Genomic DNA, 230686 nt, shown 5'->3' with positions numbered 1-230686 from the left:
CGTCCGGGTAGCGCACGGCCAGCGGCAGGGTCCGGACGGCGGCCCTGAAGATGGCATCGGCAGCGCGCCCCGCGATGCGGGCCAACAGGGATGACGGCACGGCCGCGATGCTGGGCCAGATGGCCGGGTCGATGGTCACGGGCGGCCGCGGGACTGTGTAGGGAACTGCTTTCGGAACGGCGTTGACGCCGGGTTCGGCATTAGTGCTGACATCGGTGGCGCCCCGCGCCCATCCTGCACCGGATCCGGTCGCTTCGGTCATTGTCACTGAACTGCCTCCTGTGAAGGGTGGTGTGGTCTCTTGATGACGGGCAGGCGGCGCGCCCATAACCTGATGCCCTGCCAGCGGATCTGCGCCGCGACGCGCAGCGGCGCAAGTGGTACGGCGAGCGCCGCGGACAGGATGTTCCGCGCGGTCGCGTCCCGGCGGACGCCGTCCAGGGTGGCGATGAAGGGCTGGTGTCCCTCCCGTTCCAGGACGATCGCTACGGCAAGGCGGTCGCCGGGTTCGGGGAGTTTCATGCGATACTGGCCGTCGACGTCGTTGAACGGCGAGACGTAAAACTCCTTCGGCACGCTCGCCCGGCCTGCACTGTCCGTTTCGAGGAGGTAGCAGTGCCGCTGCCCGTAGGTGTTGTGGACCTCGGCGATGACGCAGCGCAGGTCCCCTGCGGCGTCGTGGCACCAGAAGACGCTCAGCGGGTTGAAGACATGCCCGAACACCCGGGCACTGGCAAGCATCGTGATGCGTCCGCCGTCGAGCCCGATCCCCTGGATGTCAAGGTAGCGTTCCACGTTGCCGCGCAGGGTGCCGTCCGGGTCGCCGAGGTGGTCCTCCACCCGGAAGCCGGCCAGCGGCCGGAGCAGGCGCGGCAGCTGCGGGAGGCGGTCGACGTCGACATACCAGCTGTAGCTGCGGTAGGTGAAGGCGTTGCGCAGCGGGGTGCGCCGCACATGGGAGATCGACGTGCGGTAGATGGCCGCGGGGACAAGGGCTGGGGCGCTCATGGAGCCTCCACTGCGGCGGACTGGAGATTCTGGGCGCCGGAAATGGACGCAGGGCCGCCGGTGGCGGTGAGCCGGTCCCAGTCGCGGCCCAGCCGGGCGGCGGCTTTGAGACCGGACAGGGCGCCGTCCTCGTGGAATCCCCAGCCGTGGTAGGCGCCGGCGAAGGCCAGCCGCCCGTCGCCGAGCCCGAGGATCCGTTCCTGCGCCTCCAGCGACTCCGGCGTGTACTGGGGATGTTCGTAGACCATCCGGTCCAGGACCGTGGCGTCGTCGATCAGGTCGGATTCGCCGAGGCTGACGATGTACCGGCCGCCGTCCACGGGCGCCAGCCGCTGCAGCCGGGTCATGTCGTAGCTGACCAGCACCTTGTCCGGGCGCGCATCGCAGGAGGGCAGCCGGTAGTTCCAGGAGGCCTGGGCGTTGGGGCTGGCCGGCAGCACGGCGGGGTCGCGGTGGAAGAGCGTGCGGTTGACCGAGTACGGCATGCCGCCCAGGGCGTCCTTTTCGGCGGGCGAGGCATCGGCCAGCAGGCGCAAGGCCTGCTCCGGATGGGTGGCGATCACGACGGCGTCGAAGGTCTCCGTGCGCGTCCCGGCGCCCTGTGCGGATGCGGCCTGCGCGGAAGTGCCCTGGGCGGACGTGCCCTGGGCGGACGTGACATCGACGCCGTCGGCGTGCCGGTGCACCGCGGTGACGGGGCTGGCGAGCCGGATGTCCGGCAGGGTCCCGGCGACCTTGTCGACGTAGGTGCGTGAGCCGCCGGTGACCGTGCGCCATTGCGGCGAGCCTTTGACTCCGAGCAGCCCGTGGTGGCCCAGGAACGTGAACAGGTAGCGGGCGGGATAGGCCAGCGCGGTGGTGGGGTCGCAGGACCAAACGGCACTGACCACGGGCGTCATGAAGTGCGAGATAAAGTAAGTGCTGAACCTTTCCCGGGCCAGGAACTCCCCCAGGGTGAGTTCCTGGCCCGCGCCTGCCGCAGCCGTATCCGGCGCCGGTTTTGCTCCCGGTTCCGCCAGCAGGGCGCGGGCCCGGCGGTGGAACCGGGTGACTTCCAGCAGCATCCTCAGGTAGCGGCCGCGCAGCAAGGTGGAGGGCCGGGGAATGATGCCGCTCGCGTGGGGCCGGGCGCCGGCGTATTCCAGGCCGCAGCCGTCGCAGCGGACGGACATGCTCATTTCCGAGTCCTGGGTTTCAACACCCAGTTGCGCGAACAGGCGCAGCAACGTGGGGTAGGTCCGTTCGTTGTGGACGATGAAGCCGGTGTCCACGCCCAGAGTCGGGCCGCCGTCCTGTGGAACGTCGTGGGTATGGGCGTGGCCGCCGAGCCGGGAGTCCGCCTCGAAGAGGGTCACCCGGTCCTGCCGGTTCAGCACATATGCGGCGGTCAAACCCGCCACGCCGCTGCCGATGACGGCCACCCGGCGGCCCGCCGGAATCCTTGCTGCTTGCGACACTTATCTGCTCCTGTTATCTCGCCCAAAACTTGCCTCGCCCAAAATGTCTTATGGGCGATTCGAAGCCGCCGGGCCGCCGGATGAGTAAGACTTCGGCGTGTTTCAGATCGGCTGCTTGGGCAGCCGCTTGGGCACCCCTGGGGATCCGTGAGGGATCTGCGCCGGCGGGTATGCCAGAATGAAGCGGGATTTCCGGTCCTGCCTCCAGGGACCAGCTACCAGGCGAAGGGCAGCCCTTGATCAACCCCGTTCATCTGCGGACCCTCGTGGAAGTCATCCGGCTCGGATCGTTTGCCGCCGCCGCGGCGCGTCTGGGCTACACGGCCTCGGCCGTCTCCCAGCAAATGTCGGCGCTGGAACGGGACACCGGCGTCACCCTGTTCCAGCGGTCGGCCCGCAGCATCCAGCCGACGGAAGCCGCCGTCGTCATGACGCGGCACGCGGCCAAGGTGCTCACGGACATTGAGGCGCTCATGGCGGCCGCTTCACGGGCGGAGGACAGCACCAGCCAGGAGCTGCGGCTGGGCATTTTCCCGAGCCTGGCCACCTATGTGCTGCCGCCGATCCTGCAGAACCCGGCGTGGAAGAAGCTCGGAATTGACCTTCGGGTGTCCGTCGCGGAGCCGGCCCAGACCATCATGGGCCTGCGGACCGGCGGCGAACTCGATGTTGCGCTGGTGTATCAGGTGGGGCAGTCCGGCCTCGCCTGGCCGCACACCGTGGACCGGCAGTGGATCGGTGACGACAACTTCCGGGTGGTGCTGCCGGCGGCTTGGGGTATCCGTACGGATTCCAGGATCGCCGCGACGCATCTGTCCGACATGCCCTGGATCATGCACCACCCCGGCACGTCCGACGCCACGGTGATCGAACGGCTCTTTGCCAGCTGCAACTTGCACCCGCGCGTGGTGGCCTACAGCGACGATTTCCACGCCAGCCTGGAGATGGCGGCCGCCGGGCTCGGCGCCGCCCTGGTCCCCGAGCTCGCGCTGCTGCACCGGCCGGCCGGCGTGGTGGTACTCGATGTCCCGGAGATCCGGCTGGCCCGGAATGTCTTTGCCCTGCTGATCAACGAGAAGCAGACGGCCCAGGTCCAGCTCTTCGTGGAGCTGTTGGCCGAGACGATGCACCGGCTTGGAACCGTGCCGAAGGACTGAGCCGGAAAGGCCGGGGCACAGGTACGGCGGCGGGGTTCCCATGCGGAGTCCGATCGATAAGGATGGTTCCCATGAGCACACCAACGTATTCGGCTTCCCGTCCCGTCGCCTCTGACAGCAGGGAGGTCATCGACGCCGCCGTCCGCGCGGCCACTGAGGAACTCCGCGAAACGCTCCACAGGCACGGGATCGACGTCAGTTTTGACGAAATCGCCCAGCTGGGCCACACGGAATCCTGGGACGATGAAGGACAACGGTGGGTCAACGTCGACTGGGAGGGCGCGGAGGCAGGCTAGCGCCCAAACCGCGGACGCCGGCATATCCGGCGGCCCCGCGCCGGGGCGGCGAAGTCGGAGAAAACCTTGTCAACGCTGGAATGGTCCGGTTATCAGGACTATGTTGAAGATATGAACAAGGTAGCGAGCAAGCACTTCGGGGAAGTCGAGCTCAACCACGGAAGAGACCACAATCTCACCGCCACGCATCAACTGGGGGGCCAGACCGTGGAGCTTGACCTCAATGTCAACGCGCATGACCATTTCGACGAAGCGGCCATGCACAAGGTTGACTACCGGTTGCGCTTCCTGCCTGAACTCGTGGACCAGGTCCGCGAAATGATCGCCGAGGAACTGGAGCAGGAAGGCACCAGCCCGCAGGAATACCGGCACTTCCACTGCAATGCGATCAAGAACGAACACCTCAAGAACGTCTTCGGCGTCGAGGACAAGAGCCAGCTCACCGACGAGGTCTTCCTCAAGGCCCTCAAGCTGGGCCACGTGGGCATTTACCCCGGCCAGCCCGAACGCTACTTTGTCCTGGACTTCACGCTGGGCCAGCACTTCACCGACGAGGTCCTGGTCGCCTGCGCGGATGAGGACGGCGTCGTCGACGACGAAATCCTCTGGGAGTCCTAACACCCCATCGGCTGCAATCGGTGAGTAAGAACGTGCGACGGCGGCCGGTCACCTGAGGTGACCAGCCGCCGTCGTTCGCTTGAGCCCTGCGGGCTCACTCATTCACGCAGGGGTTACTTGGCTTCCTGCAGCAGCCCGGCGCGGACCGTCTTGGTGGCCGCGACCAGGTTGCGCAGGGACTCTTCGGTCTCGGCATAGCCTCGGGTCTTCAGGCCGCAGTCCGGGTTGACCCAGAGCTGGCGGGACGGGACGTGCTTGACCGCGGTGCTGAGCAGCTCGGTAACTTCCTGCTCACCCGGGACGCGCGGCGAGTGGATGTCGTACACGCCCGGGCCGACGCCGCGGCCGAAGCCGTGGGACTCGAGGTCGTGCACAACCTCCATGCGGGAGCGGGCGGCCTCAATCGAGGTCACGTCGGCGTCCAGGCCGTCGATCGCGTCGATGATCACGCCGAACTCGGAGTAGCACAGGTGGGTGTGGATCTGCGTGGCGTCGGCCGCACCGGCGGTGGCCAGGCGGAAGGAGTTGACGGACCAGTCCAGGTACGCGGGCTGGTCGGCCTTGCGCAGCGGAAGGAGCTCGCGCAGGGCGGGCTCGTCAACCTGGATGATCTTGATGCCGGCAGCTTCAAGGTCGGCGATCTCGTCGCGCAGCGCCAGGCCCACCTGGTTGGCCGTCTCGCCGAGCGGCTGGTCATCGCGGACGAAGGACCAGGCCAGGATGGTGACCGGACCGGTGAGCATTCCCTTCATGGGCTTGTTGGTCAGGGACTGGGCGTACTTGGCCCATTCCACCGTGATGGGCGCGCTGCGGGTGACGTCGCCCCAGAGGATCGACGGGCGGGTGCAGCGGGAGCCGTAGGACTGGACCCAGCCGTGGACCGTGACGTCGAAGCCTTCCAAGTTCTCTGCGAAATACTGGACCATGTCGTTGCGCTCGGGCTCGCCGTGCACCAGGACGTCGTAGCCGAGCTCTTCCTGGAGCTCCACAACGCGCTTGATCTCGTCCTTCATGAGCTGCGCGTACTGCTCGTTGGTCAGGTCGCCCTTGTTGTTGCGGGCGCGGGCCGAACGGATTTCGGCGGTCTGCGGGAAGGAGCCGATGGTGGTGGTGGGCAGCGGCGGCAGGTGCAGCGCTGCTTCCTGGGCGGCTTCACGGACCCGGTACTCGGAGCGGTTGAAGTCTGCCGGGGTCAGGGCCTCGGTGCGGGCGCGGACCTCGGCGCGGCGGACACCCTCGGCTTCAGCGCGGGAAGCGATGACGCGGGTGGCCTCGTCGATGGCCGGCTGAACTGCCGCGGCGTCGGTCAGCAGCCCGGCGAGGGTGACAACCTCGACGGCCTTCTGGTCGGCGAAAGCCAGCCAGCTGCGCAGCTGCTCGGACAGCTGGACTTCCTCGTCGACGTCGTGCGGGACGTGCTGGGTGGAGGTGGAGGTGCTGATGGCGAGCGTCGCGACGGACTTCTGCAGTTCGGCGATCTTCCTCGCGGAGTCCGCGAGGTCGTTGCGCCAGATGTTGTGGCCGTCCACGACGCCGGCGACGAGGGTCTTGTTGCCCAGCGCGGCCAGGGCCGCGGCGGAGGGAACCGCGCCCTTGAAGACGTCCAGGTGCAGGGCCTCGACGCCGGTGGCGGCCAGGGTGCCGAGCAGTCCATCGAGCGCACCGTACGGGGTGGAGACAAACAGCTGCGGGCGTCGGGCAGCACCGGAGAGGACTTCGTAGGAGCGGGCGACGGCGGCCTGGATCTCCTGCACGGAGGTTTCCTGGTCCACGACGAGGGCGGGCTCGTCGAGCTGGACCCAGCCGGCACCGGCGGCGGCCAGCTTCTCCAGCAGTGCGGTGTAGACGGGGAGAAGGTCCTCGAGGCGGGACAGCGGGCTGAAGCCGGCCGGGGCGTCGTCGGAGGCCTTGCTCAGCAGGAGGAACGTGACCGGACCGACGATGTACGGGCGGGTCTGCACACCGTTGGCCAGGGCGTACTCGAATTCCTCAACGATGCGGTTGGAGGTCAGCGCGAAATTGGTCTCCGGGCCGATTTCCGGCACGAGGTAGTGGTAGTTGGTGTCAAACCACTTGGTCATTTCCAGCGGCTGCTGGTCCTTGTTGCCGCGGGCGAGGGTGAAGTAGCCATCGATGTCCAGCCGGCCCTCGGCGTTCAGGAGGTTGCCGAAGCGGGCGGGCACGGCGCCGACGTGGGCTGCGGCGTCGAGCACCTGATCGTAGTAGGAGAAGGTGCCGGGCACGGCGGCGGCCTCGGTCAGGCCCAGGCCCTGGAGGCGCTTGGCGGTGCCGAGCTGGATCTCCTTGGCGGCAGCGTCCAGGGCGGCGGCGTCGATCTTGCCCGCCCAGTAGGCCTCGACGGCCTTCTTGAGTTCACGGCGGCGGCCGATGCGCGGGTAGCCCAGGATCGAGGCGGACGGGAAGGCGCTGCTGCTGGAGGAAGTGAGCTGTTCAGTCATGGGAAGTCCTTGAAGTTGTCGTTGACAGAAGACGAAGTGAGGTGGTGGTCAGCTGGCGAGCTGGCCGGCGGCGGCGTGCCGAGGGGCTTCGCTGCGCGCGCCGCTGTTCCGGTTGCCGCTGTGTTGGTTGCCGCTGTGTCTATTGCCGTTTCGCGGGCGGGGCAGGGCGAGTTTGTCCAGCACGTCCAGGGCAGCGGCGTGCTCGTTGAAGGTGTAGAGGTGGAGGCCGGGGGCGCCGGCGTCCAGGGCGGCGTTGGCCAGGTCGACGGTGGCGCTGACGCCGATCCGGGTGCGTTCGGCGTCGGTGTCGGCGGCCGCGAGGCGTTCGATGAGTTCCGGCTGCGGTTCCACCCCGGTCAGTTCGCCGAGGCGGGCCAGCCGGCGGAGGCTGGTCAGGGGCATGACGCCGGGAATGATCGGGATGGTCACCCCTGCCCGGCGTGCCCGGGCCAGGAGGTCGGCGTACTGTTCGGTGTGGAAGAAGACCTGGGTGATGGCGAAGTCGGCGCCCGATCGCTGCTTGGCCAGCAGGACCTCGACGTCGTGCGCCTCACTCGGCGATTCCGGGTGCCGGGTCGGGTAGGCGGCGACGCCCACCGCGACCTTTCCGGCACACAACAGGGCCGACCGGCGCTGCTCCACGCGGCGGATAAGTTCGATCAGGTCCTGTGCATACCGCAGCGAGCCTTCCGGCGGCGCGCTGCCGTCTTTGGGCTGGTCGCCGCGCAGGGCCAGGATGCCGCGCACCCCGACGTCGAGCAGCTCGCCGATGATCTCCGCCAGTTCCTGCGGTGAGTTCCCGACGCAGGTCAGGTGGGCCAGGGGCCGGAGCGTGGTTTCCTGCACGAGCCGGTTGATGAGCTCGATGGCGGTGCCGTGGTTGGATCCGCTGGAGCCGTAGGTCACGGAGACGTAGTCGGGGTCCGTGGCTTCAAGTTCCCCGATGGTGGTCCAGAGTGATTCGGCGGCCGCTGGCGACCGCGGCGGGAACAGCTCGTAGGACAGCGCAACGGGAGCCGCGCCGGCAAGGTTGGGATGGGTGTCGATAAGGCTTGGTGGTGACATTTGCGTCCTTGGCTGTGAACACACTGACGTCAATAAACCGGAAATCCGAACGAGGCGTCAATGAATTGAGTTTGGGGAACACGGAGGGAACTTCATCAGGGCGCAGCCGCGACTGTTACGCCTGATCCGAAGTTGTCCGTGAGCAAATGTCAGGCCCACATGGGGGCACCCACACCCTCCTAGACCGCCCTGGGGACGGCCTTCAGCGGAGGATCGCTGACACGTTACTGAGGTAACTTGTCTAAGACTCTAAGGCTCTTCCTCCGGGCCCTTCAAGTCTGCCTCCAAATTAAGACGCATCTTTACGGCTTTTTTCGGGGGTGGGCAGAATTATGTTCGCCGAAGGCGCCATTTTCGTTGGGAGGGGCCGTTTTCGTGCAGGGATCCGGGGCGGACTGCCGCGGGCCCTCCCCCTTACGTCTGCTCAGGACTATTCTGTTGCCATGATTCAGCTTCCAACCAGTTACCAGGAGTACCTCGCCGGCAAGAGCGAAAGTTTCATCAACGCCATCCGGCCGGTCCTCATGCAGTCTGCTGCCGACCAGGTGCACGGGGTCCGGGTGGTCTTCCATCCGCACGACCACCAGGCCCACCTGGACGACAGCATTCCTTATGGGACTGTGGTGGAGGATATCGACTAACGGCGCGCCACCCGTTTTGGGGGCTAGCCCGCCATCGGGCTAGCCGTCCAGCAAAAGCCGCTGGGAGCGCGGAGCCAGGGTGTGCTCCAGCACCAGGCTCGCCGCCCCGATAGCACCGACGTCCTCACCGACGCCGGTGCCGACGACGTCGATCGGATGGATCTGCCGGGTGGCGCTGTTCTCGCGGACAATGCCGGGAACAAGTTCCAGGTACCGTCCCGACAGGCCGCTCCAGAACGGGCCGCCGAAGACGACGCGGTCCACGTCGAGGGCGTTCAGTATGACCGAAACGGCGCGGGCCACCAGCACGGCCGAGCGGTCGAGGATCCCGGTGGCGCGGTCGTCGCCGTCGTAGGCGAGGGCGCAGAGTTTGTTGAAGCTGTCCTGGACCGCGGGGCCGTTGGTGTCCTGGTGCGAACCGTCGAGCACTCCCGCTTCCACGGCCTGCGCGACGAGGACCTGGGGGATGCAAGTGGACTTCACGCAGCCATTAAGGCCACAGTCGCACGGTGCGCCGTCCGGGTCCACCACGATATGCCCAATTTCTCCGGCGTTTCCGGACGTGCCGCGCACCACCTCGTCATTGAGCACGATGCCGCAGCCGATGCCGGTGCCCATGTACATGAAGATGAAACTGCCGGCGCCGCTCGGGCCGCCTGCCCAGGTTTCAGCCACGGCTGCGCTGGTGACGTCCTTGTCCACCAGGACGGAGAGGCCGGTGGCGCGGGCCAGGGCGTCGCGCAGCGGGACGCGGTCCCAGCCGGGCAGCAGTGGCGGGTCCACCACGGTGCCTGCCTCGAGGTCGATGGGGCCCGGCGACGCGACGCCAATCCCGGCGATCCGGGCCGGGTCTACCCCTGAGTCGGCGATCAGCCGCTTGATTTCCGCGGCGATGGTGTCGATGACAGCGCCGGGGTCCGCACCGGAGGGCGTCATGGTGCTCGTGTGCTTGACCACCGCGCCCACGAGGTCCAGGACGACGAAGGTGGTCACGGCGGGGTCCAGGTGGACGCCGACGGCATACATGCCGGAGGCATTGAGGCGCAGCATGGTCCGCGGCTTGCCCGGACCGGTGCCTTCCTTGCCCGCCTCAACAATCAGGTTCTGGTCCAGCAGGCGGCGCGAAATGTTGGAAATCGTCTGCGGGGATAGCCCGACGATCTGGGCCAGTTCCACCCGGCTGAGGCCGCCCGGTGCCCGCCTGATGGCATCAAGAATGACGGTGAGGTTGAAGTCGCCCATCCTGGGCAGGTTGGTCCCTCGCTTTGGCGAGGGTTGCCGGATCTCGGTCACTGCTACCTCTAAACGTCTTCGGCCACGCACAGCTGATCTCAGAATGTTACGTTACGCGCAAGCTGGTTCACACACACCCAGCTTCACGCCGGGCCGGAACCGGTCCGCAGGTGCCGGGTGCTGGCGGTCACCGTGAATTTCGGGTTCCTGCCGACTTCGCGGGTGGGTCCGATCAGTCGCTCCAGTGCGGGCCGGTAGTGCAGGTGGCTGTTGAAAACCGTCCAGAGCTCCCCGCCGGGGGCCAGGACCCGGCCGGCTGCTTCGAACAACTTGATTCCCGCCCCGGCATGGACGGCGGCCTCCAGGTGGAAGGGCGGGTTGAGCAGGATCAGGTCCGCACTCCCCTCGGGAAGCGTGCTCATGGCGTCGTCCTGCAGGACGGTGATCTGCCCGGTGAGCCCGTTGGCCTGTGCCGTGGCGAGGGCGGAGTCGACGGCGGACGCCGACCGGTCCGTGGCGGTGACCCGGGCGCCAGGGTTGTTGCGCGCGTACATGGCGGCCAGGATTCCGGTGCCGCAGCCCAAGTCGACGGCGCGGGCGGCGTGGGGCATGTGCGGCAGGAACTCCAGCAGGAACCGGGTCCCGATGTCCAGCCCGGTGCCGGCGAAAACGGCGCCCCGGGCGCAGACCGCCAGGCCGAGGTCCTCGTTGAACTCCGTGACAGGGAACGGTGGCGTCGAGGCGACCGGATTCGGGTACCGGGCCAGCAGGAGCCGTGACTTCTGCCGGGCGAGCTGGGGCTGGACGTCGTTGAAATATCGCGCCAGGACGGCGTTCATGCCAAGGCTCATATGTTTGATCCGTCCGCCGGCCAGCAGCACGACGTCGGGCGCCGCGTACCGGGCCACGGCGTCGGCGATTTCCTCCAGCTCGGCGAGGGACCGGGGCAACTGCAGCAGTACCAGGCGTGCGCCCTTCAGGAGGGCGGCGCCCAAGGGGAGCTGTTCAAAGCCGGCATCGATGGCCAGGGCTTCGGCGTTGAGACGCAGCGCCCGCTCCCCCGTCACCAGGTCCTGGTGGACCCGGACGGCGGACGCCCCACGTGTCAGGGCACCCAGCGTCAGCGCCCCGTACCGGTCCCCCACTACCGCGAGCCCTCCGGGCTGGAGCAAGCCGGCCGAGTGCGCCTCAAGCGCGGTGTCCAGCAGGAGTTTGTCGGTGGCGTCCCAGGCCTGGAGGTTGGCGGCCTCAACGTCCGGGAACCGTCTCAGCCGGGCAAAGAGTGATTCGAAGTTGGTGTCCGCCACGCGCGTTGTGCCGCCGTTTCTTCTCAGGCTTCGGTAATGAGCAGGGCGTGCAGGCCTGTGAGGCGGGTTTGTCCGTCCCCGGGTGCTGCACGCAACGCTTTACGTTATCCCGAACCGGCCAACTGTGTGGCGATTCCCGCAAGTGACGATTTCCCGCGGCGGCGTTGAATCACGTGACTTTAGTGCCGGCCACCGCGGACCAGGTGATCCGTCCTCCCTGATAGTTCTGAGCGACGCTGCCGCCGCCGATGGGGAACTCGTTGCTGGTGGGGTAACCGAGCCGTCCCTTTTCATAGCCCTGAGCTGCCCACGCGGTCCGTATGGCTCCCCAGGTAGCGAACGCTCCTACTCCCGGGGCGTAGTGGATAGTGCCGCCCTGGAATTTCTGGTAGCAGCCGCCGTTGCGCAGCCCGCAGTTTTCCTTGCCGACCGGGTAGCCGAGTTTGCCGTGTTCGTAGCCCACCGTGCCCCACGCGGTCCGTATGCCTCCCCAAGTGGCAAACGCCCCGACGCCCGGGGCGTAGTGGATGGTGCCGCCCTGGAATCCCTGGTAGCAGCCGCCGTCGCGCAAGCCGCAGATTTCCTTGCTGACCGGGTACCCCAGTTTGCCACGTTCGTAGCCCACGGCTTTCCACGCGGTCCGGATGCCTCCCCAGGTGGCGAAGGCCCCGACGCCCGGGGCGTAGTGAATAGTGCCGCCCTGGAATCTCTGATAGCAGCCACCGTTGACCAGCCCGCAGTTCTCCTTGCCGGTGGGATAGCCGAGTTTGCCGTTCTCGGTGCCCACCGCACGCCACGCGGTCCGGATGCCTCCCCAGGTGGCGAACGCCCCGACACCCGGGGCGTAGTGAATAGCGCCGGCCTGGAATCTCTGATAGCAGCCATTTTTTACCAGGCCGCAAATGATTGCTGATGTCGACGCTCCGAGAGCAGGTTTCGCGGCCGCCGCTGCCTTGATCTCGGTGGTGGCCGCCGGCGGGACGGTCCCGCCTCCGCCGCCCCCACCAGCGCCCGGGAGCTTCCCCGGTACCGGTCCGGGAGTTCCGGAGTTGCTGTTGACGATCACATCGTCGACGTAGATGTCGCCCATCTGCTGGTCGTGTTCAGCCCCGAGCTGTACTTTGTCGAACCGGGTCGCACTGATGTTAACCGTTTGGGCAAACACGGACTTGTTGTCCCACCAGATCTGCACGCCGGTGGCCGCGCCTTTGGGGACGACGTGCATCACCAGATGATGCCAGGTGCCCAATGCAACAGTTGGCACCAAGCTGGTGTAGACGAACCCCTGCGGGCCCGTCGTCCGGAGCATCAGTGCATGGGTGCCGTTGTCCCGGAAGACGTCGGCATACCTGATGCCGTTGGAGAAGAACCGGAAGTACGGAACGTTGTTCCCCGCCACACCCTCCTTGGTGATATCGAACCAGCCGTCCGCGTAGGCCTCCTTCATTCCCGATGCCAGCCCGACGGACATGTTGGCGATTGAGCCATTGTCCTGGGTTGCATGCAGGTGTGCCGCGCAGCCCGGAGAGTGAACAAAGTCCGAGGAGACCGACACGGTCCCGTTGACCGCGGTGAACGGGACGAACGGCGACAGGGCGCCCGATTCGAAATTCGTGGCAGCCGCCGTCGTCCCGGGATAGGGATCGGCGGGTGCGGGGGTGCCCGCTGAGCAGGCCGCGGGGGCTGCTACGGCCGGCCCGCCGGCGAAAGCGATGGAACCCGCCAGCGGTATGCCGAGCGCAATTGCCAGAAACAGTCGAAAAAGTCTTCTCATTGATCTGCCCTCCCGTGTCCTGATCTGTTGTTCAACTCCCGGGATGCAGGCGGCGCAGTCCCCAACGCTGAAAGGGGTGGGCTACGCTGCTCCCGACCGCAACCCCGGGCCCGCACCACGGGAGGGCGTGCCCACCGATGTCCTCACACCACATCATCGGTCGGGTGCGCCGCCACGAGGGTGCGGCTGTAATCAAGGGATGGTCTGTTGGCACATTTGAGAGACCCGCTTCCGACAGCCAAGCTGCACAAGGCAACTGATAATGACCCCGACCCTAAAGGCACGGACTCCACGGCGCACGAGTAGCCAATACTCGTTTTCTGGCATCAGCCACGTGGATGGCACTTGCGACCGCAGAATGACTAGGTGATTCGCATCGACAAGGTGCCACGTTTAAGCACCACGCAGGCGTCGAAAGCATTCACCTCGTACAGCAGGTAGCTCAACTCGATACGGGAGGCTCCAGATGCAAGGGTGGCCGGCAGGAAATGCGAGGCGTTGACGATGTACGGCGACGCCGACCAATTGAGGACGCCAAGCTCCACGGCGAAAACGCCGATGGTCCCGTCGGCGATCTGAAGTGATTCGCCGACGCTCCCGGTGCCGGTACCCACACCCCAGTAGACGCAAAGGCCAAGATTAGCCTCGGAGTAGGGCCATGGATCGGGGTTCATGATCCCAAAATCCAGGTGAAAGGTCGATCCCCGGACGGCAGGGCCCCAGCCGATCTGCGTCAGAAAAGGCGAATGTTCGCCGGCGCGTGTCAGTTCGCGAATCAAATCGTCGCGGCTGATCGTGACAGACCGGAACCCCCCACTTTCGTAGCCACGCTCTCTGGCTCTTGCCTCTTCGAGTATGCGGTCGGCCTGACGGCTGATGGTTCGAGTGGATCGCGCAAGGGGGCGACGTTTGCGCAGGCGCATCACACACCTACCCCACGACGCCATTGTCGGCTGGCGTCCCAAGTCATGGAGGAGTCCGAATCTTGGCCCGTACCGTCGCCACTCGGCAAACCAATCACCGCCCCATCCCGGCGGGGACTAACGCGCCCCCTGTTGAAGTGGATCCTCCACAGAAAGCGTTACTGGAGCGTTATTTGCGTCCTGCAGCCCGTGACCAGAAGCAGCCGTAGCCCGGTCTCGCGTTTTGTCCCGGTCCGAAATCATGCACAATACAGCCGGCGGCACTCATCCTTCAGACGTGAGCGGCGAGCCGCCCTTAGCATGCGCGCCGTCGAACCGGCGCGGCTCACGCGTCGGTCACGTACGAACCGGCCAGCAGGGTGACGACTCCCGCGACGGCGGAGCGGCCGGCGCGGTTGGCGCCGATGGTGGACGACGACGGCCCGTAGCCCACCAGGTGCACCCGTGGTTCCGCAGCGACCCGCGTACCGTCCATCGCGATGCCGCCGCCCGGTCCGCGCAAGTGCAGCGGGGCGAGGTGCTCGAGCTCGGCCCGGAACCCTGTCGCCCAGAGGATCACCCCCGCGGCCAGGAAGCTGCCGTCGGCCATCCGGACGCCGTCGGGCTCGATCGCAGTGAACATGGGGTGCCGGTCAAGGACGCCGCGCGCTGCCGCGGCACGGAGGGCCGGCGTCCAGATCAGTCCCGTGGCAGACACGACACTTTGCGGCGGGAGGCCCTGGCGCACGCGCTGCTCCACGAGGGCAACGGCGTCGTGGCCGGCCTGCCGATCGAAGGGGGCGTCGCGCCAGACCGGTTCCCTGCGGGTGAACCACGTGGTGCTTGTGACCAAGGAGATCTCATCCAGGAGCCCAACGGCCGAGATCCCGCCGCCGACCACAATCACATGCCGGCCGCGAAATTCCTCGGCGGATGCGTAGTCGGCCACGTGCAGCTGCCGGCCCCGGAAGCTCGCTTGACCCGGATAAATGGGCCAGAACGGCCGGGTCCACGTGCCGGTGGCATTGATGACGGCGCGGGCGGACCACTGCCCGCGGGAGGTTCTGATGTTCAGCCGCCCGTCGGGGTGGCCGTCCTCGCGGCGCACCGACTGCACTTTCACAGGCCTCTCGATCGCGAGCCCGAGGTCGTGTTCATACCCGCCGAAATAGCGGGTGAGGAAACTGGAGCTGGCCTCGGCAGGATCCACGGCGGGCTGCGGGCGGCCGGGAAGGTCGCTGATGCCGTTCACGGTGGCCATGAGAAGGCTCTTCCAGCGGTGCCGCCAGGCCCCGCCGGGCCCGGCCTCGGCGTCGAGCACGATGTAGGTCCCGGCGGCCGGCCCATCCGGACCGGACCGCCGGCGCGGGCCGGTGGCCGCTGGAACGAACCCGCGGCGCTGAAGGTGGTAGGCCGCCGACAGTCCGGCCTGGCCCGCGCCGATCACGACGACGTCGGCCGTGCGCACCGCCTCTTGGGAAATGGTCCGGCCTCCGCTCAGAACGGGTTCAACAGCCGGTCCACGAACTGCCGGGTGCGTTCCTCCCGCGGGTCGCGCAGGACGATATCCGGGTGGCCGCGTTCGACCACCACGCCGCCGTCCATGAAGATGACTTCGTCAGCCACCTGGCGGGCGAACGCGAGCTCGTGGGTGACCACCACCATGGTCCAGCCCTCGTCCGCCAGCTCCTTGATGACGGTCAGGACCTCGCCCACCAGCTCCGGGTCCAGCGCCGAGGTGGGCTCGTCAAAGAGCAACAACTGCGGGCGCAGGGCGAGGGCGCGGACAATGCCCACACGCTGCTGCTGCCCGCCGGAGAGCTCGAAGGGGTAGCTGTTCTCCTTGCCGGCCAGCCCAACGCGCCCCAGCAGATCCCGGGCTTCCTGGACCGCCTCGGCCTTGGCCCGCTTCTGCACCTGGACCGGGCCTTCGATCACGTTCTCCAGAACGGTCTTGTGCGGGAAGAGATTGTAGTGCTGGAACACCATGGCGCTGCGGTCCCGCAGACCGTTCACCTGCTTCTTCGCCAGCGGCGTGGAAAAATCAACGGTCAGTTGCCCCGCGAATTCCGCGACGCCGGCGTCGGGCACTTCAAGTCCGTTGAGGCACCGCAGGACAGTCGTCTTGCCTGATCCGGAGGGCCCGATCAGCGTCACGACCTCTCCGCGGCGGACGTCCAGATCAATGGATTTCAGCACTTCATGCTGGCCGAACGCCTTGCGGAGCCCCCGGACCGTCAGGAGGGCGGCCTCCGGGAGAGCAGTGTCCGGCACCGGGGAATCAGTGGGCGACATAGCGGTCCAATCTCTTCTCCAGGGCGGACTGGCCGCCGGCGAGGATGAGGCAGATGACCCAGTAGATAACTGCCGCCTCCAGATACAGCAGCATGAACTCCTGGCTGAATGCCGCGATCTGCTGGGCCTGGCGGAACAGTTCGGTGACCAGGATCAGGGACGCCAGCGAGGTGTCCTTGACCAGGCTGATGAACGTGTTGGACAGCGGCGGGACTGAGACCCGGGCGGCCTGGGGCAGGATGATCCGCACCAGAGTCTGCCGCCGCGACATCCCGATGGTGTGGCCGGCCTCCCACTGCCCCTTGGGGACGGACAAGATGGCGGCGCGGATGACCTCGGCGGCGTAGCCTCCCACGTTCAGGGAGAAGGCAATGATGGCGCTGGGCCAAGGGCTGATGGTGATTCCGACGGACGGAAGCCCGTAGAAGATGACGAACAACTGCACCAGGAGCGGGGTGCCTCGGATGATCGAGATATACGTCCGCGCGACGGCGGAGATCACACGACTGCGGCTCAGCCGCATGAGGGCCACCAACAGGGCCAGGATGAGGCCCAGGCCGAAGGATGCCAGCGCCAAGGGAATAGTGCCGAAGATCGCCCCCGACAAGAGCGGGCCCAGCGAGCTCCACACGAGTTCCCAGTTGATAGTCATCCCCGGACGCAGCGTTCCCCAGCGGCTCCCACCGTGCTACTTCGAGACGTCGGCGTCAAAGTACTTCTTCGAAATCTTGGTCAGCGTGCCATCCGCGGCCAGGTCGGCGAGGGCCTTATCGATTGCGTCGGTCAGGCTGGTGGATCCCTTGCGCAGGGCGACGGCGCTGAGCGACTTGTCGGTGGTCTCGGCGGCGACCTTGATGCTGCTGTCGTGGTTAGTCTTCTGGGAGTCGAGGTAGGTCAGCTTGTCGTTGATGGTGGCGTCGACGCGGCCCTGCTTCAGCAGTGTGATTGCCTGCGCCCACCCCTCCACGTTCTCAATGTTGGCGCCGCTCTGCTGCGCCACCTTGTACCAGTTGCTCGTCAGCGACTGCGCCGCGGTCTTGCCCTTCAGGTCATCGAAGGATTTGATGCTGTTGTCGTCCGCCTTGGTGACGATCACGCCCGTGCTCACGGTGTACGGCGTGGAGAAGTCGTACTTTGCCTTGCGTTCATCCGTGATGGATATCTGGTTCGCGACGACGTCGAACCGCTTAGCGTCCAGGCCGGCGAAGATGGCGTCGAACTGGGTTTCCTGGAAGGCGGGCTTCACCCCCAGCTTGTCGGCGACGGCGGTGATGATCTCCACGTCATAGCCGGTGAGTTCACCGCTGCCGTTCGCATGGAAGCTGAACGGCTTGTAGGTGCCTTCCGTGCCGACCTTGAGCACACCGGCGCTCTTAACGTCACTCAGGGAGGTGTCCGCACCGGCCGCCGGAGCCGAGCTGGACGGACCGGTGGACGCCGAGCCGCAACCCGTCAGGGCGAGTCCTGCCGCCGCAATAAGTCCAATAACTGAAAGTCCGGTGCGCTTCATGATGGCCCTTCGTCGTGGGGCCGCGACGGCCCCTCAGCTCAGCCGCAGAGCGGCCCTCTCCTAGCGACGATAGCAAGTTCCGGGCCATGGGTACTAAACCACAGGCACAAATGAGCGGGTACAAAAAAGGGAACCACCGTCTCCGGTGGTTCCCTCCTGTTGGTGGAGCTGAGGGGACTCGAACCCCTGACCCCCTGCATGCCATGCAGGTGCGCTACCAGCTGCGCCACAGCCCCATCATTTGCTTGGGAGTTAGGTCCTCCGTGAAGCAACCTGAATAGCCTAAACCACAATCGCCGGTTCCGCCAATCGGCGCGCCGGCGCGGGCATCGCAAGGGTTCCCTCCCAGCGGGGGCGCAATGGCGGGTACGGGACGAAGAATCCCGGGGATAAAAAAATCCGCCGGAATCTTGCGATTCCGGCGGATTGTCGGTGGAGCTGAGGGGACTCGAACCCCTGACCCCCTGCATGCCATGCAGGTGCGCTACCAGCTGCGCCACAGCCCCGAATTTTCGCTGCTCCGGCCACGCCTGAGGCGTTAGGCAATCCAGGATTTTCATCCGGATTTCTCCGAAGCAACTCAAATATCTTAGACCAGCCTTTCGGAAAATTCCAAATCGGGCATATTCGCCCGGCTGGCCGCTCCGGTCCGCCGGGTTGCTACTCCGTCTCGGTGTTGGCGGCGGCCTTGGCGGAGGCGTCATCGCCGAGCTGGAGATCGACGACGGGGCAGTCCTTCCAGAGGCGCTCAAGGGCGTAGAAAACGCGGTCTTCCTCGTGCTGGACGTGGATCACGACGTCGGAGTAGTCCAGCAGCACCCACCGTCCGCCGGAGCGGCCTTCACGCCGGACCGGCTTCTGGTCAAACTTCGCGAGCTCGTCCTCGATGCCGTCTACGATCGCGTTGACCTGGCGTTCGCTCGGGGCTGAGGCGATCAGGAACACGTCCGCCAGGGCCAGCCGTTCGCTGACGTCCAGGGCCACGATGTCCTCGGCAAGCTTCTCCGAGGCAGCGCGGGCTGCGTGGCGGGCGGTAGTGATGGATGAATCGGTTGCAGTCACGGGACTCCTTGTGGTGATAAAGCTCTGAAGTGATGGAAATTCTGTAGTGGTGGAAACCTCCAGCGATGAGAAATCCGCGGTTGGAAGATTCCGTACCGGAAGCGGCTCTTGCCTGGAAGCCTCTCCGTTCCTGGCAACAAACGGGAACGACCGCGGGCTAGCGGGCCAGCCCGGTAACGATCAGTGTGATGCCGGCGAAGAGGGCAACGACCCCCAGGACCAGGACGCCCAGCTGGAGCATGCGCAGGCGCCGCGCCCTGCCCAAGCCGGCAGTGGCGGCGTCCAGGGGATCCAGGCCGTAGGCTGCATTCGCGGCGACGGGTGCCGCGGCCGCGAACTGCTCCTCCCCCTCCCCCGCGGTGAGCGGCACTGAGCCCGCCCGCCGCGCCTTTCCGGCCTTGGCAACTGCTTCCGCGCGGGCCAGGACACCGGCCCGGCCGGCCTCCGGACCTGCGGCCGTTTGCCGGGACAGACCAGGGCGCCGGAGGCCGGGTTTGCGGGGTGACTCGACCCGGGGACCCGGGTTGGTGGCAACCGGAACATGCAACGTGGCAGGGCGCTTCATGACGGGCCGCTCCACGCCGGGAACCTTCTCAAATTCCAAGGGTGTAACCATGGCCAGGTTGTCGGCCGTGGCGGGGTCGTTGCGCGGGGCCGCGGGCTGGTTCGTTTGTTCCGCCAGTTTCTGCTTGGCGGCGGCACGGCGGTTCAGTACCGCGGCGCGCTCGGCGAAAGCGATCTGCTCGGCGAGGACGGCCGGATCAACGGCGTCGGGATCCGTGGCCGCGATGTGCTCCATCTTGGCCATCTGGTTCCGGGCCTGCTCCGCGAGGAGCTCCCGCGCGGCCAGCGCCTGCTCGACCGTCATGCCTTCGGGCGTCTTCCCGCCGGATCCGACGCCGTCCTTCTGCGGGGCATCCTTCGGCGCCGCGGCACCGGAACCGCTGCGGGGCGCGTCCTTCTGCGCGGCGTCCTTCCCGGCCGGTGAAACCACGGGCGTGGCCCGGGTCCGCGGGTTGGCCGGGACAATGGTGTTTGCCTGGGTGGCGGGCGCGGTTTCGGTTGCCAGTTGCAAAAGCCGCAGCTGGCGCCGCGTGGGCGGGCCTCCCTGCGCCAGGTGGCCTTCCTTCTCGGCCAGTTCCTTGATGGTCCGCAGGGCGGCACGGTCCCGGGCACGCACCTGCGAGGACCGCTCCGCACCACGCACAGAGTCCACGGGAGCGTCCGCTACCCGACGGCGACCGGTGATTTCGGCCTCGGTCGGCTCTTCCGGTCGCCCAGTGTCCAGGCGTTCATCTCTGGCCTGCCGTAACTCGCGGCGGCTGCGGATGGGAGGCTGTTCCTGACTCATGGCAAACTCATTCAGTGCTGGCTGGTTGGGTTATCTCGAATGCTGGACCGTGCTGTGCCGGCTCTGCCGCGCCGCTTCCGGTGCCGTTAGCCCCGGCCTCTGTGCCCGCACCCCCGGCGCCGCCGACGTCGGGATGCGTGTGGTAGAGGCCGTACTTCGCGATGTACTGGACCACCCCGTCCGGAACGAGGTACCAGACAGGGTTGCCGTCCGCCACCCTCGTGCGGCAGTCGGTCGAGGAAATGGCCATGGCGGGAACCTCGAGCAGGCTGACGTCCTTGCGGCCCATGCCGTCCAGGACGTGACCGGGCCGGGTTACGCCCACAAAGTGCGCCAGGGACCAGAGCTCGTCGATGTCTTTCCAGGACAGGATCTGGGCCAGGGCGTCCGCGCCGGTGATGAAGAAGAGATCGGCGTCGGGGCGCAGGGTCCGGAGGTCGCGCAGGGTGTCGATGGTGTAGGTCGGGCCCGGCCGGTCCACGTCCACCCGGCTCACGGTGAAGCGCGGATTCGAGGCCGTCGCGATAACCGTCATCAGGTAACGGTGCTCAGCCTCGCTGACCATTTTATGGGTCTTCTGCCAAGGCTGGCCGGTGGGAACAAACACGACTTCGTCGAGCTCGAACTTCGCCGCGACCTCGCTGGCCGCAACAAGGTGTCCGTGATGGATCGGGTCAAACGTGCCGCCCATCACACCGAGTCGCAGGCGGCGTTTGGCGCCGTGCTGCGTCATGGTGGCGGAAATATTAGTGTCCCGGGCCCGGGTGCTTGGCCGGGTGCTGACGGTGCGGATCAGCGTGTTCGTCGACTACGGCGTGGCGCCGGCCCAGGTTGGAGTAGGACAGCGTGATCAACAGCAGGACAACGAGGACCAGGAACATGGCACCACCGATGACAAACGGCGGTGCGATGAGCGGCGCGAGTTCCTCGTTGCCTGCTTCGCCAGCGGCGGCGACGAAAGTGGCGATCTGCTGCGAAAGCATGTTCTCCCCTAGTAAGTTCTAAAATTGACGACGGCGGAGGTGTCCGCCGTTCCGGTCTTCCGTTCCATGTTACAGCGTTGCTAGGCCCGGATCTGGCCCTCGCCCTGCACGATCCACTTCGTGGTGGTCAGCTCAGTCAGTCCCATGGGGCCGCGGGCATGGAGTTTCTGCGTGGAAATCCCCACTTCCGCCCCGAGGCCCAGCTCCCCGCCGTCGGTGAATCGCGTGGAGGCGTTCACAATCACGGCCGCCGAATCAATTTCGGCAATGAAGCGTTCGGCGTTGGCGAGGTCGTTGGTGAGGATGGCCTCGGTGTGGCCAGTTGACCACTTGCGGATGTGCTTGACGGCCTCGTCCAGGCTGTCCACCATGGCCACAGCCAAGTCCAGGTCCATGTATTCGGTGGCCCAGTCCTCGTCCGTGGCGGGCACTGACTCGATCGACGCGGGCAGCGCGGCCCGGATGCGGCCGTCCGCGTGCAAGGTGACCCCTGCGGCTCGCAGGGCGGCGGCGACAGCGGGCAGGACGGTGGACCCGGAATGCACCAGGAGCGTTTCCACCGTGTTGCAGACGCTGGGCCGCTGGGTCTTGGCGTTGAGGAGGATGTCCACGGCCATTGCTTCGCTGGCGGAAGCGTCCAAAAAGATGTGAACGTTGCCCTCACCGGTCTCGATGACGGGAACGGAGGAATTCGTCACCACGGCCTGGATGAGCTCGCGGCCGCCGCGGGGAATGAGGACGTCCACGCGGCCGCGCGCCCGCATGAGCGCGTTGGCGCCCTCGCGGCCGTACTGGTCCACGGTCTGGACCGCGTCTGCGGGAAGGCCCACCGATTCCAGCGCATCCCGGAGGATCGTGACGAGTGCGGCGTTGGTGGCGGCCGCGGCGGACCCCCCGCGCAGGATCACGGCGTTGCCGCTCTTGAGTGCCAGGCCGGCGATATCCACCGTGACATTGGGGCGGGCCTCATAGATCGCGGCCACCACACCCATGGGCACGTTGACCTGCCGCAGGCGCAGCCCGTTGGGGAGGGTCTGGCCGCGGACCACGTTTCCGACGGGATCGGGCAGGGTGGCGAGGTTTTCCAGGGCAGCGGCGAGGGCAGCGATGCGCGCATCGCTCAGGGTCAGGCGGTCCAGCAGCGCGGCGCCGGTGCCGTTGGCCCGTCCGGCCGCGACATCCTTGGCGTTGGCGGCCAGGATGTGGCCCTTGTGTTCGAGCAGCGCCGTGCCGATGGCGCGCAGGCCGCGGTCCTTCCAGGCCCGGTTCGCGTGGGCCATCTTGCGGGCAGCCTTCCGTGAGCGGTCAGCGATGGCGTATACGGCGGCCTCGACGTCCGCTTCCGCCGGCACCCCTGCAGCCGCCGGGTCCTGCGGCGCAGGCGCGGCGTTTTCGGCAGGCGCCGCGTTTTCGGAGGGCATGGCGGGAGAAGTCAGGGCCTCAGTCATGCTTCCAGTTTAGGCGAGCAAAAGACCTAGACCAGCACCAGATCATCAACATGAATAACTTCGCGGTCATACCCGCGGCCCAGCTCCTTGCCCAGCTCATGCGTTGAGCGGCCCAGCATTTGGGGAAGTTCCGCGGCCGAATAGTTCACCAGCCCGCGCGCAATCACCGTGCCATCGAGGGAGACCATCTCCACGGCGTCGCCCGCCTCGAAGTGGCCCTTCACGGCGGCGATCCCGGCCGGCAGCAGGGAGGTGCGGCGGTCGCGGACCGCCCGCACCGCGCCGTCGTCGAGCACCAGGGTGCCGTGCACCGACGCCAGGTGGGCGAGCCACAGGAGGCGGATCGGTTTGCGTGCGCCGTTGACGGAGAACCATGTGCCCACGTCCTCCCCCGCCAGCGCGGCGGCCGCATTGGGCGTCGAGGTCACGAGGGCGTGGATGCCCGAACCCGCGGCCATGCTGGCGGCTTCGACCTTGGTGACCATGCCGCCGGTGCCCACACCGGCCTTCCCGGTGCTCCCGATCGAGACGCCGTCAAGGTCGTGGGGGCCGGAAACGTGCGGGATGCGCCGGGCACCATGCGACGGCGGGCCGTCGTAGAGGGAGTCGACGTCGGAGAGGAGCACGAGCGCGTCGGCGCGGACCAGGTGCGCCACGAGGGCGGCGAGCCGGTCGTTGTCGCCAAAGCGGATCTCGTGCGTGGCCACGGTGTCGTTTTCGTTGACCACCGGGACGACGCCGAGGTTCAGCAGGCGGTCCAAGGCGCGGAACGCGTTCGTGTGCTGGCTGCGCCGCATGAGGTCATCCGCGGTCAGGAGCACCTGGCTGACGGTGACGCCATGCGCCCCGAACGCGTGCGTGTAGCGTGCCATCAGCAGGCCCTGGCCTACGCTGGCGGCCGCCTGCTGGGTGGCGAGGTCGCGGGGACGCTTCTCCAGTCCCAGCGGGGCGAGCCCGGCCGCGATGGCGCCCGAGGACACCAGGATGATTTCCGTGCCCGCGTTCCGTTTGTGCGCCAGGGCGTCGGCGAGGTCGGTGAGGGCTTCTTCCGAGATCCCGCCCCTGATGGACGTTAGCGAGGACGAGCCCACCTTCACGACGATCCGGCGGGCTCCCGAGAGCGCCGTGCGGTCCGGCGCAGTCCTGGCCCGTGCCGCGGTACTACTCGTCATCGGCTGCGCCCAGCCCACTCTCCTTGAGCGGCTGCGGGGCGCGCCGCCGGCTGACAGACTCGGTCCAGATGCCGGCCTTGCGCTCGGCCTCCAGTTCGGCGCGGGCGGCGGCCTTGGCGTCGCGGCGTTCCTGCTGTTCTTCGCGCTTCTGTCCGCGGGTGGGGCGGTCGCCGATGTCGGCGAAGCGCACATCGGTGCCGCGCGGCGAGGCCAGCAGCTCGGCGCCGGCCATCATGGTCGGCTCCCAGTCGAAGACGACGCCGTCGTCCTCGCCGATGACCACGGTGTCGCCCGGCTTGGCGCCCTGCTTGAAGAGTTCGGCTTCGACGCCGAGTTTGGCCAGGCGGTCCGCCAGGTAGCCGATCGCTTCCTCGTTGGTGAAGTCGGTCTGCTTGACCCAGCGCACCGGCTTCTCGCCAAGGACGCGGAACAGCGGCTCGAGGTTCTTTTCCTCCCGGCGGATGCTGAAGCCGGTTTCGTTGACCGCACGGGGACGCAGCACGGGCGCCTGCACCTTCGGCGGGGTCGCGGCGACGGCGTTGCGGGCCGCTTTGACGATTTCGGCCATGGCGAAGCCCAGCTGGCGGAGGCCTTCGTGGCTCGTCGCGGAAATTTCGAAGACCTTGTAGCCGCGGGATTCCAGCTCGGGGCGGACGAACTCGGCCATGTCCTTGCCGTCGGGCAGGTCGACCTTGTTCAGGGCCACCAGCCGGGGCCGGTGGTTCAGCGGCACCACTTCGCCGTCCGTGCCGGCGTAGCTCATGTCGACGGCGTACTTCTCCAGCTCTGCCTCGATGATGGAGAGGTCGGAGAGCGGGTCGCGGTCCGATTCCAGGGTTCCGCAGTCCAGCACGTGCACCAGGGCGGCGCAGCGCTCCACGTGGCGCAGGAAGTTGTGGCCCAGGCCCTTGCCTTCGCTGGCGCCCTCGATCAGCCCGGGGACGTCGGCGATCGTGAAACGCACATCGCCAGCCTGGACGACGCCCAGGTTGGGGATGAGGGTGGTGAAGGGGTAGTCGGCGATCTTGGGGCGGGCGGCCGACATCGCCGCGATGAGGCTGGACTTGCCGGCGGAGGGGAAGCCGACCAGGGCGATGTCCGCGATGGACTTCAGTTCCAGGACGATGTCACTGGATTCGCCCTCGATGCCGAGCAGCGCGAAGCCGGGGGCCCGGCGCTTCTGTGACGACAGCGCCGCGTTGCCGAGGCCGCCGATGCCGCCGGCGGCGGCAATGTACTCGGCGCCAACGCCTACGAGGTCGGCGAGGACTCCGCCGGACTTGGACTTGACGACGGTTCCCTCGGGAACCGGAAGAATGAGGGTCTCGCCGTTCTTGCCGCCGCGCCAGTCGCCCATGCCGGGGCCGCCGTTGGTGGCGTGCCGGTGCGGGGCGTGGTGGTAGTCCAGGAGCGTGGTGGTCTGCGGGTCGACGCGCAGGATGACGTCGCCGCCGTTGCCGCCGTTGCCGCCGTCGGGACCGCCGAGGGGCTTGAACTTTTCGCGGTGCACGGAGACACAGCCATGGCCGCCGGTACCGCCGGATACGTGCAGTACTACCCGGTCTACAAAGCTGGCCACGTGGATCTCCTCAGTGCTGTTCACCGGACCCCGGAAGGGCCCAAGTTGATTGTAATGCGGTTAAAACACCGGTGGAGCGGACCTATAGGCCCGCTCCACCGTTTGAAAACTTGTTGTTACTCTGCAGCTGCAGCAGCCACGATGTTCACAACGCGACGGCCACGGCGCGTGCCGAACTCGACGGCGCCGGGGGTCAGAGCGAACAGGGTGTCGTCGCCGCCGCGGCCTACGCCTGCACCCGGGTGGAAGTGGGTGCCGCGCTGGCGGACGATGATCTCGCCTGCGGAAACTACCTGGCCGCCGAAACGCTTGACGCCGAGGTACTGAGCGTTGGAGTCACGACCGTTGCGAGTGGAACTCGCGCCTTTTTTATGTGCCATTTGAAATGCCTGCCTTTAAATTCTGGGGAATCTGTTGAAAACCTGAACAGTAACGCGAGGTTACTTGATACCGGTGATCTTGACCTTGGTCAGTTCCTGACGGTGACCCTGGCGCTTCTTGTAGCCGGTCTTGTTCTTGAACTTCTGGATGACGATCTTCGGACCACGGAGGTCTTCGAGGATCTCAGCCGTAACCGTTACCTTAGCCAGGTCAGCGGCAGCGGACGTGACCTTTTCGCCGTCAACCAGGAGCAGTGCGGGCAGCTCAATGGTGCTGCCGGCTCCACCGGCGACGCGGTTCAGGGTAACGAAGTCTCCAACGGAAACCTTCTCTTGGCGGCCGCCTGCGCGGACAATCGCGTACACCACTTGGGGGACTCACTTCTCTCGACGTTTATTACTAGATTTGCGTGCGGAACCTGGGGCCAAAGTGTTTGGACCGGCTCACGCTGTGCCTCAACGCCGGTGGGCTCCCCGGGGGAACCCATGAGCTATCCCCGGAACATATCCAGTTGGAATTCCAAGCGGACAGCTCTCGGGGTCATAACCCAAGTGTTGGCGTAAGCACCGAAGATCTAGAATACGCTAATTTCGCCTTCGGCCGCAAATGAGGCTGGTTCCGGCGGGTAGTCCGTGATAGGCGCCACAACGTGTTCGATGTTGTCTTGGTGTTGTGGCGCTGCAACGACTTCCGGAACCGTGCCCCACCATCCTACCGGCTGCGGCGGCCACCGGGGTCAGGCGTACAGCCTCGGCGCGTCGAAGAAGTCCACTTCGTAGCGCGAGGACTGCCGGAAGGCCAGGGCCATGGCCTTCCGTTCCCCGGCGGAGGCCTGCCGGGCCGCCGCGTCCGTGTACGCGATGGCCTGCCGGGTGGCGGCGGCGAACTCCTCGTCGGCGTACGTCCGCAGCCACCCGGCGTAGGGGTGGGTCCCGGGGGCGCCGTTGGCCAGGAACTCCCGGTGCAGGGTGGAGCCGACTTCGGCGTAGAGCCAGAAGCACGGGAGGACCGCCGCCACGAGCGTCGCGTAGCTCCCCGATACCGAGGCGGCCAGCAGGTGATCCACGTACGATTTCGTGACCGGGCCCAGGGCGGCCGCTGCCGGGCGGGTGCTGAGCCAGGAACGGTGGAGCTCGGACTCAACCTCGAGGCACGTCTGTGCCGAGCGGGCCCAGAACAGCTGCTCCGCCTCGGTGGGGGCGATGGCGGCGGCACGGGCCAGGACCCGGGAGTAGCCGTTGAGGTAGATGGCGTCCTGGGCGAGGTAGTAGGCGAACTCATGTTCGGCCAGCGTGCCGTCGGCGAGTCGGCGGATAAAGTCCAGGGCATAGATGGCGTCGAGGTCTTCCGTGGCGCCCGCACGCAGGGCCGCGGCGAACTCGCCCTCCGCCGGGGCCTGGCCGGCCAGGGGGCCGCGCGCGCGGCCCTGCAGGTGGTGGAAATGATGGACCGGGCCGTTGCCGGTGCCGACGTCCAGGACCGAGGCTTCGCGCAGCGCGCCCAGCAACCACGGCTTGACCTCCCGCAGCGCCGCTTCCCAGTTCCCGACCCGGGCCTGCACCGTGGCCATGGCCGAGGACAACGAGCAGCCGGTGCCGTGGCTGTTGCGCGTGTCGATCCGCTCCCCCGGCACCACCACCGTCTCCTGGCCCAGCAGGCCCCCGGTATTGACCAGCGCGTCCGGGCAACCGGCCGCGGCGGCGCTCCCGGCGGCGCTCCCGGTGTCCGCCCCGCCGTCGTCCTGCAGCGGACCGCCGGGCTGGCCGCCCTCCAGGTGCCCGCCCTTTACCAGGACGGTGGTGCCGGCCTGGGCGGCCAGCCGCTTGCCCTGCGCCAGGGCTTCCGCCCAGTCCGCCGCGACCGGCTCCCGGAGCAGGATGGCCAGTTCAGACAGATTCGGCGTGATGAGATCCGCGAGCGGCAGCAGGGACGCCATGGCGGCCTCGGCCGATTCCTGCAGGAGCCGGTCGCCGCTGGTGGCGACCATCACCGGGTCCAGGACCACGACGGCGGGACGCACCTTGTCCAGCCAGGTGCGGACGGCGTCGATAACTGCCGCGTCGCCGAGCATGCCGATCTTGACGGCGTCGATGCCGATGTCGTCGCTGATGGCGTCCAGCTGCGCGGTGAGGAACGCTGCCGGCGGTACGTGCACGGCGCTCACGCCCTTGGTGTTCTGCGCGGTCAGGGCGGTGATGGCGGCCATGCCGTAACCGCCGTTCGCCGCGATGCTCTTCAGGTCGGCCTGGATCCCGGCCCCGCCGGACGGGTCGGAACCGGCGATGGCCAGCACCCGGGGAATACGGGTCGCCGCGGCCGGGGCCGGCTCCGGCGGCAGATCACTGGGCAAAAAATTACTCGGCAAGAACTCGGACGGATTCAACGCGGACAAGTCAGACATCCCTTCGCCGGTGCTAGCCGGACAGGTTCAACGGGTCTGGTCTCAGCCGGCCCGATGGTCGGCACCCCGTGTCAGTGCTCCAGCCTAGCCGCTGCGCCCGCACGCCCCTTTAACGGCGGAACGGGTCGGGGCCGGAGGGGCGTAGTGTTACGCCCCTCGGCCCCGACCCGCTACCCCACCAGTGGCGGAGGGGAACAGTCAGCCGGGATTCAGCCGAGGACTAGAGCTCCGACGCCGGCACGCCGACGCCGAGGATGATCGGGGCGTTGCCGGTCGGAACCGCGGCAGGCGCGGCCGGGGCCTTGGCCTCGTGAACCGAACCGGCCGCCGCCGGCGCGGCTGCCTCGCGATGCTCCACGGACGTCTCGTTGGCTGCCCCCTGGGCACGGCTGGCGCTCCGGTTGCGGCGCCCGCGGCGGCCACGGGACGTCGCGTCGGCCGCCCGGGGCTCAGGCGCCTCAGTACGGACCGCTGCGGCTGATCCGGCAGAACCGGGTGCCTCGGCCTGCGGCGCGGCGGCGGCCTGTCCCTGCTCCTGTCCCTGCTCCTGCTTTTGGGCCTCGCCCTCGCCCTCGCCGAGGTTGGCGAAGGCTTCGGCCAGCAGGTCCAGGGTCAGTGCCGGGGCCGGCGCGTCCTCGGCGTGCTCGACGTACGGAAGGGCCACCTGCTCGCCGCCAAAGGTCAGGACGGCCGCGGGACGGCCGGCTGCTTCCTCGGTGGCCGCGAGCTGGGCGACAGCTTCGACGGCCTCGGCCGCGGCCTGGCGCACCCCGGCGTCGCTGGCAGTGGCTGCCTCGCCGTCGTGCAGGTGGGCGGCGTGCGCCGCGGCGGCGATGTTCGCCAGGGCGGTGCGGGTCGCCTCAGCCTTGGCGTGGCGCTCGGCCTCGGTCGGCTCCGGATGGACGGCTGCCGGTGCCGAAGTCGCGGACTCCGTGCCCTGGCCTCCCCTGCCGCGGCGGCGGCTCTTGCGTTCGGTCCGGGCGGCCGGCTGGGCCTCGGTGCGCGGCACGTAGTGCTCGGCCGCAACGGTGTTGGCGCGGCGGTGCTCCACGGGTTCGTCGTGGGTGACGATTCCGCGGCCCGCGCAGGCCTCACACTGCTCGCCGAAGACTTCCAGCAGCCCGGTGCCCATCCGCTTGCGGGTCATCTGGACCAGGCCCAGCGAGGTCACTTCAGCCACCTGGTGCTTGGTGCGGTCCCGGCCCAGGCACTCCACCATGCGGCGCAGCACGAGGTCGCGGTTGGATTCGAGCACCATGTCGATGAAGTCGATGACGATGATGCCGCCGATATCGCGCAGCCTCAGCTGCCGGACGACTTCCTCGGCCGCCTCGAGGTTGTTCTTGGTGACGGTTTCCTCGAGGTTGCCGCCGGAACCGGTGAACTTGCCGGTATTGACGTCCACCACTGTCATGGCTTCGGTGCGGTCGATCACGAGGGAACCGCCCGAGGGCAGGAAAACCTTCCGGTCCAGGGCTTTGTGGATCTGCTCATCGATGCGCCAGGCAGCGAAGATGTCCGTGTCCTTGGTCCACTTCTCGAGCCGGCCCACCAGGTCCGGTGCGACGTACGTAACGTAGGCCTCGATGGTGTCCCAGGCTTCCTCGCCGGAAACGATCAGCTTGGAGAAGTCCTCATTGAAGACGTCGCGGACCACCTTGATGGTCAGGTCCGGTTCGCCGTAGAGCAGCTCCGGGGCAAGGATCTTCGTGGACGTCGACTGGCTCTCGATGCCTTCCCACTGCGCGCGCAGGCGGTTGATGTCGTGGGTCAGCTCCTCCTCGGACGCTCCTTCGGCCGCGGTGCGGACAATGACGCCCGCGTCTTCGGGCAGGCGGTCCTTGAGGATCCGCTTAAGGCGGTTGCGTTCGACGTCGGGCAGCTTGCGTGAGATGCCGGTCATGGAACCGCCGGGCACGTACACGAGGTAGCGTCCGGGCAGCGAGATCTGGCTGGTGAGGCGGGCGCCCTTGTGGCCAACCGGGTCCTTCGTGACCTGGACCAGCACGGAGTCGCCGGACTTGAGCGCGTTTTCGATCCGGCGCTGCTTGCCTTCGAGGTTGACGGCGTCCCAGTTCACTTCGCCGGCGTAGAGGACGGCATTGCGGCCGCGTCCGATGTCAACGAAGGCGGCTTCCATGGAGGGCAGCACGTTTTGGACCTTGCCCAGGTAGACGTTGCCGATCAGTGAATCCTGCTGGGTCTTTGAGACGAAGTGCTCCGCCAGGACGCCGTCTTCAAGGACGCCGATCTGGATTCTGTCGTCGCGCTGGCGGACGATCATCTGCCGGTCGACGGATTCGCGGCGGGCCAGGAACTCCGCCTCGGTGATGACGGTGCGGCGGCGGCCGGTGTCGCGGGACTCGCGGCGGCGCTGCTTCTTGGCTTCCAGGCGCGTGGAACCCTTGACGGAGGCGACGCGGTTGTTGACCGGGGCTTCGCTGGCCGCCCGGGGCGCGCGTACGCGGGTGACCGTGTTGGGCGGGTCGTCGTCTCCCCCGCCTGTCAGTTCCATGTCCTGGTCGCCGCGGCGGCGGCGGCGACGGCGGCGCGAGGTCACGCCGTCTTCGAGCACGCCTTCGTGGTCTTCGTCGCCCTCTTCGTCGGGGCCTTCCACGTCCGTGTCCGACTCGGCAGCGGTGCGGGTGCGCCCGCGCCGGCCGCGGCTGCGGCGGCGGCGGCGGCTGCCGGCGTCCTCGTCTTCCTCGCCCTCTTCGACGTCGGGTTCCGCCGGTGCTGCGGCGGGTACCGAACGCACCACCGTGCTGAGGTCGGGGGCCTGGAAGATGACGGAGGTGAGGGCACCGGGTTCCAGGAAAAGCGACGCGGCCCGGTTGTCCGGCTTGCTTTCCGGTTCCTCGGTTTGCGCCTGTGCGGGCTGGGCCTCCGGCGTTGCGGTCGGCGCAGCAACTGGCATTTCTCCGGCGGCCGCGGTTACCTCAGCGGCTGCCGTTTCGGCGGGCGCCTCTTCGGCTGCTGCGACTTCGGCGGGAGTTTCGTCGGCTGTTGCCACTTCGGCGGGGACTGCCGCCGCTGCGGGGACGTCGTCGACCTTCGGGGCTGCCTTGGCCCGGCTGGCGCGGCGCCGTACCGGCTTCTCGGCGGCCGGCTCGGGAGCCGCTGCCGGAGCTTCAGCAGCATCGGCAGCCGCTGCCGGAGCTTCAGCAGCATCGGCGGCCGCTGCCGGAGCTTCAGCAGCATCGGCAGCCGCTACCCCTTCTGCGGCCGCAGCGGCTATTTCGTCGTCGGCGAAGGCAGGGAGGGGCTCCGGTGCTGCAACAGACTTGCGGGCACGGGTGCGGCGCGCGGGTGCCTTGGCCTTGGCTTCGGGGACAGCAGCGTCTCCGGCTGCTTTGTTCTCGGCGACGGGCTCATCGGAGCCGTCCGCTTCGGCGAGGGCGGCGGCTTCAGCCACTGCCTCTGCTGCCGCGGCGGCGGACACCTTTGGAACGGGCGCCTTGCGGCGGGTCCGGACGGCCCTCTTCGGCGCGACCGGGGCCTCCGCTTCTGCTGCGTCTTCGGTAACAACTAGCTCTTCGTTGCCGGCTACAACCTGATCATTATCCATATGTGGCGACACTCCTGCCCCCGATTCGCCGCCACATCCGGCGCCCGTTGGGGCAAATATGCGTCAACACCCGCAGGCATTGACAGAAGTCAATTGGGTACCCTCAGGTTCGCACCGGCATTGGGGTGCGGCAGCCCTGGAGGGCCGGCGAGATTGTTTTGAACCCGTTGACCTCTACGCCACAGCCAGGTGCCGTCCAATGGCGGCGGGACAGCTGGAATCGGAGATTCCGCAGCTCCCTGCTCATCACTGGCGGTCTTGAAACAAAATCGCCGGACCGGAATCCGGATGTGGATCGGGTTCCAGCCACGATCATTGTCTCACAGGACCCGTCAAAGCTGGCGTAGGCAAGGCCGGAGATGCCACGGCGGGCGCGGGGCTGGGGCCCGGGGACGTTCATCGGCGCCGTTCAGCCCGCGGCGTTACAATCGGGCCAGAAGCACACGACCCAAAAAGGACTGATATTCCATGCCCAGCATCTCCAGCACTGCCGGCGACGCGACCGTGCACCGGCCGGGCTCCGGCGCGGCTCCCGCGGACCGGACGCTTCCCCCGATGACCCGCGACCGCCCGTTCGCCTGGCTCCTGCTGATCACCGGCGTCATCGGCTGGCTGGCCTCCGGTGCCCTGGTCCTGGAGAAGCTGGAGGTCCTAAAGGACCCCAACCACGTCACTGTCTGTGACGTGAACCCGTGGATCTCCTGCGGGCAGGTCATGCAGACCTGGCAGAGTTCCGTGTTCGGTTTCCCGAACATGTTCATCGGAATCGTCGCCTTCGCGGTGATCATCACAGCGGCCATGGGCATCCTCGCCGGCGCCAGGTTCGCCCGGTGGTACTGGCTGGGGCTTCAAACGGGTGTGACGCTGGGCTTCGCGTTCGTCGTCTGGCTGTGGTCCCAGGCGCTCTACGCCATCCACATCCTGTGCCCGTTCTGCATGATCGTCTGGGCCGTCATGATCCCGCTGTTCGTCTGGGTGACCGTCCGCAACATCTCGTCCGGCGTGATCCCGCTTCCCGCCGGACCCACCAAGGTCATCGGCGACGCCGGCTGGATCATCACGGCCCTGCTGTACGTGGCCGTCATCGCCACGATCTTCTTCGCCTTCATCCAGGTCTTCGTCGGGACCTCCGGCTACTAAACACCGCGACAGAACAGATAAGGCCAATGTTCGACTAGAACATTGGCCTTATCTGTCACCTCGGTGAGGCGTGCGGAATCTAGAACCAGATCTTGATCTCGCGCTTGGCGGACTCCACCGAATCCGAGCCGTGGACCAGGTTCTGCTGCACGGCCAGGCCCCAGTCGCGGCCGAAGTCGCCGCGGATGGTGCCGGGGGCCGCCGTCGTCGGGTCCGTGGTGCCGGCGAGGCTGCGGAAGCCCTCAATCACGCGGTGTCCCTCGAAGATCGCGGCGACAACCGGGCCGCTGAGCATGAACTCAACCAGCGGCTCGTAAAACGGCTTGCCGACGTGCTCCTCGTAGTGCTGCTCCAGCAGCTCGCGGCTGGCGTCGACTTTCTTGAGCTCGGCCAGGGTGTAGCCCTTGGCTTCGATCCGGCTGAGGATGGCGCCGGACAGGTTGCGGGCGACGCCGTCGGGCTTGATCAGGACGAGGGTGCGCTCAATGCTCACAGCTGCTCCAATGTGTTGGGGTGGGGTTCGGGTCAATTCTACGGGTTTGGGGCTACGCGTTCCGGGCGCCGGTGCCGGGCGTCTGGTCCGGCCCGCCGCCCGTGGGGTGGGCTGCTTCCCATTCAGCCTGCTCGCGCTCCCGCTGGGCCGCTTCGCGGTCCAGCCGGATACCGGTGCGGATGCCGTACCACCAGGCCACGGCGAAGAGGCCGCCGACGACGAACATTGCCGGTTCCAGGATGCCGCCCAGGATCAGGACCAGCTGCAGGATCCAGCCCAAGGCCACGCCCCACGGTTTGGAGAGGACCGCGCAGGTGAATACGAACACGAGGCAGAGCCCGATCCCCACCGAGAAGATGAGGGCCGCAGGATACTCGTTCCGGTGGAGCCCGAAGACGGCCAGTGTGCCGAAGAGCACCACGAACGCTTCCAGCAACAGTACGGTCGAGGCGAACATGACCTTGGTGGAACGCCGCTTTTTGGGCATGCCCGGCCGCCATTCGCGCTGGGCTTTGGTGAGTTTGGCCATCGCTTACGCGTCCGCCTTTCCGAGGAGGATCCGGGCATCGGCGACGAGCGTGATGGAACCGGTCACCAGGACTCCGCCGGCGGCCTCGTCGTCGGCTTCTGCGCGTTCGACGGCCCATTCGATGGCGTCATCGAGCTTCTCGGTGACATGGATGTTGTCCTCGCCGAACCCCAGATCCACCGCGATCTCGGCAAGGTCGTCCGCGGGTACGGCCCGGGGGGAGTTGGACTGCGTGAAGCAGTATTCGGTGGCGAGGCCGCCCAGGGATTCCTGGAGCTGGCGGAGGATCTCCTCGGCGTCCTTTTCCCGCAGCACGCCGACCACCACCACGAGCTTGGTGAAGTTGAAGGCCTCGTGGATGGCCTCGGCGGAGACCCGGATGCCTGCCGGGTTGTGCGCGGCGTCCACGAGGATCGTGGGTGAGGTGCGGACCACCTCGAGCCGGCCGGGGGACGTGACGGAGGCGAAGGCCTCCTGCAGGATCTCCGCGTCGATCGCCTTTTCCCCGCCGAAGAACGCCTCCAGTGCGGCAATCGCGACGGCGGCGTTCTCGGCCTGGTGCGCGCCGTGCAGCGGCACCAGCAGATCCTCGTAGCGGCCGGCGATGCCCTGGATGGTGACCATCTGGCCGCCCACCGCGACGGTGCGGGACTCCACGCCGAACTCCACTCCCTCGAAGCGGAACGGCACGTTGACTTCGTTGGCCTTCTCCAGGAGCACCTGGGCCGCGTCGACCGGCTGCGCGGCACTGACGAGGAAACCGCCGGGCTTGATGATGCCGGCCTTCTCGTAGGCAATGTCCCCGGTGGTGTCGCCCAGCAGTTCCGTATGGTCCAGGGAGATCGGGGTGACCACTGACACCTGCCCGTCGCCGACGTTCGTGGCGTCGGTGATGCCGCCGAGGCCCACTTCGATGACGGCGACGTTGACGGGCTGGTCCGCGAAGACCGCGAAGCCCAGGATGGTCAGGCACTCAAAGTAGGTCAGCCGGGGCTGGCCCTCGGCTTCGAGTTCGCCGTCCACAATCTGCAGGTACGGCCGAATCTCGTCCCAGATCCGGACGAATGTCTCGTCCGGCACCGGGGCGCCGTCGATGCTGATCCGTTCGGTGACCTTGGACAGGTGCGGGCTGGTGTAGCGGCCGGTGCTCAGGCCGTGGGCCCGCAGCCCGGCCTCGATCATCCGGGCCGTGGACGTCTTGCCGTTGGTGCCCGTGACGTGGATGATCGGGAACGCCTTGTTCGGCTCCCCCAGGATTTCCATCGCACGGTGCAGCGGGGCGAGCCGGGGCTCCATCTTGTTTTCCGGCGCCCGGCCCAAGAGCTCGGCGTAGACGCTTTCTACGGAGAATTCGTCGGTCATGGCTTAGTTGGCCTTTACTTTTTCGACGGTGATCTGCAGCTCGGTGTCAGGGCCTGAGGAACCGAGATCGAGTTCAACGGTCAGCGTTTCGGTGGTCACGAGCTGTTCGTTTGCCCGCACGGCGTCAAAGACATCCTTCGGAGCCTGGATGATGGTGCGGATCCTGTCGCTGACATTGAGTCCGGCGTCCTTGCGGGCCTGCTGGATTGCGCGGACCATGTCGCGCGCCAGACCCTCGGCCTCCAGCTCCGGAGTGACTTCGGTGTTGAGCACCACGAAGCCGCCGCCGGGCAGGACGGCCGCTGCGCGCGACCCTGCGCCCTCGGCGCTCTCGGCCGCAACGGTTTCCAGGGTGTACTCCTGCGGTTCGAGCTCGAGGCCGCCGGCGGTGACCACCCCGTCTTCGCTGACCGACCAGTCGCCGGACTTGGAGCCCTTGATGGCCTGCTGGACGTTCTTGCCCAGGCGCGGGCCCGCCGCCCGGGCGTTCACCACGAGCTTCTGCTCGATGCCGAACTCCTCCGGGGAGGCGCTCTCGGCGTCGAGCAGGCGGACCGAGCGCAGGTTCAGTTCATCGGCGACGACGGCGGCAAAGCCGTCCAGCGCACCCGCGCCCGGTGCCACAACGGTGAGCTCCTGCAGCGGCAGGCGCACCCGGAGGTTCGCGGCCTTGCGCAGCGAGGATCCGGTGGAGCAGATCTGCTGGACCCGGTCCATCGCGTCGACCAGGTCCGGGTTGGCCGGGAACAGCCCGGCCTCGGGCCAGTCGGCCAGGTGCACGGAGCGTCCGCCGGTGAGGCCGCGCCAGATCTCCTCGGAAATCAGTGGCAGCAGCGGGGCCGACACCCGGCAGACGGTTTCCAGTGCCGTGTAGAGGGCGTCGAAGGCGTCGACGTTCTCGTCGAAAAAGCGCTGGCGGCTGCGCCGGACGTACCAGTTGGTGAGCATGTCCAGGTAGCTGCGCAGTTCGTCGCACGCGCCGGAGATGTCGTAGCTGTCCAGCTGCGCGGTCATGTTGCGGACGAGGTCCCCGGTGTTGGCCATCAGGTACTGGTCCAGCGTGTCGGCGTAGCCGTCGTAGCGGAGCTTCGCGTCGTAGCCCTTCGCGGTTCCATCCACTGCGTTCGATGCGTTCGTGTACAGGGTGAAGAAGCTGTACACGTTCCACAGCGGCAGGATGACCTGGCGGACGCCGTCGCGGATGCCCTGCTCAGTGACGACGAGGTTGCCGCCGCGCAGGATCGGGCTGGACATCAGGAACCAGCGCATGGCGTCGGAGCCGTCGCGGTCCAGGACCTCGGAGACGTCCGGGTAGTTGCGCAGGCTCTTGGACATCTTCTGCCCGTCGGAGCCCAAAACGATGCCGTGGCTGATGACGTTACGGAAGGCCGGGCGATCGAATAGCGCCGTGGAGAGGATGTGCAGCATGTAGAACCAGCCGCGGGTCTGGCCGATGTACTCGACGATGAAGTCCGCCGGGTTGTGGGTGTCGAACCATTCCTCGTTCTGGAACGGGTAGTGGACCTGGCCGTAAGGCATGGAGCCGGAGTCGAACCAGACGTCCAGGACGTCCTCGACGCGGCGCATGACGGACTGGCCCTCTTCGGGGGTGCGGGGGTCGTCCGGGTTCGGGCGGGTGAGCTCGTCGATGAACGGCCGGTGCAGGTCCACCTGGCCGTCGTTGTTCAGCGGCAGGCGGCCGAAGTCAGCCTCGATCTCGGCGAGGGAGCCGTAGACGTCGGTGCGTGGGTAGTCCGGGTCCGTGGACTGCCAGACCGGGATGGGGCTGCCCCAGTAGCGGTTGCGGCTGATGGACCAGTCGCGGGCGTTGGCCAGCCACTTGCCGAACTGGCCGTCCTTGACGTTGCCGGGGATCCAGTTGATCTCCTGGTTGAGCTCGGACATGCGGTCCTTGAACTTGGTGACCTCGACGTACCAGGAGGACACGGCCCGGTAGATCAGCGGGTTGCGGCAGCGCCAGCAGTGCGGGTAGCTGTGCTCGTAGCTGGCCTGGCGGACCAGGCGGCCCTGGGCGCGGAGCACCTGGGTGATGGGCTTGTTGGCCTCGAAGACCTGCAGGCCGGCGATCCCGGCGAGCGGGCCGTGGCTGAACAGCGGCAGGAACTTTGCCCCCTCGTCGACCGAAAGGACTACGGGGATGCCGGCCTCTTCACAGACCTTCTGGTCGTCCTCACCGTAGGCGGGCGACTGGTGGACGAGGCCGGTGCCGTCGGTGGTGGTGACGTAGTCGGCCACGAGGAAGCGCCAGGCGTTCTGGTTGCCGTACTTCTCGTCGTCGGCGAAGTAGTCCCAGAGTGGCTCGTACGCGAGGCCCTCGAGCTCGGCGCCGGTGTGGGTGGAGGTGACCGCGGCTTCGGCCGCCGCGACGCCGTCGGCGCCGTCGCCGTAGCCAAGGTCCTTGGCGTAGGTCCCCAGGAGGTCGGCGGCGAGCAGGAAGCTGCCCGTGACCGGCGCCTCGGCGGAGGCCGCCTTGACGCCGTTGGGTCCGGCCGGGAGAACCACGTAGTTGATGGAGGGCCCGACGGCGAGCGCCGCGTTGGTGGGCAGCGTCCACGGCGTGGTGGTCCAGGCTAGTGCCTGCACGCCGGCGAGCTGCTGAGACAGCTCCGACTCCCCCGCCGTGATGGGGAAGGTGACCGTGACGGTCTGGTCCTGGCGGTTCTTGTAGACGTCGTCGTCCATGCGCAGCTCATGGTTGGACAGCGGCGTCTCGTCCTTCCAGCAGTACGGCAGCACGCGGTAGCCGTTGTAGGTCAGGCCCTTTTCGTGCAGCTGCTTGAAGGCCCAGAGCACGGACTCCATGTACTCGACGTTGAGCGTCTTGTAGTCGTTGTCGAAGTCCACCCAGCGCGCCTGGCGGGTGACGTAGCTCTGCCACTCGTCGGCGTACTTCATGACGGAGGACCGGCAGGCGTCGTTGAACTTATCGATGCCCATCGCCTCGATCTGGGTCTTGTCCGTCATGCCCAGCTGCTTCATGGCTTCCAGCTCGGCGGGCAGCCCGTGGGTGTCCCAGCCGAAGCGGCGCTCCACCCGGCGGCCGCGCTGGGTCTGGTAGCGGCCCACGAGGTCCTTGGCGTAGCCGGTCAGCAGGTGTCCGTAGTGCGGCAGGCCGTTGGCGAAGGGCGGACCGTCGTAGAAGACGAATTCGTTGGAACCGCGCTGTCCCCCGGGAAGATCAGAGTCCCGCTGGTCGATGCTGGCCTGGAAGGTGCCGTCCTGGTCCCAGTACTTGAGGATGCGCTCTTCGATCTCCGGGAACTTCACGGAGGCAGATACGCCTGTGGCGTTGGAAGCTGCGTTGGAAGCAGAGGTGGTGGAGCCGGTACCTTCGGGTGCGGCTGAGGCCTTGGGATAGTGGGTCATCTCTTCATCCTGGGTTGAGCGGTGAACACGTGTATTCATTCAGGATGCGAGGACGGCTCCTGCATCGCCTTTCGACAACGCCAGCACCGCGGTACCACCTCACTTACCGCCGTCGGCACGCACCTTTGACAAAGGGCTGCGCCGGCGTCGGCCGCTCATTACTGCTGTGACGGGCTTACCCGTCCGGTTCTACTGGTCCTGACACGCGCTGCGACTGCGCGGCACCGCACGCCGGGACGTTCTTCCGGAAGCTCACCGGTGATGGCCGGGTCAAAGCTGCTACCACGATGTTACCGGACTTTACGGATGGGGATTCGTAAAGTCCGGTAACCTGCGGGACCCCGGCCCGTTCTGCCGGAGGTCAGCGTCCGGCTGCCAGCATCCGGGGTCAGTGTCCGGGCTGCAGCTGGAAGCTCTGCGGCAGCTTCATGCCGGACTCGGCCATGACTTCGCGCAGCTCGTTCGGGTAGTCGGTGATCAGGCCGTCAACGCCCATGCCGATGAGCGTGCGCATGGTGGGCTTGTCGTCGACGGTCCACGGGATGACCTGCATTCGGGCCGCGTGTGCCCGGCGCACCATGTCCGCCGTGACGTACGGGACGTAGTTTGCGTCCGTCACGGTACCGTTCTGCGGCGTGCCGTGGACCGGGGAGATGGCTGTGAAGCCGAGGGAGGCCGCGGCCGCGACCAGGTCGCCGCCGAAGTCGTCGGCGTCGATTCCGCCGAGCCAGGGCGACTTCCCGGGTTGGCCGGCCTGCAGGAAGTCCTTGTTGGTCAGGGCCACGGTGGGGATCTGCGGCTGGCGCGCCTGGACCAGGCGCAGCGAGCCCCAGTCGAAGCTCTCGATCGAGACGCGGCTCTGCATGTGCGCCGCGTTGATCTCGCGCAGCGCGACATCCACGAACTGCTCGCGCGGGGCGGTTTCCTGCGGGGCGCCGGCCTCCACCTTGGTTTCGATATTGAACTTCACCTGGCTGGCGCGGTAGGAGTCCGCGAGCGCGAAGACCTCGGCCAGCGTGGGCATCTTGGCGCCCGGGGAAGCCTGCTGGCCGGGGAACTGCGGCTGGGTGAGCGAACCGCAGTCCAGGCTGCGGACCTGGGCGAACGTCAGGTCCTTGATGTATTTGCCGACGTAGGGGAACTGGGAATCGTTGGGAGTGACAGGAGCGGTGTCGCGGCACTTCGTATCGCTGATCTTGCGGTCATGGGTGATGACTTCCCGGCCGTCCTTGGTGATCTGGAGGTCAAGCTCGAGTGTGGATACGCCGGTCTCAATCCCCTTGGCAAAGGACGCCAGTGTGGACTCGACGGTGAGGCCGATGCCTCCGCGGTGCGCCTGGAGGTCGAAATGATTGCGGCTGCCTCCGCCATTGGCGCTGGCCGTGGCGTTGGTGTCCGCCGCCTGGGCCTGGGCAGAGGTGGTGAGCAGCAGGGCTGCGCTGAGTACGGCAGCGCCGAGCTTCATCGGGGTTCGCATGGGGAAGGGTCTCCACTCTGGTGGTGTGCAGTTGCACCAGCCACCGTGCCCCCTCACGGCCAATACCGGGCTACCGCAGCCTGACCGGCGGGCCACGCAGAGGTGAACGTCAGACGGCGACAACAGAGCCCTCCGCCGCCAAAAACTCCGCCGCCGGCGGCGGTCACTTCAAGGGCTTCCCGGCTTAGACTCTGGAGCATGGCAGGACCAACCATCGGCCGCAGTGCGCGGTCGCCGCGGCCTCGGCGCCGTTCCCGGGTGTGGCTCGTCGCGACAGTGCTGGCCGCGGCACCGGTGGCCACTGTGACGGTCTTCCGGGCCGTTCAGGTCGCGTGGCCACGGCCCGTGGTCCAACTGCTGTCCTTCACCCCTTGGCTGGTGATACCCGCCGCCGTCGGGGTGGCGTGCGCGGCATTGAGCCGCCGCGCCTGGCTGCTCGCCACGACGGCCTCGCTGCTCGCCGTGCAGCTGTTCTGGCTCTTCCCGTTAGGCCACGGCCGCCCGGCGCAGGCGGCGGACGTCCGGCGCGTTGAGCTGAAGGTGATGAACATCAACGCCCAGCTTGGCCAGGCGGACGCGGCCGAAATCGTCCGGCTGGTGCGGGACAACGGCATCGGGCTCCTTGCCGTCGAGGAATACACTCCCGGCCTGGAGGACCGGCTGGCGGCCGAGGGGATCGCCAGCCTGCTGCCGTACCGGATCAGCCGCCCGGACGGCCGCGCCTCCGGCGCCGCGGTCTACTCCCTGCACCCCGTCAAGCTCACCGGCGCCGTGCCGGATTCGCAGTTCCTGATGCCCATGGTCCGGCTGGACCTGGACTCCGCCGGCGATTCCGCGGGAGATTCCGCGGGCCACGCCTCCGTCGAGGTGACAATCGTGCATGCGAAACCGCCGGTGGACGCCGGAGTTGCGCGGTGGCGTCAGGATCTCGCAGCGCTCGGCACGGTGGCGGCACGCCCCGGGAACGTGGTCCTGATCGGTGACTTCAACGCCACCTACGATCACGCGGAGTTCCGCCGGCTCCTGTCCGGAGCCGGCGGAAGGCCGACGGTTGACGTCGGTGTTGCCACCGGATCACGCCTCATCCCCACCTGGCCGATGGACGGGCTGCCCCTGCCCGGAATCGCGATCGACCACATCCTCACCAACCCGGAGATCAGTGGCGCCGCCTACTCCGTCCACCCGGTGCCAGGAACCGACCACGCCGCCATTCTGGCGACCCTCAGCATTCCGGTGGAGCGTTAGGGCAGGGTCCGGCTAGCCTTCGCGGATCACCTTGAAGTTGGAGGCCTGGGCCACCGGGCGGATCACGATCTCGTCCAGGTTGACGTGGTGCGGGGCGGCGACGGCGTAGCGGACCACGTCTGCGACGTCCTCGGCGGTGAGCGGCTTCGCGACCCCGGCATAGACCTTGGCGGCCGCGTCCTGGTCACCGAGGCGGTTCAGCGCGAATTCCTCGGTGTAGACCATGCCGGGAGCAACCTCGATCACCCGCACGTTGTGCTCGGCCTCTTCGAGCCTCAGCGCGCCGGTCAGGGCGTGCTGGGCGAACTTGGCGGCGTTGTACCCGCCGCCGCCTTCATAGGCCGCGAGCCCCGCCGTCGAGGTCAGGTTCAGCACCGTGCCCTCGCCGCAGGCGCGCAGCATGGGCAGGAACGCGCGGATCAGCTTCATGCTGCCCAGCACGTTGACCTGGTACATCCACTCCCAGTCCTCGGTCTTGGCTTCGGCGACCTTGTCGGCACCGCGGGCCCCGCCCGCGATGTTGATCAGTGTGTCGATGCCGCCGGCCCGGGTCACCTCGTCCAGCAGCCGTGCCACGTCGGCGTCGTCGGACACATCGGCCGGAAGGGCAACGGCGCCGGTTTCGGCGGCCAGCACCTCGAGACGCTCGGCCCGGCGGGCGACGGCGAACACCGTCCAGCCTTCCTTCCGGAGCGCCCGCACAGTGGCTTCGCCGATACCGGTGCTGGCGCCGGTGACTACCGCAGCCTTGGCTGCTGTTGCATTGGTCTGGATTTCCTCAGTCATGGCACCACCCTAGTAGATGGGAACAGGGCCACAGCGGACCCTCCCGCAGATCCGGCGCGACCACCACAGACCCTCCCGCAGATCCGGCGCGACCACCACAGACCCTCCGGCGGATCTGGTAGGAATCTCAAGCACGGCCTATCTGGACGCCGTCACAACTGCGGGAGCGCCAGAGCCGTACCCACCACAACTGCGGGAGCGCCAGAGCCGACCCCGCCGGGGGGCTCGCTTGTGCGACGGGCACTGCCTGCCGTGGAAGAATTGACCCATGGCTGAAGACAAACAGGGTACAGACACGCCCACCACCGCCCCCATCAACGTTCCGGACAAGCCCGCCCTGGAGGGGCTGGAGGCCGCGCTCACGCAGCGCTGGCTTGACGAAGGGACCTACAGGTTCAACCCGGACACCACCCGGGAGCAGGTCTACTCGATCGACACGCCCCCGCCCACCGCGTCGGGATCCCTGCACGTCGGACACATGTTCTCCTACACGCAGACCGACGTCTTGGCCCGCTACCAGCGCATGACCGGCAAGAACGTCTTCTACCCCATGGGCTGGGACGACAACGGCCTGCCCACCGAACGCCGCGTCCAGAACTACTACGGCGTGCGCTGCGATCCGTCGATCGCCTACGACGCCGGCTACCGTCCCCCGGCCGAGCCCGCCAAGAACCAGCGCGACTTCGACGTCATCTCGCGCCGGAATTTCATCGAGCTGTGCGAAGAGCTCGCGGTCGAGGACGAGAAGGTCTTCGAGCACCTGTTCCAGACCTTGGGCCTGTCGGTGGACTGGAACCTGACCTACCGGACCATCGATGACAAGTCCCGTGCCATCTCCCAGCGCGCCTTCCTGGCCAACCTGGGCGCCGGGGATGCGTACATGGCCGAGGCTCCCACCCTGTGGGACGTCACCTTCCGCACCGCGGTGGCCCAGGCCGAGCTGGAGGACCGCGAAGTCGCCGGCGCGTACTACCGCTACCCGTTCTTCACCGCCGAGGGCGAGAAGATCTTCATCGAGACCACCCGGCCCGAACTGCTGGCCGCCTGCGCCGCGCTGGTGGCAAACCCCGACGACGCGCGTTACCAGCCGCTGTTCGGCAAGAAGGTCACTTCCCCCTTGTTCGGCGTCGAGGTTGAGGTCAAGGCCCATCCGCTGGCGAAGGCGGACAAGGGTTCGGGCATCGCCATGGTCTGCACCTTCGGTGACCTCACCGACGTCACCTGGTGGCGCGAACTGCAGCTGCCGACGCGCGCCATCGTGGGCCGCGACGGCCGCATCGCCGGTGAGACCCCGGAATGGATCACCACGGATGAGGGCCGCGCCAGCTTCGCCGCTATCGCCGGCAAGACCGTCTTCAGCGCCAAGGAAGCCGTGGTGGAGCTCCTGGCCGCCACGGATCTGCTCGACGGCGAGCCCAAGAAGATCATGCACCCGGTGAACTTCTTCGAGAAGGGCGACAAGCCCCTCGAGGTCGTCACCTCGCGCCAGTGGTACATCCGCAACGGCGGCCGGGACGAAGACCGCCGCGAACGGCTGATCGGCCGCGGCAACGACATCGAGTTCCACCCGTCCTTCATGCGCTCCCGCTACGAGAACTGGATCTCCGGACTGAACGGCGACTGGCTGGTGTCCCGCCAGCGCTTCTTCGGCGTGCCCGTGCCGGTCTGGTACCCGCTGGACGGCGACGGGAACCCCGACTACGACGCCCCGATCCTGCCCACGGACGCCCAGCTCCCCGTGGACCCGGCCGCCGACGCCGCGCCCGGATACGAGGAAGCCCAGCGCGACGTGCCGGGCGGCTTCACGGGCGACGCGGACGTCCTGGACACCTGGGCCACGTCCTCCCTGACCCCGCAGATCGTCGGCGGCTGGAGCACCGATGAGGCGCTCTTCGCCAAGGTCTACCCCTTCGACGTGCGCCCGCAGGGACACGACATCATCCGGACCTGGCTGTTCTCCTCCGCCGTCCGCGCCGACGCGCTCCAAAATACCGCACCATGGAAGCACGCCGCCATTTCCGGCTGGATCCTGGACCCGGACCGGAAGAAGATGTCCAAGTCCAAGGGCAACGTGATTGTCCCCACGGACGTGCTGGAAGAGTACGGCTCCGACGCCGTGCGCTACTGGGCGGCCTCGGCCCGGCTCGGTGCGGACACCGCCTACGAGATCGCGCAGATGAAGATCGGCCGCCGCCTGGCCATCAAGCTGCTCAACGCCTCCAAGTTCGTCCTGAACCTGGGCGCCACCGAGAATTCGGTCGTTTCCGGCGACCTGTCCGTGCTGACCAACCCTCTGGACAAGGCCGTGCTGGCCCAGCTCGCGGAGGTTGTCCAGCAGGCCACCAAGGCGTTCGAGAATTACGACTACGCCCGGGCCCTGCAGATCACGGAGAGCTTCTTCTGGAACTTCACCGATGACTACGTCGAGCTGATCAAGGACCGTGCCTACGGGGCTGCCGGCGAGGACCAGCAGGCTTCCGTGCTCGCCGCCCTGGCAACGAGCCTGGACACCCTGCTGCGGCTCTTCGCCCCGTTCCTGCCCTTCGCCACGGAGGAAGTCTGGGGCTGGTGGCGCACCGGTTCGGTGCACCGTGCGCCGTGGCCCTCCGCTGTGGAGGTCGACGGCGACACCACCCTGCTGGCGACCGTGGGGACCGCGCTGAGCGGCATCCGCAAAGCCAAGTCCGAGGCCAAGGTCAAGCAGCGCACCGAGGTGCTGTCCGCTGCCATCGCGGCCCCGGAAGCGATCATCACGCAGCTGAAGGCCGGGCTGGCCGACCTCAAGGCGGCGTCCAACGCGCGCGAACTCTCGCTGGTGGCCGGCGACGGCGAACTAAGCGTGAGCGACGTCGTCCTGGCCCCCGCCGAAGCTTAGCTGCCGAAGGCTTAGCCTATTGCCCGCTCGGGCCCCGTCCGGTCCAATCCGGACGGGGCCCGAGCTGTCCCTGCCCTCCGGGGCTGTTTTCTTCCGCGGTATTGATGGCCCACGCCGCGTTGACCAGCCCGATGTGGCTGAAGGCCTGAGGGAAGTTCCCCAGCAGCTCACCGGAGTCCGGTGCCACTTCCTCCGCCAGAAGGCCGAGGTCGTTGGCGAAGGCCGCCGCCCGTTCGAAGACTTCCCGTGCCCGCGACGTGAGGCCGGCCAAGGCCAGCGCGTGGGCGAGCCAAAAGGTGCACAGCAGGAAGGACCCTTCCTCACCGGTGAAACCGTCGGCGTTCCGGTAGCGGTGGACCAGGCCCCGCTCGTCGGTGAGGCGTGCCTCGATCGCCTCGATCGTGGCGAGCATCCCGGGGTCGTTGGCCGGCAGGAAGCCCACGATGGCCAGCAGCAGAGCGGAGGCGTCGAGGTCCTCGGATCCGTACGCCTGCGTGTACGCCCCGGCCGCCGTGTTCCAGCCGTGCTCCCGGATGGAGCCCGCCACCCGTTCGCGCTCGGCCTTCCACTGCGGCACCTTCTCCTCGGCCTGCAGCAGGGCTGCGAGAGCTACGGCGCGGTCCAGGGCCACCCAGCACATCAGTTTTGAATGCAGGTAGTGGCGTGGGGCGCCGCGGCTCTCCCAGATGCCCTGGTCCGGGGCCTGCCATTGCGCGGCGGCGATGTCCGCGGCCCGAACAAGAAACTGCCTGGTTCCCGGTCCTGCGTCCACGAGGAATTCCGGCAGCGTCGCGGCGGCGTCGAGCAGTTCGCCGTAAACATCCAGCTGGCGCTGGTTCCAGGCCCCGTTCCCGACCCGGACCGGCGCACTCCCCCGCCAGCCCGGCAGGTGGGGCAGCACGCGCTCGGTCAGGTCGCGTTCGCCGCCGACGCCGAACATGATCTGCAGCTCTGGCCCGTTGCCGGGCCGGCTGGCCGCCGCCGTGGCGGCTGCGGCCAGGAATCCGAAGAACCGGCCGGCCTCGTCCGGGCAGGCAGCCACCCAGAGAGCCTGCAGGGTCATGCTCGCGTCCCGCACCCAGGTGTACCGATAGTCCCAGTTCCGCGCCCCACCGGCAACTTCAGGCAACGACGTGGTGGCAGCAGCCACGATTGCACCGGTCGGGTAGAACGTCAGGGCCTGCAGAACGCGTCCGCTCACGCCGACCAGATCCTGCCACGGCCCCTGGTAACTCTGGTGCAGCGCGGACCAGCTGGTCCAGCCGTGCCGGGTATCGTCAAGACGGCGGCGGATTTCATCCTGGGTCCAGGGCGCCGGCGCGTCGCGGGTCGGGTCCAGGTGCTGCAGGGCGAAGCAGATCCGGTCCCCCGCCTGAAGCCGGAAGCGGCCCCGCCCGACATGCCCCTCGACCTCCAGCGGCCCGGGCGCCGAGAGGACCAGCACCTCGCTGGCGTCCTGGGGCGTGCCGCCCCGGGACGGGCCGTCGCCGCCCTGCACGACCAGAAGCCGGTGCCCGTCGGCAACGAGACGCGGCGGGTCCGCGGCATATCCAGGCCGGGGCGCGAAGACGACCTCAATCTCCACCTCGCCCGAACTGCAGTGCACCTGGCGCACAAGGGTGCCGGGCACGTCCGCGCCGAGGTCATGGCCGCGCCTGCCGTCGCCAAGGACCAACGCGTCCGTTACGACGGCAACGCCCTGGACCTGCGTGTGCACCGTTTCGAGCACCATGGTTGAGTCGACGTAGCGGCGGGTGACGGAGGACTCCCCCAGCGGCCTGACGGCCCAGTGTCCGGCCTCCGCACCCAGGAGACGGGCGAACGCGGAGGGACTGTCGAAGCGCGGGAAGCATAGCCAGTCCACCGAGCCGGAGACACTCACGAGGGCGGCGGAGCGGCAGTCCGAGAGAAGCGCGTAGTTCGCGATGGGCTCGCTCGTCATCAGACCACCCGCCTTTGGCATCCCGCACTTTGGGCAAATTCCTGGGCCGCATTTTTGGACCATTTTATTGGGCCGGATTTTGGGCAAAGGGGAAGCCCCATCAGCGTTAGCCGTTGGTGGGGCTTCGACTTTTTTCGATTATCACGTGACGTCTTAGATAATCTGGCGGGATCCTCGGACTTTCAGGTCTTCCTACCTCGTCACCGGTAGCCATCATCCGGCTTTGCCGAAGGCTGCGTCGGATGAGTGTCACTGAATCTTTGGTTCCTGCGTCCCGCTTCTTTCGAGGTGGGTAAGAACTATTGTTCTCCGCGGCCAAGGCACATACAAGGGGCCGGGAAGAACTACATACCAGTAATTCTTCCCGGCCCCCGGAGAGCGCTGGCAGCGGCTCAACCCACGACGGGGATCAGTCGAAGACGGGGCTTTCGGTCCGGCTGCGCTTGATTTCAAAGAAGTACGGGAAGGATGCCAGCGTGACGGCGGCGTCCCAGATGCGTCCGGCCTCCTCGCCGCGCGGGATGCGGGTCAGGACCGGGCCGAAGAAGGCGGTGCCGTTGAAGGCGACCACCGGGGTGCCGACGTCCTGGCCCACCAGGGAGATCCCGGCGTCGTGGCTGGCCCGCAGCTGGGCATCGAATTCGTCCGACTTGCCTGCCGCGGCGAGCCCTGCAGGCAGCCCGGCCTCGGCCAGGGACTTGGTGATGACCTCGTCGAAGTCCTTGATGCCCTCGTTGTGGATCTTGGTGCCCATGGAGTCGTAGAGCGGCTTGATGTACTCGGCGCCATGCTGTTCGGCGGCGGCAATGATGACGCGGACCGGGCCCCACGCCTTCTTCATAAGCTCTCTGTAGTTCTCGGGCAGCTCCTCGCGGCCCTCGTTCAGCACGGCCAGGCTCATCACGTGCCAGTCGGTCTTGATGTCGCGGACTTCTTCCACTTCGCCGATCCAGCGGGAGGTTACCCAGGCGAAGGGGCACAGCGGGTCGAACCAGAAATCGGCCTTGTTGGAAGCAGCTTCAGGCACAGGAGTCTCCTTAAGGAAGTCGTCAGGACGGTGCGTCCGGGCACAGGCAACCCGTTAGGGCATGGCACGCCTCAGGCGCGCTGTTAATACTCAGCGGAAAACTAAGCTGATTTATTCCGGCGCTTGGCGACGACGTCGTGGGCGATCATCGTGGGCGCCGACTTCTTGGCCACCACATCGGCAGTGATCACAACGCTGGCGATGTCCTCGCGGCTGGGGAGGTCGAACATGACAGGAAGCAGCACTTCCTCCATGATGGCCCGGAGCCCGCGGGCACCCGTGCCCCGTTCCAGCGCCTGGTCGGCGATCATGTTCAACGCGTCGTCGTCGAAGACCAGTTCGACGCCGTCGAGCTGGAACATCTTCTGGTACTGCTTGACGAGGGCATTCTTCGGGGTGGACAGGATCTGGATCAGCGCCGCACGGTCCAGGTTGGACACGGTGGTGATGACGGGAAGCCGGCCGATGAATTCGGGGATCAGGCCGAACTTGAGCAGGTCCTCGGGCATGACTTCGCCGTACGAATCCGTGGTGTTCTTGACCTCGTTGAGCGGGGCGCCAAAGCCGATGCCCTTGCGTCCGGAGCGCGAGCCGATGATGTCCTCGAGTCCCGCGAAGGCGCCGGCCACGATGAACAGCACGTTGGTGGTGTCAATCTGGATGAATTCCTGGTGCGGATGCTTGCGTCCACCCTGCGGCGGCACGGACGCGACGGTCCCCTCGAGAATCTTCAGGAGCGCCTGCTGCACACCCTCGCCCGAGACGTCCCGGGTGATGGACGGGTTCTCGCTCTTGCGTGAGATCTTGTCGATTTCATCGATGTAGATGATCCCCTGCTCGGCCTTCTTGACGTCATAGTCGGCGGCCTGGATGAGTTTGAGGAGAATGTTCTCCACGTCCTCGCCGACATAGCCGGCCTCGGTCAGGGCCGTGGCGTCGGCCACCGCGAACGGGACGTTGAGCCGGCGCGCCAGGGTTTGGGCCAGGTACGTCTTGCCGCAGCCGGTGGGGCCGATCAGGAGGATGTTGGACTTGGCGATCTCGACGTCGTCGTGGTGGCCGCCGTCGGCAAGGCTTCCGCTCTTCGGCGCGTGGCCGGCCTGGATCCGCTTGTAGTGGTTGTACACCGCCACGGCGAGCGAACGCTTGGCGGGTTCCTGCCCGATCACGTACTCCTGCAGGAAATCAAAGATCTCGCGGGGCTTGGGCAGTTCGAAACTGCCCAGGTCGGCTACTTCGGCGAGCTCTTCTTCGATGATCTCGTTGCAGAGTTCGATGCACTCGTCGCAGATGTAGACGCCGGGCCCGGCAATGAGCTTGCGAACCTGCTTCTGGCTCTTTCCGCAGAAAGAACACTTCAGCAGATCAGTGCTCTCGCCAATCCGAGCCATGTGTGAACCCCTTTAGTAGCTTGCTGCTGGCTGTGACATGTTCCACTCTAGGTCACTTTGGGCCCGTTAGGTGGAATGCGAACGCCGGTGCGGCCAATTGACGGTGCCGCACCGGCGTCGCGGTTTATTGATTAGCGGGCGATTGCCTGGGGCTTGATCTTGCGTGAATCCAGGACCTGGTCGATGAGGCCGTAGTTCATGGCCTCGGCGGCGGTGAGGATCTTGTCCCGCTCGATGTCATTGTTGACCTGCTCCGGCGTGCGGCCGGAGTGCTTGGCCAGCGTGTCCTCGAGCCAGGAGCGCATGCGCATCACTTCTGCGGCCTGGATCTCCAGGTCGGACGCCTGGCCGCCCTGGCCGCCGGAGAGCGACGGCTGGTGGATCAGGACCCGGGCGTTGGGCAGGGCCAGGCGCTTGCCCGGCGTGCCGGCGGCGAGCAGCACCGCGGCTGCGCTGGCCGCCTGGCCGAGGCAGACGGTCTGGATCTCGGGCCGGATGTACGTCATGGTGTCGTAGATCGCGGTCATGGCGGTGAAGGAGCCGCCCGGCGAGTTGATGTACAGCGTGATGTCGCGGTCCGGGTCGGTGGATTCGAGCACCAGCAGCTGTGCCATGATGTCATCGGCCGAGGCGTCGTCAACCTGGACGCCCAGGAAGATGATGCGGTCCTCGAACAGTTTGGTGTACGGGTCCTGGCGCTTGAAGCCGTAGGGCGTGCGCTCTTCGAACTGCGGCAGGACGTAGCGGCTGCTCGGCAGGTTTCCGGCAGTCGATCCGAAGTTGTAGTTCATGTTCATTGCTCCTGAAGTCATTTCTTGCTACCTGCCGGTCAGTTCTCGGAAGGGGAGCCGTTGCCGTTGGCGTTCGTGCCGCCGCCACCGGCCACAGATCCCGCGTGCGCGGCGATCTTGTCGAAGAAGCCGTATTCGAGGGCTTCCGTGGCCGTGAACCATTTGTCACGGTCGTTGTCCTTGAGGATGGTCTCCACGGTCTGCCCGGTCTGGTCGGCAGTAAGGTCGGCCATGACCTTCTTCATGTGCAGGATCAGCTCGGCCTGGATCTTGATGTCCGACGCCGTGCCGCCGATGCCGCCGGAGGGCTGGTGCATGAGGATGCGGGCGTTGGGGGTCGCGTAGCGCTTGCCCTTGGTGCCGGAGGAGAGCAGGAACTGGCCCATGGAGGCGGCCAGGCCGGTTGCCACGGTGACAACATCGTTCGGGATGAACTGCATGGTGTCATAGATGGCCATGCCGGCGGTCACGGAGCCGCCAGGTGAGTTGATGTAGAGGTAGATGTCCTTTTCAGGGTTCTCCGCCGAAAGCAGCAGCAGCTGCGAGCAGATCGCGTTGGCGTTCTCGTCACGGACCTCGGAGCCGAGCCAGATGATGCGCTCTTTCAGCAGGCGGTTGTAAATGTAGTTATCCTGGGCTGCCGGATCGACCGTGGCCATCCGGGGTTCCCCTGCGTGCTGTGACATATATACTTACCTCTCGCTGGCGACGGTGACGTTACTGTTCAACATCACTGAACTTTCCTACATGGACACTAACCGTTTTCAGTACCCGTTTGTTCGCTGGCGCGGGGCTGTTCGCTGACGGCGCACGATTGCCCGGGTCCGTGCGCCGGGTCGGTCAGGGCGTTAAAACAGACGGCCCCCGGATCGGTGATCCGGGGGCCGTCTGCGGTACTGCCAGACCTCGGCGGTAAGGCTAGAACTTCACAGCTGCGGGGTCATCGCTCGGCACGGTCTCGGCGGCTCCAGCTTCCTCGGAAGCGTCTTCCTCAACGGACTCAGCGGCGGCCGGGGCCTCGTCGCCGGGGCGGACGAAGTCGCTCAGGTCAACCTTGTTGCCCTCGGAGTCGGTGACCTCGGCCTGGCCGAGGACGACGGCCAGGGCCTTGCGGCGGCGGACCTCGGAAACCATCATGGGCACCTGGCCGCTCTGATCAATGATCTGGGCGAACTGGTTCGGGTCCATGCCGTACTGGCTGGCGGTGGTGACGATGTAGTCGATCAGCTCGTTCTGGCTGACGTTGACTTCTTCCTTTTCGGCAATCGCGTCAAGGATGATCTCGTTCTGGAAGGCGCGCTCGGTGTTGGCCTTGACCTCGGCGCGGTGCTCCTCGGTGTCGTGCTCGCCTTCGCCGTGGGCGTTCTCGGCGTTGAAGTGCTGCTCGAGCTGCTCTTCAACGATCGATTCCGGCACGGGGACCGTGACGAGCTCAACGAGCTTGTCCAGGACCTTGTCGCGGGCCTCGACGCCCTGCTCGACAACCTTGGAGTCGGCGGCCTGCTTGGCGAGGTCCTCGCGGAGTTCGGCAAGTGTGTCGAATTCGCTGGCGAGCTGGGCGAAGTCGTCGTCGGCAACCGGAAGCTCGCGCTCCTTGACGGCCTTGACCGTCACCTTGACCTGGGCCGACTCGCCGGCGTGCTCGCCACCCACCAGGGTGGTGTCGAAGATGGCGTCCTCGTCGGCGCTGAGGCCGGTGACGGCCTCGTCGAGGCCTTCGAGCATGGTGCCTGCGCCGACCTGGTAGGACAGGCCGGAGGCGGAGTCCACCTCGGCGCCGTCGATGGTGGCTGCGATGTCGATGGTCAGGAAGTCGCCATCGGCGGCGGGACGGTCAACGCTCTTCAGGGTGCCGAAGCGGCCGCGGAGCTCGTCGAGGGCCTTGTCAACGTCGGCGTCGGAGGACTCGGCTGCTGCAACCTCAACCTTGATGCCGGCGTATTCGGGCAGCTCGATCTCGGGGCGGACGTCAACCTCGGCGTGGAACTTGAGCTCACCCTCGGTGGCGGACGGGTCGGGAACTTCGGTGATCTCGACCTCGGGACGGCTCAGCGGACGGATGCCGGTTTCCTGCACGGCAGCCTGGTACCAGCCGTTGAGGCCTTCGTTGATGGCCGTCTCCAGGACGTAGCCGCGGCCAACGCGCTGGTCGATGAGCTTGGAGGGGACCTTGCCCTTGCGGAACCCGGGGACCTGGATCTGCGAAGCAACAGTCTTGTATGCCTCTGCGATGCTGGGCTTCAGTTCCTCAAAGGGGACCTCAACATTGAGCTTGACCCGCGTGGGGGTGAGGTTCTCGACAGCGCTCTTCACAGTCTAAGTACTCCTGGTGTGGGGGAATGGGGTTCTGCGCTGCCACGTGCTGGCAGTGCTTGCAGAGTCGGGGTGACAGGATTTGAACCTGCGACTTCCTGCTCCCAAAGCAGGCGCTCTAGCCAAGCTGAGCTACACCCCGTAAGTGCACAGAACAGTCTACGGTGATACTGCGACGATTTGCACATTTGACACCGGGGCCCTGCATTAGGTTTAGTTATATCCGGCTTGGACAGCCACCCGGAAGTTTTGCTGGATTTCCAGCATCGCCCCGGGGACGTAGCTTAATGGTAAAGCCTCAGTCTTCCAAACTGATTACGCGGGTTCGATTCCCGTCGTCCCCTCCACGCATTCGCAAGGGCCCCTCCTCGGAGGGGCCTTTTTCGTCACTCCGGATCTGACCCGGGGCGCGGTCCGGGGCTACTTCGACACGGACACGCCGCACATAGCGGACCCAGGGGCCGGAATCGTGCCCAAAGACGCCCCGGACGGACGCTGGCCCACGTCGGGTCCGTTCCCTGGTCTCAGGGCTGCTGGCACTGCGGGCACCAGTACAGCTTCCGGGCGCCCAGTTCCGTGAGTGCCACGGGCGTGCCGCACTTCCGGCAGTCCAGGCCGTGCCGGCGGTAGACGAAGTGGGCCATGTCCGGATCCGGAAGCACAGCAGGATCTGGAAGCCCGGCCCCCGGACCCGCCGGCGTCCCCTGGACCGGCCGGTGCCGCGAAGTCCCGCCCCAATATTGCGGCGGCGTCGTAATAATCCGGCCGTCGCGGACGCCATCGGCCATGAGGGCGGCGGTGTCATCCCAGAGCCGGCCGGCTGCCTCCGGCGACAGGCCGGCTCCGGGCAGCCACGGGTTGAGGCGCCGCCTGAACAGCAGTTCGGCACGGTAGACGTTCCCGACGCCGGCAATCACCTTCTGGTCCATGAGCAGGGACGCCACGGGCGTGCGTTTGGCCGCCAGCGTGGCGGCAAAAGCCTCCCGGTCCCCCGGCAGGTTGCGCAGCGGATCTGGACCAAGGCGGGCCAGGACGGCTGCGGCTTCCGCCCCGGTGATCGCCTCACAGGTGGTGGCGCCGCGCAGGTCCGCCCAGCCATGCCCGCTCACCAGCCGCACCCGGACGGCGCCCACCGGCTCCGGCGGCCCTGCGTAGGCAGACGACGCAGCCGGCACACCGCCGGCGGGACCGGCGTCGTCGTAGACCTCACGCTCCCCCACCTTGCGGGGCGCACCGATGGTGGACGCGCCGCGGAAGGTGGCGTCCCCGCCGAAATCCCAGGCCCCGTAGAGGCCCAGGTGGACGTGCAGGACAAGATCGTGCTCGAAGTCGAGGAAGAGGTGCTTGCCGTGGGCGGTGGCGGCGGTCAGAACGTGGCCGTCCAGCAGGGCGGCACCGTCGGCGAACCGGCCCTGCGGACTGGAGACCGCCAATCCCTCCCCCGCGAAAACGTCACCGAACTGGCGCGCCAGGCGGTGGACGGAGTGCCCTTCCGGCACTACTGGACAACCTCGCCGGTGCGCTCGTAGGTGGCGATCTTACCGATCCGGCGGACATGGCGCTCGTCATGGCTGAACGGCTCCGCCAGGAAGGCCTCGATGATGGTTGTCGCCTCGTCCACGCTGTGCTGGCGGCCGCCGACGGCCACCACGTTGGCGTCATTGTGCTGGCGGGCGAGCTGTGCGGTGGACAGGTTCCACGCCAGTGCGGCGCGGACGCCCTTGACCTTGTTGGCCGCAATCTGCTCGCCGTTGCCGGAGCCGCCGAGGACGATGCCCAGGGCATGGGTGCCGGCTTCCTGGTCCGCTACGACGGCAAGGGCTGCGTTAATGCAGAACGAGGGGTAGTCATCCAGGGCGTCGTAGACCTTGGGTCCGTGGTCCACCACCTCGAAGCCCTTTGCGCTGAGGTGGCTGACAAGGTGGGCGCTGAGCTCCATTCCGGCGTGGTCGGTGGCAATGTGCACGCGGGGGAAGTCAGATGTGGTCACGGCGATTCCGTTCGGTTGCGGCGGCGCGCGGCGGCCGGGGGCGGTTGGGGGCTGGTCCAAGCCTACTAGCCCGAGCCTTACGCAACCGGCGTTCCGCCGTTCCGCCGGGCCCGGTCCGCCACCCGGGAAAGGGTCCGGGCCATGTGGTCCGCCATGGCGGCACTTCCGCTGCTCACCGCCAGCCGGCGGCCGTCGGAGCGGTCCACCACCACGGCAGGGCCGCTGCTGACCAGCATCGCCGTGGTGCTGCCGTGGATCCGGTACCCCCATCCGCCGTAGTCTGCCGCCCGGACCTCCCGGGCCGTGGCGGCGTCGATGGCCGCGGCTGGGACGTTCATGACACGGACGAAGCCCGCCGCATAGACCTGCAGTCCGCCGCGGTCAACCCGGATTCGGGCAAACAGGAATGCCGCGGCCACCAGGGCGCCGGCCACGAGGACCGCGGACAGCCAGGGCACCGCGATGCTGAGGAGGGCGGCGGGCAGCAGTGTGGCGATGCCGAGCATCACGAAGATGGAGCTGCGGGCGTGGACCCAGAGGCTGGCGAGGTCCCTGGCCAGATCGGGGTCACGTTCGCGCTCGACGGCCTGCCGTATGGCGCGATCGTCATCGATTGACCAGCGTTCGTCGGCCTTGAAGACCATGCCCATGACGAAGCCCATGGCGAGGGCCGCGCCGCTTCCCAAGGCCAGGACGGTGGCATCGACATGGGATTCCCGGGCATCGGGCAGTCCCAGCTGGCCCACAAGCACTGCGGCGAGGACGGTGGTCATGAACAGGCTCATGGAGAAGCCAGCCCCCATCATGATGCGGCGCATCATGGCGGGGCGGGACAGCGGCACGGCCTGCAGCAGGACCGCCCAGCCCACCACCACAATCAGCGCGGCGCCTGCACTGGTCACGGCGGCGAAGGGCGCGAAGTCGGCGGCACCGGCGTCGGTCCAGCGCACGGCCAGGGGCTCGGGAAGATCGTGCTTCACCAGAAACGCGCACACCACGAATCCAGCCGCCAGCATCAGGGGAAACCCGATGGCAAAGCGCAGCGCCCTGCCGTCAACTGAGTCCCGAAACTTTCCCATGCTCCAACGCTACCCCGGGCAGGCCTGCCCTGATCAGGGCCGTCCGCACCGGCAGGCGGCTCGGGTGGCAGGCGGCTGGGGCGGCAGGCGGCTCGGGTGGCAGGCGGCTGGGGGCTTCCGGCGGCAGGAGCCGGCCCACCGGGGTTCCGGCGTGGCAGGGTCCGGAAACATTGTGACCGGGACAACTTGCCACGGGCCAATGACGTGAAAGAATAATTTCACAGTATCGCCGGCGGCTGCGGCCGGCCGGCAGTATCCATCTTCTTCTGGAGGCCCCTTTGCCCGGTATGAACCTGACCCGCGCGGAAGCCCGCGAACGCGCCGCCCTGATCGACGTCGAGTCCTATCAGGTCAGCCTGGACCTGACGCGGGGCGAGAAAGTCTTCGGGTCCACCACGGCCGTGAAGTTCACGGCCAAGCCGGGATCTTCGACCTTCATCGACGCCGTGACCCAAACGGTGCACAGCGTGAGCCTTAACGGACGCGAACTCGATCCGGCCGAGGTCTCCGACGGCATCCGCATCCAACTCCCGGACCTGGCGGCCGAGAACCACCTCCTCATCGTCGCCGAGGCGCCCTACATGAACACGGGCGAGGGCCTGCACCGTTTCGTGGATCCGGTGGACAACGAGGTTTACCTCTACACCCAGTTCGAGGTCCCGGATTCACGCCGCATGTTCGCCGTCTTCGAACAGCCCGACCTCAAGGCCAGCTTCACGTTTACGGTCACGGCCCCCTCGCATTGGGACATCGTCTCCAACTCCCCCACTCCGGTACCGGTCGAGACCCTCCCCGGCGAGGACGGGGGCGCCCGCTCCGTCTGGGAGTTCGCGCCCACGCCGCGGATCTCCTCCTATGTCACCGCGCTGATCGCCGGACCGTACCAGTCGGTCCGGAGCGAGGTCGTTTCCGCAGAGGGCCGCGTCACTCCGCTGGGCATCTTCGCCCGCAAGTCGCTCATGCAGTACCTGGACCCGGAGAACATCTTCGAGCTCACCCGGCAGGGGTTTGAGTTCTTCGAGGCCCAGTTCGGCTGCCCGTACCCCTTCGAGAAGTACGACCAGCTCTTCGTGCCCGAGTTCAACGCCGGGGCCATGGAGAACGCCGGCGCCGTCACCATCCTGGAAGGCTACGTCTTCCGCGGCAAGGTCACCGATGCCCAGGTGGAACGGCGCGCCATCACCGTCCTTCACGAGCTGGCGCACATGTGGTTCGGCGACCTCGTGACCATGCGCTGGTGGAACGACCTCTGGCTCAACGAGTCGTTCGCCGAATACATGTCCCACCTGGCCGCCGTGGAGAACACGAAGTTCGACCACGCCTGGACCACGTTCGCCTCCGTCGAGAAGTCGTGGGCATACCGGCAGGACCAGCTGCCCACCACGCACCCGATTTTCGCCGAGATCAACGACCTCCAGGACGTCGAAGTGAACTTCGACGGCATCACCTACGCCAAGGGCGCCTCGGTGCTGCGCCAGCTCGTCGCCTGGGTGGGCCCGGAGGAATTCATGTCCGGCGTGCGCGAGTACTTCAGCAAGCACGCCTGGCAGAACACCGAGCTCAGCGACCTCATGGCCGAACTCGAAAAGGCCAGCGGCCGCGACCTCGACAAGTGGGGCCAGCTCTGGCTCGAGACCGCCGGCGTCAACACCCTGGCCCCGGACATTTCGGTGGCGCAGGACGGCACCATCGGATCCTTCGCCATCGTGCAGTCGGCGGTCGAGAGCGAACCAACGCTCCGGCCGCACCGGCTCGCCGTCGGCTTCTACAACCTCAACGGCGAGGGCAAGCTGGAGCGTGTGCACCGGGAGGAGCTCGACGTCGACGGCGAACGCACCGAGGTTCCGGCCCTGGCGGGCCTGGCCCGGCCTGACCTGGTCCTGCTGAACGACGACGACCTCGCCTATGCCAAGGTCCGGCTGGATCCTCAGTCCCTGGCCACGGCCACGGCCCACCTGAAGGACATCAGCCAAAGCCTCCCCCGGACCCTGGTGTGGGGTTCGGCCTGGGACGCTGCCCGCGACGGCGAATCCCCGGCCCGCGGCTACGTGGACCTGATCCTGGCGAACATCGCGGAGGAGTCCGACTCCTCCGTGATCCTGGTCCAGCTCCGCCAGCTCGCCACCACGCTGACCTTCTACGTTGCCGAGGAGCACAAGGAGGCCACCTCGATCCACGCGGCCGATACGCTCTGGGACCTCGCCTCGGCCGTCGCCCCCGGCTCCGACGCCCAGCTGCAGTTCGTGAAGTCATACGCTTTGCTGGCCCGCAGCGCCGGCCAGCTGGATACGGTGTCCGGTCTGCTGGACGGCTCGCTCACCCTGGACGGGCTCACCGTGGACCAGGACCTGCGCTGGGAGCTGCTGACATCCCTGGTGGCAGGCGGCCGTGCCGGACAGGACCGGATCGACGGGGAGCTTGCGCAGGACAACACCTCCAACGGGCAAAACGCGGCAGCGCTGGCCAAGGCGGCAATTCCCACTCCGGAGGCCAAGGCCGAGGCCTGGGAATCGATCGTGGTCAAGGGCGACCTGTCCAACGCGCTGCAGGGATCCGCGGTGGCCGGCTTTACCCGGGTGCTGGACACGTCCCTGCTGGAGCCGTACGCCGAGAAGTACTTCGAGGCCGTCCCGGGCATCGTGGCCAACCGCACCCACGCCCTGGCGCAGCAGATCGTCGTCGGGCTCTACCCGGACCAGCTGACCACCCAGGCCACGGTGGACCGGACGGATGAGTTCCTGGCCTCGCTGCCGGCGGACAGCGCCGCGCTGCGCCGGATGATGCTGGAAAACCGCGACGGCGTGGTCCGTGCCCTGCGGGCCCGCCAGGCCGACGTCGGCTAGGCCACCCGCGACGCGATCCCCAACTGACCGGCAGCAGGGGCCGTTCCGGCGCCCCGGAACGGCCCCTGCTGCGACCGACCCGGGCCGAAGTGCCTGAACAGGGTGTGTCCTAGGCTGGGGTCATGAGCCTTGACGAACATCACTATGCGCTGACCGTCCGCTGGACGGGCAACCTCGGGGCCGGGACCTCCTCCTACCGCGGGTATTCGCGGGACCACGATGTCGAGATCCCCGGGCTGCCGGTACTTCGCGGTTCGGCCGATCCGGCGTTCCATGGCGACCGCCGGCGTTACAACCCCGAACAGCTGCTCCTGGCCGCTCTCTCGCAATGCCACATGCTGTCCTTCCTGCATGTGGCCGTGAAGCACGGGGTGGTGGTAACCGCGTATGAGGACCGGGCCGAGGGACTGATGCGCACCAACCGGGACGGCAGCGGGCAATTCGAGTCCGTCACGCTGAAGCCCCTGGTGACGGTGGCGGGCCAGGCCGCCCCGCAGCTCCTGGAGGAGCTCCATGCCGAGGCCAACAAGCTCTGTTTCATCGCCCGCAGCGTCAACTTTCCGGTGCTGCACGAGCCCACCGCTGTGGTGGAGCCGGCGTGACCATGGCACGGGGACCCCGCTCACTCAACTAATGTTGAAGGACAGCAAAGTGTCCTTCGCGCGGCCAACGCCCCGGCGGTAGTGAACACCCGCACCCCCAATGAACACCAGCCCCACAGGGCCCACCGCAAGGAGCAAGCCTTACTGATGTACAGCATGACAACCGTCGAGCCCATCACGCCGCAGCAAATTTCGGCGATCAACCTGCCGGGAGTCCTGATCAGCATCGGCGTAGGCGTTGCGGTCTGGCTGGTGGCCTCCTTCATCATCTCTGGGATCACCAAGCGGGTCGCCGAGGGCAGCCGGCTGTTCAAGAAGCCGCACTTCCGCTGGGTGGCTCCCGCCTTCCGGGTGCTGGACCACGAACGACGGGTCCAACGCGCCAACACCATCGGCTCGCTGCTCCGGAGCGTGATCGGCGTCCTGATCGCAGCCCTCACCATCATGTATGTCCTCCAGAACCTGGACGTGAACATCGCCCCGATTCTGACCAGCGTCGGCATCCTCGGTGTGGCCATCGGCTTCGGCGCCCAGCAGCTCATCCGCGACTTCCTGGCCGGCATTTTTATCACCATTGAGGACCAGTACGGCATCGGCGACGTCATCGAAACCTCCGAGGTTGTGGGCACCGTGGAGGCCATGAACCTGCGGTTCACCCGGGTCCTGGCGGACGACGGCACCATTTGGTACCTGCGCAACGGCGAAATCCTGCGGGTGGGCAACCGCTCCCAGGGCACGTACATTGCACCTCGGGAAACATCCGCAGACGAGGCCGCACCCCAGCAGCAGGCCGGAGAGTAAAGCAATGACGATTCCCAGCGCCGGCGAACCCCGGCAGCCCAAGCAGCTGCTGCAGAACGACCCCTTCAGCCAGCCCGGCTACACGGACAATTTCTATGACGCCGTGGGCGGGCACGAGACATTCGTGAAGCTCATCGATGTCTTTTACGACGGCGTCGCGGACGATCCGCTGCTGCGCCCCATGTACCCGGAAGCGGACCTGGACCCGGCGAAACGGCGGTTCCTGATGTTCCTGGAGCAGTATTGGGGCGGCCCCACGACGTACGGCGAGGAGCGCGGGCACCCGCGGCTGCGGATGCGCCACATGCCGTTCCGCGTGACGCCGGAGGCCAAGGACCGCTGGCTGCACCACATGCGCACCGCGGTGGATGCCCTGAAGCTCCCGCCGTTGTATGAGGGGACGCTGTGGGACTACATGGAGCGGGCAGCCCTGTCCATGGTGAACAGCCCGTCGGAGGCCTAAGCCCCTCGGAGTCCTGAGTCAGCCGGAGCCGTGAGTCAGCCGAACACCTGAGTCAGCGACGGCTGCGGCAGCCGTGGCCGGCAGCCGCCACCGGTCCGCCCTAGAGTCCGGAGCCGGTCCGGACCAGCACGTGCCCGCGGGTGCCGCTGAGCCGGAACCAGCGCCCGGCACGGAAGAGCCGCTGCTCGCCGTCGGCCAGGAATCCCAGGGTGAGCGCGGCGAACGCGGCGCCGGCCGGAAGGCCGCCGGCGTCGGGCAGTTCCCGGCCCCAGACCGTCGCCCGGGCGTTGTTGACAATAAGCGCGCCCGGCTTGTCCGGGATGACCGCGGCGATCTCCCTGATGCCGGCTTCGGCTGCGTCCCGCAGGACAGTATCCTGGACGGTGCCGAGCGGCTCCCAGCCGGCCCGCGGCGCGCCGATCCCGGCCCAGGACTCACTGACAGTCATGGGCGGCAGGGGAAGCTCGACGTCGTGCTCCCCCGCCCGCGCCAGACGGTCCAGCACGGCGGACAGCGGCACTGTGACGTCGGTCTCGGCCGGCTGCGCCAGCGCCACGGTCCGCAGGCCGAGGATGGTGGGGGTGGATTCACCAAGGAGCCGTGGCCGCAGGACGCAGACGTAGGCGGCCAGGACCGGGCCCGCGGCCTGGAGCCGGATGGCGCCGTCGTCAATGGATTTGGCTCGCGTGGCGAAGGTGCGCAGATCGGCGAGGTCGCGGGGATCGGTGAACTGCAGGGGCTGGGTTAAGACATCAGACACACTTCGACTCTACCGGCTGCACTCCTTTGGAGCTGTGTCCCCCTTTGGAGCAGTGTGACAGGGCCGTCTAGAGTCAGACCATGACTGAAGCCGAAGCCGGATTCCCGGAGCTCCCGACCCAGGACCCCACCTCCTCGCTCATCGAACTCCTGAACCTCGGCGAACTCGAGGGCGCACGGACGGACGAGGACATCTTCATGGGCCCTTCCCAGCGGCAGCCGCGGCACCGCGTCTTCGGCGGCCAGGTGCTGGCACAGTCCCTCATAGCCGGCAGCCGCACTGTCGATCCGGACCGCAGCGTGCACTCCATGCACGGCTATTTCCTGCGGCCGGGCGATGCCAACAAGCCGATCACCTTCGGCGTGCAGCGCCTGCGCGACGGACGGTCCTTCTCTGCCCGCAGGGTCCACGCCTACCAGGAGGGCGCACCCATTCTGTCGATGATTGCGTCCTTCCAGGCAGGGGACGAGGGCATCGAGCACCAATCCGAGATGCCGGCCGGGATCCCGGACCCCGAGTCGTTGCCCAGCACCGCCGACCTGCTGGGCAAGTTCGACCACCCCGTGGCCCGGCACTGGGCCTACGAACGGCCGTTCGATATCCGCCACGTCGACCCGGCGCTGTACGTCTCGGCGGACGGGCCCAAGGAGGCGCGCAACGCCGTCTGGATGAAGACGTTCGGCCCGATGCCCGACGACGCCGGACTGCACCGGGCCGCCCTGGCCTACGCCAGCGACTACACGCTGCTCGAGTCGATTCTCCGCAAGCACGGGATGAGCTGGATTACGCCCGGGATGTCCGTGGCGAGCCTGGACCATGCCATGTGGTGGCACCGCCCCGTCCGGGTGGACGACTGGCTGCTGTATGTCCAGGAATCGCCCAGCGCCCAGGGCGCGCGGGGCCTCGCGACGGGCAAGATCTTCAGCCGCGACGGCCGGCACGTCGCCACGGTGGCGCAGGAGGGCATGGTCCGGATCCCGACAGACCTGGCGAACACCGACGCCGTGCAGTCCGAGCTCCTGGAGCACCAGCTGCGCGAGGCCGAAACCCGCTGACTCCCGGACGGGCAGGGCCCGCCCCGGAAGCAGGCATAAGACAGAAGGCCGGCTCCCCCAGGGGAACCGGCCTTCTGCTTTGCGGGCTTAGTCGCGGGTGAGGCGGCGGTGCGTCACCCGGTGCGGCTTGGCCGCGTCCGGGCCCAGTCGCTCCACCTTGTTCTCCTCGTAGGACTCGAAGTTGCCCTCGAACCAGTACCACTTGGACGGGTTCTCATCGTCGCCTTCGTAGGCGAGGATGTGGGTGGCCACCCGGTCCAGGAACCAGCGGTCGTGCGAGACGACGACGGCGCAGCCCGGGAATTCGAGCAGGGCGTTTTCGAGGCTGCTCAGAGTCTCGACGTCGAGGTCGTTGGTGGGTTCGTCGAGGAGCAGCAGGTTGCCGCCCTGCTTGAGCGTCAGCGCCAGGTTGAGGCGGTTGCGCTCACCGCCGGAGAGCACTCCGGCCTTCTTCTGCTGGTCCGGGCCCTTGAAACCGAAGGCGGCCACGTAGGCGCGGGACGGCATTTCGACGTGGCCGACCTGGATGTAGTCCAGGCCGTCGGAGACGACCTCCCACAGGGTTTTGTTCGGGTCGATGCCGCCGCGGCTCTGGTCCGCGTAGGAGATCTTGACGGAATCGCCGATCTTCAGGTCGCCGCCGTCCAGGGGCTCGAGGCCCACGATGGTCTTGAACAGCGTGGACTTGCCGACGCCGTTGGGGCCGATGACCCCGACGATGCCGTTGCGGGGCAGGCTGAAGGACAAGCCGTCGATCAGCGTGCGGTCATCGAAGCCCTTCTGGAGGTCCTTGGCCTCAAGCACGAGTCCGCCGAGGCGCGGTCCCGGCGGGATCTGGATCTCTTCGAAGTCGAGCTTGCGGGTGCGGTCCGCCTCGGCAGCCATTTCCTCGTACCGGGCCAGGCGGGCCTTGGACTTGGTCTGGCGTCCCTTGGCGTTGGAGCGGACCCACTCGAGTTCCTCGGTCAGGCGCTTGGCCTGCTTGGCGTCCTTCTTGCCCTGGACTTCCAGGCGGGCGCGCTTCTTCTCCAAGTAGGTGGAGTAGTTGCCCTCGTAGGGGTAGAGGTGGCCGCGGTCCACTTCGGCGATCCACTCGGCGACGTGGTCGAGGAAGTACCGGTCGTGGGTGACGGCGAGGACGGCGCCGGGGTAGCTGGAGAGGTGCTGCTCAAGCCACAACACGCTCTCGGCGTCGAGGTGGTTGGTGGGCTCGTCGAGCAGCAGCAGGTCCGGCTTCTGCAGCAGAAGCTTGCAGAGGGCAACGCGGCGGCGCTCACCACCGGAGAGCAGCGTGACGTCGGCGTCGGCAGGCGGGCAGCGGAGGGCGTCCATGGCCTGTTCCAGCTGGGAATCGATATCCCAGGCGTCGGCCGCGTCGATTGCTTCCTGCAGCTGTCCCATTTCCTCGAGGAGGGCGTCATAGTCAGCATCGGGGCTGGCCATTTCCTCGGAGATCTCGTTGAAGCGCTGGATCTTGCCGTAGATTTCACCGACGCCTTCCTGGACGTTGCCCAAGACGGTCTTGTCTTCGTTCAGCGGCGGCTCCTGGAGCAGGATGCCCACCGTGTAGCCGGGGCTGAGCCGGGCCTCGCCGTTGGAGGGCGTATCCAGCCCTGCCATGATCTTCAGAATGGTGGACTTACCGGCACCATTCGGGCCGACAACGCCAATCTTGGCCCCCGGGAAGAAGGACATGCTCACGTCATCGAGGATGAGTTTTTCGCCGACAGCCTTACGGGCCTTGGTCATTGTGTAGATAAATTCCGCCATGCCTACAAATCTAGTGGTTCAGCCGGGATAACTCACATTCCGGAGGCCTTTCGGCAGGCTCCAGGTAACGGGGCGCCCAAGCCGCCGGCCCGACGAAGCACCTGCCCGCCCGCCGGCCCCGGGCTCAGGCGGCGGTTTCCTTCAGCTCGCCGGTCTCCTCGTCGAACTCCAGGTCCTCCTCACCGGCGTCCCCGTCCCCGCCGGTGTCGACGTCGTGGCCGGCTTCGCCCTGCCCGTCGTGACCGGACTCGCCCGGTGCGTCATTGCCGGCGGCCGCGTCCTGGCCGGCCGCAGGGCCGCCGCCGGCCGTCCGGATGAAGTTCGCGGAACCCCACATGAGGTCGTGGCCGACGGACTCAGCGTCGATATCAACCGCGTGATAGACGCGGCCGTCCTTTTCCCAGCTGCGCAGCTTAAGCCTGCCGACTACGATGACCCGCTGGCCCTTCTTGATGCTGCAGCCGATATTCCCGGCAAGCTGACGGTACCCCTGCACTGTGAACCAGTTGGTGTTTCCGTCCACCCAGGCGTTCGCGGTGCGGTCAAAGTGCCGTTCGGTCGAGCCGAGCCGGAAAGAGGCGGTTCCCACGCCTCCCGGCGTCGTCGAAGTCCTGATCTCCGAGGCGACAAAACCGCGGACCGTGATGTTGTCATTCATGCTCATGTCCTGTCTCGAGTGGTCTTGCCCTGGCGGGCACTCCCAGCTTCCTGCAGCGGACGCGGGCCGGCGAGGCCCGGGCAGCGCTATGTGGACAACTCGGCAACTTCGGGCGGCTCAGGGTGCCGTACCGACGTCCGCGGCCCTCCTCTTGAGGTGGTCCAGCACCGCGGCCAGGGCTGGCCAGGCGCTGTTGCCCTGCCGTGTGCGGGCAAATGCCCGCAGGCGCAGCCCGGGCCGGGCGAGCGGAACCAGCGTCACGCCGTGCCTGGGCCGCCTGTCCGCGGGCAGGAGGCCGATTCCCATCCCGGCGAGGATCAGGTCTTCGACCAGTTCGAGGCTGTCTGCCTGGTGCCTGACCCGGGGCTCGAAATCCGCCATCGACGAAATCAGCCGAAGGACATCCTCATCCGCCCGGTTTCGCGAGTTGCCGATCCAGTCATGGTCGCGGAAGGCCAGGAAGATCTCCGGAGCGCTGCCGGGCAGGCCTTTCGAGTCGCCGGCGGGAACTCCGAGGCTCCACGGGGTGCTCCACAAGGGGATCGAGTCAAAGGCGGCCCCGGTGCCGTCCGGAGCGAGGTTGTAATCATAGGTCAGGGCCAGGTCCACGGTGTCCGAGGCGAGCAGCGTGAGCGCCTCGGCCGGCTCGTGCTCCCGCACCTCGATTTTCACGTCGGGGTGGCTGGAGGCCAGGTCGCCGACGATGGGCATGAGGATTTTTCGGTCAGCCGTGACGAATCCGGCCACGCGGACCGTTCCCACCGGTTCAGCCCCGGCGTCCAGTTCTGCGGTTGCGGCGGCAACTGCGCCGAGGATGGTGACCGCGTGCTCCGCCAGGCGGCGGCCGGCTGGGGTCAGCCGCACGCCGCGGCCTGCAGGTTCCAGCATGGGCGTGCCGGCCTCCCGGGCCAGGGCCGCGAGCTGCTGGGAAACGGTCGACGTCGTCGTTCCCAAAGTGTCGGCGACATGGCGCATGGAGCCTTGGCGGGCAAGTTCAAGAAGGATTTCCAAGCGGCGTGTCTCCACACCCCCATTGTCCACTTTTCATGGACGGTTTGTGAATGATTATCACGTGGACGTACATAGTCGCTGGGGGGTCTACTGGAATTCATGACGACGATTCCCCCGGGCAAGTCCGGCTCTCCACGCACCGGCACGGCGATGGCAGGCGCAGCCATGTGCTGCGTGCAGCTGGGCCTGGCAGCCTCGGTGGGGCTGGCGGCCCGCCTCGGCCCCGACGGCGTCGCCTGGCTGCGTCTGGCATGGGCCGCCCTGATCCTGGTGGCCATGACGCGTCCCTGGCGCGCACGGTTCACCCGGGCGGGCCTGATCGCCTGCGTCTTGCTGGGACTGGTCACGGCCGGGATGACCTTGATGTTCATGGCCGCGGCCGTCCGGATACCGCTGGGCACGGCCAGTGCCCTGGAGTTTCTGGGCCCCCTGTCGGTGGCTGTCATCCGGGGACGTAAGGCCGGACGGTGGTGGGCGTTGGTGGCAGCGGCCGGGGTGGCTGCATTGACCGAGCCATGGCACGGCGGCACCGACCTGGCCGGGGTCCTCCTGGCCGTCGGTGCTGCCGCCTGCTGGGCCGCCTACATTCTTCTGACGCAGCGGGCCGGAAACGAAGTGAGCGGACTGCAGGCGCTGGCGGTGTCCATGCCTGTCGCGGCGGTGGCAACCACCGTCGTCGTGGGACCCTCGGTGTTCGGCCGGCTCGACTGGCAGCTGCTGCTCGTGGGGGCAGGCCTGGCGCTGCTGCTGCCGGTCATTCCCTTCAGCCTGGAGCTGCTTGCCCTGCGGCGCCTCAAGGCCTCGGCTTTCGGGACGCTCATGAGCCTGGAACCGGCCATTGCCGTAGTGATCGGTTTCGCCGTCCTGGGGCAGGCCCCCGGGCTCAGCGCCCTCCTGGGGATAGCGCTGGTGGTGGCGGCAGGCATCGGCGTCACCGTCCAGGCGGACCGTTCCCCGCAGGGGCCAGGGTTGCCGGAAACCACAGGGCCGACCCTGGCGGCGCACCAATGACCGCCGCCGGGCCTCCGGCACTGTAAACTTTTTGAGGCGTCACCCGGCAGCAGCCGGCGGGCGCCAGCGTGCCCCAGTAGCTCAGGGGATAGAGCAGCGGCCTTCTAATCCGCCGGTCGGGGGTTCGATTCCCTCCTGGGGCACAAGAGTGCGGCTCTGGGCTGCGGCCTTTCCGCAGCCCAGGGCCCCAGCAGCACGGTCAGATCCACTTGTTGTGTTTGAACGCCAGGTACAGGATCCCGCCCATGACCACCATCAGCCCGAGGGCCATCGGATAGCCGAAAAACCAGTCGAGTTCAGGCATGGTGCGGAAGTTCATGCCGTAGATCGAGGCGATCAGTGTCGGGGCGAACAAGATAGCCGCCCACGACGAGATCCGTTTGACCTCCTCGTTCTGGGCGAAGCTCGACTCGGTCAAGAGGCGCATTTCGTCGTTTTGCCGCTGGGCCACGAGCGCAGCGTTGACGGCCAACGCATTCTGCAGCAAAGCCCGGAAGGCCGCCACGCGCTCGCCCAGCCTGATGGCGTGGTCCAGGACGTCCCGGAGATGGTCTTGCAGCTCGGGGCCGGGCGCCCCGTCCGGGCCCCCGGCCATCAGCGTCTGCAGGATGCTGACAAGCGGGGCGGTCGCGCGCTGGAACGTGATGACCTGGCGGGACAGTTCATAAATCCTGCGCGACACGCCGGGATCGGCGGCGAAAAGGTCATCTTCGATTTCATCGATGTCGTTTTCCAGTCCGGCGGCGACCGGCTCGTACTCGTCCACCACCTGGTCCACAATCGCGTACAGGACCGCATCCGGGCCGAGCGCCAGGAACTCCGGCTCGGACTCCATCCTCCGGCGCACCCGGGCGAGGTCGGGAGACTCTGCCCGGCGGACAGTGACCACAAAGTCCGCGCCGGCGAACACATGGATCTCGCCGAACTCGACCTTCTCCACTTCGTCGAGGTACCGGGCCGGCCGCAAGACGAGGAACAGCGTGTCGCCGTAGTGTTCCAGTTTCGCGCGCTGGTGGCCGGCGAGCGCGTCCTCCACGGCCAGGTGGTTTAGGTCGAATTCCTCGGCCACCGACCGCAGTTCGACGGCGTCCGGCCGGTACAGCCCGATCCAGGCCATGCCCTGGCGCTGCCGCAGGAGAAAATACGTCTCCTCAAGGTCTTCCGGGTCGGCGGTCCGGTGACCATCCACATAGACGGCATTGTCAATAATCGTCACGGCCGTGCCTCCTCGCAAAGGCCTTTCCTTGGCTGGAACGTTATACCGTGCCCGGTGCCCTGCCAACAGCCCCGCACCAGCGGCCGCGCGCCCGTCGTCGGCCGCACGGGAGCCCCGCCCCGACGCCGATCGCGGCCCTAGGGCAGCGTCAGAACCACAGGGCCGTCCGCTGTGATGGCGACGGTGTGCTCGCTGTGCGCGGCGCGGCGCCCGTTGGCAGTCCGCAGGGTCCACTCGTCGTCGTCGTGGTAGTAGTCGTCCTTGCGGCCGAGAATCAGCATGGGCTCGATGGCGATGACGAGGCCCTCGGTCAGTTTGATGCCGCGGCCCGGCCTGCCGTCGTTGGGCACGTGCGGTTCGGCGTGCATGGTCCGGCCGATGCCGTGGCCGCCGTGGTCGGCAAGGAGCCCGTAGCCTGCCCGGCGCGCTTCCCCGCCGATCGCGTAGGCCAGGTCCCCCATCTTGTTTCCGATCCTGGCCGCCGCGATCCCCCGGGCCAGGGCGGCGTCCGTGGCGTCGATCAGCGCCTGGTCCACCGGGTCCGGCGTGCCCACGATGAAGCTGACGGCCGCATCGCCGCACCAGCCGTCCAGGAACGCGCCGCAGTCCACGCTCAGCAGGTCCCCGTCCTGGAGCCGGTACCCGTTGGGGATGCCGTGGACGACGGCGTCATTGACGGACGTGCAGATCACCCCGGGAAAGGGGACGGACGCCCACCGCGGCCGGTAATTCAGGAACGCGGGCGTGGCGCCGGCACCGGCGATGGACTCCGCGGCGACGTCGTCCAGTTCCCTGAGCGAGACACCGACGGCGGCGGCTTCCCGGACGCGAACCAGCGTGGTGGCGACCACCCTGCCAGCCTCCCGCATGAGGGCGATCTCTTCGGGACTCTTGATCATGGCCATGGGGTTCCTTCCGAAGCCTAAATGATCGGGCGCGTGGTCACCGGCTCGTCCGATTTGCTGAAGAGCATCTTGGTCTTCGGGTCCAGGAAGATCAGGTACAGGGCAAACAGCAGGGCGATGATGGCCGCGGCGTTGCGGGCCAGGGCAAGGGCCAGCCCGAGGTCCGCGGTCTGCAGGTACGGGAAGACGTCCAACTGGTCCGAGATCGCGTACACCATGAAGAAGGACACGATGAAGTACAGCGCTTTGACCTGCCAGTCGTCGCGGATGCCGGTGACGGCGAACAGCGGGATGAGCCAGACGATGTACCAGGACTGGATCATCGGGGACAGGAGCACGACGGCGGCGAACGCCAGGGTGAGCCGGCGCATCAGGCGGTCGTAGTCACCGCGGAAAATCTGCCACGCGACGACCCCGACGGCGAGCAGCTTGCCGGCGTCGAACGCCCATTTGGCCAGGCCCCAGCCGTCGAGCCCCACCGCGTTCGCGAGGGAGGCGACGATCAGTCCCACCAGCCCCACGGGTGCGTACCAGATCCAGATGCTGCCAGGCGCAGACAGCCCGTTGATCCACCCGAAGCCGAAGCCGTTGACCCGGCTCATGAGATACAGCAGGGCCAGGCTGAGGCCGGCGGTGAGGCCCCAGAAGACGAACTTGCGCGGCCAGCTGGCGTTCTTTCCCGCCCAGAGCAGGCCGATGAACGGCAGGAAGACGATGGTGATGGGCTTGACCGCGATGGAGAGCGTGACCAGGACGATCCCGAGGACGACCCGGCGCGTGGCGCAGTAATACAGCCCGGCCAGGGCCAGCCCGATCATGAGGGAGTCGTTGTGGACGCTGGCGATGAAGTTCGTCAGAAACAGCGGATTGGCCGCGGTCAGCCACAGCGCCCGGTGCGGGTTCACCCCGTGCAGTTCGGCCAGTTTCGGCACGTAGATCACGCACAGGACGACGCCGGCCAGGGCAACCAGCCGGAACAGCATGATGCTGCCTTCCGGGTGCACGTTGGTGGCCCAGACTACGAACTGTTCGATCCACAGGAATAACTGGCCGTAGGGAACGGGCGCTTCGGTCCACATCTTGTCGGCGCCGAGCTGGAAGTAGTTGGACAGCGCGGAGATGCCGTTTTCGTAGGGGTTGAACCCCTCCACCATGAGCCGGCCCTGGCCGATGTAGGCATAGACGTCCCGGCTGAACAGCGGCACGGAGAGCATCAGCGGCAGGCCCCAGGCTGCGGTCGCCAGGAGCGTGGCCTTCCGGGCGCCGGGCCCCCAGACGCGGACGCGCTGGCCGAGGCGCAGCCACGCGCGGACCAACAGCATGCCGCCGAATGAGAGCAGGATGATCGACAGGGCCACGCCGACGGCTTCGGTGCGCATCCAGATGAACAGCGGAACGCGGCGGAGACCGGAAACGGGGGCGAGCCAGCCGACGCCGATCGAACCGATCATCATGGCCAGCGACCCCAGGAGCCCGGCAAGGATCGGGGACCGCGGGTTGTCGACGTCGTCCGTCCAGGACTGGCCGGAGGTTGACTGGGCGGACGCCGGGGACGGGGACAGTCGGGAGGGTGCCACGCGCGACGCACCGACTGCCGTTTCCCCCGCCGCAGGCACAGGCGCCGTCATGTCAGGATCGTCCAATCTGTTGTGGGCCACATATCCGCCCACAGCCGGCCGAATGGACCGGCCCGGGGCGCACGGCGATTTCTAAATAAGCTGACGAAATTCTTCGACGGCCGCGTACCCGAATCGTAGCACCGGACGGCTCTGCGGCGTCGGAACGGTAGGCTGTGCGGGTGCCTATAACTAACGAACGCATCGTCTGGATCGACTGTGAAATGACCGGCCTGGACACCAAGAACGACGCCCTCATCGAGGTGGCCGCCCTGGTGACGGATTCCGAGCTCAACATCCTGGGGGACGGCGTCGACGTCGTGATCAAGCCCGACGACGCCGCGCTGGCCCAGATGAACGACTTCGTCCGCGACATGCACACCCGTTCGGGCCTCCTGGCCGAACTTCCGCACGGCAAGAGCATGGCCGAAGCGCAGGCCGCCGTGCTCGACTACATCAAGAAGTGGGTGCCGGACCCCAAGAAAGCCCCGCTCGGCGGCAACTCGGTCGGCACGGACCGCGTGTTCCTCGTCCGGGACATGCCAGAGATTGTCGAGCACCTGCACTACCGGGTCATCGACGTGAGCACCATTAAGGAGCTCTCCCGCCGCTGGTTTGCCCGGGCCTACTTCCAGTCCCCCGCCAAGATGGGCGGACACCGTGCCCTTGGCGACATCAAGGACTCCATCGACGAGCTCCGCTACTACCGCGAGGCCGTGTTCGTTCCCGCGCCGGGCCCGGACAGCTCCACCGCGCAGCAGATCGCCAAGCGCGTCGTGGGCGGCGGCACAGAAGCGTAATCTGCGCCACGTTTTGCGGAAATTTTGGCCAAAACCGCAAAAGTGGCAAAAGCACCCCTCAACAGCAGGTAAGCTATTTGTCGTTGCCTTTCCAGCCCGCCGGTTCGCCGGAGGGCGCGATAAGGCACATGGTGGGCGTAGCTCAGTTGGCAGAGCGCCTGGTTGTGGTCCAGGAGGTCGCGGGTTCAACCCCCGTCGCTCACCCTCATGAAGGACGGCAGTGATTGTCTGACCTTTTCCAAAGGCCGCACCGGATATCCGGTGCGGCCTTTGTTGTCTGTGCAGTACCCATGCCGGTAGACCGTGTCTTTTGGGCGGCCGTGCCTTTTGGTCTGTGTGTGTGCAGGATCTGTCATTGGAAGGAAACGCAGTGAAGCGCAAGCTCTTTGAAGAAGACCACGGGATGTTCCGTGAGATGGCAGCCGAGTTCAACGCACGCTCGGTGGCCCCGCACTACGCACGGTGGGACGAGGACCACATGATGTCCCGCGACCTCTGGACGTCGGCCGGCGAACAGGGCCTGCTGGGCCTGGCCGTGCCCGAGGAGTTTGGCGGCATGGGCATGTCCGACTACCGTTTCCGGGCGGTGCTGGATGAAGAGTTCGCCAAGGGCAACCACCTTGCCGTCGGCCTGGCCTTCCACCTGCACGACGACATGGTCCTCCCCCACCTGCTGGCCTATGGCTCCGAGGACCTCAAGTCCCGCTGGCTGCCGGCCATGGTCACCGGCGAAAAGGTCACCTCGATCGCCTGGACGGAACCCGGCGCGGGCTCGGACCTGCGCGGCATCCGCACGAAGGCCGTACGCGACGGCGACGACTGGCTGATCAGCGGCCAGAAAACGTTCATCGGCAACGGCATCTCCGGAGACGCCTCCCTGGTCCTGGCCCGGACCGACGGCGGCACGGGCCGGGGAAACCACGACTCGTTTTCACTCTTCATGGTGCAGAAGGGCGAGGGCTACAACACCGGCAAGCAGCTGGACAAGATGGGGCTCAAGGCCTCCGACACGGCCGAGCTGTTCTTCGACAACGTCCGCGTCCCGCACGCCGACCTGGTGGGCGAGGAAGGCAAGGGCCTGCAGTACGCGGCCGAGCAGCTCCCACAGGGCCGCCTCGCGATCGCCGTGGCCAGCTCCGCCGTCGTGCGCGCCGTCTATGAGGCGACCGTCCGCTACACGAAGGACCGCAACGCCTTCGGCGAGCGGATCATCGACTTCCAGAACAGCCGCTTCGAACTCGCCGACATCCTCACCGAGGTCGAGGTCACCGAAGCCTACGTGGACCAGGCCATCCTGGCCTTCAACGCCGGCGAGCTCGACGCCGGGGACGCCGCCCGCGCCAAGCTCTGGGCCTCCGAGCGGGCCAAGTCCGTCACGGACCGCTGCCTGCAGCTGCACGGCGGCTACGGCTACATCATGGAATATCCGGTGGCCCAGGCCTACCTCGCCGCCCGGCTGCTGACGATCTTCGGCGGCACCAACGAGATCATGCGCGACGTCGTCGGCCGCACCATCGCCGGCTGACCCGCCACTTCACCAGCACCTGAGGAACTTTACTGACATGACCGTCCTGCCCATCACGATCTGGGGCGAGCCCGTGCTGCACCGCCGGGCCGCGGAAGTCGAAACCTTCGACGACGAGCTCCGCTTCCTGATCGCCGACATGTTCGAGACCAACGACGCCGCCAACGGCGTCGGGCTGGCCGCCCCGCAGGTCGGGGTCGGCAAGCGGCTCTTCGTGTACAAGTACGCCAACGACGACGGCGCCCCGCCGAGCGGCGTCGTCGTCAACCCCGTACTGACCCTCTCCAAGGTCTCCGGGGCACTGCCGGACCCGGACGAGGAAGAGGAAGGCTGCCTGTCCTTCCCCGGCGGACAGTATCCGCTCAAGCGGGCCGACTGGGCCCGGGTCCAGGGTTTCGACGGCGACGGGAACCCGCTGGAATTCGAAGCGACCGGCTGGTTTGCCCGGGTCATCCAGCACGAGTACGACCACCTCGACGGCAAGCTCTACGTGAACCGGCTGATCGACCGCTATTCCCGCAAGGCCCTGAAGCAGGCCAAGCGCAGCGGCTGGGGCGTCCCCGGACTGACCTGGATGCCGGGCGTTGACCCGGACCCGTTCGGCCACTGACGGCGCGTTCGGGTCCGGGCCGGCGCTTGCCTTCGAACCCTACACGCCCGTGACTGCGGCGCGGTTGCCGACCTCGTGCCAGCCTGCACCGCCAGGAAATTCCCACCGGGAGCGGGAAGCACTCAGCATTTCGGCGCCCGTGCCTGGCAGCTGCGGCGCCGCATAGCGGCCGTTGACGATGCGGACCGGCTCGGCGAAGTGCTCGTGGAGGTGGTCCACGTACTCGATCATGCGCCCCTCCTGGCTTCCGCTGACGGCCGCGTAGTCGAAGAAGGAGAAGTGCTGGACAAGTTCGCACAGCCCCACCCCGCCGGCGTGCGGGCAGACCGGCACCCCGAACCGGGCGGCGAGCAGGAGGTTGGCGATGTTTTCGTTGACCCCGCCCACCCGGGTGGAGTCCAGTTGGAGCACATCGATGGCCCCGGCCTGCAGCAACTGCTTGAAAACGATACGGCTGGCGACGGCTTCACCTGTGGCGACGCGCACCGGGGAAACGCCCTTGCGGATCTGGGCGTGGCCCAGGATGTCATCGGTGCTGGTGGGCTCCTCAATCCAGTAGGGGTTGTACTCGGCGAGCTGGTTGACCCACTCGATGGCTTCGGAGACTTCCCAGCGCTGGTTGGCGTCGATGGCGATGGGCAGATCACCGACGGCCTGCCGTGCCAAGGCCAGCCGGCGGCGGTCGTCGTTGATGTCCCCGCCCACCTTGAGCTTGATCATGGAAAATCCGTCGGCGGCCGCTTCTTCACTGAGCCGCACCAGCTTCTCATCGCTGTAGCCGAGCCAGCCGGGCGACGTTGTGTACGCCGGGAAACCATCAGCCTGGAGGGCCGCGATGCGGGCGGCCTTGCCGTCCTCACCGGTGCGAAGGATGTCGAGTGCCTGCTCCGGGCTCAAGGCATCCCTGATGTGGGTGAAGTCGACAACGTCGACAATCTCCTCGGCCGGCATCTCACTGAGCAGGAGCCACAGGGGCTTGTTTTCGCGCCGGGCGCGGATGTCCCAGAGCGCACTGACAAGCGCGCCACAGGCCATCTGCGTCACGCCCTTCTCCGGGCCCAGCCACCGCAGCTGGGAATCATGAACCAGGCGCCTGGAGGCCGCACCGAGGTCATAGATGAGTTCATCGACATCGCGGCCGAGCAACAGCTTGGCGTAGGCCTCGATCGCATGGGTGAGGATCTCGTTGCCCCGGCCGCAGCTGAAGACGAAGCCGTGGCCCTCGTCGCCCGCATCCGTGCGGATGACGACGTAGGCGGCCGAGTAGTCGGGGTCCACGTTGACGGCGTCGGAGCCATCGAGCTCAAGGGACGTGGGAAAGCGGACGTCCTGGGTATGGATGGAAATGATGGATGGCAAGGTTGTCTTCTCTCTGGTCAGTTCAGTTACCGGACGCACTGGGCAGGCAGGTTCCGGTCGGGAAGAAGTTGCGTTTCACGACAGCTGGTTCAACCCCAGCTGCAGCGGCTCGGCCTCGGCGTCCAAGGTGGCGAGGTAGCTGAAGAGGGCCCTGATCCCGAAGGTCCACGGTTCCATCTGCTCCGTGCGGGCCGTCCGGTTGACGAGCGAGCCAAGGCGCGGGTTGCTGATCGTCACGAGGTCGCCGTCCTTGTGCGTGAAGCCCAAGCCTTCGGTATCGCGGTCCTGGGTGGGGGCGAACAGGGTTCCTGTAAACAGGGCGAACCCGTCCGGGTACTGATGGTGGCTGCCGCGTGCGGCACTGACGAGCTCCTCGAATGGACGGCTGATGCGGGCCAGGCTGTTCCGGCCCTCCATCCGGTATCCGTCCTCGCCTTCTACCGTGAGCGCGATTTCTTCCGTGCGGAGGGATTCGAGCGTGAAGTCCTGGTGGAACAGCCGGATCAGCGGGCCAATGGCGCAGGAGGCGTTGTTGTCCTTGGCCATGCCAAGCAGCAGGGCGCTCCGCCCCTCCACGTCGCGGAGATTCACGTCATTCCCTAGGGTGGCGCCCCTGACCTGGCCGGCGGAGTCGAGAATCAGCACCAGTTCGGGTTCGGGATTGTTCCACGAGGAAAAACCGGGAATTCCTATGCAGTTTCCATACCCGACGGAGGAAAGGACGGGCGCCTTGGTGAACACTTCCGGGTCCGGGCCCAGCCCGACTTCCAGATACTGTGACCACATGCCCTGGGCTGTCAGTACTCGCTTGGCCTCCTGTGCCTGCTCGGATCCCGGGCGGATGCCGCTCAAGCTGCCGCCGAGGACTTCGGCGACTGTTTTGCGGACCTCGGCGGCCCGGTTGAAGTCGCCGCCACACCGTTCTTCGATGACCCGCTCAATCATGCTCTCAACGAAAGTCACTCCGCAGGCCTTGACCACCTGAAGATCGATCGGGGCCAGCAGATGGGGACGGCTGCGGTCATGCTGGACGGACGCTTCCACGACTTCGGCGAGGGTCCAGCGCGCAGTTCCCGTTGCGCGGAGCACCGTGTCCGCCGGGTCCTCGTGTTCCATGAGTTCTGCGACCGTACGGACCCCGGGCGTCAGATCGAAAACGTCTTCACCACGGACACAAACCACCCGCGGGCCCTGGGTGGCCGGGTCCCACACCCGGCCGATGAGGATCGCGTCCTCCGCGTCGACGGGAAGGATCTGCTGCGACGTCGTCTGGCTCATTTGCCTGCCTCCCCTGCAGCGGAGGACTCCCAGACACCGTCAACCCGGCGGCGGATGCCCCAAGGATTGTCGTCCCGCAGCGGTTCGGGCAGCTGCGCGGGCGGGAACGAATCGTAGGCGACGGGACGCATGAACCGGCCGATCGCCGCCGTGCCGACCGATGTTGTGGTGGCCGTGGTCGCGGGGTAGGGGCCGCCGTGGTGCTGCGCGTACGACACGGTCACGCCGGTGGGCCAGGCATTCCAGAGCAAGCGCCCGGACCGTTCACGCAGCACAGCGAGCAATTCCCTGACGTCTTCCTCGGGTTCCGCTTGGACGGTGGCCGTCAGCTGCCCGTCCAGCAAGGCCGCAATCCCAGCCAGATCAGTCCCCGGCGCGTAGCGGATGACCAGAGTCGCGGGCCCGAACATCTCCTGCTCCAATATTTCAGGCCGCTGCCGGACTTCCTCCACAGTGGTCACAAGGACGGTGGGACGGGGCGCCTCGGAGTCATCGCCGGCGACCAGAACCTCGACGCCCGGTGCCGAACGCACGGCATTCACCGCCTTGTCGAAACCCTCGCGCAGCTTGGGGCTGAGCAGGGGGCTGGCCTGCTTCGCATCGAGCTCCCGCTGGAGGACCTCCGCGATGTCGTCGGCGTCGTCGATCGGAGCGAACAGCAGGCCGGGCTTGGTGCAGAACTGGCCCATGCCCATCGTGAACGATGCGGCATAGCCCTTGAGGATCTCCTCACGCCGTGCGTTCCACGCCGTCTCGGTGACGAAGACCGGATTAATGCTGCCGAGTTCGCCGTAGAAGGGAATGGGAGCAGGACGCCGTGAGGCACGGTCGAAAAGCGCGCGGCCGCCGGCCGTTGAGCCTGTGAATCCGATGGCCTTCACCTGCGGATGGTCCACCAGCGTCTCCGCCGCCTTGCGGCCGACGACGGTGGAGAAAAGCCCTGCCGGTGCTCCGGCCTTCGCGAGGGCTTCCTCAACGACTGCCCCGGTCCGGAGAGCCAGCTGCAGGTGCCCCTCATGGATCTTGTGCACCACTGCACATCCGGCCGCAAGCGCTGAGGCGCTGTCCCCGCCCATCACACTGAAAGCAAAGGGGAAGTTCGAGGCGCCAAAGACGCCCACCACTCCCAGCGGTACGGAGAAGCGCCGGATGTCCGGTCTCGGGCCCATGCCCCAGGACGGATCTGCGTGGTCGATGGTGGCGTCCAGGTGTTCGCCGTGGATGATTTCCTCCATAAACAACCGAAGCTGGAAAACAGACCGCCGCAACTCGAAACGGAGCCTGCCCTCGTCAAGATGTGTCTCCTGCTGCCCCAGGGCCACCAGCTCATCGGCGTTGGCTTCCAAGGCAGAGGCAATTTCCCCCAACCAGTCCGCGCGCTGCCGCGGGGAGATCTCCTTGGCCTGCTCATAGGCAGTGTGAGCGGCGACGATCTGGTCGTTGGCCTGTTCGAGCGTTGTCATCATGGCTGATTTCCTTCCGGGGCCGGGGCCCCATACCTGGATTGTTTAGGACTGTGTCAGGCGCCTGCGCGCCGCATCGACGCCGGCACCCGATCATCGTGCGAAATTTCGAACCTGCACTGTAAGATTGAGTTCGGCCCAGGAAAATCCGAGGGCCCAGAGAGGGTAATGCTGTGGCACGTCTGACTCCCGCGGTCCTTCGGAGTTTCGATGTTTTGGAACTCTTCCTCGACGCCCGCCACGGACTGACGGCGCCAGAAGTCGTGCAGCGGACCGGGCTTCCCCGGACCACAGTCCACGAACTCCTCACTACGCTGGCCGAGCGCAAGTACCTCCGCCGGGATGACGCCACCGCCACCTACCACTTGGGGCTGAGTGTCTTCCGGCTCGGCAACGCCTTCGCAGAACGCCTGGACCTGCATTCCGTTGGCCTCCGCGTCGCTCAGTCGGTCGCACGGCAGTGCGACGAAACGGTGCACGTCGGGATTCTTGAGGGACCCGACGTCGTCTACGTCTGCAAGGTCGACAGCACGCAGTCCGTGCGGATGGTCTCGCGGATGGGCGGGCGGGTTCCGGCCAGCTGCACCGCCGTGGGCAAAGTGCTTTTGGCGCATCTGCCGGAAGCCGAACGCAGCCGGCTCTTGCGGAAGGGGATGGCCAAGCTCACCGCCCGCAGCATCACGGAGCCGCATGTGCTGGCGAATCAACTCGACGAGATCCGTGCCAGCGGCGTGGCCTTTGAAGCGGGCGAGTCCAACCCGGACGTCTCCTGCGTGGCCGCCCCCATCCGCGACCACACCGGAGCGGTGGTGGCCGCACTGAGCATCTCGGTCCCGGACATGCGCTGGAACCAGCGTTCCCCCGCAGAGTGGGCTGCCTTTGCCTCGGAGGGCGCGGAACAGCTCAGCGCGGAGCTTGGTTTCCTTTGACCTGGACGGCCCGGGGCGGCGACGGTGCGCGGCACCGGGCTTAGTCCACGAAAGAGACATGTTCCCGGGTCACGCCTGCGGTGGACTTAACCCCCAGCAACTGCATGGACCTGACGTACTGGCCGCGGAGGATCTCCAGGGCACGGGACACTCCTCGTTCCCCTCCGGCCATCAGGCCGTACAGGTATGCCCGCCCCACCATTGCCGCGTCGGCGCCGAGCCCGACGGCTGCCAGGATGTCGCTTCCGGACATCACGCCGCTGTCGATCAGCACGACCGGACCGGAGCCGAGGCGCTCGCGGACGACGGGAAGAATCCGCAGCACGGTCGGTGAGCGGTCCAGCTGACGCCCCCCGTGATTGGATAGCACGACGCCATCGCAGCCGAGCTCCACGACGCGCTCCGCGTCGGCCACGCTTTGGATGCCCTTGACCAGGAGTTTGTGGGGCCACACTGTGCGAAGCCAGGCGATATCCTCAAAGGTGAGCCCCGGGTCGAAAATCTGATCCGCAACCTCCGCGGAGTTACCGGAGAATCCGCGGAGCGAGGCAAACTCGATCGGCGGAGTGGTCAGCTTGTCGAACCACCAGCTCGGGTGGGTCGCCATGTCGGCAAAGGTTCCTACGGACAGCGCCGGCGGAATGGTAAGCCCGTCGCGCAGTTCCCGGACCCTTGAGCCTCCGACCTGGGTGTCGACAGTCACCATGAGGGTGGTGTAGCCGCTCGCCAGGACCCGGTCGACAAGCTCGACTGTTTTCGCCCGGTCTTTGGCGACATAGAGCTGGAACCAGTTTTGGCCGTCGGGTGCGGCCCCGGCAAGGTCCTCTACTGTCGTGGTCCCGACGGTAGACAACGTGTACGGGACGTTGAAGCGGGCCGCCACCCTGGCCACGGCCTTTTCGCCGTCGTTGTGCATCATGCGGGTGTAACCCGTCGGTGCAAGTACGAGGGGGAAGGACAACTGCTTGCCGAAGATCTCAGTGGTCGGATCAGGGCTCGAAACGTCGCGAAGAACCGAGGGCACGAACTCGATGTCCCGGAAGGCCTGGCGGCAGCGGGCGATCGTGATCTCCTCTTCGGCCGCACCGTCGGTGTAGTTGAACACCGCTCGCGGCGTGGTTTTTCGGGCCCCGTCGCGAAGATCCGCAATGGTGAAGGCGCGGGCGAGCCTGCGCTCCACCGGGTCCAGCTCAAGCCTGCGGAACTGCAGCAGTTCGCGCAGTTCAGACCATTTGGGTATTTGACGATCGTTCATTGGTGCAACTCCTTCGTTGTTCGAAATTTAGTTTAGCGTCCTAGCGCTGGGACGGCGCAACCATGACGTAGGTCACCTCGTTACGATCAAGCTTCCCCGTCCGGACTGAATTGGTACCCTTCTTGACGCGCTTCGCTGGGCAACTCTAGACTTTCGGGTGATCCCAGTCACCATGACCTGATCGCAGCTTCGCCATAACTTCGATCAACGTTCGAAATTTAGAACACACAGGGTAGTGTGTCCACGAAAGGAATACGTCAATGACAGACGGTCCGGTTTCTCCCGTGCAGGCGGGTAAAAAAGTCATCCTGCGCTCCGCACAAGATGTGACATCACTGATCAACAGCGGTCAGCTGCGCACAGGCAAATCCTTCGCCATCACCCTCATCGCGCTGGGCGGCATCTTCCTGGACGCTTACGACTTCACGTCCCTCGCGTTCGGCATGCCCTACATCGCCAAGGACTTCCACCTGAGCCCCGGCATGCTCGCGGTCGTCTCCGCATCAATCATGGTGGGCGCGCTGCTTGGATCCGTCGTCGGCGGATACTTCGTTGACAAGCTCGGCCGGTTCAAGGTCTTCATGGCCGACATGGTGTTCTTCGTCGTGGCCGCTATCGCTTGTGCCCTGGCCCCGGACGTCTGGACTCTCATCATCGCCCGCTTCATCATGGGCGTGGGCATCGGCGTCGACTTCCCGGTGGCCTTCAGCTTCCTCGCGGAATACGCATCGAACAAGAAGAAGGGCGGCACGGTCTCCCTATGGCAGCCCATGTGGTACGTGGCTGTCGCCTCGACCTTTGCGCTGCTGATCCCCGTGTACTTCCTGTTCCAGTCGATGAACTGGGGCGAAAACCACATGTGGCGGATCGTCGTCGGCTTCGGCGCCGTACCAGCCATCCTGATCATGATTTTCCGCCAGAAGTACATGGCAGAATCGCCCTCCTGGGCGGCACAGAACCTCGGCCTCCAGGAGGCAGCCAAGATCCTCAAGAAAACCTACGGCGTGGACGCCGAAGTGGCTCCGGACGCCGTGGACCCCCGCGCCGAGCGCAATCAGTTCAAAATGACGCTGACCGAGGCATGGGGCAAGCTCGTCAGCAAGAAGTACAGGGCGCGCACGGTCCTGGCCGGGGTCATCAACGCGGGCCAGGCAATGGAGTACTACGCTGTCGGCTTCTTCGTCGGGCAAATCGTGCTCGCCATGCTGCACACCCAGAACGTAATGACGAACATTATTTCGTCGCTCATCCTCAACCTCTGCTTCGGCGTCACCGGTGGCTTCCTGGGAGCGAAGATGTCCGGCAAGATAGGACCCCGCAAGCTGTCGCTGTATGGGTTCTGCGGCACCTTCCTCTGCATGATCATTGCCGGCAACCTCAGCAACGTCGAGGGAATCTGGTCCTGGGTCGGCGCCATCGTTATTGGCCTGCTCATCTTCTGCCACGCCGCCGGCCCCGGCGCCCAAGGCATGACGATGGCCACCATGTCCTACCCGACGTCGTTGCGCGGCGCCGGAACCGGCTTCACGCAAATCGGTATCCGCCTCGGGGCCATCGCTGGACTCGTGTTCTGGCCTCTCGCCACCGCGGCCTGGGGCACGAAGGCGCTGCTCGTCCTCGCCATTGTCCCGGCAATTGCCATCTTGGTCATCCTCGTCAACAAATGGGATCCGCACGGCCGCGATGTTGACGCTGAAGACTATGAGACGGAGCCGGCGCCCGCGCTGGCCCAGTCCTGACATGACACTCAAAAGCAAGGAACACATCACACTATGAGCGTCATCAAGGGCGTAATGCCTGTAGCGCCCACCATCTTCACGGACGACGAGGAACTGGACCTCGAAGGCCAGCGCCGGGTTGTGGACTATCTGGTGGACGGCGGCTCCGATGCTGTCTGCATCCTCGCCAACTACTCCGAACAGTTTTCCCTGACGGATGAAGAACGCGAGCTCGTCGTGGCGGCCACCATGGACCAGGCCGCCGACAGGCTCCCGGTATGCGTCACAACCAGCCACTTCAGTACCCGCATCGCCCATGACCGCAGCCTCCGCGCACAGGAAATGGGCGCCTCCCTCGTCATGCTCATGCCGCCGTTCTTCGGTGCCACCATGAAGGTCGACGACGAGGCTATCCTGGAGTACTTTCGGCGCGTCTCTGATGGCTTGGAAATCGACATCATGATCCAGGACGCCCCGATGAGCCCTACGGCGCTGTCCGTCCCGCTGCTGGCACGCCTGGCCCGCGAGATCCCTCAGCTCAAGTACGCCAAAATAGAAATGCCCCAGGCGGCGGACAAGCTGCGCGCCCTGATATCGGCTGCGGGCGATGACCTGCCCGGGCCGTTCGACGGCGAGGAGGCGATCACCCTCATCCCCGACCTTGAGGCCGGAGCCCAGGGCACGATGAGCAGCTGCATGGTCCCGGACGAGCTGGGCCAGATCGTCAGGGATTTTCACGCCGGCAGGCGGGATGAAGCGGTCCGCCAGTGGGAAGAGTTGCTCCCGTTCATCCACTTCGAAAACCGCCAGTGCGGGCTGCGGGCGACAAAGGTGCTGATGAAGGAGGGCAACATCATCGGCAGCGACAAGACCAGGGCGCCAATCGCGGAACTCCACCCCGACACCCGTTCCCAGCTCGTCGAACTGGCCAAACGGCATGACCCGCTCGTGCTTCGCTGGGCCTGACACCGCCCAACACCACAGCGTCCACCGCAACCGGACCGGCACAGGGGCCGGGATCAGCGTACTGTCCTGCTGATCCCGGCCCCCACTGTCAGTCCTAGGTGCGGTCGACGGCGGCGAGGATGGCAGCGCCGAGCTCGGCGGGCTTGGTGAACTGCGGCCAGTGCCCGGTGGGCAGGTCGACGTACTCGACGTCGCGGATCCGTCCCAGCTCCGCCACGTACGGGTGGCCCTCGGCGATCATCCCGGTCAGCATCGAGGACGGAAACTCGCAGGCAATGACGGTGGCCGGGACCTCGAAGCGGCGTTCATCCCGGAGCTGCTGCCGGTCCTGGGCCACGCCGCGGGGCTGCGGGATGGCACGGCCCCGGAACATGGCGCGCAGGCCCTCAGTCAGGTCGGTAAGGTCCTCGTCCTCGAAAAGTTCCCACGGCGGCAGCGGCACTTCGTCGCCGTCGGCCGGGAGTTCGTCGTTGATGACACCGCCCTCGCCGAGCGGGCCGCTGTCCACATAGATTGCCCGGGACACCCGCTCCGGCCGGGCATCGACCGCGCCGTGGATGATGGCTCCGCCGCCGGAGTGGCCCACAAGGACCACGGGCGCATCGAAGGAGTCGATCTTCGCTACGACGGCGTCAATGTGGGTGCGCAGGCCGATGCCGGCACGCGGCGCCTGGGCCGACTCAAGGCCCGGCAACGTCAGCGGGTGCACCTTGTGGCCGGCGGCAGTGAGCGGCGGGGTGACCTGGTCCCACGACGAGGCGTCCAACCAGAATCCGGGTACGAGGATGATGTCCATGCCGGTACCCTACCGTTCGAGTGCCAGCTCGACCACCTGATAGGGGTCCTCACCTGGGACGACATTGTGCATGGTCAGGCGCCCGCCCCGGCCCTCCCCCGGGTGAATGTGGATCTCCCAGCCCCAGTCCGGGCCGGTCGGCGCCGCGTAGGAGCCATGGAGGCGCAGCACGCCGTCCCCGCCCACGGTCCCGGCGAACTGCATCAGTGCCCTGCCGGTATGCCAGGAGTCCGCCCACACAGCGGTGGCCGGGTCCGCCTGGGACATCCCGCCGGCCAGGAGCAGGAGGCCTTCCTGCGGGCTCTCCCCGTCCGACCATGTGTAGGCGACCGTCGCGAAGTGTGCCGCGGTGACCGTGACGGTGCTGGTGGCCGCCGAATCCTTGAAATCGTCCGTGGGCATGAGCCGGAAGCGGTTTTCGCCCTGCCAGCTGCCCAGCAGCGGCGTCAGGTATTGCACAATGTCCATGCTGCAGTCTACTGAGCACCGTCAAGCGGGCAATCCCCGCCCCACCGGTGTGGCAGGCCGCTCAGCGGTGGGGCTGCGGAACGATGGTCTGCTGCTCGGGGCACGATGTGAGAATCCGCTTCATCGCCTCCTTCTCCGCGGACGTGACCCACAGCCGGTAGGCCGCCTTCACGGAGATCTGCCGGGCAACATAATGGCAGCGGAAGGCCTTGTTCGGCGGCAGCCAGGTGGCGGCGTCGGAAGCGCTTTTGTCCTGGTTGGCGGGACCGTCGACGGCGACCAGGTTGAGGGGGTCGTTGGCCAGGTGTTCGCGCTGCTGGGCAGTGAGCTGCTGGGCGCCCTTTTGCCAGGCGTCGCCGAGCGCCACAATGTGGTCGATCTGCACCGCGGCGGAAGTCGCGGCGCCCCGGCGGAACGCGGTCACGCGGCCGGTGTACGGTTCCCGGAATGTGCCGTCGGCCACCTGGCACCGGGAGCCGTCGACGAAGTGCGCCGCCGTCAGGTCCCGGCGCAGGATGTCATTGCGGGTATCGCAGCCGTTGCGGTCGACGTCGAGCCAGGCCTGGCCGAAGGCGCTGCGGTCATAGTTGTCCCTGGCGGAGCGGCCCTTGACCTCCAACGTGTCAAGAACGACGCCGGCCGGCGCCGCCGGCACGGCCCGGACCGCGCCCACGGGCTTCATCCACCCGGCCGCCAGTACGGGCGCCTCGCTGGGTCCCTGGGCCGGGGGTTCCGTGAGGGCAAACTGCCCGGCCGTGAAGAACCAGACCAGAGCGCCCAGCACTGCCAGGCCGGCCGCGGCCAGGAGACTCCATGCCTGGCGTGACCGGCGCCGGGCGCGGCGGTATGCCGTCCAGGAGACGGTCACGACGGTAGCCGCGGGCGGCGTTCAGGCTGCACGTCCTGAGCTTACGGCGGCGGCCCGGCACCCTTGGCCCTGTCCACAGTGTTGGGGACAGGTGGCAACGGGGCGTTATTGTTCCCGCGTGACCCGTTTGAGGTCTTCGTTGGCCAGATCCAGCAGGTCCCGGAGCTGGTTCACCCGGTCGTCGTTGACTTCACCGGCCTGGCGTTTGACGACCGCGTCGTCCAGGAGCCGCTTCGCTTCCTTAGCGTTACTCCGGGCGACATCCAGCGCGTGTTCCAGGGTGGTCTCGTGTTCAAGTGCCGGGTTCTGTTCCATGGCTCCATTGTGGTGTCCTTTCCCGGCCGATTCCAGTGCATCGGCCGGGAAAACGCTGCCACCCCCGGTCAGGCCGGCGGCTCCGCCGCCCGGTAGGTTGCGCCGTTAGGCCTCGACCGGCAGCCCGGCGGCCTCGAGGATGGCAGCTGCGTCCTTGGCGGGGAAGGACGGCGGATTGACGCCGGCCATCTCCTCCATGACGCGGACCACCTGGCAGCTGTAGCCGAACTCGTTGTCGTACCAGACGTAGAGCACGAGGTTCTTGTCGTTGGAGATGGTGGCCAGGCCGTCGACGATGCCGGCGCGGCGCGAGCCGACGAAGTCGGTGGAGACGACCTCGGGCGAATCGATGTAGTCGATCTGCTTGCGGAACTCCGAGTGCAGCGACAATTCCCGCAGGTAGTCGTTGACTTCGTCCTTGGTGGTGCCGTTCTCCAGGTTCAGGTTCAGGATGGCAAGTGACACGTCCGGGGTGGGGACACGGATTGAGCTGCCGGTGAGCTTGCCCAGCAGCTCGGGCAGGGCCTTGGCTACGGCCTTGGCGGCGCCGGTCTCAGTAATGACCATGTTCAGCGCGGCGGAGCGTCCACGGCGGTCACCCTTGTGGAAGTTGTCGATCAGGTTCTGGTCGTTCGTGAAGGAGTGGACCGTCTCCACGTGCCCGTGCACGACGCCGTAGCGGTCGTTGATCGCCTTGAGCACCGGTGTGATGGCGTTCGTGGTGCACGAAGCGGCTGACACGATCTTGTCGGAGTCGGTGATGTCCCGGTGGTTGATGCCGTGCACGATGTTCTTCAGCTCGCCCTTGCCCGGGGCGGTCAGCAGGACGCGGGCAACGCCCTTGCTCTGCAGGTGCTGACCGAGGCCCTGGGCGTCGCGCCAGCGTCCCGTGTTGTCCACCACTAGCGCGTCGTTGATGCCGTAGGCGGTGTAGTCGACCGTGGCCGGGTTGTCCGAGTAAATGACCTGGATCTGCACGCCGTTGGCGGTGATGGTGTCGTTCTCGAGGTCCACCTTGATGGTGCCTTCGAAGGAGCCGTGGACCGAGTCGCGGCGCAGCAGGCTGGCACGCTTGGCGAGGTCGTTGTCCGAACCGCGGCGCACCACGATGGCGCGCAGGCGCAGGCCGTGGCCGCCGCCGGCCTTTTCGATCAGGAGGCGGGCCAGGAGCCGGCCGATGCGGCCAAAGCCATAGAGGACGACGTCGGTGCTGGTCCGGTCATCGCCGCCACGCTTGCCGACAACTTCGGCGAGTTCCTCGCGCAGGAACTCGTCCAGGCTGACACCGTCGCCCTCGGCGCGGTACTTCTCGGTGAGGCGGGCGACGTCGATTGCCGCGGCGCCGAGATCCAGCCGGGTCAGGGCCTCCAGCAGCGGGGCCGTCTCCTCGAGGCGCAGTTCTTCCTTGCTCATCCGGCGGGCAAAGCGGTGGGCCTTGAGAATGTTCATCGTGGACTTGTTGATCAGGCTGCGTCCGTGGATGGAGGTCACCACGTTGTTCTCGCGGTACAGCCGGCCGATCACCGGGATCATGGCCTCGGCGAGCGCCTCACGGCCCATCCACGTATCAAGACAAGAATCTGACGTCTGGCTCACAGAACTACCTTCCTAGAATCCATCCCCTACGTCCTCGTATGGGGAAGTCGGCCGCCGGCGGGTGCCCGGGTACCTGGCGGCGCCGGGGATTCGGTCCACCCCGGGCGCCTCGCTGAGCGCAAAGAAAAACCGCCGGCTGCGAACGCAGACCCGGCGGCCGAACTTCTACGTTCACCACCAATTCTACGGGCGCCCCGGCGGCCTACGCTGCCCGGTTACGCGTGAAATGACTCACACACCGTCCCGGCCCTTGGAGGAGGCCGCCAGACCACCCACTCCCGGTGCCAGGGCGGCCGCGTCCTCCAGGATCATGTCGACGGCTTTTTCCGCGATCATGATGGTGGGCGCCTGAGTGTTTGCACTGATCAGTCGGGGCATGATCGAGGAGTCAACGACGCGCAATCCCTCCACCCCGTAGACCTTAAGCCGCGGGGAGACGACTGAATCATCGGTGGTACCCATGGCGCAGGTGCCGACCGGGTGGTACGAGGTCCGCCCGTAGGAGCGCACGAACTTCACGTACTCGTCGCGGGTTGTGACCGGTGAGCCGTCGCCGATGTGCTCCTTCTTGATGAAGGTTGCAATCGATGCCTGTCCCATGATCTCGCGGCTCTGCTGCACGCCGGCGATCGTCTCCTCGAGATCGTAGTCGTCCGCAAGGAAATTCGGGTCGATGAGCGGTGCCATTGTGGGGTCTGGGGATGCGACGCGTACGGTCCCCCGGCTGCGGGGGCGCAGGAAGTAGGAGTTCAGCGTCGCGCCGAATCCGGGCCGCAGCGACGCTATGCCCGGCTCCGACCTCGCCGCCGGCAGGAAGTGGAACTGCAGGTCCGGGCTCGACTCCTCCGTGTTGGCATAGCTGAAGCCACCGGCCTCCACGAGGTTGGACGCGAACGGTCCGGAGCGGAAGGCCAGGTACTCGAGGCCGGCCATGGCGGTCGCCGGCCGCACGCGATTGAACCGGTCCAGGCTGTGGTCGTCGGTGAGTTCGTAGATGATGTCCAGATCCAGGTGGTCCTGCAGGTTCTTCCCGACGCCCGGCAGCGGATGGAGGACGTCGATGCCGGCGGCAGCCAGGTCTGCCGGGTCGCCAATGCCTGAAAGCTGAAGCAACTTGGGAGATCCGAAAGCGCCGCTGGCGACGATCACCTCACGCCGCGTCCGGTAGGTCCGCACCACGCCGCCTTCGATCGTCTGGATGCCGATGGCGCGGCCGCTCTTGATGACCACCTTTGAAACCGTCACATTGACGCGGACAGTGAGATTGGGCCGCTTGCGCGCGGGCTTCAGATAAGCGGCGGCTGCGCTGCACCGGCGGCCGTTCTTGGTGGTGGTCTGGTAGAAGCCGACGCCGAGCTGCTCGGCGCCGTTGAAGTCGCTGTTGTAGGGCAGCCCGAACTCCTGGCCTGCCTGCACGAAGGCGGCCGAGAGCGTATGCGGACGCCGGAGGTCGGAGACGCCGAGGGGTCCTTCGGTTCCGTGGTGGGGTCCTGAGAGCCTGGTGTTTGCCTCCGAGCGCACAAAGTACTTGCGCACCTCCCCTGCGGACCAGCCTTCGCATCCGTAGTCCACCGCCCAGCCGTCGTAGTCCGCGGCCACGCCGCGGGTGAAGACCTGGGAGTTGATGGACCCTCCGCCGCCGAGCACGCGGCCTTGGGCCAGCGGGATGCGACGGCCGTTGCTGTACTTTTGGGGAACGCTCCTATAGCCCCATTGGTAGGGGCCCCCCTTGAGCCGGGGGAAGCCGGCGGGCATATGGATGAAGGGATGGCGGTCGGATCTGCCCGCCTCGAGCAGGAGCACCCGAACAGACGGGTCTTCACTCAGCCTGCCGGCCAGGACGCTGCCGCCCGTGCCACCCCCCGCAATCACATAGTCGTATGCTGCATCGTCCGGCACGTTGGCTCCTCAACCGTAAATCTATGCACCGATTTGAAGCGTTCATTGAAGTGTCTGGCCACGCCCGGTCTATGTCAAGCATTCGCGGCAGCTTGGCGTTCCGGCACAGGCGGCGGTAGCCAGAATGGCACCCAGTGAGACACTTCTACGTTTACGACTGGAGCAGTGTCCGCGCCGGCGCCCCCCGCCTGGTGGCAACCACGCCTGCGCGGGCCGGCCCGAGGACCGCGGGAAAGAACCAGCGAACTGAATGTTGCCCGCCGCCGCTTGAGACCGGCAGAGGCGCGCACCAGCGACCACCAGCTCATGCGCGGCCGCTACAGGTTTTCCCCAGACAATCCACAAGGTGGCGCCGGTAACGTCCGGTTCAGCGACCCGGGCTGAACGGTTCGTAGCCAGAAAATCCCACAGGACCCTGGTCACGTTAGGGTTCGAATCCCTGTCAGCCCACCAGCGGCCCGTCTTTGCCTGAGACCCATCGGCGGGCCGCGCATAACATCCCAGCCTCGCCGGCCGCCTCCTCGAACGCGACACCGAACACCAGGGATGACGGGCGAAAGCCGGGGTTTGTGTGGATGGGTTGACCGATACGCCGGGTTCTGTGTTCCCGCGCTGTTGCCGGCGCGGGAGTAGCGGCCATCCATCTACGGACGCCGTTGCCGACGCCCTCCAGCGGCCTACCCGGACACTCGGGCGAGCAGCCCTCAATCGTGCCCTGTCTGGCCTTGCTCCGGGTGGGGTTTACCTAGCCTTCCCGGTCACCCGGGAAGCTGGTGGTCTCTTACACCACCGTTTCACCCTTACCGGCTTCGTGCCGCTTTCAAATCGGCGCGATGCAGGCGGTCTGTTTTCTGTGGCACTGGCCTGCGGGTTACCCCGAGTGGGCGTTACCCACCACCCTGCTCTGCGGAGCCCGGACGTTCCTCGAGCCACTTGCGTGACGCGCGGCCGCCTGGTCAACCCATCCGCTGTCCAGTCTACGGGCTGCCCGCGGGCGGCGCCGCATCCGGTGCCACGTCTGCACGGGGCGTGTGCACCAGGCCTATGATCGAGGCATGGACGAGTCCGGCCTGACCCGGCGCCGGCTGCTTGGGCTGGCAGGGGTCAGCCTTGCGGCGTCCGCCCTGGTGGCCTGCACCGCGCCCGCCGAGACCTCTCCGCCCGTGCCGGCCGGACCGAGGACAGCGCCGACCGCCGGGGCGACAGCGGCTGCGCCGCCCGTGCCGGCCCGGCTGACCGTCCGGACCAGCACCGGTTCATTCGTCTCGGCTTTCCGCCCCGGGAGCGCCAGCCACTGGTCGCTGGCAGCCCCCGAACTGCCGCCTGGCGGCGCGCCACCTGAACTGCCCCTGGCTGTGTTTCTGCACGGACTCAATAGCAGCCACACGGTCCTGCTGGGCGACTTGGCCGCCCATGAGGCCCTTCAGCGGCATCTCGACGCCGGCGGCACGCCGTTCGCGATCGCCGCGGTGGACGGCGGAAACACCTGGTGGCACGCCCGCGCCGACGGCAGCGACACCCAGTCGATGCTGGTCAAGGAATTTGTTCCGTTCCTGGGCAGCAGGGGTTACGATCTCGGCAGAATCGGCCTCTTCGGCATTTCCATGGGCGGCTTCGGTTCCCTCCTGCTGGCCTCGCAGGGCAGGCTGCCCGGAGTCCGTGCCGTCGCGGCCATGAGTCCGGCGGTCTGGGACCACTACGACCCGCGCCTGGAATCTGCGTTCGACGGCCCGGCCGACTTCGCGGCCAACGACGTATTCGCGCTCCGGCCCCGGCTCGCGGCGCTGCCCAAGCGGATCGACTGCGGTGCCGGCGACGATCTCGCCGCCACTGTCCGCCAGTACCGGGCGGACCTTCCTGGCGACGTCGAGGGCGGCTTCCGGCCCGGCGGCCACGACTACGGCTACTGGCGGACCGTCCTGCCGGACGTCGTGTCCTTTCTCGGCTACAACCTCGCCTGAACCCGCCGCCGGTAAGATCGTACGGTGCTAATTCTGCTGCCGCCCTCCGAAGGCAAGACTCCTGCGACGGACGGGGACGCCGCCGACTGGAACGCACTGAGCTTTCCCGCCCTCAACAGTTCCCGGGCTGCGGTCCTCGACGCGCTCGGCACCGTCAGCGCGCACGAGGACGCCCTGGCGCTGCTGGGCGTCGGGGCGTCGCTGAGTGCCGACGTCGAACGCAACACCCGCCTGCACGCCGAACCGGCCGCCCCGGCCCACCAGGTGTATTCCGGGGTGCTCTACGACGCCCTGGGCTACCGTTCCCTGACCCCGGCGCAGCGAAGGAAGGCCGACGATTCGGTGTTGGTGGTGTCCGCGCTGTGGGGTGCCATCCGCTTCGCCGACCGCGTGCCGGCTTACCGCCTGTCGATGGGGACCTCGCTGCCCGACGTCGGACGGCTCGCCGCTTTCTGGAAGCCGCTGCTGAACGACGCCCTGGCGGCGGCCACTGCGGGCGAACTGCTGGTGGACTGCCGGTCCAGCACCTACGCCGCTGCCTGGGCTCCGCCGGCGGAACAGACGGTGGCCGTGAACGTCTTCACCGAGACAGCCGGGGTGCGCAAGGTGGTCAGCCACTTCGCCAAGCACACCCGGGGCGAGCTGGCGCGGCATTTGCTCAGCCGCAGGGGCAAGGCGCCCCAGACGCCCGCCCAGCTGAGACAAGCGGCGTCCGAAAAGTGGCTCGCTGAGCTTGTCCAGGGCACCGCCCGGAAGCCGCACACCCTGAACATCATCCTGCCCAACTAGCTGGAGGCGGTGACTAGCCCCACTCGGCCGAACGGACCAGAATGCAGCCGGAGTCCGGGCAAAAGACGATGTCGTCCTCGGCCGCGGCCTTGATCTCCGCGAGGTCGCCAGGGCTCAGCTGCATGCCGGAACCTTCGGAGGTGCCGTGGAAGAGCCGCGCCGCGCCCACGCCGCGCTTGGCCAGGGTCTTCTCATAGACGGCGAGCATTCCCGCGTCCAGTCCCTGCGCGAATTCGGAGCGCTGCCCGCGCACCACGGTGGCCTCGGCGGCGATCTCGGCCAACTGCTCGTCCAGCTCGGCACGGATGGAGCCGAAGGAGCCCTGGATATCGTCAACGATTTGCTGCTGCGCGGCCTGGCGGGCGCGGAGCGAGTCGAGCCGTTCCAGGACTTCGAGCTCGACGTCTTCGAGGTCGGAGCGGCGCTTGTTGAGCGAGACGAGGTCCCGCTGGAGGGCGACGAGGTCCTTGGAGAGTCCGGTGCCGCTGTTCAGCCGCGCCTCGTCACGCTCGATCCGGGAGGTCACCTGCTCGACGTCGGCTTCGGCACGCTTAAGTTCCAGTTCGGCATCGTGGACGGCCAGCTTGGCGGCGCCCAGTTCCCCGTTGGCCACGCTCAGCGCAGCTTCCAAGTCGGTGATCCGGGAGTCGCTTTCCAGGCTTCGGCGGCGGCTGGACAGGGCTTTGAGCTTGGCGTCCAGTCCCTGCAAGTCAAGCAACTTCAATTGTTCCGCCGGTGCTGCCTTGGCCACTCGTTACCTCCGCTTGTTCCCATCCGGCCGGAGCCGGGCACCGTCGCGGCGCTTCCTAACTCTAGCGCCTAGCGTGCTCCCCGGCCTCGCTACGTCCCCACCGGCTCCCAAACCTCGCTGCGCTCGGTGTGGGTCCCTCGCCGGTGGGCCCGGCAACGGACCTCGCACGCGAGGCTTAGCCCGGCGTCAGAATGAAGTCCCACGGATCACTGTTGGTGGTACTGACCCGGATTTCGACGTCGTGCCCCTGGTCGGAGAGCACGTTGCCGAGCGCTTCCGCGGCCGCGGGCAGCCACAGCCACTCGCTGGCGAAGTGGGAAACGTCGATCAGGTACGGCCGGTCGTTGACCGCCGCTTCGCGGGCTTCCGACGCCGGGTGGTGGCGCAGGTCCGCGGTCAGGTAGACGTCGGCGTTGCTGGCCCGGACCTCGCCGAAGAGGGAGTCGCCGGCGCCGCCGCAGACAGCCACCCGCCGAACGATGCCGTCCCTGTCCCCTGACACCCGGACGCCACCGGCCACGGAGGGCAGGATGCCGAACACGCGGGCGGCGAAGTCCCCCAGCGTCAGCGCCTCTCCGAGGTCGCCGACCCGGCCGATGCCTTCCTCCGGGAGCCCGTTCGCGGCAGGAGTCAGGGGGGCCACGTCCTGCAGTCCCAGCGCGTCGGCCAGGACGTCGGAGACGCCCCCGACGGCGGAGTCACCATTGGTGTGCACGGTCATCAGCGCGGTGCCGGACTCGATGAGGCGATGGACAGCCTTGCCCTTCGCCGTGTTGGCGGCAACGCTCGTCACGCCCCTGAGCAGCAGCGGATGGTGGGTGATCAGGAGCTCGGCGCCGAACTCGATCGCTTCCTCGATCACCTCGCTGGTCGGATCGACGGCGAACATCACCTTGCGCACCTCGGCGTCCGGGTGGCCCGCCACGAGGCCCACCTCGTCCCAGTCCTCGGCCAACGATTCTGGCCAGAGTTCCTCCACCGCAAGCTGGATCGCGCCCAGCGTTGTGGGTCCCAGTGCAGCGGTGCCGGGTGCCTCGCGGGCGCCGGCACCGGCGCCGGCGGCGGCAGCAACGCCGTCGGACTCAGCTGAAACATCGGTGTTCACAGGTTCCATACCCCATTTTTACCCTATCCGGGGCCCGCCCCGGCACTTGTAACAGTCTCGCCAGCACGGTGCCCGTAACAGTCTCGTAAGGTGGGCAGGGAATCATCGGAGCCGCCGAACCATTGAAGAGATCATGAGAACTTTTGTCCTCGGCGGAGGCTGCTTTTGGTGCCTCGACGCCGTCTACCAGAAAACCAAGGGTGTCAGTTCGGTCATTTCGGGCTACACCGGAGGCCACGACCACAGCCCCGACTACTACTCTGTGTGCTCCGGCACCACTGGCCACGCCGAGGTGGTGGCGGTGACGTTCGACGAGGACATCATTCCCGCCGAGGTCATCCTGGACATGTTTTTCGCCCTCCACGACCCCACCACCCTGAACCGCCAGGGCTACGACGTCGGGACGCAGTACCGTTCATCGATGTTCTACCAAACCACCGAGGAAAAAATCCTGTTCGAGGAGGCGATCGAACGGAACCAGGCCCTGTGGCGGCACCCGATCGTCACGGAGGTCAGCCGTCTGCCGAAGTTCCATGTGGCCGAGGATTACCATCAGGACTTCTACGCCAAATACCCGGAGCAGGGCTACTGCCAGGTCATCATCAACCCAAAGCTGGCCAAGGCGAGGAAATATTACTCTGCGTGGCTTAATTCTTAGCTTGGGTCTGCCAGCGCTCGTTAGGCTGACCAAAGTTATCCCTCTTCAAAGACAGGCATACATACATGGCACCGATCTATGACGATGTTACCCAGCTGGTTGGCGGGACCCCGCTCGTCCGGCTGAACCGGCTGAGCGAAGGCCTGGGGGCCACGGTGGCCGTCAAGCTGGAGTTCTACAACCCGGCCAACAGCGTCAAGGACCGGATCGGCGTCGCGATCATCGATGCGGCCGAGAAGTCCGGTGCCCTCAAGCCAGGCGGCACGATCGTCGAAGGCACGTCCGGCAACACCGGCATCGCCCTGGCCATGGTCGGTGCGGCCCGCGGCTACAAGGTCATCCTGACCATGCCCGAAACCATGTCCACCGAACGCCGCGTCATGCTCCGCGCCTACGGTGCCGAGATTGTCCTGACCCCCGGGTCCGAGGGCATGCGCGGCGCCGTGGAGAAGGCCCAGGAGATCGTTGCCAACACGGAGAACTCCATCTGGGCCCAGCAGTTCGCCAACGAGGCCAACCCGGAGGTCCACCGCCGCACCACCGCCGAGGAAGTCTGGGCCGACACGAACGGCTTGGTGGACATCTTCGTCGCCGGCGTCGGCACGGGCGGCACCGTCACCGGCGTCGGCCAGGTCCTGAAGGAGCGCAAGCCCGAGGTCCAGATCATTGCCGTCGAGCCGAAGGACTCCGCCATCCTCAACGGCGGCGCCCCCGGTCCGCACAAAATCCAGGGCCTCGGCGCGAATTTCGTTCCCGAAATCCTCGACACCAACGTCTACGACGAGGTCATCGACGCCACGCTGGAGGACTCCGTCCGCGTCGCGCGCGATCTCGGCATCAAGGAAGGCATCCTGGGCGGCATCTCCTCCGGCGCGATCGTCTGGGCCGCCCTGGAAATCGCCAAGCGTCCGGAGAACGCCGGTAAACTCATTGTTGCGGTCGTCTGCGACTTCGGTGAGCGCTACATCTCCACCGTGCTGTACGACGACATCCGCGGCTAAGTACCGGCCGCTGCCCCACGAACGCCAGAAAGGTCTTTGTGAGCTTTTTCGCGAGACTGAAGGAAGACCTCGACGCCGCCCGGTCGCACGACCCGGCGGCGCGGGGTTCTTTTGAGAATTTCTTCGCCTACTCCGGCCTGCACGCGATCTGGTTCCACCGCCTGACGCACCGGCTGTGGCAAAACCCCGCGCTGCGGTTTCCGGCGCGGCTGATCTCCCAGCTGGCCAGGTTCCTCACCGGTATCGAGATCCATCCCGGAGCCACCATCGGCCGGCGCTTCTTCATTGACCACGGGATGGGCGTGGTCATCGGTGAGACCGCCGAGATCGGCGAGGACGTCATGATCTACCACGGCGTGACGCTCGGCGGCCGCTCGCTGGCGAAGATCAAGCGCCACCCCACCATCGAGGACCGCGTGGTGATCGGCGCCGGGGCCAAGGTCCTGGGCCCCATTACCATCGGCCGGGACAGCGCCGTCGGGGCTAATGCCGTGGTGGTCAAGGACGCCCCGGCCGAGTCGATCGTCACCGGCGTGCCCGCCACGTGGCGGCACCGCGACGCGCAACGCGAGACCAAACCCGCCGTCGACCCCGCCGAATACCTGATCGATTACCACATTTAGGGCAGCGGGCTACCGGGGAAGACGTTTGTAGGCGTTCCAGAGGACGGCGTCGAATGCCCGGTCCGGCAGCAGGTGGCGCAGCAGCAGAATCCCTTTGGCGCTGGCACCCACCGGGTACCGTGTCTTGGGCCGCCGCGAGGTCGCGGCATGCAGTATCGCCGCCGCCACCTGCTCCGGCGGCGTCGCGGTCGCCGGATTCACGGTGGTGCCCAGTGCCGCCGCCACGGCCGTGGCCTGGGCCGCATAGGGCCCGTTCCCCGAGCTCGCCAGAAGCCCCTGCGCCGCGATGGGGCCCCACTCCGTCACCGTCCCGGCGGGCTCGATGATGGCCACGTGGATGCCATGCGGCTTGAGCTCCAGCCGCAGGGAATCGCTGAGGCCCTCCACCGCAAACTTCGTCGCGTGGTACCAGGCGCCCAGCGGCTCGTACATCTTTCCGCCGATGGAGGAGATGTTGATGATCCTCCCGGCACCGCCGGCCCGCATGGCCGGGATCACGAGCTGTGTCATCCGGGCCAGGCCGAAGACGTTGACGTCGAACTGCCGCCGCCCCTCAGCCAGTTCGACTTCCTCAAGGGAGCCGTACGTCCCGTAGCCGGCGTTGTTGACCAGCACATCGATCCGGCCGTGGGCCGCCAGCACGCTTTCGACGGCGACGCTCATCGAGGACTCGTCGGTGACGTCCAGGGCCAGCACCTTGACGCCGGAAGCCTTCAGTGGCTCCATTCTTTCCACCCTGCGCGCCCCGGCGTAGACCGTGAAGCCGGCCGCGGCGAGCTTCTTCGCCGTCTCGAAGCCGATGCCCGTGGACGCACCGGTGACAAACGCTACGGGCTGGGGCATGGGCTGAACTCCTTGGGCGAACTCCGGCGACAGGTGCGGCCGGATACACGAACGGCCGGCGCCTCCCAGAGTAGCTGGAAAGGGCCGGCCGCAGCGTCGTCGGAGCGGGGCGGTGCCTAGTGGGTGTCGACTGCCTCGATCTCGGACTTGTCCTCGCCCCACAGGGTGTGGAAGGTGCCCTCGGCGTCAACGCGGCCGTAGGTGTGCGCACCGAAGAGGTCGCGCTGGCCCTGGATGACGGCGGCCGGGAGGCGCTTGCGGCGCAGGCCGTCGTAGTAGGCCAGCGAGGAGGAGAACACCGGCACCGGGATGCCGAGCTGGACCGCGGTGGCGACCACGCGGCGCCAGGCCGGGAGGACCTCGGCGATTGCCTTGGTGAACGCCGGGGCGAAGAGCAGGTTGGCCGGCTTTTCCGCGGCGGCGTACGCCTTGGTGATCTCCTTGAGCAGTTCCGCACGGATGATGCAGCCGCCGCGCCACAGCGAGGCGATTTCGTCCAGCTTCAGGTCCCAGCCGTATTCCTTCGCGGCGGAGGTGAGCATGTCCAGGCCCTGCGCGTAGGAGATCAGCTTGGAGGCGTAGAGCGCCTGGCGGACGTCTTCGACGAAGCTCTCCGGGACCTCGACGGCGGCTTCGGCGCCGGTCAGCAGTTCCTGGGCCAGGACGCGCTGCTCTGCCTGTGAGGACAGGGCCCGGGCGAAGACCGATTCGGCGATGCCCGAGACCGGGGAGCCGAGCTCAAGCGCGGAGATGACCGTCCAGCGGCCGGTGCCCTTCTGGCCGGCGGCGTCCACCACGACGTCGACGAACGGCTTGCCGGTCTTCGCATCGACGTGGCCGAGGACCTCGGCGGAGATTTCGATCAGGAAGGAGGCGAGGTCGCCCTTGTTCCACTCTGCGAAGATCTTGGCCTGCTCGGCGGGTTCGATCCCGGCGCCGGAGCGCAGGAGGTCGAAGGCCTCGCCGATGACCTGCATGTCGGCGTATTCGATGCCGTTGTGGACCATCTTGACGAAGTGTCCGGCGCCGTCAGTGCCGATCCAGGCGCAGCAGGGCTGGCCCTCAACCTGGGCGGCAATCTTTTCCAGCAGCGGACCCAAGGCGTCGTAGGACTCCCTGGAGCCGCCCGGCATGATCGAGGGGCCGTTCAGGGCACCCTCCTCGCCGCCGGAGACGCCGATTCCGACGAAGTGCAGATCCTTCTTGGCCAGCGCGGCCTCGCGCCGGCGGGTGTCCTCGTAGTGGGAGTTGCCGGCATCGATGATGATGTCGCCGGCTTCCAGCAGCGGCTCGAGCTGTTCGATGACCGAGTCGACCGGCTTGCCGGCCTTGACCATGATCAGGACCCGGCGCGGCTTCTCCAGCGAATCGACGAGCTCCTGCAGCGTCTCCGTGCGGACGAAGTCGCCGTCGTCACCGTGCTTGGCGAGCAGGGCGTCCGTCTTTTCCACGGACCGGTTGTGCAGGGCAACGGTGAAGCCGTTCCGGGCCAGGTTGCGTGCGAGGTTGGCCCCCATCACCGCGAGGCCGGTGACACCGATGTGTGCTGACATCAAAACTCCAATTCATATCTGTTCGCCATGGATGCACGGCGACTCATGGATGACGTTCATCCAGGGCTCGGCAGGCCGTGCCGCAGTGGGCGAAACCCGCTCTTAACGATCAGTGGCTGTCTATAAACCATATGTATTTCCGCGGGCTGCGGGAAAGCAGCGACCACGTAGCGGAATAATGCGCGTCACAAACAGTCTATGATCCGCCGCGCCCTTTACGCCGGTCGGTCTGGACACGTGAAGCCGCATTATGCTTACGACTATGTCAACCAGCCTCCACCACCGTGCCATTGAGCACCTCGGAAGCCGGATCGTCGCCGGCGAGCTTCCTGCCGGGCACGTCATGCTTGCCGAGCACCTCGAGGATGAGCTCAAGGTCTCCCGCTCGGTGGTCCGGGAGGCGGTCCGGGTCCTCCAGTCCCTGGGCCTGGTGGAGACCATCAAGCGCGTCGGCATCCGCGTGCTGCCGGCCAGCCGGTGGAACCCGTTCGACCCGCTCGTGATCCGCTGGCGCCTGGCCGGCGAGGGCCGCGGCGCCCAGCTACGCTCCCTTGCCGAGCTCCGCACCGCCGTTGAACCGGTGGCGGCCGAGCTGGCGGCGGCCAACGCCCCCGAGGAGCTGCGGCGTGAACTCGTGGAGATCTCCCACACCATGCGCGAGGCCGGGCAGGCCGGGGACGTGCCGAGGTTCCTGGAGCTGGACATCCTCTTCCACTCCCTGCTGCTGACCGGCTCCGGCAACGAAATGTTCGCCAACATGGTGGGCCAGGTCACGGAAACCCTGACCGGCCGCACCCTCCACGGTCTCATGCCGGACCACCCGCGCGAGACGGCGCTGCAGTGGCACGTCGACGTCGCAGAAGCCATTGCCGCCGGGGATGCCGCTGCCGCGCGCGAGGCCTCCAACCGGATCATGCGTGAGACGATCTCGGAGATGGAGCCGGACTGGAAAAACCAGCCGCGGGTTTTCGTCCCAGTCCAGCGCTTCTAGAGACGAAAGCGGGCTGACTCGGGCGGCTCTGGGGCGCTCGGAGGGCCATGAAACACATCCGGGGCAGGGGCGGCTCCGGGGCCGAGTTAAGCCATCGATTAGGGTATTTCCGTCCGGCAGACACGACCTCCGGCGTTTAACATTTCCAAATGTTCACGGTATATTCATTACAAGCCTTCCACCGCGGCATCCCCCAATAGTCGCGGTGGAAGGCTTTTCCAATGCCTGTTTTAGACGGCCATTCTAGGCCGCGTCCGCAACTGCCCCGCGCAGGCGCCAGCCGCCGCCGAGGCCGTCCCGGATCAGTTCCATGGTGGTAAGCGCGGACCCCATGTTGCGGCCAAGCCGGGCCTGGACCTGCCAGACCTCGACGTCCACCCGGCTGTGTCCCTTCGGCATCCGGCGCTCCGCCTCCCACCAGTTCACCCGCTCGAACCAGCGGACCGGCTCGGCGCCGATCAACCATTCCCTGCCCCCGCGAACGACGGCGTGCGGCCGCCCGTCCGGGCCTGTCTTAATCACCACATGCTCCATGCCCGCGACTCTAGGGCGGGGCTCAGACAATTTCGGGTGTCGGACGGGCCGGGATCCCGGCACAGGATCCGGGAACCACAAAACCCCGCCATAGCCGGTCTCTCGGACCGCGATGACGGGGTTTTTCGTGGTGGGTCCTACCGGGATCGAACCGATGACATCCACGGTGTAAACGTGGCGCTCTACCAGCTGAGCTAAAGACCCAAACCGCGGCATCCGCGCCTCAGCGCTTCAACCAACGAACAGCTACTGTACCGGACGGGACCGGCCGGGCGCCAATCGGCCGACGTCGCGCCGGTCCAGCACCAAGACCGGCCCGACACTGCTCAGAGCGACGGCAGCTCGGCGGCGAGCCAGGTCAGGGCCCCACTGACGCCCGCCTCAAGCTTGATGGTGGCCAGGTCATCCCCGCGGGTTGCCCCCTTGTTAATGATGACCACGGCCTTGCCCTGCTTCGCGGCGTGGCGGACAAAGCGCAGGCCGCTCATCACGGTGAGGGACGAGCCGGCCACCAGGAGCGCCCCGGCCGCGTCGACCATGGCGTAGGAGCGCTCCACCCGGTCCTTGGGCACGTTTTCCCCGAAGTACACGAAGTCCGGCTTCAACGTCCCTCCGCACGCGGGACAGCGGGCAACGACGAAGGATTCGATCAACGCGGAGTCCTCGACAGTGGCGTCGGCATCGGGCGCCATTTCAACGGCACCTGCGGCGCGGGCCCGTTCGAGGAACCCGGGGTTGAGCTCCTCCAGGACGCCGGCCAGGAGCCCGCGGCTGTATCTCCGGTGGCAGTCCAGGCAGACGACCCGGTCGAAGCGGCCGTGCAGGTCCACCACATTGACGCTCCCGGCGTCCTCGTGAAGCCGGTCCACGTTCTGGGTGATGAGCCCGGTGAGCAGCCCCCGGTGCTCCAGCCGGGCCACCGCGGCATGGCCGTCGTTCGGGTCCGCCCGGCGCAGATGCGACCAGCCGATGTGGTTGCGTGCCCAGTAGCGCTGCCGGTTTTCGGCCGCGCCGATGAATTCCTGGTAGGTCATGGGCGCACGCGGGACGGCGCCGGGGCCGCGGTAGTCCGGGATGCCGGAATCCGTGCTCAGTCCGGCGCCGGTCAGCACAGCGAACCGTCCCCCGGCCAGGAGGGCATGGATGTGCTGCAGGACCTGGAGTTCGCCCCGCTCCGCCGGGGTGCCTGCGTCCGTGGCCGGGGGAAGGCTGGCAAACCCGGTCATGCCGATCCCTGGCCGCCGCTGCCTCACCGGATCAGTTCCCGCCGAGCCCCGCGAGGGCCGTCCGGTATTCGGCCAGGTCCCGGGCTTGGCCGCGGGGATTGACCACGACGTAGCGGACCATGCCGTCCGCGTCGATGATGAAGGTGCCGCGCAGGGCCATCCCGCTTTCGGCGTCGAACACGCCGTAGGCCGAGGCGACCGCGCCGTGCGGCCAGAAGTCGGCGAGCAGGTCGAAGCCGTACCCTTCCTTTTCGGCGTAGGCGCGCTGGGCGAACTTGCTGTCCACCGAGACCGCCAGCACGGCGGCGTCGGCGTTCTCGAAGAGCGCCAGGTTGTCCCGGATCTCGCACAGTTCCCCCGTGCAGATGCCGGAAAACGCGAAGGGATAAAAGACAATCACGACGTTGCGCCCGCGGAAGTCCGAGAGGCGCACCGGTTCGCCGAACTGGTTGGCGAGCTCGAAATCCGGGGCAGAATGGCCGACGGCGGGAACCGGCGCCGCGCCGGCGTCCTGCTGGACCGCTTGGGTCATTTGTTCTTCCGCGTGACCAGCCGGGTGGCGCTCCAGTCCTTGGAGACGCCGGCCGAGGTGGTGTAGTGAAGTCCCGCGGTGGGCGCCGCGTCCTGGATGTCAGCCGGCGAAACGTAGCCGACCCGTCCGGACTTGGGGGTCAGGACCCACACGACGCCGCCCTCGGTGAGGGTGGTCAGCGAGTCGACCAGGGTGTCAACGAGGTCTCCGTCACCGGCCCGCCACCACAAAATGGCGGCATCGACGACTTCGTGATCGTCCTCGTCGAGGAGTTCAGAGCCCGTAAGATCCTCGATGTCGTCACGCAAGTCGAAGTCGACGTCGTCGTCATAACCGAATTCCTGAATAAGGTCCCCGTCTTTGAAACCCAGTTTCTCCGCCACATTTACCGAAGTGGCGGCGTCGGCCTCGCTCACGTGTTGCTCCTATGCTTTGTGAATTGCTTCATGTTCTCAATGGCACTAGTGATTTCCATTACTCCAAGCCAACACCCTTTGAGCCCTCGCTTCAAGCTGTTGGCACCGCGATCCGCCATATTCTGCGTCACACAGGGCAATCGATGCGCTTTCGGGCAGCCCTCGGTCACACAACCAGTATGCCCGTGAAATACGTCGGGGGGTCCAGGCGGCGGCTACGCATCAGCCTGCTCCCCCGGCTAGAGTGGCTGGTGACGACTACGCCTGCGCGGGCAACCGCCCTAAAGACACAGGCAGGCGTAGCGTGACTGGACCGCCCGGCGCATCCGACCGGGCTGTTGTAACCGATATGTCGCACACGTCGCGTTCACCCCAGGCAGTCACCCTGCCCGGAGCTGAGGGTGCCGATGGATGCGCTCAAAGAGAGGTTGGACGTGGCTGCAGGAGAAGATACCTCCCATATCCTCAGCGGGTTGACTAACCAGCTGCCTGATCGTGATCCGGAAGAGACCGCCGAGTGGCTGGAGTCCCTGGACGCTTTGATTCAGGAACAGGGCACCGAGCGTGCCCAGTACATCATGCGGAGCCTGCTTCAGCGGGCCGGGGCGCAGAGCGTGGGTGTTCCGATGGTCACCACCACGGACTACGTCAACACGATTCCGGTGGACCAGGAAGCACCCTTCCCGGGCGATGAGGAGATCGAGCGGAAGTACCGGGCGTGGCTGCGGTGGAACGCGGCAGTCATGGTGCACCGGGCGCAGCGCTCCGACATCGGCGTCGGCGGCCACATCTCAACCTACGCCGGGGCCGCGACCCTGTACGAGGTCGGGTTCAACCACTTCTTCCGCGGCAAGGACCACCCCGGCGGCGGGGACCAGGTCTTCTTCCAGGGCCACGCCTCCCCCGGCATGTACGCCCGCGCCTTCATGGAAGGCCGGCTGAGCGAGGAGGACATGGACGGCTTCCGGCAGGAGAAGTCCAAGGAAGGCCACGCCCTCTCCTCCTACCCGCACCCGCGGCTGATGCCGGAGTTCTGGGAATTCCCGACGGTCTCCATGGGCATCGGGCCGATGAACGCGATCTACCAGGCCCAGTCCAACCGCTACCTGCACAACCGCGGCATCAAGGACACTTCCGACCAGCAGGTTTGGGCGTTCCTGGGCGACGGCGAAATGGACGAGCCCGAGTCCCGCGGCCTGCTCCAGCTCGCGGCCAACGACAAGCTCGACAACCTCAACTTCGTGATCAACTGCAACCTCCAGCGCCTCGACGGACCCGTCCGCGGCAACGGCAAGATCATGCAGGAACTCGAGGCGTTCTTCCGCGGCGCCGGCTGGAACGTCATCAAGGTCGTCTGGGGCCGGGAGTGGGACGACCTGCTCGCCAAGGACCGGGACGGCTCGCTCGTGAAGATCATGAACGAGACCGTCGACGGGGACTACCAGACCTACAAGGCCGAGTCCGGCGCGTTCGTCCGCGAGCACTTCTTCGGCCAGACCCCGCAGACCAAGGAATTGGTCCAGGACCTGTCCGACGACGAGATCTGGAACCTCAAGCGCGGCGGCCACGACTACAACAAGGTCTACGCCGCGTACAAGGCCGCCACCGAGTTCAAGGGCAAGCCCACCGTCATCCTGGCGCACACCGTCAAGGGTTACGGCCTGGGCACGCACTTCGAGGGCCGCAACGCGACCCACCAGATGAAGAAGCTCACGATGGCCGACCTCAAGGCCTTCCGCGACCACCTGCGCATCCCGATCACGGACGAGCAGCTGGAAGCGGACCTCTACCGGCCGCCGTATTACCACCCCGGCATGGACTCCCCGGAGATCCAGTACCTGATGGGCCGCCGCAAGGAACTCGGCGGCTTCGTCCCCGAGCGGCGCTCCAAGCACGTCGACGTCACCCTCCCGGATGAGAAGGCCTACGAAGTCGCCAACCGCGGCTCCGGCAAGCAGTACGCCGCCACCACCATGGCGTTTGTCCGCCTGCTCAAGGACCTCATGCGGGACAAGGAGTTCGGCAAGCGGATTGTGCCGATCATTCCGGATGAGGCACGCACCTTCGGCATGGACGCGTTCTTCCCGACGGCGAAGATCTACAACCCGAACGGCCAGAACTACCTCTCCGTGGACCGCGAGCTCGTCCTGGCGTACAAGGAGTCCATCTCCGGCCAGATCGTGCACGCCGGCATCAACGAGGCCGGTTCCGTGGCAGCCTTCACCGCCGCCGGAACGTCCTACGCCACCCACGGCGAACCGCTGATCCCGGTCTACGTGTTCTACTCGATGTTCGGGTTCCAGCGCACGGGCGACTCCTTCTGGGCAGCCGCCGACCAGATGACCCGCGGGTTCATCATTGGCGCCACTGCAGGCCGCACCACCCTGACCGGCGAAGGCCTCCAGCACGCGGACGGGCACTCCCCCATGCTTGCGGCAACCAACCCGGCGGTTGTCACCTACGACCCCGCGTACGGCTACGAGATCGGCGTCATCATGCGCGACGGCCTCAACCGGATGTACGGTCCCGGCGAAGCCGGTAAAGAAATCGCCGACAACGACCCGTCGCGGAACGTGATGTACTACATCACCGTCTACAACGAGCCGATCGTGCAGCCGCCGGCACCGGCGGAACTCGATGCCGAGGGCATCATCAAGGGCATCTACCTGCTGGCACCGGCCAAGATTGACGGCCCTCGCACGCAGATCCTTGCCTCGGGCGTGTCCGTCCCCTGGGCCCTCGAAGCCCAGCGGGTCCTCGCCGAGGACTGGGGCGTCTCCGCGGACGTCTGGTCCGTGACCTCCTGGACCGAACTGCGCCGCGACGCCATGGCCGCCGAAGAAGATGCCTTCCTCAACCCCGGCCAGCCCGCCCGCGTCCCGTTCGTCACCCAGCAGCTCGCCGGCGCCACCGGACCGATCGTGGCTGTCACGGACTACATGAAGGCCGTGCCGGACCAGATCCGCCAGTTCCTCCCGAACGAGTTCGCCTCGCTCGGCGCCGACGGCTTCGGCTTCTCGGATACCCGCGCCGCGGCACGTCGATTCTTCAAGAACGACACCCACTCGGTGGTGGTCCGTTCCCTCGAGATGCTGGCCCGCCGCGGCGAAGTCGACGCCCAGGCACCGGCCCAGGCGATTGAAAAGTACCGCCTGCTCAACGTGAACGCCGGCACCACCGGCAACGCGGGCGGCGACTCCTAACGAGCCCCTGCCGGGCGGCGACGCCGGGCAACCGTGTCCGACGGCGGCTCCACTCCGAAAGGAGGGGGCCGCCGTCGGGCGTTTAAGCGCCAGGGGGCGAATAAGCGCGGGAGGCGTTTAGGTTCGCCGTCCCGGCCGGGCCGGTGTGACGCAGGACAACGCAAGTTGTAGCCTTCGCACAAATGGAGCTTGGGCGGCGCGATGCGTATGCTCGATGCATGGCAGAGCCGATCACCACTCCAGAAAAACGCAAGCCGGCCTCGCGGGCGATGACTCCGGAGAAGGCAGAGACCCTCAAGAAGCTCCGGGCCAGCGTGGGCCAGCTGTCGACCACGACATTGCGCCAACTGGAGAAATCCCTGCCGTGGTACAGCCGGCTGAACTCCGATGAACGCTCCGCCCTGGGCATGGTGGCCCAGAACGGCATCGCGGCGTTCGTCACCTGGTACGAGCGGCCCAGTTCGCCGTCGTGGATCCTGTCCGATGTCTTCGGCACCGCCCCCACCGAACTGACCCGCTCCATCAGCCTCCAGAAGGCGCTCCAGCTCATCCGAATCGTCGTGGAAGTCGTGGAGGACCAGGTTCCGGTCATCGCCCCGGAGGCGGACCAGGGGGCCCTCCGGGAGGCCGTGCTGCGCTATTCGCGGGAGGTCGCGTTTGCGGCCGCCGACGTCTACGCCCGCGCCGCGGAATCCCGCGGTTCCTGGGACACCCGGCTGGAAGCGCTGATTGTCGACGCCATCCTGCGCGGCGAAAACACCGACGCCCTGCGGTCGAGGATCGCCGCCCTGGGCTGGAAGGCGCAGGAGCGGTTCACCGTCATGGTGGGAAATTCCCCGTCGGAACCGAGCGCCAGCTACGTCAGCGAACTGCGCCGCACCGCGGGGCGCTTCGCCGAGGACGCCCTCGTGGGCATCCAGGGCGACCGCCTCATCCTGATCCTCGGCGGGGTCCAGGACCGGGAGACCGCGTACCTGAAACTGAGCGAACTCTTCGCCCCCGGCCCGGTGGTCTACGGCCCAGAGGCCGGCTCACTCCTCGAGGCCAGCGGTTCGGCCCAGTCGGCCTTCGCCGGGCTGACCGCTGCCCGGGCCTGGCCCTCGGCGCCCCGCCCGGTGGCCGCAGATGACCTGCTCCCCGAGCGTGTCATCTCCGGTGACGACGCGGCCCGCCGGTCTCTGGTCAAGAACATCTACCGGCCCCTGGTGGCCGCCTCCAACGGACTGGTGGAGACCCTGGGCACCTACCTCGAACTGGGCCATTCGCTGGAGGCGACAGCGCGCGAGCTCTTCGTTCATGCCAACACCGTGCGCTACCGGCTCAAGCGCGTCTGCGACGTCACCGGCTGGGACCCGCTGCTGCCACGGGAGGCGTTCGTGCTCCAGACGGCGCTCGTGGTTGGCCGGCTTTCGACTCCGCCGAAGGCCCCCGCCGAACGGCAGCCTGCCCGAAACGGCTCCTGAACCGTTGTAGACTTCCTACAAACTGACCCAGTGAGCTTGGTGCATGAAAACACCAATGTTCACGCGGTAATTTGGAAAGCTGGTTACGTGCTTGCAATCGTCTGCCCTGGACAGGGCTCCCAGACCCCTGGTTTTCTGGCCCCTTGGCTGGAACTGCCACCCGTCGCAGGCCTCCTGGCCTCCCTCAGCGAAATAGCAGGCATCGACCTCACCGCCCACGGCACCACCTCGGATGAGGAAACCATCAAGGACACTGCCGTCGCGCAGCCCCTGATCGTCGCGGCGGGCCTTGTGGCCGCGAAGTCGCTGTTTGACGTCGACCTGGGCACGCTTCCGGTCATCCTTGCCGGCCACTCCGTCGGCGAAATCACCGCGGCCTCACTGGCCGGCGTCCTGACCGAACCCGAGGCAATGACGTTTGTCCGCGAACGTGCCAACAGTATGGCCGCCGCGGCGGCCGCCACCCCGACCGGCATGAGCGCCGTCGTCGGCGGCGACCCGGCCGAGGTCGTGGCAGCCATTGAAGCCGCAGGCGCCACCGCGGCCAACGTCAACGGTGCAGGCCAGACCGTGGCCGCCGGCACCCTGGAGCAGCTCAAGGTCCTGGCCGAGAACCCGCCGGCCAAGGCGCGGGTCATTCCGCTCAAGGTTGCCGGGGCGTTCCATACTTCACACATGGCTCCGGCCGGTGCCACCCTCGAGGCGCTGCGCCCGTCCCTGCACCCCGGCAACCCGCGGGTGCCGCTGCTGTCCAACTACGACGGCGCGGAAGTCACCGACGGCGCCGCCGCCGTCGACAGCCTGATCGCCCAGGTCTCCCGCCCGGTCCGCTGGGACCTCTGCATGGAGACGCTGGTGCAGCGCGGCGTGACCGGTGTGATTGAACTGGCTCCCGCAGGGACCCTCGCCGGCCTGGCCAAGCGCGGCATGCCCGGCGTCAAGACCGTCACCGTCAAGACCCCGGACGATCTTTCCGCGGCCCTGGCCCTATTTGCAGAACTGGAGGGAGGGGCATGAGCGTTCCCACTCTGAAGCAGGCGCCCGTCCAGGAAAACACCCGGATCCTGGCTGTCGGCGCGTACCGGCCCGAGGTCATCGTCACCAACGATGACGTCTGCCAGTGGATCGATTCCTCGGATGAATGGATCCGCCAGCGCACCGGCATCATTACCCGGCACCGTGCCCCGGCCGAGGTCAGCGTGATCGACATGGCCGAAGGCGCAGCCCGTGAGGCCTTGGAGAAGGCCGGCATCGAAGCTTCGCAGCTGGGCGCCGTGATCGTCTCCACAGTCACCCACCCCTACGCCACCCCGTCCGCCGCCGCAAGCCTGGCCGACCGGCTCGGCGCGACGCCGGCTCCGGCGTTCGACATCTCCGCGGCCTGCGCCGGGTACTGCTACGGCATCGCCCAGGGCGACGCCCTGGTGCGCTCCGGAGCGGCCAAGTACGTCCTGGTGGTGGGCGCCGAGAAGCTCTCCGACGTCATCGACAACACGGAACGGACCATTTCCTTCCTCCTCGGCGACGGCGCGGGCGCCGTCGTCATCGGCCCCTCCGACACGCCGGGCATCAGCCCTTCGGTGTGGGGCTCGGACGGCAGCAAGTGGGATGCCATCGGCATGACCCACTCCATGCTGGACGTCCGGGAACTCGCCCGGGCCGGCAGGAACAGCGGAGCCGTCAGCGCCGAAGAAGCCGCCGTCACAGACGCATCCCTGTGGCCCACGCTGCGCCAGGACGGCCAGACCGTCTTCCGCTGGGCCGTCTGGGAGATGGCGAAGGTGGCCCAGCAGGCCCTGGACGCCGCCGGCATCACCTCCGATGACCTCGCCGCCTTCATCCCGCACCAGGCCAACATGCGCATCATCGACGAAATGGCCAAGAAGCTCAAACTGCCTGAGACGGTCAAGATCGCCCGTGACATCGCCGACGCCGGGAACACTTCGGCGGCGTCCATCCCCCTGGCCACCCACCGCCTGCTCGAGGAAAACCCCGAGCTCAGCGGCGGGCTGGCGCTGCAGATCGGCTTTGGAGCCGGACTGGTCTTCGGCGCCCAGGTGGTCGTGCTTCCCTAGGCAGCCACCCGCTTTTCTGAACTGAATACGAGATACGTTCCGCCTGTTTCACCTCTGCACCGCCGGCCTGAGATTCCGATCTCTTCCCCGAACGGCGCACAGCAAGCACTCCCGCACCAAGCCGAAACCCTCGGCTTGAATCATTTCCGCCCAAGACCGCCGGCACTCCACCGGCAGCCGAGGGCACCAACTAGAAAAGGAGCCATCAATGGCTAGCAACGAAGAAATCCTGGCCGGCTTGGCTGAAATCGTCAACGAAGAGACGGGCCTGGCGCCCGAGGCTGTCGAGCTGGACAAGTCCTTCACCGAGGACCTGGACATCGACTCCATCTCCATGATGACCATCGTGGTCAACGCCGAAGAGAAGTTCGGCGTCCGCATTCCGGACGAAGAGGTCAAGAACCTCAAGACCGTCGGCGACGCCGTCACCTTCATCTCCAGCGCCCAGGCCTAAGCCACGCTCTCGCCGCCAACGGCGGACCCGGTGGCCGGTCCCGGCGCAGCAGCGCCCGGACCGGCCCCCAGCACCACCATTCGAGTGCACCACCACGTGCACCAAGTGCACCACCACAGAGTTTTCCCCAACGCAGGCCCCGGCGACCCCGTTTGCGGGTTCCGGACACGGCAGGCGCACCGACAGAGAGTGATCCCATGGCACGCAAAGTAGTCATTACCGGGCTGGGTGCCACGACGCCCATCGGCGGCGATGTCCCCACGATGTGGAAGAACGCGCTCAAGGGCGTCTCCGGCGCGCACACGCTTGAGGACGACTGGGTGGCAAAGTACGAACTGCCTGTCCACTTCGCCGCCCGGGCCTCCACCCCGGCCCTCGAAGTCCTTAGCCGGGTCGAGGCCAAGCGCATGGACCCGTCCACGCAGTTTGGCGTCATTGCGGCCCGCGAAGCCTGGGCCGACGCCGGGATCACGGAGATCGACCACGACCGCCTCGCCGTGGCTTTCGCCACCGGCATCGGCGGCGTCTGGACCCTGCTCGACGCCTGGGACACCCTGCGCGAAAAGGGCCCCCGCCGGGTCCTGCCCATGACCGTGCCCATGCTGATGCCCAACGGCGTCGCGGCGGCAGTCAGCCTGGACCTCGGCGCCCGCGCCGGCGCCCACACCCCCGTCTCGGCCTGCGCCTCCGGCACCGAAGCCGTGCACATGGGCCTGGACCTGATCCGCTCCGGCAAGGCCGACGTCGTCGTCTGCGGCGGCGCCGAAGCCGCCATCCACCCGATGCCGATCGCCGCCTTCTCCTCCATGCAGGCGCTCTCCCGCCGCAACGACGACCCGGAGCGGGCCTCCCGCCCCTACGACCGGGACCGTGACGGCTTCGTCATGGGTGAGGGCGCCGGCGCCCTCGTCATCGAAGCCGAGGAGCACGCCCTGGCCCGCGGTGCCCGGATCTACGCCGAACTGGCCGGCACCTCGGTCACGGCCGACGCCTACCACATCACCGCCCCGGACCCCGAGGGCCTCGGCGCCACGCGTGCCCTCAAGGCAGCCATGTTCGACGGCCGCATCCAGGCCGAGGACGTCGTGCACGTCAACGCGCACGCCACCTCCACCCCGGTCGGCGACAAGCCCGAGTACACCGCGTTGAAGGCGTCCCTGGGCAAGCACGTTGACAGCGTCGCGGTCTCCGCCACGAAGTCCCAGATGGGGCACCTGCTGGGCGCCTCCGGTGCCGTGGAAGCAGTCCTGACGGTCCTGGCTGTGTACGAGCGCAAGGCCCCGGTCACCATCAACCTGGAGAACCAGGACCCCGAAATCCCGCTCGACGTCGTCACGACGGCCCGCGACCTGCCCTCCGGCAGCATCACCGCGCTGAGCAACTCGTTCGGCTTCGGCGGCCACAATGCCGTGATCGCGGTACGCAGCGTGTAGTGCACGTTCCCGGTGCCCGGTCTACACGACGGGTGACGCCCACATGACAGATGGCGGCAATGTTCAGTGTGAACATTGCCGCCATCTGTCGTTTGGCGCCTGGCTATGGATTCTGCGCCTTGATATGGGATTGCTGCGGAACTGTGCTGCGTTTACTGCCGGGGTTGCGGCGAAACGGCTGCCGGGCCTGCGGCGGACGGGTCTTTAGCCGACCTGGTGGAGCCAGCGCACCGGGGCGCCCTCGCCGGCATGGCGGAAGGGCTCCAGCTCCTCATCCCAGGCCTCGCCGAGGGCGAGCGAGAGTTCATGGTAGACGGCCGAGGGGTCGCCGGCGCCGGATTCGTAGGCGTAGCGGATGCGGTCCTCGGAGACCATGATGTTGCCGTGCACGTCAGTGGTGGCGTGGAAGATCCCCAGCTCGGGGGTGTGCGACCAGCGTCCGCCGTCGACTCCCTGGCTGGGCTCCTCGGTGACCTCGTAGCGCAGATGCGCCCAGCCGCGCAGAGCCGACGCCAATTGAGCCCCCGTGCCCGGCTTCCCGGTCCACGACAGCTCGGCCCGGAACATTCCGGGCGCAGCAGGCTGAGCAGTCCACTCCAAGTCCGTCCGTTTGTCCACGACGGACCCTATGGCCCACTCCACGTGGGGGCACAAGGCAGTCGGGGCCGAGTGAACGAACAACACACCGCGGGTCAGTGCAACAGACATTCCATCCTCCATAGCTGTAGGTACGTCTTCCCCAACGACCTCTGCCTGGATGTCTGCCTGCTGCGCGGATTCGTAATGGTGCCGGCGGTCCCTGCATGACTACTGTTGTACAACCGGATTCCAAGCTGGGACGTGATGCATTCCAGCTTCAAGCTCAACTTGAAACTTCCCGGGCGTGAGTTTTATTGTGCCCTACCCCTCCTAATTACGCCAGTGCGATTCGGCGCGTCACCCCGGCGCGCCGCTCCGGGTCTCCGGAACAGCCCCGAGGGGCGCCTCCAAAGCGGGTTTAAGGCGGCCTCCGGGCCGCTATGGGCCAGGTCCGGACCGCCTCCGGCCGTTAGGTGACGCCACATGACGCAACCGCCACCGACAGGGTGGGCAGCGCTGGCTGGCCTCACGCCCGGGGGTGCGCCTGCTGGTAGCTTTGCCGGAGCCGCTCCACGGACACGTGGGTGTAGATCTGGGTGGTGGCAAGGCTGCTGTGGCCGAGGATTTCCTGCACGGCACGCAGGTCCGCCCCGCCGTCGAGCAAATGGGTGGCGGCCGAGTGCCGCAGCGCGTGCGGCCCGGTGGCGCCCGTGTCCCCCAGCCCCTCCAGCATGTCCTTGACCACGCTGCGGACCTGGCGCTGGTCCACCCGCCCTCCCCGGACGCCCAGGAAAAGCGCCGGTCCGCTCGTGCCGGTCGCGAAGGCCGGCCGGCCACGCCGGAGCCAGTCATCGACGGCGAGCGCCGCCGGCAGCCCGTAGGGCACGGTGCGTTCCTTGTTGCCCTTGCCGAGGACCCGCAGGGTCCTGCGATCCGGGTCAAGGTCGTCCACGTCCATCCCGACCAGCTCCCCAACCCGGACGCCCGTGGCGTAGAGCAGCTCGAGCATGGCGCGGTTACGCAAGGCCAGCGGTTCGCCCTCTGCGGAGGCGGCTGCTGCGTCGTCGACCAGCCGCCGGACCTGGCGCTGATGCAGGACACCCGGAAGGGACTTCTCCCGCTTCGGAGCCTTGAGCCGCAGGGCGGGATCCGCTTCGATCAGTTCCTCGCGGACGGCCCAGGCGGTGAAGGCCCGGGCCGTGGCTGCGCGGCGGGCCAGGGTGGCGCGTGACTTGCCGGACTCGCTCTGGGCGCCGAGCCAGCGGCGCAGGGTTCCCAGTTCCACTCCGGCCAGGTCCTGGACCCCCTCGGTCGCGGCGTGTGCCAGCAGGCTCTCGACGTCGGAGAAGTAGGCCCGCACCGTGTGGGCAGACCGCCCCCGCTCCGCTTCCAGGTAGCGGCCAAAACGTGCGGCGGCGCCGGCCAGCGCGGCGGGAAGGACCTGTGTAGACACCCTCCTACTCTGGCAGTAATCCCTGGGCAATCAAGGAGCCGGTCGGCGAGCCGCCTCATCCCGGCGGCGCTGATCATGTCAGGACTCCTTCCCGGTGCGTTTCCATCCGCCGTGCCGCGATTCAGCCAGTCCCAGCAGCCCCAGCCGGCCAAGCCCTGCCCGGACCGATTCCGGGCTCAGGCCGGCCACCGTGGCGAGCTTCTCGACCGAGGTCGTGGTCCGTAGCGGCAACGCGTCGAGCAGGATCAGATCCTCAAGGGTGAGCCCGTCCTGAACCTCCTTCCGGCCCGCCCTGTCCGCGGGCATGGAATCACCGCTCGGGGAGGCGAGCTCAGCGATTTCCCCCGCATCCGTGACGCACACGGCCCCGCCTTCCCGGAGCAGACGGTGGCAGCCGGCCGAATTGGCGCTATGGATCGATCCGGGAACGGCGCCTACGGCCCGGCCCAGACTTTCCGCGTGGTGCGCCGTGTTGAGCGCACCAGACCGCCATCGGGCCTCGACCACCACGGTGACTGAGGCGAGCGCCGCAATTAGCCGGTTCCGTTGCAGGAACCGGTAACGGGTAGGCGCGGACCCGGGCGGGACTTCGGCCAGGACTGCGCCGTGGTCGGCCACGGCGCGGAGCAGGTCCTCGTTCCCTGCCGGATAGAACCGGTCAACTCCCCCGGCCATGACGGCAATGGTGGGCAGACCGGCCTGGCTTCCGGCAAGAGCTGCCCTGTGGGCGTGGGCGTCAATCCCGTAGGCGCCGCCCGAAACAATAGTGAAGCCGCGCTGGGCCAGCGAGTACGCAAGATCACCCGTCACCGAGGCCCCGTAGCTGGTGCTGTCCCGGGAACCCACAAGGGCGATAGTCATCGCCGCTGCGGGCAGCTCCTGCTCGACGCCGCGCCACCACAGGCACAGGGGTTCCTGGAGCCCGAGGTCCGCCAATTGTGGGGGCCACAAGCCGTCTGAGGGAATGATGAGCCGCCCACCGAGCCGCTGCATGGTGGCCAGGTCCCGTTCGGGGGCGAGGTCGGGGATTCGGGGAGCCCAGCGCTGCAGCGCCGGATTCAGCCCGGACCAGCCACTGCCGGAACCGCTGTCGGCGAGGATTGCCGCAATCTCCTGTTCGAGCGCCGGACCCGCCGCTAGCCGGCCGCTGGCAATCGCCAAGGCATCCTGCGCGCCAGCGGCCTGGACCAGGGCCAGGGCCGCGGCGTCCTGCGGCTCGACCAGCCGGGACAGGGCTGCCCGGGCTGTCCGTTCGTCATCGCTCATGGTGGTTCCTTCTCTCTGACTACCCACGTGGCTGCCGGCTTGGCAGGCAGCCACGTTGGTCTGGAGCTGAGCATCTGGGCCCGCGGACTTACGGGCTGCCCGACGCGGTCTGGCGCAGCCCCAGCGCCTGCCCCACGTCGTCGCCGTCCGGGGCGTCGTGCGGGGACAGGTCGGCCAGGGTCCAGGCGAGGCGCAGGACCCGGTCATAGCCTCGTGCCGTCAGGGCACCGCGTTCCAGTGCGTAGTCCAGGATGCGGGTAGTGGAGGCCCTGAGCCGCAGCGTTCCACGCAGCAGGCGCCCCGGCACCTGCGAGTTCGTTTCCATCCCGAAGGGCAGCAGTCGCTCCAGCTGACGGTCCCGCGCCTTGCGGACCCGCGCCGCGATGGTCGCGGATCCCTCCTCGGCCACCGGCTGGCCGAAGCTTGCGAGTGAGACCCGTTCGACTTCGAGCTGAATGTCGACCCTGTCCAGCAGCGGCCCGGACATCCGGGCCTGATACCGGCGGCGCATGGTGGGAGTACAGATGCACTCCACCCCTTTCCCTGTTGCCTTGCCGCACGGGCAGGGGTTGGCCGCGAGGACCAGCTGGAACCGGGCGGGATAGGCCGCGGCCCCGGCCGACCGGTGGATGACCACTTCACCGCTCTCGAGTGGCTGCCGCAGGGCGTCGAGGACGCCGCGGTCATATTCGGGGGCCTCATCGAGGAACAGCACTCCCCGGTGTGCCCGGGACGCTGCTCCGGGCCGCGGCAGCCCGGACCCGCCGCCGATGATGGCCACCGCCGTGGCCGTGTGGTGCGGGTTCTCGTAGGGCGGCCGGCGCAGCAGCTGCACAGCGGCCGAAGGGAGCGAACACAGGGAGCGGATGGCGGTGACCTCCATGGCCTCGGTGTCGCCGAGGTCCGGCAGCAGACCCGGCAGCCGCTCGGCAAGCATGGTTTTCCCGGCCCCGGGCGGCCCCGTCATCAGGAGGTGGTGGGCGCCCGCGGCCGCCGCTTCCAAGGCGCGCCGTGCCGCGGCCTGGCCGGAGACATCGCACATGTCCGGCGCCAGCGCGGGTCCTGTGCCGGTATCTGCTCCGTCGGTGTCCTCTGGCTCTGGTTCGAAGTCGAGGGCCAGGTCCTGCGGATCGGCACCGCAGTCGAAGGCCAGCGTGGCCAGAGTGGCATAGCCCCGCACCTTGGCACCCGGGACGAGTTCGGCCTCGGCCACGTTGGCCCGGGCCACAACGACTTCAGGGTAGCCTGCCCGCACTGCCGCCATCACGGCCGGAAGGATGCCCCGCACGGGCCGCAGCCGGCCGTCCAGGCCCAGCTCGGCGATGAAGACGGTGCGGCCCGTGGGCCGGATGTCATCCGCCGCCAGCAGGACGGACATGGCGATGGCGAGGTCAAAGCCGGAACCGCGTTTGGGCAGCGAGGCCGGGATGAGGTTGGCCGTGATCTTCCGGCGGCTGAGCGGGATCCCGGAGTTCTGCGCCGCGGAGCGGATGCGCTCCTTGGCCTCGTTGAGCGAGGCGTCCGGGAGGCCCAGAATCACGAACGCGGGCAGGGTCTGGCCGATGTCGGCCTCGACCTCCACGATGTAGCCGTTGAGGCCCACGAGGGCGACCGAGTATGTCCGTCCCAACGCCACCTACCCCACCCCCTTGAGGTGTTCGACGGCGGGCTCGCCGATGCCGTCGTCGAGCACGGCGATCACGTCCACACGGCAGGGCGAGGGGCCGGCGCGCAGCCCCTGCGACCGGCACCACGCAGACGCCAGCCGGTGCAACCGGCCCAGCTTCTCCGCACCGACGGCCTCGAACGGGTGCCCGTATGCCAGGGATTTCCGAGTCTTCACCTCCGCAATGACCAGTGCGTCGCCGTCCAGCGCCACGATGTCAATCTCACCCTCGGGGCAGCGCCAGTTGCGGTCCAGAATCTGCATGCCTTGGGCTTCCAAGTAGCCCGCCGCCAGTTCCTCACCGCGCCGGCCCAGCACATCCTTAGCTCTCATGCCTCCAGCGTGCAGCGACGCACGGGCCGGACACAGCACCCACTTGGGCTATGTGGGAAACCTGCACCGGAAACGGCGGCGCGGCCGCCTGTGGGGGAAAAGTCGGGGGAACCGGCCGCTGGCCGGCTCCCCCCAACTGATCAACGAAGGATCAGTTGCCCAGGTCCTCCACCTTGGGCAGGGCCAGCTCCTCGCTGCGCGGCAGTTCCTCGACGTTGACGTCCTTGAAGGTGATGACGCGGACGCTCTTGACGAAGCGGGCGGAGCGGTAGACGTCCCACACCCAGGCGTCCTGCAGGGTCAGGTCGAAATAGACTTCGCCGTCGGCACTGCGGGCCTGAAGATCCACATGGTTGGCAAGGTAGAAACGCCGCTCGGTCTCGACCACATAGCTGAACAGCCCGACGACGTCGCGGTATTCGCGGTAGAGCTGCAGCTCCATGTCGGTCTCATAGTTTTCAAGGTCCTCGGCACTCATGGTTCCATCTTGCACCATCGGACGCCGCCCGCGCGCCACGCGACAGCGGGGCATCCGCGGGTTAGAGCAGCTGCCAGCTGACCCGGTGGTACGGCGAGGGACCGGCGGCGCGGAGGGCCTCCTTGTGCGTGGCGGTACCGTACCCCTTGTTCACGTCCCAGCCATAGGCCGGGTATTCGTTGTGCAGCTCGCACATCATCCGGTCCCGCTCGACCTTGGCGATGATGCTGGCCGCAGCGACACTGAGGCACTGCATGTCGGCCTTCACGAGGGTGTGCACCGGGGCGTCGCATCCGGGCTCGGCGGGAGCGTCGTCGAACAGGGACGGCTGCAGATCCGGGGAGAGCCAGTTGTGGCTGCCGTCCAGCAGGACCACTTCGGGCCGGACGCCGGCGGCCAGAACGGCGAACCACGCCCGGTTTCCGGCCAGCCGGAGGGCTGCGATGATTCCGAGGTCGTCGATCTCCTTCGCGGACGCGTGCCCGACGGCCGAGGCGACGCTCCACTGCTGGACGACCGGTACCAGCCGCTCCCGGTCCCCGACCTTGAGCAGCTTGCTGTCCCGGACGTCGGCCAGGAGCTTCGGCTGTTCCAGGTCCACGACGGCGATTCCCACGCTGACAGGGCCGGCGAGGGCGCCGCGGCCGACCTCGTCGATGCCCGCGAGCAGCCGGGCGCCGGAGCCGCGGAAGCGGCGTTCGTAGTCGAGGGTGGGGGCAACGGACATGGCGATCGGCTTACTTTGCTTCCGGGGCCGGCACGTTGCGGAAGACGTCCGGATAGTTGTCCAGGGCGGAGATCCGGTTCAGCGGCCATGCGATGACAGCGGCCTTGCCTTCAATGTCGGATTCGTTGACGAAGCCACCGTTGGTGTCCATGTGGGCGCGTGAATCCGCGGAGTGGTTCCGGTTGTCGCCCATGACCCACACCTTGCCCGCGGGCACCACGACGTCGAAGTCGCGGACCTGGGGAATTTCCGCGGGATTGATGTACTTCTCGTCCAGCGGTGCACCGTTGACGGTGAGCTGGCCGCCGGCGTCGCAGCAGACCACATGGTCGCCGGGGAGCCCGATGACGCGCTTGACCAGATGCTGTTCGGAGTTGTCCGGGAGCAGGCCGACGAACGTCAGCCCGTCCTGCACCGACGTGAACGGCCCCTTCGTCTTCGGCGCGACCGGGGCGAGCCAGGCCTGGCTGTCCTTGAATACGACGACGTCGCCGCGCTGGAGCGCCATGGGCTCGGGCACGAGGAGGTTGACGAAGATGCGGTCGTTCACGTCGAGGGTGTTGACCATGGATTCGGACGGGATGTAGAAGGCCCGGAACAGGAAGGTCTTGATCAGGAAGGACAGCACGACGGCGACGATCACAACGGTGGCGATTTCCTTCAGCCACACGTAGAGCGGGCTGCGCCCCTCGCGGGCCTTGGCCCGCCTGGCCCGCCGGGAGGACGGTCCAGCGTGGGCGGGACCCGACCGGTCAGCGCCCGGCGCTTCGGCGTTGTCGCCCTGCGGCACCGGCCCCGCGGCGGCCGCGCCAACTGCCCCAGCAGCTCCCGCCGCGTCGGCACCCGCGCCCGCATCCCGGACACGACCGTCCGCGCCTTCGCCCGCGGCCCGTGCCTGCGGCAGCCGGGTGGTCGGGAGCTGGGCCTCTTGCCCGTCGGGGAGCGCCGAGGAGGTACCCCGCGGCAGGTCCTGGCCCTGCGGATCAGGAATGCGGGGTTCTGTCTCGGGCATCTACTGTCCGTTCGTCGTCGTCGTTGTCGCGGCCTGTCCGGGCCGCGCTACTGCTGCAAATCTATCAAGCGGCCAGATGATCTGTACCGGCCGGCCGATCACGCGTTCCAGCGGCACCATGCCGCCGCCCGGGGCGCCGAGGAGGCTCCTCGAATCGGCCGACGCCGAACGGTGGTCCCCCATGAGCCACAGCCGTCCCGCCGGCACCTCAACACTGAACTTCATAGAACTCGGGGTATCCCCCGGATACAGATAGGGTTCCGCAATTGGCTGGCCGTTGACTGTGAGCCGGCCGCCGGCGTCGCAGCACACCACGCGGTCACCGGGCAGTCCGACGATGCGCTTGACGTACGTGGTGTCGCTGCCCGCAAGGCCGAGCCAGCGGCCAGCTTCTGCGACGGCGTCCACCACGGGTCCCTTCCCGCTGTTCAGCGGGGCGAAGGAGCCTCGGCCGTCGAAGACCACGACGTCACCCCGGGCCAGGGATCCGGCCTCGACGCCCGTACGCGCAACGAGGATCCGGTCCCCCGTAAGCAGGAGCGGTTCCATGGAGCCGGACGGGATGTAGTAGATGTCCACCCACAGCGAGCGGACCACGGCGCTGAGGGCCACCGCGAGCACAACGGCCAGCAACGCAAAACGCCAGCCCGGGTTCCTGGGCTGGCGTTTTGGCTGTTCCATGTTCCGTATCCCTTGGCGCTGTGGTGAACTAAATTGGCGCTGTTGCGGATAGCTCCGGCGCCGCGCTAGCTGACGCACGGGGTACGGTCCGTGGAGCCGCGGTGAAAGCCTGTGAAAGTCTGGAAGGCTTACTTGGCGGTCTGGAAGTCGCGCTTTTCCTTGATCTTCGCGGCCTTACCACGCAGTGCACGCATGTAGTAAAGCTTGGCGCGGCGCACGTCACCCTTGGAGACGAGCTCGATCTTGTCGATGATCGGGGAGTGCACCGGGAAGGTACGCTCTACGCCGACACCGAAGGAAACCTTGCGGACGGTGAAGGTTTCGCGGACGCCATCGCCCTGGCGGCCCAGGACGAAGCCCTGGAAGACCTGGACGCGGGAGTTCTTGCCTTCGATGATGTTCACGTGAACCTTGATGGTGTCACCCGCGCGGAACTCGGGAACATCGCTGCGCAGCGAGGCTGCATCTACGGAATCGAGGATATGCATTGATCCACTCCTGGTGAACGCCACAGGTCATCCACTTTGGGTTACGGCGGCCAGGCCCGGGGGCAGGTGCCGCCCGGAAATTTCCGCCGAAAGTTTGTCAATCCGGCCCTGTCAGGACTAGACGGGACCGGGGTGCCGGGCTGTTGGTAGCGCTCCCCCTGTGGCAGGTTCGCAACCCAGCAGGCACAAGGACTAATTTTGCCACAATCAACCAGAACAAACCAACCAGGGCCTCAAGGCCTCGGAGCGCCTAGGCCTCCGGGCGGCGCACGAGGCGACCGTCGACGACGTCGTAGCCCAGGTCAGCGAACGCCGTGCGGTCCGCGCGGGGCAGCGCGCCGGCGTCGAACGCGTCAAGGAGGTCGGGGCGGCGCTCCGCGGTGCGCCGGTACTGCTCGTGCCGGCGCCACTGGGCGATCTTGCCGTGGTTGCCGCTCAGCAGCACCGCAGGGACGTCCCGGTCCCGCCAGCTGGAGGGCTTTGTGTACACGGGATACTCGAGAAGCCCGTCCGAGTGGGACTCCTCCACGAGGGATTCGGGGTTGCCGACGACGCCGGGCAGCAGCCGGCCGACGGCCTCGACCATGGCCAGCACGGCGACCTCCCCGCCGTTGAGGACGTAGTCCCCCAGGCTCATCGGGCGCACCGTGAAGTGGTCCGCGGCCCATTCCAGCACCCGCTCATCGATGCCCTCGTAGCGGCCGCAGGCGAAGACCAGCTGGTCCTCGGCCGCGAGCTCATGCGCGGTGGCCTGGGTGAACCGCTCCCCGGCCGGCGACGGGACGATCAGCACCGGCCTGGCGGCCGATCCTGGAACGCCGGCCTCCTCGGGCCGCGCTGCCGCCACGGCCGTCAGCGCCTGGGCCCAGGGCTCCGGCTTCATGACCATGCCGGCTCCGCCGCCGTAGGGGGTGTCATCGACGGTCCGGTGCCGGTCCGTGGTGTATTCGCGCAGGTCGTGGACCTGCAGGTCCAGCAGCCCGTCCTGCCGGGCCTTGCCGATCAGGGACAGTTCCAGCGGGGCCAGGTACTCCGGAAAGATGCTGACGACGTCGATTCTCATCTACGCGTTGCTCCCGGCGGTGCCTTCAGTGCCCTCGGGCCCCTGCCGGTCGGCCTGCTTGACGTCAGCCGGCTCGTCGGCGGCCGGCGACTCAGCGGCGTCGTCGGTGTTGACCTCGAAAAGCCCGGGCGGAGGCGTGACCACGACGTATTTTTCGCCGACATTGACCTCGGGCACAATCTGCTCCACGAACGGCACTAGGACTTCGTTGCCCTCGGCCGTGGTGACCACCAGCAGGTCCTGGACCGGCATCGTGTGCAGCGCCGAGACCTTGCCGACGACGACGTCGCCCACGCGGACGTCCAGGCCCACGAGCTCGTGCTCGTACCAGCCCTCGTCGTCGTCCTCGTCGATGTCCTCGGTCTCGACAAACAACTTTGCGCCGCGAAGAGTCTCGGCGTCATTGCGGGTCTCGATTTCCTCGAACGCCAGGAGCAAGATGTCCTTGTTCCAGCGGGCGCTCTCGACGGTAAGCGGACCTGCCGAGGCAGGCTCCACCACAAACTGGGTCCCGGGGACGAAGCGGTCGCCGGGCGCGTCGGTCAGCACCTGGACGGTCACTTCGCCGCGGATGCCGTGGGGTTTGCCGATTCGTGCCACCTGGAGCTGCATCTGGTCCTCTGTTCGGGGTTGGTCGTGTGGGGGTTGAGCTGAAAGCAGTCCGGCCCCTCCACCATCTGGTGAAGGGGCCGGCTTGTAAGACAAGTAATGCTGAACGCGTTAGCGGCGGCGGTCCGTGTCGACGACGTCGACCCTGACCGGCTCGCCGTCCGCCAGCGCCGCAACCACAGTGCGCAATGCGCGTGCGGTCCGGCCCTGCCGGCCGATCACCCGTCCGAGGTCGTCCTGATGAACGCGCACCTCGAGGGTTTCCCCGCGGCGGTTGTTCTTCGCACTGACCTTGACGTCCTCGGGGCTGTCAACAATCCCGCGGACCAGGTGTTCGAGCGCTTCTGCCAGCAATTTACTCAGCCTCGGTGGTCTCTGCTTCGGCGGCGTCGGCGGGAGCCTCGGCAGCTTCGTCCTTCTTAGCCTTCTTGGTGATGGCTTCCGGGATGATCACGGAACCCTTTTCCGGGCTAACGAAGGCAGCCTTGGGGGCCTTGGTCTTCAAGGTGCCCTCCTGGCCGGGGAGACCCTTGAACTTCTGCCAGTCACCGGTGATCTTGAGGATCGCGGCAACCTGCTCGGACGGCTGTGCGCCGACGCCGAGCCAGTACTGGGCGCGGTCCGATTCGACCTCGATGTACGAGGGCTCCTCGGTCGGGTGGTACTTGCCGATCTCTTCGATGGCACGGCCATCACGCTTGGAGCGTGAGTCCATGACGACGATGCGGTAGTACGGTGCGCGCATCTTACCGAAGCGCTTAAGGCGAATCTTTACGGCCACTTTTGTGGTCACTCCTGTTTCTGAAACGGGGTCGAGCCCGGCGTTCTGCACCCGTGGGGCGGGCCATACTAGGGGGTTCTAAAGGACAAGATCCGGACGCGGAGAGAGGGGCCACGCAGATCAAGTACCTGATCATTGTGCCAGATCACCGGCAGGATTTCGACTTGACACGGTCCGGGCGCACGAATGCCGTGACCGAGCGGGGCCGTACGGGCCGGTCGGGACGTTCGGTCAGGACGTCCAGACGTACAGCCCGGACTTGGTGGCGGGGTCGACTCCGGCGGCGAGTTCGGCGATCCGGCGGACATAGCTCCTGGCCTCGTCCGGGCCGAAAGGCATGTCTTCCTCGTTGGCCCAGTTCGCGGCGACGTCCTCGAGGACGTCGCCTTCGCCTTCGGTTTCATAGCTGAGCAGTTCGGCCAGGGTGCGCACCATGGCGGAGGGCACGCCGAGCAGAGCGTCGCTTGCCACGTCCACCATGGCCAGTTCGTAGTCCGCGCCCGGTGCGTGCACGGCCACTCCGGCGAGGTCACCGAGGCGTTCCACCTCGAAGTCACTGATGTCCGGGATCCGGACGGCGCCCGCGGCTGCCTGCGCGCCGCCTTCGAGTGCGGCGGCGCGCTTGAGGGCCTCTTCGTGGGTGGACACAAAGATTTCGGTGAATCCCATGCAGCTAGTCCTTCAGGGTTCGGCGGCATTTTGACCGCTGTTGTCGGCGTCGCTTCAGCCTAGCGTGCGTTTTGGGGCACAGCTCTCGGGGACATGCCCTCCCCTGACCGCAACCACTGGACATGCTCCCCCGCGGATCTAACCCCTCAGGGACATGCCCTCCCCTGACCGCGACCATTGGACATAATGCCAATATGCCCAAATGCCGGGCCCGACGAATGGACATGTCCTGCGGTCTCGCCGGCCAGCAGCGGACATGCTCCCCCGGCGCGGTCTCCATGCGGCTTCCTAGGGACATGCCCTCCCCTGACCGCAACGACTGGACATGCTCCCCCGCGGACCTAACCTCTCGCGGACATGCCCTCCCCCTGACCGCGACCACTGGACGTAATGCCAATATGCCCAGTGGCGGGCGTGACAAATGGGCATGTCCCCCCGGCCGGGGCGCCGGAGCGGCGGACGGACGGCGACTTCGCGAACGGCGACCTAGCGGACGGTGACGCGGATCCGGTTGCGCCACGGGTCCTCAAAGCGCAGCTCGGCGCCCGTGTGGTGCGAGTCGACGCCGGCGACGCGGAGGCGGTCGGCGAGTGCTCCGACGTCGTCCCCGGACGGCACCTCGATGAGCACCTCACCCAGGCCCAGTGTGTCGCGCCGGGGACCCGCGCCGCGGCTGTTCCAAACGTTCATGGCCATGTGGTGGTGGTAGCCGCCGGCCGAGACGAACAGCGCCTGACCGTGCCAGCCCGCCGTCTTTTCGAATCCGAGCGTGCCGACATAGAAGTCATGCGCGGACTGTACGTCGCCGACCTGCAGGTGGACGTGCCCGACGCCGGCAGCTGCGTTCCGCTGCCCGGCGACCGACTCTTCGGTCAGGTGCCGCTGCAGGTAGCGCTGCGGCGGCAGGGCCAGGCTGTCCATGACAACGTTCTTGCCTTCCCAGGACCAGGCGTCCCGGGGCCGGTCCCAGTACAGCTCGATGCCGTTGCCTTCGGGGTCGTTGAAGTAGAAGGCCTCGCTGACCAGGTGGTCGGCGCTGCCCGTGAAGGACTGGGGCTCATACTGGGCGGCACTGGCAATGGTGGCCGCCAGGGAGTTCTGGTCCTCGAAGAGGAGGGCGGTGTGGAAGAGCCCGGCTTCGCCGCGGGAAGGAATGTTCAGGCCAGGCGCGGGCGCCAGGTGGACCAGGGGCTTCTGCTGGCGCCCGAGGTAGAGCCCGCCGTCCTGTTCAGCCACAATATCCAGGCCGAGGGCGCGCTGGTAGTAATCGGTCATGAGCTTCATGTCGCCCACCTTGAGCATCACGGTGCCCATAGTGAGTGCGGCAGGAAGGAGATCCTGGGTGCTGGCTTCTGCGGTCATCGAAACTCTCCAAGGGTTCTGGGGCCGCCGGGTTCGGCGACCTTCACATACACTTAAATTACTTGAAGCTTCAATTTATTCCTAATGGAGGAGCCGCCCGCGCAGCACGCTGTGCCGTGGTCCCCCGAGGGTGCCAAGGTGCCGGCGGGGGTCCTCTGTGCACACCAGGACATCCGCGCTGGCCCCTTCGGCGATGCCGTCCGCACCAAGCCACGCCCTCGCGGACCAGCTGGCGGCGTCGAGGGCGGCGGCGGCCGGCAGGCCCGCGGCGTGCAGCGACTGGATCTCATCCACTATCCGGCCGTGGCTGATCACGCTGCCGGCGTCAGTACCGGCATAAATGGCCACCCCGGCCTCGTGGGCTTCGAGGATCCGCTCCGCCCTGCGCTCCCACAGCGAGCGCATGTGCGCGGCGTAGCGGGGGAACTTGGCCTCCGCCCGCGCGGCGATGTCCGGGAAGGTGGCGATATTGATCAGGGTGGGGACAACCGGCACGCTTTGTTCCACGAAGCGCGGCAGGTGCCGGGGCAGCAGGCCGGTGCCGTGCTCGATGCAGTCGATTCCGGCGTCGAGCATGTCATCCAGCGTGTCTTCGGCGAAGCAGTGCGCGGTGACCCGCGCCCCTTCATCGTGGGCGGCCCGGACGGCTTCCCTGACGGTCGCGGCGGGAAAGCTGGCGGCGAGGTCGCCGGCGTCGCGGTCGATCCAGTCCCCCACGAGTTTGACCCAGCCGTCCCCCGCCCGGGCCTGCTTCCGCACCGCCTCGACAAGCCCGTCCGGTTCCACCTCGACGGCGAGGCCCCGCAGGTAGCGCCGGGTCCTGGCGATGTGCCGGCCGGCACGGATGATCCGCGGCAGATCGGCCCGGTGCTGGAGCCAGCGGGTGTCGTGGACGGCGCCGGCGTCGCGGACCAGCAGCGTTCCGGCGTCCCGGTCCGCCAAGGCCTGGGATTCCGCAACATCCTCCGGGACATCCCCGCCGGGGCCGAGTCCGATATGGCAGTGCGCGTCCACCAGGCCGGGGATGACCCAGCCGTCCAGCACGTGGTCCGGCGCGGCGGAGGGCCGGCGGAAAGTCAGCCTCCCGCCGACGGACCAGAGGCCGCGCCGTTCCGTGTCGGGTCCGGTGAGGACGGGGCCGGTGAATTCGATGATGCCGGTCATGGCACCCAGCCTAGCCCCGTGTCGGGCCTGGCGTCCCCGTCACACTCGCTTGCCGGCGCCCGGACACGTGGTAGCTTCGTCTACGACCACACGGGTGCCCCTGCAGGGGCTGAGATCGGGCTGACGCAGCCTGCGACCGTTGAACCTGTCCGGGTAATGCCGGCGAAGGAAGTGAGTAATCCTTTGAGCACCACAGAAACACAGCACAGCCGTGCCCAAAATGAGCACAGCCCTGTCCAAAATGAGCCTGCGGCCCCCACACAGGCGCTGAAGTCCCACTCGCTGGCCTTCACGACGGACCCGAAACACGGCCTCCGCGTCCCGGTGACCGAAATTGCCTTGGAACCCTCTCCGGGCGGCGTGGAAAACCCGCCGTTCCGGGTCTACCGTACGGCCGGACCGGGCAGTGACCCGCTCCGCGGGCTGAAGCCGTTCCGCGCCCCTTGGATTGAGGCGAGGGCCGACACGGAGCCGTACGATGGCCGGGCCAGGGACCTGCTCGACGACGGCAAGTCGGCGGTGCGCCGAGGTGCGGCGTCGGCCGAATGGCGGGGCGGGCGCCCGGTCCCGCGCCGCGCCGTCGGGGGCCGCACCGTGACCCAGATGCGCTATGCGCGGGACGGGGTCATCACCCAGGAGATGCGGTTCGTGGCGCTGCGCGAGAACTGCGACGTCGAACTCGTCCGCAGCGAGGTGGCAGCCGGCCGGGCAATCATTCCCAACAACGTCAACCACCCCGAGTCCGAACCGATGATCATTGGCAAGGCCTTCCTGGTAAAGATCAACGCCAATATCGGCAACTCCGCGGTGACCAGCTCCGTCGCCGAGGAGGTCGACAAACTTCAGTGGGCCACCCAATGGGGTGCGGACACGGTGATGGATCTCTCGACCGGGGACGACATCCACACGACCCGCGAGTGGATCATCCGCAACTCCCCCGTCCCCATCGGCACGGTCCCGATCTACCAGGCGCTGGAGAAGGTCAACGGCGAAGCGAACGCCCTGACCTGGGAGATCTTCCGGGACACCGTGATCGAACAATGCGAGCAGGGCGTGGACTACATGACCATCCACGCCGGGGTGCTGCTGCGCTACGTTCCCCTGACGGCCAACCGGGTCACCGGCATCGTGTCCCGCGGCGGTTCCATCATGGCCGGATGGTGCCTGGCGCACCATCAGGAGAACTTCCTGTACACCCACTTCGACGAGCTCTGTGAAATTTTCGCCCGCTACGACGTCGCATTTTCCCTCGGCGACGGGCTGCGGCCGGGGTCGACGGCGGACGCCAACGACGCCGCGCAGTTCGCCGAACTCGATACCCTGGCCGAGCTCACGCAGCGAGCCTGGGAGTTCGATGTTCAGGTGATGGTGGAGGGTCCGGGACACGTGCCCTTCCACCTCGTCCGGGAGAACGTCGAGCGCCAACAGGAACTCTGCAAGGGCGCGCCCTTCTACACGCTGGGGCCGCTGGTCACCGACGTCGCGCCGGGCTATGACCACATCACCTCGGCCATCGGGGCGACGGAGATCGCCCGTTACGGCACCGCCATGCTGTGCTACGTCACGCCCAAGGAACACTTGGGGCTGCCGAACAAGGACGATGTGAAGACCGGCGTGATCACCTACAAAATCGCCGCCCACGCCGCCGACCTGGCCAAGGGCCATCCGGGCGCGCACGAACGCGACGACGCCCTGTCCAAGGCAAGGTTTGAGTTCCGCTGGCGGGACCAGTTCGCGTTGTCCCTGGACCCGGTCACTGCCGCGGCGTTCCACGACGAAACGCTGCCCGCGGAGCCGGCCAAGACCGCGCACTTCTGCTCGATGTGCGGACCGAAGTTTTGCTCCATGCGGATCAGTCAGGACATCCGGAAGGAATACGGTTCCGCCGACTCACAGGCGGCCCTCGCGGCGGTGGCGGCCGGAATGCAGGCCAAGAGCAACGAGTTCCTGGCTTCGGGCGGAAAGGTCTACCTTCCGCAGCCAACCGTAGGCGGCCCGGCATAGCGGCCCACGGCGGCCCGCCGCCCCGGCCGGCCGGCCCGCCGCCCCGGCCGGCCGGCCCGCCGCCGCGGCCAACTGGGCGGCCCCTAAGACGCCAGCGGCCCTTAAGACGCCCGCGCGTGGCGGTGCCGGCTGACCTCGGCGATGAATGACCGGATGGCCCGGTCCCCTTCGGTTGAGTCCTGGGGCCGGTGCCCACCCGGGGCGGTGCGGTGCAGCGCCCCGGTCTCGCGGAGGTAGCCGGCGATTTCCTCGTACAGCGGTTCCCAGCCGCCGGTGAGCACCAGCGTCGGCACGCCCGGCACGATCTGCAAGGGGGCCTCCCAAGGCGGCGCCTGCAGCCGGAGCCGGCGCGCCGACCGGAGGGCTTCCGGCGTCGTGGCCCCCGGGGCGTCGGCGGCGAAGGCCCGGCGGATGAACTCCCGCTGGAAGTCGTCATCGCTGAGGCTGTGCCGGACGTCGTAGAGCGGCTGCATCAGTGCCCGGTGCGCGGCGGTGGCCGGCAGCTCCGCGGTCAGGGACAGGCAGGCCGGTTCCACCAGGGTCAGGGACTGGACGAGGTCCGGCCGCTCCACCGCGGCCATCATGGCGGAGATGGCACCCTGGGAATGGGCCACCACATGGCCGCCGGCCTCGCCGCGGCCGTCATCGGCCAGCGATCCGAGCACAATCGCGGCGTCGGCGGAAAAGCTGGATTCGAGCGGTTCGGCCACCGGGTCAAACCCGTGCCGCCGCAGGAACAGCGCGTCGTAGTCCAGCGCCATACCGTGCTGTTTCGGCCACGCGGCGGCGCCGAAGCTGCCGTCCCCGTGGACGAAGACTACGCGCTGCTTGAACATGGTCTAACCCTATGGCACCGGAGCGCCGGAGCCGCCGGCGACACAGCCCCGGCGGCACCGGCCAGTGGTAGCTACTTGCTGCCGCCGAGGAACTTATCGAAGCCCTTGGGCAGATTCAGCTGGGACGGATCGAAGTCGCCCCCCTGCTGGCCGAACGACGCTCCGGTGGGCAGGGCCTTGGCGCCGGCCGCGCGCCGGGCCTCGGCGTCGCGCAGTTCCTGCGCCGCCTTGGCGGGGTTGCCGGAACGGGCCTTCTTCTTCGGCGCGGACTTGCCGCCCTTGCGGGCACCGCCGCCGTTCATGCCCGGCATTCCCGGCATACCGGGCATGCCGCCGCCGGCGGCCATCTTCTTCATCATCTTCTGGGCCTGGGCAAAACGCTCCAGCAGCCCGTTAACCTCGGAGACGTGCACACCGGAACCGCGGGCAATGCGGGCCCGGCGCGAGCCGTTGATGATCTTGGGAGCCACGCGCTCATGCGGGGTCATGGACCGGACGATGGCTTCGACGCGGTCGATCTCGCGCTCGTCGAACTGCTCCAGCTGCTGCCGGATGTTCTGCGCACCGGGCATCATCATGAGCATTTTCTTCATGGAGCCCATGTTGCGGATCTGCTGCATCTGGGCGAGGAAGTCGTCCAGGGTGAAGTCTTCCTGGTCGGCGAACTTCTTGGCCATCCGGGCGGCTTCGTCCTTGTCCCAGGACTTCTCCGCCTGCTCAATCAGGGTGAGGACGTCACCCATGTCGAGGATGCGCGAGGCCATGCGGTCCGGGTGGAAGAGCTCGAAGTCGTCCACGCCTTCGCCGGTGGACGCGAACATGACCGGCTTGCCGGTCACCGAGGCGACAGAGAGCGCGGCACCGCCGCGGGCGTCGCCGTCGAGCTTGGAGAGTACGATGCCCGTGAAGTTGACGCCCTCGTCGAAAGCCAGGGCCGTGTTGACGGCGTCCTGGCCGATCATGGAGTCGATCACGAACAGGACTTCGTTCGGGACGATCGCGCGGCGGATCTGGCGCGCCTGCTCCATCATGTCCGCGTCGACGCCGAGGCGGCCGGCGGTGTCCACGATCACGACGTCGTGGAGGGTGCGCTTGGCTTCCTCGACGCCGGCACGGGCGACGGCGACCGGGTCGCCGGCGGGGTGGTCAAGTTCGGTGGACGTGGCGCCCGGGTGCGGTGCGAACACGGGGACGCCGGCGCGCTGGCCGACCACCTGCAGCTGGGTGACGGCGTTGGGGCGCTGGAGGTCGCAGGCCACCAGCATGGGGCTGTGGCCCTGGGCCTTGAGCCACTTGGACAGCTTGCCGGCCAGGGTGGTCTTACCGGCACCCTGGAGACCGGCCAGCATGATGATGGTGGGTCCGGTCTTGGCGAGCCGGATCCGGCGGGTCTCGCCGCCGAGGATCTCGACGAGCTCCTCGTTGACGATCTTCACGATCTGCTGGCTCGGGTTCAGTGCGCCGGACACCTCGGCGCCGAGGGCGCGTTCGCGGACGCGGCCGGTGAACTCCCGGACAACAGGAACGGCGACGTCGGCGTTCAGGAGGGCACGCCGGATCTCGCGGACCGTGGCGTCAACGTCCGCCTCGGTGAGGCGGCCCTTGCCACGCAGATTCTTGAAGGTTGCTGTCAACCGGTCAGAGAGTGAATTGAACACGCGCCGTGCACTTCTTTCAGTGGATCTACAGGTGGCGGCCGGTCCGGCACGCCAGCGTCGCGGCTGGTTTTCGCCTGAACGAACCGCCTCGACAACGGGACTCGACTATCTAGGGTACCAAGATGCGCCTCCAAGATGGCATGCTGGCTTAGATGACCAGCCAAACAACTGTAAAAACCCTGCTCATCCTGGGTGCCTCGGGCGATCTCACCGGCCGGCTCCTGCTGCCCGGGCTGGCCCGGCTGGTGGCCCGCGGCCGTGCCGACGGGCTGGCGCTGGCCGGGGCGGGATCGGATCCGTGGACGGCCGAACAGTGGCAGGAACGCATCGAGGAGTCCTTCGCGGACGAAAACTCCCGGGCCGACGCCCACGGCAAGCGGGAGCTGAAGCGGATCCGGCAGGACAGCAGTTACCACCAGCTCGACGTCACGGCCAAGGGCCAGCTCGCCGGGCTGCTGGCGGAACTCGAGGGGCCCGTGGCCGTCTACTTTGCGCTCCCGCCGCGGGTCAGCCAGCTGGCCTGCGAGGCGCTGACCCCGGAAGAGGTGCCCGCCGGCACCCGGCTGGTGATGGAGAAACCGTTCGGCTCCGACGAGCAGTCCGCGCGCCACCTGAACGCGACGCTGGCCGCGCTGGTCCCGGAAGACCACATCCACCGCGTGGACCATTTCCTGGGCAAGGCCACCGTCCTGAACATCCTGGGCCTGCGTTTCGCGAACACGTTCCTGGAGCCGGTGTGGAACAGGCAATACGTTGAAAAGATCGAGATCACCTTTGACGAGGACCTCGCCTTGGAGGGCCGTGCCCGTTACTACGACGGTGCCGGCGCCCTGCGGGACATGATTCAGAGCCACCTGCTGGAGATCATGGCCCTCATGGCGATGGAGCCGCCGGCGTCCGTGGACGAACGCGACCTCCGCGATGCCGTGGCCACGCTGCTCCGCGCCAGCAGCATCAAGGCCCCGTTCCGCGGGAGCACCCGCCGGGCCCGCTACACGGCAGGTTCCATCAACGGCCGGAAAGTCCCGGACTACGTCAAGGAGGACGGCGTGGACGCGTCCCGGGGCACCGAGACGCTGGCCGAAGTGGAGGTATCGATCGACAACTGGCGCTGGCAGGGCGTGCCGTTCATCCTGCGCTCCGGCAAGGCGCTGGCCGACAAGCGCAAGGAGGCTGTGGTGACTTTCCGGCCGGTGCCGCACCTGCCGAAGGGATTCACCGGCGTGGATGCCCCCAACAAGCTGCGGATCGGTTTTGGCCCTGACACGCTGCAGTTCGACGTCGATGTGAACGGCCCGGGCGATGTCCTGAGCCTGGACCGGGCCACGCTGACGGCCGAGCTGAGCGCCTCCGACCTCCTGCCGTACGGTGAAGTGCTGGAGGGCGTCCTGGCCGGCGATCCGCTGCTTTCGGTGCGGGCCGACACCGCCGAGGACTGCTGGCGGATCCTGGCGCCGGTGCTGAAGTCCTGGGCCGCCGGGCATGTCCCGCTGGAGGAATATCCTGCCGGAAGCCCCGGCCCGGAGGGCTGGCCCACGTAACGCGCAGCCGGAGCCGGGCAGCAGACACGACAAAGCGGGCCGGATGCCCTTTCAGGAATCCGGCCCGCTGTGTCAGCGCCGCGTAGCACCAGCCGCGCGTTCCGCGGGACGCTGGCAGCTAAATCGCCGCCGCGCCTCGCTCTCCGGTGCGGACCCTGACAGCCTCGAACACATCCATCGTCCAGACCTTGCCGTCGCCGGCCCGGCCGGTGTTGGAACTGGCGATGATGACATCGAGGATGTCGTCTGCCTGTTCGTCGGTGGCCAGCACCTCGACCCGGATCTTGGGCAGGAGGTCCACGTTGTATTCAGCCCCGCGGTACACCTCGGTGTACCCGCGCTGCCGGCCGTAGCCGCTGGCAGCGCTGACCGTGAGGCCCTGTACACCGTAGGCTTCCAGGCCCTCGCGAATGGCCTCAAGCTTTTCCGGACGGACGATTGCCGTGATCAGTTTCATGCCCCCACACTTTCCTTACCTGTTGAGTTCTGCTTGCCGTTGGAGGCATCCACCGGGGCTGCCTCGTCGGACTGCGGCTTGCCGGTGATGAGTTCGTGCAGCGGCTGGAAGCTGCCGCCGTGGCCGCCGACGCCGAATTCGTAGGCGGTCTCTGCGTGCAGGCTCAGGTCCACGCCGACGACTTCCTGTTCCTGGGAGACCCGGAAGCCCATGAGCTTGTGGATCGGGAAGGCAATGATGAACGTCATCACGGCGGTGAATACGATGGCAATGGCCGCCGCGAGGACCTGGGCGACGAGCTGGGTGGTGCCGCCGCCATAGAACAGGCCCGCAGCGCCCTGGGTCGGGGTGGCCAGGAAGCCGATCGCCACGGTGCCGATAACACCGGCGACGAGGTGGACGCCGACGACGTCGAGCGAGTCGTCGTAGCCGAACTTGAACTTCAGGCCGACGGCGAGGGCGGAGGCAACGCCGGCGACGACGCCGAGGGCGATCGCACCGAGCGGGGAGACGTTGGCGCAGGCCGGCGTGATGGCGACGAGGCCGGCGACGACGCCGGAGGCGGCGCCGAGGGACGTCGGGTGGCCGTCGCGGAAGCGTTCGACGGCGAGCCAGCCGAGCATCGCGGCGGCCGGAGCGGCCAGGGTGTTGATCCAGATCAGGCCGGCCTGCTCAACGGTGGCGGCGGCACCGGCGTTGAAGCCGAACCAGCCGAACCACAGGATCGCGGCGCCGAGCATGACAAACGGAATGTTGTGCGGGCGGTGGTTCGGGTCCTTGCCGAAGCCCTTGCGGTTGCCGATGATCAGGACCAGGATCAGGCCCGCGACGCCGGCGTTGATGTGGACCACGGTGCCGCCGGCGAAGTCGATGACCGGCGCGAAGGTCTGGCCGAACCAGCCGTCAGCGGAGAAGAGGCCGCCGCCCCAGACCATGAAGGCCATCGGCGCGTAGACGAGCGTTGCCCAGATCGGGGTGAAGACCACCCAGGCGGAGAACTTGGCGCGGTCGGCGACGGCACCGGAGATCAGGGCCACCGTGATGATGGCGAAGGTGGCGGCGTAGCCCACCTTGAGCAGATCGGCCGGTTCGGTGAACCCGTGGAGGCCGAAGTGGCTGAACGGGTTGGCGAAGATCTGGAAGAAGTTGTCGTCGTTGCTCGTGGCCATTGAGGCGCCCCACAGGACCCAGACGATGCCAACGGTTCCAATGGCGACAAAGCTCATCATCATCATGTTCAGGGCCGACTTGGCCCGAGTCATGCCGCCGTAGAAGAATGCCAGGCCCGGGGTCATGAACAGCACGAGTGCCGCGGCGACCAGGAGCCAAACGAGACCTGCGGTGAGTTCCATGGTCTGCGTCCTCTCTTGCTATTTAGGTGCGGAGTAGTCCGCGGGTCCCAACGCATAATTTGCGTTCTACAGAAGAGTTTCGTGGTGCCGTGTTTCGCTGGCGGAGGATTTGGATTGCCGGTGTGTTACAAGAACCTCCCGGACGTAAATGGTGCATCTCACACTTGTTACGGTTATGTTTCATCGGTTTAATCCCCGCTTCATATGGCGCCTGCGAACCTGCGCCGCTTCTGCCCAAGGACGATCGCACTATGAGCAACACCTCCCGCCCCGCCGGCGAGGCCGCCCCCAAGGTCCCTTCCGAGACTCCGGGGCGCCCCCGGCTGCCCCGGGACATCAAGGTGATGCTGGTTGCTGCCTTCCTGATCGCCCTCGGTTTCGGCCTCGTCGCACCGGTCCTCCCCCAGTTCGCGACCACGTTCGACGTCGGCGCGACGGCGGCGGCTGTGATCGTGAGCATCTTTGCCTTCATGCGGCTCGTCTTCGCCCCCGCAGGCGGCGCCCTGATCGTGAAGCTGGGCGAGCGGCCCGTGTACGTCGCCGGCCTCCTCATTGTGGCGGCGTCCACGGCGGCCTGCGCTTTTGCCCAGAATTACTGGCAGCTGCTGGTGTTCCGCGGCCTTGGCGGAGCCGGGTCGGTGATGTTCACCGTGGCCTCCATGGCGCTGGTGGTCCGGCTCGCGCCACCGGAAAGCCGCGGCCGTGTCTCCGGGGCCTATGCCTCGGCCTTCCTGATCGGCAACGTCTGCGGGCCGATTGTCGGCGGCCTGCTGGCCAACTTCGGCCTGCGGGTACCCTTCCTTGCCTACGCGGCGGCCCTGGTCCTGGCGGCCCTCGTGGTGCAAACCCAGCTCAGCCACGTCCCGACCGCCTCGCGGCAGTCCGGCGCCACGGCCCCGGCGATGGAGCTGCGGGACGCCCTGCGCGACAACGCCTACCGCGCCGGCCTGTTTTCCAGCTTTGCCAATGGCTGGGCCACCTTCGGTGTGCGGATGGCGACGGTGCCGCTCTTCGCCGTTGTGGCCCTTGGCGCCGGACCGGAATCTGCCGGCTGGGCGCTGGCCGTGTTTGCAGGCGGGAACGCGGTGGCGCTGACGTTCTCGGGCCGGCTCGCGGACAGCCTGGGCCGCAAGCCGCTCCTGCTCTCCGGGCTGGCGGTCACCGGCACGGCTACGGCGGCCATCGGTCTCACGCACCAGCTGCCCTGGTTCCTGGCCGCGTCCGCCTGCGCCGGAATCGGGTCCGGTCTGCTGGGGCCGGCGCAACAGGCCGCCATTGCCGATGTGATCGGCAACGAGCGTTCCGGCGGCCGCGTCCTCGCCGTCTTCCAGATGGCTTCCGACAGCGGGGCGATCGTCGGGCCCGTGGTGGCTGGCCTGTTGGCGGACCGGCTGGGTTACGGCTGGGCCTTCGGTGTCACCGGCGGCATGCTGCTGGCCGCCGCCGTTGTGTGGCTCTTGGCCCGCGAAACCCTGGTCCGGCCCGCGGCGGAACAGGCCTGACCAGCCAGTCCGCCGCCACAGTCCGTCGCCGTGCACAGAGCCCGGCCCGCAACGCTCCGGTCGGCGGCGGCCGGAGTCCTTGGCTAAGCTGGGGACACTTGCCACAAACTTCCGGAGGTAATCCCCCATGGCCAGATTCGACTCTTCCCCCGGGAAAGCCGATAGCCCTGACCCCGACAACGCCGCGAACGCGGGGAACAATGCGGCGAAGAGGAGGAAGCGTGCACGGATCGTCGCCGGCGCCGGAACCGCCGTCGTCGTCGCAACCGTGGCAGTGCTGATTCCACTCAGTCTCGTAAACCCGGCCCCGCCGGCCCCTTCCGGGTCCGCAGCGGCGTCCACTCCGGCATCCACGCCGGCAGAGGTAGGACCGCGTGTGACCTACTACGCGCAGCCGGGTCCGCCTGCCGGGTCGCCGCTGGAAAAAGTTGAGCCCCTCAAGGTCGACGTCTCCAGCGACCTCGTGGGCACAGCGCTGAACAAGGGCACAATGGGGATCTCCCTGGAGGCCACGGACCTGGCCGATCCCGACCTCAGCAGCGAAAACGCGTCGATGGTGAAGCTTCTCAAGGAACTCGACCAGCCGGTCTTGCGTTTCGGCGGCAACGCCGTCGACCGGCGGTTCTTCTGGACGTCCACCGGCGAGGCCGTTCCCGCCGATTACAAAGGCGACAAGGCCCACCCGGTCAAGGCCGTGGGCCCGGCAGACCTGACCCGGCTGAAGACCCTCCTAACGGCCGGTGATGCCAGGGTCACCCTCACGGTGGACCTGGGCCACTACAACCCGGCCCGGGCCGCGGATATGGTCAAGAACGCCTCGCAGATCCTCGGAGACCGGCTGCTCAGCGTCACCGTGGGCAACGAACCCAACGGCTTCGTCTTCAACGATGTGAAGACCGACGGCTACAGCGTGGACCAATATGTCCGGGAACTGAAGGATTACGCCAACGCCATCTATGCGGTGGCGCCCAACGTGCCCATCTCCGGACCGGGCACCTTTGACTCGAAGTGGTGGCGGCCCTTCGTCGATGCGGACATCCCCCAGAAGAAAATCCTGACGTTCCACCACTACCCGCTCTCCGACTGTGAAGGCCACGTCCCCCAGGACTCGCCCTCGATGGCAAACCTCGCGAGCCGAGCGATGCACGACCGTTCCATCGACTACCAGAAGGCCGGCCTCGCTGTGGGCCGTGCCGCGGGCCTGGAGACCTGGATTCCGGAAACCGGGGTGTCGGCGTGCCCCGGCTCGAACGAGACCTCCCGTACCCACGCCTCGGCGCTGTGGGCGGCAGACTACGCCCTCACCGCCGCCCAGCAGGGCATCACCCGGGTCAGCTTCCACAGCTCCCTGCTGACGTGCAAGGGCGGGCCGCCCCTGTCCGCGATCTGCAGCGCCGGCGCCTACCCGTTCGGAAACGGCAAGATGTCCGGCCGCGCCAACTTCTTCGGCATCTCCATGGTCGCGGAGCTTGAGGCCGGAAAGTTCCTGAAACTGAACAGCTCCGGCGGCGGCCTGGCGTTCAGCTACGCGCTGCAGAACGCGGACGGCAGCACCAGTGTGGTGATCATCAATGAAAATGATCCCGAAAAGGCCGCGCAGACTTCCGTCACCCTGAACCTGCCGGGCAAGCCGGTGACCGGGACCATGACGCAGCTCAGCGGGCCCAGCTACGCGGCCGAGGACCAGACCGTCATCGACGGCGCCAAGTCCGGGCCGACGCCCCTCGCCAAGCGCGCCACGGTGCCCGGCTTCGCCTACAAGTCAGGGACGCAAAACTTCAAGCTCACGGCCGGAACAATGACGGTCCTGAACTTCAAGTACTAGCCGCCTGGCCGCGCAGCGCGGACACAACAGCGGCAATAAAAAAGTTCCCCGGTCCTGGCTGGACCGGGGAACTTTTTGTTGCGGTTCGCGTAGCGGTGGCGTGTTGCTGGGCCGCTAGTTCAGCAGCGCGTCCACGAAGCTTTCAGCGTCGAAGGGCGCGAGGTCGTCGGCGCCTTCACCCAGCCCGATCAGCTTGACCGGGACGCCCAGGGACTTCTGGATCGCGACGACGATGCCGCCCTTCGCCGTGCCGTCCAGCTTGGTCAGGACGATGCCGGTGATGTTGACGACCTCGGAGAACACCCGGGCCTGGTTGAGCCCGTTCTGTCCGGTGGTGGCGTCCAGGACCAGAAGGACCTCGTCTACCTCGGCCAGCTTTTCGACGACGCGCTTGACCTTGCCGAGCTCGTCCATGAGGCCCACCTTGTTCTGCAGGCGTCCCGCGGTGTCGATCATGACGACGTCGACCTCCTGGTCGATGCCGGCCTTGACGGCCTCGTAGGCAACCGATGCGGGGTCCGCGCCGTCGAGGTCCGACTTCACGGTGGGAACGCCGACGCGCTGGCCCCACGTGGCCAGCTGCTCGGCGGCGGCGGCGCGGAACGTGTCAGCCGCGCCCAGCAGCACGTCCTTGTCCTCGGCGACGAGCACGCGGGCCAGCTTGCCTACGGTGGTGGTCTTGCCAACACCGTTGACGCCGACCACCATCATGACGGCGGGCTTATCGGCGTGGCGGTCAACGTTCAGGCTGCGGTCCATGGTGGGATCCACGAGCTTGATGAGTTCCTCGCGGAGCAGGGCCTTCACGTGCTCGGGCGATCGCGTGCCGATCACCTTGACGCGCTCACGGAGCGCGTCCACAAGCTGCATGGTCGGTTCGGTGCCGAGGTCGGCCAGCAGCAGGGTCTCCTCGACCTCGTCCCAGACGTCGTCATCGATCTTGTCGGCCGAGAGCAGGGCCAGGAGGCCCTTGCCCAGGATGTTGTTGGACTTGACCAGCCGCTCGCGCAGCCGGATGAGGCGGCCGGCCACCGGCAGCGGGGTTTCGACCGGCACGGTTTCCAGGCCGGCGACGTTGTCCGGCACCTCGACCGTCTCCAAGTCGTCGAGGCCGGTGCTGCCCGGCGCCGCGCGTTCGGGTGCCGCCGCCGTTGACGGGCGGTCCTCCACGAGGGTTCCGGTGCCCAGCACGGGGTCGTTTTCGTCACGCGGGCCGAGATACTTCCGGGTGGTCTTGCGGCTCCTCATGAGCACCGGGATCAGCACACCGAGGACCACCAGGACAGCGAGAATGGGCAGGATGATGGGGAGGATGTCGTTCACTCCCCTAGCTTCTCACAAACCCCAAAACGGGCTGTGGCCAGCGCATTCGTTCGGCCAGAGCCCCTGCCCTGCTCGGACCTGCCCTGCTCAGACCGCCGCGCTCAAACCTCCGGACTCAAACCTCCGCGCCCAGCCTTTGGCTGATGACCGTGGAGACGCCGTCGCCGCGCATGGTCACGCCGTACAGGGCGTCGGCGACCTCCATGGTGCGTTTCTGGTGGGTGATGACGATCAGCTGGCTGGATTCACGCAGCTCTTCGAAGATGGTGATGAGCCGGCCCAGGTTGGTGTCATCGAGCGCGGCCTCGACCTCGTCCATGACATAGAACGGCGAGGGCCGTGCCTTGAAGATGGCCACCAGCAGGGCCACCGCCGTCAGGGAGCGTTCGCCGCCGGAGAGCAGCGAGAGCCGCTTGATCTTCTTGCCCGCCGGCCGGGCCTCCACCTCGATGCCGGTGGTGAGCATGTCCGAGGGGTCGGTCAGGACCAGCCGGCCTTCGCCGCCCGGGAACAGCCGGGCGAAAACCCGGACGAATTGCCGTGAGGTGTCCTCAAAGGCTTCGGCGAAGACCCGCTGCACGCGCTCGTCGACTTCCTTGATGATGTCCAGCAGGTCCTTGCGGCTGGATTTCAGGTCCTCGAGCTGGGTGCTGAGGAACTGGTGGCGTTCCTCCAGCGCGGCAAACTCCTCGAGCGCCAGCGGGTTGACTTTGCCGAGGGCCGCGAGGTCACGTTCGGCCTTTTTGAGCCGCTTTTCCTGTTCCGCACGGACAAACGGCCTGCCCTCGACAATCTCGTGGCCGTCCTCGTCCACCGGAGCGCGCAGGGCGGCCCACTTGTCTTCCCCCGCGCCGGCCGGGACCGGGACGGGCTGGTCCGGACCGTAATCGGCCACGAGCTGGTCGGCCGTCAACCCGAGGTCCTCGACGCTCTTGAGTTCCAGCGCTTCAATCCGCAGCCGCTGCTGCGCGCGGGCGAGCTCATCACGGTGCACGGAGTCGGTGAGTTCGGCCAGTTCGCGGGCCAGGGCGTCGTTGCCGCTGCGTACCGCTGCAAGTTCGCGTTCCATCTCTTCCCTGCGTTCCTCCGCGTGGTCCCGCTCCCGTCGGGCCAGCTCCACGGACACATCGATGAACCCGGTCACTTGCTCCACGGCCGTAGCGACGGCGGCAGCGCGGCGGGCCTGGAGCGCGCGGCGGCGGGCCCGTTCCGCGGCTTCCTCACGGGCGCGGCGCTCGGTGGCGGCGGCGCGTTCCAGTGAGGCCGCCCGGTTTCGTGTGGCCGTGAGTTGTTCCTCGGCGCTGCGCAGGGCGAGCCGGGCCTCCATCTCGGCCGTGCGGGCCAGCGACGCGGCCAGGGCTAGGGCGTCGCGCTGCTCCGGGGAAGGTTCCTCCTCCGCCGGGGCTTCCTGGGCGGCGGCGAGCCGCGCCGCCACTGCTTCGAGCGCATCCTGTTCGCTGACGATGTTGGCCTCGGCCCGGGCCAGGGAGGCGCCGAGGCGTTCACTTTCGCCGACGGCGCTGCGCAGCACCGAGTTCAGATGGCCGAGCCGTTCGGCGACGGCGGCGAGCTTTGCGTCGGAATCGTGGAGTTTCGCCAACGCTGCTTCCGCGCGGTCCTCTGCCTCGGCGCGCCGCGCCCGGGCGGCGGCGAGGGCGAAGCGGTTGCGTTCGAGCCCGGCAGCGACGGCGGCCAGCTTGGCGGCGGCGTCGTCGACGGCGGCCTGGACTTCCAGCAGCGAGGGCGCCGTAGCGGAGCCGCCTGTCACGGTCAGCGCGGTAAAGACATCGCCCGCCCGGGTCACGGCGGTGAGCCCGGGACGCGCGGCGATGAGCTGCGCCGCCGACTTGAGGTCCTCGACGACGGCGACGCCGGCCAGCAGGGCCGGCAGCGGCAGTCCGGCGTCGTCCGGCCCCGCCACGGAAACCAGCTCCGCGGCCCAGCGCGCGCCAGCGGGAAGCGCTGCCCTGCCCGGAGCGGCACCGCCCTGGGCGTCGGCGGGCGCGCCGGCCGGTGAACCGCCGGGAGCCTCGGCCAGCAGCAGTGCGGCGCGTCCGGCATCGTCGTCGCGCAGCAGCTGCACGGCAGCGGCGGCCGTCTCCCGGTCGCGGACTACGACGGCTTCAGAGGCGGCGCCGAGCGCCGCCGCGACGGCGGGCTCGAATCCGGCTTCGACCGTGATCATGGAGGCCAGCGAACCCAGAACGCCCGCGGCCAAGGCCCCGGAGGCCGCCCCGAGCACATGCCCGGAACCGTCCTTCCGATTCAGGCCGAGCTGGAGGGCATCCCGGCGGGCCACGAGGGCGCCGCGTTCCCGCTCGCCCTCCCGCTCGGCTGCCTCCAGCTCTTCGATCTCGGCGAGGACGGCGTCCAGGTCTGCGCCGGCGGCCTCATAGTCGGCATCGAGTGATTCCTCGCCGTCCTCGACGCCTGCCACCTGCGACTCCAGCGCTGAGAACTCGCTCTGCGCCTGGCGGCGGCGCTCCTCGCCGGCCTTCTGGGAGTCGCGGAGGCGTCCGATCTCGGCCTGGGCGGACTCCACCCGGGAACGCGCCGCGCCCACCTGGCCCGCCAGCTTCGCCAGGCCCTCGCGCCGGTCGGCGGCGGCGCGCAGCAGGGCCGCCAGCCGCTTGTCCTCTGCGGCGGCGGTCTGTTCGGCGTCCTGCTTGGCAGCCGTCGCGGCGTCCAGTGCCTGGGTCCGGTCCACGATCTGCTGTTCCAGCCCGGCTTGCTCGTCGCGGACGCGGACGGCCTGCTTCTCCAGCTGGTCAGGGTCCCGGCCGGTGTCCGGAACCGCGTCCGCCGCGCCGAGCAGGCGGCGGCGTTCCTCGGCGAGGGAGCCGAGAGACCGGAACCGTTCGCGCCCCGTGGAGAGCGTGTACCAGTTCTCCCGCGCGGCGTTCAGCTTGGGCGTGGCCTCGGCAGCGAGCCGTTCGAGGGTCGCCTGACGGTGCCGGCCGGCTTCAAGGTCGCGCTCGACGACCCCGCGGCGCGCCCTGAGCGCCGACTCATCCGCGACATCCTGGGCCAGCGCGGACTGCAGCTGGACGAGGTCGTCGGCCAGGAGGCGCGACCGGGCGTCCCGGACCTCAAACTGGACGGTCTGGGCGCGCCGGGCCACTTCCGCTTGTTTTCCGAGGGGCGTGAGCTGGCGCCGGATTTCGCCGGTGAGGTCGCTGAGCCGGGACAGGTTAGCCTGCATGGCTTCGAGTTTGCGGACGGTCTTTTCCTTGCGGCGGCGGTGCTTGAGGATGCCGGCGGCCTCCTCAATGAAACCCCGCCGGTCCTCCGGGGTGGCGTGCAGGACTTTGTCCAGCTGCCCCTGGCCTACGATCACGTGCATCTCGCGGCCCAGGCCCGAATCGGAGAGCAACTCCTGGATGTCCAGCAGCCGGCAGCCGGCGCCGTTGATGGCGTACTCCGAGCCTCCGGTCCGGAACAGGGTGCGCGAGATAGTCACTTCGCTGTATTCGATCGGCAGGGCGCCGTCGCTGTTGTCGATCGTCAGGGAGACGTGGGCACGGCCCAGGGGCGGCCGGCCGGAGGTGCCCGCGAAGATCACGTCCTCCATCTTGCCGCCCCGAAGGGTCTTGGCACCCTGTTCGCCCATGACCCAGGCCAGCGCGTCCACCACGTTGGATTTGCCTGAGCCGTTGGGGCCGACCACGGCGGTGACGCCTGGCTCGAATTCAAACGTCGTCGCCGAGGCGAACGACTTGAATCCCCGGACGGTCAGGCTTTTGAGGTGCAAGGTGTTTCGGGTCTCCTGCTCGGCGGGCTGGGGCGCTGTTCGACGAAAGCATGATTCGACGCGGGCGCTGGTGTTCGGGACGGCCCCGGATACATACAATCTACTGCGGAGTTGTGACAATTCCGCGCAGTACCCTGCGAAGCCGCTGCTGATGCCGCGGACGGCATATGCGGAAAGTGGCGTGCAACGGGCATAGTTAAGCTCTTGAGCTTGTGCTTGAAGGGGCAGTCAACCGCAGAAGCGCAGGACAGACATGAACAGGGGCTTGAATTGATAGGGAATGCGACATTCCGGTACAGCAACACCGCCTTGCTTTCGGTGAGCAGCGTCGAAGCTCCGACGATCGTCAGTTCCACGGATTTCGACCGCAGGCTGGCTTTGACGCTCAGGCGGCTGCGGTTTCCCCCGAAGCTGCTCGAACGGGTCGCCGGCATCACGCACCGGCGCTGGTGGGCCCCTGGGACGTCGTTCGACGACGCCGCCATCGAGGCAGGCGCGAAGGCCCTGGCTGAGTCCGGCATCGAGGCGTCCGAGGTTGGCCTGCTGATCAACACCTCCGTCACGCGGCGCAACCTCGAACCGTCTGTCGCGGTGAAAATCCACCACGGGCTCAACCTGCCGTCGTCGGCCATGAACTTCGACCTCGCCAACGCCTGCCTCGGATTCGTCAACGGGATGACCCTGGCGGCCAACATGATCGACTCTGGCCAGATCAAGTACGCGATGATCGTCAACGGTGAGGATGCCCAGGCCACGCAGGAGGCCACCCTGGCCCGGCTGCAGCGGCCCGAGACAACCCGCGAGGACTTCAACCGCGAGTTCGCCACCCTCACCCTGGGCTCCGGAGCCGCCGCGGCCGTCCTGGGCCCGGTGGACCAGCACCCGGGCGCGCACCGGATAGTCGGCGGCGTGATGCGGGCCGGCACCGAGCACCACGAACTGTGCGTGGGCGGCATCGACGGCATGACCACCGACACCAAGGGCCTGCTCGACGGCGGGCTCCAGCTCGTAATCGACGCCTGGCACGAGGCCCAGCCGGAGTGGAACTGGGGCGCGATGGACCGCTACGTCACGCACCAGGTGAGCAACGCCTATACGCAGGCCATCATCGATGCCATTGACCTGGACCCGGACAAGGTGCCGATCACCTTCCCGCACTGGGGCAATGTGGGCCCGGCCTCGCTCCCCATGACCCTCGCCGCCGAAGCGCAGACCCTCGAAACCGGGAACCGTGTGCTGTGCATGGGCGTCGGTTCCGGCCTGAACACCGCCATGATGGAAATCGTTTGGTAGCCGCCGGCTGGCCCGGCGTCGACCCTGAATGGTCGCGCGAAGTCGCTGTGGCGTCCACCTCGGCCGCGGATGAGCCTGGAGCCGTGCGCCGCTGGCACCTGCTCGACAACGGCGCGCAGCTCTCCCGGCGCGGTCTGACTCCCGCCGGCACCCTGCTCTGCGTGCACGGCAACCCGACCTGGTCCTATCTGTGGCGGACCCTGCTGGCCGCCGGAGCCGACCCCGCACAACCGTGGCGTGTGGTGGCGGTGGACCAGCTGGATATGGGGTTCTCCGAACGCACCGGCACGTTCCGGCGCCTGGCAGACCGGATCAACGATTTGGCCGACCTCACCGCCGCGCTCGGCCTGGACGGGCCGGTAATCACCGTCGGCCATGACTGGGGCGGCGTGATCAGTCTCGGCTGGGCCCTGGCACACCCGCAGCAGCTCGCCGGAGTCGTGCTGACCAACACCGCAGTCCACCAGCCCTCCGGCTCGTCCCTCCCGCCCGCGCTGCGGCTTGCCCTGCACCCGGCCGTGCACCGCTGGGGAACGACGACGTCGGACGCCTTCCTACGGGTGACGCATTCCCTCGCCCACCCGCCGCTGGCCGCCGACGTCCGCAGCGCCTTCATGGCCCCCTACCGCGGCGCCGACCGCCGCGCCGGCGTGGGAAACTTTGTCGCCGACATTCCAGCCGACGCGTCCCACCCCAGCTTCCCGGCGCTCAACCGCCTCGCCGAAGGCCTGCGCGGGCTGACGGTTCCGGCCCTGATGCTCTGGGGCCCGCGGGACCCGATCTTTTCCGACCGGTACCTCAAGGACCTCATCGGCCGGCTGCCGCACGCGAAAGTGCACCGCTTCGAGGGTGCCGGCCACCTCGTCGCGGAAGACCGGGACATCGCCGGTCCCGTTTTCCAGTGGCTTGCCGAGCTCGGCCGGGACGAACCCCTCGAACACCGCTCTGAAATCCACGGCACTGATGTCCACGGTGCTGCGATCCAAGGCCGCGGGGTCCCGCCCCTTTGGGCGCCGCTCACCGAATTGGCGGCCGGAGCCGCCGCCGGGGACACCGCCGTCGCGGAAATGGCCCCGGACGGCAACATCGCCCGCTCGCTCAGCTGGCAGGAGCTGGAACTGCATGTTGCCGCCCTCGCGGCGGGTTTGCAGGGAGCCGGTGTGGGGCACGGCAGCCGGGTGAGCCTGATGGTTCCGCCGGGAGTGGACCTGACCGTGGTCCTCTACGCCTGCCTGCGGCTCGGCGCGGTGGTGGTCGTGGCCGACGCCGGCCTGGGCACCCGCGGCCTGAGCCGCGCAGTGAAGGGCGCCACCCCGGATGTTCTCATCGGTATCGACAAGGCGCTGGCGGCCGCCTCGGTGCTCGGCTGGTCGGGACGGCGCATCAGTGTGCGGGACCTGCCGGCCGCCCGCCGCCGCCTCCTCGGCGTCGAAACCTCCCTCGCTGCCCTCGCCCGCCGCGGAGCGGGCCTTGAACCGCCGTCGCAGGCTCCGGATCCCGACGCCGACGCCGCAGTGCTCTTCACCTCCGGTTCCACCGGACCCGCCAAGGGAGTGCTGTACACGCACCGGCAGCTGGCCGCGATGCGGGATACCGTGTCCGCGACGCTGGGGATCAGCCCCGGCGCACGCCTGGTGGCGGGCTTCGCGCCGTTCGCCCTGCTGGGCCCGGCGCTCGGGGCAGTCTCGGTGACGCCCGCCATGGACGTCACCGTGCCCCGCACCCTCACCGCCACGGCGCTGGCGGACGCCGCCGCGGCCATCGACGCGACGGTGATTTTCGCCTCCCCCGCGGCGCTGCGCAACGTCCTCGCGACGCAGGGCGGCATGGACCCGTCCGGGCACGAGGCCTTGGGGCGGGTGGAGCTGCTGCTCTCCGCTGGCGCCCCCGTCCCCGAATCCCTCCTCGCGGAGGTGCAGCGGCTGTTGCCCCGGGCCTCGCTGCACACGCCGTACGGGATGACCGAGGCGCTGCCCGTGACCGACATCAGCCTCGAAGAGATCCGCGCCGCGGAGGCCGACGCCGCCGCCGGAGCCGTGGCCGGGGCCGGCAACGGCGTATGCGTTGGCCGGCCGGTGCACGGGGCCCGCGCGGCTGTCGTCCCGCTCGCCGCGGACGGCACCGCGCCGGGGAACGAGCCCGTCACCGAGGCGGGAGTGACCGGCGAGATCCTCGTCAGTGCCCCGCATGTGAAGGAGGCCTACGACAGGCTCTGGCTGACCCAGCGCGAGAGCGTCCGCACGCCCGGATGGCACCGCACGGGCGACGTCGGGCACTTCGACGCCGCCGGCCGGCTCTGGGTGGAAGGACGCCTCGCGCACGTCGTGACGGCGCCGGGTGCCGTGCTCACGCCCGTGGGCGCGGAGCAGGCCATCGAACGCCTGGACGACGTCGGCCTGGCCGCCGTCGTCGGGGTCGGTCCGGCCGGGACGCAGGCCGTCGTCGCCGTCGTCGAGACTGTCCCTCCCGCCCGCCGGGCCGGACCGGCCGCGCCGCAGCTCGCCGGGCGCGTACGGGAGGCCGCCCGCCGGGCGGGCGTCAGCGTCTCCGCTGTGCTCGCCGTCCCCTCCCAGCCCACCGATATCCGCCACAACGCCAAGATCGACCGGACCCGCCTGTCCCGGTGGGCCTCGGCGGTGCTGGCCGGCGGCCGGCCGGGAACGCCGTGAGGGTCCTGGTCACCGGCGCGAGCGGCCTGCTCGGCGGTGCAGTGGCCGGGCTGCTGGTGCGGCAGGGCCACGCCGTCACCACGTTCCAGCGCCGCCCCTCGGGAGTTGCCGGCGCCGCGGATCTCGCCGGGTCCCTCGCGGACGAGGACGCCATCCGGCGCGCCGTCGCCGGCGCCGAGGGCGTCATCCATCTGGCCGCGAAGGTCTCCTTCACCGGCCGCGCCGCGGAGTTCGACGAAGTGAATGTCGAGGGCACGCGCCGGCTGCTCCGTGCGGCCCGCGAAGCAGGCGTGCGGGACCTGGTGTTTGTCTCCTCCCCGTCCGTCGCTTACTCCGGCGGCGCCATCGCCGGGCTGGGCGCCGAGCCGGCGGACCCGGACCGCGCGCACGGCGACTACTCCCGCACCAAGGCCGAGGCCGAACTGCTGGCGCTGGCCGCGGACTCGCCGGAATTCCGGGTCGCGGCGGTGCGACCGCACATCGTCTGGGGCCCCGGCGACACGCAGCTGGTGGAACGGGTGCTGGACCGGGCCAGCCGCGGCCGCCTGCCGCTGCTCGACGCCGGTGCGGCGCTGATCGACACCACGTACGTGGACAACGCCGCGGCAGCCATCGTCGCCGCGCTGCACCGCGTGGAGCACATCCACGGCCGGGCACTGGTCCTCACAAACGGCGAACCCCGCCCGGTCGGCGAGCTGCTGGCGGGCATCTGCGCCGCGGGCGGCGTCCCGGCACCGACGTGGACGGTGCCGGGCGGGCTCGCGCGGGCGGCAGGATCGGTGGTGGAGAGGCTCTGGACCCGGGCCCGCCGCCCCGAGGAGCCGCCGATGACCCGGTTCCTCGCTGAGCAGCTCTCCACTGCCCACTGGTTCGACCAGCGGGAGACCCGTGAACTTCTCGACTGGACGCCCGCCGTTACGTTGGACGAGGGCCTGGCGAAGCTGGCCGAACACTACCGGGCGTCCGCTACCAGCGGCCGTTACCAGCGGCCGTTGCGGGGCCTCGGCTGGCAGACGGGACAGGTGTAGGACGAGCGGTTCATGAACTGTTCGCGTTTCATCAGGCTGACGCGGCCGGCGGCGGCGCAGCGCCTGCACGGCAGCCCTTCCCGGCCGTAAGCGTTCAGGGAGCGCTCGAAATACCCCGAGGCGCCGTTGACGTTGACGTACAGCGAATCGAAGCTCGTGCCGCCGGCGGCCAGGGCATCCGTCATGACCTCGCGGGCTGCGTCGAGCACCCGCAGCGCCTCGGCCCGGCGCAAAGTGTCCGTGGGCCGGGCGTAGTGCAGCTGGGCCTTCCAGAGCGCCTCGTCCGCGTAGATGTTCCCGATCCCGGAGACCAGGCCCTGGTCCAGCAGCGCCCGCTTGAGCCCGGTCTTCCGGGCCCGCAGGCGCCGGTAGAAGGCACCGAAGGAAAAGTGCGGGTCCAGCGGGTCCCTGGCAATGTGTGAGGCTTCCTCGGCGATCAGCGGCAGCGGCGTCTCGGCAAGGCCGCCCGGGCCGCCGTCGGCCGTGGGGATCAGCGAGGTCAGGAACAAGCCGCCGAAGATGCGCTGGTCCACGAACCGCAGCTGCTCCGGCATGCCCCCGGCGGCGCTGAGCCCCAGCCGGACCTTCAGGTGCTTTTCGTCCGGAACGGCCGCGTCCTGCATCAGCAGCTGCCCCGACATGCCCAGATGGGCCATCAGCGCGACGGCGGGTGCCGGGCTGGCGGGGGCGGGGCTGCCGGGGGCCGGGTCCCCGGAAGCATCCGTGAGCGGCATCCACAGGAACTTGCCGCGGCGGACCACGTCCAGGACCCGCGCGCCTTCCAGGTTGCCAGCGAAGTCCTCCGGTCCCAGGGCGTGCCGCCGCAGGGAGCGCGGATCCAGCACGTCGACCGAGGTGATGGTCCGGCCCCGCACCCAGCTCACGAGTCCGCGCCGGACCACCTCAACTTCGGGCAGTTCAGGCAACGCCGCTGCCTAGCTGCCGCTCTGGGTGTCGGAGGCCCGGGATTCAGCGGACTGAGTGTCGGCGGCGGGGGCGGTCAACCGGCGCCAGGCATCGGCGGCGGCTTCCTGTTCCGCTTCCTTCTTGGAGTTGCCGGTGCCGGTGCCGTAGTCCGTGCCGCCGATCCGCAGCACGGCCTCGAAGGTCCGGGCGTGGTCCGGTCCGGAGCCCTCCACCGCGTAGTTGATGGTACCGAGCTGCCGGCTGGCCGCGAGCTCCTGGATGCTGGTTTTCCAGTCGGTTCCAGCGCCAAGGGCTGCCGCGTCCTTCAAGAGCGGTCCGATCAGCCGCATGACCAGCTGCCGGGCCGTCTCGATGTCGTTAGACAGGTACGTGGCGCCGATCAGCGCCTCCATGGTGTCCGCCAGAATGGACGCCTTGTTCTTGCCTTCGGTGAGCTTCTCGCCCTGTCCGAGGTAGATGTACTCGCCCAGTCCGATGCTGCGGCCAATGCCGGCCAGCGCCCGGGTGCTGACGACGGCGGAACGGCGCTTGGCCAGGTCGCCTTCGGGCAGCGTGGGGTTGTCACGGTACAGCGCGTCAGTCACGGAGAACCCCAGGATGGAGTCGCCGAGGAACTCGAGCCGTTCGTTGGTGGGAATGCCGCCGTTTTCGTAGGCGTAGGAACGGTGTGTCAGAGCAAGACGAAGCGTCCCGGCGTCAATACTGACACCGAGACGCTTCAGAAGCTCTTCAGTTGAAGACATCTTTTCAGCCTGTTGGCGGATTAGACGTCCGCGACCTTGCGGCCCTTGTACTCAAGGAACAGCGCAGTGCCAGCAGAGTCGGTAACGACCTTTGCCTGGTGCGGCAGGCTGTAAACAACCTGGCCGTTCTCTACGGTCTTCACCAGGTGGGGGGCAGTAGCCTTCCACTGGGAGCGGCGGGCGCGGGTATTCGAGCGAGACATTTTCCGCTTGGGAACAGCCACGGCTAACTCATTTCTCTCTAGTCCAACACTTACAAATCAGTTTTGCCGGTCAGGCTTAGCCAAGTCAGCCAGGGCGGCCCAGCGAGGATCTACGACCTCGTGGTGATGCCCCGGCTCGTCTTCCAGGCGTACTCCGCATTCGGAGCAAAGGCCCTGGCAGTCTTCCCGGCACACCGGCTGGAACGGCAGCGTGGTTACCACTGCGTCCCGCAACACCGGCTCAAGATCGATTAGATCGTGCTCGACTCGACGTTGCTCTTCTTCGTCTTCTCCGTCCGAGAACACAGCGTCCTCGTAGAAGAAAAGTTCTTGCACATTGACCTCTTGGTCATACGCAAGGGGATCCAGGCATCGGCCGCATTCGCCGGTTACTCCGACGAGCACGGTTCCTGATACCAGAATTCCTTCGTGTACGGCCTCCAGCCGCAGGTCCAGCTCAACATCCGAGCCTTCCTGCACACCAATGAGCGCCACACCAAGATCACTTGGTGCGGGTACATGTTCCTTCAGCGTCCGCATGCTTCCCGGACTGCGTCCGAGGTCCTTGACGTCGAACGCCAGGGGCGAACTAGCATCTCGTTTAATGAGAACTCCTGTTGAACATATGACCGACGTACTATCTTAGCCTGAACTGCCGGACGGACTCAAACCGGCAAACGGGTTCGCAGCGTCTCGCAGCAAACCAGCCCCGGGCGGGCCGCGCAACCGGCGTCAGGCGCCGAGTACCGGTCAAGCTTACACTTTGCGCGGGCGGTTCTGGACCGGCGTGTCGGGAGCCAGGCGCTTGAGTACGGACCGGGGCACAAAGTCTGAAATATCCCCGCCGAGGCCGAAGACCTCTTTGATGAGGGTGGAGGACAGGTGCAGGTAATGCCCCTCCGCGGGCAGGAACACCGTCTCGACGCCGGTCAGCTGCCGGTTCATCGTGGCCATCGGCAGCTCGTAGTCGAAGTCCGATGAGGAGCGCAGGCCCTTGACGATCGCGGAGACCCCGCGCTGCCGGCAGTACTCGGCCAGAAGCCCCTCCCCCACGGGTTCGACCACGATGCCGCGCAAGGACGCGAACGTTTCCTTGGCCATGTCGATCCGCTCCTCGAGGCTGAAGCGGTACTTTTTGGCGTAGTTCGTGGAGACGGCCACGATTACCTCGTCAAAGAGGCCCGCGGCGCGTGCGATGACCTCCAGGTGTCCGTTGTGAATGGGGTCAAAGGAGCCAGGGCATACGGCACGTCTCATGCTCCGAACCTACCGTATTCGCGCCGCCGGCCGGGATACCATGACTGAATGTCAGCAACGCAGTCCCCTGCCCAGCTCCCGTGGCAGCGCGCCGCGACGGGTGCCAATCTGCTCTCCCGGGACGGTTCCCTGGGCGTCACGATTTTCGAGGAGATGACCACCCTGGCCCTCAGCACGGGCGCCATCAACCTCGGCCAGGGCTTCCCGGACGAGGACGGCCCCGTGGAGATCAAGGAGGCCGCCGAGGCCGCCATCGCCGCCGGGGCGAACCAGTATGCGCCCGGCAAAGGCATCCTGCCGCTGCGGGAGGCCATCTCACTCCACCAGCGGCGGTTCTACGGGCTGGCTCCCGATCCCGAGACGGAGGTCATCGTGACCACCGGCGCCACCGAGGCCATCGCCGCCTCGCTGCTCGCTCTGGTCGGTCCCGGGGACGAGGTGCTCACGTTCGAGCCGTTCTACGACTCCTACGGCGCCATCATCGGCCTGTCCGGCGCCACGCACGTCACGGCCCCGCTCCTCGCCCCGGATTTCATGCCCGACCTCCACGCGCTGGCGGCGGCCTTCAGCCCGCGCACCAAGGTGGTGCTGCTCAACAACCCGCACAACCCCACGGGTGCGGTGTTCCCGCGCGAAGTGCTTCAGCGCATCGTCGACCTGGCCGCCCGGCATGACGCCGTGATCGTCACGGACGAGGTCTACGAGCACCTGACGTTCGGCGTGCAGCACCTCCCGCTGGCCAGCCTGCCCGGCGCGGCCGAACGTACCCTGACCATTTCCTCCGCCGGCAAGACCTTCTCCTTCACCGGGTGGAAGATCGGCTGGCTCTCCGGCCCGGAGCACCTCGTGGCCGCGGCACGGACCGTCAAGCAGTTCCTGAGCTACAGCTCCGGCACGCCGTTCCAGGCCGCGATCGCCGTCGGGCTGGGCCTTCCCGACGAGTTCTACGCCGGCATCGCCGACACCCTCCGGTACAAGCGCGACATCCTCAGCGAGGGACTCCGCGCCGCCGGCCTGGACGTCCTCACACCGCAGGGGACGTACTTCGTGAACGTGGACACCTCCCCGCTGGGAATCACCGATTCCGTGGAACTGGCACGGCGGCTTCCCGAACTGGTGGGCGTGGCCGCCATCCCGGTGCCGGTCTTTTGCCATGCCGAAGGCGCCGAGCGCACCCGCAGCCTGCTGCGCTTCGCGTTCTGCAAAAAGATGCATGTGCTGGAGGAGGCCGCCGAGCGGCTGGCGACCCTGCGCGACAGGCTCTGAGGATGGCGGATCAGCTGGGCTCGCGTTTCCTGCGGACCACCGGACAGCACGCCGCGATCGAACCGGATCCTTTCACCGATGGCGGCTTCGTGCTGAGCATCGGCGGCGCGGAGCAGTCCCATGTGAACCTGGCCGATCCCGCGGATATCTTTTACGAATACCTGCGCCGGATCGGCCACGTGGTGGACCTCGCCGCTCCGTGGGGCGAGCCGATCACCGCGCTCCACTTGGGCGCAGGGGCCCTGACGCTCGCCCGCTACATCCAGGCCACCCGGCCCGGTTCGGTCCAGTACGCGGTGGAGCTGGAGCGGGAACTGCTGGACTTCGTGCTGGCGCAGCTGCCCCTGCCCGAGGGAACGCGGCTGAGCACGGTAATCGGCGATGCCCGCGACGCCCTCGCGGAACTTCCGGCGGAACTGCTGTTCGACGTCGTGATCCTGGACATCTTCTCGGGCCCGGAGGCGCCGGAACACATCGCGTGCACCGGGTTCTATCAGGAGGCGGCGGCAAGGCTGACGCCGCATGGCGTGCTCATTGTCAACGTGGGCGACGAACCGGGGCTGACCCTGGTCCGCAGCCAGGTCGCGGCCATGCGCCGGGCCATGGCCGACGTCGCGGCCTTCGCGGAGTCCGGGATGTTCACCGGCCGGTATCCCGGCAACATCATCCTGGCCGGGACGCAGGGCCCATGGCCCGAGTCGTGGACGGCGGCGCTCACCGCACGCGGTCCGCACCCGGCGAAGGTCCTCGCCGGCGTCGAGCTGGACGCGCTGTCCACCTAGTCCCCGGCCCACCTAGCCGTTGCCCGAGGAAGACCACGCTGCTCGCCGTCGTTTCCGGTCCCAGACGGTCCAGGTAATGAGAGCGGCGAAAACGGTTACCGCCAGGGCGGCTGAAACCCCCACCATGACGTCAATAGGCAGCAGATAGACCAGGACGGCCCGCGCGCTGGCTTCGGCAATCAGTCCCGCACCCCATATGGCTGAAATCTTCAGGTGCCAGCGGTGCACGGCCGCGCTGCTATGGAATTCCCGGTCCATTTCCCCGGCGCGCTCCGGACTCCAGGTCTTGGCCGCGTCCAAAGTCAGGGGATGTCCCAGAGCGGCCAAAACCAGGAACGAAACACCAAGGCCGCCGGTGATGGCCGAGTCCTTGAGCAGCAGAAACCGCGGGTCACCGGTGAGGAAAGACAGGCCCAGGCCGAGTCCGAAGACGATGACCATCAGCATCGCAAACGGGTTCAGGGAATGTCCCTTGAACGCGGTCCACAACAGCCGGCAGCCAGCGGCTCCCGCCGCCGCCAGCAGCGCGGCCCAGTCCGTGGCGCCCGCCAGGTGCAGGACATAGTAGGCAGCCAGCGGTAGCCCTACATCCCACGCCAGACCGCGGACCAGCGCACGCGTCACCAGACCCGGACGTTCGTGTCCCGACGCCTGCTCAGCGTTCATCGGGGTGCTCCATCCCTTTTCCGGATGCGGGTTCAAGATCCTGATCTGCCCATTATGCCCAGCCTCGCCTAGTCCGCGGCCTCCACTCCGGGCTCGGCGAACCAGAGCCGGGTTTCCCCGTACTTCTTCTCGGCAAAACGTTCCAGGCCCTCGGGCCAGGCCGGTTCGGGGGCCCTGGATGAGCGCTCCACGACCACCACGGCTCCCTCGTCCAGATGCGGCACCAGCTTGGCCAGCACGGCGGCGAGGGCCGGCTCGTCCAGGGGGTAGGGCGGATCCAGGAACACCAGGTCCCAAAGCACCGTGTCGAGGGTCCGTTCCAGGAAGGATTCGACCTTGGAGCGGTGCACGGAGACCACCTTGCGGGCCGTCACGGTGTTGACCAGGTCAGCGTTCCGCTGGCAGACGGCGCTGGCCTTGGCATCGAATTCGACGAGGTCGACCGTGTCGGCGCCGCGGCTGCCGCTCTCTACCCCGAGCGAGCCCGATCCGGCATAAAGGTCCAGCACTCGGGCGCCGGCGATGACGTTGAAGGCGTCGAGGCGGGAGAACAGTGCTTCCTTGACGCGGTCCGTGGTGGGCCGGGTCAGGTTGCCGGGGACGCTGGCCAGCGGGCTGCCGCCGGCGGCGCCGGCAATGATCCGGCTCACCGCCGGTGCCCTTGGGGTATGGTCCTAGCCGCGTTCAAGGAACGCCTCCTTCTCGGGGTTCAGGTATTCGTCGATGGCTGCCGCGAGCCGGGGCTGGCCGCCCAGCGAGGGGTCGGCGGCCACGATCCGCTGGGCGTCCTGCCGGGCCCGTGAGATCACGTCCTCGTGTTCGAGCACGCGCAGCAGCTTCAGCGTCGAGCGTCCGCCGGACTGCGAGGCGCCCAGGATGTCGCCTTCCCGGCGCAGTTTGAGGTCCTCCTGGGACAGTTCGAAGCCGTCGGTCGTGGCGGCCACGGCGTCGAGCCGGCGGCGGCTGGGATGGCCCGGTTCCAGGGTGGTGACGAGCAGGCAGGTCCCCGGCAGCCCGCCGCGGCCCACCCGGCCGCGCAGCTGGTGGAGCTGGGAGATGCCGAAGCGGTCCGCGTCCAGGATCACCATGAGCGTGGCGTTGTGGACGTCGACGCCGACTTCGATCACCGTGGTGGAGACCAGCAGTTTGGTCTCGTTGGCGGTGAACGAGGCCATGGTCCCGGACTTCAGGTCGGGGTCCTGCCGGCCGTGCAGCGGCGCGACGGGCACCCCGGCCAGGGCCGGTTCGTCCCGGAGGTGTTCCACGACGCCGGTGACGGAGGCGAGCTCCCGCGAGCCGTTCTCGCCCTCGAGGTCCGCGTCGGACGGTTCGGCCTCGCCCGGGGAGAAGTCGCCGTCGTCGTCAGCGCCGATCTTGGGACAGACGACGTAGACCTGGTGGCCGGCGTCGATCTCCTCCCGCGAACGGGACCAGATCCGGCTCGCCCAGGCGGGGTGCTCCGCCAGCCCCACGACGTGGGTGGAGATCGGCGCCCGGCCGGCGGGGAGCTCGTCCAGCACGGAGGTCTCCAGGTCCCCGAAAACCGTCATGGCCACGGTCCGCGGGATCGGGGTGGCCGTCATGACGAGCAGGTGCGGCGGTTTGCTGGCCTTGGCCCGGAGGGCGTCACGCTGTTCCACGCCGAAGCGGTGCTGTTCGTCTACCACGATCAGCCCGAGGTCGTAGAAGGACACATTCTCGCTCAGGAGGGCGTGCGTGCCAATCACGATGCCGGCGGTCCCCGAGGCGGCGTCCAGCATGGCCTGCCTCCGCGCCGCCGTGGGCATCGAACCGGTGAGCAGGGTGACTTGGACGGCGTCCGGGCCGAAGCCGCCAAGGAGCCCGTCCCGGGCGAGCGGACCGAGCGTGCGCCGGATCGATTCGTAGTGCTGGGCGGCGAGGACTTCGGTGGGGGCAAGCAGGGCCGCCTGTCCCCCGGCGTCCACTACCTGCAGCATGGCGCGCAAGGCCACGATGGTCTTGCCCGAGCCCACTTCGCCCTGCAGCAGCCGGTTCATCGGCGAGTCCTGCGCCAGCTCTTCGGAGAGGGTCTTGCCGACGGCGGCCTGGCCGGCGGTCAGCGTGAACGGCAGCTGGCGGTCGAAGGCGGGCAGGAGCCCGTCCGGGGCCGGGCGGCGGGCCGTGGCTTCTTCGGCCGCCAGTTGGGCCCGGCGCCGGGCCAGGGCCGACTGGAGCACCAGGGCTTCCTGGTAGCGGAACCGGTCCCGGGCGCGTTGCCAGTCCGCCGGGGTTTCCGGGGCATGGATGAGCCGGTAGGCGTCCGCGACCGGCAGGAACTTCTCCCGCGCCGCGATCTCCGCCGGCAGCGGGTCGCCGAGGGCCTCGAGTTCCACCGTGTCCAGCAGGGTGGAGATGACTTTCTGGATGGACCAGCTGGTCAGTTTCGCCGTGGCCGGGTACACCGGGATCGGCATGGCGGCGAGCTTTTCCGGGTCCATGCCCGGCGTGTCAGAGTCCTCGTCAAGGAGCAGGAAATCGGGGTTGGTCAGGCCCAGGGAGCCGCCGTAGCGCGTCACCTTGCCGGAGAACATGGCGCGCCGGCCGGGCTGGAGCTCGGTCTTGGCCCGGAAGCCGTTGAAAAAGCTGACCTTCAGTGTGCCCGGAAGCGCGCCGCCGGCCCGCCCGGAAGCGGATCTGTTCGTCCCGGTTCCGGGGCTCCCGGCGTCCTCGGAGATCACAACGTCGGTGAGGGAACCGCGGCGGGCGCGCATTTGCCGCGTGCTGCTGGAGATCACCCGGGCAATGAGGGTCACGTCCTCGTCCAGCGGGACCTCGCTGATGGGGGTCAGCTCACCGCGGCTGAGGTAGCGGCGCGGGAAGTAGTTCAGCAGGCCGCCGACCGTGGTCAGGCCGAGGTGTTTTTCGATGACAGCCGCGGAGCGCTTGCCGATCCGGCGTTCCAGGCCCAGGTCAAGTTCAGCGGTCATGTCCGTCGGGGGTCGAGGTTTCAGTGGCGAAGCCGGCGTCGGGGTCACGCGGCACGGCCAGCTCGCTGACGGAGAGGTCCGCGGGCTCGCCGAGGGAACGGATCAGCGCGACGGCCGTTTCGACGTCCAGGACATGGACATGGACGCGCCAGCGGTAGAGCCCGGCGGCATCCGCGGCTCCGCCGACCTGGCTCATGATCACCGAGTCGCCCATTTCGTCCAGACGCTGCCGCATCATGGCAGCGTCCAGCGGCGAGAGCGAAATCGTGCACATGACTTCCACGCCGTCGTCGCGGGGCATGTCGGCATGGATGTGCGGATCCTGGACGTCGTAGCCGTGCAGGCCGTCCAGCAGCTCGCTCTGGAGCTCTTCGCCCAGCACGGCAGAGCGGAGGCAGTCGAGGATCAGGAGCATGCCCACGCCGCCCGCGTCCACCACGTGCGCCGCGTGCAGGGCATCGAGCTGGTCCTCAGTGTGCACCACGGCCTCCAGGGCTGCGGCGACGGCGGCATCCAGGGCCAGGCCGAGGGTCTGGTTGCTGTCATCGCCGTCGTGCGCGGAGTCGACGGCGGCCGCGGCCCGGGCGGCGGCCTCCATGACGGAGAGCATGGTGCCGGGCACCGGATCGCTCAACGCGGACCAGGCCCGGATCTGGGCGCGGTTCAGCGCCGCGGCCAGCAGCGGCGAGCTGATCCGGGCGTGCCCGGCCAGCGGTTCGGCGGCGGCGCACAGGAAGACGGCGAACAGCGTTCCGGAGTTGCCGCGGGCCTGTTCCATGGCGGCCTGGCCGGCCCGGGACAGGACGGAGCCGACGTCGTTGTGTGCCGGCTGCGCGGGGCCCGCCGCCTGCACCGTCGTGTCGGCGCTGATCCGCGGCATGGCGGCAGTGTCGGTCACGGTGTCGTGGAGGGCGTGGGCGGCGGCGCGAACCGTCAGGTAGAGGTTGGTGCCGGTGTCGCCGTCGGCGACGGGAAAGATATTGATGGCGTTCAGGCGGTCGCTGTGGTTGCCGAGCGTGGTTTCCGCCTTGCCCAACCACCGCTTCATCGCATGCGCGTTGGCGGCAATCTTAGTCTGCAAAGTGATCCCATCCCACAGCGTCAGCGGGCCTGCCCGCGATCTTCACGCCCGTGCTTTGCATTGGTGCAGGGGCCTCTACCGAGCCTATCGCAGTGAAACCGGGAGGGAGCTGAACGTCTGGGGGAAACGCGGCCAGCAGTCCGTGGTCCTCGCCGCCGCCGAGCACCCAGGACATCGGGTCGGTTCCCAGCAGCTCCGACGCCGGCAGCAGCGGAACGGCGAGTGCCTTCAGGGCCGCAGGGTCCAGGTTGAGGATGGCATGGCTGGCTGCGGCCATACGGTTGCCGTCCCGGACGAGTCCATCCGAAATGTCCATCATGGCCGAGGCGCCTGCCCCGAGGGCCGCGGGGCCGGCCGCGAGCGGCGGGGCCGGCCTGCACTGGGAGTCCAGAAGGGCACGCTGCCCGGCAGTGAGGTCGCCCACGCGGACGTCCGATTCCAGCAGTGCCAGTCCGGCGGCGGCGCGGCCCACTGTCCCGGCGAGCGCCACCGTGTCCCCCGGCCGTGCGCCGGAACGCAGAACGGGCTCCTTGCCGTCCAGGGTGCCCACGATCGCGACGCTGACCGAGAGTTCGCGGCCACGGCCGAGGTCGCCGCCGGCCACCGTGCAGCCCGTTGCGCCCAGTTCCCGGATGCCGGCGATGAGGCCGTCCGCGAAGTCCTCCACCCAGGACACCAGGGTCTCCGGCGGCATGGTCAGGCTCACCACCAGGGACGTTGACCGGGCGCCCATGGCGTTGATGTCGCTGAGGTTTTGGGCGGCGGCCTTCCATCCGACGTCGAACCCGCTGGTCCGGTAGCCGTTGTTCCATTCGAGCCGGAAGTCCTGGTCCGCCACCTGGGTGTCGATGCTGAGCACGGTCCGCCCGTCCGGCGCCGCGACGATCGCGGCGTCGTCGCCCGGGCCCAGGAGCAGGGACGTCGCCGCCTCCGGACCGCTGCCGGGCTCCTGGACCGTAAGCCGCGGGAAGATGCGCGCCAGAAGCTGAGCCTCCGAGAGCCCGGCGACGGTCAGGGCGGCATCGGCCGGCACGGCTTCCCGCAGAGGGATTTCAGAGGCGGCGGTTTCAGGGGCGGGGGGTTCAGAGGCAGCGGCTTCCGGCCCAGGAGATTCAAGCACAGCCCTACGCTACAGCGGTCCTGCGCCGGAGCCTCGCCGCCGGCCCCTGAACTGGTGATCTCCTCAGCTGAAAATCTCCTCCAGCCACTGCTCGCCGGTGGGCCGCATGTCGAAGCGCCGGACATACTCGGCGGCGGCCAAAGATTCTTCCTCAAACGCTTCCGGGGAGCTGTTCAAGGCGGAGACAAATGCCCGGACTTGGGACGTGGACTCGCGGGTCCAGCGGTTGCTGAAAATTTCATCCACCCCCGGTCTCTGCCAGAACAGCGGGATCGAACCGGATGCCATCCCCTCAGCGGGGGCGAGGTGGAAACTTTCATCGGAGCTGGGCGAAAGGATATAGCCAATCTTGCGCATCCAGCTCGCCATGTCTGCGCCAAACGGTTCGAAGACCACGGCATCCCGCAGGGCCGGGGATTTTCCAATCCGGTCGAAGATTTCCAGGTATGCCTCCCGCTGGAACGGTTTTTTCCACTCGTAGGGATATTCCCAGGGCATTCGTCCCCGCACGTGGAGCGTGTACCTGGGGTCCTCTTCCAGTAATTGCTCCAGCAAGTCCACGGCCCGGTCCAATCGCTTGCGCATCGGGACAATGCCCACCAGACCCAGCCGGAACCGATGATCAGGTGCTTTGGGCCTGCAGAGATCCACGAGGTCAACGGCGTTCGGGATCACCCGGAACGCTGTGTTGTCCCAGGCAGTACTCGCCAGGGTGCGGTCTGCGTAGAGCTGTGAGACACAGATCAGCGAATCAATGTTTTCGGCGGCCACCTTCTCCATCCAGGGCCCTTTGAGCTCAAACATGTGAAGGCGCACAATAAGTTTCTGCCTGCGCCGCTTGTTGTTCGAGTACCAGACGGCGTTGGGTCCGCACCATTCACAGATGATGACGTCGGCCCAGTCCCGGAGCCGCTCCGACTCCTTGACATCGTGGTGATGCAGCGACGCCCAATGGTCGAAGGCAAGGTCAACGTCGTCTCGCATTTCGAGGACGGCAACCAACTCCCCCGCAAACTTGAGGTCATGGCCGGCAATCAACACCCTCGTTTTTTGCCTGGCCCGCGGGCTGCGGACGTAGTCGCCCTCGGAACGCTCGAAATAGGCTTTGAGCCGCGCTGCTGATGCTGAAATCGAATAGTGGCGGACACGGCTGCTGACTTCCTCCCTCAACGCCCCGAGGCTGTCCTTCGCGCCCACCAGGAGGCGGACGACGCCGTCTGCGGAGTCGTCGTCGACGTAGAGCGGGTAGTCGGGGCCGAATAGTTCGAGATGCTGCGCGTTTCGGCTCACCACCGGCGGTATGCCGAGCGCGGCGTATTCGAGCACCTTCGTCGAGATCTCCAGGCTGGAGTCCATGCTTGCATCACGCCAGCTCAAGCCGACGTCGTGCCTGCTGACCTCCGTGGCGGCCTCATCGCGGGACATCCCACCCAACCAGTCAATGCCGGGAGAGCTGACGGCATCCTCCATGGAGACTGACCATGAGGGGTCTTGGGGATCATGCTGGAATTTGTCGCCGATCATGGTCAGGGCCAGGGGAAGGCCGTGCTCCTGGGCGGACACCGGCAGCGAGCACATCTCCAGGGTGCGCCATTTCTTGGCGAACTTGCCGGAGTAGACGGCGCTCACTTTCCTTCCGCTGGTCCCGGGCCTTCCGCGCAGCTCGAAGTACTCGTCGGGCACCATCGGGGTGAGGACAAGTGTTTTTCCGGCAGCTTCGGGAATGGTCGCCTCAACGAAGGAACGTGCGGCCTCCGTTTGCACGAAGAACCGTCGGCACTGTCCGATGGTCCGCCTGAGGCCCGCGAGGTTGTCCTCCGGGAGCCGCGAACCGGGAGGTGCGATGTCCGTGATGTAAAGCCACGATTTGGGGCCAAGGCTTTCGGAGTTGGCGACGTGCGCCGCTACTTGGGTTCCGCGGGCGATCACAACGTCGAACGATCTCTCGGCGTCGAGCCGGGCCATGACCTGCGCCGCCGTTCGAGGGCTCAGCGCCGCATCGTCCATGCCGCCGCCGGGCTGCACGATCTCCACGCCCGGCAGGACAGCAATCCGATCAAGCAGCCGTCTCGTCATGACCGGGGCCTTGAGCAGCACGCATACCTCGGATCCCGTCCGTGACAGCGCTTCGGCCATCGAGACAAGCCAGACGGCCGATCCGTCGATGATGTTGAGGTCAACGTCTCCGTAAAGGAGGATCGTGCGTGCAGCCCTCGTGGTGTCAGTGCGAGCCAATGAGTGCCCCCGGTTTCATCTTGACAAAGGTTTCCAGCGAACGGAGCAGGCCGAATGTGTAGTCTTCGGTCCACTCATCCATGGTTGAACGGTCCGAAAACACGACATCCGAGGCAGCCTCAAGAGCTGGGGTGTAGATGTCGGACTCCCGCCGCGTTCTCACGAAGTAAACGGGCGTCCCTGCGGACCGGCACGCTGCCAGCGCCCCGAGGATCTCCTCCGCAAGCAGCGTCCCCGCTGCGGAATCGGCTCCAAACCAGGCTCCCGAGGTGAAGGCGTTGTCGTCCACGACCAGCGCGCTTCCGCTCCCGCCCGCGATTTGGGCAGCTATGGTGCTCGGCCGCAGGGATTCAAGCGCGTGGGCATCGCCGAGGTGCCGGTGGAGTTCCCTGCCCACGATGGTGTAGATAATCCGCCCGCCCCATGGCGCCGCGGAAGGCACTCCGAGATAGCCATGAATTCTGGACTGCCTGGAAAGGTCATCTTCGACCGCGGCGGCCTGCCGGCCAATGGCCCGGCCGGCCGGTGCAGCAGCCGGCGGGCCGGCCTTTCGGTTCTCCGCGGAGCCGGCCGAATTCTTGGTCTGTTGGGCCGGTCCCTGGATCGGATGGACCGGCGTCGAAAGTCCCCTCACCAGGTCCCGCAGCTCGCGGAAACGCGAATGGGCTTTCCTGGCTTCGGTTTCCTGCACCCACCGCAGTTTCACCAATTGGGTGAAAGCCAGTACCGCCATGAGGGTGAAGAAACCGAGGGATAGTCCGGCCAGCGCCGGATGCCCCACGGAAAAATAAAGAGACCCACTTAGTAGCGCGAGGATCCCGAAAAGACCGACCGTGAGAACTCCACGGCTCTTGAAGGCTGTGCGCATGGACTGCAGGACCCGGAGAATCATGCGCTGAATACCCCTCTGGTGTCCACGAGGAGCTTGCCCGCAAGGTCTTCGACGGGGAGCGCGCGAACACCGTCATGGTCGACGAGCACGACCACCAGAGAGGACCGGCTCACGGCCTCCTCCAGGGACGCCAGCCGCACGTTTGCCCGGCCCTGAAGGGGCTCGGGCAAACTCTCGATGTGCGGCTCGGCTATGTTGATCTGCGCAGCCGGCATCGATTCGGCAATGGCTTGGGCGATTTCAACGGCCGGTGACTCACGAAGGTCGTCAATGTTGGCTTTGAAGGCCAGCCCGAGGACGGCAATCTCGGAATTCCTGGGCAGTTGGGCGAATGCTGCACGGACCTGGTTCAGGACCCAGCCCGGCTTGTCGTCGTTGACGGTCCGTGCCGTCCTGATGAGCCGGGACTCCGCGGGCGCGGCGGCCACGATGAACCAGGGATCGACTGCGATGCAGTGCCCGCCGACACCGGGTCCGGGCTGCAGAATGTCGACCCGGGGGTGGTGATTTGCCAGCCGGATCAGCTCCCACACGTTGATGTCCAGCTTTTCGCTGATCACGGAAAGTTCGTTCGCGAAGGCGATATTGACGTCGCGGTAGGCGTTTTCCACGAGCTTGGCCATTTCCGCTGTTACGTCGTCGGTAACGAGTATCTGTCCCTGGCAAAACACCGAATAGAGATCCTTCGCGAGCTCGGACGCCCGGCTGGTGATGCCTCCAACAATTCTGTCGTTGGTAACAAGCTCGATCATGACCTTGCCGGGCAAAACCCGTTCCGGGCAGTGGGCCAAGAGAATTTCAGGTCTGCCATCGGCGCCGTCCAGGGACAAGTCCGGCCTGAGCGCGACGATGCACTCACCCAAGTGGCGCGTTGCGCCGGGAGGCGACGTCGACTCGAGGATGATCAGTTCGCCGCCCTGGAGTACCGGAGCGATGCCGCGTGCAGCTGCCTCGACGTAGCTCAGGTCGGCGCTTCTGTCGCCCTTGAACGGTGTCGGAACGGCAACTATGAAGGCATCTGCCGCCGGGGTTTCGGTGGTGGCCTTGAGCCGGCCCTGGCTGACGGCTCCAGCAACGTGGATCTCCAAATCCGGCTCAACAAACGGCACCCGTCCATCGTTGACGGCGTCAACGGTCTGCTGATTTACATCGACGCCGATGACATTTAGACCGTTGGTCGCGAAGATCGCGGCGGTAGGCAGTCCGATGTATCCAAGTCCGATGACGGCAACGGTATGGATGTTTGTCAATCTGTTGACCTCTTTTCAAAGCGTGATGAATTCACGTGGGTTTCCGAAGAAATGAATTTTGTCGCTCGTTGCGCGGGATACACCCCGCGGCTGCCCGGCGCCTGCGTGCATCCGGCAGTAATTGAATCTGTCAGCGGAGTAAATGAGACCTTTGGCAGTCCTGACGGAAGCGAGGAAGGCTGTGTCCTCCCCGCGGCTCACGGCTTCAAAGGGATGAGCCTCGAAGACCTCCCGGGGTGCCGTGATGGTTGGTCCCAAGACACTCCGGCCGAACCTGTGTTCTTGGTGAGCGGCGCGGAGCACTGTCGCCCGGCGGGATTGCATGTGCATGTAGTGGGACTGTTTCCCCACCACATCCGCGCCGGAATAGCTCAAGGCGTGCAGCAAATCGGCGAGGTAATGCGGCCCGTAGTAGTCGCCGCCATCCATCCGGGTGAGGACTTCGCCGGCCGATTCCTCAACGCACAAGTTGAGGCATTCCCCGACGCTCAGTACCGCGGGCGCGACGATGACTTTGTATTTGGCGACGCCGCTGGCGTCGGCCAGGTCAGCCAGCAGCGCCTCCTGGGCTGTGAAACCGTGTGTCAGCAGAACCAGTTCGACGTCCACCCCGCGCTGGCTTCCCGCGGTCTGAAATATGTGGCTGAGCTGCTGGGGACGAGCGGTGCTTACCAGCGCACTGACGGTGGGGAGACGGACCATACGCACGCGCCCGGGTGAAATCGCTTGGACAACGGATTCTGCCCGATGCGCGTAGGTGTGCTCCCGCCAAATTCGGCGCTGCGCCTTATGGACGGCCCGTTCATTGAATTCGTCGTCGGACGTCAGCCTCCGCAACATCCTCTGCGCCTCAGCCTTGGCCCCGGCCACCAGAACCTCATCGTCCGCGAAAAAGCGCGAAATCGCGGCGCTTGGTGTCGAAACCACCGGCGTTCCCGATGCCGTGATCTCAAATAGCCGGCGGGCGCACATGCTCGGCGAATCGATCACGGAATTTACATTCAGGAATGCCTTGTACGCCCGGTAGGCGGTCAGCATCTGGGCGTAGCTCAAGGAACCGACGACGTGCTGGTCAAACGGCTCCGGGAACTGGTAGTTCGCGTTGCCTCCGAGCTGGCGGGAGAATATTTCCAGCTCGGCGCCGCCGGTTTCTTCTTCGACCATGGCCGCGCCCAGGAGCATGTCCATCTGCGCGCGCCGCTGCGGATACTTGTGGGCAAAATACATCCCCGCGAAGGCCACACCGCGCGAGTGCCATCCAAGGCCCGGCCGGACCGGGTTGTGAATGGCCGGCTGCGCGGCAAAAGGAAGGACAGCCACCCTGTCGTGGCCCAATTCCCTCACGTAATCGGGAATGCGGCCCGAATCACTGGTGAAGACGTAGTCAAACAGCTTGGCCGCCGCAAGAAAATCTTGATAATGGGGAGGGTCCTCCTTGTTCCAGAAGACTGTCGGAATTCCGTGAGAACGGCACCACGCCACGAGTCGGACAAGCTCCACCCCCGGACCCGAAGTGCCGGTGAGCTGGTATTGCCAGGATCCCGAATTCCCGTTCCAGGCAGATTCCACAAAGAGGAAATCGATCCGGGTTTTGCCGAGCTGGTCACGCCACAGATCACGGCGCAGCTCGAGTAGATTCCATTCGTAGGACAGGGCAGTCCGCGAAAAATCATCGAGGATCACGCCCACGGTCAGATCTTCACGTCGTGGTCTCCGCCGGGAGGTCTCGTACGGGGCGAACTGCAATTTGCGGTCTGGCCCCCAGCCCGTCCATTCACCGGCGGAACCCTTGGCCCGCAGCGAAACAAATCTGCTTAATCCCGTCCTCTGGCGCGGCATCCACCTTCGGAGCCGGGCAGTGGCCACCGCCCAGAACGCCCGCGCCTTTTGCCGCGCGGCCGCATCGGACACAGCGTCTAATTCTGCACGCACTATGCGGTTCTCCTCAGGATGCGTCTCATTAGGCGCGGTGGGTATCGGGGGCCGGGCCATTCGCGGCGCCCGTCCGTCATTCGGCCAGGAGGACGTCGGCCCCCTGCCTTCAGCGAAGGTAGGGGGCCCAAGTGAAGAGAATGTCGATCCAAGGTGAACGACGGCCAAACAACGCGGGGCAACTCACCATCGCGCGGCCAATTTTCCGATCGAATCCACCACCATTTCTCCCAGTCCCGGGCGGCGTGAAAGACTCTCAGCCGTGCCTCCTTCCGTCGCCGCGGTCAATACCGCCACCCGCAGGGTGCTCGCCTTCGCCGTCGGAGGCCTCCTGCTGTGGCTGATCATCGCCGTCCAACTGTTCGTCAACGTGGATCCGCTCAGCCTGCACCGGACTGACGCCGTCATCATGCTCGGCGGTGCAGCCTCTGAACGCCTGCCGGCAGCCCGGCAGATCCAGGACGAATTCCACATCCCGGTCCTGGTGATCTCGCACACGGACACGTTCGGCAACCGCGCGGCGGACGAGGCGTGCAATGCTGCCGCCTTCCCCAACCCGGAACTCATCTGTTTCCGGCCTGCGGACCTGGACACCCGGGGGGAAGCGCGGGCAATTTCGCGGCTGATCGAGGCCAACGGCTGGAAGTCCGTCACGGTGGTGACCTCCAGTTACCACGTCACACGCGCCGGACGCTTGATCGGCCAGTGCACGACGGCGGAAGTACAGATGGTTGCCTCGCATCCGGCTCTTGATTTGGGACAGTGGATCCGGCGGTTTGTGATCGAAACCGGAGGCCTCATAGACGCCTCGCTCCGGCCCGAATGCGCCAACTAGCGGGCGAAAATGTAACAATTGAACCTCATCCGGTTGAATTGGCCAGCCGGTTCGGGTCTTTACGGTAGGAGGAAAACACGTTGGAATACCCTGCCGACGCCGCTCCCCCACTGGTTGCCGCGCCCCGGCATCTGCGTCGGCGGCGCCTGCACGAGGACATCCCGGACACCCTGCTCGTCCCGGGAGCCGAGGCGATTCCGCTGGCGCCCGGGCGCGGCTCTTCCGCCAAGCGGGCAGCCACTCAAGACATCGACGACGCGGAAGCCATCTACCGCCGCAAGCGCCTGGCAGCCCTCGTAACCGTTATTTTTGTTGTGGTCATCGTGCCATCCTTAATCCTCGCCCTGCTGTTGCTGGGCTGAGCCCGGCGCAGTCCACAATCAACCGTTCGCAATCCTTGGGGGAAACCTTGCACAGCATCATGCCGATCTTCGGAACCAGGCCGGAAGCCATCAAGATGGCTCCAATCGTCAGCGCACTCAAGGAGTCGCCAAACTTCCGCTGCATCGTGACGGTCACCGGGCAGCACCGCGAGATGCTGGACCAGGTCAACGAACTGTTCGGCATCGTGCCCGAACACGACCTCAACATCCTGCAGCCGGGACAGTCCCTCTCTGCCATCATGACCCGGACCATCGATGGCCTGGAGGCGCTCTTCGCCCACACAAGGCCCGACGCCGTCGTCGTCCAGGGCGACACCACCACCTCAACGGCCGCCGCCATCGCGGCGCTCTATCACGGCATTCCCGTGGTGCACGTCGAGGCGGGATTGCGGAGCGGAGATCTGCTCTCACCCTTCCCGGAAGAGGCCAACCGCAAGATCACCAGCCAGATCACTCGTCTTCACCTCGCTCCCACGAGCACCAGCCGGGACAATCTGCTGGCTGAGGGCATTGACCCGGCGGACGTGGTGGTGACCGGCAATACAGTCATCGATGCTCTTCTCGATACCGTGGAAAAGCAACTCCCCTTCACGGATCCGAGGCTTGAGGAACTTGCCGCCGATGGCCGCAAGATCCTGCTCGTCACGACGCACCGGCGGGAAAACCAGGGCGATGCGATGCGCGGGATGGGGCGGGCGCTGGCAAGGATCGCGGACGCCGAGCCCGACCTGACGATTGTCCTTCCCGCACACAAGAACCCGCTGGTACGCGAGGCTGTGCTGCCGGCGCTGGAAGGCAAAGCCAACGTCCTAGTCACGGAGCCGCTGGCGTACGGTGAATTCACCCGTCTGCTGTCCCTGGCCCACGTAGTCCTGACCGACTCGGGCGGCGTCCAGGAGGAAGCGCCCAGCCTCGGCAAGCCCGTACTGGTCATGCGTGACAACACTGAGCGGCCAGAAGCTGTGGAGGCCGGCACCGTTCTACTCATCGGCACCGACGAGGAACGGATTGTTGACGAAGTCACCCTCTTGCTCCGCGACCAGCAGCACTTTGCCTCGATGGCGAACGCCGTGAACCCCTATGGGGATGGGAAGGCGGCCGCAAGGACCGTGGCGGCTATTGAGGAGCTCCTCGGTGTGGGCTCGCGGATTGGCGAATTCGACGGCATCTAGGCTCCGCGGGATTGCCTCCACGACACCGGGAAGTTAACACAGGATTAACGCAGGGCAGCCACCCGCATTCGTGGCCCCGATGGCTCAACCCTTATGCTTGGACGCGGGGGAAGCGCCCTTTGGCCCGTACATATGGTTCCGGGCGACCTCGAGCGATGCAACGGCTCGCCGCCCCCGCCATCAGTATCGCTCGCAGAAGAGGAAGAAACACATGAGAGTCCAGGCCGTAATTCTTGCTGCCGGAATGGGTACGCGGCTGGCACGTCCGCACCCGAAGCCCATGACAGAACTCGGTGATGGCCGCACCATCATGCACCAGCAGGTCCAGAACCTGCAGAGCGCGTTCGGCAAGAAGGTCCGGCTCACCATTGCGGTGGGTTTCAAGCTCGAAATGATCCTCGAGCACGTGCCCAACGCCTCATTTGTGTACAACGAGAACTTTGACCAGACCAACACGTCCAAGAGCCTCCTGAAGGCCATCCGGAATTCGGCCAAGGGCGGCGTTCTCTGGATGAACGGCGACGTCGTCTTCGACCCGGACATTCTCGAAATGCTGGTGCCCTACATCAAGCGCGACGAATCTTTCATTACGGTTGATGTCTCGTCGGTTTCCGACGAGGAAGTGAAGTACACCACCGACGCCCAGGGCAACATCCTGGAGCTGTCCAAGACTGTCCCTGCGGACGTTGCCCGCGGCGAAGCTGTCGGCATCAACTACGTCAGTTCGAAGGACAAGAAGAAGTTCCTCAAGCGTCTTATCGAAGTGGATGACCAGGACTACTTCGAGGCCGCCATCGAGTTGACCATCAAGCAGGACGACGTCAAATGGACCCCTGTTGACATCAGCGCGTTCTACGCGGTTGAAGTTGATTTCCCGGACGACTTGGCCCGCGCAAACGCCAGCATCTAGGGTCGTTCAGCAGTGGTCGTGGAAAATCCGCCTACCAAAGCGCCCTCAGCCGACCGCAACAGCGAAGGGCCTCATTAGCAAGTGCCGCAGCAGAACAAGACGCAAGTATCACGACGAGGCGCCATACGTTGGTCGTTGGCAGGTGCGATCGGCGTCACTCTTTTGGGGGTTTCCGAATCGTCGTCCGAATCCTCGTCCGAATCGTCGGGCGATGATCGGGCGGCTCTACAGCCGGGCGCACCCAGAGAGTACTCTGATGCGTCGAGTTCGACTCTGGACGCCACGGTCACCTTAGGATCCCGGCCCCTTGCGCGCCTGCCGTACCGGCGCCTGGCGCGCGGGCCGGCCCTTGGGACCCACGTGCGGGATGACCTGTGCCCCCGGAACTCCGCTGTTAGTAACGGGCGGATTGGGCTCGGCACGTTCGGTCATCTGACAGATTCGCACGTTTTGGACGCGGCCAATCCCGGCAGGCTGTCCTTGCTCTGGCAGTACTATGACTTCTCCGACGGCTTTCCTTCATCCGGGCGGTTCCGGCCCCACGACCTTTTGACGGTCCACGTTCTGGAGGCAACTGTCCGGAAGCTCAATGAGATCCGCTTCGGGCCCCTCAGCCAGCGCCCGCTGGATTGCCTAGTGACCACGGGTGACCTCACCAACACCTTTGCCGTCAGTGAGCTGCGCGCAGCCATAGGGGTTTTCAAGGGTGGATCCGTGACCTCCCACCCCACGGGTGCCTATGAGGGCGTGCAGGATCACGGTCCGGCGCCCCTGGACTTGTCCAAAAGCATCTGGCATCCTGGTCCGGAAATTTCGTTGATACCGCCGGATGACTGGAAAACTGTTCACGGTTATCCCACGGTGCCAGGGCTTCTTGCGGCGGCCACCAAGCCGCTCAAAGCGCAGGGTTCCGATCTCCCGTGGTTTATCGGTTTTGGAAACCACGACGAAGCCGGGCGGCCGGCGTCCGGCTCCGCCTCAGCAAAGGCCGACTTCCTCGACGCACTCCGAATCGGTGACCGGCTTCCGATTCGCCTGCCGCAAGGCATGAACCCCACTGACTTCTGGGACGACGTCAATCATTCCAACGACAGCGAACGCCGGGCGCTGATCGCATCAATGACGTCCCGAAAGGTGAAGGCCTCGAAACTTCGCCGCCCATTCACCAAGGCCGAGTTCATGGATGAACTGCCCGAGGACGCAGGGAATTCACGGTCCGGCTCCGGCCCGGACTCCCAGGCGGACCTTTACTACACGTTCGACATATCGCCTCAGGTGCTTGGCATCATGCTGAACACGGCGAGCCCGGATGGCAGCACTGCAGCCGTCCTGGATGCGGCCCAAGCGGACTGGCTCGAAGAACGACTCAGGGGTGTTTCGGCAAGGTTTTATGATTCAAAGGGCAAGGTCATCAAGTCCCCGGCAGAAGACCGTCTGGTGGTGTTGTTCTGCCACCATCCACTCTCCACCTTCGATGAGGAAGAGAGTCCGGCCGACGGAGGTCGGCCGCCGTTGAATAGAGGGGCGGTCCTGGGTCTGCTCTCGCGCTATCCGAACGTGGTTGCCCTGATGAACGGCCACAGGCATAAGCACCGAGTAACCCCGCACAAAGGGAAGTTTGAAAATGGCGGTTTCTGGGAGATTACTACAGCGTCACTCATTGACTATCCGCAGCAATCGAGGATTGTCGAGCTCATGGACAACGGTGACGGAACCCTGTCCATTGCGGCGACGTTGGTGGACCACTCCGCCCCGGAAAGCGTGTTGTATGAAGGAAAGCAGACTGCCCAGTCCCTGGCAGCTTTGAGCCTCGAACTCGCCATGAACCGTCCCGGGCTGGACCACGCCGAGGTGATTGGCGGCATCGGGGACCAGAATGTTGACTTGATCCTCAAGAAGCCCTTCTAAGTTGAGCCCTCTTCTGTCGGCCTGTCGCAGGACGCCGTGCCATTATTGACGGATGGTTCAGCGGCCGGCGCGGAGGCTCCCCGCATCTACTTCCACCGATTGACGTATCAACCGCCAGTTGGAAACAGACGAAAGAAGCGAATCCAAGAATGCAAGGTCGCAGAGAGAGCGAAGCCATAGCTTCGTTGAAAGCCGCTGCTAAGAGAAGTCTGCGGCGCGCGTGGCGGGCGCTGCCTCCGGAGCGGCAAACGCAGATCCGGAAGTTGGCCCATCCGGCCAATCTGGCCAAGGTCCAACGTACGCTCAACGCATCGCCCCTTAGTACCCTTCAGCGGCCACAGCTCGCCGTCGTCGTACTGGTGGCAGATTATGCTTCCGTTCCCGATGCGACGCTGAGAAGCCTGGTTGGCCAGAAGCCGCCCGCCTTGGAAATGATCGTCGTTGACACGTCGTCAGCCGGCTTGGGCAAAAGCGCGGTACAGCCGTTCGTCAAGCGTGACCGCCGGGTGAGGTACCTCGAACTTTCCGGCGTCAGCGAGCAAGAAGCCCGGAACCGCGCCGTGGCCTCTTCGCGGGCCCCGTACCTGATGTTCCTCACGGCAGGAGACGTTCTCGAGAAGGGCAGTCTGGATGTCATGTCCCGCTCCCTGCGTGAGACGGGCTCGTCCTTCGCCGTCGGTATGACCGGAATCGTGAAGGGCAACGTCAGCTCCACGTCCGCTTGGCAGCAGAAAATTCACGCCGAAACCCGGCGCGCTGCGACCGTTGCGGGATTCCCGGAGATACTGCTGGACGGTTTCCTGGCGAACAAGCTATTCAGCCGTGAATTCTGGGTTTCGGCAACCGCCGGCGTCGCGCTCGATCGCGAACACTGGCAGTACGAGGCACTTGCGACGCTGTATACGCGCGCCAAGTCATTCGACATTCTGGATCTCAACGTCGTCAACACATCACTGGACTCGGCGCTCCGGCCTCCGGCCCGCGAGCTGATCTGCCAGACAAGATACCTCGAAGACCGCCTGCACCGGCTTGAGTCTCTTGCCGCCGCGATCCACGCCGCCTCGGCTCCCGCAGACTATCGGCACTGGCTTTCGGAAGAGCTGGGCAACGGGCTCTTCCGCTATTTCGAGGTGGTGCCCCGTACCGGCACCGAGTACTGGAATTTGTTGCAGGCCAGTGTGCTGCGCCTGAGCGAAGGCCAGGAGCTGGACTGGGACCTCATCCGGATCCACAATCGACTGATCCTTTCCGCCGTCATCGCGAACAAGCGCGAGGACGTTGTCCGCATCTGCAACCACCGGAGCGACTACGCATCCAGCTTTCCGACGGAGGTGACGGACTCCGGGATCCTCGCCCGCCCCCGGTACCTGGAGGAACTGTCAGGCTACGATCCGGAGCTCCTGGCCTGCCGTGATATCGACCTCCAAGTCATCAGCAAGATGACCCATTTCGACTGGCGGGCCGACGGCAGGCTGGAAATCGGCGGATATGCGTACATCTCCTCCGTGGACCCAGCCCGGGGCGGGCTCACCATCCAGGCGTCTCTGGTCAACGCCAACACCGGCGCGACTGTCCCCTTGCCGGTGGAGCGCCATGCGGACAAGTCCATCGACTGGAATTCAAACGATAATTGGACGTCCTACGCCGAGGCGGGGTTCAGCACCATCATCGATCCCGCCGTCATGCTGCTGGAACAAGCCACGACAGCAGGGGCCGCCCGCTGGCACGTACTCCTGACCGTCAGTGCCGGCGGCCGGACACTCACAGCGCCGTTGACGCGCCGGGATCTCACCGGTTCAACCGGTCAATTGGCTGTGGGACCGATGTTGGGCTCATCGAGGATGGCCGTCGAGATGCGTGCCTCAACCGGGCTGACTTTCATTCCGGTCACACCACGGTACGTGGCATCGTCGATCGAGGTGGCAGGGCGAACACTGACGCTCACCATCGCGGCCGAATCTGCCCCCGCAGCGAGGATGTCCATTGAGTCCCGGAAGTTCGGCGTTCGGAAGACGGCCACCCGCCAGGATCAGGACGGGAGCCTCGCCGTCTACGTCATTGACATCCCGGCGGTGGGATCAGGCGCCGGCGCAGCTGTCGAGTGTGAATGGCAGCTTCGACTGGACAGCGGCTCTGGCGCGCCACAGCCGGTGGCGTGGCCGAAGGGAACCGCCGAGCTGCAGTCCCACGCGGATGAGACCCGAAGCCTCAGGCTGGGCCTGACGGGGTACGGCTTCCTCAGGGTCGAGGAGCGGAAGGGCCGGGTTGTTGCGTCCAAAGTCGAAGTTTCACCCGACAAACGCATCCTTCGGATCGAGTGCACTGCAGACCTGCCGATGACCCCGCTCCCCCGGATCGTCCTCGCCAGTGGGAAGGCCGTCATCCCTGCGGCTGGCGTCACCTTTGCGGTCTGTACCAATGGGCAAAGCAATGTCTTCACTGCCGACTTCCTGCTGCCCCAGCGGCCCTGGGGCGGTGACGAAGTCATGCCGGAAACCGGAGCTTACAGCGTTCGTTACGTTCCGCCGGGGGTCGACGACCACTTGGGCTACTGGATTCCGGCCTCATCCGGGCTTCAGAAGGAGATGCCCGCGCGGATAGCGGCAGGCCGCCTGGAAGTCGGCGTCAGCCGCACCCCCACGAACCCTGCTGCGCTAACCATCCATCTGCGGCCCCCCTTTGCAGAAGACGAAATAGGACGGTTCGACCAGCAGACGCTGCGCACCCCGGTGACGGAAGGCGTGGATGCTGACCTCCGCGACGCCGTCTTGTTCATGTGCTTCGGCGGACGCCGCGCCACCGACAGCCCCAGGCGCCTCCTCGAGGAGTTCCAGCGCCGCGGCAGCCAGTGGCCCATGTACTGGGCCGTTGCGGATTTCTCGGTGCCGGTGCCCGCCGGCGCCGAACCGGTGCTGATCGGTTCCCGGCTGTGGTACCAGCTCCTGGCTGAAGCTCGGATTCTGATCAACAACAACAACTTCCCGTTCTACTTCCGCAAGCGCGAGGGACAGGTCTACATCCAGACCTGGCATGGAACTCCCCTCAAGAAGCTCGGCAACGACGTCGCCCGCACCAGCTTCTCGCTGTCCTACTGGAACCTCATGTGGCGGGAGGCAGAATACTGGGACGCCCTCCTGGCGCAGAACGACTACGCTGCCGGGGTCCTGGCCAATTGCTTCGGATTCAAGGGGCCGGTGGTGGCCGAGGGTTACCCACGGAACGACAGCCTCACCCACGAGCGGATGGCAGAGAATCGGGCCGCCATTCGGACCAGGCTCGGCATCCCGGAGGGCAAGACCGCGATTCTCTACGCGCCCACCTGGCGCGACGACGCCAAGAACGCCTCACAGCAGTACGAGATGGTCACCTATCTGGACTTCGAAAAGGCCCAGCAGCAGCTTGGCGACGACTACGTGCTGCTCCTCCGCGGACACCACAACATCGCTGGCCAGCGGCAGACGGCGGCAAATAAGTTCGTCATCGATGTGACCGAGTACCCGGAAGTCAACGACCTCTACACGGCCGCGGACATACTGGTAAACGATTACTCGTCCGTCATGTTCGATTTCTGCGTTACGGGCAAACCCATTGTTTTCCTCACGCCGGACATCGCTCAGTACCGCGATGCAACCCGCGGCTTCTACTTCGATCTCGAAGAAAAAGCTCCTGGTCCGCTGCATAACACCACGGAGGAAGTTGTTCTGTCCATCAAGAACATCGCTGACGTGTCCCGCCGGTACGCCCTCAAGTACGAGGCTTTCGTCAAGATGTTTGCCCCGCACTGTGACGGTGAGGCAACAAGCCGGGTCTTTGATGCGCTGTGGCCGGACAAGGAAGCCATCGGCATCACCTCAAGCACCCACTGAGGGGGCTCTTCGTGGTTGGGCGGGAATTAATCTCGTGTCGTAGATAAGGAATGAACTGGTCCCCGGAAGTTGGACTGGCCAAGTAAGATCCTAAGCCGCGAGGGCCTGGGCACGGTATTGCACCGGGCTCAGGCCCTCGAGCTTTGTCGAGATTCGGTCCCTGTTGTACCAGCGGATGTACTCCTTCGGGTGCGCGACCAGGGCGTCGGTGCTGATGAACCGGACGCGGTGGAACATCTCTTCCTTGAGGTGGCTGACGAAGTTCTCCATCACGGTATTGTCGTAGCAGTTCCCCTTGCGGGACATCGATTGGACTGCGCCGGCGCCCTCGAGGAGCGCCCTCCATGAGGCGTGCCGGTACTGGAAGCCCTGGTCTGAGTGCACGACCGGCTGTTGACCGGGCTCCAGGCAGGCGAGAGCTTGCTTGAGCGAAGCGTTGGTGAGCGCAAGGTTTGGGGACGGGCTGATCGAATGGGCGATGATCTGCCGGTCAAAGAGGTCCATGACCGGTGAGAGGTAGAGCTTCCGGTCGCCGACACTGAATTCGGTCACGTCCGTCACCCACTTCTGGTTCGGGGCGGTGGCGTCGAACTCCCGGTTCAGCAGGTTAGACGCGACAGCGCCTTGTTCGCCTTGGTAGGAGTTGTAGCGCACCCTCCGCCGGACCTTGCAGGCCAGCCCGAGGGTGCGCATCAGCTTCAACACGGTCTTCTTCGCGAGCATCCAGCCCTGCTTGAGCAGTTCCGTGTGGATGCGTCGGTGCCCGTACCGGCCCTGGTTCGTCGTGAAGATCTCTGTGACTGCGGTCTTGAGAGCCTCTTGGGGGTCTGGAGCCTGGAGGCGGGCCTGATGATAGAAGAATGTCGATCGGGCAAGACCGGCGACCTGCAGCAGAACCGGAAGTGTGAAGTCAGCCTTGAGGGCAATGAGGGCCTGGACCTTCACCGTTGTTTTTGAGCCCTCAAGGCCCGCAATTTTCCCAGATAGGCCACTTCCGCCCGTAACCGTTCGTTCTCCCGGCGCAGCCGCTCCAGCTCGGATGTCTCCGACGGCGGTGGGGTCTCGGGCTTCCGAGGTCGGCCTTTAGGCTTCGGGCGCAAGGCGTCAGCACCCTCGCGACGATACACACGCACCCACGTTTTCAGTAACAACGGAGAAGACAGGTCAGCCTCGGCGGCGAGATCCGGAGCAGTCTCGCCGGCGAGGAACCGTTCGACCAACGCGAGCTTGAAGTCGAAAGAATATGACTGTTTTGTCGGCTTGGTCACCAGCGCTCCTTGACCATGAATCCTCCACCGCCGATACAACGCCTTAACCGGCCAACGGGCCACGCCCAGCAGGTGAGCTGTCGCCGTATCTGCAAGGCCTTTCTCAAACCACGCTACAGCGGCCTCGCGCTGGACTTCAGACAATGAACTACTTGAACGCAAAAAACTGCTCCCCGGGAGTCGGAACTGAATTTCTCAGTCCAACTTCCGGGGAGCAGTTCAGAATGGCCCGGGGCCCTGCTGCGATGAGTGTGTCCAAGTAATCACCAGCGTCGCGACGATCCCTCGGCCGCGTTCAGAGAGGCGTTGAGGACCTGGCTTCCCCCGTAACGCGGTGGCCGTTGATCACTTCCATCTGGTCTCGCTGGCTAACCAGGCGGCGACCGAGGCCCGGCAGAACTTGTCCCAGCAGGTCAAGGGCCGCCGCGGCCGGCCCGTCGACAGGGCCTGGGCGCACCGGATGCTGCTTCTGCGCCCCGGCGGCACACCCTTCGAACAGGCCGTCCACCGCCTGGCCGAGGTCTTCGCCGCCGACGACAGGAGAACAACGTGCTCCTAGCGCATCGTGTGCCGGTGGTGGAAGGAGATTGAAGTCCTCACCGTCACCGGCGCCACCACCGGCAAGGTCGAAGCAAACAACATCGGAGTCAATCACACATCAAACGCAACGCCCGCGGCTACCGGAACGCCGGGAACTACAAATCGAATATCCTCATGAGAAGTGCCCTCCGGACGACGGCACGACACTCATCCGGGAAACCCCGTTCCTCACGAACCGCGAAGAGGCCGCAAAGCACTCGTCGGCCCTAACCGCTGAAGCTTCCATGCTCATCCGGGTTTGTCGGTTCTGCGACGAAAAGAACGCTGATCGGGATGTATTGATCAGCGTTCTCTTCGTGGCTCGACGGGACCTCTGTGCTCTCTCGCGGGCCGTTTTCCTCGACGCCCTTCGCACTCTACGAGGAGGGTCCATCTAGGCTGACTGCTACGACATCGAATCCATCAAAGCGCTCCACTGCTGGTAGATCGCATCATCGTTATAATTCTCGACCATCATTCGGCGGCCCTCGCGGCCTAGAGATGCGGCTCCGGCTGGGTCATTCAGTAGAGTGACGACTGCGTCGGCAAAGGCCGAAAGGTCGCGGTCCTTGATCAGGAACCCATTACGGCCGTTATCGACCAGGGATGCAGGGCCGTACGGGCAATCAAAGGCCACTACCGGGGTTCCGGCACTTAACGATTCAGCAATCGAAAGCGAAAATGCCTCGTAAGTCGACGTCATGAGGGAACAAGCGGAAGCAGCAAGCACGCGTCGAGAGTCTGTTGAGTAGTCCTCAAGAAAAACATGTGCACCCAAGCCCAATTCAGAGATAAGACTGGCATAGTTCTTCTTTTCGGCGCCGCGGCCATAAACGCGAAGTACCGCAGTCGGGACTCGGGATTTCACCAGTGCAAACGCGCGAATAGCATCATCCACCCGCTTTTGCGGATGGAAGCGCACGAGCATGCTCACTTCGTGAGGCTTCTTTTCCACAGACGGAACGGTTCCAACATCGCAGAAATTCGGAATCACCGAAATTTTCTCGCCGTGGCCGAAATCAGCAATGATGTCATCACGCTGCTGGTCAGTGAGTACGACTACTTGGTCGAGATCGCTCATTCTCGAGAAAATCAATCGATGGTCGTCCTTCATCGGACTACCGAATTCGAAAGGCGCGAGGAAATGATTTATGTGAATCTGATAGAAGCGGCGCGCGAGCCCTTCTTCCATACCCATCACGGTTGGAGCACTCCCGGGCCCATCGCAGATGAAGACAGGCATAGTAGTTTCCTGCCGCGCCAGTCTATTCAGCCAGTCGATCCGCCACTGTCTGTTGTTCCTGAAACTCTGGGTGGGAGAGCCATCACGAAAATGAAGATGCAGAGCGAAGGGAATACCCGTTTCCAGGCTCAAATGCGTCGTCAGATAGCAGAAGCCGTCCGGTGTAAAATAGCGCTCAGCCAAGGGCTTACCCGAAACGCGGTCTATTGTCAGTTCCCGAATCTTGTACCCGGTCGAATGAAATTGCTCCCGGAGTCGATACCCATCTTTAGTATGCCCGAGCTGGATGTCTTCCGCTGGGCGTTCTGGGCTTTGGAAGATGGGCCGATCCAAAGTATTCATCGAGGAGTAATATTCGTGAATATTTACCAGTTTAACACCGGGGGACATGCGGCCTTGGTCAACAAGTGCAGCTATCTCGGTGGAATAGTCGGGATTGTAGTCGAAAGTTACCAAATGAGCCCGGTGCCCTTTGGACTCAAAGACCCGAGATCGATTGAGCATTGCGGTGGTCATCCCACCTTTTCGGGCATTTATATCGAATACGACCATAAATACTGATTGCACTGTTGACCTTTACGACTTTATGGCTGAAGACTTACTTCAGGCTCGGGGGAACGGAAATCTGCGGACAATCTCACTTTTGCGGCAGGCCTCGCACAACGGCGTTAATTATTCTACTTGAAGCCCCACCGTCTTCGAGTGGCGCAAACTTCCTTAAGAACGTCGAATATTGCTCGGCATACTGGCCCGTCCAGGACTTCCAGTCCCGGATGCGTGAAGTCAGTTCTCCTTCGTCGTAAACTAGTGGGCCCGGAGCCGAGTCTTCATAGGGGAAAAGCCATCCCCTTTCATTCTCATACAGCGAGAAGTCGGGGACATAGAAGATCATGGGCTTGCCGGTCACCGCATAGTCGAAGCGAATCGAGGAGTAGTCGAAGAGGCCAATGTCCGACGCGAGACACAAGTCAGCCGAGTCTGGATACGATGTGACATCGACGATGCGTGCGGCGCCACGGTCCACTGGCCCGGCCTTGGCGCTGTACCTGTGGCCCCGCATCAGCAGCACATAGTCGGGTCCAAGGTCCTCGGCGATTCTTTGGGCGTCGAACAGGTCCGTGACCACAGTCTCTGTTGTTGCCTTTTGGTCCGATTCCCGCCAAGTGGGCGCGTAAAGCACAACTGTCTTGGTTTCGTCGATGCCCAGGAGTCGCCGGGTGTCGGCGGCCGTCTGCGCTGCTTGGGGCCCCTTGAACACGTCGTTCCGCGGATAGCCGAGTTCGAGCATCTGCCCCCGGAACCCGTATTCCTGGACATAGAGCTCCGTAGCTTTCGGGCTCTGACTGACGATGTGGCTCCACTGGTCGTTCTTGACCTCGATCCGCTGGGCGATCCGTTCGGGGCCGGCTCCAAGGCTGAGCCACCGGGAACGGCCCATCCGCTTAAAGGGGTGCCCGTGGAAGGTCTGAACCACGGTTTGGCCGGGACGCTTGAGTTTCCACCAATCCGCGTCGTTGTTGGAGAACGTGTAGGTCGCCGTGCTGCGGGCCACATACCATGCTTCCGAACGCTTAACCACCGGGATACCGCCCTCAGGCAACGAAACAGAGAAGTCCGAAACCTCCCAGTACAACTTCGCCTGCGGCCAGCGGCGCCGTGCCTCCTTATGCAGCTCCACTTGGCTGTCATTGGCGACTTCCCCGAAATAGCACCGGAAGAAAAATGCCTCCGGATCCAGCGGCAGCGCCGGATCCTCGACGTGACGCTCGTAGAGCGCCAACTGTCCGCGTTGGCTCTTTTCCTCGGGAGTCAGTGCCGGTTGGAACGTCACGCGGAACGTACCAGTGTGGCTGGCTCCCAGGTGCACCCCGACGCGGCTGCAGTCCATGCGGTTACCACGTGCCCCGAGTTCCTGCGCGGTCCGGGTTACTGAGGAATATGAACTGACGCCGTCTGTCGTAGCAACACGCCGTAGGTAGTAGCGCGCGCTCGGCGGAACAGTGCGCTGGCGGCCCCAATCGGAGACAGTGAGGCCGAAGGTCAGCTCGAATAATCCCGTTGCCATGCGCTTCACGGCAATCCCGGTGAACGTATGACGGTCACTGGCCAGTTCAAAGGCAGGCAGCACATCCGGAGAGTTGGTGCGGACGTGGAACACCAGAGAGGCGAAGTCGGCACCGAAGCGCACGTCGACGATTTCGGACCACAACGGATCGTCTGTCAGAGTGATGTTTCCCTGGTTGGTCCGGGTAAGCCGCAGGCTCCCCTCCGCGGAGACAATTTCCCGTCCGGCGCCTGACCCGCCGGCCAGAGCCCAACCCACGCGTCGCGTTCGTCCGTCTGCGGTCACAGCGTCCAAAGTCCAGTGCCTCAGCCCTGACGAGTCTGTCCACACTCCTTCAGGCACCTCGATGCTGCCGTAGAGCCCGTCGGTGTCCCTGATCAACTCTGACTGAACTGAGTGTCCCGCTGCAGTGAGACGGACGTAGCGGAACTGCAACGTCGAGCCATATTCCTGCATAGCGAACCACAGAGTGCGATCCACGAAGCTGGCCTCTGTGGCCCAGATGGCGCTTCGCCGAACCCGTATCCGCAAACCGTCCGTCTTCGTGAACTCAGGTGTGATCCAGAGTTGGTCTCTGTGCTCTCGGGAAATCGGCGTTTGCATGATCCTGAAGTCGTGCCGCCGCTCTATGGAACAGATGCGCTCCGTTTCGGGGCATTGGAGAGTTAACCGGACGCCGTAGGTCTGCAAAAACCCCGGCCGGTCCGGAAGTTTGGCGTCATCGATGACATCGTCGAAGTCGATGCTGGCCCGGAAACACGCTTGGGCGTAACTGTGGTGAGGGTCTTTGGTGAATTGATCCATCCGCGGATCGACAGTTCGTTCAAGTTTCGCCGGAAAGACGTGGCCGCCCGGTCCGACAAGTTCCAAACCGATTCGCAGAACCTCAGGATCTGCCGAGAGACCTTCAATGTACGCGGCGCCCTCAATCAGCAGCCTTCCATCTTCAGCCCATCGAACCGATGTCAGGAGCGAAACAGCCGGAAGTGAGGAATAGGGCCGCACCAGTGTGTCCTCTGACAGGTACGGTGCGATTTCCTCGATTAGGGGGGCGCTATAGACCACCCCTTCAGCTGTCTGTTTCAGTGGCGCAAAAGCGAAAGCAGGTGCATTGTATTCCAGGAAGCGCGCCAGCAGCTCGAACTGCCCGGCGGCAACAAGATTGAGCACAATCCGGTCGTGCAGTGCGATGCCGAACCAGGATTGTTTATTCACCCCATCGAGCACTTCGCGGAAGTTCTCCTGGGCCAGCTGCCGGAGTGCGGGGAAATCGTGACTGACAGCCAAGAGTGCATTCTTCAGGAGAACGTGCTCGAGGAAGTGTGACTCAAACTCCTGCAATCCTTCCGTGTGTCCTGCCAGTTCTTTCGTGGTGGCGCGCCAGCCTGGCAAAATGCCACCCATACGCTCAACGAGGATCTGCTCATCCGCCTGCTTTTCGCGTTGGGTCCAGAGACGCCAGCGGTAGACAACGTCCGGAAGGAGGTCGAACGTCCCGGCCTTGTACGCCTTCAGCATGGGCTGGTCGCTTTCGAAGGCCCGGCTGGCGCCGAAACGGAGGCCGTTGGCGCTCCAGAAGGTCGTGCGGAAGACTGCCCCCACAACGGTCATGTGGCGAAGTGCAACGGGCGCCGCCTGCAACGTCTGGCCTGAGAGTGCGGAATGCTTTAGCAATTCCTGCCATGGAACCGGCATCAGCTTCTGCCCTTGGAAGACTTGGACTCCAGCGACGGCGAAGTCAGCGTTCGATTTGGTGAGGGAGTCCATCAACCGCGCAAAGCCGTCATCGGCAACCACGTCGTCCGAGTCGACAAAAGTAAGGAATTCGCCTCTGGCGGAAAGTACGCCTCTGTCCCGGGCAGCGCCCGGACCGCGGCGGTCCTGAGTGATGATCCGGATCCGGGGGTCTCGCGTGCGGAAGTCGCGGACAATTTGCGCCGAGATGTCTGTGGACCCATCGTCGACGACGATGATCTCGATATTCCGGTAGCTTTGGCCGGTGATGCTCGCTAGACACTCGCGGACGTATACATCCGCGTTGTGCATTGGCACGACCACGCTTAGGAGACCGGGGATAAATTTCGGGTTCGAGGACGCGGACCTGGGGCGGACTGCCAAGGTCAATCCCTGCTGTGTCCTGGCGGCAAACTCGATCTCTACGCTGGTGTTGCCCAGAAAGGCGCTGCGGGCCGCCAAGGAGTGCCCCACACGGACAACGGAGGCGTTACCTGCAGTTCCGGCGTCGGGCACGCACTCCAGCCGGTAGTTTCCCGGGCCGGGAACCGGCAGGACTATCTCGAAGCGACCATCAGTCGTTGGCTGCACTGACGTCGGCCGCACAGAGTTCTTCCCGTTAAGGTGCACGCGCGACGCCGCGGCAGGGTCGCTGGTTTTCACGACCAGAATCAGCGACGTCCCCTCCTGGTCGAGTGACGCAGACTCGACCAATAGGAAGGCCTCGCTGTCCAGGACGCTGAGATTCCCGGCGGCGTTGGCGGCGGCCACCAGCGGCGATTCTCCTACCAAAACGTGACTGCCGGCACTTGAGGCGGTCAGCCCCCAGCCCAGGCCCCGTTCGACGTCCTTATCAGTTACAGCGCGGAGTGTCCACTGCGGAAAATCGATTTCTTCCCCGGCGCTGACCGGCAAGTCGAGGACCGTGCGGCCGATCCCGTCAGGTCCAGTTGTCACCGCTGCCTGCGCCGTCAACCCACCCATACGGGCGATCACCTTGGTGAATATCCGCTTGGCAGCTATTTGACGCAGGTTCAGGCCGATCCTTCGGCCGGAGATGTCAACTCCTTCGGCCATCACGGCTGAGCGCCTTAGGACTAGCCGAAATCCGGCCTCAGCGGAGAACTCCGGGGTTGCGAAAATATCTCCGAGTAGCCGCTCGGACAGAAGCGTGCGCATGAATTGGCCGTACGTGCGCTGCTTGAAAGGGACCCGGCGCGTGACACCGGCAACCTTCAAATCTACTGCGACATCCCAGGTGGGGAGGGTTCCCGTCCAAGGAAAGTCAGCGAAGACTTCGGCGACGTTGATCTCCGCGGAAAAGCGGGCCGCTCCGTAGTAGCCCCACGGATCTTTGTCAGTAGTGTCGGAATCGGGCTTATTGGCCCGAGCGACACTAATCGTTCGACTCGTCCCCGCTTGGTCCGTGAGCACCAGCGTCACCTCAAGAGATTCCGGGTCGGCAGGCAGCCCAGCAATGAAAGCGATGCCGCCGACTTCAAGCATGCCGTTTTCAAGCCAGGTACATGACTCCAGGACGGTCACATCGGTCAAAGCTTCGACGTCCCACAGCGGCGGACCACTGAGCTCCAGCGGCCGCTCACTCGGCGATTTAACGGGTTCCATGCTTTCCAACAACTATCTCCAAACCAATCTGCACGTTCTCATCCGGGGCAAGTAGCCAACGTCAGTGTTCCAGGACCGGTTCCGCCATTTGGAATTCGTCCTGGACGTCTGGGCTGTCCATCACGGCAACGTTCAGCGGGTCCATTTTGCGGACGTCGATGACGTGACCAGTCGTATTAGTGATGAGAACGTCCAGCGACCGTCGAGCTACCTCGAGGGAATCCAGCAGATCGGCAGCGGGCTCCGATCCGAAGGCGTTGGTGCGCATCGGGGTGGCTGTTCTCTCGGGGTTCACGCAGTTAACCCGGATGCCTTCATGAGACCACTCGTCCGCCAGCGCCTGGGTGAGGTTGACCGTTGCCGCCTTCGCGGAGCTGTACAAGCTGTATCCTCCCCGCCCTCGGGTGTAGGAGCTCGAAGTAAAGAGCAGCAGTGCGCCCCGCGTCTTCGCAAGTTCGTCGTGAAAAGTCTGGGCGATGAGCATCGGAGCGATGTAGTTGACTTCCGTTGCGAGGTAGATCGTTTCCTCGGATGCGTCCGCCAGGGCACCCATCGGGAGGACGCCGGCGGTGTTGACCACATAGTCAATGCGGCCGGTATCAGCCAGCACTTCGTCGCGCGCCTTTATGAGATCCGCTCGGCGATTCACATGAGTGTTTGTCAGCCCCCGGGAAAACACCTTGACCGTTGCGCCGTATTCGGCCGCCAGCGCGGCAATGTCCGCCCCGATCCCGTAGGACCCGCCGAAGACCACCACGGTCTTACCCGCCAGCTTGTCGCTGAACTGGAGGGGGCTGTGCTGAAGGCCGTCGTGGTTGCGGGCGAGCTGAAAGAGCTTGTCTGCCAAGTAGACGTCAATGGGCTGGGTGATCTTCATGTTCCGCTCATCCCCCAAGACCACCGCGATGGGGACGTCCGGCAGATAACGGAGGACGACGGTGCAGTCGTCTGTGGCTTTGAAATCGGGGTCTTTTTGGGCCACCTCGTATGCCTTCTTGATGGTGGCGAGGTGAAATGCCTGGGGCGTCTGGCCCCGGCGGAGGTAGCCCCGAGGCGGTACTTCACGGATCTTGGCCAGATCTGACGTCTTGCCCTGCGTCGAATCATCTTCCGATACGACAATGATCGTGTCTGCCGACGGAATGGCAACGTCCACAGCTTCGTGGTCGTCCAAGGCGGCGATGACATCTGCGATGATGCGGACCGAGACGAGCGGCCGCACCGCGTCATGGAAGATGACGTTGACGTCTTGATCGCCGATTGCGTCCAGAGCCAGTTTGGTGGTCCCGTTCCGTTCCGCTGCGCCCTCCAAGATGGTGGTCACTTTGGTGAAGGAGCATTTCTTGACCATGGCGCGCACGTTATCGAGATAACCGGGGGTCATCATGACTATGATCTCGTCGACGAGTTCACACTCCTGCGCAACGGCAATCGTGTGCTCCATGATGGGTCTACCGGCGATTTTCACCAGCTGCTTAGGTACGCTCAGACCGACCCGGGTGCCCACTCCCCCGGCCAGAATTACCATGACATTGCGTTTGCGTCCCATAGGACCCCCTCTTACGTGCGACGTGTTCATGTTGCGACAACCGAAGAAACAAAGAAGTCTTCCCCGTCGGCCCGCCCGCAGTCGGGCTGGTCCGCCCCCGCACGGGGAGCAGAGCGAAAAAAAGGCACCCCACCGCAGCGACTTAGCTGTGCAGGCGCCCTCATACTACCTAACGAGTTTACGGCAGTTGGGACGCGGAGTTCGCCATCTCTCACGTGCCGCCGCCTACGCGCGCCCACACCGCAGCATCTTTGACCACGCCAACCTGTAGCCGAGGCACCCAGAGAGCGGCGCCGGGTCCGGCACCGCCCTCTGGGTGCTCCAGCGCGTTTGCCGCACTCGCCGCTGTCAAAACGCCAGAGTCAAGGAAATAACCTCGAAATCCATTTCCCGACCAGGACGGGTAGCTGCTGGATTCTGCCATCTCAAGACCGTGCTTTCGAAAAGGAACCATCCAATGTTGATTCCATGTGTGCCCCTTCTATGCATGGCCATCGGCCGGTCGCCCGCCTGCGTTAGGCCTGCGGGGCAAGAACCCTCCACTAGGAGATAAATCACAGCAATAGTCCTGCGCGTTGTACAAATGGATTGGCCATGCCAGACTATGGTGTCCCCCGGCAACTTCTACCGTGAAAACGCACCTTTTACTCGTACCTTTGCCGCTTTTCCGGCGCAGAAGGTCTCACCGATAAGGTCTCGCATGCCAAAAAACGGTCGTGGCTCAACATTCCGTGTTCGCCCGCTCCCCATTTTGATCCTTGCAATACTCCTCCTCCTATCCGGTGCTCCCGGGGCCTCTGCAGCCACTGCGACCCCGTCCGGCCTTAAGTCACCCGCACAAACGAGCACCTCGGTCTTCATTTCCTGGAACGCTGTCAGCGGCGCGCCGAGATATCGCGTCCAGTACTCCACTAAGGCCGACTTTTCGGACTCCACGTACAACCGCTTCACAACTACCTCCACCGAACTCCGGGGACTCAAAAGCAACACCACCTATTACCTGCGGGTGCGAGTCATCTCCGCAGACGGAACTACTAACCTGAGCCCGTATTCGGCTGCCATAACAACCAAGACGAAGATCGCCCCAGTTTTTGCGGCGGTCGTGAACCCGCTGTCGGTTGCGAGCTACAACGTGAAGTGTGCCAACTGCTTCTCAGGGGTCGCCAATGAACTGACCTGGGCCGGACGTAGGTCAGCGGTGGTGGCGAACATCAAGGCCCAGATGCCGGACGTCATCGGTATCCAGGAGGCCTCCCAGGGATGGCTCAAGGATGACGCCCGCCCGGGCGGCGTCTCCCAGTTCGAGGACCTTCAACAGCGACTCCAGGCCGCCGGGGCGAACTACCAACTGGCGAATTCAAAGCGCAATAACTGCGTGAAGGACACCACGCCCACTAACTGCGTTTACGCCTATAAGGGCGCCTCGCAAGGGACGAAGCTTTTCTACAACGCAACCAAGGTTTCCTTGGTCAGCCAGGGTTCTCTGGCCTTGCCGGAAATAAAGGCCACCGACAACCCGCGCTACTGGGCTTGGGGCATTTTCGTTCAAAAGTCCACAAACAAGAAGTTCTTTGTCGGGGACGCCCACCTGGAGCCCGCCAGCGGCACCGCCTACCAGTCCTTGCGCACGAAGCAGACCCAGGCCATCACTGCAGAAATCAAGAAGCGCAATCCCAGCAACTTTCCCGTGCTCTTGACCGGTGACCTGAACTCGCACAAGTGGACGGTACCGACAAATGCCCCGTACGACGTCCTGACTGCAGCCGGTTATATTGATCCGCTCGGCAACACGTATGCCTCCGATTTGCCCAGCGGGAAGGCGACTGCTGAGAAGACCGTTAATGCCAACTACGACAGCTTCAACGCATTCAAACGCCACGCCAACGCCCGCAATGCCTGGGGCAACGGGACCTATTTGGATTACATCTTCACTTCCAAGATGCGCGTCGTTGAGTGGCGCACCGTGGTGAACGTTGATTCAAGTGGGAATTTCATCGGAACCATCCCCTCTGACCACAACATGGTCAAGGCAACGGTCCAGCTTCCCTAGGAGCCGGCCCGTTCGGAATAAATCAGGGACCCGTGGTTCTGTTCGGTCGGACGTCACTGCATGTGAGCCGACCCAACAGAACCACGGGTCCCTTGTTTCCTTGCTCTTGAATCTAAGAGGAGAAGGACTGCGCCATCTGGTCAAGTTTCCGGTCGGCAGTCAGCGACATCACGCGACCCCATTGGGTTGTCACTGATCGGTCGTCGAAGCGCTCCGCAGTAGCCCTGGCGGCCTGCCTCATGGACTCGACGTCGTCAGTCGAGAGGGCGCCCAGCCGGACGATCGACTCGGCCAAGCCTTCAATGTCCCCCGCCTCGACCAGATAGCCATTCACGCCGTCAACGATGATGTCGGCCGGCCCATAAGGCATGTCGTAGGCGATTGGAATGCAGCCGAGGCTCATCGCTTCCAGAAGCACCAGGGGAAGACCTTCCATCCGGCTTGTTAGGAGGACGAAGGAAGCCTCGGAGAGTCGCTCCCTGGGCTCGCTGTCGAAGCCCCCGAGGTGAACGCTGTCGCTCAAGCCAAGCTTGGAAACGAGCGCCTCCAATTGTTCCCGGGCCGGCCCGTGTCCGTAGATGGTGAGGTCGAATGGCGCTCCGGCTAGGGCGTTTGCCTTGCCGATTCCCCTAATCGCGTGGTCCACCCGCTTGCGGTACGTAAGACCTGCCAGCATCACTCCACGGGTCAGGGGACGGTCGGTCGACGTAGGCAGGCTCTCAGGGAGCTCAGTGCTGTTCGGTACGACGAAGGTGTTGCCGGGGTTCCCGAAGACCAAGTCAACATCGTCTTTTTGACGCTTGGTCAGGAGTACTATCCCGTCATAAGTATCCAGCCGTTCGAAAACGTAACGGCGGACGTTGCTGAGCTCACCGTGTGGGGGAACGTGGCCCGATGCCATGTGGGAATTGTGTACAAGGTGCAGGGTCACCACGTTGTCCCGGCGGAATCGCGTGATGAAGTTGGCCGACGACTTGCTGTCGACAATCATGAAGGTTTCCTGGCTGCCCACAACAGTGTCCAACCAAAACAAATAGAGGGGCCATATCCTGTTCCAGGCGGCAACGGGTTCTCCCTCAAGGTCACAAAGGGTGATCAACCGGCCGCCCTCTGTGCCCCGTTCGTGGATGTCCCGCTGATCCGACACGAACAGACTCCCGTCGGGCCGGAAGTAGTCCACTTGAAGGGTTTTGTCCGACGCTGCATCCAGGCGCACACGACGCCCCAGTGACCCCTTCGCGATTTCCTCGGACTGCTGCTCGTCTACGGGGATGGGAGTGAAAGTCCCCGTAATGTTTTTGTCTCCGCTAACGGTGGACAGCGCTTGTTCCGGCAGGGTGGACAGCTCTTCCCAGAGGTTTCGCAGGCGCATACCGGAAACCATCTGGCCGGAAGTTTGCAACTCCCGCCGGACGCGATCGAGCCCGGCGTCGTACTCGAAGGTCAGGACGTCCACAGGTACCCCGGCTTCGCGGACAAAGGCCCTCGAACGCCGAAGGAGGGCGCTGGTCATTCCACCGAAGTTCGCCGGTATCCCCCACGTAACCGCGAGCTGCCTACCGGCCGGAAGCAGCCTGCCTGTTGGATCAGAGTTCAACTTGTCCTCATTTTTATGCAAGGCAGACCGCCCGGTCCACCGCTGTCAGTCAATTCTGCCTGTTTCTCAGCGCCAGAAACCGCGGGTGTCGATGACCCGCTTACCTTCGAGGCTGGCGGGATCAATCTCACGGAATTTGTCGTGGTCGACCAGCAACGCCACTACATCGGCGGCCTCAACCGCTTTGTCCGTCTCCACGTGACGGACGTTCGGCATCGCGGCCAGCACCTTTGGCAGGTGGTCCTTGTGCGGTGCCGCCACGAGAATTTCAGCATCCGGATGCAGCTCAGCGACGCGTCCGACGATCTCCAGCGCCGGGGATTCCCGGACGTCGTCGATGTTGGCTTTGAACGCGAGGCCCAGGCAGGCAATCACCGGACGGTCGATGCCGCTGGCTGCCTTCCGCACCTGCTCCACAATGTAGCCGGGCTTACTGTCGTTGACCTCACGCGCGGTCCGGATGAGGGACGAATTTTCGGGATCGGCGGCAACGATGAACCACGGATCGACGGCGATGCAGTGGCCGCCGACTCCCGGACCGGGCTGGAGAATGTTGACCCGGGGGTGATGGTTCGCCAACCGGATCAGTTCCCACACGTCGATGTCCAGGTTGTCGCTGATTACAGACAGTTCGTTCGCAAACGCAATGTTGACGTCGCGGTAGGCGTTCTCGACGAGCTTGGACATCTCTGCCGTTGCCGCGTCAGTGAGGTGGATCTCACCCTGGCAGAACACTGCATAAAGAGCAGCGGCGGCCTCCGCGGCCTCAGTGGTGAGACCGCCCACCACGCGGTCATTGGTGACGAGCTCGATCATGATCCGGCCCGGCAGCACCCTTTCCGGGCAATGCGCCACCAGCAGCACCGGCTTGCCGTCCGCACCGTCAAGGCTGAGGTCCGGACGCAGCCCCAGAATCAGCTCGGCGAGCCGACGCGTGCTGCCGGGCGGCGAGGTGGATTCCAGGATTACCAGCTCGCCGCCACGCAGCTTGGGCGCAATGGCCCGGGCTGCGGCAGCAATATAGGACATGTCGGCCGACTTGTCCGCCTGGAACGGCGTGGGCACAGCCACAATGTAGGCATCCGCTGCGGGCGTTTCGAGCTGCGCCCGGAGCCGGCCCTGGCTGACGGCGCCGGCGACGTGGACCCCCAAGTCGGGTTCCACGAAGGGCACGTCGCCGTTGTTGATGGCGGCCACCGTGCGTGGATTAACGTCGACGCCGATCACGTCGAGCCCGTTCGTCGCCAGGATGGCGGCCGTGGGCAATCCGATATAACCCAATCCGACGACGGCGACGGTCGTGATCGGGGGTGCCGTCTCGGCGGTCTTAGATGTCGACATGATCATTCAGCTTTCCGTAGAACTTGAGGTCACCTGACGCGAGCAGTTCCGCATCATCAACCTGCCAGGTGTGTCCGTTTCCAGTGCGGACCTGGAAATAGTTGAAGCGGTCCGCCGAGTAGATGGTTTTCCCGGCACCGCGGGCATCGCGGAGGAATCCGGTGTCCTCGCCGACGGCAACGTGCTGGAAGGGGTGTTCAGTGAAGACGTCCCGGCGACCCATAATAGTCGGCCCCATCACGAAGTCGGTAAACCGATGTTCCCGGGCCGCAAATCGAAGAATGGCTGCATTGGAGGTCTCAAGGTGCATGTAGTGTGCCTGCTTGCCGACGACGTCCGCGCCCGAGTAGGCCAGTGCCTGGAGCTGGTCGCTGAGATAGTGCGGGCCGTAGTGGTCGTCGTCGTCCATCTTGGTGAGGACCTGCCCGCTGGCCGCGGCGACGCACCGGTTCAGGCACTCCCCCAGCGACACTTCCCGAGGTGCCTCCAGGAGCACGACGTTCCTCAGCCCGGACTTTTCGGACAGCTCTGACAAGCGTTCGGCGGAGAGCTGGAAGCCATGAGTGAGCAGCACCAGTTCTGGCTCCACGCCCCGCTGTCCGGCGATGGTCCGGAAGACACGCTCCAGGTTCTGGGGCCGGATGGTCGGCAACAGAACGGACAGGGACGGTTGTTCCACGCCCGCGGCCATGTCCGGAACGGCGTGCTGCAGCACGGTGGCTGCCCGATGGGAGTAAGTGTGGTGCGCCCAGATCGTCCGTTGCGCCAGATGGGCGGTCCGGTCGTTCAGTTCCGGATTGGTAACCAGGGCGCGTGTGAGGTGCTCGGCTTCCTTGCGGGTGGCGGCCACAGGCACGGCCGCGGGCGTGAAGAACTGGCCCATGGCCTCACTGGGCGCGGTGATCACGGGCGTCCCGGACGCCGAGATTTCAAAGATGCGCCGGGCGCACATGCTTGGCGAATCCACGACGGAATTGACGTTGAGGAAAACCTTGTAGGCCTTGTAGGCGGATAGTGTCTGGGCATACGTCAGCGATCCGACCACGCGCGAGTCAAGCGGTGCGGGGAACTGGTACTCGGCGTTACCGCCAAGCTGGCGCGAGAATATTTCCAGCCCCGTCCCCATCCGGGCGGACGCGTCCAGCGCCCCACCGAGGAGAAGGTCCATCTGGGCACGGCGTTCGGGATATTTATGGGCAAAGTACATTCCGGCGAAGGCAACGTCCCGCTGGTGCCGGCCGTGTCGGGGCCGGACAGGGTTGTGGATTGCCGGCTGGGCCGCGAACGGAAGCACGGAGACGCGATCATGCCCGAGATCCGCAGTGTACTGCGGTATGCGGCTGGAATCAGACGTGAACACATGGTCAAACAGCCGGGCGGCCGGCAGGAAGTCCGCATAGTGCGGAGGATCTTCCTTGTTCCAGAAAACTGTGGGAATTCCCTGCTCCCGGCACCACTGGACCAGCTCGCGGAACTCGTCGCTGGGTCCGTTGGGGCCGGTCAGCTTGCCGCGCCACAGTCCGCCGTTTCCGGCCCAGGCCGACTCTACGAACAGGAGATCAACGGCACCGGACGCCAGGTCGCTGCGCCAGGTGTGCGGGTGTACGGCGCTGGTGGTCCACTCGTAACCGAAGGCGAGGGCAGAGAAGTCGTCGAGGATCACCGCGGCGCGCACGTCTGGCCGGGTTGGCTGTTGTTGGGGAAGCGTGGCCGGCATCAGGGACAGCCGCCGCTTGGCCCCGCGTCCTGTCCAGGCCGCTTGCACGCCCTGCACGTTGCGGGGTGCGGCGAAGCCCTGATCGATCCGCTGGCGGGCCCGCCATGACCTGTACTGCGCCGGGCCGCCCCTCCGCAGATGCCACAGTCCTGTCCGGATCGTCCCGAGCCCCGCCATCAACCTCGGCTCCGTCGCGAGGACCGGCCACGGACCTCGGTGGCCACCAGGTTTGCCTTTGCGTCCTCGAGGATCTTGGCTGCTGTTATGTTGTTGCCCTTCGACAGGTGACGGGTGAAGTCCTGATAGGCCTTGATGGCCACCTCCGGGTCGCCGTCCATGATGAGGTCACCCTTGTCCAGCCAGACCACTCGCGTGCACATGTCCTTAATGGTGTCGAGGCTGTGGCTGACCACGAACACACAGCCCGCCTGCTCGCGGAGCTCGTCCATCCGCCGCTTGCTGCGGTCCCCAAACTGCGCATCGCCGGTATTGAGCGCCTCATCCACCAGGAGAATCTCCGGATCGACGCTCGCCGCGATCGCAAAACGGAGACGTGACGCCATGCCCGAAGAGTAGGACTTCATCGGCAGGTGAATGGACTTCTCAAGTCCGGACAGTTCGACAATGCTATTGAATTTCTGGTCAACCTCGGCCCGGCTCATGCCCATTGCAAGGCACCCCAACACGACATTCTGGTCGCCGGACAGGTCCTGGACGAGGGCCGCGTTAACGCCGAGCATGATCGGTGTGCTGGAGGCATACACCGCCCCGGATGTTGGTTTGGACTGGCCGCTGATGATCTTCATGAGCGTGCTCTTTCCGGACCCGTTTCTGCCGATGATCCCCACCGACTCACCGCGTTCCACCACCAGGGAGAGCTCGTTCAGGGCGTGCACGGTCACCATGTTGGGCTTGTTGACGGCGCGGCGCAGGAACCGGGGCTTGGGCGTATCGGGATCTGCATCCGAAGATGCGGTCGAGGCGACTCGATAGCGCATCCGCACGCTATCTACCACGACGCACGGATGTCCCTCGATGAAAATTTCCTGCTCAGCCGCGTCCATAGGATTCCTCCCCCTTCCAGAAGTACACCATTCCCACAGCCAGAGCCCCTAAAGCCCAGGCGGTGAGAATGGCCCAGGACTGCCACTGGGGCACCCGGGCGTAGAGAACACAGTCCCGGACAATATCGATCACGTTGAACAAGGGGTTGAGCTTGATAAGGGCAAGCACCTGGGGATGGGTGATGAAGTGGTCATAGGTGTAGAAGATGGCCGAAACATACATCCAGGCCCGTATCACGAAGGGAAGCAGGTGGGTGACGTCGTGAACCCGGGAAATAATCCGGGCAAGAATGAGTCCGATACCAAGGTTGAAAAGTGACTGCAGAAGTATGGCCGGTACAACCAGGATCCAGAGCCAGGTGATGTCCTCCGCCGGTGGCAGCACCACCACGATCAGCAGCATCGCCAGGACCAGTGGAACGGCTGACAGCAGTTCCCGGACATTGGCCCCGATGGGCAGCGCGGCGCGCGGGAAGTTGAACGCCTGCACAATGGACTTGTTGTTTCGGATGGAGCGTGCACCGGAGGTGATAGCCCCGGAGCTGAACTGGAAGATGAAGATTCCCACCACCAGGTACCCCACGAAGTTCTCAATGCCCTTGCTGGTCTTCAGCAACAGCCCGAAAATCAGGAAGTATGTCAGCCCGTTGAAGATCGGGTTCAACAGCAACCATGCGCTGCCGAGGCGGTCGCGCCTAGTGCCGCTTTGAACGCGGGCGCGGGCATCGTAGAAAATGAATTGCCGGAAGTCCCAGAGCTGAACAAGATAGTCCAGGAAATTGGGCCGCGAACCGACACGAGTCAGCCGCCGCATATCCACGGAGAGTGGCTGTACCGCCACCGGCTCCTCGTCTATTGCACTATCAGCGGACACTAGTCGATCTCCTCATGTTCATGGTGCAGCCCGGCGTAACGCGCGGCCAGTGTCTTGGCGTTGGCAGCCCAGGTCCTCTCGGCCAGAACTGCGGCCCGGCCTGCGAGGCCCATTGTTGCCCGTCGGCTCTCATCGCGGAGCAACGCCGAGATCGCGCGTGCAAGCTTCTCAGGTGAGGCGGCAGGAACCAAAAGTCCGTTGCCGCCGTCGTCTATTATCTCCCGAAGTGCGGGCAGGTCGCTTCCCACCACCGGTCGTGAGCTCGCGAGTGCCTCGACGGGCTTCAGCGGAGTCACGGCGCGGGTCACATCCAGGTCCTTCCGGGGTACCACGAACACATCCAGTGCTTGGTGATACAGCGGCGCCTGATCCCGCGGTACCCGCCCTGTAAATATCGCCCTGTCGGCCAGCCCATGGCTGCGCACTTGCTCCTGAAGGGCGGGGGCGGCCACGCCGTCGCCCACGATCAGCAGCCGCAGCTGGGGAAATTCCGGCGCAAGATGCGCAAAGGCTTGAACGAGGTCATCCAGGCCCTCATACGCGACAATGCTGCTGACCGTACCGATGTAGAAGCCGTCCTCGGGCAGGCCGAGTTCGCGGCGGGCGTCGCCTGCACAACGCGGCTGCTGAAGGAAGGCTCCGCCGACGGCGTTGGGTGCAATGATGATTTTCTCGCCGGGGATACCCGCGGCGACGATGTTGGCTTTCATCGCGTGCCCCAGCGTCACCACCAAATCGGCGTCCCGCATGACTTCGGTCTCCCGGTCCTGAAACAGCCGGTACTTTTCGCTGGCCGTGGCCTGCGGGCCCCGTGTTGCGGCCCACGTGTCTGCCAACTGGCCGCGGACCTCGTACACCCAGGGAATGTCCAGTGCCTCCGCCACAGCCCGCACCACGAGTCCGTTGACGAAATGCGTGGTCGTGTGAAGGACGCTGGGCCTAAATTCCAGCGCAACCTTCAGCAATTCCTCGGCCTGTTGCTGGAGGCGGGCATCCATCGTGGGTGCCAGCCGGGGCGGAAGGAGGCGCCGGTATTGAATACCGTCCACGACGTCACCGGCCTGCGCCAGGAGCTTCCCCACCTGCACCGGATACGCGAGCCGCGTGACGGCCAGCACGTCCCACCCGGCTTCCTGTTGGGCCACCATGATCGAGTGTGACCTCTGGGCGTATCCGCTGGCGGTGTGGGGCAGCGAATTCGTCAGCAGATGCAGTACCCGCCCGGGGACAGGGCTGAACTCCTGGCGGCTGAGCCGGGGTGCCGAGCCCGTGTAGACGGCCAACTCGCCGGCCAGCCGTTCCTGCTGGCGACGTCCCGCCGGGCCGCAATCTCCGAGGACCGCGACGGCGGAGCTGAGGTTTCCGTCATGCCACAGCCTGCGGGCCCGAGCGGACTTGAGGCCCGGCGCGTTCCCTGCTGCGGATAGCAAAACATCCGAGAGTTCGGGTCGGTTAGCGACGAGCGCGATGTCTGCGAGCTTTCGTGCCTTCTCCCCGGTGACGTGTCGGTCGACGGCGAGCCGCAGACGGCGGGAGACGTCGTCGTCGTCTCCACGCATGAGCGATGCGAGCAAGACGGGAACGGCCACAGAGCCGCTTGGTGCGACTGCGGCGGTGAGGCGGGCAAGCGGACGTACCACGGCGGACGGCAGACGCCGGGACAGTTGCAGGAAAAGCACCATCGGATCGTCCGTGAGGTGTTGTCCCGCTGTCTGTGCAGCGAGCCGCAGATTTCTCAGGGGCTGGATCATCGGTTGGCTACGGGAGTCCTGCCCAGAAGCCCGGTGATGAGCTCCATGTAACGTCCGGCGAGCTGCTCATACTCGGCATGGGTCTTGACCCACTGCCGGCTATCGCCGTTGCGGACCAGGCGCCCGCGGTCGGCGGCGAGTTCGCGCCATAGTGCTGCAAGGGCCTCCGGATCACTGGCCACGATGTCCCCGGCTTCGGCGTCAGCAACGACACGTGCCGCCTCGCCCTTCACAACAGCGGTCACGTGGCGGCCGACGGCGAGGACCTCATAAGTCTTGGACGGGACAGTGGTTTCGAAGGACGTCCAGTCATCGCGCAGGGACACCAGGCAGGTGTCAGCCGACGCGTAGCGTTGCAGCATGGCATCCCCGGTCAATGGCGCATGAAAAGTCACCGGTGCCTTGAGTGATCGGGCTAGTTTTTCCAGCATCGGCCGTTGCGTGCCGTGGCCGACCATGTGTAGATGCATTGCGTCCCCCACCAGGGCGCTGGCCCGGATGGCTACGTCCAGCCGCTGGCTCTCTCCGTGGTTGCCCAGATACAGGGCTTCGAAGACCGGCCGTTCCGTTGCCGGCGGGTCAAGGACGGGGATTGCGTCCAGGTGCACGCCGTTGCTGACAGTAGCCACATTGCGGACGCCCCGCGCACGGAGAGTGGCGGCAAATCCGTCCGTCACGGTGACCACAAGGTCGGCCCCGTGCTGCACGAAGTCCACCACATGCTCAACGACGCTCTTGACGCTTCCCTCAACTAGTCGGGCGTCCCGGGCAAGATCCGGCCAAGCGTCCCGCATCTCCACGATGAGCGGCACCCGGCGCACCTTGGCCAGGACATACCCGGAAATCAAGGACGGGAGCCCGGGCGCGGTGACGATTACGACGTCAGGCTTCCGAAGCATGAATCCGGCCGGGATGGACAACGCGGCGGAAAAGCACTGGTCCAGGAGTCGTGCAGCCCTGGAGTTGCCGTGGCGCAGGTACGGCACACGCAGAACCTTCTCGGTGAATTGGCCCTTTTGGAGCTGAAATGGCCGCCCGGCCATCCGGCGGGGCAGGGCCCGCCGGCCGAAGGGATAGTGCGCCACCGGCGTGACGACGTCGACGTCCCAGCCCGATCGGGAAAACTCCTTGATCATCGCTGTCCAGCGCCGCTGCGGGGGGCTCTGCTCTGGCCAGTAAGAATGGGTCAAAAGCATGACCCGCAGACTTTCAGTCTTCGCGGGCCGCGATGCGGATTTTGCAGCGACTTCACTTTGCATTGCTACGACTTACTTTCCCGTCTTGACGGTAACGCTATGGCTCTTCCCGCCCAGGAAACGGAAGTAAGCAAGGCCAATGCCCAAGAGGCCCAAGGCAACCAACAGTTGCACGACCAGCGGACTGCCGGTAGCTACCGCAACGGCGGCCTGAACTTCGGACTTCACCATTACGGGCGGCTCGCTGGGCGTGGCGATGACGGCAGGGGCCGTAGAGGTGACCGGCGTCGGGGTGGCCGAGGGGGTGGGTGTCGCCGACGGGGCTTCCTGCACGGGAGCCGGGACTACGGGCGCCATGGCTGGCGTCGTTTCAACCACGGGCGCGGGCGTCACTGCCTGCGGAGCCGCCGGCGCCGCGGGAACGACGGGCGGTACTGCAGGCGCCGGGACGACTTTGACCGGCGGGGCCGGCTGCTGAACAGGCGGGGGCGGGGGCGTGATCTGTACAGGCGGCGGAGAGTAAACGGGTTCGCTCGGCGGATCCACCGGCGCCGGGTCTGTCGTCGGCTCTGTCGGCCCCGGATCGGTTGGCCCGGGGGCCGGAATAGTCGGGATCGTCACAGTTGAAGGCGCAGCGGGAGAGCTTTCCTCGGCGTTGGCGGCGGTGGCCGTGCCAATGACGGAGGCCGCCAGGAGCAGTGCTCCCAGCCCGGCGCGTGCTGACTTTAGTTTTCGGCTGCGCGACGTCATCGACAGTCCCTCCCCCAGTGCGAGATTGATCAAGCGTGCTTATTGTAGGCATCACTGACGTCGTTGTCCGCAGAACCAAACAGTTACACGAGTTCCCATTGTACTCGACGACAGATATCAGGATGTTCATCTCGTGTTCACCGTGGCTTCCGGCGTGGCCCCTCCGGCCGCGGGGCCACACGGGCCGGGCTAAGCTGGATAGATGCTCCGTTTTAGCCGCTTTCTTCCCGCGCGCCTGCCGCTCGCGGCGGCGGCGGCCGCCGCAGCGGCGCTTGTCCTGTCCGCGTGCTCGCCGGCAGTCGACGTCACGCCTGCTAAGGATGCCGCCAATGCGGCCTGCGCACCGATGATGTTGGCCCTTCCGGACGCCATCGGCGACGCCAAGCTGCGGAAGACCAATGCCCAGGCCACGGCGGCTTGGGGCGATCCGTCCCAGGTGATCCTCCGCTGCGGCGTCAACGTTCCGGGCCCCACCACGGACCGCTGCGTGAGCGTCAACGGCGTTGATTGGGTCATCAAGGAAGGCAGCCCCGTGTGGACGCTGACCACGTTCGGCCGGGAACCGGCCACCGAAATCCTGATGGATCCGGACAAGATCAGTTCCGCCACCGTGCTGGCGGACCTTTCCCCCGCGGCGCTGAAAATCAAGGCGACGCGGAACTGCGTGGGCCAGGAGGACCTTCAGAACCTGCCGACCAGCAAGTAGGCAGGTGCCGGTGGTGGGCCCACGCCGGCAGGGTTCCCTGGCCGAAGCGGAGCAAGGTTAGGGTGCAGGTGGTGGGCCCACGCCGGCAGGGTTCCCTGGCCGAAGCGGAGCGAGGTTAGGGTGCAGGTGGTGGGCCCACGCCGGCAGGGTTCCCTGGCCGAAGCGGAGCGAGGTTAGGGTGCCGGTGGGGACTAGCGCAGGCCCATCTTCCGGTGCAGTGCGAGGTGGATCAGTTCGTCGATCAGGTCCGCATAATCCAGGCCAGAGGCCTTCCACATCTGCGGGTACATGCTCTTGGGCGTAAACCCGGGCATGGTGTTGATTTCGTTGATGATCAGTTCGCCCTCTGGCGTGTAGAAGAAGTCCACCCGGCTCAGCCCCTCAGCGCCGACGGCGTCGAACGCGACGGCGGCCAGCTCCCGGACCCGGGCGATGGCCTCTTCGGGGAGGTCGGCCGGGCAACTGAGCGCGGCGGCGTCGTCGACGTATTTGGCGTTGAAGTCGTAGAACTCATGCCCGCCGCCGGCTACGGAAATCTCGCCCGGCATGGACGTGCGGGGAGCATCGGTCCCCCGTCCCTCCAGTACCGCGCACTCGATCTCGCGGCCTATGATGCCAGCCTCGATGACAAGCTTGGGATCGTGCTCGCGGGCGGCCTCGATCGCCGCGTCCAGGCCCTCGAGGGAATCCACCTTGGAGATGCCCATCGACGAGCCCGCCCGGGCCGGCTTGACGAACACCGGGAAGCCGAGCTGGTCCACGCGTTTGCGGACAGTCTCGGCGTCGTTGCGCCATTGCCGGTCGGTCACGGCAATGTACGGCCCCACGTGCAGCCCGGCCGATTCGAAGACCACCTTCATGAAGTGCTTGTCCATGCCGACTGCGGACGCCAGCACGCCGGCGCCCACATAGCGCGTGTCGGAGAGCTCCAGGAGGCCCTGGATGGTCCCGTCCTCGCCGAACGGACCGTGCAGCAGCGGGAAGACGACGTCCACGGTGCCAAGCTCCTGGGGAACCTGGTTCGGAGAGGCGACGATCAGCTGGTGCTCACCGCCGATTTCTGCCAGGGCCACGGTCTGTGGGGAGGGTGCCACTTCCGGCAGCGACGAAGCGGAGAGCGACCATTCGTTGGTGTCGGCCGAGGCCAGAACCCATTGGCCGGTCTTGGCGATGCCGATGGGGATGACGTCGTACTTGTCCTTGTCGATGGCGCTCAGGACGCCGGCGGCGGTCACGCAGCTGACCGCGTGTTCGCTGGAGCGCCCCCCGAAGAGCACCGCAACGCGGGGTTTGGGCTGGCCTGCGCGGCCTTCTGTTGTCATGGTGTTCGCTGGCACTCTCAGTAGTCGCCTTCGGGTTTCAGGTCCCGGGACAGCAACAGCGGACCCAGTTCGTCTACGGACAATTTTCCTGCCAGCACGGCCACAACGGCCGCCGTGATTGGCATGTCGACGCCGAGTCTTTCGGCGAGCTCGTTGACAGCCTGGCTGGATTTGATGCCTTCGGCAGTTTGTTTCATTTCAGCGGTGACCTGTTCCAAGGTCAGACCACTTCCGAGGAGCCGCCCGGCGGTGTGGTTTCGGGACAGCGGCGAGGAGCAGGTGGCCACAAGATCGCCCAGTCCGGCCAGTCCGGCCATCGTTCGGGCTTCCCCGCCCAGTGCGAGCGTCAGCCGGGACGTCTCCGCCAAGCCACGCGTCATGACCGAGGCCTTGGTATTGTCGCCCATCTTCTTGCCCTCGCAGATCCCGACAGCAAGGGCGATGACGTTCTTGACGATCCCGCCAATTTCGACGCCGGTCACATCGGTGGTGGTGTACGGGCGGAAGTAAGGGGCGGTGCAGCTGCGGGCGATCCAGCCGGCCGTGACCGGGTCCGCGCAGGCCACAACGGACGCCGTCGGTTCCTCCCGGGCGATCTCCATGGCCAGGTTGGGCCCGGAAACCACGGCGACGCGGTCGCCGGGCAGGCCGAGCTCCGCGCAGATAACCTCGCTCATGCGGGCATCGGTGTGGAGTTCCAAGCCTTTCATGAGGGACACGACGACGGCGCCGGGCGCCAGATGTTCCTTCCAGGCCTCCAGCTGCGGCCGCAGGGTCTGCGCAGGCACAGCGAGGATTACCAGTTCGGCGCCGGCCAGGACCTCGGTGACGTCCGTGGAGGCGGTGATGCTGGGGGGAAGCTTCACGCCTTGGAGGTACTGCTCGTTGAGGTGGACGTTATTGATCTGGTCCACGACTTCCGGACGCCGGCCCCAGAGCCGAATGTTCCGTTCTACCCCGGAGGCAGTGGCGGCGTCGGCGACGACCTTGGCGAACGTGGTGCCCCAAGACCCGGCCCCGAGGACGGCGACGGTGGTGGCAGACGATCCCCGTTCAAGTGTGTCGGTCATTCGGTGTTGTCCCCAATATTCTCGTTAAGTACGTTGCCGCGCTCGACGATGCGTCCGTGCGTGGACTGGTTGTGCGCCGCCGGATCCCAGCGCTCCGCGGGCGGCTGTTCGCCGCGAAGTCCGGCGAGGAGGCCGGTAATGGCGTCCATGATGACATTCGTGGCCCCGGTCAGCGTCGCCCGGTCCAGCGGGCGGCCCTCGAAGGCGCTCAGGTCCACGGGATCGCCGACCACCAGGCGGGACGTCTTGCGCGGAAAAACGTACAGGCGCTTGGCGTACCGGGGCAGGACCTCCTGGGCACCCCAGTGGGCCATGGGCACAACGGGGATGCCACTCTCCAGCGCCATTCGCGCGGCGCCGGTGTGCCCCTTCATCGGCCACAGGTCAGGGTCCCGGGTCAGGGTCCCCTCGGGATAGATGATGATCGCGCCGCCTTCACTCACGATCTCTTTGGCGAGCTGCAGCGACCGGTTCGCCCCCGTCGTCGAGCGTTCCACCGGGATCTGCTTGGTGGACCTCAGAACCGCGCCCAGTACCGGCACTCTAAAAAGGCCAGCCTTGGCCAGGAAGTGCGGCATCCGCTTCTGGTTGTAGAGCATGTGCCCCACCACGAGCGGGTCGATCTCCGTGCAGTGGTTGGGCACGGCGATGAAGCCTCCGGCGGGCAGCTTTTCCAGGCCTTCCCACTTCTTGTTCATCAGCAGATTCATCACGGGCCGGACGATCCCGGCGACCGCCACAAAGGTGGCGTGGCTCTTGGCCGATTCCTTCACCAGGCCCCCGCTACTTGGCCGACGTGATGTCGAAATCGGCGCCGAGCCCTGCGAGCTTCTCCGTGAAGCGCTCGTAGCCACGGTTGATGATGTCAATGCCCGTGACGCGGGAGGTGCCGGTGGCGGCCAGTGCGGCAATCAGGTGGCTGAAGCCGCCGCGCAGGTCCGGTACATCGATGTCGGTGCCCTTGAGCTGCGTCGGTCCGGAGATCACGGCGGAGTGCAGGAAGTTGCGCTGGCCAAAGCGGCACGGCACACTGCCGAGGCACTCCCGGTGGACCTGGATATTCGCACCCATGCGGATCAGCGCATCGGTGAAGCCGAAGCGGTTTTCATACACAGTTTCATGGACGATCGAGACACCCTCTGCCTGGGTCAGGGCGACGATAAGGGGCTGCTGCCAGTCCGTCATGAAGCCGGGGTGGACGTCCGTTTCGAGGACCAGCGGGTTGAGCTTGCCGCCGCGGTGGTAGAAGCGGATGCCGTCGTCGCCGATGTCCATGCCGCCGCCAACCTTGCGGTAGGTGTTGAGGAACGTCATCATGTCGCGCTGCGTGGCGCCTTCAACGAAAATATCGCCGCGCGTGACAAGAGCCGCGGACGCCCAGGACGCCGATTCATTGCGGTCCGAGAGGGCGCGGTGGTTGTACCCACCGAGGTGCTGAACGCCTTCAATCCGGATGGTGCGGTCCGTCTGGACGCTGATGATCGCGCCCATCTTCTGCAGCACCGCGATGAGGTCCACGATTTCCGGCTCTGTTGCCGCCCCGGTGAGCTCGGTGATGCCTTCAGCGCGCGTGGCGCTCAGCAGAACCTGCTCGGTGGCGCCGACGGACGGGTAGGGCAGGGCAATCTTGGCGCCCTTGAGCCCGTTGGGGGCGGAGATGTGGATGCCCCCGGGGCGCTTTTCCACCACGGCACCGAACTGGCGCAGGACATTCAGGTGGTAGTCGATCGGGCGGTCGCCGATCTTGCAGCCGCCGAGGTCCGGGATGAAGGCCTCGCCGATCGCGTGGATCAGCGGCCCGCACAGCAGGATAGGGATACGCGAATCGCCGGAGTGGGCATCGATGGCCGTGCTGGACGCGGTCTTGGCATTCTTGGGGTCAAGTGTCAGATCGCCGGATACGGGGTCCTTGTCAACCCGGACGCCGTGGAGCTGGAGCAGGCTGGTGACAACCTCGACGTCCTTGATTTCAGGGACGTTCCGCAACAGGGACGGCTCGTTGCCCAGAAGGGCAGCAACCATGGCTTTGGGGACAAGATTCTTGGCCCCGCGAACGGTGACGCGGCCAGTTAGCGGGACGCCTCCGCGGATTGTCAGAACACTACTCATTTACCGGTTTCCTCACGACTACTCGCCCCCAAATCCTTACAAAGGCTCCAGCTAAGCATAGGAGCATCCGTTACCGATCCGAAATACGGAACGGTTCGGTTGGCCTCACACGTGCCCTGCCTGCATGAACACGGCAACGCCTGCTAGGAGCCTCCGAGTTGCCGACGTCGCTGCCCATCTCATTGTCCCCGGCCCAATGTCATCGGCGTGAAGGAATGACGCAGGAGGCGTGCCGGATCCTCCGCTGTGGGTGGCGCCCGGCTACAATCACGAGGTCCGCCGCTCGCGGACCCATTCACTGCGGCCATTGGCCGCACGACCCTTGGGGGCCGTTGGTGATCACCAACATGAAATCAAGAACTGCCGTCATAACCTTTTGTCTGGCGATCTTCACCATCCTTTCGCTTGTCACGGCGCCTGTCGCCAGCGCAGCCTCCGATATGACAGGGCCTGTCATGGTCAGTTCCACCGTCACACCCACGTCCCTGAATATCGCCACGGGACCGGCCACCGTCAAAGTCACTGTGCGCCTGACCGACCGGACCGGGGCCAGCGAACCTGCCGTGACCCTGGGCCACGACGCCACCGGGCAGAGCCAAGGCTTCGGCACCATGACACTGGTCTCCGGCACCCCCAAGGACGGCACCTGGGAATGCACGATGACCATCCCCAAAGGCTCCGCCACCGGAACCTGGAAGGTCACGCTCTTCCCGCTCGACGACACCCTCGGCAACACTTCGACAGGCTTCCGAACCCTCGCCACGCTCAACGTAACCGGCACTCCCTCCGATGTGACCGGGCCCGTCATGGTCAGTTCCACCGTCACACCCACGTCCCTGAACATCGCCACGGGACCGGCCACCGTCAAAGTCACTGTGCGCTTGACCGACCGGACCGGGGCCAGCGAACCTGCCGTGACCCTGGGCCACGACGCCACCGGGCAGAGCCAAGGCTTCGGCACCATGACACTGGTCTCCGGCACGCCCAAGGACGGCACCTGGGAACGCACCATGACCATCCCCAAAGGCTCCGCCACCGGAACCTGGAAGGTCACGCTCTTCCCGCTCGACGACACCCTCGGCAACACTTCAACAGGCTTCCAAACCCTCGCCACGCTCAACGTAACCGGCACTCCCTCCGATGTGACCGGGCCCGTCATGGTCAGTTCCACCGTCACACCCACGTCCCTGAATATCGCCACGGGACCGGCCACCGTCAAAGTCACTGTGCGCTTGACCGACCGGACCGGGGCCGACGAACCTGCCGTGACCCTGGGCCACGACGCCACCGGGCAGAGCCAAGGCTTCGGCACCATGACACTTGTCTCCGGCACCCCCAAGGACGGCACCTGGGAACGCACGATGACCATCCCCAAAGGCTCCGCCACCGGAACCTGGAAGGTCACGCTCTTCCCGCTCGACGACACCCTCGGCAACACTTCAACAGGCTTCCAAACGCTAGGCAGCCTCAATGTCACGGCAACCCTGCCCGTTCTCACAGCAGCACACACGCCGACGGTGTCGGGGGCAGACAAGGTCGGCAGCACTCTCACGGTCGTCCCGGGAGCCTGGTCGCCGGCCCCGGTGGCACTCACCTACCAGTGGTACCGCTCCGGGGTCGCCATTACCGGCGCCAGTTTGCCGAGCTACAAGCTCACGGCCAGCGACACCGGAAAGACGATCACGGTCCGCGTGACAGGCAAAAAGGCCGGATTCACCACCACTTCCAAGACTTCCGCCCCCACAGCCCCCGTCACTGCGGGCACATTGAAGGCGCCCACTCCCACTTTGTCGGGCACCGCCAAGGTCGGCAGCACTCTCACGGTCGTCCCGGCAGCCTGGTCGCCGGCCCCGGTGGCACTCACCTACCAGTGGCACCGCTCCGGGGTCGCCATTACCGGGGCCAGTTTGCCGAGCTACAAGCTCACGGCCAGCGACACGGGAAAGACGATCACGGTCCGCGTGACAGGCAAAAAGGCCGGATTCACCACCACTTCCAAGACTTCCGCCCCCACAGCCCCCGTCACTGCGGGCACATTGAAGGCGCCCACTCCCACTTTGTCGGGCACCGCCAAGGTCGGCAGCACTCTCACGGTCGTCCCGGCAGCCTGGTCGCCGGCCCCGGTGGCACTCACCTACCAGTGGTACCGCTCCGGGGTCGCCATTACCGGGGCCAGTTTGCCGAGCTACAAGCTCACGGCCAGCGACACCGGAAAGACGATCACGGTCCGCGTGACAGGCAAAAAGGCCGGATTCACCACCACTTCCAAGACTTCCGCCCCCACAGCCCCCGCCGGCCGCTAGCGGCAGGGTTTCCGCTAAGCGCCTGACGCACGGACCAGACCATCCCGCCCATTACTGTCGTAGGTCGCGGGGACACTTGACTCATGGACGGCAAGCAGGAGCCCGACGTGGTTCAGACAGGACACGACGACGCGGAAAGCTCCGCGGCCGCGCACCGTTGCGGGTCCTTCGCGGCTGTCACCGCCCAGCTGACCGCCGTCCCGCTGTCCACTGACTGTGTCGGGATGATTGACGAGCTCCGGGAGCTGGAAGACATGAAATCCGCCCTGGGCGCCCGTCAGGCCCGGATCGCCGTGGCCTTCGACCTGTCCCAGCGCCGCGGGCAGGCCGCCGCCGGGGTGCCCGCGGCGGACCTCGGCGCCGGCGTCGCGGCGCAGATCGCCCTGGCCCGGCGCGAATCCCCCGCCAAGGGCGGCCGGCTCCTCGGCCTGGCCAAAGCCCTCGTGACCGAAATGCCCCACACCCTCGCCGCCCTGGAAACCGGGCAGGTCAACGAATGGCGCGCCACGCTCCTGGTCCGCGAAACCGCGTGCCTGTCCCCCGCGGACCGGGCCGGCGTCGACGACGAACTCGCCCCCGACACCGGCACCCTCTCAGGCATGGGCGACCGCGCCCTTGTGGCCGCGGCCCGCGCCGCCGCCTACCGCCGCGACCCCCGCTCCGTCACCCAGCGCGCCGCGCACGCCGCCACCGAACGGCACGTCAGCCTCCGCCCCGCCCCCGACACCATGTGCCACCTCACCGCGCTGCTGCCCGTCAGCGCCGGCGTCGCCGTCCAGGCCGCCCTGACCCGGCACGCCGACACCCTCCGCAACGGAGGGGACCCCCGCACCCGCGGCCAGGCCATGGCCGACACCCTGGTCGAACGCACCACCGGCACCCCGGGCGGGATCACCGGGGTGGAAATCCAGGTCGTCATGACCGACCGCACCCTGCTCCAGGCCGACGCCGAACCCGCCCGGCTCCCCGGCTACGGCACCGTCCCCGCCCAATGGGCCCGAACCCTCCTCACCACCGCCCCCGGAACCAACCCGGCCCCCGGAACCAACGACACCAGCCGCCCCGGACCCCCACCCGAACACCACACGGAACCGGACATCGGCGGAGGCGCCGGTCCCGGGACAGACCCGCACACCGGCGGGCGCCGGCCAACCGGATCCGGATCACGACCGCCCACCGGCCACCAGGGCACAGCCCCGCCCGGCACGGACCCACCCGGTATGGCCCCGCCCGACGCGGACCCGGGCCAGGCCGCGTTCAACCTCTGGGTCCGCCGGCTCTACACCCACCCGCACACCGGCGAACTCACCGCCATGGACTCCCGCGCCCGAATCTTCCCGCCCGGCCTCCGCCGCTTCATCGAAGCCCGCGACGACACCTGCCGCACCCCCTACTGCGACGCCCCCATCCGCCACCTGGACCACATCATTCCCTGGCACGCCGGCGGCAAAACCACCGCCACCAACGGCGCCGGACTCTGCGAAGCCTGCAACCACACCAAAGAAACCCCCGGCTGGAACGCCCAAACACCAACCGCACACGGGACAGACCACGAAGGCGCAGCCGGCCCGGAATCAGTATCTGCACCCCAGCCCCCGCCAGCGACGACCACCGGCTCCAGGCACACCATCGAACTCAGCACCCCCACCGGACACGTATACCGCTCCACCGCACCACCGCTGCCGGGGACACCGCTTCGGGGGGCACCGCTAGCAAGCGCAACGTTGTCCCGGTCCCCGCAGCGACGACGGCTCCGGCACCTTGCAACGACGAAGGTTCGAAAGACCAAGCACGTTGCCGTTGGCGTGCTGATGTCCTGATCCAGGTATCCCGCTTACCGCCCTGGTGGCTGATTCGATAGCCTCTCTCCACCCGAGGGCGAGAGCACACCGTCTTGGAGCGTCGGCGAATCGGTGAACGGTAGCGCACCGAGGGACGGCACTCCTTGCGCTTTCAGTTTCCGAGAACTGGCCACATGCGTCGAACTACGGAACCAATGACCGGCCCGCACAAACACGAGTGCCGCCGTCGAGTCTCACAACTCGACAGCGGCACTCGCCATTCAACGCCCTACGACGGCCAGAACCCTAGGACAGCCGCGCCGGCAGCGTCTTGGGCTTGAAGGAGGGCCGGGTGGCCTCGTATGCCGTGATGTCCTCTTCGTGCTGAAGCGTCAGCCCGATGTCGTCCAGGCCCTCCAGAAGGCGCCAGCGGGTGTAGTCGTCAATCTCGAACGGCGCCACAAGGTTGCCGCACTGCACGGTCTTGGAGACGAGATCGACCGTGACCTCGGTACCCGGTGCGTTCTCGAGCTCTTTCCAGATGAGCTCAATGTCGTCCTGCGCCACCTCGGCGGCGAGCAGGCCCTGCTTGCCGGAGTTGCCGCGGAAGATGTCGGCGAAGCGGGAGGACAGCACCGTCTTGAAGCCGTAGTCCTTCAGCGCCCAGACGGCGTGTTCGCGGGACGAGCCGGTGCCGAAGTCCGGCCCGGCCACCAGGACCGAGCCGGCGTTGAACGGAGCCTGGTTCAGAATGAACGACGGGTCTTTGCGCCAGGCTGCGAAGAGAGCGTCCTCGAAGCCGGTGCGGGTGATGCGCTTGAGGTACACGGCGGGGATGATCTGGTCCGTGTCGACGTTGCTCTGGCGCAGCGGGACACCGATTCCGGTGTGGGTGGTGAACTTTTCCATGGCGGGTTCTCCTAGACTGCTGCGGTTCCGGTAAGCGAGGTGGCTGCGGCCGGCTCCAGGTCCGACGGCGAGCTCAGAGTGCCGCGCACGGCGGTGGCTGCAGCCACCACCGGGGAAACCAGGTGGGTTCGGCCGCCCTTGCCCTGGCGTCCTTCAAAGTTGCGGTTGGATGTGGAGGCGCAGCGCTCCCCGGGTTCCAGCTGGTCCGGGTTCATGCCCAGGCACATGGAGCAGCCGGCGAAACGCCACTCGGCCCCGAAGTCCTTGAAGACCTTGTCCAGTCCCTCTGCTTCTGCCTCGAGCCGGACGCGGGCGGAGCCGGGAACCACCAGCATGCGCACGGCCGGATCCTTGGCGCGGCCCCGGATGATGTCCGCGGCGGCCCGGAGATCCTCGATCCGCGAGTTGGTGCAGGAGCCCAGGAAGACCGTGTCCACCCGGATGTCCTTCATTGGCGTGCCGGCCTTGAGGTCCATGTACTGCAGGGCCCGTTCGGCGGCGGCCTTGGCGTTCTCGTCGCCGAAATCAGCCGGCGACGGTACGTTCGCGGACAGCGACACGCCCTGGCCGGGGTTGGTCCCCCACGTCACGAACGGTTCCAGCGTGTCGGCGTCGAGGTCCACCTCGACGTCGAACACCGCGTCGTCGTCGGTGCGCAGAGTGTTCCAGTATTCGACGGCGGCATCCCACTCGGCGCCCTGGGGCGCGTGCGGGCGGCCGTGCATGTAGTCGTAGGTGGTCTGGTCCGGAGCCACCAGTCCGGCGCGGGCGCCGGCTTCGATGGACATGTTGCAGATCGTCATCCGGGCTTCCATGGACAGGGCGCGGATGGCGGAACCCCGGTATTCCAGCACGTAGCCCTGGCCGCCACCCGTGCCGATCTTGGCGATGACAGCCAAGATGATGTCCTTCGCGCTCACGCCGGGACGCAGCGTGCCCTCGACATTGATGGCCATGGTCTTGAACGGCTTCAGGGACAGCGTCTGGGTGGCCATGACATGCTCCACCTCGGAGGTGCCAATGCCCATGGCCAGCGCACCGAAGGCGCCGTGGGTTGAGGTGTGCGAGTCGCCGCAGACCACGGTCATGCCGGGCTGCGTGAGACCCAGCTGGGGACCCACGACGTGCACGATCCCCTGTTCGGCGTCGCCGAGCGAGTGCAGGCGGACGCCGAACTCCTGGCAGTTGTTGCGCAGGGTCTGAATCTGGGTGCGGCTGGTGAGATCGGCGATTGGCTTATCGATGTCCAGCGTGGGAGTGTTGTGGTCCTCGGTGGCGATCGTCAGGTCCGGCCGGCGCAGCTTGCGGCCGGCCAGCCGCAGGCCTTCAAATGCCTGCGGCGAGGTCACCTCGTGCACCAGGTGGAGGTCGATAAAAAGGAGGTCCGGCTGGGCGTTGGCTCCTTCGCCGTCCCCCTTGCGCACCACGTGCGCGTCCCAGACTTTCTCGGCCAGTGTCTTTGCCACGGCCTTCTCCCTTCACTGCGGTGATTCGTCCCTGCGGGCTGTTGTTTCCACTGAACCAGCAGAGTCAGGCAATACGCCAGCGCAACAACTTGCATCTCAGATAATGAGACGTCAATATCAGTACATGGACAATTCTAGTGGCGTCGGCGTCATCGATAAAGCGGCTCATGTGCTTGACGCACTTGAGGCCGGGCCCACCACCCTGGCGCAGCTGGTCGCAGCCACCGGGCTGGCTCGGCCCACCGTGCACCGGCTGGCCCTCGCGCTTGTGCACCACCGGTTGGTCAGCCGCGATATCCAGGGCCGGTTCGTCCTCGGCAGCCGTCTGGTGGAGCTGGCCTCCGCCGCGGGTGAGGACCGCCTCATCGCCTCCGCCGGCCCTGTGCTCATGCAGCTGCGCGACGCCACCGGTGAAAGCGCCCAGATTTTCCGCCGCCAGGGCGACTGGCGCGTCTGCGTGGCCTCTGCGGAACGGCCCATCGGCCTGCGCGACACCATTCCGGTCGGCACCCAGCTTTCCATGAAGGCCGGTTCCGCCGCCCAGGTGCTGCTGGCCTGGGAAGACCACGACCGCCTCTTGGAAGGCCTTCAGTCCGCCCGTTTCACTCCCACCGTCCTTGCGGGCGTACGACGTCGGGGCTGGGGCCAGAGCCTTGGCGAACGCGAGCCGGGCGTCGCCTCCGTTTCGGCCCCCGTCCGCGGCCCCTCCGGCCGGGTGATTGCGGCCGTGTCCATTTCCGGTCCGATCGAGCGCCTGACCCGCCAGCCGGGGAGGCTGCACGCCGAGGTGGTCTGCAACGCCGGCCGTGTCCTTACCGAGGCGCTCCGCAAAACCAACGACTAGGCAAGACGAACGGCTAAGCAAACCAACGACTGAGTATGCTGTGCCCATGAATAGCTATGCGGTGTTCCTGCGCGGCATCAATGTGGGCGGTATCAACATCAAGATGGCCGATCTCAAAAAAGCCTTGAAGACGCGGCCCTTCTCAAACGTGGTGACCCTGCTGGCCAGCGGCAACGTCGTGCTGACGAGCGAGCTGGACCCTGCCGGCGTCAAACGGGAGTTTGAGGCCTGCCTCCGGGAGGCCTTCGGCTATGACGCGTGGGTGGTGGTCCTGACCGCGGACCGCGTGGCGGCACTCGTCGAGGCGTGCCCATACCCGGCCGACGACGCTTCCACTCACACCTATTTGACCCTCGCCTCCGATGAGTCTGCGCTCTCCGGACTCTTCGAAGCCGGCAGCGCCCTGGACGGGACCGAGCTCACCCGGCTGGGCCCCGAAGCCCTGGCCTGGCTCGCCCCCGCCGGCGGAACGCTGGACAGCCCCTTCAGCAAGCTCTCCGCCAAGGCCAAGTACAAGGCAGCGACGACCACCCGCAACCTCCGGACCATGGTTAAGGTCCGCGATGCGGCTGCAAGCGCCTGACTGCCTCGCAGCCGCCGAACAGTGCCCGACCTTAGGTTTTTCCAAAGCACATTGGTCCACAATGGTCGGGTAACGCTGTCAACCGGTTGAAAGGCCGAGCGTCATGTCCTTGACACGTAGAACAGCCATTGTTTCCGGAGGTCTCGGACTAGTTGCCGCCCCTCAGATTATTCAGGCCGTCCGGGGTCAAGCCGGAACGGCGTTGGATCCCCCGCTCGGCAATGGCGAACTTTTCATCAACGCCCGGGACTACGGTGTGACCGGCAACGGAACCACGGATGACCGGGCTGCTGTGGTGGCAGCGGCCAACGCGGCGGTCGCACTTGGCTGCCCGCTGGCCATCCCGGCCACCTTCACCATGGTCCTCGGCGCCGCGCTAGTCCTTCCCGCGGGGCTTCGGCTGCACACCAATGGCGCAAGGTTTCGTGCGCGTGCCCAGACGGGCCGCAACCCACAAATCAGGATCGGCTCAAATACGACCGTCACTGGCGGCATCTTCATCACGACGTTGGGCGGCGCCAGCGGCTCGGGCCTGTCCATCCAGGACGCGACGGACGTCCGGATCGACATTGTGGATGTCGAATCGACCCTCCCCGGACAAGGCAACGGCAACGTCCGCGACAATGGGCTGAACATCAACGGCTCCAGCTACATCACCATTGACCGGGTCCGGATCAAGAACTTCGACTACGCCTTGTTCGCCGAGACAGTTCCGAACCTGACGATCAATTGGCTCGAGATTCACACCTACGTCTGCGGCGCGCATTTTCGCGATGTATCGCACCTTCGCCTGGGCGGCGGCTGGATCCAGGGTGCTTCCCCGAACTCGATTTTCACGCCCGGACACAACGGCGTCCTGTTGGAAGCAAACAACCCGGCAGGGGACATACACATTGACAACGTCGCCGTGCACGATGCCGGCGAACATGGTTTCCGCACCTCTGGCCCGGCACAGATCAAGAACCTGTGGATCAACAACTGCTCCGCCGTCAACTGCACAGGCACCGGGTTCAAGGTGCTCGGTAGCCTTCGCGCCGTGGGCGTCTACAACGAGAACCTGTTCCTCCTGAACTGCCTTGCGGAAGACTGCGGCCTCGTGAACCAGAACACGTGTGGGTTCTTGATCCAAATGGCCAACTACGTCAAGATCGTCAGTCCCATCGTCCGCAACCGGATCAAGCCAAATTCGGGGCACTCCGGCATCCGGATCGGCGGCGTGACACACCTGCAGATCACAGACCCGGACCTTCGGAAAGCCAACAACTACGGCATCTTCATCGATTCCGAACTGGGGGACGTCTCCCATGTGAAGATCAACGGCGCGAACATCGACCAGACGACAGGGTGGGCAATCTACCTCGCCAACGGGCAGCCCGGCGGGGCCTCAAACAACTTCAACAACCTCGAGATCGACGCCACAGTCAGCATCACCGACACCAAGGCCGGCGGGTTCTACTCCGGCAAGGGTGCATACGCCGTTGAGGGATCCTGGACAGGGTTCAACCGTGTAGCGCTCCGATTCCAGGATTCCGTCGTCAATACGGTCTCGGCGTCGGCCTCGTCCCGGCAGTTCCACGCCGACATCATCGGAATGAAGAACACGGCGGTGGTGTTCAAGAACGGTTCGCGCTGGACGGATACGGCCACCGGAAACTGCCTGCTGGCGCGATCCGGCGCCTGGGTCACGCTCTGACCGGACCAGGCCAAGGGCCCGCGCCGGTGCACCGCTGCCGCATCGCTTGCCGGATGGACTGGTGCCTAGCGGCCGGCGGCGGTCTTCACCGCCGCGTTGAACGACTTCAGGCGGCTGACCTCCAGTTCCACGGGATCCACCACCAGATCCTGCGCGACGACGGCAACGGCGGACTGCAGCCGCTTCCTGGCCAGCGCACCCCGCGACGCCGCCGCGGCGCGGGCAATGAACCCGGCCGCGACAGCCAGCAGGATGCCCAGCAGCACTCCCCCGCCGATCATCACGGTGGGGACCGGCCAGCCCTGCACACGCGGTACCTCGGGCACCGGCAGCTGCAGGTAGCCCAGCGCCGCGAGGACTCCGAGCCAGGCAAACCCGGCCAGCGCCGTCACCAGCGCCAGCCACTGGACAGCGTTAAACCCGCCCCACCACCAGGACTTCCGGCCCGCGGACAGGTCCGTGGAGGCAATCGCCTGGTCCACGGCGTCCGGCAGCCCGTTCCGTCCTTCGCGGGCGGCGCTACGGATCACTGCCCGCCACGGCCCGGGAGCGCCCTCGGACGCCGCATCGGCGAATTCCCGGACTGCCGCATCGGTCCGCGCCCGCTCCGGCGCGCCCGCGGGCGGAAGCGAGGTCCGGTTCAGCTCCGGTTTGGCGCCCTCGCGGCGCAGGTTCAGGCGCCGCAGCGGATCCGGCCGGAATCTGGCCAGCCAGCGGGTCACGGGCCAGCCCGTGCGCCGCGTCGCCTCGAGCCGATAGGAGCGCACGACGGCGTCGACCACCAGCGGAACGTTGGCGGCCACGGCGAGTTCCTCGGCCAGCCGGGCCTTGGAGGCAGCCGTCGCCCCGGCCGCCTTGCCGTTGCCGGAGACCCCGTTGCCGGACGCCTCAGCCAGCCGGGCAGCGGCCGTGGTGACATCTGCCGCGAGCCGCTGCGAGATCGCCTGGCGTTCCCTGGCCTTCTGCCGGATCGCGGACCGGACCGCGTCCACGCCGGTTCCCAGCACCGCGGAGGCACCCAGGACCTGGACCTTGCCCAGCCCTTCGCCCGCCAGGATGCCCGTGAGCGAATCAAGGACGGGACGGACATCGCGGTCCGGGAGCCTGTCGACCTGGTTGAGCACCACAATCGTCACGGCACCGTGGGCGGACAGCGGCGCAAGGAAGTCCTGGTGCACGGCTGCGTCGGCATACTTCTGCGGATCGAGGACCCAGACGAGGACGTCCACGAGGCCCACCATCCGCTGCACGACCTCCCGGTTCGCCGCCCGGGTCGAGTCAAAATCGGGCAGGTCCAGGAGGATCAGTCCGGTGCCGTCGTCGGCGAAACCCGGTACCGGGGCCGCCGCGTGGCGCTGCCGGACCTCCAGCCAGTCCAGCAGGGCTTCGCTGCCCTGAACGCCCCAGATGCCGGCCAGCGGTTCGGTGGTGGTGGGCCGGCGCACCGCCGCCGTCGCGATTTCCGCCCCGCTGACGGCGTTGAAGAGAGACGATTTGCCGCTGCCGGTAGCGCCGAAGAATCCCACCACCGTATGGTCCGCGGAGAGCGACCGCCGCGAACTGGCACGATCCAGCACATGCAGCACCTCGTCCAGGGTCTCCTCCGGGAGGGCACCGGCGGCGAGCTCCCTGGCCTCGTCGAGGGCCTCAAGCCTGCGGTCCAGCTGCGACTCCACCCGGGCGGCGCCATGGCGGCTCATGCTGACGCCGCCAGCCGGCGCAGTGCCGCCACGTGCCCGGCAAGGACGTCAGGCGGCACGCCGCCGTCGACGTCGAGCCTGCTGAGGAAACGCTCGCGCTCGGACGCCAACAGGACTTGGCATCGCTCATGCAGGTCTTCACGCGCCGTCCGGGCGAGCCGGCGGACGGCGTCTTCCCCAAACACCGCTTCCAGGAGCCGCTGACCCACGACGGCGGTGCCGCCCGCGACGCCGATCTCCAGCCCGGTCAGACCCGCCGTCATGGAGAACACCACAATCATGAGCGCGGCACCCAGGCCGTTGATGCCGAAAGACAACCAGCGGGCCTGGGTGCGCTTGCCCTGGCCTTCGGTACGGATGAGTTCCATCAGGCCGCCCTGCCAGGCGCGGATCTCTGCGGCGACGGCGTCCGCGAAGCCGGCGGATGTGCCGGCGAGACCATCGGTGCCGAGCAACTGCCTGCCCGCGGGGTCCGAGCGCCAGCGCTGGTCCGTATGTTCGGCAGCATTGGCGGCTTCATCGACAATGACAGCCTGCAGTCCGGTCTCGATCGCGGTCTCCACTCTGACTGCGGGCGCCGGCTCGCCCCGGAAAAACGCGCCCACGCGGTCGCGGAAGCGCCCGATGTTTTGTTCCATGGCCCGAAAGAACTCGCCCGTCCCGACGAAGTCCTGCCACCGCGCCAGCACCTCACCCCGCAACAGCGCGCCGTCCCGGGTGGCATCAAGGATCCTGGCCATGGCGTCGTCATAGGCTTGGCGGGCGTCGCCTGAGAGTACCTCGGCCGCGCGCTGCTGCTCGGACACCGCCCGCCCTGCCCCCTCGACGCGCTGGCTGAGGGCCGTGAGAGTGCCGTTGAGAGTGCGCCGGGCAATCCCGGCGCGTCCGGCGGCGTCCCTTGCCAGCTCGCCAAGCCATTGCCGCAGCGGTTCGACGGCCGGGCCCGGAAGCATGCCCGCGGCATCGAGCACCAATTCCGGTACGACGAACATCCGGGCCGTGCCGAGGCCTTCCCTGCTGAGCATTGACGTCAAATCCGCGCTGACCTCCGCCTCGGCGGCCGGCGGGACCCTGTCCAGCACCACGGCCACCGTGATGTCGCGCGAGGCGGCATCCAGGAGCAAGCGCCAGGGCACGGCGTCGGCATAGCGGTTGGCGGTGGTAACAAAGACCCAGAGGTCGGCCGCGGCGAGCAGCTGCCCGGCCAGCCGGCGGTTATCGTCGGAGACTGAGTCGACGTCGGGTGCGTCGAGAAGCGCGACCCCTCGCGGGACCGCCGGGTCGGCGACCAAGACGAGCGAGGTTACTGCGCCGGCGGCTGGAGCGGGTGGGGCGGGATGCGCCGGGGTTGGGCCGTCCACTACGGCGCCGCGGATGCGGCCTAGGGCCGGCAACACCCGTTGGCCTTCGAACCAGCCGGAGTCCTCCGGATGGTGGAGCAGGATCGGCTGGCGGGTGGTCGGCCGGATGGCACCGGCCCGCGTGACCGGGTGGCCTACCAGGGCGTTGACCAGGGTGGACTTCCCGGCACCGGTGGAGCCGCCCACCACGGCCAGCAGCGGCGCGTCGAGGCTGCGGTACCGGGGCAGAATGTAGTCGTCCAGCTGAGCCACCGCGTTGCGCAGCTCCTGCCGGGTCTGCTCGGTTCCGGGCAGGGCAAGCGGCAATCGGAGTGCCGCGAGGTCCTCGCGCACGCTTTCAAGGAGCGCGACGCCGGCTGCGGCCTCGGAGGGTTCGTGGGAGCTCACAGCATCATCATGCCAGTTCAGCCACCAGTTCCCGCGAGCGGGGGCTGGCGCGGTGAGCTGCTGGGGCCCTTTAGGCCACCCAGTGGCACCATGCGGGGAATACAAAAAACGGCCCCGGGCTGATGCCCGGGACCGTTCCTGTTGTGACCCCAGCGGGATTCGAACCCGCGTTACCGCCGTGAGAGGGCAGCGTACTAGGCCGCTATACGATGGGGCCGCGTACTTCCAGAACTGCATTTCTGCCGTTCAAGCCAGATGATTCTTTCATACACTTGGCTTTGCTCCAAATCGGACCAGCCGATGTGAAACTTCCGAATGCCCGCGGAAATCCGCGGATTTTCAGAGCTGGGATACCAGGACTCGAACCTAGAATGACGGTACCAGAAACCGTAGTGTTGCCAATTACACCATATCCCAATGGCACTTCCGGACCGGATGTTTGGGCCTAAACCCTCGCTCCCGGCGCCTCAGCACGAGTAATTACTTTACCCGAGAGTTTTCACTTGCACAAATCGGCGAGCCGGCCGCATTGTGCGCAGTCTCCGGCAGGACGCTGCCCGGCGACTAAGACGCGGCTGCACCGTCCGAGGCCCGCCAGTGCAGGGGAAAACGGGTCCACGCGCGGCAAGTTAGCGACGATTTCCCCCTCTTACCGCTCACCGGCGGGCGGTTCGGGCGGTCGGGCCAGCAGTGTTAGGTGCATCACAAAGGCCGAGGGGCCGGGCCGTACGGCCCGGCCCCTCGGCCTTAGGTATCGGACACCGCAGCTACGCCAGCAACTCCAGCAGGGAGCCGACCTCGCGTCCGAGGAAGCCGGGAGCCGGCTCCCCACCGCGGTTCAGCCAGACGCCAACCAAACCGGCCGCCGTCGAACCTTCCGCGTCGAGGAGCCGGTTGTCACCGACATACAGCGTCTGGCCGGCACCGGTGCCAAGGCGCCGGACACCCTCGAGATAGATGGCAGGATCCGGTTTCGCGGCGCCGACGGTGTCGGTGCCCACGAGAACGGTGATCCGTTCCAACCCGGCCGCGTCGAGCTTCACGCGCTGGTAGTCGTGCACGTTGTTGCTTACGGCTCCATAGGGAATGCCGGCGGCGTCCAGCGCGTCCAGCAGCGGGCCGACGTCGTCGAACGCCCTGATGTAGCCGTGCTGGCGGCTCGCGTAGGAACTCACCCAGTGGTGGGCCTGCTCGCCGTCGGCCAGTTCGACGCCGAAGTACCCCAGCGCCGCCCGGCCGCGGAGCAGGCGCTGTTCGTTGAACGTGATCTCGCCGGCCAGGTAACGGTCGTAGAAATGGGTGGTCTCGTGCGTGAAGATCCGCCCGAACTTCTCCCACCCGGCCTCGTCCAGGCCGGGCAGGAGGTGCTCGCTGACGTCGCGGAGTGCAGACGTCATCGAGAATTCGAGGTCCACCAGGGTGTCGTCGATGTCGAACAGGACGCCTTGAAGTGCGCCTAGGCCCGCGTCAAGCATGTCAGCCGCGGAAAGCGCGCAGGCGGGCCAGGGACGAGTCCTTGCCCAGGATGACCATCGATTCGAACAGCGGCGGGGAGATCCGGCGCCCGGAGACCGCCGTGCGGACGGGCCCGAACGCAAGGCGCGGCTTCACGCCGAGGCCTTCCACGAGGGCTTCCTTCAGGGCAGCCTGGATGTTCTCGGCCGTCCAGTCATTGACGGGCTCCAGGGCGGCCAAAGCGGCGTCGAGCACCTCGGTAAGGTTTTCGGGCAGTCCCTTGCGGGCGTCGTCGGCGACGTCGATAGCGTCGTCGGCCTTGAACAGGAACGCGATCATCTCCGGCGCCTCGCCCAGCAGCGAGATGCGCTCCTGGATCAGCGGCGCGGCCTCGGCCAGGATCTGCTCCTCGCGGGCCGTGAGCCTCTCCCCCACGAAGCCGGCGGCCTGCAGGTAGGGCACCAGGCGGCCGCGGAAGTCCTCCGGGTCGAGCATGCGGATGTGGGTGCCGTTGATCGCTTCGGCCTTCTTGATGTCGAAGCGGGCAGGGTTGGCGAGCACGTCGTGGACGTCGAAGTTCTCGATCAGCTGCTCCACGGTGAAGATGTCCTCGTCGGCGGAGAGGCTCCAGCCAAGCAGGGACAGGTAGTTCAGCAGGCCCTCGGGGATGAAGCCGCGGTCCCGGAGCAGGAACAGGTTGGACTGGGGGTCGCGCTTGGAGAGCTTCTTGTTGCCCTCGCCCATGACGTACGGCAGGTGGCCGAAGACCGGCATGTAGCTGGCCACGCCGATGTCCATGAGGGCCCGGATCAGCACCACCTGGCGGGGTGTGGAGGACAGCAGGTCCTCGCCGCGGAGCACGTGCGTGATTCCCATCAGGGCGTCGTCCACCGGGTTGACCAGGGTGTACAGCGGGGAGCCGTCGGCGCGGACTATGACGTAGTCCGGGATGCTGCCGGCCTTGAACGTGATGTCGCCACGGACCATGTCGGTGAAAGTGACATCTTCATCGGGCATGCGGACGCGCAGCACCGGCTGGCGGCCCTCGGCCTTGAACGCGGCGAGCTGCTCCTCGGAGAGGTTGCGGTCGAAGTTGTCGTAGCCGAGCTTCGGGTCGCGGCCCGCCGCCCGGTGGCGGGCCTCGACCTCCTCCGGCGAGGAGTAGCACTCGTAGGCGTAGCCGGCGTCGAGCAGCTTGGCCACGACATCCTTGTACATGCCCAGCCGCTGCGACTGGCGGTAGGGCTCGTGCGGGCCGCCGACTTCCACGCCTTCTTCCCACGTGATGCCCAGCCATTTGAGCGCCTCCAGCAGTTGCTGGTAGCTCTCCTCCGAGTCGCGTGCCGCGTCCGTGTCCTCGATCCGGAAGACGAAGGTGCCCTTGGTATGCCGGGCATGGGCCCAGTTGAAGAGGGCGGTGCGGATCAGGCCGACGTGCGGGGTGCCCGTGGGCGACGGGCAGAACCGGACACGGACCGGGGTATCGGCGGTGACTTCACCGGAGGGAGCAGCAAGCGGGGCGGAGCTGGAGACGGCGTCGGACGCGGAAGCAGTAGTCATAGTGCTACCCACATTACCAATCTCCAGCGCCGCTGTTAGCGGCGGACCACCGGGTTGGAGAGGCGCCCGATGCCCTCAATCTCGACCTCGAAGCGGTCGCCGGCCTGTACGACGTCGACGCCGGCGGGGGTACCGGTCATGATGACGTCGCCGGGCAGCAGGGTGAAGGCCTGCGAGACGATCGAGACGAGTTCCCGGACACCGCGGATCATCTGGTTGGTGCTGCCGTCCTGGCGCAGTTCGCCGTTAAGCCGGCCCTGGATCTGCAGGTCCTCGGTGTCGAGCTCAGTTTCAATCCACGGGCCGAGCGGGGCCGAGGTGTCGAAGCCCTTGGCCCGGGCCCACTGCAGGTCCGTCTTCTGGACATCGCGGGCGGTGAGGTCGTTGCCGCAGGTGTAGCCGAAGATCACGTCGTCCACACGGTCCTCGGGAACGTCCTTGCAGATCCGGCCGATGACGACGCACAGCTCGGCCTCGAAGGAGATTTCCTCGGAGAACTCCGGCAGGACAATGGGGTCGTTGGGCCCGATTACGGAGGTGTTGGGCTTGAGGAACAGCAACGGCTGCTGCGGCACCTCGTTGCCCAACTCCCGGGCGTGCTCGGCGAAATTGCGGCCGACCCCCACCACCTTGCTGCGCGGGATGATCGGCGCCAGCAGGCGGACGTCTTCCAACTTGTGCTTCGTGGGGGTTCGTTCCACGCCGTGGAAGAAGGGGTCGCCCTTGATGACAGTGATTTCCTCACTGCCGGGCTCGCCTTCCACAACGCCGTAGAGGGGATCAGAATCAACGACAAACCGGGCGATACGCATGGGTCCTAGCCTACAGTCCCGGCAACCCGCCCCTGTTCCGCGGGCCAGCACGCAGGTAGTCCAACTGCGCGGCGACCGAGAGTTCCGCGGCGCGCCGGACCGAGGGGTCAATGTCCGTGTACACGGCATCCGTCACGGCGCCGACTCCGGCGTCGGCGCCCAGTGCCTGTAGGGCCGTCCGCACCTGGTCGAGCCTGCCGTTGCGGTGGTCGCGGTAGGCCCGGGCGACGGCGTCGAGTGCCGGGAGCACCGGGCCGTGGGCCGGCAGCACAGTGGCGGGTCCAAGTCGCTCGAGCCGGTCCAGCGACTCGAGGTAGTCGCACAGGGTGCCGTCGGGGTGGTCCAGCACAGTGGTTCCCGAGCCCAGGATCGTGTCCCCGGTCAGCACCGAGCCGTATGGGCCGTCCTGCGGCAGGTGGAAGCACAGCGAATCCGAGGTGTGGCCCGGCGTCGCGAGTACCCTGATGTCCACCCCTGCGGCGCGGAGGGTTTCGCCGTCTTGAAGCGGCGGCGCGCCATGGCAGTGCGTCGGGTCCGCGGCCCGCACCGGCGCGCCCGTCAGTTCCGAAAACCGCACGGCTGCCGCGGTGTGGTCCGCGTGCCGGTGCGTGATCAGGATCAGTTCGATTGCTCCTTGCCCGGCCAGCGCCTGCAGGTGAGGTTCGTCAAGGGGCCCGGGGTCGACGGCGACGCTGCCTGCCGCTCCCGGCGCGCCGATGAGATAGGAGTTGGTTCCGTCCAGGCTCATCGGGCCCGGGTTCGGGGCAAGGCGGAACCGGGTCAGGGAGCTGCTGCGGACGATGCCGCCGTAGGTCTCGGATGTCACTGTCCCATCCTTGCACTGAATCCGACGGCGGCCCCCACCCCGAGAGGTGGGGGCCGCCGTCGGACTACCTTCGGGGCATTGCGTGCCTAGGCGAGGCGGGTCAGCCAGCCGTGCGTGTCCTCGACCGTACCGGTCTGGATGCCGAGCAGCTGGGCGCGGATGGCCATGGTGGTCTCCCCCGCCTTGGCGTCCTCGGAACCGATGAACTCCGTGGCATCCTTGAGCACGCCGATGGGGGTGATGACGGCGGCGGTGCCGCAGGCGAACACCTCGGCAATCTCGCCCGAGGCAACGCCGTCGCGCCATTCATCCAGGGTGATTTTGCGCTCGGTGACTTCGCGGCCCATGTCCTTGGCCACCTGCATCACGGAGGAGCGCGTCACGCCCTCAAGGATGGTGCCGGACAGCGCCGGGGTGACCAGCGAGCCGTCCTTCATCACGAAGAAGACGTTCATGCCGCCGAGTTCCTCGACCGCGTTGTCGTTGAACTGGTCCAGGAACAAAACCTGCTTGCAGCCGTGGGCCTCGGCCTCCTGCTGGGCGATCAGCGAGGCGGCGTAGTTGCCGCCGCACTTGGCGGCGCCTGTTCCGCCGCGGCCGGCGCGGGCGTATTCGCGTGAGATCCAGATGGACACCGGCTTGAGTTCGCCGCCGAAGTAGTTGCCGGCCGGGGAGGCGATGACGCGGAAGGAGACCTCGCGCGCCGCCCGGACGCCCAGGAAGGCCTCGGTGGCGATCATGAAGGGCCGCAGGTACAAGGCTTCGCCGTCGCCGGACGGGACCCATTCCTTGTCGGCCGCCACGAGCTCGCGGATGGCGCCGAGGAAGTACTCCTCCGGGAGTTCGGGGAGCGCAAGACGCCGGGCGGACCGGTTCAGGCGGGCGGCGTTGGCCTCGGGGCGGAACGTCCAGATGGAGCCGTTCGCGTGGCGGTACGCCTTGAGGCCTTCGAAGATCTCCTGGCCGTAGTGCAGCACGGCCGCGGACGGGTCCAGGGAAATCGGACCGTAGGGCTCAACCCGGGCGTCGTGCCAGCCACCGTTGCCTTCGGCATCGACCGTGTAGTCGACAATGGCGGTGTGGTCGGTGAAATAGTCGCCAAACCCCGGGTTCGCCAGGATGGCGGCACGCTCTTCAGCAGGCTTCGGGGTCTCCGAGAGGTGCTGGGTGAATTCGACGCCATGGGCAGTCTGAGTCATGGTTCCTCCACGATCGGCTGCCTGGCGTGGGAACGTGGTTCACCGTCGGACCACGGCAGCATGTTGGTGATTCGAAACTAGCTTACGCCCGTTGACCGTGCCGGTTCCCCGGCACGGTCGGTGCCGCAAAACCAGCAGCGAATACAGCGCAGCGCCTACAGCGCTGCCGCGATGGCGTCGCCGATGGCGCTCGTGGTCCGGAAGGCGCCGTCGCGCGCTTCGACGTCGGTCTTGACGGCTGCCTCGATCTTCCGGGCGGCGCCGGCAAACCCGAGGTGGTCGAGCAGGAGGGCGGCGGAGAGAATGGCAGCGGTGGGGTCTGCCTTCTGCTGGCCGGCAATGTCCGGCGCGGAACCGTGGACCGGTTCGAACATGGACGGGGCGGTGCGTTCCATATTGATGTTGCCGGATGCTGCAAGGCCGATGCCGCCGGTCACCGCTGCCGCGAGGTCGGTGATGATGTCGCCGAAAAGGTTGTCGGTGACGATCACGTCGAAGCGGGACGGGTCGGTGACCATGAAGATCGTGGCGGCGTCGACGTGCAGGTAATCGTGGGTGACCTCGGGGAACTCCTGGGCCACGGCTTCGACCGTGCGCTTCCAGAGCTGGCCGGCAAAGACCAGGACGTTGTGCTTGTGCACGAGCGTGAGCTTCTTGCGGGGGCGCTCGTTGGCGCGGCGGAAGGCATCGCGGACCACGCGCTCCACGCCGTGGGCGGTGTTCAGCGACACCTCGGTGGCTACCTCGTGAGGTGTGCCGGCACGCAGGGTGCCGCCGTTGCCGACGTAGGGACCTTCGGTGCCTTCGCGGATCACGATGAAATCGATCGTGCCCGGGTTGGCGAGCGGGCTGCCGACGCTGGCGTACAGGCGGGAGGGCCGCAGGTTGACGAAGTGGTCCAGGCTGAAACGCAGCTTGAGCAGGAGCTCACGCTCGATGATCCCGGACGGGATCCGGGTGTCGCCGGGGGCAGCCCCGACGGCGCCGAACAAGATCGCATCCCGGGTCCGAAGATCCTCGAGGGTGGCCGCGGGCAGGGTCTCCCCCGTCTCGAGCCAGTGCTCCGCACCCAGCTTGTAGTGGGTCTGCTGAAGCTCGATCCCCTCGGCGGCTGCGGCCTTCTCAAGGACTTTCAGGGCCTCGGCCGTGACCTCCGGGCCGATGCCGTCGCCCGGGATGACTGCCAGATCAATCGTGGATGCGCTCATGTTTTCAGGGTAGCCAAGTCATCCACATTCTGGTCAAGTCGTCTCAGTATCCGAACAAGCCCTTCGGACGCTCCCTCACTTCCGGCTGGAAATCCGACGGCCCTCCCTCACTTTCCGACGGAAAAATAGAAACGCTCCCGCACCGCCTAGTGAGGCGTGCGGGAGCGTCACCAAAATGACGGCAGGATCTGCGGGAGCGTCACCAGAATGACGGCAGGATCTGCGGGAGCGTCACCAAAATGACGGCAGGATCTGCGGGAGCGTCACCAGAATGACGGCAGGATCTGCGGGAGCGTCACCAGAACCACCGCCGGATCTGCGGGAGCGTCACCAAAAGCGCGGCGCTTAGGCCTCGGCGGGCTCCTCATACTTCGGGAACACCGGGGCGGGAGCGGGCAGCTGCGTGCCGGCTTCGCTGGGCGTGCCAATGGCTGAGAACTTCCGCGCCTCGCCCTCGGGCTGGCCGAGTGTGTGCAGGATGGCCGCCGTCGCCGTCGGCATGACCGGCTGGGCTAGGATCGCGACGATCCGGAGCACCTCGAGCGTCACGTAGAGCACCGTGTTCATGCGCTCGAGGTCGGTCTTGCGCAGCACCCAGGGGGCCTGCTCGGCGAAGTAGGCGTTCGTGTCACCCAGGACGGCCCAGATGGCTTCCAGGGCCCGGCTGAATTCCTGCTTCTCGAACGCGGCGCGGACAACGTCCAGCAGGCCGTTGGCCTGGCCGAGCAGGGCGGCGTCCTCCGCGGAGAAGCCGCCCGGCGCGGGCACTCGGCCGTCGCAGTTCTTGGCCACCATGGACAGCGACCGCTGCGCCAGGTTGCCGAAGTTGTTGGCCAGGTCCGAGTTCATCCGGCCCACGATGGCCTCGTGGTTGTAGTTGCCGTCCGCACCGAAGGGGACCTCGCGCAGGAAGAAGTAGCGCACCTGGTCCAGGCCGTACTGGGCGACGAAGTCGGCGGGTGCGACAACGTTGCCGAGGGACTTGGACATCTTGACGCCGTTGTTCTGCAGGAAGCCGTGGATCATGATCCGCTTCGGCAGTTCCAGCCCGGCGCTCATGAGGAACGCCGGCCAGTAGATGGCGTGGAAACGGGAGATGTCCTTGCCGATGACGTGGACGTCGGCCGGCCAGAACTTCTTGAAGGACTCCGATTCAAGGTCCGGATAGCCGACGCCGGTGAGATAGTTGGTGAGCGCGTCGACCCACACGTACATGACGTGCCTGTCGTTGCCCGGCACCGGGACGCCCCAGTCGAAGGTGGTGCGGCTGATGGAGAGGTCCTCCAGCCCGCGTTTGACGAAGCTGATGACCTCGTTGAAGCGGGACTGCGGCGCACCGAATTCGGGCTGGGCCTCGTAGAGGGCCAGCAGCTTGTCCTGGTAGGCGGAGAGGCGGAAGAAGTAGCTCTCCTCGGCCGTCCACGTGACCTCGGTGTCCGATTCACGGGTGTAGCGGATGCCGTCGTCCTTGACCACGGTCTCGTCCTCAACGTAAAACGCTTCGTCGCGGACCGAGTACCAGCCCTCGTACTTAGAGAGGTAGATGTCCCCGTTAGCTTCCATCTTCTTCCAGATGGCCTGCGATGCCGCGTAGTGGTCGGCGTCGGTGGTGCGGATGAAGCGGTCGTACGAGACCCCCAGGGCCGCATGGGCGGCCTTGTAAATTTCGGCGTTCCGGTCCACCAGTTCCTTGGGCGTCACCCCTTCCTTCTCCGCGGTCTGGGCAATCTTCATGCCGTGCTCGTCGGTTCCGGTGAGGAAGTAGACGTCGAAGCCGTCCAGGCGCTTGAAGCGGGCCATCGCGTCGGTGGCGATGTACTCGTAGGCATGCCCGATGTGCGGCACGCCGTTGGGGTACGTGATGGCCGTGGTGATGTAGAAGGGGGTCTTATCAGTTGAAGTCACGGTCTAAATCTAGATCAGTTCGGTCAGGGTATCGCTCTGGCGGACAAGTTCGTGGTCATGTGAAGCGACCAGCACGGCAATGCCGTCCGACGTCGTGTCCTTGAGGATGCTGATGATGCGGTTGGCCGCGGCTCGGTCGAGGCTGGCCGTGGGCTCGTCGACCACCAGGACGCGGGTGCCGAGGATGAGCGCCCGGGCGATGGCGACGCGCTGACGCTCACCGCCGGAGAGCTGAGCCGGGCGGTGGCGCATGCGCCGGCCCAGGCCCACGAGGTCCAGGAGGTCCTTGGCCATGTCGCGGCGCTTCTCCACCTCGCCGTCGGGCACCGCCGGCAGCAGGACGTTCTCGAGCGCGCTCATGCCGTCGATGAGGGCGCCGCCCTGGTCGACGTAGCCGATCAGGGCCCGGCGGCGGTCGGCGATCTCGTCGTCGCCCATGGTCTCGAGCGAGTCGCCCTCCCAGAAGACCCGGCCCGACGTCGGCAGGGTCAGGCCCGCGCCGACGGTCAGGATGCTGGTCTTGCCGGAGCCGGAACGGCCGGCGACGCAGTGCATTTCGCCGGCATGCAGCGTCATGTTGAAGTCGTCGACGACGTTGACGGGCTCGGCACCGCCCTTGCCCCCGCCGTAGTGGATGGTGATGTTGCTCAGTTCCAGCGGCGTGGCGTGGTCCGCGGCCCTCACGATGGTGTTGGCGCGGGTCTTGTGTCCCCCACGACGGGTGCTGGTGGTCATCCGGTCGTGTGCCTCCCGGTCAAGGTTGAGCTCGTTAGTCATTGGACCACTTTCGTTGCAATCGGAATCCAGCAAAGTACAGCCACAAGGCCGGCAAGGGCGGCCCACAGCGCGGCATAGGGGGCAAGGAGGAGCCCGATGCCAAGGGCGCCCACCACACCCAGCGGCAACGCGATAGTTCCCACCATGGCGTTTTCAAAGAAGCGGACCTGGCCCAGCATGTCCGGGTTCCAGCCCATGGCCCGCAGGGTGCCGAGGTACTGCCGCTTGGCCTGCAGCTCGAACCGCCCCGTGACCATGGTCAGGAGCAGGCCGACGGCGACGCCGGAGACGGCCAGGATGATGCTCGGGAGCGCGATGCTGGCCGCGGCCACGCCGCTGAGCGCGCTGGCGCCGGCGGCCCGCGGAATGTCGATCAGCAGTGCGACCAGGCCGCCCACGGCCGCGCCGAAGACGCCGACGGCGACCGCCAGCGCGCCGGTGTTGAACTTGTTCGAGCTCAGCTGGCGGTTGGCGAAGGTCAGCGGCGAATCGACCGCGACGAGCCGCTCGTCGTGCTGCGGCTCCTGGTCCACTTCATCCCGGTGGCGCAGCTGCTGCGCCGCGAAGAACGCGGCGCCCACGTAGAGCACCAGGACCGACGCCGAGACGATCGCGGTCGCGGCGCTCCAGGTGATCAGGCTCAGTGCGCTGCCCACGACGGCGAGCAGCGCGGCGCCGACGCCGAATTCGGCCAGCACCCAGGAGCGGATCCTGCGCTGTGTCCAGCCCATGGCCCGCAGGGTGCCTGCCTCGCTCCGCCGTTTGCGCACGTAGCTGACGGTGGAGGCACCGGTCAGCAGGGCGGCGCCGCAAAGCGTCATGAACAGCAGCGTCAGGTTCGTGGCGGTCAAGGAGCCGGAAACGGCGTCAGCGGCGTCCTGGCGGACCCACGACTGCTGCACAGTGCCCAGCGGCGACTCCTTGCCGGCGTCGTCCTTGGAATAGCCGGGAACGGCGATGTTGGCGTCCTCGCGGGCGGAACCGGCCACCACGGTGGCCTGCAGGCCCATGCCGCGGATCTCGTTGGCGAGCTTCTCGACCTCTGGCTGCGCCTGCTTCCAGCTGCCCTGGACAGTGGCCCGGACGCGGACGGCGTCGATCACGGAGGCGTTCTTCTCGTAGCCGCGGGCGGCCGCCAGTCCGTAGAAGTCGGTGATGGCACCGGCGGACTGGCTGACCAGGCCGGTGGCGCTCAGCGACGGTTTGAGCTCGGTGTTGGCGTCAGCGCCGGAGGCGTCCTTGGTCAGGGTGAACGGCGCGGGGTCGTAGCCGCCCAGGGGCAGCCGGTTGACGTCGCCGGCGGCCTGCTTGACAGCCGCGGGGTCGAACGTGCCGTAGACCATCGCCAGCGGGGTGGCGAGTTTCTTGCCGGTCTCCAGGTTTTCGCGGTAGGACCTCTCGTCCACCGGGTTGCGCTGCGTCTGGTCGACGGCTTCGCCGTTCGCGGCCTTGTCCGGCAGCCGGTTCACGGTGACCCAGTCGCCGGGGGTGGCGCTCTTGTCCACGGCGCCGTTGGCGGCGGTCGCGCCGTCCGTGTACTTCGGGGCGGCAGCGAAATTCGTGGTCCAGGTGGCCGGGTTGTAGAGGCCCTGGCTGAAGGAGCCGGTGTCGCCCATGAGCTGGGAAAGGTCCTTGGAACCGGGCCACGCGAGGGCGAACGGGGACTTGGAGACGAACGGCAGGTAGTCCTTGTCCAGCGAGCGGGTCACGGTGCCGACGTCCTTGGTGACGTTGCCGGAGTCGTCGATTTCCTCGATCTTGACCGAGTACTTCAGGTCCAGGGCCGTGCCCGAGCGCACGATGAGCGGGATGGCCTGCGAATCGTTCGTGAGCTGGCCCTCGCGTTTGGCCTGCTGGTACTGCGTCATCAGCGGCGCCCAGTACTTGAGCTTCACGCCGAGGAAGTCCGGGCCTTCCTTGAGTTCGTCCATGCTGATGCCGTTGGTGAAGAGGCTCTCGAAGTGGCGGCCGATCGCGCCGGCGTTGCGGGCGTCGGCGGGCGGGGCCTTCTCCAGCGGGGCCAGGAAGTCACCGGCCGTGCCGAGCAGCGCGCGTTCGGAGACGGGGTCGACGGCGACGACCGACTCGGTCACCTGCGGCGCCATGGGCAGTGAGACGGAGAGGTTGAACAGGTTATGCTCGGAACCGCCGGCCGGGGTGGGGAACTTGACGCCGGTCTCTCCAGCCGGGCCCTGGATGCGGACGTTCTTGCCGCCCTCGACCTGCTCTTCGACGAGCTTGGCCTTGCCGAGGGAGCCTTCGGCGGTGGTCTTGAACAGGGTCTGGTCGGAGTGGCCGTCAGAGCTGACCGCACTGGCGGTGAGCCGGTACTTCTTCGGGGTGTCGCTGAGGACCGATTCCGCGGCCGGCCATTTGCTCGGGTCGGTGGCGGTGGGGTCCCCGGCCGTGCCGGCGAGCCCCGCGTTGTAGCCGAGGTAGTCGGTGGCGTCCAGGCGCGGCGACTCGAGGTTCTGGGTGACGCGGGAAACGAGGCTGATGGGCGCGGCCACCGAGGTGCCGGACAGCTTCCGGATCGAATCGAGCTGGTCGAAGCTGACGCCGCCCTGGCCGGTGGCGATATCCGGCTGCATCAGCCCGCTGTTGCCGTCCGCCTTGGCCTGGACCAGGATGTCGTAAAGTCCCCGGGAGTTTTGGTCCACGGTCCTGCTCAGCGCCGCCTGGGACTGACCCTGGACGAGGACGGACAGGCACATGGCCACGATCAAAATGGACGCGGTCAGCAAAAGCACTCTGCTTCTGATGAACCTCTGGACGGCGTTCATTGGGCTCCTGAAAGCTGGATTGCGTGCGCACGCCGCTGTCCATTTCCTGCGGAATTGGTGGCGTCCCGTGCCGGGCGTGCAAAAGTAAAGGCCGGTCTGCCGGCCAAGACCTGGAATTCGGTCCTAGCCATTGTACGCAGACCGGCCGCCCGCTCGGGGCCGCCGGCAGCTCTTCTGCCGCTGCCGGCGGCCCGCGTGAGGAATTTAGTCCTCCAGGTCAACCTCGCGGACCATGTCGGCGCCGATCCCGGCCTTGATCGCGTCAAGGACCTGCTGGGGAACGGAGCTGTCGATGGTCAGCAGGGCCAGCACCTGGCCGCCTTCGGTCTGGCGTGCCACCTGCATGCCGGCGATGTTGACGTTGTTCATGCCCAGGATGTGGCCGATCGTGCCGATCACGCCGGGGCGGTCCGTGTAGGCCACCACCACGAGGTGTTCGCTGATCGGAATCTCCACCTCGTAGCCGTTGACGCCCACGAGCTTCTGGATCTGCTTGGGCCCGGTGAGGGTTCCTGCGACCGAGATCTGACTGCCGTCGCTGAGCGCTCCGCGCAGGGTCAGGACGTTGCGGTACGACTCGGTGTCCGGCGTCGTGATGAGCCGGACGTTGATGCCGCGCTGTTCGGCGATCACCGGCGCGTTGACGTAGGAGACCTGCTCAGTCACGACATCGGCGAAGATGCCCTTGAGGGCCGAGAGTTCCAGGACCTTGACGTCGAGCGAGGAGATCTCGCCGGCCACCTCGACGTCGAACTGGCTGAGCGAGGCGTGGGTCAGCGCGGTGAAGATGCGGCCCAGTTTTTCCATCAGCGGGATGCCGGGACGGACGGCGGGGGCGATGATGCCGCCGGCGACGTTGACGGCGTCGGGGACCAGTTCGCCGGCGAGGGCCAGCCGGACCGACTTGGCAACGGAGACGCCGGCCTTCTCCTGGGCCTCATCGGTGGAGGCGCCCAGGTGCGGGGTCACCACGACGTTGTCGAGTTTGAAGAACGGCAGGTCGGTGCTGGGCTCCTTGGAGAAGACGTCAACTGCAGCGCCGGCGATCTCGCCGGCCTCGAGCGCGGTGTAGAGGGCCTCCTCGTCCACCAGGCCGCCGCGGGCAACGTTGACGACGTAGGCCGTGCTCTTCATCTTCTTGAAGGCATCGGCGCCGAGCATGCCGACGGTCTCCGGGGTCTTGGGCATGTGGATGGTGATGAAGTCCGACTGTGCGAGGAGCTCGTCGAGGGTCACCAGCTGCACACCGAGCTGGGCGGCGCGGGCGGCGGTGATGTAGGGGTCGTACGCGAGGATCTTGGTGTCGAAGCCCTTCAGGCGGGCCGCCACCAGGGCACCGATCCGGCCGAGGCCGATGATGCCGATCTTCTTTTCGAAGAGCTCGATGCCGGTGTACTTGGAGCGCTTCCATTCCCCGTCCTTGAGGGCGGAGCTGGCCTGCGGGATGTGGCGGGCGAGGCTGAGGATGTGGCCGACAGTCAGTTCGGCGGCGGAGACGATGTTGGAGGTCGGCGCGTTGACCACCATGACGCCGGCCTGCGTGGCCGCCTTGATGTCGACATTGTCCAGGCCCACGCCGGCGCGGGCGATCACCTTGAGGTTCTTGGCGGCGGCGATGGCCTCCGCGTCCACCTGGGTGGCGGAACGGACCAGGATCGCGTCGACGTCCGCGATCGCGGAGAGCAGCTGGGAACGGTCGGCGCCGTCAGTCTGGCGGATTTCGAAGTCCGGGCCGAGGGCCTCGACTGTGGCGGGCGAAAGTTCTTCGGCGAGCAATACTACGGGTTTTGACACGGCTGATCCTCTGCGTTGCAGTCCGGGGGATAAAAGAAGTCTAGGCCGACAGAAAGGCCGGGCTCACATTTGTTAAGTGTGAACCCGGCCTCACTGCCGCCTTGTGATGAGCGCCTGGCGTGCAGCCTTAGCGGGCTGCGGAGCCCTCTACGTAGTCCTCGTCCTGCTGCTGCCAGGAGAACAGGGAGCGCAGTTCGCGGCCGACAGCCTCGATCGGGTGCGACTCTGCCTTGGCACGCAGTTCCTTGAACTCGGCGCCGCCGTTGTCCTGGTCGTCGATGAAGCGCTTCGCGAAGGCGCCGGACTGGATGTCGGCGAGGACAGCCTTCATGTTTTCCTTCACCTCGGGGGTGATGACGCGCGGGCCGGAGACGTAGTCGCCGTATTCTGCGGTGTCGGAAACGCTCCAGCGCTGCTTGGCGATGCCGCCCTCCCACATGAGGTCAACGATGAGCTTGAGCTCGTGAAGCACCTCGAAGTAGGCGATCTGCGGCTGGTAGCCGGCCTCGGTCAGGGTCTCGAAGCCGTACTGGACCAGCTGGGACACGCCGCCGCACAGGACGGACTGCTCGCCGAAGAGGTCCGTTTCGGTCTCTTCGGTGAAGGTGGTCTTGATGACGCCGGCACGGGTGCCGCCGATAGCCTTGGCGTAGGACTTGGCCAGCTCCCAGGCGGAGCCGGTGGCATCCTGCTCGACGGCGATGATGTCCGGGATGCCGCGGCCGGCTTCGAATTCGCGGCGCACGGTGTGGCCCGGAGCCTTCGGGGCGACCAGGATGACGTCAACGCCCTCGGGGGCCTCGATGTAGCCGAAGCGGATGTTGAAGCCGTGGGCGAAGGCCAGTGCCTTGCCGGGGGTCAGCTTGTCCTTGATGGAGTCGGTGTAGATCGAGCGCTGGTGCTGGTCCGGCGCCAGGATCATGATGACGTCAGCCCATTCGGCAGCGTCGGCAACGGTCTTGACCGTGAAGCCTGCGTCCTCGGCCTTGGCGATCGACTTCGACCCTTCCTTTAGCGCGATGACAACCTCGACGCCGGAATCGCGCAGGTTCTGCGCGTGGGCGTGGCCCTGCGAGCCATAGCCGACAATGGCTACCTTGCGGCCCTGGATGATCGACAGGTCGGCGTCGTCGTCGTAGAACATTTCAGTCACTTGCGTAACTCCTCTTGAGTGGTTTTTGTGGGTGGTGTCTTTAGTGCTGCGGTAAAACGGGGCGTCTCCGGCCGCCTACGCGGAGCGGAGTGCCCTGTCACTCATGGAGCGGGATCCCCGCCCAACGGCCAAGGTGCCGGACTGCACGATTTCGCGGATGCCGAAGGGCTCAAGCACTGACAGGAGCGCCGTGAGCTTCTCGGGGTGGCCCGTTGCCTCAATGACCACCGACTCTGTGGAGACGTCGACCACTGAAGCGCGGAACAGGTCTGCAGCCTGGGTAACCTGCAGGCGTGTTGCGGCATCCGCACGTACCTTGACCAGGATGTGGTCGCGCTGTACGGAAGATTCGGAGGTGAGCTCGACGATCTTGATCACGTTGACCAGCTTGTTCAGCTGCTTGGTGACCTGTTCGATCAGCTCGCCGTCGGCGTCGACCACCACGGTCATCCGGGACATGCCCGGGACTTCGGTGGGGCCGACGGCCAGGGAATTGATGTTGAAGGCCCGGCGGGCGAAGAGACTGGCGACGCGGGTCAGCACACCGGGCTTGTCTTCGACCAGTACGGACAATGTGTGGCGGGTCATGTTCAGTCCTCCTCTTCCCATTCCGGGGTCATGTTGCGGGCAACCTGGATCTGGTCGTTGCTGACTCCGGCGGGGACCATCGGCCACACCATCGAGTTGGGGCTCACGACGAAGTCAATGACCACGGGGCGGTCGTTGATCTCAAGTGCCTTCTGGATAGTGGCGTCGATGTCCTCGTCGCGTTCGCACCGGAGCGCGGCGCAACCGTAGGCGTCCGCCAGCTTGACGAAGTCCGGGATGCGAACGGTGTCGTGGCCGGTGTTGAGGTCGGTGTTGGAGTAGCGGCCCTCGTAGAAGAGGGTCTGCCACTGCCGGACCATGCCCAGCGAGGAGTTGTTGATGATGGCGACCTTGATGGGGATGTTGTTGATCGCGCACGTGGCGAGTTCCTGGTTGGTCATCTGGAAGCAGCCGTCGCCGTCGATAGCCCAGACCACGCGGTCCGGTTCGCCCACCTTGGCGCCCATCGCCGCAGGCACGGCGTAACCCATGGTGCCGGCACCGCCGGAGTTCAGCCAGGCGTGCGGGCGTTCGTATTTGATGAACTGTGCGGCCCACATCTGGTGCTGTCCGACGCCGGCGACGAAGACGCCCTCGGGCCCGGTCAGCGCACCAATGCGCTCAATCACGCGCTGGGGGGCGCTGAGCCCGTCCTCGGGCTCGGTCCAGCCCAGCGGGTAGGTTTCCTTGAGGTTGTTCAGGAAGGCCCACCAGTTGGTCAGATCGGGGGTGCCGAACGCCTCGAACTGGACGCGGACGGCCTCGCTCAGCTCCGGGATGATTTCCTTGACCGAGCCGACGATCGGCACGTCGGCCGTGCGGTTCTTGGAGATCTCCGCCGGATCGATGTCGGCGTGGATGACCTTGGCGTGCGGGGCAAAGGACTTCAGGATGCCGGTGACGCGGTCATCAAACCGCGCGCCGAGCGTGATCAGCAGATCGGACTGCTGCAGGGCGGTCACGGCGGAAACGGTGCCGTGCATGCCCGGCATGCCGACGTGCTGCGGGTGCGAGTCCGGGAATACGCCGCGGGCCATCAGGGTGGTCACCACGGGCGCACCGGTCAGCTCGGCCAGCTCACGCAGTTCGGCTGAGGCGTGGGCCTTGACCACGCCTCCGCCCACATACAGCACCGGCTTGCTGGCCGCGGAGATGAGCCGGGCGGCCTCCCGGACCTGCTTGCTGTGGCCGCGGAGCACGGGCCGGTAGCCGGGGAGATCGACCTTGGGCGGCCAGGAGAACGTCATCTCGCCCTGCTGGGCATCCTTGGCGACATCCACGAGGACCGGGCCGGGACGTCCGGTGGAGGCCAGGTGGAAGGCCTCGGCCATGACGTGCGGGATGTCGTTGGGGTCGGTGACCAGGAACGAGTGCTTGGTGATCGGCATGGTGATCCCGACGATGTCCGCCTCCTGGAAGGCGTCGGTGCCGATCACCCCGCTGGAGACCTGGCCGGTGATGGCCACCATCGGCACGGAGTCCATGTGGGCATCCATGATGGCGGTAACGAGGTTGGTGGCACCGGGGCCCGAGGTGGCGATGCAGACGCCAACCCGTCCGGTGACCATGGCGTAGCCTTGCGCGGCGTGGCCGGCTCCCTGTTCGTGACGGACCAGAACGTGGTTCATTTTGGAGGCCATCAAGGGGTCGTAGGTGGGCAGGATCGCGCCACCGGGCAAACCGAAAATGTCGTCGACGCCGAGTTCTTCGAGCGAGCGGACAATTGCTTGCGAACCGGTCATCACCGTCGGGGGTACGACGTTGTTCGGTCCGAGGACAGGAGAGACGGCGGCAGTGTCGACGCCGGCGTCAGCCGGACGTTCGACGCGTTCCGGAGCCTTGTGGGCTCCAGTGGACTTTGTGGCCATCAGCGAGGGGCTGATCGGCGATCCTTTGCTCATCGGACTCTTCCTTTGTGGATCTTCGGTGATCGTTGAACTTCGAGGTGGTGCTGGTGGTGCTGTGGTGCGGGAAATAAAAAAACCCCTCAGCCGACTGGCTCTTCGAGGGGTTGCGCGTGACGGTTCGTTACCAGTCGGGCTAGCCAGCCACGCGCTTGGTAAGGACGACGACTGCAATTGCAGCGGCGCAGCTGGTAACGATCTCGGTCATGGGTTCAGTTTTCCCTCTGAGTGAGACGGGTGTCAACGAGGCAAGGCACCGTCTCACTATTTGGACTTCATTGTCCACGTTCTGAACGCCTAGCTTCCCTTGGTGAGCCTGCCGCCGTGGCGGCAGGCTCACCAAGGGAGTCTCCTACCCCAAGTGGGCGGCGCGGGCGCCCGCCACGTGGGGCCCCGCGGAGCCGCCCGTGTTATTCGGGGTCACCCCCGCCGGTCTCATTTAAACAAAAGACGCAGCCCACGCATTATGGGGTGTTG

Annotated in this window: 189 protein-coding genes, 9 tRNA genes, 1 other RNA gene and 2 riboswitches (1 of these 201 cut by a window edge); of the genes, 57 read left to right on the top strand and 142 right to left on the bottom strand. The window is 66.5% G+C overall.

Annotated elements, in window-relative coordinates:
• The 3 genes in view from ACFVVK_RS06145 to ACFVVK_RS06135 are tightly spaced (at most 2 nt apart) and all read right to left on the bottom strand, a layout consistent with a single transcriptional unit that may run on beyond the window.
• Positions 1-262, bottom strand: partial view of a class I SAM-dependent methyltransferase gene (locus ACFVVK_RS06145; RefSeq protein WP_390265027.1) — the 5' end (the start) only. The gene continues 1175 nt to the left of window position 1, outside the view; 262 of the gene's 1437 nt are visible here — the first part of the coding sequence; its start codon is at positions 260-262; its stop codon lies beyond the left edge, outside the window.
• A gap of 2 nt (positions 263-264) precedes the next feature.
• The gene (locus ACFVVK_RS06140) at positions 265-1008 is read right to left on the bottom strand and encodes a DUF1365 domain-containing protein (protein ID WP_390264855.1); all 744 of its coding nucleotides are present in this window, start codon (positions 1006-1008) and stop codon (positions 265-267) included.
• Complete coding sequence (locus tag ACFVVK_RS06135) at positions 1005-2465, bottom strand: NAD(P)/FAD-dependent oxidoreductase (RefSeq protein WP_390264853.1); 1461 nt, start codon at positions 2463-2465, stop codon at positions 1005-1007. The genes ACFVVK_RS06140 and ACFVVK_RS06135 overlap by 4 nt, the downstream gene beginning before the upstream one ends.
• A 236-nt stretch (positions 2466-2701) precedes the next feature.
• On the opposite strand from ACFVVK_RS06135, the gene ACFVVK_RS06130 reads away from it, so the two are divergent.
• The 3 genes from ACFVVK_RS06130 to ACFVVK_RS06120 all read left to right on the top strand — a co-directional run bounded on the left by ACFVVK_RS06130 (position 2702) and on the right by ACFVVK_RS06120 (position 4536).
• On the top strand, positions 2702-3622 hold the full coding sequence (locus ACFVVK_RS06130) for a LysR family transcriptional regulator (RefSeq protein WP_390264850.1): 921 nt from the start codon (positions 2702-2704) through the stop codon (positions 3620-3622).
• Between the two features lie 71 nt (positions 3623-3693).
• Entirely contained in the window at positions 3694-3918 is a 225-nt protein-coding gene (locus ACFVVK_RS06125) for a hypothetical protein (protein WP_390264848.1), read from the top strand.
• A 111-nt stretch (positions 3919-4029) separates the two neighbouring features.
• Positions 4030-4536: a DUF2004 domain-containing protein gene (locus ACFVVK_RS06120; RefSeq protein WP_390264845.1), complete on the top strand. Its 507-nt coding sequence runs from the start codon at positions 4030-4032 to the stop codon at positions 4534-4536.
• A 113-nt stretch (positions 4537-4649) separates the two neighbouring features.
• Here ACFVVK_RS06120 and metE read toward each other — a convergent pair whose 3' ends face one another.
• Complete coding sequence (metE, locus tag ACFVVK_RS06115; RefSeq protein ID WP_390264842.1) at positions 4650-6995, bottom strand: 5-methyltetrahydropteroyltriglutamate--homocysteine S-methyltransferase; 2346 nt, start codon at positions 6993-6995, stop codon at positions 4650-4652.
• 48 nt (positions 6996-7043) lie between these two features.
• Positions 7044-8060, bottom strand: coding sequence for a methylenetetrahydrofolate reductase (locus ACFVVK_RS06110; protein WP_390264840.1), 1017 nt, complete (start codon positions 8058-8060; stop codon positions 7044-7046).
• A gap of 443 nt (positions 8061-8503) precedes the next feature.
• On the opposite strand from ACFVVK_RS06110, the gene ACFVVK_RS06105 reads away from it, so the two are divergent.
• A complete protein-coding gene (locus ACFVVK_RS06105) occupies positions 8504-8701 on the top strand; it encodes a hypothetical protein (RefSeq protein ID WP_390264837.1) in 198 nt (65 codons plus the stop codon).
• A 39-nt stretch (positions 8702-8740) separates the two neighbouring features.
• On the opposite strand, the gene ACFVVK_RS06100 is transcribed toward ACFVVK_RS06105, so the two are convergent.
• The 21 genes from ACFVVK_RS06100 to ACFVVK_RS06000 form a co-directional block, all read right to left on the bottom strand.
• Complete coding sequence (locus tag ACFVVK_RS06100) at positions 8741-9943, bottom strand: ROK family transcriptional regulator (RefSeq protein WP_390264834.1); 1203 nt, start codon at positions 9941-9943, stop codon at positions 8741-8743.
• Between the two features lie 134 nt (positions 9944-10077).
• Complete coding sequence (locus tag ACFVVK_RS06095; protein ID WP_390264831.1) at positions 10078-11241, bottom strand: class I SAM-dependent methyltransferase; 1164 nt, start codon at positions 11239-11241, stop codon at positions 10078-10080.
• Positions 11242-11410: 169 nt separating this feature from the next.
• Entirely contained in the window at positions 11411-13015 is a 1605-nt protein-coding gene (locus ACFVVK_RS06090) for an LGFP repeat-containing protein (RefSeq protein ID WP_390264829.1), read from the bottom strand.
• Positions 13016-13377: 362 nt separating this feature from the next.
• A complete protein-coding gene (locus ACFVVK_RS06085; protein ID WP_390264826.1) occupies positions 13378-13689 on the bottom strand; it encodes a hypothetical protein in 312 nt (103 codons plus the stop codon).
• Positions 13690-14263: 574 nt separating this feature from the next.
• On the bottom strand, positions 14264-15385 hold the full coding sequence (locus ACFVVK_RS06080; RefSeq protein WP_390264823.1) for an NAD(P)-binding domain-containing protein: 1122 nt from the start codon (positions 15383-15385) through the stop codon (positions 14264-14266).
• Between the two features lie 29 nt (positions 15386-15414).
• On the bottom strand, positions 15415-16212 hold the full coding sequence (locus ACFVVK_RS06075) for an amino acid ABC transporter ATP-binding protein (RefSeq protein WP_390264820.1): 798 nt from the start codon (positions 16210-16212) through the stop codon (positions 15415-15417).
• Positions 16199-16864 (bottom strand): amino acid ABC transporter permease, encoded by a 666-nt coding sequence (locus ACFVVK_RS06070; protein ID WP_390264817.1) that lies wholly within the window; start codon positions 16862-16864, stop codon positions 16199-16201. Before ACFVVK_RS06070 ends, ACFVVK_RS06075 begins: the two co-directional genes overlap by 14 nt.
• A gap of 36 nt (positions 16865-16900) precedes the next feature.
• Entirely contained in the window at positions 16901-17722 is an 822-nt protein-coding gene (locus tag ACFVVK_RS06065; protein ID WP_390264815.1) for a transporter substrate-binding domain-containing protein, read from the bottom strand.
• A gap of 160 nt (positions 17723-17882) precedes the next feature.
• A tRNA-Ala gene (locus ACFVVK_RS06060) sits at positions 17883-17958 on the bottom strand.
• Between the two features lie 197 nt (positions 17959-18155).
• Positions 18156-18228, bottom strand: a tRNA-Ala gene (locus ACFVVK_RS06055).
• Positions 18229-18382: 154 nt separating this feature from the next.
• Positions 18383-18784 (bottom strand): ribosome silencing factor, encoded by a 402-nt coding sequence (gene rsfS, locus ACFVVK_RS06050; RefSeq protein WP_390264812.1) that lies wholly within the window; start codon positions 18782-18784, stop codon positions 18383-18385.
• Between the two features lie 157 nt (positions 18785-18941).
• Complete coding sequence (locus tag ACFVVK_RS06045) at positions 18942-20135, bottom strand: hypothetical protein (RefSeq protein WP_390264809.1); 1194 nt, start codon at positions 20133-20135, stop codon at positions 18942-18944.
• 7 nt (positions 20136-20142) lie between these two features.
• On the bottom strand, positions 20143-20826 hold the full coding sequence (gene nadD, locus ACFVVK_RS06040) for a nicotinate-nucleotide adenylyltransferase (protein ID WP_390265025.1): 684 nt from the start codon (positions 20824-20826) through the stop codon (positions 20143-20145).
• Positions 20827-20881: 55 nt separating this feature from the next.
• Positions 20882-21118, bottom strand: coding sequence for a hypothetical protein (locus tag ACFVVK_RS06035; protein WP_390264806.1), 237 nt, complete (start codon positions 21116-21118; stop codon positions 20882-20884).
• 80 nt (positions 21119-21198) lie between these two features.
• Positions 21199-22566, bottom strand: a complete 1368-nt coding sequence (locus ACFVVK_RS06030) for a glutamate-5-semialdehyde dehydrogenase (protein WP_390264803.1) — start codon at positions 22564-22566, stop codon at positions 21199-21201.
• Between the two features lie 26 nt (positions 22567-22592).
• Positions 22593-23738, bottom strand: a complete 1146-nt coding sequence (proB, locus tag ACFVVK_RS06025) for a glutamate 5-kinase (protein WP_390264800.1) — start codon at positions 23736-23738, stop codon at positions 22593-22595.
• A complete protein-coding gene (obgE, locus tag ACFVVK_RS06020; protein ID WP_390264797.1) occupies positions 23728-25317 on the bottom strand; it encodes a GTPase ObgE in 1590 nt (529 codons plus the stop codon). Before obgE ends, proB begins: the two co-directional genes overlap by 11 nt.
• A gap of 116 nt (positions 25318-25433) precedes the next feature.
• The gene (gene rpmA / locus ACFVVK_RS06015; RefSeq protein ID WP_009372867.1) at positions 25434-25697 is read right to left on the bottom strand and encodes a 50S ribosomal protein L27; all 264 of its coding nucleotides are present in this window, start codon (positions 25695-25697) and stop codon (positions 25434-25436) included.
• A 60-nt stretch (positions 25698-25757) separates the two neighbouring features.
• Positions 25758-26066, bottom strand: coding sequence for a 50S ribosomal protein L21 (rplU, locus tag ACFVVK_RS06010; RefSeq protein ID WP_090953333.1), 309 nt, complete (start codon positions 26064-26066; stop codon positions 25758-25760).
• A 368-nt stretch (positions 26067-26434) separates the two neighbouring features.
• Positions 26435-28099, bottom strand: a complete 1665-nt coding sequence (locus tag ACFVVK_RS06005) for a bifunctional hydroxymethylpyrimidine kinase/phosphomethylpyrimidine kinase (protein WP_390264794.1) — start codon at positions 28097-28099, stop codon at positions 26435-26437.
• A riboswitch (TPP riboswitch) is annotated at positions 28082-28178 on the bottom strand. Its footprint overlaps the gene before it by 18 nt.
• 141 nt (positions 28179-28319) lie before the next feature.
• Complete coding sequence (locus tag ACFVVK_RS06000; RefSeq protein WP_390264791.1) at positions 28320-31667, bottom strand: Rne/Rng family ribonuclease; 3348 nt, start codon at positions 31665-31667, stop codon at positions 28320-28322.
• Positions 31668-32135: 468 nt separating this feature from the next.
• Between ACFVVK_RS06000 and ACFVVK_RS05995 the strand changes: the two genes are divergently transcribed.
• A complete protein-coding gene (locus tag ACFVVK_RS05995) occupies positions 32136-32807 on the top strand; it encodes a vitamin K epoxide reductase family protein (protein ID WP_390264788.1) in 672 nt (223 codons plus the stop codon).
• Positions 32808-32886: 79 nt separating this feature from the next.
• Here the strand turns inward: ACFVVK_RS05995 and ndk are convergent, their stop codons facing one another.
• The 5 genes from ndk to ACFVVK_RS05970 all read right to left on the bottom strand — a co-directional run bounded on the left by ndk (position 32887) and on the right by ACFVVK_RS05970 (position 40055).
• Positions 32887-33300, bottom strand: coding sequence for a nucleoside-diphosphate kinase (ndk, locus tag ACFVVK_RS05990; protein WP_390264785.1), 414 nt, complete (start codon positions 33298-33300; stop codon positions 32887-32889).
• A 52-nt stretch (positions 33301-33352) separates the two neighbouring features.
• On the bottom strand, positions 33353-33829 hold the full coding sequence (locus ACFVVK_RS05985; protein ID WP_390264783.1) for a DUF4233 domain-containing protein: 477 nt from the start codon (positions 33827-33829) through the stop codon (positions 33353-33355).
• Between the two features lie 3 nt (positions 33830-33832).
• Complete coding sequence (locus ACFVVK_RS05980) at positions 33833-35191, bottom strand: bifunctional folylpolyglutamate synthase/dihydrofolate synthase (protein WP_390264780.1); 1359 nt, start codon at positions 35189-35191, stop codon at positions 33833-33835.
• A gap of 3 nt (positions 35192-35194) precedes the next feature.
• Positions 35195-38578, bottom strand: coding sequence for an isoleucine--tRNA ligase (ileS, locus tag ACFVVK_RS05975; protein WP_390264777.1), 3384 nt, complete (start codon positions 38576-38578; stop codon positions 35195-35197).
• Positions 38579-38966: 388 nt separating this feature from the next.
• On the bottom strand, positions 38967-40055 hold the full coding sequence (locus tag ACFVVK_RS05970) for a glycerophosphodiester phosphodiesterase (protein WP_390264774.1): 1089 nt from the start codon (positions 40053-40055) through the stop codon (positions 38967-38969).
• Between the two features lie 198 nt (positions 40056-40253).
• Here ACFVVK_RS05970 and ACFVVK_RS05965 point away from each other — a divergent pair, with 198 nt between their 5' ends.
• On the top strand, positions 40254-41300 hold the full coding sequence (locus ACFVVK_RS05965) for an endonuclease/exonuclease/phosphatase family protein (protein WP_390264771.1): 1047 nt from the start codon (positions 40254-40256) through the stop codon (positions 41298-41300).
• Positions 41301-41312: 12 nt separating this feature from the next.
• Here the strand turns inward: ACFVVK_RS05965 and ACFVVK_RS05960 are convergent, their stop codons facing one another.
• A complete protein-coding gene (locus tag ACFVVK_RS05960) occupies positions 41313-42086 on the bottom strand; it encodes an SDR family oxidoreductase (protein ID WP_390264768.1) in 774 nt (257 codons plus the stop codon).
• Between the two features lie 268 nt (positions 42087-42354).
• On the opposite strand from ACFVVK_RS05960, the gene valS reads away from it, so the two are divergent.
• Complete coding sequence (gene valS, locus ACFVVK_RS05955) at positions 42355-44961, top strand: valine--tRNA ligase (protein ID WP_390264766.1); 2607 nt, start codon at positions 42355-42357, stop codon at positions 44959-44961.
• A 16-nt stretch (positions 44962-44977) separates the two neighbouring features.
• Here valS and ACFVVK_RS05950 read toward each other — a convergent pair whose 3' ends face one another.
• From ACFVVK_RS05950 to ACFVVK_RS05920, 7 genes are all read right to left on the bottom strand, one after another.
• The gene (locus ACFVVK_RS05950) at positions 44978-46903 is read right to left on the bottom strand and encodes a glycoside hydrolase family 15 protein (protein WP_390264763.1); all 1926 of its coding nucleotides are present in this window, start codon (positions 46901-46903) and stop codon (positions 44978-44980) included.
• 409 nt (positions 46904-47312) lie between these two features.
• Positions 47313-47930, bottom strand: coding sequence for a DsbA family protein (locus ACFVVK_RS05945; RefSeq protein WP_390264760.1), 618 nt, complete (start codon positions 47928-47930; stop codon positions 47313-47315).
• A gap of 101 nt (positions 47931-48031) precedes the next feature.
• Entirely contained in the window at positions 48032-49321 is a 1290-nt protein-coding gene (clpX, locus tag ACFVVK_RS05940; RefSeq protein WP_390264757.1) for an ATP-dependent Clp protease ATP-binding subunit ClpX, read from the bottom strand.
• Positions 49322-49452: 131 nt separating this feature from the next.
• Positions 49453-50112, bottom strand: a complete 660-nt coding sequence (locus ACFVVK_RS05935) for an ATP-dependent Clp protease proteolytic subunit (protein WP_090953754.1) — start codon at positions 50110-50112, stop codon at positions 49453-49455.
• A 38-nt stretch (positions 50113-50150) separates the two neighbouring features.
• Entirely contained in the window at positions 50151-50771 is a 621-nt protein-coding gene (locus ACFVVK_RS05930; RefSeq protein WP_390265022.1) for an ATP-dependent Clp protease proteolytic subunit, read from the bottom strand.
• A 259-nt stretch (positions 50772-51030) separates the two neighbouring features.
• Entirely contained in the window at positions 51031-52425 is a 1395-nt protein-coding gene (gene tig / locus ACFVVK_RS05925) for a trigger factor (protein ID WP_390264754.1), read from the bottom strand.
• Between the two features lie 67 nt (positions 52426-52492).
• Positions 52493-52567 (bottom strand) — tRNA-Pro (locus ACFVVK_RS05920).
• Positions 52568-52698: 131 nt separating this feature from the next.
• Between ACFVVK_RS05920 and ACFVVK_RS05915 the strand changes: the two genes are divergently transcribed.
• A tRNA-Gly gene (locus ACFVVK_RS05915) sits at positions 52699-52772 on the top strand.
• Positions 52773-52949: 177 nt separating this feature from the next.
• Here the strand turns inward: ACFVVK_RS05915 and ACFVVK_RS05910 are convergent.
• From ACFVVK_RS05910 to ACFVVK_RS05900, 3 genes are all read right to left on the bottom strand, one after another.
• A complete protein-coding gene (locus ACFVVK_RS05910) occupies positions 52950-53924 on the bottom strand; it encodes an Fpg/Nei family DNA glycosylase (RefSeq protein WP_390264751.1) in 975 nt (324 codons plus the stop codon).
• Positions 53924-54415, bottom strand: coding sequence for a ribose-5-phosphate isomerase (locus ACFVVK_RS05905; protein WP_390264748.1), 492 nt, complete (start codon positions 54413-54415; stop codon positions 53924-53926). The genes ACFVVK_RS05910 and ACFVVK_RS05905 overlap by 1 nt, the downstream gene beginning before the upstream one ends.
• 77 nt (positions 54416-54492) lie before the next feature.
• On the bottom strand, positions 54493-55494 hold the full coding sequence (locus ACFVVK_RS05900) for a hypothetical protein (protein ID WP_390264745.1): 1002 nt from the start codon (positions 55492-55494) through the stop codon (positions 54493-54495).
• A 287-nt stretch (positions 55495-55781) separates the two neighbouring features.
• On the opposite strand from ACFVVK_RS05900, the gene pepN reads away from it, so the two are divergent.
• From pepN to ACFVVK_RS05880, 4 genes are all read left to right on the top strand, one after another.
• The gene (gene pepN, locus ACFVVK_RS05895; RefSeq protein ID WP_390264742.1) at positions 55782-58337 is read left to right on the top strand and encodes an aminopeptidase N; all 2556 of its coding nucleotides are present in this window, start codon (positions 55782-55784) and stop codon (positions 58335-58337) included.
• Between the two features lie 122 nt (positions 58338-58459).
• Positions 58460-58939, top strand: a complete 480-nt coding sequence (locus ACFVVK_RS05890) for an OsmC family protein (protein WP_390264739.1) — start codon at positions 58460-58462, stop codon at positions 58937-58939.
• A 147-nt stretch (positions 58940-59086) separates the two neighbouring features.
• On the top strand, positions 59087-59740 hold the full coding sequence (locus ACFVVK_RS05885) for a mechanosensitive ion channel family protein (RefSeq protein ID WP_390264735.1): 654 nt from the start codon (positions 59087-59089) through the stop codon (positions 59738-59740).
• Between the two features lie 4 nt (positions 59741-59744).
• Positions 59745-60203, top strand: coding sequence for a globin (locus tag ACFVVK_RS05880; protein ID WP_390264732.1), 459 nt, complete (start codon positions 59745-59747; stop codon positions 60201-60203).
• A 100-nt stretch (positions 60204-60303) separates the two neighbouring features.
• On the opposite strand, the gene ACFVVK_RS05875 is transcribed toward ACFVVK_RS05880, so the two are convergent.
• Positions 60304-60963, bottom strand: a complete 660-nt coding sequence (locus ACFVVK_RS05875; protein WP_390264729.1) for a hypothetical protein — start codon at positions 60961-60963, stop codon at positions 60304-60306.
• Positions 60964-61043: 80 nt separating this feature from the next.
• On the opposite strand from ACFVVK_RS05875, the gene ACFVVK_RS05870 reads away from it, so the two are divergent.
• The gene (locus ACFVVK_RS05870) at positions 61044-62018 is read left to right on the top strand and encodes an acyl-CoA thioesterase (protein ID WP_390264726.1); all 975 of its coding nucleotides are present in this window, start codon (positions 61044-61046) and stop codon (positions 62016-62018) included.
• Positions 62019-62105: 87 nt separating this feature from the next.
• Here ACFVVK_RS05870 and ettA read toward each other — a convergent pair whose 3' ends face one another.
• The 3 genes from ettA to ACFVVK_RS05855 form a co-directional block, all read right to left on the bottom strand.
• Positions 62106-63788, bottom strand: coding sequence for an energy-dependent translational throttle protein EttA (gene ettA / locus ACFVVK_RS05865; protein WP_390264723.1), 1683 nt, complete (start codon positions 63786-63788; stop codon positions 62106-62108).
• 124 nt (positions 63789-63912) lie between these two features.
• Positions 63913-64446 (bottom strand): single-stranded DNA-binding protein, encoded by a 534-nt coding sequence (locus ACFVVK_RS05860; protein WP_390265020.1) that lies wholly within the window; start codon positions 64444-64446, stop codon positions 63913-63915.
• Positions 64447-64563: 117 nt separating this feature from the next.
• A complete protein-coding gene (locus ACFVVK_RS05855) occupies positions 64564-65457 on the bottom strand; it encodes a LysR family transcriptional regulator (RefSeq protein ID WP_390264721.1) in 894 nt (297 codons plus the stop codon).
• Between the two features lie 99 nt (positions 65458-65556).
• Between ACFVVK_RS05855 and ACFVVK_RS05850 the strand changes: the two genes are divergently transcribed.
• Together ACFVVK_RS05850 and ACFVVK_RS05845 are read left to right on the top strand one after the other, a co-directional pair.
• A complete protein-coding gene (locus ACFVVK_RS05850; RefSeq protein WP_390264718.1) occupies positions 65557-66468 on the top strand; it encodes a DMT family transporter in 912 nt (303 codons plus the stop codon).
• Positions 66469-66538: 70 nt separating this feature from the next.
• Positions 66539-66611, top strand: a tRNA-Arg gene (locus tag ACFVVK_RS05845).
• Positions 66612-66667: 56 nt separating this feature from the next.
• On the opposite strand, the gene ACFVVK_RS05840 is transcribed toward ACFVVK_RS05845, so the two are convergent.
• The 3 genes from ACFVVK_RS05840 to mptB all read right to left on the bottom strand — a co-directional run bounded on the left by ACFVVK_RS05840 (position 66668) and on the right by mptB (position 70217).
• Entirely contained in the window at positions 66668-67684 is a 1017-nt protein-coding gene (locus ACFVVK_RS05840) for a magnesium and cobalt transport protein CorA (protein ID WP_390264715.1), read from the bottom strand.
• Between the two features lie 137 nt (positions 67685-67821).
• The gene (gene map / locus ACFVVK_RS05835) at positions 67822-68589 is read right to left on the bottom strand and encodes a type I methionyl aminopeptidase (protein WP_390264713.1); all 768 of its coding nucleotides are present in this window, start codon (positions 68587-68589) and stop codon (positions 67822-67824) included.
• 17 nt (positions 68590-68606) lie between these two features.
• Positions 68607-70217 carry a polyprenol phosphomannose-dependent alpha 1,6 mannosyltransferase MptB gene (mptB, locus tag ACFVVK_RS05830; protein ID WP_390264710.1) on the bottom strand — a complete coding sequence of 537 codons (1611 nt, stop codon included), beginning with the start codon at positions 70215-70217 and terminating at the stop codon, positions 68607-68609.
• 170 nt (positions 70218-70387) lie between these two features.
• Between mptB and orn the strand changes: the two genes are divergently transcribed.
• The 4 genes from orn (at position 70388) to def (ending at position 73140) form a co-directional block, all read left to right on the top strand.
• Positions 70388-71005 (top strand): oligoribonuclease, encoded by a 618-nt coding sequence (gene orn, locus ACFVVK_RS05825; RefSeq protein WP_390264703.1) that lies wholly within the window; start codon positions 70388-70390, stop codon positions 71003-71005.
• Positions 71006-71136: 131 nt separating this feature from the next.
• Positions 71137-71209 (top strand) — tRNA-His (locus ACFVVK_RS05820).
• Between the two features lie 166 nt (positions 71210-71375).
• Positions 71376-72530 (top strand): acyl-CoA dehydrogenase family protein, encoded by a 1155-nt coding sequence (locus tag ACFVVK_RS05815; protein WP_390264700.1) that lies wholly within the window; start codon positions 71376-71378, stop codon positions 72528-72530.
• Between the two features lie 37 nt (positions 72531-72567).
• The gene (gene def, locus ACFVVK_RS05810; protein WP_390264697.1) at positions 72568-73140 is read left to right on the top strand and encodes a peptide deformylase; all 573 of its coding nucleotides are present in this window, start codon (positions 72568-72570) and stop codon (positions 73138-73140) included.
• Between the two features lie 39 nt (positions 73141-73179).
• Here def and ACFVVK_RS05805 read toward each other — a convergent pair whose 3' ends face one another.
• The 3 genes from ACFVVK_RS05805 to ACFVVK_RS05795 all read right to left on the bottom strand — a co-directional run bounded on the left by ACFVVK_RS05805 (position 73180) and on the right by ACFVVK_RS05795 (position 77243).
• Positions 73180-74499, bottom strand: coding sequence for an L-fuconate dehydratase (locus ACFVVK_RS05805; RefSeq protein WP_390264695.1), 1320 nt, complete (start codon positions 74497-74499; stop codon positions 73180-73182).
• A gap of 75 nt (positions 74500-74574) precedes the next feature.
• On the bottom strand, positions 74575-75777 hold the full coding sequence (locus ACFVVK_RS05800; RefSeq protein ID WP_390264693.1) for a fumarylacetoacetate hydrolase family protein: 1203 nt from the start codon (positions 75775-75777) through the stop codon (positions 74575-74577).
• Complete coding sequence (locus ACFVVK_RS05795) at positions 75774-77243, bottom strand: aldehyde dehydrogenase (NADP(+)) (protein WP_390264690.1); 1470 nt, start codon at positions 77241-77243, stop codon at positions 75774-75776. Before ACFVVK_RS05795 ends, ACFVVK_RS05800 begins: the two co-directional genes overlap by 4 nt.
• Positions 77244-77413: 170 nt before the next feature.
• Between ACFVVK_RS05795 and ACFVVK_RS05790 the strand changes: the two genes are divergently transcribed.
• The gene (locus ACFVVK_RS05790; RefSeq protein WP_390264687.1) at positions 77414-78169 is read left to right on the top strand and encodes an IclR family transcriptional regulator; all 756 of its coding nucleotides are present in this window, start codon (positions 77414-77416) and stop codon (positions 78167-78169) included.
• 40 nt (positions 78170-78209) lie between these two features.
• Here ACFVVK_RS05790 and ACFVVK_RS05785 read toward each other — a convergent pair whose 3' ends face one another.
• The gene (locus tag ACFVVK_RS05785) at positions 78210-79424 is read right to left on the bottom strand and encodes an alpha-hydroxy acid oxidase (protein WP_390264685.1); all 1215 of its coding nucleotides are present in this window, start codon (positions 79422-79424) and stop codon (positions 78210-78212) included.
• Positions 79425-79684: 260 nt separating this feature from the next.
• Between ACFVVK_RS05785 and ACFVVK_RS05780 the strand changes: the two genes are divergently transcribed.
• Positions 79685-81163, top strand: coding sequence for an MFS transporter (locus ACFVVK_RS05780; protein WP_390264683.1), 1479 nt, complete (start codon positions 79685-79687; stop codon positions 81161-81163).
• A 33-nt stretch (positions 81164-81196) separates the two neighbouring features.
• Positions 81197-82108 carry a dihydrodipicolinate synthase family protein gene (locus ACFVVK_RS05775; protein WP_390264680.1) on the top strand — a complete coding sequence of 304 codons (912 nt, stop codon included), beginning with the start codon at positions 81197-81199 and terminating at the stop codon, positions 82106-82108.
• Positions 82109-82202: 94 nt separating this feature from the next.
• On the opposite strand, the gene ACFVVK_RS05770 is transcribed toward ACFVVK_RS05775, so the two are convergent.
• From ACFVVK_RS05770 to rnpB, 7 genes are all read right to left on the bottom strand, one after another.
• Positions 82203-82904, bottom strand: coding sequence for an alpha/beta fold hydrolase (locus ACFVVK_RS05770; RefSeq protein ID WP_390264678.1), 702 nt, complete (start codon positions 82902-82904; stop codon positions 82203-82205).
• A 9-nt stretch (positions 82905-82913) separates the two neighbouring features.
• Positions 82914-83372 carry a DUF1579 family protein gene (locus ACFVVK_RS05765; protein ID WP_390264676.1) on the bottom strand — a complete coding sequence of 153 codons (459 nt, stop codon included), beginning with the start codon at positions 83370-83372 and terminating at the stop codon, positions 82914-82916.
• Positions 83373-83433: 61 nt separating this feature from the next.
• Positions 83434-84240, bottom strand: coding sequence for an HNH endonuclease family protein (locus ACFVVK_RS05760; protein ID WP_390264674.1), 807 nt, complete (start codon positions 84238-84240; stop codon positions 83434-83436).
• A 105-nt stretch (positions 84241-84345) separates the two neighbouring features.
• Positions 84346-84555, bottom strand: a complete 210-nt coding sequence (locus ACFVVK_RS05755; protein ID WP_390264671.1) for a hypothetical protein — start codon at positions 84553-84555, stop codon at positions 84346-84348.
• A gap of 105 nt (positions 84556-84660) precedes the next feature.
• Complete coding sequence (locus ACFVVK_RS05750; protein WP_390264669.1) at positions 84661-86151, bottom strand: glyceraldehyde-3-phosphate dehydrogenase; 1491 nt, start codon at positions 86149-86151, stop codon at positions 84661-84663.
• A gap of 231 nt (positions 86152-86382) precedes the next feature.
• Positions 86383-88050 carry a GMC family oxidoreductase gene (locus ACFVVK_RS05745; protein WP_390264667.1) on the bottom strand — a complete coding sequence of 556 codons (1668 nt, stop codon included), beginning with the start codon at positions 88048-88050 and terminating at the stop codon, positions 86383-86385.
• 572 nt (positions 88051-88622) lie between these two features.
• An RNA gene (rnpB, locus tag ACFVVK_RS05740) (RNase P RNA component class A) lies at positions 88623-89014 on the bottom strand.
• Positions 89015-89105: 91 nt separating this feature from the next.
• Here rnpB and ACFVVK_RS05735 point away from each other — a divergent pair.
• Together ACFVVK_RS05735 and ACFVVK_RS05730 are read left to right on the top strand one after the other, a co-directional pair.
• Positions 89106-90011, top strand: coding sequence for an alpha/beta hydrolase (locus ACFVVK_RS05735; RefSeq protein WP_390264665.1), 906 nt, complete (start codon positions 89106-89108; stop codon positions 90009-90011).
• Between the two features lie 24 nt (positions 90012-90035).
• Positions 90036-90800: a YaaA family protein gene (locus tag ACFVVK_RS05730; protein ID WP_390264662.1), complete on the top strand. Its 765-nt coding sequence runs from the start codon at positions 90036-90038 to the stop codon at positions 90798-90800.
• A gap of 13 nt (positions 90801-90813) precedes the next feature.
• On the opposite strand, the gene ACFVVK_RS05725 is transcribed toward ACFVVK_RS05730, so the two are convergent.
• On the bottom strand, positions 90814-91551 hold the full coding sequence (locus ACFVVK_RS05725; protein ID WP_390264659.1) for a zinc ribbon domain-containing protein: 738 nt from the start codon (positions 91549-91551) through the stop codon (positions 90814-90816).
• A 175-nt stretch (positions 91552-91726) separates the two neighbouring features.
• Positions 91727-92665: a Nif3-like dinuclear metal center hexameric protein gene (locus tag ACFVVK_RS05720; protein WP_390264657.1), complete on the bottom strand. Its 939-nt coding sequence runs from the start codon at positions 92663-92665 to the stop codon at positions 91727-91729.
• Between the two features lie 124 nt (positions 92666-92789).
• On the opposite strand from ACFVVK_RS05720, the gene msrA reads away from it, so the two are divergent.
• From msrA to epsC, 3 genes are all read left to right on the top strand, one after another.
• Positions 92790-93314, top strand: coding sequence for a peptide-methionine (S)-S-oxide reductase MsrA (msrA, locus tag ACFVVK_RS05715; protein ID WP_390264654.1), 525 nt, complete (start codon positions 92790-92792; stop codon positions 93312-93314).
• 65 nt (positions 93315-93379) lie between these two features.
• Positions 93380-94315, top strand: coding sequence for a cysteine synthase A (cysK, locus tag ACFVVK_RS05710; protein ID WP_390264651.1), 936 nt, complete (start codon positions 93380-93382; stop codon positions 94313-94315).
• Positions 94316-94353: 38 nt separating this feature from the next.
• Entirely contained in the window at positions 94354-94938 is a 585-nt protein-coding gene (gene epsC / locus ACFVVK_RS05705; RefSeq protein WP_090953239.1) for a serine O-acetyltransferase EpsC, read from the top strand.
• 9 nt (positions 94939-94947) lie between these two features.
• Here epsC and ACFVVK_RS05700 read toward each other — a convergent pair whose 3' ends face one another.
• Both ACFVVK_RS05700 and gndA read right to left on the bottom strand, forming a co-directional pair.
• Complete coding sequence (locus tag ACFVVK_RS05700; protein WP_390264648.1) at positions 94948-95781, bottom strand: oxidoreductase; 834 nt, start codon at positions 95779-95781, stop codon at positions 94948-94950.
• Between the two features lie 116 nt (positions 95782-95897).
• Positions 95898-97334: an NADP-dependent phosphogluconate dehydrogenase gene (gene gndA / locus ACFVVK_RS05695; RefSeq protein WP_390264645.1), complete on the bottom strand. Its 1437-nt coding sequence runs from the start codon at positions 97332-97334 to the stop codon at positions 95898-95900.
• A gap of 262 nt (positions 97335-97596) precedes the next feature.
• Here gndA and ACFVVK_RS05690 point away from each other — a divergent pair, with 262 nt between their 5' ends.
• Complete coding sequence (locus tag ACFVVK_RS05690) at positions 97597-98325, top strand: FadR/GntR family transcriptional regulator (RefSeq protein WP_390264642.1); 729 nt, start codon at positions 97597-97599, stop codon at positions 98323-98325.
• 243 nt (positions 98326-98568) lie between these two features.
• Here the strand turns inward: ACFVVK_RS05690 and ACFVVK_RS05685 are convergent, their stop codons facing one another.
• The 5 genes from ACFVVK_RS05685 to ACFVVK_RS05665 all read right to left on the bottom strand — a co-directional run bounded on the left by ACFVVK_RS05685 (position 98569) and on the right by ACFVVK_RS05665 (position 101033).
• Entirely contained in the window at positions 98569-98847 is a 279-nt protein-coding gene (locus ACFVVK_RS05685; protein ID WP_390264639.1) for a hypothetical protein, read from the bottom strand.
• Between the two features lie 140 nt (positions 98848-98987).
• A tRNA-Val gene (locus ACFVVK_RS05680) sits at positions 98988-99063 on the bottom strand.
• Positions 99064-99185: 122 nt separating this feature from the next.
• Positions 99186-100085: an NAD-dependent protein deacetylase gene (locus ACFVVK_RS05675; RefSeq protein ID WP_390264636.1), complete on the bottom strand. Its 900-nt coding sequence runs from the start codon at positions 100083-100085 to the stop codon at positions 99186-99188.
• Between the two features lie 31 nt (positions 100086-100116).
• A complete protein-coding gene (locus ACFVVK_RS05670) occupies positions 100117-100617 on the bottom strand; it encodes a peroxiredoxin (protein ID WP_390264633.1) in 501 nt (166 codons plus the stop codon).
• Positions 100614-101033: a DUF3052 domain-containing protein gene (locus ACFVVK_RS05665; protein ID WP_091256835.1), complete on the bottom strand. Its 420-nt coding sequence runs from the start codon at positions 101031-101033 to the stop codon at positions 100614-100616. The genes ACFVVK_RS05670 and ACFVVK_RS05665 overlap by 4 nt, the downstream gene beginning before the upstream one ends.
• Positions 101034-101440: 407 nt before the next feature.
• Here ACFVVK_RS05665 and aceE point away from each other — a divergent pair, with 407 nt between their 5' ends.
• The 6 genes from aceE to fabF all read left to right on the top strand — a co-directional run bounded on the left by aceE (position 101441) and on the right by fabF (position 109661).
• On the top strand, positions 101441-104236 hold the full coding sequence (gene aceE, locus ACFVVK_RS05660; protein WP_390264630.1) for a pyruvate dehydrogenase (acetyl-transferring), homodimeric type: 2796 nt from the start codon (positions 101441-101443) through the stop codon (positions 104234-104236).
• A 218-nt stretch (positions 104237-104454) separates the two neighbouring features.
• The gene (locus tag ACFVVK_RS05655; protein ID WP_390264628.1) at positions 104455-105699 is read left to right on the top strand and encodes a PucR family transcriptional regulator; all 1245 of its coding nucleotides are present in this window, start codon (positions 104455-104457) and stop codon (positions 105697-105699) included.
• A gap of 87 nt (positions 105700-105786) precedes the next feature.
• A complete protein-coding gene (locus ACFVVK_RS05650; protein ID WP_390264626.1) occupies positions 105787-106716 on the top strand; it encodes an ACP S-malonyltransferase in 930 nt (309 codons plus the stop codon).
• Positions 106713-107774, top strand: a complete 1062-nt coding sequence (locus ACFVVK_RS05645; RefSeq protein ID WP_390264623.1) for a beta-ketoacyl-ACP synthase III — start codon at positions 106713-106715, stop codon at positions 107772-107774. The genes ACFVVK_RS05650 and ACFVVK_RS05645 overlap by 4 nt, the downstream gene beginning before the upstream one ends.
• Positions 107775-107982: 208 nt before the next feature.
• Positions 107983-108228 (top strand): acyl carrier protein, encoded by a 246-nt coding sequence (locus ACFVVK_RS05640; RefSeq protein ID WP_090953205.1) that lies wholly within the window; start codon positions 107983-107985, stop codon positions 108226-108228.
• Between the two features lie 197 nt (positions 108229-108425).
• Complete coding sequence (gene fabF / locus ACFVVK_RS05635) at positions 108426-109661, top strand: beta-ketoacyl-ACP synthase II (protein WP_390264620.1); 1236 nt, start codon at positions 108426-108428, stop codon at positions 109659-109661.
• Positions 109662-109865: 204 nt separating this feature from the next.
• Here fabF and ACFVVK_RS05630 read toward each other — a convergent pair whose 3' ends face one another.
• The 17 genes from ACFVVK_RS05630 to ACFVVK_RS05550 form a co-directional block, all read right to left on the bottom strand.
• The gene (locus tag ACFVVK_RS05630) at positions 109866-110369 is read right to left on the bottom strand and encodes a DUF3145 domain-containing protein (RefSeq protein WP_090953201.1); all 504 of its coding nucleotides are present in this window, start codon (positions 110367-110369) and stop codon (positions 109866-109868) included.
• Positions 110370-110766: 397 nt separating this feature from the next.
• On the bottom strand, positions 110767-111693 hold the full coding sequence (locus ACFVVK_RS05625; RefSeq protein WP_390264617.1) for a tyrosine recombinase XerC: 927 nt from the start codon (positions 111691-111693) through the stop codon (positions 110767-110769).
• 78 nt (positions 111694-111771) lie between these two features.
• Positions 111772-112959: a DNA-processing protein DprA gene (gene dprA, locus ACFVVK_RS05620; protein WP_390264614.1), complete on the bottom strand. Its 1188-nt coding sequence runs from the start codon at positions 112957-112959 to the stop codon at positions 111772-111774.
• A gap of 88 nt (positions 112960-113047) precedes the next feature.
• The gene (locus ACFVVK_RS05615; protein WP_390264611.1) at positions 113048-114595 is read right to left on the bottom strand and encodes a YifB family Mg chelatase-like AAA ATPase; all 1548 of its coding nucleotides are present in this window, start codon (positions 114593-114595) and stop codon (positions 113048-113050) included.
• Positions 114596-114958, bottom strand: coding sequence for a YraN family protein (locus ACFVVK_RS05610; protein WP_390264609.1), 363 nt, complete (start codon positions 114956-114958; stop codon positions 114596-114598).
• Positions 114959-115109: 151 nt separating this feature from the next.
• Positions 115110-115436: a DUF2469 domain-containing protein gene (locus tag ACFVVK_RS05605; RefSeq protein ID WP_018773443.1), complete on the bottom strand. Its 327-nt coding sequence runs from the start codon at positions 115434-115436 to the stop codon at positions 115110-115112.
• 61 nt (positions 115437-115497) lie between these two features.
• Complete coding sequence (locus ACFVVK_RS05600; RefSeq protein WP_390264606.1) at positions 115498-116163, bottom strand: ribonuclease HII; 666 nt, start codon at positions 116161-116163, stop codon at positions 115498-115500.
• Positions 116164-116173: 10 nt separating this feature from the next.
• Positions 116174-117175 carry a signal peptidase I gene (lepB, locus tag ACFVVK_RS05595; RefSeq protein WP_390264603.1) on the bottom strand — a complete coding sequence of 334 codons (1002 nt, stop codon included), beginning with the start codon at positions 117173-117175 and terminating at the stop codon, positions 116174-116176.
• On the bottom strand, positions 117176-117856 hold the full coding sequence (gene lepB, locus ACFVVK_RS05590; protein WP_390264600.1) for a signal peptidase I: 681 nt from the start codon (positions 117854-117856) through the stop codon (positions 117176-117178).
• A 128-nt stretch (positions 117857-117984) separates the two neighbouring features.
• A complete protein-coding gene (gene rplS, locus ACFVVK_RS05585) occupies positions 117985-118344 on the bottom strand; it encodes a 50S ribosomal protein L19 (RefSeq protein WP_090953186.1) in 360 nt (119 codons plus the stop codon).
• Positions 118345-118594: 250 nt separating this feature from the next.
• Positions 118595-119407 (bottom strand): tRNA (guanosine(37)-N1)-methyltransferase TrmD, encoded by an 813-nt coding sequence (gene trmD / locus ACFVVK_RS05580; protein ID WP_390264597.1) that lies wholly within the window; start codon positions 119405-119407, stop codon positions 118595-118597.
• Positions 119408-120019, bottom strand: a complete 612-nt coding sequence (rimM, locus tag ACFVVK_RS05575; RefSeq protein WP_390264594.1) for a ribosome maturation factor RimM — start codon at positions 120017-120019, stop codon at positions 119408-119410.
• 108 nt (positions 120020-120127) lie between these two features.
• A complete protein-coding gene (locus ACFVVK_RS05570) occupies positions 120128-120370 on the bottom strand; it encodes an RNA-binding protein (RefSeq protein WP_018773450.1) in 243 nt (80 codons plus the stop codon).
• 1 nt (position 120371) lies between these two features.
• On the bottom strand, positions 120372-120797 hold the full coding sequence (gene rpsP / locus ACFVVK_RS05565) for a 30S ribosomal protein S16 (protein WP_390264591.1): 426 nt from the start codon (positions 120795-120797) through the stop codon (positions 120372-120374).
• Positions 120798-121028: 231 nt separating this feature from the next.
• A complete protein-coding gene (locus ACFVVK_RS05560) occupies positions 121029-121466 on the bottom strand; it encodes a hypothetical protein (protein ID WP_390264589.1) in 438 nt (145 codons plus the stop codon).
• Between the two features lie 486 nt (positions 121467-121952).
• On the bottom strand, positions 121953-122828 hold the full coding sequence (locus tag ACFVVK_RS05555; RefSeq protein WP_390264586.1) for a VOC family protein: 876 nt from the start codon (positions 122826-122828) through the stop codon (positions 121953-121955).
• Between the two features lie 81 nt (positions 122829-122909).
• Positions 122910-123992 carry an amidohydrolase family protein gene (locus ACFVVK_RS05550; protein ID WP_390264583.1) on the bottom strand — a complete coding sequence of 361 codons (1083 nt, stop codon included), beginning with the start codon at positions 123990-123992 and terminating at the stop codon, positions 122910-122912.
• Positions 123993-124072: 80 nt separating this feature from the next.
• Positions 124073-124180, top strand: a riboswitch (TPP riboswitch).
• On the opposite strand from ACFVVK_RS05550, the gene thiC reads away from it, so the two are divergent.
• Positions 124149-125996, top strand: coding sequence for a phosphomethylpyrimidine synthase ThiC (thiC, locus tag ACFVVK_RS05545; protein WP_390264581.1), 1848 nt, complete (start codon positions 124149-124151; stop codon positions 125994-125996). It overlaps the preceding riboswitch by 32 nt.
• A 101-nt stretch (positions 125997-126097) precedes the next feature.
• Here thiC and ACFVVK_RS05540 read toward each other — a convergent pair whose 3' ends face one another.
• Both ACFVVK_RS05540 and ffh read right to left on the bottom strand, forming a co-directional pair.
• Positions 126098-126832 carry an alpha/beta fold hydrolase gene (locus tag ACFVVK_RS05540; protein WP_390264578.1) on the bottom strand — a complete coding sequence of 245 codons (735 nt, stop codon included), beginning with the start codon at positions 126830-126832 and terminating at the stop codon, positions 126098-126100.
• Between the two features lie 71 nt (positions 126833-126903).
• Complete coding sequence (ffh, locus tag ACFVVK_RS05535) at positions 126904-128490, bottom strand: signal recognition particle protein (protein WP_390264575.1); 1587 nt, start codon at positions 128488-128490, stop codon at positions 126904-126906.
• A gap of 152 nt (positions 128491-128642) precedes the next feature.
• Here ffh and ACFVVK_RS05530 point away from each other — a divergent pair, with 152 nt between their 5' ends.
• Positions 128643-130031 carry a glucose-6-phosphate dehydrogenase gene (locus ACFVVK_RS05530; protein WP_390264572.1) on the top strand — a complete coding sequence of 463 codons (1389 nt, stop codon included), beginning with the start codon at positions 128643-128645 and terminating at the stop codon, positions 130029-130031.
• 118 nt (positions 130032-130149) lie between these two features.
• On the opposite strand, the gene ACFVVK_RS05525 is transcribed toward ACFVVK_RS05530, so the two are convergent.
• Together ACFVVK_RS05525 and ACFVVK_RS05520 are read right to left on the bottom strand one after the other, a co-directional pair.
• Positions 130150-130488, bottom strand: a complete 339-nt coding sequence (locus ACFVVK_RS05525) for a P-II family nitrogen regulator (RefSeq protein WP_018773460.1) — start codon at positions 130486-130488, stop codon at positions 130150-130152.
• The gene (locus ACFVVK_RS05520) at positions 130485-131840 is read right to left on the bottom strand and encodes an ammonium transporter (RefSeq protein ID WP_390264569.1); all 1356 of its coding nucleotides are present in this window, start codon (positions 131838-131840) and stop codon (positions 130485-130487) included. Before ACFVVK_RS05520 ends, ACFVVK_RS05525 begins: the two co-directional genes overlap by 4 nt.
• Positions 131841-132091: 251 nt before the next feature.
• On the opposite strand from ACFVVK_RS05520, the gene ACFVVK_RS05515 reads away from it, so the two are divergent.
• Both ACFVVK_RS05515 and ACFVVK_RS05510 read left to right on the top strand, forming a co-directional pair.
• Positions 132092-133342, top strand: coding sequence for an MFS transporter (locus tag ACFVVK_RS05515; protein ID WP_390264566.1), 1251 nt, complete (start codon positions 132092-132094; stop codon positions 133340-133342).
• A gap of 127 nt (positions 133343-133469) precedes the next feature.
• Positions 133470-135167, top strand: a complete 1698-nt coding sequence (locus tag ACFVVK_RS05510) for a hypothetical protein (RefSeq protein ID WP_390264563.1) — start codon at positions 133470-133472, stop codon at positions 135165-135167.
• A 114-nt stretch (positions 135168-135281) separates the two neighbouring features.
• On the opposite strand, the gene ftsY is transcribed toward ACFVVK_RS05510, so the two are convergent.
• Complete coding sequence (gene ftsY / locus ACFVVK_RS05505; protein ID WP_390264560.1) at positions 135282-136490, bottom strand: signal recognition particle-docking protein FtsY; 1209 nt, start codon at positions 136488-136490, stop codon at positions 135282-135284.
• 115 nt (positions 136491-136605) lie between these two features.
• Entirely contained in the window at positions 136606-140241 is a 3636-nt protein-coding gene (smc, locus tag ACFVVK_RS05500) for a chromosome segregation protein SMC (protein ID WP_390264558.1), read from the bottom strand.
• A 270-nt stretch (positions 140242-140511) separates the two neighbouring features.
• Between smc and ACFVVK_RS05495 the strand changes: the two genes are divergently transcribed.
• Genes ACFVVK_RS05495 through ACFVVK_RS05485 form a run of 3 tightly spaced genes read left to right on the top strand, consistent with a single transcriptional unit; the run spans position 140512 to position 145231 of the window.
• Entirely contained in the window at positions 140512-141534 is a 1023-nt protein-coding gene (locus tag ACFVVK_RS05495) for a 3-oxoacyl-ACP synthase III (RefSeq protein ID WP_390264555.1), read from the top strand.
• A complete protein-coding gene (locus ACFVVK_RS05490; RefSeq protein WP_390264552.1) occupies positions 141528-144203 on the top strand; it encodes an alpha/beta fold hydrolase in 2676 nt (891 codons plus the stop codon). Before ACFVVK_RS05495 ends, ACFVVK_RS05490 begins: the two co-directional genes overlap by 7 nt.
• Positions 144200-145231, top strand: a complete 1032-nt coding sequence (locus ACFVVK_RS05485) for an NAD-dependent epimerase/dehydratase family protein (RefSeq protein ID WP_390264549.1) — start codon at positions 144200-144202, stop codon at positions 145229-145231. The genes ACFVVK_RS05490 and ACFVVK_RS05485 overlap by 4 nt, the downstream gene beginning before the upstream one ends.
• Here the strand turns inward: ACFVVK_RS05485 and mutM are convergent.
• The 5 genes from mutM to coaD form a co-directional block, all read right to left on the bottom strand.
• On the bottom strand, positions 145183-146157 hold the full coding sequence (mutM, locus tag ACFVVK_RS05480) for a bifunctional DNA-formamidopyrimidine glycosylase/DNA-(apurinic or apyrimidinic site) lyase (RefSeq protein WP_390264547.1): 975 nt from the start codon (positions 146155-146157) through the stop codon (positions 145183-145185). The two genes, ACFVVK_RS05485 and mutM, sit on opposite strands and share 49 nt — an antisense overlap.
• A gap of 9 nt (positions 146158-146166) precedes the next feature.
• Positions 146167-146901 carry a ribonuclease III gene (gene rnc / locus ACFVVK_RS05475; RefSeq protein ID WP_390264544.1) on the bottom strand — a complete coding sequence of 245 codons (735 nt, stop codon included), beginning with the start codon at positions 146899-146901 and terminating at the stop codon, positions 146167-146169.
• A 20-nt stretch (positions 146902-146921) separates the two neighbouring features.
• Positions 146922-147125 (bottom strand): 50S ribosomal protein L32, encoded by a 204-nt coding sequence (gene rpmF / locus ACFVVK_RS05470; RefSeq protein ID WP_056738282.1) that lies wholly within the window; start codon positions 147123-147125, stop codon positions 146922-146924.
• A 36-nt stretch (positions 147126-147161) separates the two neighbouring features.
• Complete coding sequence (locus ACFVVK_RS05465; protein ID WP_390265018.1) at positions 147162-147686, bottom strand: YceD family protein; 525 nt, start codon at positions 147684-147686, stop codon at positions 147162-147164.
• Between the two features lie 174 nt (positions 147687-147860).
• Positions 147861-148361 carry a pantetheine-phosphate adenylyltransferase gene (gene coaD / locus ACFVVK_RS05460; protein ID WP_390264541.1) on the bottom strand — a complete coding sequence of 167 codons (501 nt, stop codon included), beginning with the start codon at positions 148359-148361 and terminating at the stop codon, positions 147861-147863.
• A gap of 48 nt (positions 148362-148409) precedes the next feature.
• On the opposite strand from coaD, the gene ACFVVK_RS05455 reads away from it, so the two are divergent.
• Positions 148410-149627 carry an aminotransferase class I/II-fold pyridoxal phosphate-dependent enzyme gene (locus tag ACFVVK_RS05455; RefSeq protein WP_390264538.1) on the top strand — a complete coding sequence of 406 codons (1218 nt, stop codon included), beginning with the start codon at positions 148410-148412 and terminating at the stop codon, positions 149625-149627.
• A gap of 2 nt (positions 149628-149629) precedes the next feature.
• Positions 149630-150409 carry a spermidine synthase gene (locus ACFVVK_RS05450; RefSeq protein ID WP_390264535.1) on the top strand — a complete coding sequence of 260 codons (780 nt, stop codon included), beginning with the start codon at positions 149630-149632 and terminating at the stop codon, positions 150407-150409.
• 12 nt (positions 150410-150421) lie between these two features.
• On the opposite strand, the gene ACFVVK_RS05445 is transcribed toward ACFVVK_RS05450, so the two are convergent.
• The 9 genes from ACFVVK_RS05445 to ACFVVK_RS05405 all read right to left on the bottom strand — a co-directional run bounded on the left by ACFVVK_RS05445 (position 150422) and on the right by ACFVVK_RS05405 (position 162290).
• Positions 150422-151075, bottom strand: a complete 654-nt coding sequence (locus ACFVVK_RS05445; protein WP_390264532.1) for a VC0807 family protein — start codon at positions 151073-151075, stop codon at positions 150422-150424.
• 68 nt (positions 151076-151143) lie between these two features.
• A complete protein-coding gene (rsmD, locus tag ACFVVK_RS05440) occupies positions 151144-151725 on the bottom strand; it encodes a 16S rRNA (guanine(966)-N(2))-methyltransferase RsmD (RefSeq protein WP_390264529.1) in 582 nt (193 codons plus the stop codon).
• 24 nt (positions 151726-151749) lie between these two features.
• The gene (locus ACFVVK_RS05435) at positions 151750-154023 is read right to left on the bottom strand and encodes an ATP-dependent DNA helicase RecG (protein ID WP_390264526.1); all 2274 of its coding nucleotides are present in this window, start codon (positions 154021-154023) and stop codon (positions 151750-151752) included.
• On the bottom strand, positions 154013-155071 hold the full coding sequence (locus tag ACFVVK_RS05430) for a DAK2 domain-containing protein (protein ID WP_390265015.1): 1059 nt from the start codon (positions 155069-155071) through the stop codon (positions 154013-154015). The genes ACFVVK_RS05435 and ACFVVK_RS05430 overlap by 11 nt, the downstream gene beginning before the upstream one ends.
• Positions 155072-155093: 22 nt before the next feature.
• A complete protein-coding gene (gene thiL, locus ACFVVK_RS05425; RefSeq protein WP_390265012.1) occupies positions 155094-156155 on the bottom strand; it encodes a thiamine-phosphate kinase in 1062 nt (353 codons plus the stop codon).
• A 132-nt stretch (positions 156156-156287) separates the two neighbouring features.
• Positions 156288-158459 carry a glycosyl transferase gene (locus ACFVVK_RS05420; protein ID WP_390264523.1) on the bottom strand — a complete coding sequence of 724 codons (2172 nt, stop codon included), beginning with the start codon at positions 158457-158459 and terminating at the stop codon, positions 156288-156290.
• Positions 158446-159351, bottom strand: a complete 906-nt coding sequence (locus ACFVVK_RS05415) for a hypothetical protein (protein ID WP_390264520.1) — start codon at positions 159349-159351, stop codon at positions 158446-158448. The genes ACFVVK_RS05420 and ACFVVK_RS05415 overlap by 14 nt, the downstream gene beginning before the upstream one ends.
• Entirely contained in the window at positions 159348-160601 is a 1254-nt protein-coding gene (gene wecC, locus ACFVVK_RS05410; RefSeq protein WP_390264517.1) for a UDP-N-acetyl-D-mannosamine dehydrogenase, read from the bottom strand. Before wecC (ACFVVK_RS05410) ends, ACFVVK_RS05415 begins: the two co-directional genes overlap by 4 nt.
• Positions 160602-160616: 15 nt before the next feature.
• Positions 160617-162290, bottom strand: coding sequence for a glycosyltransferase (locus tag ACFVVK_RS05405; protein WP_390264514.1), 1674 nt, complete (start codon positions 162288-162290; stop codon positions 160617-160619).
• A 505-nt stretch (positions 162291-162795) separates the two neighbouring features.
• Between ACFVVK_RS05405 and ACFVVK_RS05400 the strand changes: the two genes are divergently transcribed.
• The 6 genes from ACFVVK_RS05400 (at position 162796) to ACFVVK_RS05375 (ending at position 171607) form a co-directional block, all read left to right on the top strand.
• Positions 162796-163368: a YdcF family protein gene (locus tag ACFVVK_RS05400; RefSeq protein WP_390264511.1), complete on the top strand. Its 573-nt coding sequence runs from the start codon at positions 162796-162798 to the stop codon at positions 163366-163368.
• 80 nt (positions 163369-163448) lie between these two features.
• Entirely contained in the window at positions 163449-163730 is a 282-nt protein-coding gene (locus ACFVVK_RS05395) for a hypothetical protein (RefSeq protein WP_390264509.1), read from the top strand.
• Positions 163731-163789: 59 nt separating this feature from the next.
• Positions 163790-164923 (top strand): non-hydrolyzing UDP-N-acetylglucosamine 2-epimerase, encoded by a 1134-nt coding sequence (wecB, locus tag ACFVVK_RS05390; RefSeq protein ID WP_390264506.1) that lies wholly within the window; start codon positions 163790-163792, stop codon positions 164921-164923.
• 211 nt (positions 164924-165134) lie between these two features.
• Positions 165135-165833 (top strand): NTP transferase domain-containing protein, encoded by a 699-nt coding sequence (locus ACFVVK_RS05385; protein WP_390264503.1) that lies wholly within the window; start codon positions 165135-165137, stop codon positions 165831-165833.
• Positions 165834-165914: 81 nt separating this feature from the next.
• Positions 165915-167741 (top strand): hypothetical protein, encoded by a 1827-nt coding sequence (locus ACFVVK_RS05380; RefSeq protein WP_390264500.1) that lies wholly within the window; start codon positions 165915-165917, stop codon positions 167739-167741.
• A 359-nt stretch (positions 167742-168100) separates the two neighbouring features.
• Positions 168101-171607, top strand: a complete 3507-nt coding sequence (locus ACFVVK_RS05375) for a CDP-glycerol glycerophosphotransferase family protein (protein ID WP_390264498.1) — start codon at positions 168101-168103, stop codon at positions 171605-171607.
• Positions 171608-171697: 90 nt separating this feature from the next.
• Here ACFVVK_RS05375 and ACFVVK_RS05370 read toward each other — a convergent pair whose 3' ends face one another.
• Both ACFVVK_RS05370 and ACFVVK_RS05365 read right to left on the bottom strand, forming a co-directional pair.
• Positions 171698-172552: an IS3 family transposase gene (locus ACFVVK_RS05370; RefSeq protein ID WP_390264496.1), complete on the bottom strand. Its 855-nt coding sequence runs from the start codon at positions 172550-172552 to the stop codon at positions 171698-171700.
• Positions 172549-172875, bottom strand: coding sequence for a helix-turn-helix domain-containing protein (locus tag ACFVVK_RS05365; RefSeq protein ID WP_390264493.1), 327 nt, complete (start codon positions 172873-172875; stop codon positions 172549-172551). The genes ACFVVK_RS05370 and ACFVVK_RS05365 overlap by 4 nt, the downstream gene beginning before the upstream one ends.
• Before the next feature lie 334 nt (positions 172876-173209).
• On the opposite strand from ACFVVK_RS05365, the gene ACFVVK_RS05360 reads away from it, so the two are divergent.
• A complete protein-coding gene (locus ACFVVK_RS05360; RefSeq protein WP_390264491.1) occupies positions 173210-173434 on the top strand; it encodes a hypothetical protein in 225 nt (74 codons plus the stop codon).
• Positions 173435-173860: 426 nt separating this feature from the next.
• On the opposite strand, the gene ACFVVK_RS05355 is transcribed toward ACFVVK_RS05360, so the two are convergent.
• From ACFVVK_RS05355 to ACFVVK_RS05345, 3 genes are all read right to left on the bottom strand, one after another.
• Positions 173861-175213 carry a glycosyltransferase gene (locus tag ACFVVK_RS05355; protein ID WP_390264488.1) on the bottom strand — a complete coding sequence of 451 codons (1353 nt, stop codon included), beginning with the start codon at positions 175211-175213 and terminating at the stop codon, positions 173861-173863.
• Between the two features lie 121 nt (positions 175214-175334).
• Positions 175335-180122, bottom strand: coding sequence for a CDP-glycerol glycerophosphotransferase family protein (locus ACFVVK_RS05350; protein ID WP_390265009.1), 4788 nt, complete (start codon positions 180120-180122; stop codon positions 175335-175337).
• Between the two features lie 61 nt (positions 180123-180183).
• Entirely contained in the window at positions 180184-181671 is a 1488-nt protein-coding gene (locus ACFVVK_RS05345; RefSeq protein ID WP_390264485.1) for an SDR family NAD(P)-dependent oxidoreductase, read from the bottom strand.
• A gap of 583 nt (positions 181672-182254) precedes the next feature.
• Between ACFVVK_RS05345 and ACFVVK_RS05340 the strand changes: the two genes are divergently transcribed.
• Complete coding sequence (locus tag ACFVVK_RS05340; RefSeq protein ID WP_390264482.1) at positions 182255-183721, top strand: endonuclease/exonuclease/phosphatase family protein; 1467 nt, start codon at positions 182255-182257, stop codon at positions 183719-183721.
• A 112-nt stretch (positions 183722-183833) separates the two neighbouring features.
• On the opposite strand, the gene ACFVVK_RS05335 is transcribed toward ACFVVK_RS05340, so the two are convergent.
• The 8 genes from ACFVVK_RS05335 to ACFVVK_RS05300 form a co-directional block, all read right to left on the bottom strand.
• Complete coding sequence (locus ACFVVK_RS05335; protein WP_390264479.1) at positions 183834-185177, bottom strand: glycosyltransferase; 1344 nt, start codon at positions 185175-185177, stop codon at positions 183834-183836.
• A 207-nt stretch (positions 185178-185384) separates the two neighbouring features.
• Positions 185385-186659, bottom strand: a complete 1275-nt coding sequence (gene wecC / locus ACFVVK_RS05330) for a UDP-N-acetyl-D-mannosamine dehydrogenase (RefSeq protein WP_390264477.1) — start codon at positions 186657-186659, stop codon at positions 185385-185387.
• A complete protein-coding gene (locus ACFVVK_RS05325) occupies positions 186646-188553 on the bottom strand; it encodes a glycosyltransferase (protein ID WP_390264474.1) in 1908 nt (635 codons plus the stop codon). The genes wecC (ACFVVK_RS05330) and ACFVVK_RS05325 overlap by 14 nt, the downstream gene beginning before the upstream one ends.
• A complete protein-coding gene (locus ACFVVK_RS05320; protein WP_390264472.1) occupies positions 188553-189440 on the bottom strand; it encodes an ABC transporter ATP-binding protein in 888 nt (295 codons plus the stop codon). The genes ACFVVK_RS05325 and ACFVVK_RS05320 overlap by 1 nt, the downstream gene beginning before the upstream one ends.
• Positions 189427-190314 (bottom strand): ABC transporter permease, encoded by an 888-nt coding sequence (locus tag ACFVVK_RS05315; RefSeq protein WP_390264469.1) that lies wholly within the window; start codon positions 190312-190314, stop codon positions 189427-189429. The genes ACFVVK_RS05320 and ACFVVK_RS05315 overlap by 14 nt, the downstream gene beginning before the upstream one ends.
• Positions 190314-191996 carry a glycosyltransferase family 4 protein gene (locus ACFVVK_RS05310; protein ID WP_390264466.1) on the bottom strand — a complete coding sequence of 561 codons (1683 nt, stop codon included), beginning with the start codon at positions 191994-191996 and terminating at the stop codon, positions 190314-190316. The genes ACFVVK_RS05315 and ACFVVK_RS05310 overlap by 1 nt, the downstream gene beginning before the upstream one ends.
• Positions 191997-192061: 65 nt before the next feature.
• Complete coding sequence (locus ACFVVK_RS05305; protein ID WP_390264463.1) at positions 192062-193261, bottom strand: glycosyltransferase family 4 protein; 1200 nt, start codon at positions 193259-193261, stop codon at positions 192062-192064.
• 72 nt (positions 193262-193333) lie between these two features.
• Positions 193334-194044, bottom strand: a complete 711-nt coding sequence (locus ACFVVK_RS05300; RefSeq protein WP_390264460.1) for a hypothetical protein — start codon at positions 194042-194044, stop codon at positions 193334-193336.
• A gap of 169 nt (positions 194045-194213) precedes the next feature.
• Here ACFVVK_RS05300 and ACFVVK_RS05295 point away from each other — a divergent pair, with 169 nt between their 5' ends.
• Positions 194214-194717 carry a DUF3515 family protein gene (locus ACFVVK_RS05295; protein ID WP_390264457.1) on the top strand — a complete coding sequence of 168 codons (504 nt, stop codon included), beginning with the start codon at positions 194214-194216 and terminating at the stop codon, positions 194715-194717.
• 191 nt (positions 194718-194908) lie between these two features.
• On the opposite strand, the gene ACFVVK_RS05290 is transcribed toward ACFVVK_RS05295, so the two are convergent.
• From ACFVVK_RS05290 to murA, 4 genes are read right to left on the bottom strand one after another with little or no spacing between them, the layout of a single operon-like run.
• Positions 194909-196039, bottom strand: coding sequence for a D-alanine--D-alanine ligase family protein (locus tag ACFVVK_RS05290; RefSeq protein ID WP_390264455.1), 1131 nt, complete (start codon positions 196037-196039; stop codon positions 194909-194911).
• Positions 196040-196056: 17 nt separating this feature from the next.
• Positions 196057-197109 (bottom strand): NAD(P)H-dependent glycerol-3-phosphate dehydrogenase, encoded by a 1053-nt coding sequence (locus ACFVVK_RS05285; protein ID WP_390264452.1) that lies wholly within the window; start codon positions 197107-197109, stop codon positions 196057-196059.
• Positions 197106-197882 (bottom strand): lysophospholipid acyltransferase family protein, encoded by a 777-nt coding sequence (locus ACFVVK_RS05280; RefSeq protein ID WP_390264450.1) that lies wholly within the window; start codon positions 197880-197882, stop codon positions 197106-197108. Before ACFVVK_RS05280 ends, ACFVVK_RS05285 begins: the two co-directional genes overlap by 4 nt.
• A gap of 10 nt (positions 197883-197892) precedes the next feature.
• Positions 197893-199218: a UDP-N-acetylglucosamine 1-carboxyvinyltransferase gene (murA, locus tag ACFVVK_RS05275; RefSeq protein WP_390264447.1), complete on the bottom strand. Its 1326-nt coding sequence runs from the start codon at positions 199216-199218 to the stop codon at positions 197893-197895.
• Between the two features lie 347 nt (positions 199219-199565).
• Here murA and ACFVVK_RS05270 point away from each other — a divergent pair, with 347 nt between their 5' ends.
• Both ACFVVK_RS05270 and ACFVVK_RS05265 read left to right on the top strand, forming a co-directional pair.
• Positions 199566-201521, top strand: a complete 1956-nt coding sequence (locus ACFVVK_RS05270) for a hypothetical protein (protein ID WP_390264444.1) — start codon at positions 199566-199568, stop codon at positions 201519-201521.
• 224 nt (positions 201522-201745) lie between these two features.
• Positions 201746-203341 carry a DUF222 domain-containing protein gene (locus ACFVVK_RS05265; protein ID WP_390265006.1) on the top strand — a complete coding sequence of 532 codons (1596 nt, stop codon included), beginning with the start codon at positions 201746-201748 and terminating at the stop codon, positions 203339-203341.
• A gap of 267 nt (positions 203342-203608) precedes the next feature.
• Here the strand turns inward: ACFVVK_RS05265 and leuD are convergent, their stop codons facing one another.
• Both leuD and leuC read right to left on the bottom strand, forming a co-directional pair.
• A complete protein-coding gene (gene leuD / locus ACFVVK_RS05260) occupies positions 203609-204211 on the bottom strand; it encodes a 3-isopropylmalate dehydratase small subunit (protein ID WP_390264441.1) in 603 nt (200 codons plus the stop codon).
• An 11-nt stretch (positions 204212-204222) separates the two neighbouring features.
• Positions 204223-205677 (bottom strand): 3-isopropylmalate dehydratase large subunit, encoded by a 1455-nt coding sequence (gene leuC / locus ACFVVK_RS05255; RefSeq protein ID WP_390264438.1) that lies wholly within the window; start codon positions 205675-205677, stop codon positions 204223-204225.
• Positions 205678-205801: 124 nt separating this feature from the next.
• Between leuC and ACFVVK_RS05250 the strand changes: the two genes are divergently transcribed.
• The 3 genes from ACFVVK_RS05250 (at position 205802) to ACFVVK_RS05240 (ending at position 208797) form a co-directional block, all read left to right on the top strand.
• Positions 205802-206521: an IclR family transcriptional regulator gene (locus ACFVVK_RS05250; RefSeq protein ID WP_026266447.1), complete on the top strand. Its 720-nt coding sequence runs from the start codon at positions 205802-205804 to the stop codon at positions 206519-206521.
• Between the two features lie 46 nt (positions 206522-206567).
• Positions 206568-207104 carry a DUF1697 domain-containing protein gene (locus ACFVVK_RS05245; protein ID WP_390264435.1) on the top strand — a complete coding sequence of 179 codons (537 nt, stop codon included), beginning with the start codon at positions 206568-206570 and terminating at the stop codon, positions 207102-207104.
• Positions 207105-207306: 202 nt separating this feature from the next.
• Positions 207307-208797 carry a hypothetical protein gene (locus ACFVVK_RS05240; RefSeq protein WP_390264432.1) on the top strand — a complete coding sequence of 497 codons (1491 nt, stop codon included), beginning with the start codon at positions 207307-207309 and terminating at the stop codon, positions 208795-208797.
• Positions 208798-208862: 65 nt separating this feature from the next.
• Here the strand turns inward: ACFVVK_RS05240 and ACFVVK_RS05235 are convergent, their stop codons facing one another.
• The 17 genes from ACFVVK_RS05235 to ACFVVK_RS05155 form a co-directional block, all read right to left on the bottom strand.
• Positions 208863-210497 (bottom strand): GTPase, encoded by a 1635-nt coding sequence (locus ACFVVK_RS05235; protein ID WP_390264430.1) that lies wholly within the window; start codon positions 210495-210497, stop codon positions 208863-208865.
• On the bottom strand, positions 210494-212245 hold the full coding sequence (locus ACFVVK_RS05230) for a dynamin family protein (protein ID WP_390264427.1): 1752 nt from the start codon (positions 212243-212245) through the stop codon (positions 210494-210496). Before ACFVVK_RS05230 ends, ACFVVK_RS05235 begins: the two co-directional genes overlap by 4 nt.
• 144 nt (positions 212246-212389) lie before the next feature.
• Positions 212390-212462, bottom strand: a tRNA-Glu gene (locus tag ACFVVK_RS05225).
• 128 nt (positions 212463-212590) lie between these two features.
• A tRNA-Gln gene (locus ACFVVK_RS05220) sits at positions 212591-212662 on the bottom strand.
• Positions 212663-213012: 350 nt separating this feature from the next.
• Positions 213013-213720 (bottom strand): HAD family hydrolase, encoded by a 708-nt coding sequence (locus ACFVVK_RS05215; RefSeq protein ID WP_390264424.1) that lies wholly within the window; start codon positions 213718-213720, stop codon positions 213013-213015.
• Between the two features lies 1 nt (position 213721).
• Positions 213722-215260 (bottom strand): glutamate--tRNA ligase, encoded by a 1539-nt coding sequence (gltX, locus tag ACFVVK_RS05210; protein ID WP_390264421.1) that lies wholly within the window; start codon positions 215258-215260, stop codon positions 213722-213724.
• 35 nt (positions 215261-215295) lie between these two features.
• A complete protein-coding gene (locus ACFVVK_RS05205; protein WP_390264418.1) occupies positions 215296-216072 on the bottom strand; it encodes a fumarylacetoacetate hydrolase family protein in 777 nt (258 codons plus the stop codon).
• A gap of 10 nt (positions 216073-216082) precedes the next feature.
• Positions 216083-216898, bottom strand: a complete 816-nt coding sequence (locus ACFVVK_RS05200) for an MBL fold metallo-hydrolase (RefSeq protein WP_390264415.1) — start codon at positions 216896-216898, stop codon at positions 216083-216085.
• 86 nt (positions 216899-216984) lie between these two features.
• Entirely contained in the window at positions 216985-218097 is a 1113-nt protein-coding gene (locus tag ACFVVK_RS05195; RefSeq protein WP_390264412.1) for a branched-chain amino acid aminotransferase, read from the bottom strand.
• 155 nt (positions 218098-218252) lie between these two features.
• Positions 218253-219305: a 3-isopropylmalate dehydrogenase gene (locus tag ACFVVK_RS05190; protein WP_390264409.1), complete on the bottom strand. Its 1053-nt coding sequence runs from the start codon at positions 219303-219305 to the stop codon at positions 218253-218255.
• A gap of 345 nt (positions 219306-219650) precedes the next feature.
• A complete protein-coding gene (gene metG, locus ACFVVK_RS05185; protein WP_390264406.1) occupies positions 219651-221210 on the bottom strand; it encodes a methionine--tRNA ligase in 1560 nt (519 codons plus the stop codon).
• A 9-nt stretch (positions 221211-221219) separates the two neighbouring features.
• A complete protein-coding gene (locus ACFVVK_RS05180) occupies positions 221220-221987 on the bottom strand; it encodes an ABC transporter ATP-binding protein (protein ID WP_390264404.1) in 768 nt (255 codons plus the stop codon).
• Entirely contained in the window at positions 221984-224770 is a 2787-nt protein-coding gene (locus ACFVVK_RS05175) for an FtsX-like permease family protein (protein ID WP_390264401.1), read from the bottom strand. The genes ACFVVK_RS05180 and ACFVVK_RS05175 overlap by 4 nt, the downstream gene beginning before the upstream one ends.
• A 204-nt stretch (positions 224771-224974) precedes the next feature.
• Complete coding sequence (serA, locus tag ACFVVK_RS05170; RefSeq protein ID WP_390264398.1) at positions 224975-226564, bottom strand: phosphoglycerate dehydrogenase; 1590 nt, start codon at positions 226562-226564, stop codon at positions 224975-224977.
• A 127-nt stretch (positions 226565-226691) separates the two neighbouring features.
• Positions 226692-227717: a ketol-acid reductoisomerase gene (ilvC, locus tag ACFVVK_RS05165; protein WP_390264396.1), complete on the bottom strand. Its 1026-nt coding sequence runs from the start codon at positions 227715-227717 to the stop codon at positions 226692-226694.
• Between the two features lie 75 nt (positions 227718-227792).
• Positions 227793-228305 carry an acetolactate synthase small subunit gene (gene ilvN, locus ACFVVK_RS05160; RefSeq protein WP_018773531.1) on the bottom strand — a complete coding sequence of 171 codons (513 nt, stop codon included), beginning with the start codon at positions 228303-228305 and terminating at the stop codon, positions 227793-227795.
• 2 nt (positions 228306-228307) lie between these two features.
• Positions 228308-230206: an acetolactate synthase large subunit gene (locus ACFVVK_RS05155; RefSeq protein WP_390264393.1), complete on the bottom strand. Its 1899-nt coding sequence runs from the start codon at positions 230204-230206 to the stop codon at positions 228308-228310.
• Positions 230207-230686 lie beyond the last annotated feature (480 nt).

It is taken from the genome of Arthrobacter sp. NPDC058192 (assembly GCF_042883665.1).
Taxonomy (GTDB): domain Bacteria; phylum Actinomycetota; class Actinomycetes; order Actinomycetales; family Micrococcaceae; genus Arthrobacter.
Note: the sequence above shows the minus strand (reverse complement) of the source record. Positions and strands in the feature narration are given on the sequence as shown.

Coding starts and splice junctions, on each gene's coding strand:
- ACFVVK_RS05290 (WP_390264455.1), bottom strand. CDS start 196,039: ATGACAACAGAAGGCCGCGCAGGCCAGCCCAAACCCCGCGTTGCGGTG.
- ACFVVK_RS06065 (WP_390264815.1), bottom strand. CDS start 17,722: ATGAAGCGCACCGGACTTTCAGTTATTGGACTTATTGCGGCGGCAGGA.
- ACFVVK_RS05555 (WP_390264586.1), bottom strand. CDS start 122,828: ATGACCGCAGAAGCCAGCACCCAGGATCTCCTTCCTGCCGCACTCACT.
- ACFVVK_RS05205 (WP_390264418.1), bottom strand. CDS start 216,072: ATGCGTATCGCCCGGTTTGTCGTTGATTCTGATCCCCTCTACGGCGTT.
- msrA (WP_390264654.1), top strand. CDS start 92,790: ATGAGAACTTTTGTCCTCGGCGGAGGCTGCTTTTGGTGCCTCGACGCC.
- ACFVVK_RS05245 (WP_390264435.1), top strand. CDS start 206,568: ATGAATAGCTATGCGGTGTTCCTGCGCGGCATCAATGTGGGCGGTATC.
- ACFVVK_RS05515 (WP_390264566.1), top strand. CDS start 132,092: ATGAGCAACACCTCCCGCCCCGCCGGCGAGGCCGCCCCCAAGGTCCCT.
- ACFVVK_RS05235 (WP_390264430.1), bottom strand. CDS start 210,497: ATGAGCCGCCATGGCGCCGCCCGGGTGGAGTCGCAGCTGGACCGCAGG.
- ACFVVK_RS05970 (WP_390264774.1), bottom strand. CDS start 40,055: ATGCGAACCCCGATGAAGCTCGGCGCTGCCGTACTCAGCGCAGCCCTG.
- rpmA (WP_009372867.1), bottom strand. CDS start 25,697: ATGGCACATAAAAAAGGCGCGAGTTCCACTCGCAACGGTCGTGACTCC.
- ACFVVK_RS05765 (WP_390264676.1), bottom strand. CDS start 83,372: ATGGACATTGTGCAATACCTGACGCCGCTGCTGGGCAGCTGGCAGGGC.
- ACFVVK_RS05385 (WP_390264503.1), top strand. CDS start 165,135: ATGAGAGTCCAGGCCGTAATTCTTGCTGCCGGAATGGGTACGCGGCTG.
- ACFVVK_RS05355 (WP_390264488.1), bottom strand. CDS start 175,213: ATGACCACCGCAATGCTCAATCGATCTCGGGTCTTTGAGTCCAAAGGG.
- ACFVVK_RS05560 (WP_390264589.1), bottom strand. CDS start 121,466: ATGGGATTCACCGAAATCTTTGTGTCCACCCACGAAGAGGCCCTCAAG.
- ACFVVK_RS06005 (WP_390264794.1), bottom strand. CDS start 28,099: ATGTCTGACTTGTCCGCGTTGAATCCGTCCGAGTTCTTGCCGAGTAAT.
- ACFVVK_RS06120 (WP_390264845.1), top strand. CDS start 4,030: ATGAACAAGGTAGCGAGCAAGCACTTCGGGGAAGTCGAGCTCAACCAC.
- ACFVVK_RS05980 (WP_390264780.1), bottom strand. CDS start 35,191: ATGACCGACGAATTCTCCGTAGAAAGCGTCTACGCCGAGCTCTTGGGC.
- ACFVVK_RS05340 (WP_390264482.1), top strand. CDS start 182,255: ATGGATTGGCCATGCCAGACTATGGTGTCCCCCGGCAACTTCTACCGT.
- ACFVVK_RS05780 (WP_390264683.1), top strand. CDS start 79,685: ATGACAGACGGTCCGGTTTCTCCCGTGCAGGCGGGTAAAAAAGTCATC.
- ACFVVK_RS05320 (WP_390264472.1), bottom strand. CDS start 189,440: ATGGACGCGGCTGAGCAGGAAATTTTCATCGAGGGACATCCGTGCGTC.
- mptB (WP_390264710.1), bottom strand. CDS start 70,217: ATGACGGCGCCTGTGCCTGCGGCGGGGGAAACGGCAGTCGGTGCGTCG.
- ACFVVK_RS05305 (WP_390264463.1), bottom strand. CDS start 193,261: ATGCTTTTGACCCATTCTTACTGGCCAGAGCAGAGCCCCCCGCAGCGG.
- ACFVVK_RS05295 (WP_390264457.1), top strand. CDS start 194,214: ATGCTCCGTTTTAGCCGCTTTCTTCCCGCGCGCCTGCCGCTCGCGGCG.
- ACFVVK_RS05250 (WP_026266447.1), top strand. CDS start 205,802: ATGGACAATTCTAGTGGCGTCGGCGTCATCGATAAAGCGGCTCATGTG.
- ACFVVK_RS05190 (WP_390264409.1), bottom strand. CDS start 219,305: ATGAGCGCATCCACGATTGATCTGGCAGTCATCCCGGGCGACGGCATC.
- ACFVVK_RS05885 (WP_390264735.1), top strand. CDS start 59,087: ATGTACAGCATGACAACCGTCGAGCCCATCACGCCGCAGCAAATTTCG.
- ACFVVK_RS05670 (WP_390264633.1), bottom strand. CDS start 100,617: ATGACCCAAGCGGTCCAGCAGGACGCCGGCGCGGCGCCGGTTCCCGCC.
- ACFVVK_RS05935 (WP_090953754.1), bottom strand. CDS start 50,112: ATGAACTACAACTTCGGATCGACTGCCGGAAACCTGCCGAGCAGCCGC.
- ACFVVK_RS05880 (WP_390264732.1), top strand. CDS start 59,745: ATGACGATTCCCAGCGCCGGCGAACCCCGGCAGCCCAAGCAGCTGCTG.
- ACFVVK_RS05900 (WP_390264745.1), bottom strand. CDS start 55,494: ATGGGAAAGTTTCGGGACTCAGTTGACGGCAGGGCGCTGCGCTTTGCC.
- cysK (WP_390264651.1), top strand. CDS start 93,380: ATGGCACCGATCTATGACGATGTTACCCAGCTGGTTGGCGGGACCCCG.
- rplS (WP_090953186.1), bottom strand. CDS start 118,344: ATGCATATCCTCGATTCCGTAGATGCAGCCTCGCTGCGCAGCGATGTT.
- ACFVVK_RS05215 (WP_390264424.1), bottom strand. CDS start 213,720: ATGCTTGACGCGGGCCTAGGCGCACTTCAAGGCGTCCTGTTCGACATC.
- ACFVVK_RS05520 (WP_390264569.1), bottom strand. CDS start 131,840: ATGGAACTCACCGCAGGTCTCGTTTGGCTCCTGGTCGCCGCGGCACTC.
- ACFVVK_RS06030 (WP_390264803.1), bottom strand. CDS start 22,566: ATGACTGAGGCCCTGACTTCTCCCGCCATGCCCTCCGAAAACGCGGCG.
- rimM (WP_390264594.1), bottom strand. CDS start 120,019: ATGCAGCTCCAGGTGGCACGAATCGGCAAACCCCACGGCATCCGCGGC.
- fabF (WP_390264620.1), top strand. CDS start 108,426: ATGGCACGCAAAGTAGTCATTACCGGGCTGGGTGCCACGACGCCCATC.
- ACFVVK_RS06045 (WP_390264809.1), bottom strand. CDS start 20,135: ATGAGTCAGGAACAGCCTCCCATCCGCAGCCGCCGCGAGTTACGGCAG.
- ACFVVK_RS05985 (WP_390264783.1), bottom strand. CDS start 33,829: ATGGCCAAACTCACCAAAGCCCAGCGCGAATGGCGGCCGGGCATGCCC.
- ACFVVK_RS05350 (WP_390265009.1), bottom strand. CDS start 180,122: ATGGAACCCGTTAAATCGCCGAGTGAGCGGCCGCTGGAGCTCAGTGGT.
- ACFVVK_RS05795 (WP_390264690.1), bottom strand. CDS start 77,243: ATGATGACAACGCTCGAACAGGCCAACGACCAGATCGTCGCCGCTCAC.
- wecC (WP_390264477.1), bottom strand. CDS start 186,659: ATGTCGACATCTAAGACCGCCGAGACGGCACCCCCGATCACGACCGTC.
- ACFVVK_RS05175 (WP_390264401.1), bottom strand. CDS start 224,770: ATGAACGCCGTCCAGAGGTTCATCAGAAGCAGAGTGCTTTTGCTGACC.
- ACFVVK_RS05785 (WP_390264685.1), bottom strand. CDS start 79,424: ATGAACGATCGTCAAATACCCAAATGGTCTGAACTGCGCGAACTGCTG.
- ACFVVK_RS05605 (WP_018773443.1), bottom strand. CDS start 115,436: ATGAGTGCCGAGGACCTTGAAAACTATGAGACCGACATGGAGCTGCAG.
- ACFVVK_RS06090 (WP_390264829.1), bottom strand. CDS start 13,015: ATGAGAAGACTTTTTCGACTGTTTCTGGCAATTGCGCTCGGCATACCG.
- gndA (WP_390264645.1), bottom strand. CDS start 97,334: ATGTCAGCACACATCGGTGTCACCGGCCTCGCGGTGATGGGGGCCAAC.
- thiC (WP_390264581.1), top strand. CDS start 124,149: ATGCCGGCGAAGGAAGTGAGTAATCCTTTGAGCACCACAGAAACACAG.
- aceE (WP_390264630.1), top strand. CDS start 101,441: ATGGATGCGCTCAAAGAGAGGTTGGACGTGGCTGCAGGAGAAGATACC.
- ACFVVK_RS06105 (WP_390264837.1), top strand. CDS start 8,504: ATGATTCAGCTTCCAACCAGTTACCAGGAGTACCTCGCCGGCAAGAGC.
- lepB (WP_390264600.1), bottom strand. CDS start 117,856: ATGGAACAGCCAAAACGCCAGCCCAGGAACCCGGGCTGGCGTTTTGCG.
- ACFVVK_RS05180 (WP_390264404.1), bottom strand. CDS start 221,987: ATGACTAACGAGCTCAACCTTGACCGGGAGGCACACGACCGGATGACC.
- map (WP_390264713.1), bottom strand. CDS start 68,589: ATGGCCATGATCAAGAGTCCCGAAGAGATCGCCCTCATGCGGGAGGCT.
- ACFVVK_RS05965 (WP_390264771.1), top strand. CDS start 40,254: ATGGCAGGACCAACCATCGGCCGCAGTGCGCGGTCGCCGCGGCCTCGG.
- ACFVVK_RS05655 (WP_390264628.1), top strand. CDS start 104,455: ATGGCAGAGCCGATCACCACTCCAGAAAAACGCAAGCCGGCCTCGCGG.
- ACFVVK_RS05195 (WP_390264412.1), bottom strand. CDS start 218,097: ATGACTCAGACTGCCCATGGCGTCGAATTCACCCAGCACCTCTCGGAG.
- ACFVVK_RS05735 (WP_390264665.1), top strand. CDS start 89,106: ATGGACGAGTCCGGCCTGACCCGGCGCCGGCTGCTTGGGCTGGCAGGG.
- ACFVVK_RS05770 (WP_390264678.1), bottom strand. CDS start 82,904: ATGGACATCATCCTCGTACCCGGATTCTGGTTGGACGCCTCGTCGTGG.
- ACFVVK_RS05430 (WP_390265015.1), bottom strand. CDS start 155,071: ATGAAGCGGTGGTTGGGCAAGGCGGAAACCACGCTCGGCAACCACAGC.
- ACFVVK_RS05960 (WP_390264768.1), bottom strand. CDS start 42,086: ATGACTGAGGAAATCCAGACCAATGCAACAGCAGCCAAGGCTGCGGTA.
- murA (WP_390264447.1), bottom strand. CDS start 199,218: ATGAGTAGTGTTCTGACAATCCGCGGAGGCGTCCCGCTAACTGGCCGC.
- ACFVVK_RS06075 (WP_390264820.1), bottom strand. CDS start 16,212: ATGTCGCCCACTGATTCCCCGGTGCCGGACACTGCTCTCCCGGAGGCC.
- ACFVVK_RS06100 (WP_390264834.1), bottom strand. CDS start 9,943: ATGGGCGACTTCAACCTCACCGTCATTCTTGATGCCATCAGGCGGGCA.
- leuD (WP_390264441.1), bottom strand. CDS start 204,211: ATGGAAAAGTTCACCACCCACACCGGAATCGGTGTCCCGCTGCGCCAG.
- ettA (WP_390264723.1), bottom strand. CDS start 63,788: ATGGCGGAATTTATCTACACAATGACCAAGGCCCGTAAGGCTGTCGGC.
- ACFVVK_RS05850 (WP_390264718.1), top strand. CDS start 65,557: ATGACGACGATTCCCCCGGGCAAGTCCGGCTCTCCACGCACCGGCACG.
- ACFVVK_RS05455 (WP_390264538.1), top strand. CDS start 148,410: ATGTCAGCAACGCAGTCCCCTGCCCAGCTCCCGTGGCAGCGCGCCGCG.
- ACFVVK_RS05435 (WP_390264526.1), bottom strand. CDS start 154,023: ATGACCGCTGAACTTGACCTGGGCCTGGAACGCCGGATCGGCAAGCGC.
- gltX (WP_390264421.1), bottom strand. CDS start 215,260: ATGACTACTGCTTCCGCGTCCGACGCCGTCTCCAGCTCCGCCCCGCTT.
- dprA (WP_390264614.1), bottom strand. CDS start 112,959: ATGAGCGATGACGAACGGACAGCCCGGGCAGCCCTGTCCCGGCTGGTC.
- metE (WP_390264842.1), bottom strand. CDS start 6,995: ATGACTGAACAGCTCACTTCCTCCAGCAGCAGCGCCTTCCCGTCCGCC.
- clpX (WP_390264757.1), bottom strand. CDS start 49,321: ATGGCTCGGATTGGCGAGAGCACTGATCTGCTGAAGTGTTCTTTCTGC.
- ACFVVK_RS05510 (WP_390264563.1), top strand. CDS start 133,470: ATGGCCAGATTCGACTCTTCCCCCGGGAAAGCCGATAGCCCTGACCCC.
- proB (WP_390264800.1), bottom strand. CDS start 23,738: ATGACGAGTAGTACCGCGGCACGGGCCAGGACTGCGCCGGACCGCACG.
- ACFVVK_RS05755 (WP_390264671.1), bottom strand. CDS start 84,555: ATGGAACAGAACCCGGCACTTGAACACGAGACCACCCTGGAACACGCG.
- ACFVVK_RS06110 (WP_390264840.1), bottom strand. CDS start 8,060: ATGTCACCACCAAGCCTTATCGACACCCATCCCAACCTTGCCGGCGCG.
- ACFVVK_RS05325 (WP_390264474.1), bottom strand. CDS start 188,553: ATGGCGGGGCTCGGGACGATCCGGACAGGACTGTGGCATCTGCGGAGG.
- ACFVVK_RS05690 (WP_390264642.1), top strand. CDS start 97,597: ATGTCAACCAGCCTCCACCACCGTGCCATTGAGCACCTCGGAAGCCGG.
- ACFVVK_RS05800 (WP_390264693.1), bottom strand. CDS start 75,777: ATGAGCCAGACGACGTCGCAGCAGATCCTTCCCGTCGACGCGGAGGAC.
- valS (WP_390264766.1), top strand. CDS start 42,355: ATGGCTGAAGACAAACAGGGTACAGACACGCCCACCACCGCCCCCATC.
- ACFVVK_RS05630 (WP_090953201.1), bottom strand. CDS start 110,369: ATGTCTGTTGCACTGACCCGCGGTGTGTTGTTCGTTCACTCGGCCCCG.
- ACFVVK_RS06125 (WP_390264848.1), top strand. CDS start 3,694: ATGAGCACACCAACGTATTCGGCTTCCCGTCCCGTCGCCTCTGACAGC.
- ACFVVK_RS05700 (WP_390264648.1), bottom strand. CDS start 95,781: ATGCCCCAGCCCGTAGCGTTTGTCACCGGTGCGTCCACGGGCATCGGC.
- ACFVVK_RS05550 (WP_390264583.1), bottom strand. CDS start 123,992: ATGACCGGCATCATCGAATTCACCGGCCCCGTCCTCACCGGACCCGAC.
- ACFVVK_RS05540 (WP_390264578.1), bottom strand. CDS start 126,832: ATGTTCAAGCAGCGCGTAGTCTTCGTCCACGGGGACGGCAGCTTCGGC.
- ACFVVK_RS06035 (WP_390264806.1), bottom strand. CDS start 21,118: ATGCTTTCGCAGCAGATCGCCACTTTCGTCGCCGCCGCTGGCGAAGCA.
- ACFVVK_RS06000 (WP_390264791.1), bottom strand. CDS start 31,667: ATGGATAATGATCAGGTTGTAGCCGGCAACGAAGAGCTAGTTGTTACC.
- ACFVVK_RS05720 (WP_390264657.1), bottom strand. CDS start 92,665: ATGGAACCTGTGAACACCGATGTTTCAGCTGAGTCCGACGGCGTTGCT.
- ACFVVK_RS05525 (WP_018773460.1), bottom strand. CDS start 130,488: ATGAAACTGATCACGGCAATCGTCCGTCCGGAAAAGCTTGAGGCCATT.
- ACFVVK_RS05645 (WP_390264623.1), top strand. CDS start 106,713: ATGAGCGTTCCCACTCTGAAGCAGGCGCCCGTCCAGGAAAACACCCGG.
- ACFVVK_RS05285 (WP_390264452.1), bottom strand. CDS start 197,109: ATGACCGACACACTTGAACGGGGATCGTCTGCCACCACCGTCGCCGTC.
- wecB (WP_390264506.1), top strand. CDS start 163,790: ATGCCGATCTTCGGAACCAGGCCGGAAGCCATCAAGATGGCTCCAATC.
- ACFVVK_RS06085 (WP_390264826.1), bottom strand. CDS start 13,689: ATGAACCCCGATCCATGGCCCTACTCCGAGGCTAATCTTGGCCTTTGC.
- ACFVVK_RS06070 (WP_390264817.1), bottom strand. CDS start 16,864: ATGACTATCAACTGGGAACTCGTGTGGAGCTCGCTGGGCCCGCTCTTG.
- ACFVVK_RS05870 (WP_390264726.1), top strand. CDS start 61,044: ATGACTGAAGCCGAAGCCGGATTCCCGGAGCTCCCGACCCAGGACCCC.
- ACFVVK_RS05415 (WP_390264520.1), bottom strand. CDS start 159,351: ATGATTCTCCGGGTCCTGCAGTCCATGCGCACAGCCTTCAAGAGCCGT.
- ACFVVK_RS05995 (WP_390264788.1), top strand. CDS start 32,136: ATGCCCAGCATCTCCAGCACTGCCGGCGACGCGACCGTGCACCGGCCG.
- ACFVVK_RS05600 (WP_390264606.1), bottom strand. CDS start 116,163: ATGTCCGTTGCCCCCACCCTCGACTACGAACGCCGCTTCCGCGGCTCC.
- nadD (WP_390265025.1), bottom strand. CDS start 20,826: ATGGGCGGCACGTTTGACCCGATCCATCACGGACACCTTGTTGCGGCC.
- ACFVVK_RS05930 (WP_390265022.1), bottom strand. CDS start 50,771: ATGGCCACGGTCGATCCGGCAGCCCAGGATAACTACATTTACAACCGC.
- lepB (WP_390264603.1), bottom strand. CDS start 117,175: ATGCCCGAGACAGAACCCCGCATTCCTGATCCGCAGGGCCAGGACCTG.
- rnc (WP_390264544.1), bottom strand. CDS start 146,901: ATGTCTTCAACTGAAGAGCTTCTGAAGCGTCTCGGTGTCAGTATTGAC.
- coaD (WP_390264541.1), bottom strand. CDS start 148,361: ATGAGACGTGCCGTATGCCCTGGCTCCTTTGACCCCATTCACAACGGA.
- pepN (WP_390264742.1), top strand. CDS start 55,782: ATGAACCTGACCCGCGCGGAAGCCCGCGAACGCGCCGCCCTGATCGAC.
- ACFVVK_RS05450 (WP_390264535.1), top strand. CDS start 149,630: ATGGCGGATCAGCTGGGCTCGCGTTTCCTGCGGACCACCGGACAGCAC.
- ACFVVK_RS05675 (WP_390264636.1), bottom strand. CDS start 100,085: ATGACCGGGTTTGCCAGCCTTCCCCCGGCCACGGACGCAGGCACCCCG.
- ACFVVK_RS05775 (WP_390264680.1), top strand. CDS start 81,197: ATGAGCGTCATCAAGGGCGTAATGCCTGTAGCGCCCACCATCTTCACG.
- ACFVVK_RS05310 (WP_390264466.1), bottom strand. CDS start 191,996: ATGGTGCTTTTCCTGCAACTGTCCCGGCGTCTGCCGTCCGCCGTGGTA.
- ACFVVK_RS05890 (WP_390264739.1), top strand. CDS start 58,460: ATGAGCCTTGACGAACATCACTATGCGCTGACCGTCCGCTGGACGGGC.
- ACFVVK_RS05155 (WP_390264393.1), bottom strand. CDS start 230,206: ATGAGCAAAGGATCGCCGATCAGCCCCTCGCTGATGGCCACAAAGTCC.
- trmD (WP_390264597.1), bottom strand. CDS start 119,407: ATGAGAATCGACGTCGTCAGCATCTTTCCGGAGTACCTGGCCCCGCTG.
- ACFVVK_RS06140 (WP_390264855.1), bottom strand. CDS start 1,008: ATGAGCGCCCCAGCCCTTGTCCCCGCGGCCATCTACCGCACGTCGATC.
- ACFVVK_RS05610 (WP_390264609.1), bottom strand. CDS start 114,958: ATGAGAGCTAAGGATGTGCTGGGCCGGCGCGGTGAGGAACTGGCGGCG.
- ACFVVK_RS05860 (WP_390265020.1), bottom strand. CDS start 64,446: ATGAATGACAACATCACGGTCCGCGGTTTTGTCGCCTCGGAGATCAGG.
- ACFVVK_RS05265 (WP_390265006.1), top strand. CDS start 201,746: ATGATTGACGAGCTCCGGGAGCTGGAAGACATGAAATCCGCCCTGGGC.
- def (WP_390264697.1), top strand. CDS start 72,568: ATGACCGTCCTGCCCATCACGATCTGGGGCGAGCCCGTGCTGCACCGC.
- ACFVVK_RS05445 (WP_390264532.1), bottom strand. CDS start 151,075: ATGAACGCTGAGCAGGCGTCGGGACACGAACGTCCGGGTCTGGTGACG.
- ACFVVK_RS05640 (WP_090953205.1), top strand. CDS start 107,983: ATGGCTAGCAACGAAGAAATCCTGGCCGGCTTGGCTGAAATCGTCAAC.
- ACFVVK_RS05270 (WP_390264444.1), top strand. CDS start 199,566: ATGAAATCAAGAACTGCCGTCATAACCTTTTGTCTGGCGATCTTCACC.
- ACFVVK_RS05345 (WP_390264485.1), bottom strand. CDS start 181,671: ATGGGACGCAAACGCAATGTCATGGTAATTCTGGCCGGGGGAGTGGGC.
- ileS (WP_390264777.1), bottom strand. CDS start 38,578: ATGACCCACTATCCCAAGGCCTCAGCCGCACCCGAAGGTACCGGCTCC.
- ACFVVK_RS05950 (WP_390264763.1), bottom strand. CDS start 46,903: ATGACGAGCGAGCCCATCGCGAACTACGCGCTTCTCTCGGACTGCCGC.
- ACFVVK_RS05530 (WP_390264572.1), top strand. CDS start 128,643: ATGACCAGCCAAACAACTGTAAAAACCCTGCTCATCCTGGGTGCCTCG.
- ilvN (WP_018773531.1), bottom strand. CDS start 228,305: ATGACCCGCCACACATTGTCCGTACTGGTCGAAGACAAGCCCGGTGTG.